Source organism: Candidatus Fukatsuia anoeciicola (genome assembly GCF_964059965.1).
Classification (GTDB): Bacteria; Pseudomonadota; Gammaproteobacteria; order Enterobacterales; family Enterobacteriaceae; genus Fukatsuia; species Fukatsuia anoeciicola.
This window is the reverse complement of the sequence record NZ_OZ060923.1, coordinates 865,071-1,095,756: the sequence shown is the minus strand read 5'-3', so window position 1 is coordinate 1,095,756 and position 230,686 is coordinate 865,071. Positions and strand designations below refer to the sequence as shown.

The 230,686-nt window shown below is 26.4% G+C and carries 129 protein-coding genes, 9 tRNA genes, 1 other RNA gene and 5 pseudogenes (2 of these 144 only partly in view); 76 read left to right on the top strand and 68 right to left on the bottom strand.

All coding sequences use genetic code 11. The features are described from left to right. From AB4W73_RS03465 to thiC, 5 genes and pseudogenes are all read right to left on the bottom strand, one after another. Window positions 1–170 carry the start of a thiazole synthase gene (locus tag AB4W73_RS03465; RefSeq protein WP_367680431.1) on the bottom strand. 622 nt of this gene lie to the left of the window's left edge, so the window shows 170 of its 792 coding nt (coding positions 1–170); the start codon lies at window positions 168–170; its stop codon lies off the left edge, out of view. A 1-nt stretch (window position 171) separates the two neighbouring features. Beyond that, complete coding sequence (gene thiS, locus AB4W73_RS03460) at window positions 172–372, bottom strand: sulfur carrier protein ThiS (RefSeq protein WP_367680430.1); 201 nt, start codon at window positions 370–372, stop codon at window positions 172–174. Between the two features lie 20 nt (window positions 373–392). Beyond that, entirely contained in the window at window positions 393–1,151 is a 759-nt protein-coding gene (locus tag AB4W73_RS03455; RefSeq protein ID WP_367680429.1) for a ThiF family adenylyltransferase, read from the bottom strand. Beyond that, window positions 1,151–1,798 carry a thiamine phosphate synthase gene (thiE, locus tag AB4W73_RS03450; protein ID WP_367680428.1) on the bottom strand — a complete coding sequence of 216 codons (648 nt, stop codon included), beginning with the start codon at window positions 1,796–1,798 and terminating at the stop codon, window positions 1,151–1,153. Before thiE ends, AB4W73_RS03455 begins: the two co-directional genes overlap by 1 nt. Then, window positions 1,794–3,638 (bottom strand): annotated as a pseudogene (thiC, locus tag AB4W73_RS03445) (phosphomethylpyrimidine synthase ThiC); the annotation flags it as partial. The pseudogene thiC and the gene thiE, both read right to left, overlap by 5 nt. Window positions 3,639–5,471: 1,833 nt before the next feature. Between thiC and rpoH the strand changes: the two are divergent. Both rpoH and kdsB read left to right on the top strand, forming a co-directional pair. Then, on the top strand, window positions 5,472–6,329 hold the full coding sequence (rpoH, locus tag AB4W73_RS03440; protein WP_367680427.1) for an RNA polymerase sigma factor RpoH: 858 nt from the start codon (window positions 5,472–5,474) through the stop codon (window positions 6,327–6,329). Window positions 6,330–9,600: 3,271 nt separating this feature from the next. Continuing rightward, on the top strand, window positions 9,601–10,368 hold the full coding sequence (gene kdsB, locus AB4W73_RS03435; RefSeq protein WP_367680426.1) for a 3-deoxy-manno-octulosonate cytidylyltransferase: 768 nt from the start codon (window positions 9,601–9,603) through the stop codon (window positions 10,366–10,368). Between the two features lie 485 nt (window positions 10,369–10,853). Here the strand turns inward: kdsB and AB4W73_RS03430 are convergent, their stop codons facing one another. Beyond that, a complete protein-coding gene (locus AB4W73_RS03430; protein WP_367680425.1) occupies window positions 10,854–11,405 on the bottom strand; it encodes a metal-dependent hydrolase in 552 nt (183 codons plus the stop codon). A 1,215-nt stretch (window positions 11,406–12,620) separates the two neighbouring features. On the opposite strand from AB4W73_RS03430, the gene modA reads away from it, so the two are divergent. The 4 genes and pseudogenes from modA to metG all read left to right on the top strand — a co-directional run. Further along, a complete protein-coding gene (modA, locus tag AB4W73_RS03425; RefSeq protein ID WP_367680424.1) occupies window positions 12,621–13,421 on the top strand; it encodes a molybdate ABC transporter substrate-binding protein in 801 nt (266 codons plus the stop codon). A gap of 9 nt (window positions 13,422–13,430) precedes the next feature. Then, entirely contained in the window at window positions 13,431–14,477 is a 1,047-nt protein-coding gene (gene pgl / locus AB4W73_RS03420) for a 6-phosphogluconolactonase (protein WP_367680423.1), read from the top strand. Window positions 14,478–16,901: 2,424 nt separating this feature from the next. Then, a complete protein-coding gene (locus AB4W73_RS03415; protein ID WP_367680422.1) occupies window positions 16,902–18,545 on the top strand; it encodes an NAD+ synthase in 1,644 nt (547 codons plus the stop codon). A gap of 1,334 nt (window positions 18,546–19,879) precedes the next feature. Next, window positions 19,880–21,529 (top strand): annotated as a pseudogene (gene metG, locus AB4W73_RS03410) (methionine--tRNA ligase); the annotation flags it as partial. A gap of 1,299 nt (window positions 21,530–22,828) precedes the next feature. On the opposite strand, the gene tpiA reads toward metG, so the two are convergent. Beyond that, window positions 22,829–23,596, bottom strand: a complete 768-nt coding sequence (gene tpiA, locus AB4W73_RS03405; protein ID WP_367680421.1) for a triose-phosphate isomerase — start codon at window positions 23,594–23,596, stop codon at window positions 22,829–22,831. A 751-nt stretch (window positions 23,597–24,347) separates the two neighbouring features. Here tpiA and grxD point away from each other — a divergent pair. After that, window positions 24,348–24,692 (top strand): Grx4 family monothiol glutaredoxin, encoded by a 345-nt coding sequence (gene grxD / locus AB4W73_RS03400; protein ID WP_367680420.1) that lies wholly within the window; start codon window positions 24,348–24,350, stop codon window positions 24,690–24,692. A gap of 167 nt (window positions 24,693–24,859) precedes the next feature. Here the strand turns inward: grxD and rnt are convergent, their stop codons facing one another. Continuing rightward, window positions 24,860–25,504, bottom strand: a complete 645-nt coding sequence (gene rnt, locus AB4W73_RS03395) for a ribonuclease T (RefSeq protein WP_367680419.1) — start codon at window positions 25,502–25,504, stop codon at window positions 24,860–24,862. Between the two features lie 1,696 nt (window positions 25,505–27,200). Between rnt and ftsB the strand changes: the two genes are divergently transcribed. From ftsB to mutM, 4 genes are all read left to right on the top strand, one after another. Then, a complete protein-coding gene (gene ftsB / locus AB4W73_RS03390; RefSeq protein WP_367680418.1) occupies window positions 27,201–27,509 on the top strand; it encodes a cell division protein FtsB in 309 nt (102 codons plus the stop codon). Next, on the top strand, window positions 27,506–28,225 hold the full coding sequence (gene ispD, locus AB4W73_RS03385; protein WP_367680417.1) for a 2-C-methyl-D-erythritol 4-phosphate cytidylyltransferase: 720 nt from the start codon (window positions 27,506–27,508) through the stop codon (window positions 28,223–28,225). The genes ftsB and ispD overlap by 4 nt, the downstream gene beginning before the upstream one ends. Window positions 28,226–28,235: 10 nt before the next feature. Next, window positions 28,236–28,709: a 2-C-methyl-D-erythritol 2,4-cyclodiphosphate synthase gene (ispF, locus tag AB4W73_RS03380; protein WP_367680779.1), complete on the top strand. Its 474-nt coding sequence runs from the start codon at window positions 28,236–28,238 to the stop codon at window positions 28,707–28,709. A 721-nt stretch (window positions 28,710–29,430) separates the two neighbouring features. Next, window positions 29,431–30,240, top strand: a complete 810-nt coding sequence (mutM, locus tag AB4W73_RS03375) for a bifunctional DNA-formamidopyrimidine glycosylase/DNA-(apurinic or apyrimidinic site) lyase (protein WP_367680416.1) — start codon at window positions 29,431–29,433, stop codon at window positions 30,238–30,240. A gap of 122 nt (window positions 30,241–30,362) precedes the next feature. Here the strand turns inward: mutM and coaD are convergent, their stop codons facing one another. Together coaD and yjgA are read right to left on the bottom strand one after the other, a co-directional pair. Next, complete coding sequence (coaD, locus tag AB4W73_RS03370; protein ID WP_367680415.1) at window positions 30,363–30,890, bottom strand: pantetheine-phosphate adenylyltransferase; 528 nt, start codon at window positions 30,888–30,890, stop codon at window positions 30,363–30,365. Between the two features lie 2,431 nt (window positions 30,891–33,321). Next, window positions 33,322–33,870 (bottom strand): ribosome biogenesis factor YjgA, encoded by a 549-nt coding sequence (gene yjgA / locus AB4W73_RS03365; RefSeq protein ID WP_367680414.1) that lies wholly within the window; start codon window positions 33,868–33,870, stop codon window positions 33,322–33,324. 145 nt (window positions 33,871–34,015) lie between these two features. Between yjgA and pmbA the strand changes: the two genes are divergently transcribed. Next, the gene (pmbA, locus tag AB4W73_RS03360; protein ID WP_367680413.1) at window positions 34,016–35,356 is read left to right on the top strand and encodes a metalloprotease PmbA; all 1,341 of its coding nucleotides are present in this window, start codon (window positions 34,016–34,018) and stop codon (window positions 35,354–35,356) included. A 1,637-nt stretch (window positions 35,357–36,993) separates the two neighbouring features. On the opposite strand, the gene AB4W73_RS03355 is transcribed toward pmbA, so the two are convergent. The 4 genes from AB4W73_RS03355 to nrdA all read right to left on the bottom strand — a co-directional run bounded on the left by AB4W73_RS03355 (window position 36,994) and on the right by nrdA (window position 42,961). Further along, window positions 36,994–37,800, bottom strand: a complete 807-nt coding sequence (locus AB4W73_RS03355; protein WP_367680412.1) for an inositol monophosphatase family protein — start codon at window positions 37,798–37,800, stop codon at window positions 36,994–36,996. Window positions 37,801–39,249: 1,449 nt separating this feature from the next. Beyond that, window positions 39,250–39,510: a class I ribonucleotide reductase maintenance protein YfaE gene (gene yfaE / locus AB4W73_RS03350; RefSeq protein WP_367680778.1), complete on the bottom strand. Its 261-nt coding sequence runs from the start codon at window positions 39,508–39,510 to the stop codon at window positions 39,250–39,252. Between the two features lie 4 nt (window positions 39,511–39,514). Beyond that, window positions 39,515–40,645: a class Ia ribonucleoside-diphosphate reductase subunit beta gene (gene nrdB / locus AB4W73_RS03345; protein WP_367680411.1), complete on the bottom strand. Its 1,131-nt coding sequence runs from the start codon at window positions 40,643–40,645 to the stop codon at window positions 39,515–39,517. 15 nt (window positions 40,646–40,660) lie between these two features. Then, window positions 40,661–42,961 carry a class 1a ribonucleoside-diphosphate reductase subunit alpha gene (gene nrdA, locus AB4W73_RS03340; RefSeq protein ID WP_367680410.1) on the bottom strand — a complete coding sequence of 767 codons (2,301 nt, stop codon included), beginning with the start codon at window positions 42,959–42,961 and terminating at the stop codon, window positions 40,661–40,663. A 509-nt stretch (window positions 42,962–43,470) separates the two neighbouring features. Between nrdA and ffs the strand changes: the two genes are divergently transcribed. Beyond that, window positions 43,471–43,567: signal recognition particle sRNA small type (ffs, locus tag AB4W73_RS03335), an RNA gene on the top strand. Here the strand turns inward: ffs and AB4W73_RS03330 are convergent. Next, a complete protein-coding gene (locus AB4W73_RS03330; RefSeq protein ID WP_367680777.1) occupies window positions 43,568–44,005 on the bottom strand; it encodes an FxsA family protein in 438 nt (145 codons plus the stop codon). 379 nt (window positions 44,006–44,384) lie between these two features. On the opposite strand from AB4W73_RS03330, the gene aspA reads away from it, so the two are divergent. The 6 genes from aspA (at window position 44,385) to AB4W73_RS03300 (ending at window position 58,105) form a co-directional block, all read left to right on the top strand. Beyond that, the gene (gene aspA / locus AB4W73_RS03325; RefSeq protein ID WP_367680409.1) at window positions 44,385–45,836 is read left to right on the top strand and encodes an aspartate ammonia-lyase; all 1,452 of its coding nucleotides are present in this window, start codon (window positions 44,385–44,387) and stop codon (window positions 45,834–45,836) included. A 1,313-nt stretch (window positions 45,837–47,149) separates the two neighbouring features. Continuing rightward, the gene (locus tag AB4W73_RS03320; protein WP_367680408.1) at window positions 47,150–47,671 is read left to right on the top strand and encodes a DedA family protein; all 522 of its coding nucleotides are present in this window, start codon (window positions 47,150–47,152) and stop codon (window positions 47,669–47,671) included. 1,339 nt (window positions 47,672–49,010) lie between these two features. Continuing rightward, window positions 49,011–50,747: an AAA family ATPase gene (locus AB4W73_RS03315; protein WP_367680407.1), complete on the top strand. Its 1,737-nt coding sequence runs from the start codon at window positions 49,011–49,013 to the stop codon at window positions 50,745–50,747. A 138-nt stretch (window positions 50,748–50,885) separates the two neighbouring features. Continuing rightward, window positions 50,886–51,422, top strand: a complete 537-nt coding sequence (gene fabA, locus AB4W73_RS03310; RefSeq protein WP_367680406.1) for a bifunctional 3-hydroxydecanoyl-ACP dehydratase/trans-2-decenoyl-ACP isomerase — start codon at window positions 50,886–50,888, stop codon at window positions 51,420–51,422. Between the two features lie 5,283 nt (window positions 51,423–56,705). Continuing rightward, window positions 56,706–57,362: a ribose-5-phosphate isomerase RpiA gene (gene rpiA / locus AB4W73_RS03305; RefSeq protein ID WP_367680405.1), complete on the top strand. Its 657-nt coding sequence runs from the start codon at window positions 56,706–56,708 to the stop codon at window positions 57,360–57,362. A gap of 667 nt (window positions 57,363–58,029) precedes the next feature. Beyond that, a tRNA-Phe gene (locus AB4W73_RS03300) sits at window positions 58,030–58,105 on the top strand. 1,597 nt (window positions 58,106–59,702) lie between these two features. Here the strand turns inward: AB4W73_RS03300 and prfA are convergent. Beyond that, the gene (prfA, locus tag AB4W73_RS03295) at window positions 59,703–60,779 is read right to left on the bottom strand and encodes a peptide chain release factor 1 (RefSeq protein ID WP_367680404.1); all 1,077 of its coding nucleotides are present in this window, start codon (window positions 60,777–60,779) and stop codon (window positions 59,703–59,705) included. 1,353 nt (window positions 60,780–62,132) lie between these two features. On the opposite strand from prfA, the gene lolB reads away from it, so the two are divergent. The 8 genes from lolB (at window position 62,133) to AB4W73_RS03255 (ending at window position 68,338) form a co-directional block, all read left to right on the top strand. Continuing rightward, window positions 62,133–62,768 carry a lipoprotein insertase outer membrane protein LolB gene (lolB, locus tag AB4W73_RS03290; RefSeq protein ID WP_367680403.1) on the top strand — a complete coding sequence of 212 codons (636 nt, stop codon included), beginning with the start codon at window positions 62,133–62,135 and terminating at the stop codon, window positions 62,766–62,768. Further along, window positions 62,765–63,673, top strand: coding sequence for a 4-(cytidine 5'-diphospho)-2-C-methyl-D-erythritol kinase (gene ispE, locus AB4W73_RS03285; protein ID WP_367680402.1), 909 nt, complete (start codon window positions 62,765–62,767; stop codon window positions 63,671–63,673). The genes lolB and ispE overlap by 4 nt, the downstream gene beginning before the upstream one ends. Before the next feature lie 10 nt (window positions 63,674–63,683). After that, window positions 63,684–64,634: a ribose-phosphate pyrophosphokinase gene (locus AB4W73_RS03280; protein WP_367680401.1), complete on the top strand. Its 951-nt coding sequence runs from the start codon at window positions 63,684–63,686 to the stop codon at window positions 64,632–64,634. An 18-nt stretch (window positions 64,635–64,652) separates the two neighbouring features. Next, on the top strand, window positions 64,653–65,261 hold the full coding sequence (gene pth, locus AB4W73_RS03275) for an aminoacyl-tRNA hydrolase (protein WP_367680400.1): 609 nt from the start codon (window positions 64,653–64,655) through the stop codon (window positions 65,259–65,261). 96 nt (window positions 65,262–65,357) lie between these two features. Beyond that, the gene (gene ychF, locus AB4W73_RS03270) at window positions 65,358–66,449 is read left to right on the top strand and encodes a redox-regulated ATPase YchF (protein ID WP_367680399.1); all 1,092 of its coding nucleotides are present in this window, start codon (window positions 65,358–65,360) and stop codon (window positions 66,447–66,449) included. A 1,413-nt stretch (window positions 66,450–67,862) separates the two neighbouring features. After that, window positions 67,863–67,939: transfer RNA gene (locus AB4W73_RS03265), tRNA-Arg, on the top strand. 65 nt (window positions 67,940–68,004) lie between these two features. After that, window positions 68,005–68,080: transfer RNA gene (locus AB4W73_RS03260), tRNA-His, on the top strand. Window positions 68,081–68,261: 181 nt separating this feature from the next. Next, window positions 68,262–68,338 (top strand) — tRNA-Pro (locus AB4W73_RS03255). Window positions 68,339–68,960: 622 nt separating this feature from the next. Here the strand turns inward: AB4W73_RS03255 and pgpA are convergent. From pgpA to ribD, 5 genes are all read right to left on the bottom strand, one after another. Further along, window positions 68,961–69,440 carry a phosphatidylglycerophosphatase A gene (gene pgpA / locus AB4W73_RS03250; protein WP_367680398.1) on the bottom strand — a complete coding sequence of 160 codons (480 nt, stop codon included), beginning with the start codon at window positions 69,438–69,440 and terminating at the stop codon, window positions 68,961–68,963. Further along, a complete protein-coding gene (gene thiL / locus AB4W73_RS03245) occupies window positions 69,430–70,437 on the bottom strand; it encodes a thiamine-phosphate kinase (protein WP_367680397.1) in 1,008 nt (335 codons plus the stop codon). The genes pgpA and thiL overlap by 11 nt, the downstream gene beginning before the upstream one ends. Window positions 70,438–70,527: 90 nt before the next feature. Beyond that, window positions 70,528–70,944, bottom strand: a complete 417-nt coding sequence (gene nusB, locus AB4W73_RS03240) for a transcription antitermination factor NusB (RefSeq protein ID WP_367680396.1) — start codon at window positions 70,942–70,944, stop codon at window positions 70,528–70,530. 11 nt (window positions 70,945–70,955) lie between these two features. Then, the gene (gene ribE, locus AB4W73_RS03235; protein ID WP_367680395.1) at window positions 70,956–71,435 is read right to left on the bottom strand and encodes a 6,7-dimethyl-8-ribityllumazine synthase; all 480 of its coding nucleotides are present in this window, start codon (window positions 71,433–71,435) and stop codon (window positions 70,956–70,958) included. Between the two features lie 105 nt (window positions 71,436–71,540). After that, entirely contained in the window at window positions 71,541–72,677 is a 1,137-nt protein-coding gene (gene ribD, locus AB4W73_RS03230) for a bifunctional diaminohydroxyphosphoribosylaminopyrimidine deaminase/5-amino-6-(5-phosphoribosylamino)uracil reductase RibD (RefSeq protein WP_367680776.1), read from the bottom strand. 461 nt (window positions 72,678–73,138) lie between these two features. Here ribD and AB4W73_RS03225 point away from each other — a divergent pair, with 461 nt between their 5' ends. Together AB4W73_RS03225 and AB4W73_RS03220 are read left to right on the top strand one after the other, a co-directional pair. Then, the gene (locus AB4W73_RS03225) at window positions 73,139–74,941 is read left to right on the top strand and encodes an ABC transporter transmembrane domain-containing protein (protein ID WP_367680394.1); all 1,803 of its coding nucleotides are present in this window, start codon (window positions 73,139–73,141) and stop codon (window positions 74,939–74,941) included. A gap of 38 nt (window positions 74,942–74,979) precedes the next feature. Next, window positions 74,980–76,761 (top strand): SmdB family multidrug efflux ABC transporter permease/ATP-binding protein, encoded by a 1,782-nt coding sequence (locus AB4W73_RS03220; protein WP_367680393.1) that lies wholly within the window; start codon window positions 74,980–74,982, stop codon window positions 76,759–76,761. Here the strand turns inward: AB4W73_RS03220 and tilS are convergent. From tilS to gltX, 7 genes are all read right to left on the bottom strand, one after another. Continuing rightward, on the bottom strand, window positions 76,751–78,148 hold the full coding sequence (gene tilS, locus AB4W73_RS03215; protein ID WP_367680392.1) for a tRNA lysidine(34) synthetase TilS: 1,398 nt from the start codon (window positions 78,146–78,148) through the stop codon (window positions 76,751–76,753). The genes AB4W73_RS03220 and tilS overlap by 11 nt on opposite strands. Before the next feature lie 25 nt (window positions 78,149–78,173). Beyond that, the gene (gene accA / locus AB4W73_RS03210) at window positions 78,174–79,133 is read right to left on the bottom strand and encodes an acetyl-CoA carboxylase carboxyl transferase subunit alpha (protein ID WP_367680775.1); all 960 of its coding nucleotides are present in this window, start codon (window positions 79,131–79,133) and stop codon (window positions 78,174–78,176) included. An 11-nt stretch (window positions 79,134–79,144) separates the two neighbouring features. Then, a complete protein-coding gene (dnaE, locus tag AB4W73_RS03205; protein WP_367680391.1) occupies window positions 79,145–82,624 on the bottom strand; it encodes a DNA polymerase III subunit alpha in 3,480 nt (1,159 codons plus the stop codon). A 1,210-nt stretch (window positions 82,625–83,834) separates the two neighbouring features. Then, a complete protein-coding gene (recG, locus tag AB4W73_RS03200) occupies window positions 83,835–85,928 on the bottom strand; it encodes an ATP-dependent DNA helicase RecG (RefSeq protein WP_367680390.1) in 2,094 nt (697 codons plus the stop codon). 1,983 nt (window positions 85,929–87,911) lie between these two features. After that, window positions 87,912–88,568: a guanylate kinase gene (gene gmk, locus AB4W73_RS03195; protein WP_367680389.1), complete on the bottom strand. Its 657-nt coding sequence runs from the start codon at window positions 88,566–88,568 to the stop codon at window positions 87,912–87,914. A 1,622-nt stretch (window positions 88,569–90,190) separates the two neighbouring features. Next, window positions 90,191–90,266: transfer RNA gene (locus AB4W73_RS03190), tRNA-Ala, on the bottom strand. A gap of 614 nt (window positions 90,267–90,880) precedes the next feature. Beyond that, a complete protein-coding gene (gene gltX, locus AB4W73_RS03185; RefSeq protein WP_367680388.1) occupies window positions 90,881–92,284 on the bottom strand; it encodes a glutamate--tRNA ligase in 1,404 nt (467 codons plus the stop codon). Window positions 92,285–92,526: 242 nt separating this feature from the next. Here gltX and AB4W73_RS03180 point away from each other — a divergent pair. Both AB4W73_RS03180 and AB4W73_RS03175 read left to right on the top strand, forming a co-directional pair. Further along, window positions 92,527–92,602, top strand: a tRNA-Val gene (locus tag AB4W73_RS03180). Window positions 92,603–92,614: 12 nt separating this feature from the next. Then, window positions 92,615–92,690: transfer RNA gene (locus AB4W73_RS03175), tRNA-Lys, on the top strand. A 202-nt stretch (window positions 92,691–92,892) separates the two neighbouring features. Here AB4W73_RS03175 and tldD read toward each other — a convergent pair. The 5 genes and pseudogenes from tldD to rsmE all read right to left on the bottom strand — a co-directional run bounded on the left by tldD (window position 92,893) and on the right by rsmE (window position 100,472). Next, window positions 92,893–94,338, bottom strand: a complete 1,446-nt coding sequence (gene tldD, locus AB4W73_RS03170) for a metalloprotease TldD (RefSeq protein WP_367680387.1) — start codon at window positions 94,336–94,338, stop codon at window positions 92,893–92,895. Window positions 94,339–96,785: 2,447 nt separating this feature from the next. Then, complete coding sequence (locus tag AB4W73_RS03165) at window positions 96,786–96,977, bottom strand: rod shape-determining protein (protein WP_367680774.1); 192 nt, start codon at window positions 96,975–96,977, stop codon at window positions 96,786–96,788. Window positions 96,978–98,344: 1,367 nt separating this feature from the next. After that, on the bottom strand, window positions 98,345–98,767 hold the full coding sequence (gene ruvX, locus AB4W73_RS03160) for a Holliday junction resolvase RuvX (RefSeq protein WP_367680386.1): 423 nt from the start codon (window positions 98,765–98,767) through the stop codon (window positions 98,345–98,347). Between the two features lie 13 nt (window positions 98,768–98,780). Continuing rightward, complete coding sequence (gene gshB / locus AB4W73_RS03155; RefSeq protein ID WP_367680385.1) at window positions 98,781–99,731, bottom strand: glutathione synthase; 951 nt, start codon at window positions 99,729–99,731, stop codon at window positions 98,781–98,783. Then, a pseudogene (gene rsmE / locus AB4W73_RS03150) lies at window positions 99,724–100,472 on the bottom strand (16S rRNA (uracil(1498)-N(3))-methyltransferase). The gene gshB and the pseudogene rsmE overlap by 8 nt, the downstream one beginning before the upstream one ends. A gap of 810 nt (window positions 100,473–101,282) precedes the next feature. On the opposite strand from rsmE, the gene leuS reads away from it, so the two are divergent. Genes leuS through nadD form a run of 4 tightly spaced genes read left to right on the top strand, consistent with a single transcriptional unit; the run spans window position 101,283 to window position 106,147 of the window. Further along, entirely contained in the window at window positions 101,283–103,865 is a 2,583-nt protein-coding gene (leuS, locus tag AB4W73_RS03145; RefSeq protein ID WP_367680384.1) for a leucine--tRNA ligase, read from the top strand. A gap of 18 nt (window positions 103,866–103,883) precedes the next feature. After that, window positions 103,884–104,408, top strand: coding sequence for an LPS assembly lipoprotein LptE (lptE, locus tag AB4W73_RS03140; protein WP_367680383.1), 525 nt, complete (start codon window positions 103,884–103,886; stop codon window positions 104,406–104,408). Between the two features lie 40 nt (window positions 104,409–104,448). Beyond that, entirely contained in the window at window positions 104,449–105,483 is a 1,035-nt protein-coding gene (holA, locus tag AB4W73_RS03135) for a DNA polymerase III subunit delta (RefSeq protein WP_367680382.1), read from the top strand. Between the two features lie 4 nt (window positions 105,484–105,487). After that, entirely contained in the window at window positions 105,488–106,147 is a 660-nt protein-coding gene (gene nadD, locus AB4W73_RS03130) for a nicotinate-nucleotide adenylyltransferase (RefSeq protein ID WP_367680773.1), read from the top strand. Between the two features lie 235 nt (window positions 106,148–106,382). Here the strand turns inward: nadD and pssA are convergent, their stop codons facing one another. The 3 genes from pssA to rluD form a co-directional block, all read right to left on the bottom strand. Further along, window positions 106,383–107,738, bottom strand: a complete 1,356-nt coding sequence (pssA, locus tag AB4W73_RS03125) for a CDP-diacylglycerol--serine O-phosphatidyltransferase (RefSeq protein ID WP_367680772.1) — start codon at window positions 107,736–107,738, stop codon at window positions 106,383–106,385. Between the two features lie 161 nt (window positions 107,739–107,899). Beyond that, a complete protein-coding gene (dusA, locus tag AB4W73_RS03120) occupies window positions 107,900–108,895 on the bottom strand; it encodes a tRNA dihydrouridine(20/20a) synthase DusA (RefSeq protein WP_367680381.1) in 996 nt (331 codons plus the stop codon). A gap of 1,639 nt (window positions 108,896–110,534) precedes the next feature. Beyond that, window positions 110,535–111,500, bottom strand: a complete 966-nt coding sequence (rluD, locus tag AB4W73_RS03115; RefSeq protein WP_367680380.1) for a 23S rRNA pseudouridine(1911/1915/1917) synthase RluD — start codon at window positions 111,498–111,500, stop codon at window positions 110,535–110,537. Between the two features lie 165 nt (window positions 111,501–111,665). Here rluD and bamD point away from each other — a divergent pair, with 165 nt between their 5' ends. The 3 genes from bamD to epmA all read left to right on the top strand — a co-directional run bounded on the left by bamD (window position 111,666) and on the right by epmA (window position 114,648). Next, on the top strand, window positions 111,666–112,379 hold the full coding sequence (gene bamD / locus AB4W73_RS03110; protein WP_367680379.1) for an outer membrane protein assembly factor BamD: 714 nt from the start codon (window positions 111,666–111,668) through the stop codon (window positions 112,377–112,379). A 402-nt stretch (window positions 112,380–112,781) separates the two neighbouring features. Then, a complete protein-coding gene (gene hspQ / locus AB4W73_RS03105) occupies window positions 112,782–113,099 on the top strand; it encodes a heat shock protein HspQ (protein WP_367680378.1) in 318 nt (105 codons plus the stop codon). A 562-nt stretch (window positions 113,100–113,661) separates the two neighbouring features. Then, window positions 113,662–114,648: an elongation factor P--(R)-beta-lysine ligase gene (gene epmA / locus AB4W73_RS03100; protein ID WP_367680377.1), complete on the top strand. Its 987-nt coding sequence runs from the start codon at window positions 113,662–113,664 to the stop codon at window positions 114,646–114,648. Here the strand turns inward: epmA and lnt are convergent. The 5 genes and pseudogenes from lnt to folD form a co-directional block, all read right to left on the bottom strand. Then, on the bottom strand, window positions 114,610–116,172 hold the full coding sequence (gene lnt, locus AB4W73_RS03095) for an apolipoprotein N-acyltransferase (RefSeq protein WP_367680376.1): 1,563 nt from the start codon (window positions 116,170–116,172) through the stop codon (window positions 114,610–114,612). The genes epmA and lnt overlap by 39 nt on opposite strands. Window positions 116,173–116,178: 6 nt before the next feature. Beyond that, entirely contained in the window at window positions 116,179–117,057 is an 879-nt protein-coding gene (gene corC / locus AB4W73_RS03090) for a CNNM family magnesium/cobalt transport protein CorC (protein ID WP_367680375.1), read from the bottom strand. Between the two features lie 67 nt (window positions 117,058–117,124). Continuing rightward, on the bottom strand, window positions 117,125–117,601 hold the full coding sequence (gene ybeY, locus AB4W73_RS03085; RefSeq protein ID WP_367680374.1) for an rRNA maturation RNase YbeY: 477 nt from the start codon (window positions 117,599–117,601) through the stop codon (window positions 117,125–117,127). 3,095 nt (window positions 117,602–120,696) lie between these two features. Beyond that, on the bottom strand, window positions 120,697–122,016 hold the full coding sequence (gene pepP / locus AB4W73_RS03080; protein WP_367680771.1) for a Xaa-Pro aminopeptidase: 1,320 nt from the start codon (window positions 122,014–122,016) through the stop codon (window positions 120,697–120,699). Between the two features lie 51 nt (window positions 122,017–122,067). Next, window positions 122,068–122,901, bottom strand: a pseudogene (gene folD / locus AB4W73_RS03075) (bifunctional methylenetetrahydrofolate dehydrogenase/methenyltetrahydrofolate cyclohydrolase FolD); the annotation flags it as partial. Between the two features lie 212 nt (window positions 122,902–123,113). Between folD and AB4W73_RS03070 the strand changes: the two are divergent. Next, a tRNA-Arg gene (locus AB4W73_RS03070) sits at window positions 123,114–123,190 on the top strand. Window positions 123,191–127,590: 4,400 nt separating this feature from the next. Here AB4W73_RS03070 and recD read toward each other — a convergent pair. From recD to AB4W73_RS03055, 3 genes are all read right to left on the bottom strand, one after another. After that, window positions 127,591–129,621 carry an exodeoxyribonuclease V subunit alpha gene (recD, locus tag AB4W73_RS03065; RefSeq protein ID WP_367680373.1) on the bottom strand — a complete coding sequence of 677 codons (2,031 nt, stop codon included), beginning with the start codon at window positions 129,619–129,621 and terminating at the stop codon, window positions 127,591–127,593. 10 nt (window positions 129,622–129,631) lie between these two features. Continuing rightward, the gene (gene recB / locus AB4W73_RS03060; RefSeq protein WP_367680372.1) at window positions 129,632–133,159 is read right to left on the bottom strand and encodes an exodeoxyribonuclease V subunit beta; all 3,528 of its coding nucleotides are present in this window, start codon (window positions 133,157–133,159) and stop codon (window positions 129,632–129,634) included. A 119-nt stretch (window positions 133,160–133,278) separates the two neighbouring features. Continuing rightward, entirely contained in the window at window positions 133,279–133,605 is a 327-nt protein-coding gene (locus tag AB4W73_RS03055) for a BolA/IbaG family iron-sulfur metabolism protein (protein ID WP_367680371.1), read from the bottom strand. A 421-nt stretch (window positions 133,606–134,026) separates the two neighbouring features. Between AB4W73_RS03055 and AB4W73_RS03050 the strand changes: the two genes are divergently transcribed. From AB4W73_RS03050 to dapD, 3 genes are all read left to right on the top strand, one after another. After that, a complete protein-coding gene (locus AB4W73_RS03050) occupies window positions 134,027–134,614 on the top strand; it encodes a YajG family lipoprotein (protein WP_367680370.1) in 588 nt (195 codons plus the stop codon). 18 nt (window positions 134,615–134,632) lie between these two features. Beyond that, window positions 134,633–135,427, top strand: a complete 795-nt coding sequence (map, locus tag AB4W73_RS03045) for a type I methionyl aminopeptidase (protein WP_367680369.1) — start codon at window positions 134,633–134,635, stop codon at window positions 135,425–135,427. Between the two features lie 1,068 nt (window positions 135,428–136,495). After that, window positions 136,496–137,314, top strand: coding sequence for a 2,3,4,5-tetrahydropyridine-2,6-dicarboxylate N-succinyltransferase (gene dapD, locus AB4W73_RS03040; RefSeq protein ID WP_367680368.1), 819 nt, complete (start codon window positions 136,496–136,498; stop codon window positions 137,312–137,314). A 574-nt stretch (window positions 137,315–137,888) separates the two neighbouring features. On the opposite strand, the gene AB4W73_RS03035 is transcribed toward dapD, so the two are convergent. Then, entirely contained in the window at window positions 137,889–139,418 is a 1,530-nt protein-coding gene (locus AB4W73_RS03035) for a leucyl aminopeptidase (protein WP_367680367.1), read from the bottom strand. 274 nt (window positions 139,419–139,692) lie between these two features. Here AB4W73_RS03035 and lptF point away from each other — a divergent pair, with 274 nt between their 5' ends. From lptF to csrA, 20 genes and pseudogenes are all read left to right on the top strand, one after another. Next, window positions 139,693–140,799 (top strand): LPS export ABC transporter permease LptF, encoded by a 1,107-nt coding sequence (gene lptF / locus AB4W73_RS03030; protein WP_367680366.1) that lies wholly within the window; start codon window positions 139,693–139,695, stop codon window positions 140,797–140,799. Then, window positions 140,799–141,872, top strand: coding sequence for an LPS export ABC transporter permease LptG (lptG, locus tag AB4W73_RS03025; RefSeq protein WP_367680365.1), 1,074 nt, complete (start codon window positions 140,799–140,801; stop codon window positions 141,870–141,872). The genes lptF and lptG overlap by 1 nt, the downstream gene beginning before the upstream one ends. Before the next feature lie 75 nt (window positions 141,873–141,947). After that, a tRNA-Leu gene (locus AB4W73_RS03020) sits at window positions 141,948–142,033 on the top strand. 979 nt (window positions 142,034–143,012) lie between these two features. Further along, window positions 143,013–143,993 carry a 6-phosphofructokinase gene (pfkA, locus tag AB4W73_RS03015; RefSeq protein ID WP_367680364.1) on the top strand — a complete coding sequence of 327 codons (981 nt, stop codon included), beginning with the start codon at window positions 143,013–143,015 and terminating at the stop codon, window positions 143,991–143,993. A 1,186-nt stretch (window positions 143,994–145,179) separates the two neighbouring features. Then, a complete protein-coding gene (gene rpsB / locus AB4W73_RS03010; RefSeq protein ID WP_367680363.1) occupies window positions 145,180–145,905 on the top strand; it encodes a 30S ribosomal protein S2 in 726 nt (241 codons plus the stop codon). Window positions 145,906–146,028: 123 nt separating this feature from the next. Then, window positions 146,029–146,832, top strand: a complete 804-nt coding sequence (gene tsf, locus AB4W73_RS03005) for a translation elongation factor Ts (RefSeq protein ID WP_367680362.1) — start codon at window positions 146,029–146,031, stop codon at window positions 146,830–146,832. Window positions 146,833–146,963: 131 nt separating this feature from the next. After that, on the top strand, window positions 146,964–147,692 hold the full coding sequence (gene pyrH, locus AB4W73_RS03000; protein WP_367680361.1) for a UMP kinase: 729 nt from the start codon (window positions 146,964–146,966) through the stop codon (window positions 147,690–147,692). A 57-nt stretch (window positions 147,693–147,749) separates the two neighbouring features. Beyond that, complete coding sequence (frr, locus tag AB4W73_RS02995; RefSeq protein WP_367680360.1) at window positions 147,750–148,307, top strand: ribosome recycling factor; 558 nt, start codon at window positions 147,750–147,752, stop codon at window positions 148,305–148,307. Between the two features lie 35 nt (window positions 148,308–148,342). Beyond that, window positions 148,343–149,521, top strand: a pseudogene (gene ispC, locus AB4W73_RS02990) (1-deoxy-D-xylulose-5-phosphate reductoisomerase); the annotation flags it as partial. 96 nt (window positions 149,522–149,617) lie between these two features. Then, window positions 149,618–150,325, top strand: coding sequence for a polyprenyl diphosphate synthase (uppS, locus tag AB4W73_RS02985; protein WP_367680770.1), 708 nt, complete (start codon window positions 149,618–149,620; stop codon window positions 150,323–150,325). Window positions 150,326–150,422: 97 nt separating this feature from the next. Next, window positions 150,423–151,271 carry a phosphatidate cytidylyltransferase gene (gene cdsA, locus AB4W73_RS02980; RefSeq protein WP_367680359.1) on the top strand — a complete coding sequence of 283 codons (849 nt, stop codon included), beginning with the start codon at window positions 150,423–150,425 and terminating at the stop codon, window positions 151,269–151,271. Between the two features lie 43 nt (window positions 151,272–151,314). Further along, entirely contained in the window at window positions 151,315–152,670 is a 1,356-nt protein-coding gene (rseP, locus tag AB4W73_RS02975; protein WP_367680358.1) for a sigma E protease regulator RseP, read from the top strand. 35 nt (window positions 152,671–152,705) lie between these two features. Beyond that, complete coding sequence (gene bamA / locus AB4W73_RS02970; protein WP_367680357.1) at window positions 152,706–155,093, top strand: outer membrane protein assembly factor BamA; 2,388 nt, start codon at window positions 152,706–152,708, stop codon at window positions 155,091–155,093. 97 nt (window positions 155,094–155,190) lie between these two features. Further along, complete coding sequence (locus AB4W73_RS02965; RefSeq protein ID WP_367680356.1) at window positions 155,191–155,688, top strand: OmpH family outer membrane protein; 498 nt, start codon at window positions 155,191–155,193, stop codon at window positions 155,686–155,688. A gap of 3 nt (window positions 155,689–155,691) precedes the next feature. Continuing rightward, window positions 155,692–156,759, top strand: a complete 1,068-nt coding sequence (gene lpxD / locus AB4W73_RS02960) for a UDP-3-O-(3-hydroxymyristoyl)glucosamine N-acyltransferase (protein ID WP_367680355.1) — start codon at window positions 155,692–155,694, stop codon at window positions 156,757–156,759. Between the two features lie 130 nt (window positions 156,760–156,889). Then, window positions 156,890–157,369 carry a 3-hydroxyacyl-ACP dehydratase FabZ gene (gene fabZ / locus AB4W73_RS02955; RefSeq protein WP_367680354.1) on the top strand — a complete coding sequence of 160 codons (480 nt, stop codon included), beginning with the start codon at window positions 156,890–156,892 and terminating at the stop codon, window positions 157,367–157,369. Next, window positions 157,362–158,150, top strand: coding sequence for an acyl-ACP--UDP-N-acetylglucosamine O-acyltransferase (gene lpxA / locus AB4W73_RS02950; RefSeq protein ID WP_367680353.1), 789 nt, complete (start codon window positions 157,362–157,364; stop codon window positions 158,148–158,150). The genes fabZ and lpxA overlap by 8 nt, the downstream gene beginning before the upstream one ends. A gap of 3 nt (window positions 158,151–158,153) precedes the next feature. Further along, window positions 158,154–159,353, top strand: coding sequence for a lipid-A-disaccharide synthase (lpxB, locus tag AB4W73_RS02945; RefSeq protein ID WP_367680352.1), 1,200 nt, complete (start codon window positions 158,154–158,156; stop codon window positions 159,351–159,353). 1,461 nt (window positions 159,354–160,814) lie between these two features. Then, a complete protein-coding gene (gene alaS / locus AB4W73_RS02940) occupies window positions 160,815–163,445 on the top strand; it encodes an alanine--tRNA ligase (protein ID WP_367680351.1) in 2,631 nt (876 codons plus the stop codon). Between the two features lie 251 nt (window positions 163,446–163,696). After that, window positions 163,697–163,882, top strand: coding sequence for a carbon storage regulator CsrA (csrA, locus tag AB4W73_RS02935; RefSeq protein ID WP_367680350.1), 186 nt, complete (start codon window positions 163,697–163,699; stop codon window positions 163,880–163,882). 501 nt (window positions 163,883–164,383) lie between these two features. Here the strand turns inward: csrA and murA are convergent. From murA to pncC, 8 genes are all read right to left on the bottom strand, one after another. Next, window positions 164,384–165,661 (bottom strand): UDP-N-acetylglucosamine 1-carboxyvinyltransferase, encoded by a 1,278-nt coding sequence (gene murA, locus AB4W73_RS02930; protein WP_367680349.1) that lies wholly within the window; start codon window positions 165,659–165,661, stop codon window positions 164,384–164,386. Window positions 165,662–166,127: 466 nt separating this feature from the next. Next, window positions 166,128–166,418: a lipid asymmetry maintenance protein MlaB gene (mlaB, locus tag AB4W73_RS02925; RefSeq protein ID WP_367680348.1), complete on the bottom strand. Its 291-nt coding sequence runs from the start codon at window positions 166,416–166,418 to the stop codon at window positions 166,128–166,130. After that, window positions 166,418–167,047 (bottom strand): phospholipid-binding protein MlaC, encoded by a 630-nt coding sequence (mlaC, locus tag AB4W73_RS02920; RefSeq protein WP_367680347.1) that lies wholly within the window; start codon window positions 167,045–167,047, stop codon window positions 166,418–166,420. The genes mlaB and mlaC overlap by 1 nt, the downstream gene beginning before the upstream one ends. A 74-nt stretch (window positions 167,048–167,121) precedes the next feature. Further along, on the bottom strand, window positions 167,122–167,598 hold the full coding sequence (gene mlaD / locus AB4W73_RS02915; protein ID WP_367680346.1) for an outer membrane lipid asymmetry maintenance protein MlaD: 477 nt from the start codon (window positions 167,596–167,598) through the stop codon (window positions 167,122–167,124). A gap of 2 nt (window positions 167,599–167,600) precedes the next feature. Then, window positions 167,601–168,383: a lipid asymmetry maintenance ABC transporter permease subunit MlaE gene (mlaE, locus tag AB4W73_RS02910; protein ID WP_367680345.1), complete on the bottom strand. Its 783-nt coding sequence runs from the start codon at window positions 168,381–168,383 to the stop codon at window positions 167,601–167,603. 194 nt (window positions 168,384–168,577) lie between these two features. Continuing rightward, on the bottom strand, window positions 168,578–169,387 hold the full coding sequence (gene mlaF / locus AB4W73_RS02905; protein WP_367680344.1) for a phospholipid ABC transporter ATP-binding protein MlaF: 810 nt from the start codon (window positions 169,385–169,387) through the stop codon (window positions 168,578–168,580). A gap of 140 nt (window positions 169,388–169,527) precedes the next feature. Then, on the bottom strand, window positions 169,528–170,595 hold the full coding sequence (recA, locus tag AB4W73_RS02900) for a recombinase RecA (protein WP_367680343.1): 1,068 nt from the start codon (window positions 170,593–170,595) through the stop codon (window positions 169,528–169,530). 133 nt (window positions 170,596–170,728) lie between these two features. Then, on the bottom strand, window positions 170,729–171,217 hold the full coding sequence (gene pncC, locus AB4W73_RS02895) for a nicotinamide-nucleotide amidase (RefSeq protein WP_367680342.1): 489 nt from the start codon (window positions 171,215–171,217) through the stop codon (window positions 170,729–170,731). A gap of 669 nt (window positions 171,218–171,886) precedes the next feature. Between pncC and dsbA the strand changes: the two genes are divergently transcribed. Both dsbA and polA read left to right on the top strand, forming a co-directional pair. Continuing rightward, window positions 171,887–172,507 (top strand): thiol:disulfide interchange protein DsbA, encoded by a 621-nt coding sequence (dsbA, locus tag AB4W73_RS02890; protein WP_367680769.1) that lies wholly within the window; start codon window positions 171,887–171,889, stop codon window positions 172,505–172,507. A 380-nt stretch (window positions 172,508–172,887) separates the two neighbouring features. Next, entirely contained in the window at window positions 172,888–175,692 is a 2,805-nt protein-coding gene (gene polA / locus AB4W73_RS02885; protein WP_367680341.1) for a DNA polymerase I, read from the top strand. 18 nt (window positions 175,693–175,710) lie between these two features. Here the strand turns inward: polA and yihA are convergent, their stop codons facing one another. From yihA to purH, 3 genes are all read right to left on the bottom strand, one after another. Further along, complete coding sequence (yihA, locus tag AB4W73_RS02880) at window positions 175,711–176,337, bottom strand: ribosome biogenesis GTP-binding protein YihA/YsxC (RefSeq protein ID WP_367680768.1); 627 nt, start codon at window positions 176,335–176,337, stop codon at window positions 175,711–175,713. A gap of 2,421 nt (window positions 176,338–178,758) precedes the next feature. After that, a complete protein-coding gene (gene purD, locus AB4W73_RS02875; RefSeq protein ID WP_367680340.1) occupies window positions 178,759–180,027 on the bottom strand; it encodes a phosphoribosylamine--glycine ligase in 1,269 nt (422 codons plus the stop codon). Window positions 180,028–180,076: 49 nt separating this feature from the next. Then, the gene (gene purH, locus AB4W73_RS02870) at window positions 180,077–181,666 is read right to left on the bottom strand and encodes a bifunctional phosphoribosylaminoimidazolecarboxamide formyltransferase/IMP cyclohydrolase (protein WP_367680339.1); all 1,590 of its coding nucleotides are present in this window, start codon (window positions 181,664–181,666) and stop codon (window positions 180,077–180,079) included. Between the two features lie 1,313 nt (window positions 181,667–182,979). Between purH and minC the strand changes: the two genes are divergently transcribed. The 3 genes from minC to minE are packed head-to-tail and all read left to right on the top strand — an operon-like array spanning window position 182,980 to window position 184,768. Next, entirely contained in the window at window positions 182,980–183,657 is a 678-nt protein-coding gene (minC, locus tag AB4W73_RS02865; protein WP_367680338.1) for a septum site-determining protein MinC, read from the top strand. 24 nt (window positions 183,658–183,681) lie between these two features. Continuing rightward, window positions 183,682–184,494, top strand: a complete 813-nt coding sequence (gene minD, locus AB4W73_RS02860) for a septum site-determining protein MinD (protein ID WP_367680337.1) — start codon at window positions 183,682–183,684, stop codon at window positions 184,492–184,494. Window positions 184,495–184,498: 4 nt separating this feature from the next. Beyond that, window positions 184,499–184,768, top strand: coding sequence for a cell division topological specificity factor MinE (gene minE / locus AB4W73_RS02855; RefSeq protein ID WP_367680336.1), 270 nt, complete (start codon window positions 184,499–184,501; stop codon window positions 184,766–184,768). A gap of 4,468 nt (window positions 184,769–189,236) precedes the next feature. On the opposite strand, the gene typA is transcribed toward minE, so the two are convergent. Further along, window positions 189,237–191,069, bottom strand: coding sequence for a translational GTPase TypA (gene typA / locus AB4W73_RS02850; RefSeq protein ID WP_367680335.1), 1,833 nt, complete (start codon window positions 191,067–191,069; stop codon window positions 189,237–189,239). Between the two features lie 263 nt (window positions 191,070–191,332). On the opposite strand from typA, the gene glnA reads away from it, so the two are divergent. Next, on the top strand, window positions 191,333–192,736 hold the full coding sequence (glnA, locus tag AB4W73_RS02845) for a glutamate--ammonia ligase (RefSeq protein ID WP_367680767.1): 1,404 nt from the start codon (window positions 191,333–191,335) through the stop codon (window positions 192,734–192,736). Between the two features lie 1,007 nt (window positions 192,737–193,743). Here the strand turns inward: glnA and AB4W73_RS02840 are convergent. The 11 genes from AB4W73_RS02840 to gshA form a co-directional block, all read right to left on the bottom strand. Beyond that, the gene (locus tag AB4W73_RS02840) at window positions 193,744–194,043 is read right to left on the bottom strand and encodes an HU family DNA-binding protein (RefSeq protein ID WP_367680334.1); all 300 of its coding nucleotides are present in this window, start codon (window positions 194,041–194,043) and stop codon (window positions 193,744–193,746) included. A gap of 4 nt (window positions 194,044–194,047) precedes the next feature. After that, a complete protein-coding gene (gene pheT / locus AB4W73_RS02835) occupies window positions 194,048–196,435 on the bottom strand; it encodes a phenylalanine--tRNA ligase subunit beta (protein ID WP_367680333.1) in 2,388 nt (795 codons plus the stop codon). Window positions 196,436–196,448: 13 nt separating this feature from the next. Next, complete coding sequence (gene pheS, locus AB4W73_RS02830; RefSeq protein WP_367680332.1) at window positions 196,449–197,432, bottom strand: phenylalanine--tRNA ligase subunit alpha; 984 nt, start codon at window positions 197,430–197,432, stop codon at window positions 196,449–196,451. Between the two features lie 315 nt (window positions 197,433–197,747). Beyond that, window positions 197,748–198,131 carry a 50S ribosomal protein L20 gene (gene rplT / locus AB4W73_RS02825; RefSeq protein ID WP_367680331.1) on the bottom strand — a complete coding sequence of 128 codons (384 nt, stop codon included), beginning with the start codon at window positions 198,129–198,131 and terminating at the stop codon, window positions 197,748–197,750. A gap of 42 nt (window positions 198,132–198,173) precedes the next feature. Further along, window positions 198,174–198,377 (bottom strand): 50S ribosomal protein L35, encoded by a 204-nt coding sequence (gene rpmI, locus AB4W73_RS02820; RefSeq protein WP_367680330.1) that lies wholly within the window; start codon window positions 198,375–198,377, stop codon window positions 198,174–198,176. A 167-nt stretch (window positions 198,378–198,544) separates the two neighbouring features. After that, entirely contained in the window at window positions 198,545–199,093 is a 549-nt protein-coding gene (infC, locus tag AB4W73_RS02815; protein WP_367680766.1) for a translation initiation factor IF-3, read from the bottom strand. Between the two features lie 3 nt (window positions 199,094–199,096). Further along, entirely contained in the window at window positions 199,097–201,052 is a 1,956-nt protein-coding gene (gene thrS, locus AB4W73_RS02810) for a threonine--tRNA ligase (protein ID WP_367680329.1), read from the bottom strand. 88 nt (window positions 201,053–201,140) lie between these two features. Further along, window positions 201,141–202,736 carry an ABC-F family ATPase gene (locus AB4W73_RS02805; RefSeq protein WP_367680328.1) on the bottom strand — a complete coding sequence of 532 codons (1,596 nt, stop codon included), beginning with the start codon at window positions 202,734–202,736 and terminating at the stop codon, window positions 201,141–201,143. 7,103 nt (window positions 202,737–209,839) lie between these two features. Further along, entirely contained in the window at window positions 209,840–211,039 is a 1,200-nt protein-coding gene (locus AB4W73_RS02800) for an amino acid aminotransferase (RefSeq protein WP_367680327.1), read from the bottom strand. Window positions 211,040–212,617: 1,578 nt separating this feature from the next. After that, window positions 212,618–214,018: an asparagine--tRNA ligase gene (asnS, locus tag AB4W73_RS02795; protein ID WP_367680326.1), complete on the bottom strand. Its 1,401-nt coding sequence runs from the start codon at window positions 214,016–214,018 to the stop codon at window positions 212,618–212,620. A 2,198-nt stretch (window positions 214,019–216,216) separates the two neighbouring features. Continuing rightward, window positions 216,217–217,782 carry a glutamate--cysteine ligase gene (gshA, locus tag AB4W73_RS02790; RefSeq protein ID WP_367680325.1) on the bottom strand — a complete coding sequence of 522 codons (1,566 nt, stop codon included), beginning with the start codon at window positions 217,780–217,782 and terminating at the stop codon, window positions 216,217–216,219. Window positions 217,783–219,866: 2,084 nt separating this feature from the next. Here gshA and glyQ point away from each other — a divergent pair. The 8 genes from glyQ to pyrB all read left to right on the top strand — a co-directional run. Further along, entirely contained in the window at window positions 219,867–220,778 is a 912-nt protein-coding gene (gene glyQ, locus AB4W73_RS02785) for a glycine--tRNA ligase subunit alpha (RefSeq protein ID WP_367680324.1), read from the top strand. Window positions 220,779–220,787: 9 nt separating this feature from the next. Continuing rightward, window positions 220,788–222,869: a glycine--tRNA ligase subunit beta gene (gene glyS, locus AB4W73_RS02780; protein ID WP_367680323.1), complete on the top strand. Its 2,082-nt coding sequence runs from the start codon at window positions 220,788–220,790 to the stop codon at window positions 222,867–222,869. A gap of 797 nt (window positions 222,870–223,666) precedes the next feature. Continuing rightward, window positions 223,667–224,653, top strand: coding sequence for an arabinose-5-phosphate isomerase KdsD (gene kdsD / locus AB4W73_RS02775; RefSeq protein WP_367680322.1), 987 nt, complete (start codon window positions 223,667–223,669; stop codon window positions 224,651–224,653). A 99-nt stretch (window positions 224,654–224,752) separates the two neighbouring features. Next, window positions 224,753–225,289, top strand: a complete 537-nt coding sequence (kdsC, locus tag AB4W73_RS02770; RefSeq protein ID WP_367680321.1) for a 3-deoxy-manno-octulosonate-8-phosphatase KdsC — start codon at window positions 224,753–224,755, stop codon at window positions 225,287–225,289. Window positions 225,290–225,305: 16 nt separating this feature from the next. Next, window positions 225,306–225,926 (top strand): LPS export ABC transporter periplasmic protein LptC, encoded by a 621-nt coding sequence (gene lptC / locus AB4W73_RS02765; protein WP_367680320.1) that lies wholly within the window; start codon window positions 225,306–225,308, stop codon window positions 225,924–225,926. Continuing rightward, window positions 225,910–226,470 (top strand): lipopolysaccharide transport periplasmic protein LptA, encoded by a 561-nt coding sequence (gene lptA / locus AB4W73_RS02760; RefSeq protein ID WP_367680319.1) that lies wholly within the window; start codon window positions 225,910–225,912, stop codon window positions 226,468–226,470. The genes lptC and lptA overlap by 17 nt, the downstream gene beginning before the upstream one ends. Before the next feature lie 6 nt (window positions 226,471–226,476). After that, a complete protein-coding gene (gene lptB, locus AB4W73_RS02755) occupies window positions 226,477–227,202 on the top strand; it encodes an LPS export ABC transporter ATP-binding protein (RefSeq protein WP_367680318.1) in 726 nt (241 codons plus the stop codon). A 3,277-nt stretch (window positions 227,203–230,479) separates the two neighbouring features. Continuing rightward, window positions 230,480–230,686, top strand: the 5' end (the start) of a protein-coding gene (pyrB, locus tag AB4W73_RS02750) for an aspartate carbamoyltransferase (RefSeq protein ID WP_367680317.1). 714 nt of this gene lie beyond the right edge of the window; the window shows 207 of its 921 coding nt (coding positions 1–207); the start codon lies at window positions 230,480–230,482; the stop codon falls past the right edge of the window.

Here is a 230,686-nt window from a genome sequence, read left to right as displayed (position 1 = left end):
TAATTAATATTTAGATCAATTCGTTTCATTGCGATAGTAACTAACTGAGAACCTGATTCCTGTAGTGTATCTGTCATTAATGTTGAGTTAGCAAACTTTCCAGTACCAGTAAATAGACGTGAGTGAAAAAAGGTATCAGCAATTTTTAACTTATCATTAAACTTTAACATATTAACCTCCAGCTATTGCCTGAAACAGTAAGATCTCATCATTCTCTTGTAGTAAATGTGTCTTCCATTCATTGCGAGGAATAATGTTTTTATTAATTGCAATAGCATGTCCTTGTTGGTGTCGTTCTAATTGATGTAGTAGAGTATCAATGGTTATAATAGTTTTAAGTTCCATGGATTGGTCATTTAGCGTAATTTTCATAGTATTCCTCCATTAGGCGGCTATTTTTCATATATTATTTTGCTACAAACTGCGCAGTGAATTGAACGATTTAGTTGTAATGTATGCCAACTATGCTGTTTACCATTAAATAAATATAGTTTTCCACTTAAAGTAGATGGCATTCCTATTAGAATTTTAATTGCTTCCAATGCTTGTAAGGCACCAATAACGCCAACTACAGGACCTAATATCCCATAAGTATGACAGTTATGTGGTGTTATTTTTTGATCGGGATACAGACAAGCATAACAACCATAGGTGTATGGCGGTTCAATCACTAATAATTGCCCACTAAAACCCATAGCGCTACCACTAATTAGGGTTTTATGTGCTGTAATACAGGCTATATTAACTTTATGACGAGAACTCATGGTATCACTACAATCTAGTACTAGATCTGTATTTAGTATCGTATCCATCAAGTTTTGGCTATCAAGTTTCTTGTTAATAGCAATAATATTTATATGTGGATTAAGTTGATGTAGATGATTTTTCGCAAGTTTAGCTTTACTATGGCTAATATCATTAGTACGGTATAATATTTGACGTTGTAAATTACTAATATCAAGTAGATCGTAATCAGCTAACAACAAAGTGCCGATACCAGCTGCTGCAAGATAAAGAGCAGCGGGCGAACCAAGCCCCCCAATACCCACGATAAGTACACGAGAAGCTTGTAGTTGATGCTGTTTTTTAGTACCGATCTCTTCTAATATTAATTGACGGCTGTAACGTAAAAAATCGTTATCATTCATCATTAACTACCTACTTTTTCAATTAATTGTAATAAAGTAACTGTTGCTTGTTGCCAATTACTAGCCTGTGTGATAGCACTCACTACCGCAATACCATTAACACCACATGCTAATACTTGCGGTACTAACTCAATGCTAATTCCACCAATAGCAACAGTTAAACAATCAGGTATATTCATAACTTGTTGTTTTAATGCTACTAATCCTTGTGGTAAAGAAAGCATTTTTTTAGTTTTAGTTGGGAAAATATGACCAAGTGCAATATAAGAAGGATATAATTTACGTGCTTTTACTAATTCTTTTTCATTATGTGTTGAAATGCCTAGTCGGAGCCCTGCATTCCTAATAATACTGAGGTCTGCATTAATGAGATCTTCTTGCCCTAAATGTACGCCATAAGCTTGGTACTCAATGGCTGATTGCCAGTAATCATTAATAAATAATCTTGCTTTATAGCGTTCAGCTATCATAATAGCGCAAGTAATAATTTTTTCTCTATGCGAATGTTCTAAATTTTTAATACGTAGCTGTAAAGTAGTTACACCTGTATCTAACATTCGCTTAATCCAAATCAAAGAATCTACTACAGGATAAAGTCCTAAAGGAGGTTTTATCCTGGCAAAGGTTATGTTAGGCAGACTTGTTGGCATAATTATGCACTTCCTGTGAAATCTTCATTGAACAGAACTTAGGGCCACACATTGAACAAAAATGAGCTGCTTTACTAGATACTTGTGGTAGGGTTTCATCATGAAAGGCACGTGCAGTAATAGGATCAAGAGCTAAGTTAAATTGATCTTCCCAACGAAATTCAAAGCGCGCTTTAGATAACGCATTATCACGTATTTGCGCACCAGGATGTCCTTTTGCTAAATCAGCAGCATGAGCAGCAATTTTATAAGTAATTAATCCTTGTTTAACATCTTCTTTATTTGGTAAACCTAAATGCTCTTTTGGTGTAACATAACATAACATGGCACAACCAAACCACCCAATCATTGCTGCCCCAATGCCAGAAGTAAAATGGTCATAACCTGGCGCGATATCTGTTATTAGTGGTCCTAATGTATAAAAGGGAGCTTGATGGCAGTGTTCCAACTCTTCTGTCATATTACGGCGGATCATCTGCATAGGTACATGCCCGGGGCCTTCAATCATTACCTGTACATTATATTCCCAGGCAATTTTTGTTAGTTCGCCTAAGGTATGTAATTCTGCAAATTGAGCCTCATCATTAGCATCTTGAATTGAACCAGGGCGCAAACCATCACCTAATGATAATGAAACATCATAAGCAGCACAAATCTGACAAATATCGCGAAAATATTGGTATAAGAAATTCTCTTGATGATGGGACAAGCACCACTTAGCCATGATAGAACCTCCTCGAGAAACAATACCAGTTAAGCGTTTTGCTGTCATAGGAATATAATTTAGTAGTACTCCAGCGTGAATAGTAAAGTAATCTACTCCTTGTTCTGCTTGCTCTAATAGAGTATCACGAAATATTTTCCAATTTAATTTTTCAGTAATACCATTTACTTTTTCCAATGCTTGATAAATAGGTACTGTACCTATAGGTACAGGACTGTTACGTAAAATCCATTCACGAGTTTCATGAATATAACGTCCTGTTGATAAATCCATTACTGTATCAGCACCCCAACGGGTTGCCCAAACTAGTTTTTCTACTTCTTCTTCAATAGAAGATGTTACTGCTGAATTGCCAATATTAGCATTGACTTTAACTAAAAAATTACGACCAATAATCATTGGTTCAGATTCGGGGTGATTAATATTAGCAGGGATAATTGCACGACCTGCAGCTACTTCTTGTCGTACAAATTCAGCAGTGATGTTTTCTGGTAAATTAGCGCCAAAAGATTGCCCTAAATGTTGTTGGTATAATATTTTACTACAGATTTTTTTACGTCCCATGTTTTCACGAATAGCAATAAATTCCATTTCAGGAGTAATGATACCAGCACGTGCATAATACAACTGAGTAATAGATTGGCCTGTAATTGCTTTTATTGGATGAAGGCGCTGTATAAAATATGAATGATCTAGCACTTCATCAGATAAATGTTGTTGGGTAAAATAAGAACTGACAATAGGTAATGTTTCAGTGTCTTTTCGTTGTGCAATCCAGTTAGCTCGTAATTTAGTTAGACCTGCTCTAACATTTAATTGAACTTCTGGATCCCCATAAGCACCAGATGTGTCATAAACATAAATTGCTTCATTATCTACATAATGTGCTGCGCCCATTGTATCACTAATGAGTGTTGGACTTTGTTTAATTTCACGCATAGGAACTTGGATATCTATCCGTGATCCTTGTTGATAAATGCGCCGTGAATTAGGAAAAGTTATACCTTCTAGCGTAGAAATAAATTGTTGTGCGGCATCTCGTTGCCGTTTACGTGGACGTATTGCAGTAGGCTCTGGTATTATTGTCTTATTAATTGAAATTGTATTATTAGACACAGTAAATTCCTTAGTATAGGGAAATAAATACGACAGAGAAAAATTGTTTGCCTGGAGGCTAGTAGTGCAACAGTATAGAGAAACTAATGGTATTATTTTTTTGTAAATATAAATTATTAAAATTTTAAATCAGTTCTAACAAAATACTCTATTTTCTTTGTTAGCGCAGGCCTAGTTAGGTTTCTCAAATCCTGAATGTATAAGACTTATTTTACACAATGTTTGCGCTAAACTCTTCAGCAAGAGGGCTTAGTATATGAAGAAGAATAAAAACCACAAGCCCTGTTGAATTATATTTTTTAGATTTTATTTTAGTTATTAGCGCATTAATCCTGAACGTATTAATCCTAAATGAAAATTTACTAAACTATATTAGCTACTAAATAAATTAGCTCTTAAATTTAAAACGTGTATTAGATATTTACTTAAAATAAATAATATTTAATTAAACTCTTAATTATTATTGGTAACTATACAGTTGTATAAAATTCTATGATATCTTATATATTATTTCTTAATATAAGATAAATTTTATTTTTGAATATCATATTTAGTTAAAATTATTTTATTTATTCATAAATCTTTTATAAAACTCTTATTTGTAGTAGCACTCTTATAACTTAAGATAAATAAAACTATAAAAGTACTACTATAGATTTTAGGTTTGGATAGGTAAATAATAAGATATATCTTAATATATTATTTTTAGCATCACATCTTAAATATTCTAGTATTCATAGAATACATATACCTATAACAATAACTATTATTTAATATATTCTAAATATTAAGTTTCATGTTATTTTAGTTGTAAAAATATTGTATTAATATTTAAAAATATAACTGTAAAAATAAGGAATTTAATAAAGAAACCACGTTTATTGATATAAATTATAAGATCTATTTTATTAGATTTTACTAAAATATAGTTTAGTATATAAAGTTAAAATATAACATTATATTAAAGAAACTACCTAAAAGTAGTCAATAATTTTATTGTTTATTTTAATTACTATTAGATAGTACTTTTTATTACATTGCTAATTTCTACTAAATTATGAATTATTTTTATTCTTGCCTTAGTTAATGCGATAAATTTATCTTAGAATTTCTTTATTTTAATAACTATATATAGCAATATTTTAATAAATTAGCAATTTTAATATTATACAAAAATAAATTATTTATATTAAATATTAAGTTATAAGGTTATTATAGTATATTTATTTTCAAAAGTCACTATATAATAGTTTGTAATCATTGAAATACAGTTATATTAAATATATCTTATTACTTAATCCAATAAATATTATACAATTAATAGTAAATTAGGATAATAGAATTTTTATTTTTACTTTCAAGGTCTTAATGTATCTAAGTAAATATAATTTACTTAGATACATTAAGACCTATTAATATTAATAAGTATGTTATATGTATTTACTATACGATTAGCAATAATGATTATTAAGTCTTTAAATAAAAAATTTTTATTTAAAGACTTAATAATCAAATTATAAACAAAGTATTTAAAATTATTTATATTAATTACTTATATAAAAATAATAATTACAATTCAATATAATTTTTTTGTATTTTTTAAATATTATTAGTATTTTGAATAATGAAATAATTTATTAATAAAGATTATTTAAAACATTTTGAAAGACAAAAATACATAGTAAATTCTATTTATATTTAGATAAACTTAAATATATATTTAGGATAAATTATAATGGAGAATCAACTCTTGAATTTAGATTTAAACATGTTAGAATAACTATAGTAGTAATATATAAAATCTTGTATATGCTACTTATTAAGAGGACCAGAATGAGCAAAGAAATGCAAACTTTAGCTTTAATGCCACAAGGAAGACTAGAGGCTTATATTAGGGCTGCTAATGTCTATCCGATGTTAACAGCAGAAGAAGAACAAGAATTAGCTGAACGCTTATATTATCAAGGTGATTTAGATGCTGCTAAACAATTAATTTTATCTCACTTGCGTTTTGTTGCTCATGTTGCTCGAAACTATTCAGGATATGGTTTGCCACAAGCAGATTTAATCCAAGAGGGTAATATTGGCTTGATGAAAGCAGTATGTCGTTTTAATCCAGAAATAGGTGTGCGCTTAGTATCATTTGCGGTGCATTGGATTAAAGCAGAAATTCATGAGTACGTTCTACGTAATTGGCGAATTGTTAAAGTTGCGACAACTAAAGCTCAACGTAAATTATTTTTTAATCTACGAAAATCTAAGCAGCGCTTGGGTTGGTTTAATCAAGATGAAGTAGATATGGTTGCTAAAGAATTAGGCGTAACTAAGAAGGATGTCCGAGAAATGGAATCACGTATGTCCGCTCAAGATATGACATTTGATTTTTCACCAGACGATGAAACAAATGATACCCAATTTATTGCTCCAGTTTTGTATTTGCAAGATAAAAAATCTGATTTTGCTGATGGTATTGAAGAAGGTAATTGGGAAAATCACGCAGCAGATAAATTATCGTATGCGTTAGAGAAGTTAGACGAACGTAGTCAGCATATTATTCGCGCTCGTTGGTTAAATAATAACAGCAAATCTACTTTACAAGAACTTGCTAGTCAATATGACATTTCTGCTGAACGTATTCGACAACTAGAAAAAAATGCTATGAAAAGATTACGAGAGGCAATAGAAGACTAATTAATAATTTTATTTTATTAAAATTTTATATAAAAATTGATTAAATTATTAAATATTAATAATTTTAGTTTATGTAAATATTATTTAACTTCGTTGTGTTCATGTATTTTTTCTATATAATGATAGTAATAAATTTTGAATAGATTTTAAAAATCTTAGGATTATATATTAGTAATCATATAAGATTTCTAATATTCTTACGTAAGATAAAATATATATTTTTTATGATATTATTAATTCTGACTTAGCTTAGATTATATCTTGGTATAAGCTATATATTATTTATATTTAATTTATTGAAATATTTTAAAAAACCTCTTCTAAAACTTTTATATTTAATTTTCATATTAGAAATTACTGTAATTATATTATATTTAATTTAAATATCATTACTTATTTTAATATTGATCTAATATAATTTAGGTATTTTAACTATGTTAGATTAATATTAAATATTTTTATTATTTTTAAGCTAAACTATTTAGTGCTAATTAAATATAGTTTTTCTCTTCTCTAGTATTTTTACTATTCAATAATTTATAGAACCTCTTTCTTAGAAAATTATGTTAATACTTGTATAGAGTAAGAGTATTTATTTTTGGAAGAAATTTACTATATGATTTTATAAAAAAATAGTTACCATTAGTATTTAATTAATATCCAAACTAGTTAGTACTATAAAGTAACCTATACTACTAATAAGTGTGCCTACTATAGTGATAGTATTATTAAAAAATATAATTTAATAAATAATAGTGCTAATAATTAATCCTAATAAAAGTACTATATAGATAGTTAAATAGAATCTAATACATTATTTTATGAGTGTTAATTTATATTAGTAACCTAGTTTATATTTTATACTATTATGTTTATAGTTAATATTTCAGTTATAAAAAATTTATTTAATAATTTTTTAAAATTAATTAATAAAATATAGTATTTATATTTTTTGTATGTAGTTACTAATTTAATTAGAAAATTCCTTATTATTAATATATCGTTATATTCTATTTTTTATTACACTTAAGTTTTTAAATATAACCCTTGGGAACTTATTATATTGCTAATTTAGTATTAGAAATATAAATAAAGGTAATTAATAATTCTAACTTGATAAAATAAATATGTATACTCTAACCTGAATCTTTATTCTATAAGTTTATATTAATTTTATAATTATTATTAACTACTATTAAAAGATCTATTAATAATAGTGTTAAAACTAACTAGTAAAACTTTATTTATTATTATTAATAAAGTATTAAATAATTAAATTATATTTATAAAGTTAATAGTACTAATCAATTATATTATTAGCTATAATATCAAATACTTATAACTATAGTTATCTAAATATAGATTATTATATACTTTAAGTTATTAGATTTATTTAATAAGAAACTTCACAAATGCTAACTAAATGGTAATAATTTGTATTATGTCTTTTATATGTTGATAATTTTAATTATCTATAAATGAAATAGGTAATATCTATAATTATAACTTTTACTTAGCTAAATAAAATATAAAAAAATTTTTTATTTTATAAATTAAACCTTATGCTAACTTTATGCTAATATCACTCAAATATATTAGTAATGCGTTAATTATTGGAGTTAGAGTAGTAGGTTTATTACTAATTTTATAACTGACTTCATCAGATTATATTATTACTATCTTAAGTAAAGAATTGCTTTAAAAAAAGATTATATTTTATACAAAAGATAGAACTATTGCTATCTTTAATAAAATAGACAATATAGTACTATATATTAAAAGTATAAAGATATTAGGATTATAGGATATATAATTAAATAGTAATTAAATTTATATATTAATAATATTAGTTACTATATAAATTAACTTATATAACAAGATATAATTTTAATTAAAGGCTCTATATGTATAATAAAAATTATTATTTAGCTTATATAGTAGATTATAGTTGTTATTAAAATTTACATGGTAGTCGATATAATATATAAAATAATATAAAATATTAATAATAAAGTAAGTATTTATTCTTATATATGTATAAAAGAATGCTTTAATATAATTAATTTTATTATTTCTAATAAAAAATTAAAGTATTTTACTTGATCCTAAATACATTATGAATAACTATATTTAGGATTATAATTTGAATAATTAAATGTTTTTTAAGTAAAAGTAATTATATTAATCGTTAATAACACAGCCAAGGTAATTGATATACTATTTATTATGGATATTTTTCTAGTAATAAAATAAGATCACATAATAAGTAGGTTATTAAGTAACTAACTTTTAATTTAATTAATTTTATTTTACCCATTTATTTTTATTGGTTAAGATAAAATCGCTTATTAACCAAGGGTTATGTGATAAATATATTTATCTTGAGAGTTGTAATAATAATTACATATACTAAATTTTGATTTATATATTATAACTAACACTATATATTATAGTTACTAGAAATATTTTCTATAAAACTAACTAATTAAATATAGAATTTATATATTTAAATATTAGTGATAAATGTAGTAATTTTGCTATATAGTATGTTTGATAACTTATAAAAAGTTATTTTTTACAAAAAATATACTATTAGATATTAATTAATTATTAATATTATTATTGTCGTGCCTATAATTATATATTTAGAGGAATAATAATGGATTAGCATGATCATGCTAATTTAAATTATTTTATGTTATTAGTAGGGTAAATTAAAATAATTTTTTTGTAGTATTAGTTATGTAACTTTAATTTTTTTGCCAAAGTACTTAATGTATTATTAAATATTAGTAAAAAATATTTTGATACATTTACTTCATAGATAGCAAATTAATAATTTATTTAGCGAGATAAAAGTTATAAATAATTCTAATAAATAGTAACTATTTAATATAACTAATATAAATTATCTTTATTTATACAAATCATATTAGTGTTAAGTAAACTACTAAAAGAATATAATACATATATAAAGAATTAATATCTTATGGTAAAAGTTAATAAATATTATACTATTTTATTCTCTAAAATAATCTCTAAAATTAGATACCTAACATAAATAGCTAAATTAATTATTTACTACTTCATAAAAATATTAATTACTATCTGTCTAAAATTATTATTTGCCTAATCTGTAATGGCCAGATTATTTTCAATAAAAAGATTTTAAATTAATATATAAGGCTGATAAGCAGGCTTATCTTGTATAAAAGAGCATTCCTGTTCTATTAAACAATGTACTGCTTTTTGCTATTAATGAGAAACTAATATGAGCTTTATTGTTATTATTCCTGCTCGTTATAAATCACGTCGTTTACTTGGTAAACCATTAGCTGACATTAATGGCAAGGCAATGGTGTTACATGTCATGGAAAGAGCGCTACAATCAGGTGCTAAACGAGTAATTATTGCTACTGATAATAATGCAGTAGTAAAGGTTGTTAAAGCTGCTGGAGGAGAAGCCTGTCTTACCAGACTTGATCATCAGAATGGTACTGAGAGGTTAGTTGAGGTTATTAAACGATATAGATTTCCTGCCAATAAAATTATTGTTAATGTACAAGGTGATGAACCACTTATCCCTCCAGTAATTATTCGACAAGTTGTAAGTAATTTAGCAACATGCGGTGCGGGTATAACGACACTAGCAGCACCTATTAAAAATAGTCATGATATTTTTAATCCTAACGTAGTAAAAGTAGTGAGAGACATGAAAAATTATGCGCTCTATTTTTCTAGAGCACCAATTCCTTGGAATCATCAGCATTTTTTTAAATCAAAAATTAATACTCATAAAAATTTTTTACGGCACATTGGTATTTATGCTTATCATGCAGCTTTTATCCAGCGTTATATTAATTGGCCATCTAGTCCAATAGAAAAAGTTGAGTCACTTGAACAGTTACGTATATTATGGCATGGTGAAAAAATTCACGTAGAACTAGCACAGGAAATACCTTCTGGAGGGGGAGTTGATATCCCAGAGGATCTACAAAGAGTAAGGAATATTTTTTTTAATAAATACTATAAAAAATAAGGAATATTTTTTTCAATAAATGTTATTTCTAGGATAAAAATTTATTATTTAAATTCAAGGGTAAGTATAGATAAAATTTTTAAAATAATATCTAAGATAACAGTTTTAGTATGAAAAAATAATTTTTTAATTATGTTCTCTACTAAATATCTTATTTTATTAACTATTGTAATATTTTGTAAATAAAAATTACATTATCTAATAAAAATAAATTAATTAATATATTTGAATACATCATTATTAGGTGTAAATAAACTTACATAAATATTAATAATATTAAATTAATTAATTAATACGTTAAAGCACTAAACCAAAAAAAATTCTTACAGTAAAATAATTAAAAATACTTATATTATAATTATTTACATAAAGTTTACGCTAATAATAAGATTAATATTAGTACATTAACTATAAATAATAAATTTTTCTATAAATCTTTAAAATTAATGTAATGTGATATTCATATTATTAATTCTTTAATATAATTAAAAAATAAAAGCTCTTAATTGTTTAATATAAAATATTATAATAATGATGGTATCAGATTGCCAAAAAAGTGCACAACCTAGTAATAATATACAGAATACATATTCAGACTGATTATTTTTACTAGAATTTAGTAATGGAACACAAAAACGCCAGCGAAAAGGCCAAAGCAAAGGAATACCAGCTGGTGTTAACATATCTGCTAATAAATGGCTAAAATAACCAATAATCATAGCATGTAACACATCATCTGGTAAGAAAAACCAATAAGTAAAAATATCTGAACGAATCAAGATTATACTACTAAAAACTGCTAGTAAGCTATGGGTAAAGCCACGATGACCAAAAAGTTTAGCCATAAACAATGAAATCCATTTTAATTGCTGGCCAATAATAGAACTTGGATGATCTATATCAGGCAATAAAGAAGTTAGTAATGCTGCTGAGATTGTATGCCACCAATCTCCTTGTGTAAGTGCTGGTGTTAATCTAGCTTTTTGAGCAAAAATAACACAAGAGATAGAGAAAATTAAGTGTCCTTTCCCAGTCATACAGAAGTTTATATTAATAGTTATAAATTTTATTATTATAAAGGATTTATTTTAGTGTTAATAGTAATTTTATAGTGAGATGCTACCTTACTATAAATTTATCTTATTTTTAATAAATAAATTACATAAGTTTGTTTAGGAAAATAAAGTAAAGTAAGTTTTTAAATTACCTTCTTATTAAATATAATATATTTAAAATAAATACTGCCAATTTTAATTTTTTTATAAATAATTCTTAATAGATTTTTTACTTATAGAATCGAGTCTATATTATTTATTCATAATATATATAAATAAATTAGATATACAATAATTACTTAATATATAGTAATTTTTTTATAGTTTGATTAAAATTGAATCATAAAAAATAGAAAAATAATATTATCTTATTAATTTCTATAAAGTGCTCTAACTTAATATTATTTATATTTAATAAAATTTAAGCCTAAGAACAAGCAAAAGATACTAAAAGATTACCTTTAAGCACTTTAAACGCTAGGTCTTAGATTATTCTAAGTATGTAAAATATTATTATTAGCACCATAATTATAAGTACTAATGGTAAGTGTGTCTTTTAGAAAACTTAATGAATTATATTTGTTTTAGTTAATAGATATATAGTTTATAATACTTACCTTTAAGGATATTGCTACAAAAGCTAAGAATGAGATATATAGCAGGTAACTTATAATTTAATTATAAAAATTATTAATAGTATTAATAATTTTTATTTTTTATTAAAAAATTTTAATATAGATTAATTGTAACTCTATTGTATTATTTAACATAAAGTAGCACAGTAATACTTTTTATTAGTTTTTTAAAAAACTAAGTATTATATAATTAAGATACATAAAGTATTATAATTACTATACGTATATTGATTATTATTAAATAATACATTATTTATAATTCTAAATAGTTCTCATAAGAGCCTATTTTAAACTTATCGTCTATAAATATAATAAATTTTTTTGTAAATATAAATTATTCTAGTAATAGACTTACTAATAGACAGTAATATAAATTACTATTAATTATATGATTAAGTAAGTAATTATATTATATTTATTAAAAATTTTTATTATTAGCAGTATGATGTGTTAATAATAATAGTGGTGATGATATTTGGCTATTTTATGATTTAAGTAGCATACTTAACTTGATTTCTAAGATAAGTTAGTTTAACTAATAATTTTTTATAAAGAGAAATAGATGAAGTATCTGTGGAATAAATGGATTTTTGGCATAATATTAATTTGTGTGGGGAATTTATCTGCTATAGCAGTAGAAAAAGTTACTTTATTTGCTGCTATTTCATTAACTAATGCATTACAGGATATTGTTAAACAGTATCAGATAGAAAAACAAATAGAGGTAGTTATTTCTTACGCGTCATCTACTACTTTAGCACAGCAAATAGCAAATGGTATAGTAGCAGATATATTTATTTCAGCTGATCAACAATCTATGGATTTTCTTGCTAAAAAACAAGCTATTATTCCTGTTAGTCGCTATACTTTATTAGGTAATGAATTAGTCCTTATCGCACCAATAGATAGTAATATTTATAATGTTACTATTAACAAAGAAACTAATTGGAAAAATTTATTAGATGGAGAGCGCCTAGCACTTAGTGACCCTGACTATGATCCTGCTGGAGTTTATGCTAAGCAAGCATTAAAATATTGTGGTGCTTGGTCAACATTAGCGACAAATATTATTATTACTAATGATGTTCGTCGTGTGTTAGGGCTAGTAGAACGATCAAAAGCACCATTAGGCATTATTTATGGATCAGATGCAGTATCTAGTGATAAAGTTAGAGTTGTTGGTGTTTTTCCTGATCAAAGTCATAATCCTATTGAATATTCTATAGCAATAATTCGTGGTCATGAAAACTCACAAGTTAATGCTTTTTATGAATATTTAAAAAATCCTACTGCTATAACAATATTTAGAAATAATGGATTTTCCTATATCAATCATATTGAACAGTTACAAAAGGTTGATTAAAAAGAAATTATGAAACAAGTAGTGTATGTAGCAAGCCTTAATAGCTCACAGATTGATATTTGGCAATTAAATTTAACAGGTGAATTAATATTATTACAAACTGAAAAGGTATTTAATCAGCAGATTAAATCTATGGCTGTTAGTCCTAATAAACATTATTTATACGTGGGTATATGTCCAGATTTTGCTATACTAACTTATCATATTGCTGATGATGGTAGGCTAAAAAAAGTGGCTAATACTCCATTGCCAGGTAGGCCAACATATATTTCAACTGATTTACAAGGACGTTTTTTATTCACAGCATCCTATAGTGCAAATTGTATTAGCGTTAATAAAATTGATAACCAAGGTGTAGCAAGAAAATTAATACAGCGATTAGATAATATAACAACACCGCATTCAGTAAATGTTGATCCAGGTAATCAAATTATACTGGTACCTTGCCTAGAAGAAGACTGTATACGTCTATTCAAGTTAAATACTAATGGAAAATTAACACCACATAAACAACAAAAAGAAGTAAAAACAGCAAAAGGAGCAGGTCCACGTCATATGGTATTTCATCCTTATTATCAAGTTGTTTATTGTATTAACGAACGAAATAGCACGGTAGATGTTTATCAAATTACAGATAATGGTCAACAATATAGACGAATACAAACTTTAAACGTACTATTAAATGATTTTACTGGTACTTGCTGGGCCGCTGATATTCATATTACTCCTGACGGGTTTTATTTATATGTAAGTGATCGTATGGCTAATATATTAGCAATTTTTAGTGTAAAACAAGACGGTGTTATAGTTTCCTTTATAGGGTATGAACTAACAGAAGCACAACCACGCAGTTTTAATATTGATTATAGCGGTAATTTTTTAATTGTTGCAGGGCAACAATCTAATTATATTGCTGTTTATAACATTAATAAATATACTGGAAAATTAATTTTATTAGCACGTTATCCGGTAGGTAAAGCACCAGTATGGGTAACAATTTTAGCACTTAGAAGCTATTCTAAGTTTCTAAGTAACTGCTTAGATAAGAAAAAATAAATAAAGAGCGTAGTTCTTATATAAAGTAAGTAGTATTTTGAGTTATTTTAATAAATTATCAGTAAATACAAAAAATTTCTAATAGGTTACTAATAATTAATGTATTCATAACATATAAAGTTTACTGATTAATTTTAATATTAGAGTACTATTATGTAACTTGAATATTGTATTACTTAATATCTTTTATTTAGAACTAGATTGTTAATTGTCAACCTTCTCTTATAACTAATTACGACAATCTTTTAACTTTTAGCTAGTAATATACTATTATGTTAGTGTTTTAGACATATTTTCGTTATTAATTTTAATAGCATAATAGCTTAATATTTACGATTACGTACGATTTACTAATCCTTACAATAACAAGATATTCTTTTACTAAAAATAATTCAATAAAAATAAGATTTTATAAACTATAGTCTGCTAGACTACTTGACAATACTAAACTATTTATTATTTTTTACGTATTGTTTTTAAACTACATATACTAGTTTTAAAGTATTGATTAAAGTATATTTAACTAGTTGTTCTGTTATAGATATATTTTTATTAAGTCATAAATTAAAGGCATCTTTTATTGCACTATAAATAAAGTAACATATTGATAAAAAGAGAGGGGTTCTTTAGTCTTTCTAGTGAATTTTAGATCTTTTATTTTAATCAATAAAATATAAATATATCGATCTTAAATATCATTAGTGAGAAATTTTATACTACGAGGTATTATATTACGAAATTCATAAAAATTTGTTTATAGAATCTAGTAAACCTTAACGTAATTTATTAATATAACCCCTTTCTTGTATCATGGGTATTAAATTAATATAACTTTTCGTTAATAATTTATTATTCTCTAGTGGCTACAATAATGACTAATTAATAACCTTAATAATTGTAGTAATAGTATTAATAAAAAGAATTTTAGTATAGTGATTAAGCTATTAACTGTTTCCATTAAATAATCTATTAAATTACTAGTATCACATTAATACTATTAGTTATTTTTAGTTAAATTTTTAAAAAATATTTCTACGTTGTAGTAGAAATATAGTTTTAGCTTTTAGTAAATATAATAAAATAGAAATTGAGAAATAAGAACTATTAAATATTATATTTAGCATAAGTATCTATGACATGTAAATCCTGTACTTTATCATCATGTTTAAAAATAATACTACATATCTATTATCTATTACGTTGTGTTCTTATTTTTAGTTGATATAATAATGCATTAGCAATAAAAATACCAATGTTCTATAATCTATTAGAAAACTGATATTTTTATTTGAACACTTTTCTAGCATGGAGATAACAGATAATTAACTTAATAGTAAGAACACTTTCTTCAGAATAGATATCTATGAGCATACAATAATCAACCTATAGTAATTAATTAGTGTATAAATTACTTTAATATATTGTATATACCTTATTAAAGTTTTATTAATGCTACTACTAATTGCTATTGCTTAGTTTACTACATAAGTTTTAATATTTTAATTTTATACGGCTAAATTATAGATACTAGGTAGTATTTGTCTCTACTTTATTCATGATAACCAATAAGTACTTATTGGTTACATCTATTATTAGTTAATAAATAAGTATTAATTTATAATATTTTATTCTAATCTTAATTTTTTGCTTAGTTTTATATTATATTATTTATTTAATACTTTTACTTAATTCTATTATTTTAGTAATAACTTCTAATAGTTAAGGTATGCTTATTATAGGTAATAGTAGTAATGCGTATTTATTTTATAAAATTTTAAAGTTTTAAAATTTTATAAGTTATTTTATTCTTTATGATTTAGTTAAATAATTTATATTAAAAATTAATATAAAAAATTAGATAAAAATTTTTATAAAATATCTTATATATAATCAATCATACATCATCTTTACTAAAAATAATTGGTAATTTAATATTTTTTAATCTTTTATTACAATAATATTGTAAATACTTAGAAGTTATTGAGACGTGGTCTTTTACTTATATTAATTTACTTTATTTAATATTTTATTATTTTTTAAAATATATTACGTTAATACTAATTAAGTAACAAATTTTTTCTTTAGTATTTTATTATTTTATAATTCATAAGTCTCTTACTTAAGAGATTATTACTAACACTCATATAAGAGTGTTAATTTCTAAAAATTTAGTGTATTACATTAATATAAGTATTAGGTATCGATTGAGTTTTAATCGAATAGATATTAATAATATGTCTTTTCCCGATTTTTTTAAAGGATATAATCTTTTTAAAATTATTAAAGATAGTCTGATTAAGGCAATATATAGTTAGGCGTAAGAGTATTAAGTTTTATAAATTTCTAATATTTTCTTAATTGCACAGTACAATTTTAAAGAATAGTATTTATTAAAAATAATTGAATAAAGTAATAGGAATCAATATGAGTAAATCACTATCTATTGTATTAGCCCAGCTTAATTGGATGGTTGGTGATATTGAAGGCAATACTGAACGCATGTTACAAATTGTAGCTCAACAACAAGGAAAAGCTAATTTAGTTATGTTCTCTGAGCTTGCATTATGTGGTTATCCACCAGAAGATCTTTTATTGCGAAATGATTTTTATCAGCGTTGTATTGATCAGTTACTGCTATTACAGCAGGCTTCTTTACAGATTTCTATTATTGTAGGACATCCATGGCGTGAAGGTAAAGAATTATATAATGCGTTATCAATATTTTCAGCAGGAAAATTACTTGATCGTTATTTTAAGCAATTACTACCAAATTATGGTGTGTTTGATGAAAAACGCTATTTTACACCAGGCAATAATAGTTGTGTTATTAAGTTAAAAGATTATCACTTGGGGATGCTAATCTGTGAAGATGTTTGGTCTTCTGTACTAGTAGATGCAGCAAAAGCAGCAGGTGCAGAAATATTATTGTCAATTAATGCTTCTCCTTATCATCGTGAAAAATCTTATATTCGTAATCAATTACTAGTCCGTCATTGTCAGCGTACTAAATTGCCATTAGTTTATCTCAATCAAGTAGGAGGGCAAGATGATCTTATTTTTGATGGTTGTTCGAAAGTATTTAATGCACAAGGCAAAATTACACACCGCCTTGCTGCTTTTGCTGAACAAATTACTCTATGCCAACTAACAGATCTAAATATTATACCGATGCAGAAATTAGCAGTTAGTTATGTAATCAAACCATTTGCCAAAGAGTATCAAGCATTAGTAATGGCAGCAAGTGATTACGTTAATAAAAATGGTTTTAAAGGTGCATTACTTGGTTTATCTGGTGGTATAGATTCTGCACTAACTTTAGCCATTATTGTTGATGCATTAGGTAAAGAAAAGGTTCATGGCATAATGATGCCATCTCGTTATACATCAATATTAAGTATAAAATATGCACAACAACAGGCTAAAATACAAGGTATTAAATTTAATATACTTTCCATTGAGCCAATATTCAATACTTTTATGGCGCAATTAGCTCCATTATTTATAAATAAACAAGTAGATATCACGGAAGAAAATTTACAGGCTCGTTGTCGTAGTGTATTACTAATGGCGTTATCTAATAAATTTGGTAGCATTGTAATAACAACTAGTAATAAAAGTGAGCTTGCTGTTGGTTATTCTACCTTATATGGTGATATGGCTGGTGGTTTTGATGTGCTAAAGGATGTATCAAAAACTTTAGTATTTAAATTAGCTAAATATCGTAATTCTTTTGGTAAAATAAAAGTAATTCCACAAGAAATCATTGATCGTCAACCTTCGGCAGAGTTAGCACCTAAGCAACTAGACTTAGATAAATTACCCCCTTACGATATTTTAGATAATATTCTTGAAGGTTATATTGAGCGAGATGAATCTATTGTCGATTTAATTGCGCGCGATACCAAAGGATGTTATGATGAAACAATTATACGTAATGTAATTCGATTAGTTGATACTAATGAACATAAACGACGTCAATCAGCTATTGGTCCTCGTATTACTAACCGTGATCTTGGTAAAGATCGTCGTTATCCTATAACCTGTAGTTTTGGTCGTAAAAATTGGTAATTCTAATATAAACTACCAAAAAAATAAGATAATCATTAAATAATTTAAATACTATAATATATGTGAAGGGTCATAACTAGAAAGACATTGCTAGAATAACAGCTATAGAAATAAGGAATTTTAATTGTAAAATAATACACCTAGTTATACTAAAATATTAAATACATAATTAATTTTTATTCGAGTCAAAATTTGAAATTTACATTACTATCGTTATACAAATTGTCAAAATTAGCAAAAATTAGTGATGATAAAAAATTTTATTTATGCTATAAAAATAAATTTTAAATTTATATTATATAGATAATATTTAATTGTTTAATTGTTTAATTGTTTAATTGTTTAATTGTTTAATTGTTTAATTGTTTAATTGTTTAATTGTTTAATTGTTTAATTTTATATTAAAATTTAAATTTATGCATCTTTTTAAAAATTATTTTTAATATTTAGAATAAAAAGCTAGTTATTTTCGTAAAATATAATAAAGATATAATTTCTTCTTCTTAGTGTTAAAGAATATATAGTTAGTAACTAGAGTAAAGACTAATTTATTTAGTACTATTAACTATAGTGTTCTTGAAAAGTACTACTTATTTTATAAATGTTAGGGTATTTAAAATATAATATTAAAAACTGAGATAATCTTTTAATACCTACCTATTTATTTACCAAGCATAAAATCTATTAAATATAAATAAGATTTAGTGAAAGTACTTTGTATAATTGGTAATATTACGTACTATCTTTCTGTTTTCTTATAGTTTTATTTAACTTAAATTAGCAATGGTGCTATCATAATAAAATTTGATGTACTTTAATACATGATAGATACTTTAAATACTTCTGCTAGATATTAAATATTTCGTATTAATAGTGTTAGAATAGTTCTCTATACTAAACAAAAATACCATTATATTTATTTAGTAATAATTTTATTAGATGTTAAGTAATGCTTAATCTATTTAACTCATTATTTTAGATTAGCATTTCCTATATTAAAGTATATTTTTATTTATATATAGATTAAAGTTTATTTTTCCTTAATAATTAATACATGTTAACGAAATATTAATAGACTAAAAAGTCTCTATATTAAAAAACATGCTAATATAAATAGTAATTAATAAAATTAATACTATATCTTATAAAATAACTAAAAATAAAAAATACTACACAAAAATACAATTATTTTTATAGATACTCAAAATATATATATTAATAATAATTATTAATATATATATTAATGGTGATACAATTAACCTTGTATTAGCTACTTATAATATGATTAGTTAATACTAATGTTCCTTGATTACCTTGTAGGTAAATAATTTTTTATGGTTCAAATCACAAAAAAAATACTGGTAACGTGTGCGCTACCTTATGCTAATGGTTCTATTCATCTTGGTCATATGCTTGAACATATCCAGGCAGATATATGGGTTCGTTACCAACGTATGCGCGGTCATCATGTTTATTTTATTTGTGCTGATGATGCTCATGGCACACCTATCATGTTAAAAGCACAGCAGTTAGGGATAACTCGGGAACAAATGATTAATAAAATAAATCAAGAACACCAACAAGATTTTTCCAAATTTGCTATTAGTTATGATAATTATTATTCTACACATAGTGAGGAAAATCAGGAATTATTAAATTTAATTTATCTTCGCCTAAAAAATAATGGTTATATTAAGAATCGTATTATCTCACAGTTATATGATACGCAAGAAGGTATATTCCTACCTGATCGTTTCATAAAGGGAACTTGTCCAAAATGTAAATCACCAAATCAATATGGTGATAATTGTGAGAATTGTGGGGCTACTTATAATCCAACTAAACTTATTAATCCAAAATCTGTTATTTCTAATACAATACCAGTTATGCGTGAATCTGAACATTTTTTCTTCGATTTACCTGCTTTCAGTGATATGCTACAAGCCTGGATTCATTCTGGTACATTACAAGAGCAAGTTATTAATAAAATGGAAGAATGGTTTAAATCTGGTTTACAGCAATGGAATATAACTCGTGATGCACCATATTTTGGTTTTGAAGTACCAGATGCGCCTGGTAAATATTTTTATGTTTGGTTAGATGCACCTATTGGTTATATGAGTACATTTAAAAATCTCTGTAATAAGCGACATGATTTGAATTTTAATGAATTCTGGCATGAAGATACAATTACTAATTTATACCATTTTATTGGTAAAGATATTATTTATTTCCATAGTTTATTTTGGCCAGCAATATTACAAGGTAGTTGTTTCCGTAAACCAACTAACCTGTTTGTGCATGGTTATGTTACGGTTAATGGGAAAAAAATGTCTAAATCTCGAGGTACCTTTATTAAAGCTAGTACTTATCTATCTTATTTGGAAGCTGATTGTTTGCGTTATTACTATGCAGCTAAATTATCTTCCTCTATTGAAGATATTGATCTAAACCTAGAAGATTTTGTGCAACGAGTTAATACAGATATTGTTAATAAAGTAGTTAATTTAGCTGCGCGTAATGCTAGTTTTATCAATAAAATATTTGCTGGTAAGTTAGCTGATCATCTTGCTAACCCTAATCTATATAAAATTTTTATAGATTCATCTTTAGTTATTGCAGAAGCATATAATAATCGAGAAACAAGCAAAGTTATACGTAAGATTATAGAACTATCTGATTTAGCTAATCGCTATATAGATAAACAGGCTCCTTGGATAGTTGTAAAAAAAACCGATTGCGCTAGTGAACTACAAGCAGTTTGTTCAATGGGAATCAATTTATTTCGTGTATTAATAACTTATCTTAAGCCGATCGTACCAACCTTAATAATACGTAGTGAGACCTTTTTAAATATTAAATTAAACTGGAACGATATAGAAAAGCCACTTTTAAATCATAAAATTAATGAATTCCATCCACTATTTAACCGTATCAACTTAGATAAAATTAATCAATTAGTCAATGCTTCGAGAGAAAACCTTAAAAAAACAGTATAATAAGATAATTATAAAATAAATTTTTTATAGGCTATTATTTATTATGAAAAATCTTAGAAATAGCTTTTTGTATTATAAAGAAATATAGTTATTCCTACATTAAGAGTAGTTTTGATGCTAATAGTAATAAAGTATTACTTTATAAGAATAATTAACTAATTTTACTAATATTATATGTAATTAGCATTAAATTCTATCATGTAAATATGCAAGGTATTTAATACTAATAATTTTATTATTGTTACATAATATTTCTGTATATTTCTATTATGAGCGAGCACTATTTATTGTATTTTATATAGGTATTAAGGAATAATGTTATATTACTATTCTTTAAAGATTTATTTGTAGTTAGGGTACGTAAAATATTTACCTATTTAGTTATCGTTACTAATCTCTATATTTTATTAGAAGGTATATTAATGCTATTAATGAATATTTATAGTAATAACTATCTACTTTAATAATTAAATAAACCTAAAAGAGTGTTTAAAAAAATTTTTATTATATTTTTTTATTAAGATATAATCTAATATTTAATTATTGATTAAATATCAATATACGATATTAATATTAATTTAAATTTGTTAATTTAATTTAAATTTATTATTAATTATTTGATAAAATTTAAACTAATTTAGTTAAGTATTTCTGTATAGTCCTAATTAATAATAATTAATATTAATTAGCTAATTTTTTTACACTAATAATTTATAATTACTATTTTATGCATAATATTTTTTTTAAAACTAGTAGGAAGTAGTTAGCATTTAAAAGATATCTTTATATTTTCATTATAACTTAGATTATTTAATTATACCAATAGTGTTTTATTTAATGTATCTAGTTTAATAATTTATAATTATTAGGTCATCTTTTAGCACTAAAGAATTTTTCTTTATTTTTTTAAACAATATTAAGTTTAAATAAATTTAACTAGTACTGAGTAATCTGTATCTATTACTATTTTAATTGTAAGATATATTTATATACAAAGTTCTTAAATAATCTAAGATCATAATGTCTTTTATTAAAAATAGTTATATGTCTTTCTAAATAAAACTATTTACATTTTATTAGCTTAATATTATTTAGTGATGTTAATGAGTACACGCTGACGTTATATATTACTTTTTAATACATAATTATTGTTTATCTTATAGTTTTAGCTAATAGAAAAATAACTATGATATTAAGTATTTTATTATTTTTAATAATTATATTTAGTATTAATTAAAGTTATAATTATTATTGTTTTAGGTTTTTATTAATGCTTAACTATTTTTAATTTTGCTTAGCATCTACTGCTGCTTTAACTATTGCTACAAGTTCATCTACCTTTAATGATGCTGCACCTACTAGTGCACCATCGATATCAGGCTGTTTAAATAATTGAGCAGCATTAGTAGGATTAACAGATCCTCCGTATTGAATAATTACTTTTTTTGCACTGTTAGCATCTTTTTGTGTAATATAGTTACGGATAAATTTATGCACCTTCTGAACTTCTTCTGGTATTGCAGATTTACCATTACCAATTGCCCAGAGAGGTTCGTAAGCAATAACTGTATTTTCAAATGCTTTATTACCTGAAGTTTTTAATATAGCATCTAATTGTTTTGCGCAAATTCTTTGTGTTGCTTCTGCCTGATTTTCGATTTTAGATTCTCCGATACAAAGTACTGGAATTAAATTTTTTGCTTTTAAGAGAGCAAATTTTTTTGCGATAATCTTATTACTTTCACGATGATTATTGCGACGCTCAGAATGACCAATGATAATATATTTTGCACCAATATCTTTCAGTATTTCGGCAGAAATTTCACCAGTGAAAGCACCAAAAGAATTTATATCTACATTTTGTGCGCCTAATTTAGCAATACTATCTGCAAGTAGATTTTGAATCTGATAAAGATAAACGAATGGTGGAGCTATAACTAAGTTATACTTTTTTATTTTACTTAATTTTTTTAACAGTGTTGGGATAAATGTATTAATCATTTTAGTACTACCGTTTAACTTCCAATTACCTATAACTAAGGGATAGCGCATCCTTATTCTCCAATTTTCTTAATAAAGAAGATTTTTGAAAAATATCAATTCTTGTATAAAGCAAAAGCATAGAATAACTTTTTTATATTACATAAGTATATAAAGATATAAATATACCATAATATTAAATTTATAGTCCTTATCAGCTTATAAATAATTTATATATATTTGCAACATAAAAATGATTAATTATAATAGTTTTATTTTTAATATTTACTTATATTTTTTGTAATTATAATTATAAAAAATTAATAACTTTTAAATTAAAAACTAATTTATTTAAAGAAAATATTTCTCTTAACCATCTCTCTAAGAATAGATTAATTAAAATTAATCTATTCTTAGAGAGATGGTTTTAATTTAAGTTATTTTAAATATTTTATTTACTGTATTTATTATTATTTATATAAAAATTACTTTTGCGAGTTTACGTAAGTTTCTCTTTTAGTTTAAAGATATAGTGTATAATTAGTAATCATAAATAGTTTATATTATTTTTTAATTTATTTAGTGTAATTTTAGCACTTTAATTTTATAATAAAGAATTAATCTTTACATTGTAAGAATGTAAAACTTATTTTTTAGATAAATTACATTAAAATTTTATAGTTACTGCATAACTCACATTAATTTAAATAACAGGATGCTATTATAAAGTTGCTACCGTAAAATATGAGAAATTTATAATAGTTAAAGATTAATATATATTTTAACTGTAATACAATTAAATATATTGTTGAGGATATAATAAATGACAACTATTGAAAAAATTAAAAATCAAATTACAGAAAACCTAATTTTATTGTACATGAAAGGTTCTCCTAAATTGCCAAACTGTGGTTTTTCGGCGCAAGCAGTACAAGTATTATCTGCCTGTCGTGTATCTTTTAATTATGTAGATATTTTACAAAACCATGATATTCGAGCTGAACTACCTAAATTTGCTAATTGGCCAACCTTCCCGCAACTTTGGGTTGATGGGGAACTAATAGGTGGTTGTGATATTTTAAATGAGCTGTATCGAACTGGTTCATTACAGCTATTAATAAATAAAGCTATTAATAAACACTGTCTACAACAGACTAAAACTGTATAATATATCTCTTAAAAACTAAAATCTTTGGTGTAAAATAAAACATCTAAATAGGTAATAACTGTATAGTATTACACATTTAAGCATAGCTCTATAAAAGTTTGTGGTACTTATATAACGCTAAATTCATACTATATAGTGCGTCACAAGAAAAATTTATAAAAATCTTATTAATTAGAGCTAGGTAATGGCCAGCCACCCAAGCGTTTCCAGCGGTTTACTAGTTCACAAAATAATATTGCAGTTTGCTTAGTATCATACAAAGCTGAATGTGCCCGCTTATTATCAAATCCGATTTGAGCGGCAATACAAGCTTTAGCCAATATCGTTTGTCCTAATACTAAACCACTTAATGCTGCAGTATCAAAAGTAACAAAAGGGTGAAATGGATTTTTTTCTAATAAAGATCGTTTAGCAGCAGCCATAATAAAACTATGATCAAAATAAGCATTATGGGCAACAATAACTGCTCGTCGACATCCTTCGTGTTTAAGTCCTATTTTTATTTTTTTAAATAAAGCATTTAAAGCTTCTTGTTCACTAATAGCACCACGTAATAGACTTTTAGGCTCTTTTATTCTATTAAATTTCAATGCATCTTCTTCTAAAATAGCACCTTCAAAAGGTTGCACGTGAAAATGTAAGATTTCATTACATATTAACCAGCCTTCTTCGTTCATCTGTAAAGTAATTGCTGCAATTTCTAGTAATGCATTAGTTTGAGCATTAAAACCACTAGTTTCTACATCAATTATCACTGGATAATAACCTTGAAAACGGTTTTTTAGGGTGTTTAATTTTATTTTATCTACCATTAGTTTTTTTATCTTCAAATATAGAAAGGAATGTGTATCTAGAATAATTTATATGTTCTAAAGAAATACTTTAACCTAACATAAAAGTTAACAAGTAATTTTAAGTTTTTTTGATAAAGTATTAGTAAGTAAAATTAGATCTTTAATGAACTTGTGTACTTAACATAAGTCAATAAAATTTTTCTAGAACCTATTAGACCATATAAGTTTATTATAAAAATAATTAATGTTAATTAATAAAAGTAATCATGTTATATAACACCTACTAGGTAGATAGTTATTTTGCTTTTTATTAGTGATTACTTGATTATTTTTAAGACTTTTAATTAGTTTTTCTATGATGTTAATAAGAATATACTCATAAACTGTAGTTTTTAATATAGTTTTATTATTAACTAGTTTAGAAGTAGTATACTTTAGCATATTGTCTATTATTTAATTATTGTAATAATATAGATTATTATTTATCTATAGCTTCAGCTAATAGAAAAATAAATCTATACTCTATTAGATATAAGGACTATTAATAAATAGTATTTTAAATATAATTTAAATTTTTTAGTTTTTTGTTTACGCTTATCTTTTATTTAAAATCTATCATCTTTTTAAATATGTACATTTAATATCAATTTAGTTAAGAAATTTTTTAGTACTTTCCTTGTTTCTTATTTTATAAGATTCTTATTGAAAAATAATAAACTAATTTTTTTCTATTTTTCTTATCTAAGTGTAGCGAAAAAATTCAGAATAAATTATTTAAAGGAATATAAATAAATAATATAGTAGTTATTAGTAGTTTAACTAAGATATAGAACTAATACATATTATTAGTTTGATAAATTATAATTTATTACTAAATTGCTTAATTTTACAGCAATAATTACTGTATATTACAAGAATTTATTTAAAATTTTTTGTATATGCTATATTTAGCTAAGTAATTCTTAAAAAATAAACTCAAATTTTTTATTTCCCTTACTTATTATACATAAAAAATAAAATATTATTTTTATTATTTTTTATATTAAAATCTAAAAATATTTAAAATAAAATATAAAATATAAAAATTTAATAAATATCTAACAAAAAAAATTATTTAATAATATTATTATCTATTTTTTTATTTTATTATTTTTTACTAATTAAAATTTTAATCAGCGAGTTTTTTAGGTAACTAAGTTATCAGCAATGATTATAGTTGTATAAGATATTTTTATAGGCAGATAACCAAACTAGATAGAGTAAGTCATTCATAATGGTAATAGGCATTTTTTAGTACATATCATAGAAATAAAATAAATTATATTTTTTATATTATCTATAAATACATAGATACTATCTTATAGTAAGTAATTTTTATTATCCATAATAATGTAGATAAATAGAATTTATTGAAAATATCTTAACCTAATCAATAGATTTATTAATGTATTAAAATTTCTTAAAATTTCTTTAAAGATTCTTAAAATAAAGATAAATAGATAAAAAATCTAATTTATTACTTACTACACTTTGATTTTTTTTATATATTTTAATGTATCTTATTTGTTTTTTTACCATTAAATTTTATCCGCTATTTAGATTAACTATATGGATTGTTGCTTAAAATTATTCTTAATCTATATTTTCAAAAAATCTACTCTCAGAGCAGAGCTCGAGAAAATTGTAAGATGATTATTCAGTTTTAGGGGATAAAATGGGAAAACTTATAATGATATTATTAATTTTATTTAGTTGGTTACAATATTCACTATGGTTTGGCAAGAATGGTATTCATGATTTTTTCTACATTAAAAATTATATTTTAGCACAAGAAATAAATAATCACAAACTTAAAGTACGTAATGATCAGTTATTTACTGAAATTAATGATTTAAATATTGGTCAAGAGGCAATCGAAGAACGTGCACGCAATGAATTAGGAATGATTAAACCTAATGAAAGTTTTTATCGTCTAGTTCCTGAACAATCAAAAAATAAAATAAAACAAAATAATAAAAAATGAATTCTTTTTATGAAGTAATTGCTATACTACCTGCTGCTGGAATTGGTAGTCGTATGCAAACTACCTGTCCTAAGCAATATCTAATACTTAGAGATAAAACAATACTTGAACATGCAATTGAGACTCTATTATATAATCCAATTATAAATCATATTATTGTTGTGCTTAATCAGCAAGATAATCTATTTTTCTCTTTACCAATTGCAGATAATGATAAAATTAGTGTAGTTTATGGTGGTGATAAACGTGTTGATTCGGTAATGGCAGGGTTACAACATGTAAAAAAAAATACAAATAAATCTATATGGATTCTTGTACATGATGCTGTGCGTCCCTGTTTGTGTCGTTATGATTTAGATATTTTATTAAATATAATCGGGCAGAGTAAGACTGGTGGTATATTAGCAACACCAGTACGTGATACAATAAAACGAGCTGTAGCGCCTATTATTATGGGTAAGGTAATTATTGCTCATACTATAGAGCGACAACAACTTTGGCATGCTCTTACGCCACAATTTTTCCCATTTGAATTATTAAAAACTTGCTTATCATGTGCTATAGATAAAAAAGTGGAAATAACGGATGAAGCTGCTGCACTAGAATATTGTGGTTATTATCCACAATTAATTAATGGTCGATCTGATAATATCAAAGTAACATACCCAGAAGATTTAGCCTTAGCTGAATTTTATTTAACTTATAGAAATTATTAGGAGTAAAATGATACGTGTAGGACAAGGTTTTGATGTACATAAATTTGGAGGCAAGAATCCGTTAATAATTGGCACTATTACTATACCTTATGCACAAAGTGTACTAGCACATTCTGATGGTGACGTATTATTGCATGCTATTATTGATGCATTACTCGGTGCTGCCGCTCTTGGAGATATTGGTCAATTATTTCCTGATAGCAATCCATTACTAAAGGATATCGATAGCTCTATTTTGCTACATAAAACTTATAATTATGTTAGTAATAAAGGTTATCATCTAGCTAATATTGATACTACTATCATTGCACAAGTACCTAAAATAACACCTTATATTCCACAGATGCGAGATAATCTTGCAAATCTTCTACAATGTCATAAAGATAATATTAGTATTAAGGCTACGACTACAGAAAAATTAGGTTTTATCGGGCGTGAAGAAGGTATTGCCTGCAAAGCTATTGCTTTATTAAAAGCATCTTAATAATTAAAAGATAGTAAATGAAATAATAAAAATTATAAACTTTATTTATGTAATTACGTAAATAAAGTATCTATAATAAAAGCTTATTAAATTAATACTATGCAAATATTTTATTAATAAAGTGCTTACCTATAAGTTTTATAAAATATAGTATTATAAATATAGTTTAAGGTAAACAATCTCGTAATTACACATAATAGTGCTCATAGTAAAATTACTATAATTAATTAAATATTATGGTATTAGAAATTATATAAATTTTAGTTACTAAAATAATAATTTTAACATATTCATAGTATATATTTACTAGTCAAATCTACTAAAAATTTTAATAATAACTAAAATATTAACTTAAATTATTAAATTTGTAGAATATTACTACTAATTATAGCAATAACTGACAGAATTAGTATTCTGTGTATCTTTAATATTATCATTATTATAGAGCATCATTAAAAATTCTACCTTTATAGTATATTAATTAGATAAAAATAATAACAATAATAATCAGAAAAAAATTAAATATTATAAAGTATTTAGGTATAAAAATAATTTTTTATCGAGCTAATATAGATGTATTATTTTATTTTATTTACTAAAGTAAATCTGGCATAATTATTGCTATTAGTTACTAACTATATAGTGTTAATAACGATTGATAATTTAGATTATAAAAAAATTTGTTTTTCATTATATCTATAAACAAGAGAATACAATTGATATGCCGGAATTACCTGAAGTTGAAACAACTCGTCGCGGGATAGAGCCATATCTTATTAATCAAACAATTCTTTATACAATAATTAGAAATCCACATCTACGTTGGCCAATTTCCAATGAGATCCTTAGTTTAACTAATCAAATAATCTTAAGTGTACAGCGTCGTGCTAAATATCTATTAATTGAACTACCAACAGGATGGATTATTGTTCATTTTGGTATGTCTGGTTGCTTAAAAGTTTTACCACAGGGAGTAATGGCTAAAAAACACGATCATATTGATCTGATAATTAGTAATAATAAAATATTACGTTACAATGACCCACGTCGTTTTGGTGCCTGGTTATGGGCCGAAAATTTTACTAATTGTCGTATTTTTACACAGTTAGGAGTAGAACCTTTAACCATGGAATTTAACAAACACTATCTATTTGAAAAATCTCGAGGTAAACGTACACCAATTAAGTCTTGGTTAATGAATAATAAAATTGTAGTCGGTATAGGTAATATTTATGCTAGTGAGTCATTATTTTTTGCTAAAATTTTACCAGAGCGTTTAGCAGGTTCGTTAACAAAAAATGAAAGTAACCTATTAGTAAGCGCTATCAAAACAGTGTTATTAGATTCTATCGAGCAAGGAGGAACTACGTTATGTAATTTTTTGCAATTAGATGGTAAACCAGGTTATTTTACCCAACAGTTACAGGTATATGGTCGTGCTGGTAAATATTGTTACAGATGCACACATATTATTGAAATGGTAAAACAAAGGCAACGTAGTACCTTTTTTTGTCGTCATTGCCAACATTGAGTTTCTTAAAATTATAATGAATACTATAATAAGCTAAGAATTTAGTACGTAGCTACTATACTCGTATATACACTAGTAAATAGTAATTATTAGCATAACTAACTAAAATTTATAGCATATATTTATATATATGTAGATATGCAGGTAGATTTTATAAGAAATTTATTAATGCGCGCTACCTTAGCTAACAAAGCTTGCATAACTAAATCAGGAAGTAAAGAAGTGATATTACCTCCTTGAAAAGCAATTTTTTTTACTAATGTTGAAGAAATAAATGAATACTTTTCTGAAGGTAATAGGAATAAAGTTTCTAACCATGGCATTAAATGGCGATTTATTTTTTCTAGCTGGTATTCATAGTCAAAATCTGTAGCAGAACGTAACCCACGAATTAAGATGTTAATTTTTTTTTCTTGCGCAAAATTAACAATTAATCCATTAAAATCAATAACTTCAACATTTTTAATAGTATGAGTAACATTTTTTACTAGTCTAATACGCTCTTCTAGAGCAAACAGTGGCTGTTTAGTAGTGCTAACAGCAATTACTACAATAACTTTTTCGAATATAGTTGCTGCTCGTGTTAATAAGTCTAAGTGCCCATTAGTAATGGGATCAAATGTACCAGGATAGATTGCTTTAGTAGTCATACTTACTCATTTATTATAGAAATTATTTAAAATCTCTTATATAGCTATGTACAATATGGATCATATAAATTACTTGTAAAAATAAGTAATAATATAAGTATATTACTACTAGTTATTTATTATAGTAACTATGTGTTATTAGTATTTACTATGCTATGTAATTCCTGTATATAAAATATCTTAATTTTATGTTATTGATGATGGTTATAAAAAATCTATTATTATTTTTATTAACTATGTAATTAGTGTAAGGTAATTTATTTATTAGTAAATTTTTATTAATGAAAGTGAATAATAAATTTTATTTATCATTAGAAATCTTATTAATAACAGTTATGATTAGAAAAAAGTACTAACAGTATAAACAAAATAGCGAAAAATAACAATTTACCTTATTTACAATATTAAACTACCTAAGTCTCCTATGACTAGGTTACTTTTATTAAAAATCTAAAATTATAACAGATTAAATACAGTAAATTACTATTAAAAGAAATCACTTCAAGTAAAATCATCATTCAGCAATTTACGCATAGTAGTATTACTATATTAATATTTATAGCAAAGATGCAAATGAATAACATGAAGGGATAATAAAGTTAAAAATTTTCTAAAAGTTATGTTTATTATAGTTATAAACTATGTTAGTTGATTGCTAAGAATATTATTTTTAATAGTAATTTTAAATTTAATAGTCATTTTTATTAATATTAATCTTAGAGTATAGTCACTATTAGTATAGCATAACACAACATAGTACTAATTGTCTTAATTTATCAAAATCTTATTAATTAATATTAATATAATTCTTATATTAAGATGCTTGATTAAAATAATATATTATCTAAATTTTATAAATTGAGAAGTTATAAGCTACTAATCTAAGTAATAAAAAGTAGATATTTAATCAATAATAGTACTTTATTTTGAATAACTATCAAGCAAATAAGTATTTTATTACATTCAAATAATCTTTCAAGTTACAAACTATATATTATAAAGCTTAAGAAATATATACCTTATAAATAGTAGTATATAGATTAAGGATAGCAATCCTAATCTTACTGTTAAGATTTTATTTTAATAGCTATAATATTATATTTTTTATTATCAACTACTTTTATAGTAGTTGATAATTTAAATAATAATTAATTACATAAGTAATTAATTATTATTTTAAGTATTGATATAGAGTAAAAATTACTATGTTGGTTAAAAAAATTTTTTTAAACAACTAACTAGTGACTATATAAATAATAATATATAATTAGAAAAAATTATCAAAGTATTTTTCTATAGATTTATTACAGCATATCTATAGTAGCATACGACTACTATAAAATAGCAAAATAATTATAATTAATACTATAAATTAATAGTAATTAAATACTATCTATCTATATAAAAAAATAGCAAAAATTATTATAAAATAATAACTTTATATATTAAATACTAGAATAGCTTAATTATTATTAATAATATTATTATATTTACTATATAGTATTTTACAGTTCACTATAAAAATACTATATAGTAATAATTATTTAAAAAATAATAGCACAAATACCTGTGTATTTATTATTAAAACTAATAATGCTAAAATTTTATAATTTTAATATTACTATCTATTATAGTATCTATATTACTTATTTTTTATAAAATAATTTTATTAAATTGATAAAAAATTAATCTAAAATTTATTATTATATTCAGGATCAATATATTTTTAATCAAAAATAACGAGTAATAAAATTAGATACTATAGTGTTTAGTTATACTAATATTATGGGTGTTGATCTGAATATGATGCTAATACTATTATTAATATTATATAATAAGTTTTAGTAAAAATAAAACATAAACTATAATAATAACTTTACAACTTAATGCTTAATGTATAAATAATTTATTTATGCATAATATTAAGATTGCTTATCTATTTATATTTTATTAACTAGAATACACATTAATTTATTAGGTATTTTTAAGAAATATTATTAATTATTAATATTTTTGATTACAATGTTAATAACAATATTTTATATCTATAATGATCTAAGACTTAATTTCTAAGTATTTAAAAGTATCCTAAAGTAACAATTATTATTGTAATTGATATATGTTCTATAAATACTAGAATATTTAATATGCAATATTAAAAATCTAGATAGTATTTTAATACTTTTTTGTTTATTTTTAAATTTAGAATTTTATCTAATATAAATTAGATTAAGTTAAAATATTTTATATAAACTAATAATACGATATTATTTTTCTGTTTTCTTATAATTTTATTTAAAATAGATTATAAGATATTATTGTAAATTATGTAATATTAATAATATAATATCATTGCTATAAGTTAATGATCTTAATATAATAAATAAAAATTAATTATATACATATATGAAAGATTCAATAAATGAGCGTTTTATTGTAAAGTTTTATTTGAAACTTTAAGTAAATACTGAAATATTTGATGTAAAGCTCGTGTTGGTTTACTTGTTATTTTTTCTTTTTGTGCGTTACGAACTAAACTACGTAATTGCTGACGATTGATATGTGGATAAAGTACTAATACGGCAAGAATAGCATTATCACCTTCTGTAATTAGACGAATACATAGTGTCTCTAATTTTTTAAATAGAGAAATTTGTTGGTTATAACGATTTTTTAGTTTATCTAACGCTATTTGAATAGATTTAACTTCACGGTGACGTAATATTTTGCCAATAAGTTTAATTTGGCGACGATAACCTTTTTTTTTAATTTTTTGTGCTAATTTAATAGCATTAAGTAAATCTTCATCTAGCGGAATGTGTTCTAATGCATTTTTTCCTAGATTAACTAATTCATTACCAAGAATTTTTAATATTTCTGCATCACGTTTTATTTTGCTTTTGCTTACCCGAATGATTTTATTATCATTATTTTGATCTTCTATTGTTGTATCAAGCCACTTTTTAGACTGCTGATTCATAGCTAAACTCCTTAAAAGAGATCGATCCTATCAGTTTTTGCTCTTTATGAGAAATCGTATATGAATCTTGTTAAACTTAAATTCTGTTTATTATGATAATAAACAGTAATTTTTTTATAAATAATTTATTAACTATGGTAAATCAATGAAAGTAGCTACTCAGATTGCAGAACAACATAAAATTTTGAGACAAGCCGTTGCGCAGGCATTAGAATTAGCTAGTTCTTCTTGCGATAACGCTGAAGTTGCGATTACAAAAACAACTGGTATTAGTGTAAGTACTCGCTTTGGGAAAGTAGAGAATGTAGAATTCAATAGTGATGGCGCATTAGGAATTACTGTTTACCATAAACAGCGTAAAGGTAGCGCATTTTCAACAGATTTAAATTCTAATACTATTTCTCGTACAGTAAATGCTGCTTTAGATATTGCTCGTTATACTTCAATCGATCCATATTCTGGAATAGCGGATAAACATTTATTAGCATTTAATACGTTAGAATTAGATCTTTTTTATCCAGGTAATTTAGAGACTACTTATGGCATTGAATTAGCAGCTAGAGCAGAGATGGCTGCATTAAGGACTGATAAACGTATTGCTAATACCAAAGGAGGTAATTTTAATAGCAATTATAGTATTAGAGTCTTTGGTAATACTCATGGTATGTTACAAAGTTATTATTCTAGTTGCCATTCACTTTTTAGTAGTGTAATTGCTACACACGAAGGAAAAATGGAATGTGATTATGCTTATAGTATTAGTCGTCGTATGAAAGATTTACAAACTCCTGAATGGATAGGTAAAGAATGTGCTCGTCGCACACTATCACGTTTAGCTCCCCGTAAATTATTAACTATGCAGGCACCTGTATTATTTGCTTCAGAAGTAGCAACAGGTTTGTTTGGGCATTTAGTGACTGCTATTAGTGGTGATAATGTTTATCGTAAATCAACTTTTTTACTTGATCAACTAGGTAAACAAATATTACCTAAATGGTTAACAATATCAGAACATCCACATTTATTATGTGGTTTAGCATCTGCTCCCTTTGATAATGAAGGCGTACGTACTGTTAAACAAAATATAGTTAAAAATGGAGTGCTAAAAACCTATTTATTAAATAGTTATTCAGCACGTAAACTACAATTACAAAGTACTGGTCATGCTGGCGGGATTCATAATTGGTGTATTTCAGGTCAAGAACAGGATTTTATCAATATGTTAAAACAGCTAGATAAAGGTTTATTAGTAACATCACTAATGGGTGATGGTGTTAATTACGTTACCGGTAACTATTCACGTGGTGCTGCTGGATTTTGGATTGAAAATGGTGAAATTCAGTATCCAGTTAGTGAAATAACTATTGCGGGTAATCTGAAAGATATGTTACTTAATATTGTTAGTATTGGTAATGATATTGAAACCCGTAATAATATACAATGTGGTTCTGTGTTATTACCTGTAATGAAAATTGCTGGTAAATAATGAAAAGATAAACATAAAATAATTAAATACTCAGATTTTACATCTTAAATAAAATAAGTACATAGTATATCTAGGTTAGTATTTTATTGCTGTCTTCTTTTCATGGCTCTTTGATTGATTATCTGAGTATTTTACATTTATCTTTACGTAAAGATATAAATTTTATACTATAATAAGAGATACTGTAATATAAATAAAATAATTATTTTACTAAAATAATTAAAATGTTAAATAACATAATTAATTAATAACTCGTAAAAAATACATCTTTTTACATAAAATCTTTTTATATTAATTAAATTTAATAAAGAGTAGTCAGTTATAAAGATATTTTATAACTTAACTTAAATAGCATAATAAGAAAAAGAGTTAATATTACGCTATTACTTTTTGTTAAAGTTTTTAACTTGATATTATTCATGTTAAATATAATAGAGGTATTATAATTTGTTTGTTTTTTATTAAAAAATATTAATGTATTATATTTATTTTTTATTAACAATTTATATAATTATTATTAGAGAATTTTATTCTTATCTATAATATTTTTTAGATTTTGGATAATAAAATATTTTTATGGTAAAATTCATATACTTTAATGTATGATAAATATCTCAATTATTTACTTAAATATTAAGTGTTCTGTGTTAATAAGTATTAGATTAGTTCTCTATACTAAGTAAGAATATTATTCTATTATTTAAAAATAATTTTATTAGAAGTTAAGTAATATTTAATTTATTTAACTTACTATTTAATAATATTTTTATGATATAGTATATTATATCTATATATAGATTAAAGTTTATTTTTCTTTAATAGCTAATACATATTAACGAAATATTAATAGATAGTAATCTTGATATTATATAGAAATAAATTATTTATATATTATATATTAAATATTAAATAATAATACTATTATTATATAGTTAAGTAAAATCTACTATAGAATAGATAATTCTAAATTAAAAGATACTAAGTACTTTTAGTATATATTTACTCTTAATCTTTTAATATACGCTTAGTATTATATTCTAAAAATAGTATAATACTAGCTAATTTAGTGTAGTAAAAATAATATTTTAAAGGCTATTTTATAGAGAAGTTAATCTATTTTTATATAGATCTTTTACTTATATGATTATATAAAAATTTTATTTAATAAATTATTAGTTTATGTTATATCTAGAAACTAATTTAAAATCTATTATATTTACTAAATTTTACTCAAGTAATTAGTTAAAATACTTAAAATAATTATTTACTTTATATAAAGTGTACTTTTTACATATTTTTTATCTAAATATAATTTAAAAAAATTTTAAATAGATTTAATCTATTGATGATTAATATATTTAACTTCTACTATATTTAATGTAAATAAACTTAAGTAATATAGCCTTTTAAAAGAAAGCAATAGATACTATTTATTTATTTATAGCTTTATTTAAATTAAATTTAAATATATTTACTGTAGTTTATGAATAAACTTAAAGTAATCCTAAATATAGAATAAAGATAAATAGTTTATTTAAGTGATACTTTTATATTAGCTAATAACTTACTATTCTTTTTTTGATAATTTGTAAGTCTGTTAAAAATAATTATCTAATATACTTAGATAAATAAAATCATCATTTAAATGTTTCGTTTAATTCTTTACGTATTGTTTGTAGTATTATTTTAATTGCATTTGAATTACCAGCAATAATATTACCGGAATTATAATAATTATGATTACCAATAAAATCTGTTATTAAAGCACCTGATTCACGTATTAGTAATTCACCACTAATAAAATCCTGATATTCTAAACCTACCCCAAAGAAACCATCTATACGATTTGCGGCAACATAGGCCAGATCCAAGACAGGTGAACCAGAAATATTTATATTATTACATTGCATAAACAGTTTATTAAATATATTAAGATAGCTTTCTGAGTGTTGACAAGAATTAACAGATAAAGCAGCCATTAGAGTAATGATACGTAAATCTTTTTTTTGAGCAGCAACAACACGCAACCGATAACCATTAAGTTGTGCCCCTTGTCCACGAACCGCAGTAAATAATTCATTGCGTACTGGATCATAAATTGCAGCAACTTCAGTATTTTCTTTGTTACACGCAACAATAGATATCGCAAAATGAGGTAGGCACTTAATAAAATTAGAAATGCCACCTAATGAATTAACAATCCATTTTACATCACTATTATCACTAATATATTTACCATAATATTTAGCGAAAATATTATCTTTAGGGTAGTATTTTTTAATAATATCAATAGCTAAATGCTCTGCTTTCTGAGCAAGACAGGTAACAAAGTCATTCCTACTTTTATTGTTTGATTCAGTATAATTCTGTAGATGATAACTTTGAGAAATAAAATCACCAGCCTTACGTATAGCACGTATAGCAATAGTTAGCATTGGATGCATAGGTATCTCTTCTGCTAGGATATTAAAGAACAATAAGTAATATTTATTATAGCAGAAAATTTAAATAATACCTATGTCTATATTAAGATATATTTATCTCTTCTAATTATTTATAGTAAATATATTGTATGTAATTTGTATTTTTTTAATAAAAATATTTTATACTATAAATATAGGTTTAATATTAAGAAAATAAAACTATGAAGTTAATTTATCTATATTTAGATAATTTACTAATAAAATTAAGTTACTAGACTATATTAAATATTAATACTATTAATTTTATTAATAAAGTATTTTTTATCAATATGTAAAATTATTACTAAAAAGATATATTTTAGTAAAAATATTAAGATATTCTATGAATAGGTTAATACTATTAATAATAGTAAATTCTTTATAAAGTTATAGTAAATTATATAAAATTAAAATAGACAAAACTCTTAGCTTTGTGATAATATTTTATCATAAAAATATTTTTGCTTATTTTATACATATTAATAAATAGATAATCTAATATTATATAGTAATAAATTATTTATATATTAAATATTAAGTTATAAGATTATTATAATGTATATTAAAAGAATCTTCTTACTTTTTAATACTAGTATTCCATTTTATTTATATTTATTTATATATTACAAACATTATTATTAATATTATTAATAACTTTTATTTATCTAAAAATAATATATTTAAAGTAGCATTACTATAAAAATTATAAATAAAAATTATTTTATATATAGTATATTATACTTTATTTATAACTATAACTATAGTTATTAAAGTAATATGTAGTGATTAATTTTTTACTTACTGATATAATATATTTATTTATATAAGTTTACATAAAAATTATTATTAATAATTATCCTATACTATAGGTAATACCTATAGTATAGATTTAAGGATTAGTTAATAACTTAATATGAGTTTATTAATTAATATAGATTATTTGTTTTTAGTTTTTAATTGTTATAATAGTTATTATATAATATAGTTTTTATTAGTATATACTAATTAGCATTAATGCTTAGCAACTTATATAATTACTATTATATGATAGTAGGTGTTAATAATATAATAAGTCTATTAATTAGATATTATTACTATTAAAATATACAAAAATATAATTTTTTATATGTTAATTAAGTAGTTATATAGATTTAATCTATTAAATATTAATAATTATTATTTAAATAATACTACATTAGTATTAATAAAAATTACAAAAAAAATTTGTATTAATTTTATTACATATATAATTTTAAATATAATATTCTTATATTAAAAATAGTTATTTAATTTATTATCTAATTTTATTTATGTATTAGCTATAAGTATTTTATACTCAAAGTATATATTTTATCCCAAGATAATTAAATGTTAACTTAACATTAAAAAATATAATAATAACTATATAGAAGTATTTATTTTTAGATTTAATTAAATATTAATTATAATATCTCCTATTGGTTTGCAACAACATGGAAGGATTTCGTTATTCTGAATAAACGCTAATGGTTGTATTAAATAATCAATTTTACCTTTCAGTAGTATTAGGCGACATACACCACAATAACCTGAGCAACATTCATACTCAACTGGTATTTTATGTTTCTTTAATACTTCTAATAAATGATTACTCTCAGTAGGATAATCAAATTGTAATTTACTCTTATATAAGTTAATAATAAAGTTTACCATAAGATTATAATTCAAAATCCCGTAAGTCATCAGCATTGACTTCAGCATCAATTTGCCCTACCAAATAAGAACTTACCTCAACTTCTTGGGGTGCTACCTGTACATTATCAGAAGAAAGCCAAGGCTTAATCCATGGAAGTGGGTCATTACGGTTTGGGAAAGGGGGTTCTAATGTTAAAGACTTCATACGAATATTAGTAATATGTTCGATATACTGACAAAGAATATCTTTATTAAGCCCAATCATAGAGCCATCACGAAAAAGATAATTTGCCCATTCTTTTTCTTGTTCAGCTACTTTAATAAATAAAGCATAGCAATCGTTTTTACATTCTTTAGCAATTTCTGCCATTTCGGGGTCATCTTTACCTCCTTGCATTAAATTAAGAATGTGTTGTGTTCCAGTAAGATGAAGTGCCTCATCGCGAGCAATTAACTTAATAATTTTAGCATTGCCTTCCATTAATTTTCGTTCTGCAAAAGCAAAAGAACAGGCAAAACTGATATAAAAACGGATGCCTTCCAATGCATTAACGCTTATTAGACATAAATAAAGCTTTTTTTTTAAAGTATACCTATCTATATTTATAGTAATATTATTAACTTGATGGGTTCCTTCACCCAATAAATTATAATAACTAGTCATTTCTATTAAATCATCGTAATAAGCAGAAATATCTTTTGCACGTTTTAAAATTTCTTTATTAGTAACAATATCATCGAATATAAATGAAGGCTCGTTAACGATATTACGAATAATATGAGTATAGGATCTAGAATGAATTGTTTCTGAAAATGACCAGGTTTCTACCCAAGTTTCTAATTCAGGAATCGAAATTAACGGTAATAATGCAATATTAGGGCTACGTCCTTGAATAGAATCAAGTAAGGTTTGATACTTTAAATTACTAATAAAAAGATGTTTTTCATGTTCTGGCAAACTTTGATAATCAATACTATCACGAGTAACATCAATTTCTTCTGGACGCCAAAAAAAAGAAAGTTGTTTTTCAATAAGTTGTTCAAAAATAACATATTTTTGTTGATCAAAACGAGCTACATTAACTGATTGCCCCAAAAACATAGGTTCTTTTAATTGATTATTTTTCTTTTGCGAAAAAGTAGTGTAAGCCATAATTTTCTCTAATAATTAAATTTTACAAGCACCGCTTTCGCAGTCATTATTAATAATTTGATTACTTGTTATATCTCCTTGAGCATCATTTGCCCCATCACGTGTATTATGGTAATATAAAGTTTTAATACCTAATTTATAAGCAGTAAGCAAATCTTTTAGTAATTGCTTCATGGGTACTCTATTGTTAGGAAAACGAGTAGGATCGTAATTAGCATTTGCAGAAATAGATTGATCAATAAATTTTTGCATTAAACCTACAAGTTGTAAATATCCTTCATTATTAGGTATATCCCACAATAATTGATAATTATCTTTTAATCGCTCGTATTCTGGTACTACCTGACGTAGGATACCATCTTTTGATGCTTTTATACTAACATAACCACGTGGTGGTTCAATTCCATTGGTCGCATTAGAAATTTGTGATGAGGTTTCTGAAGGCATAAGTGCAGAAAGAGTTGAATTACGTAGCCCAAACTGTTTAATTTTCTGGCGTAACCTTTCCCAATCAAGATGTAGTGGTTCATTACAGATTTTATCTAATTCTTTTTTATAAGTATCAATCGGTAAAAGACCTTGCGCATAAGTAGTTTGTGAAAACCATTGACAAGCACCCTTTTCCTTTGCTAATTCATTAGATGCTTGTAATAGATAATATTGAATGGCTTCAAAAGTACGATGTGTTAGATTTTTAGCGCTATGATTAGGATTGGTACTAGAATAATCCAAATCATTTTTTGCTAAATAATAAGCAAAATTAATTACACCAACACCTAAAGTACGTCGTCCTATTGAGCTATTACGTGCTGCTATAATGGGGTAATCCTGATAATCGAGTAGTGCATCGAGAGCGCGTACTATTAATATTGCTAAATCTTTTAATTCATTAATATGGTTAATTGCGCCCAAATTAAAAGCAGATAGTGTACAAAGAGCAATTTCACCTTTTTCATCACTAATATTATTTATAGGTTTAGTGGGTAATGTAATTTCTAAACATAAGTTAGATTGGCGTATCGGTGCTACCTTAGGATTAAATGGGCTATGTGTATTACAGTGATCAACATTCTGAATATAAATACGACCAGTAGAAGCACGTTCTTGCATCATTAAAGAGAATAAATCAACTGCTCTCACTCTTTGTTGACGAAGATTTTTATCTTGCTCGTAGTATAAATATAGTCGTTCAAACTCATATTGATCTGCAAAGAAAGCATCATATAATCCTGGCACATCAGAGGGACTAAATAACGTGATATCTCTATTTTCTAGCAAACGTTGATATAGCAATTTATTGATTTGTACTGCATAATCTATATGACGTACTCGATTACCTTCAATACCGCGATTATTTTTTAGGACTAATAAGTTTTCTATTTCCCAATGCCATAATGGATAAAATAGTGTAGCAGCACCTCCGCGTACTCCACCTTGTGAACAAGATTTAACAGCAGTCTGAAAATATTTATAGAATGGAATGCAACCAGTATGAAAAGCTTCACCTCCACGAATAGGGCTTCCAAGTGCGCGGATACGGCCTGCATTAATACCAATACCAGCACGCTGCGAAACATATTTTACAATAGCACTAGCCGAGGCGTTAATTGAATCTAAGCTATCATCACATTCAATTAATACGCATGAACTGAATTGACGTGTAGGGGTACGTACACCAGACATAATTGGTGTTGGTAATGAAATCTTAAAAGTCGATATAGCATCATAAAAACGTTTAACATAATAGAGTCGAGTTTCTTGTGGGTAACGAGAAAATAGGCAAGCAGCAACAAGAAGATATAAAAATTGGGCACTTTCATATATTTCGCCACTTACTCGATTTTGTACTAAATATTTTCCTTCTAGCTGTTTTACTGCGGCATAAGAAAAATTAAGATCACGCCAATGATCAAGAAAAGTATCCATTTGGGCAAATTCTTCTGGGGTATAATCTATGAATAAGTGTTGATCGTATTTATTCATTTGAATCATTTTTGATACATGATCAAAAAGTAATGGTGGTTCAAATTGACCATAAGCTTTTTTACGTAGATGGAAAATTGCCAGGCGAGCAGCTAAATATTGATAATCCGGTGCGTGACTAGAAATTAAATCAGCAGCAGCTTTAATAATAGTTTCGTGTATATCGGCAGTTTTTATTCCATCATAAAATTGAATATGGGAGCGTAATGCTACCTGAGAGACTGAAACATTATGCAAGCCTTCTGCAGCCCATTCAATAACTCGATGGATTTTATCTAGATCAATGCGTTCTTTTTTATTATCACGTTTTGTAACAAATAATCCTTGGTTCATGTGCTGTTATATCCTTAACATACTGATATATCACCACTTAATGAATAAAAGTGGGGTTAAGTTGAGTTAGAAGGATTGCTTCATTTTATAAGCACGATATAGCAGGATTGTATAGTATGATCATTTTTATTAATAATTATTGATTAATATTGATATGTTATTACTTTTTTATAAGTAACTTATACGGTTTTTATTATATATACTGATTATAGATCGATACAGTAACAAGATAGTTTGTTCTTATTATTTTGGCAAGTAAACAAAATAAGGAGTTATACAAATAGTTTAGATAGCTTTAATAAATAAATATAAATAATATAATTATAAAAAGTTAGTATTTTTATGTTTAAATCTTTTTATTAATTATTTTTTATTGATTTTTTTAAATATTGCTAATTTAGGTAATAAAATACTTAAATTATAAGTATAGAGTCCTTGCTATTTTTTAAGGCATAGTTAATAATACCTCCTATGCTAAAATTAATAAATATTTAGATCGATGGTAACTTTGTTGGTTCTCTTATGATACTAACTCATGAATTCGGTCAGGTCTGGAAGGAAGCAGCCGTAGTGAGTGATATGTATGCTAGGATGTAGCTAATAGAGTTACCGCTCTTTGTTTTCTTTATATTGATATTCTCCGGTAAAAATATTATTTTTACCTGATATATTTACTATTTTATAATAGTAAAAATTAAAATAAGGCATTAATTTTAATATTAATAATTTTTGTACCCATGGAAATAATAATAATAACCCAAGAAAACTAGTAAAAAATCCAGGAGTTATAAGTAAAAATCCAGCTAATACTAAAGAGATGCTTTTTACCATTTCTTGAGTGGGGTTTTCACCTTTTATTAGTTTTTGCTGTATTTGTATAAATATTTTTGCTCCCTGATTCCATACTAATGAAATACCAATATAAGAAGTAAAAATAACTATCAGAAGAGTAATAGCTACGCCTAAAACCGCTGCAATTTTAATAAAAAAAGAAATTTCTATATAAGATAGTAAAAATACTAACATGAATGGTAACCAATGCACCATACTCTCCTTATAAAACTATAATTAACTCAATACTTATTAGTAATTTATAACTAATACAATGGTTAAATACCCTAAACACTAGAGGTTTACTTCAGATTAATTTTTTATATCATAGAGATATATTTAATATTTTTCAAGATAAGGTCATTCTTTTTATGTTAATAGTTAAATTAACTGTGAATAATATTATAAATATAAGATTATCTTAATTAATTATCATAATAATAGTAATCTAAGTTTAAAATATTTATTACTAAGCAGTATATGATTATAACAATAATAAATTAAATAATTCATATCTGCATATTTATTGTGCATGATGATTAAAATTAATTAGTACACAGAAAAATTAGATAACACATAAGAGAAGGTTCTCATGTTAAATCAAACTTGGCCTATAGAAGAATTTCGTTTCGAAGAAGATCTATTAGGTAAAAGAAAAGTTCCCATAACAGCGTATTATGGTATTCATACTCTACGTGCAATTGAAAATTTTAAAATAAGTAACAGCACGATTAATGATATACCTGAGTTTATTCGTGGTATGGTAATGGTAAAAAAAGCAGCAGCAATGGCTAATAAGGAGTTACATGCTTTACCATCTAATATTGCATTAATTATTATTAATGCTTGTAACAAGGTATTAGATGAAAATAAATGTATGGATCAGTTCCTGGTTGATGTATTTCAAGGGGGGGCTGGCACTTCATTAAATATGAATACTAATGAAGTTTTGGCTAATATTGGACTAGAGTTAATGGGAAAAAAAAGGGGTGAATACGAATATCTTAGTCCAAATAATCATATTAATATGTCTCAATCAACTAATGATGCTTATCCAACAGGGTTTCGTATTGCAGTTTATAATTCCATTATAAAGCTAATCAATGCTACAGATATGCTAAGCTTAGGTTTTGGTGTAAAGTTACAAGAATTTGCACCTATTCTAAAAATGGGACGTACACAATTACAAGATGCTGTACCTATGACATTAGGTCAAGAATTTGGTGCTTTTCAGGTATTACTAAAAGAAGAAAGTAAAAATTTATATCGTACTGCTAAATTTTTATTAGAAGTTAATTTAGGTGCCACTGCTATTGGTACTGGTTTAAATACACCTGAAGGATATCAACAATTAGTGGTAAAAAAACTTTGTGAGGTTAGTAAGTTACCTTGTATTACGGCAGAAAATTTAATTGAAGCTACTTCCGATTGTGGTGCTTATGTTATGGTACATAGTGCGCTGAAACGTTTAGCTATTAAGTTATCAAAAATTTGCAATGATTTACGCCTCCTATCATCAGGTCCTCATACTGGTCTGAACGAGATTAACTTGCCAAAATTACAGGCTGGCTCTTCGATTATGCCTGCTAAAGTAAACCCAGTTATACCTGAAGTAGTTAATCAAGTTTGCTTTAAAGTAATTGGTAATGATATGTGTATAACTATGGCGGCTGAAGCTGGTCAGTTACAACTAAATGTAATGGAGCCAGTCATTGGTCAAGCTATGTTTGAATCAATCCATATTCTTACTAATGCATGCCATAATCTATTAAGCAAATGCATTAATGGTATTACTGTTAATAAAGAAGTATGTGAACATTATGTATTTAATTCAATTGGTATTGTTGCTTATCTTAATCCATTTATTGGTCATCATAATGGTGATAAAGTAGGTAAGATATGCGCCGAAACAGGCAAGAGTGTACGGGAAGTAGTATTAGATCTAGAATTATTAACTGAAGAGCAACTTGATGATATTTTCTCTATTAAAAACCTAATAAATCCAGTCTATAAAGCAAAACTTTATAATGATGAAAATAAATAACACAAGTAACTCTTTATTAATACTTAAAGGGATGTTAGATTGGTTTTTTAAAATATAAATATTAAAAGTTATTTTTTATAAAATATTAGTAAACGCAATAGATTTAGAATAGATTCTAAGTTATGTTCCTTTTGTAAGAATTAAAGAAAATTAACTTTTTTTAAATATATTATTTTAAGGTATAATCATTAGTATAAATATACTAAGGCTTCTCTTTTAAAATTATTAACTAATAACTAAAATTAGTTATGATTATTAATTAGATTTTTTAATTTTATTTAAAACATAAATAATTAATTATACCTGAGTTAGTATATTTATACTAATTATTATTTATGCTGCTAGCAGCTAAATTATATTTTAATAGGTTAAATTAGGGATATTTACTATCTCTAAAGACCTTACTATTAAGATAAAATCTTATAGTATTATAATAACTTTAAAGTAATAACTAGTATTAAAATACTAGTTATGCATAGCAAATATATTTAGTATTAATACAACTAATAAAAACTATGCTGATATAAAATTATATTTTAATAGAAACTTATATTATTCTACTTAATGCTATATATAAAATAAAGCTCTGTATGATACTATATTAGTTAATAGAATTAAAAATATAATAAGGATCCTATAATTTAACATAAATAAAATTATAGAAATAACAATAATGCTATATTGTTATTTCTATAAAACTTTTTGACTTAAATTTATTTATATTTTTATATGATAGGTATCATTTAACATAATAACTTTTATTAAAATATAGTATTGCTATTTATATAAGTAACTTATATAGAAGTCCTATTATATATTACGTTTAATAGGAAAAATAAGATATAATAGTATTAGATTTATATATTAATTAGTATTTTGCTTATAAATAATTTAAAAAATACTTTACTAATTCTAGTATTAGCTAAAAATTAATCAAAATTATATTATCATAAGAAGATGTAGTTAGTAATACTAACATACAAGTTATAATATTAAAAATTGTACTAGTTAGAAATGTTAAAATCCTATTTTAATAAAAAATAATATAAATAACGAGCTCATGGATTAATAGTTTTATAAATATTAATAATGATATAATTCATATATAGGATAGTTTATCCTAATATTTTTGTTACTGTATCAATAGTTCTTTTAAGTAGTATTGATCAAGTCTTTTAACTATAGTAAAGAAATTTTATGAAATTTACTATATATTATAAATTATATATTATGTAGTACTTATAATTTTCATATACTTGATCTAATAATGTAACTAGCATGTTATATTTAATTAAATATCAATAGGAAACACTGTGATCCTAAATAATATTATTACTTATATTATAGATTTTATCCATGCACACAAAATTTGGGTAATTCCTATAATTTTTTTTCTTGCATTCAGTGAATCTCTAAGTTTTTTTTCTTTATTTTTACCAGCAACAGTTATTTTACTAGGATTTGGCGCTTTAATTGGAAAAAGTGGCATTTCTTTTTGGCTAATATGGGTTACAGCTACTACTGGTGCATTTTTTGGTGATTGGCTTTCTTATTGGATTGGTTTTCACTATAAAGACCGTGTTAATACTTTATGGCCATTGTCACGTAATCCATTATTATTAGAATACGGACATACATTTTTTGCGCGTTGGGGTATTTTAGGTGTATTTATAGGACGTTTTTTTGGTCCTTTACGTGCTATTATACCATTGGTTGCTGGTATTTGTGCTATGCCACAGAGTTATTTTCAGTTTGCTAATATTACCTCTGCTATTATTTGGGCTTTTAGCATATTAGCTCCAGGAGCATTAGGAGCTCAATGGTTTGCTTATTAGGTTAGTTAAATAATTAGTGCGCTCTATATACTACTTAAAACAATAGCTTTTTAAAAATTTTTATAAAAGTTATATAACGTGATTACTTTTAATAATAACTATTAATTTATATGAATAGTTATTAATTATTTTTATAATTATAAAACTTTTACTATAATATATAGGTTATCCACTTATAAAAAAATCTACTAATAATTTATTAATTGAATATTAAATATATTTATTAACTAATATTCTTATTTTAACAAGTGTTACTAATAATTCCCTAAATAAGAAGATTTTTATGCAATATAAAGTAATAAATAAAGATATTATAATAAATAAATTTATCGTTTAATTAGTACTAAATATAGTTTAGTTTAAAAAAATAATAAAATATTTAATACAGTAGATGAGCATAAATAAACAGCAGTGGTTAAAAAAATTAGGTTATATTTTAATAATTATTTATTAATAATCCTTAAGTATTTATAAAAGTATTGTAGTTATTTTTTTATTAACTAAAACTATAAGATAAGTGAAAACTATTGCTATATAGTTAATTATAAAAACAAGTAATAATTATTTATTTTAATTAATAGTATTTCCAAAAAAATAATTAAATTATATAGTATCTATTATTTTTTAGATTTTTCTTTTTTACAAGAAAAATATATTGCAAAATACTAACAGATAAGTTATTTATATATTATATAGAAATAATTTATTTTTATATAATATATAAAATTACAATATTATTGTTAGGAAAATCTTTTAAGAATTATTTAAGAAATAATATATGAGCTTATATTTTAGTTAGGTATTTTCAATAAATTTGTCTAGTATATATAAAAGTACTATCTAATAATTACAAATTAATACTTATGTTATCATGCTAAAAAATTTTAAATTAATATATTTTATAAGTATATTATTTTTAGTATTTAAATAGTATTTATACCTAATACCCTAAATAGTTAAATAGGACTACTTTTGTGCATCAGTTAATTAATACCTATATTTTATATGTTAATTATTTAATTTTATAGATTCTAGTATGATTTTTCCTATAATACTTTGCTTAATATAGTAGACAATTTTTTGTTTTTACGATATTTTTGCTAGACATATTTATCTTTAGTTGCTTTTAATACTATCTATTATTAATATTTTATAAAGAATTTTTAGTTAAATATAATAATTTTATAAAAATTTATCGTATAAAAGCGTCTTATTTAGTAAATATTCGTGCAAATATTATTAAATATTTATTTATGGCCTCTAATTACAATTCCTGCTTTACTATGCGGTTTACTTTATTCTTGTATAATCACTCTTTTTAATAATTGTATTTAATATTTTGACTAATAAACGACTTGAGTGGCAATCTTTACTGCCCGATACCACACCATATAAAGCATTATTTTCTAATGCTAACCAATTAGCTGCGATACCTTTTTCTGAGGTACAGCTAAGATTAAAAAGTAGCATAAAGTTATTTTGTCATTCACAATCAAAATCAAGGTTTATGCAGATTCAGGCACCAGAAAATAGTGACTATCTTGCTCTAATCACTCAAATGATTAAAAAATTTCGATCACAAGATCTTGTGCTTTTTAGTAGCAATTATCGAATACAAGATAATAAAATAATTTGGCAATCATCCCGAAATTATGATGAAGCCTTTATGACGACAGCAAATTGTTTGTATCAAGAATGGATTGAGCCAGAACAATTATTTGGTTGTGTTAGATGCTATAAAGATCAAATTAACTTACAGCCTGGTTTAATACATCAAGTAAATGGTGGTGTATTAGTTCTTTCAGTACGTTCATTACTTGCGCAACCTTTAATGTGGTTACGTCTTAAACAAATGGTTATACAACAACGTTTTGAATGGCTTTCTTATCATGAAACACGTCCTTTGCCACTTCAGATTCCTGCGATACCGCTAGATCTACATTTAGTTATTGTTGGAGATCGGCTAAGTTTAGGAGATTTCTATAATATAGAACCAGAATTAGGTAAGTTATCCATATATGGTGAATTTGAGTCTGATTTGCCATTAAATAATATTGATGATATGTCATTATGGTGCAGTTATATTAATGCTTTACGGGAAAAAGATCATTTGCCTCAATTAACTCCTGATGCGTGGATAGTCTTATTTCAACAAGCAATTCGTTATAGCGGTGATCAAAATTACTTACCGCTCTGTCCTAGTTGGCTTACTCATCAATTAGCTGAAGCTTTGCTATATACAGAAAAACAAGAAGCTATTACTGCCAACGCGTTAAATATTTCTTTGAATATACGTAACTGGCGACAAAATTATCTCGCTAAACGGTTACTAGATGAAATTGAATTAGGACAAATTTTAATCCAAACTGAAGGATCAGTTATAGGTCAAATTAACGGGTTATCCGTGCTTGAATACCCAGGTCATCCGCATGTAATTGGAGAACCAATACGTATAAGTTGTGTTGTGCATCTTGGTGATGGTGAATTTGTAGATGTAGAACGTAAAGTAGAACTAGGAGGCAATATTCATGCAAAAGGCATGATGATCATGCAAGCCTTTTTAATTTCTGAGCTTGCGTTAAAACAACAGCAGCCTTTTTCTGCATCAATAGTTTTTGAGCAATCTTATAGTGATATTGATGGCGACAGTGCTTCATTAGCTGAATTGTGTGCTTTAATTAGTGCTCTCTCTCAACAACCAATTAATCAACAGATTGCAGTAACTGGTTCTGTTGATCAGTTTGGGAATATTTTACCTATTGGTAGCGTTAATGAAAAAATTGAAGGTTTTTTTGAAATTTGTCAACGACGTGGTTTAAATGGAAAACAAGGAGTAATACTTCCTTATAATAACATACGCCATCTTTGTTTATACCAACCAATTATTGAAGCAGTTAAAAATAGTCAATTTAATTTATGGACTGTATCTAAGGTATCTGAAGCACTGCCATTATTAACAGGATTATCCTATTCAGATAAACAAAAAACAAATCTGTTAAGCATAATCCAGGAACGAATTGCACAAGTTAATACACATGAACGGCGTAGACATTGGTTATTCCACTGGCTAAACTAGCTGTGCTAATTGGATTAGTTTAGTTTTTACATAGATTAATATATATTATTATCAGGATAATTATATAACTAGATTGTAACTAATACTACTGTAATAGTTTTAATACTCACTAATAAAAAAATAAGGTTTACTAAGAATATGGTAGACGAAAGCGAATCAGCTAAAGGAACTTGTTCTTACACAAAAGAAGATCTTCAAGCATCAAGCCGTCATGAACTTTTTGGCATGCATGGACCAACATTACCAGCCGGTGATATGTTAATGATAGATCGTATTGTTAACATTACAAGTAATGGTGGCAGCTATAAAAAAGGTTATATTGAAGCAGAACTGAATATTAATCCAGATTTATGGTTCTTTAGCTGTCATTTTATTAATGATCCTGTAATGCCTGGTTGCCTAGGTCTTGATGCAATGTGGCAATTAGTAGGTTTTTATCTTGGCTGGTTAGGTGGCGAAGGTAAAGGTCGAGCACTAGGTGTCGGTGAGGTGAAATTTAGTGGTCAAGTGCTACCTACGGCTAAAAAAGTTACTTATCAAATTAATTTCAAACGTATTTGCAAGTCTAAATTATTCTTAGGTATTGCTGATGGTAAGGTATTAGTTGATGATAAACAAATTTATACCGCTACTGATTTAAAAGTAGGTTTATTTAAGGATAATTCTATATTTTAATACAGTTTTATTAAATATACAAAAACCTCTATAAAGCAGAGGTTTTTGTTTTTCTGTTAAGTAACAATACTTTTTAAGTAAATAACTACCATTCTATTTTTATTATCTGTCATTAACCTACTAATTAATAATCTTACATTTTAATAATTAATAAAAGTATTTCTATTTTTAATACCTAATAATACTATCTAATAATCTCGTAATAATTTTATATATGAACTTATTTTAGTTTATTTATACTTTATTTCTATCACTTATAATCTTATTAAAAATAATATTCTTTTTATATAGACTAAATAATAGAAGTAATTATGATTAATAAAAAGAAATACGTAGTATTTATACATTGTTTTAAATAGCATTATTATATTATGGCATATATTATGTAATATAATATTATTAATACATACTATTTAATATTAATACACTATTACTGTTTTATAAGTAATCCATATAATCTATACTGTAAAATTTTAGATTTAGGAAATAAGTAGTAAGTATTAAAAGACTATCTCAATTTTAATGTTGTATTTTAAATATCCTAGTGTTTATAGAGTAAATATTGCCTAAAATAATTATCCCTTTAAGATATTTTGACGTTAAACTTTAGATTATTCTAGATATAAAAAATATCATTATTAATATAATAATTAAAAATACTAATGATTAGCAGTATTTTTTGATATTACTTAATGAATTAGTGCGTATTTTAGTTACTAAAACGTAAATTATAGAGTCTATATTAAATTTTATAGCAAAATTTAATATACTTTAATGTATGATAGATACTTTAAGTGTTTCTATTAGATATTAAGTATCCTGTATTAATAAGTATTAAAATAATTCTCTATACTAAGAAAGAACACTATTATATCTATTTAGTAATAATTTTATTAGATGCTAAATAATGTTTAATTTATTTAATTCACTACTTTAGATTACTATTTTCTATACTAAAGTGTATTACTGTTTATATAGACTATAGCTTATTTTTCTTTAATAGTTAATGCATGTTAATAACATATAAATAGATAAGTCTTGATGTTGTACAAAAATAAATTATTTATACATTAAATATTAAATAATAATACTATTATTATAAACGATAAAATTTATTATCTAATATTTAATTAATTAATTAAATTATATTATTTTCTTAATAAATAAATTAAATTATTTTAATTTATTTATTAAAAATATATTAATAAATATATCCAATTTTATAAATAAATCTTTCCAAAAACTCTTATTATCTAATTTTCATACCATAAATGACTATAATTAGATTATATTTTAATTTAAATTATTATTACCTATTTTAATAATAATATAATATAGTTTAGATTATTTAATTATACTAATGGCATTTTATTTAATACATGCTAGCTTAATAACTTATAATTAGGTTATCTTTTAGTACTAAAGAATTTTTTTTATTTTTTAAGTGATATTAAGTTTAAATAAATTTTATTAGTCACAAGTAATCTATATCTATCATTATTTTAATTATAAGATATATTTATATATAAAACTATTAAGTAACCTAAAATTATAATGTCTTTTATTAATAAAAGTTATATGGGTAACTGCTTTACTTTTATTAACGATTACTTAGTTTTTAAACTATATCTTTTATTTTTAATAAAACTCTTTATGTTTTTTGTCGGTTTAAACAGTATTTAGTGACATTAATAAGTGTACGCTAATGCTGTATATTACTTTTTAATGCATAATTATTACTTATCTTATAATTTTAAATAATAAAAAAATAACTATGATGCTCTCATAGATACTTAAGAATTATTAATAAATAATTACCTACATATGAGTTTTTAACTACTATTATTTATTTATACTTATCTACTGTATTAAATATCTTATTACTTTTTAAGCTAAATTATATTTAATACTAATTAAGCGATAAATTTTTTATTGTAGTATCTTTATTTATTGCTTTATATTACATGAAAATTTTCTTATTTAGGGGATTGTTAGTAACGCTTATGCAAAAGTAAGAGTAAGAGTATTATTTATCGAAGAAGTCTAACATTTATCTTGAATTGCTAAACTTTATCTAAGTATAAAATAACTAAGTTATTTAGTATTTAAAGTAAAATATTAATATTATTACACTATTTTTAAAATATCCCTATGATAATTTCATATAAAATATTTTTACACTAGATTTTATTGTTAAAACTTTTATTAAAGCTATTTAAATAATATCCTAAAAATAAAACAGTTATTATTATTACCTATTATTTAAATACGTTAGATTAAGTTAATTATATTATAATATTTAAATAGTGGTATATTATTAAATATTATAAAAATAATACTTTTATAGATGAATATTATTCCAGTAAATTTATGATATATAATATATTATTGATATATTTTAATAAGAAAATAATATTAAAAATTAATACTTAACTTATAGTTAAATAATTTATTTAATTATATCCTAGTTGTGATTTATGTAATTTGCACTTTATAACAAATTACTTAAAACACTTTATATTATTTATAATAAACTAAAAACTATATTAATTAATTAAGTAAATTTTTTATTACTCATATGATTTTAATATTTGATATTAGGGAAAATAATAAGTTATATTAGTATAACTATATTAACTAAATTAATAAAAAGTATAAGAAATTTATCTATATAAGTAAGATAGTTATTATTTTAGTTTAGATTTTACTAGTATAATATATATTAATTAATAAATAAATTATTTTATTTTATTTTAATATAATATATAATTAAATTAATATAGATAAAATTTTAAATTTTTATGTAGACTATATAATAAAATATTATTGTGAAAGTTAATTTTTTATAGAATATAATTCTATCTTATATTAATAATTATTCAAATATTATATTAAATTTATATAAAAGTTTTTTAATATTATTAAAACTTTTATATTTCTTATACTTTAACTGTTATCATAAACAAATAACTAATTTATCAGATTATATAAGGTATAATTTTTTTTATTTATTAGAGACTTATAAAATTTTATTATGCTAATAATAAATAATTATTAACTTTTACCATGTATAACAAAGATATACGAACTATAACGTAATATATTTTATTAATACAAAATAATCTAAGTATTAATATAAAATAAGTCTTATGCTATAAGACTTATAGTTTTATTTAAATAAAACCTTAATAAAACGTAAGAAAAATAAAGAATTAATATTACATTATTATTTTCTATAAAATATTAGAATTTAAGTCTATTTATGTTAAAAGTAACATATTAAACTAAGTTAACTAATTTCTACATATATTTTAAATTTTTTATTTTTCTCTTCTAGGAAGTTAGTTTTAATTTAATAAATAAAAAATAATATAAACGATCTAATCTAATAATATCTATTATATCATAAATTAACTATATACTCTAAATTTAAATTTTATTTATTTCATATTTTAGTCTAAAAAATTTTTATTAGAGTAAATTTTTAATATTTTAAAAGATCTCTTAATAAAATGTTATGGGTAATATAAAAAAATATATTTTAATTAAAAGTTTATTTAGATTTTATATCTGCTTAAATTATATGTATTCATAATCATAAGAAAGAAAAACTCAAAATAGTTATGAGTAAAATAAGGATTAATTTAAATGCTATATCTATCTAAGTTGAAATTTCTTTTTTCTTAAAAGTATATTACCTATAAAAAATTAAGTATGATAACAGTAAAAAATTTAACTAGATGAGTATATCTGCAGATAATAGCTAAATTGCTTATTTTATGCTCTAAGATATTTTTTATCCAAAATTTTTATTATTTTACTATATACAAATTTTTTAAAAAATACTAGCTATTAAATAGCTAGTTTAATTATTAAATTTAATTAGCATAAGAAGATTTAAACTTCTGACCACCGGCCACACTATAACGGTGCGCTACTATACTGTGCTATATGCTGATGTTATTTTGTGTAATATATTTTACCCTGAATGTAAGAATTTATATGATAAATAATTTATATTTTAAATTCTTAATATTAATTATATACTAATTTAATAAATAATTTTTAATAATAATAATATATCGAGATATAGTATAAGTATTAGTATTTATCTTAAAAACTACTACTGAATAAATTATCAATATAGCATAATTACTTTTATGTGTTATCTATAACAATATAGTTTAAAATTAATTTATCTGATAAAAATTAAGTTATCTAATAGTAATAGCGCTCTTTCTTTTTTATCTATTACCATAAATAAATTATATACTTAAGATAATAATTAATAATTATCACAATAAAAACTGTGTTACTTTAACAATCTGCTATTAATTATATCTATATTTAATATCTTAAAATCTATTTCTCTTTATGTTTTAATTTATATTTTTTGTAGTAAAATTTAGGATTTATTAATAATAAATAAATAGTATTTTAGATTTTTTATTACTTACTAAAAATTTAAATTTAATAAGTAAAAAACTAGCTATGGCATTATTAGCATTTAAAATTACGCGATATATCTAATACTATAGTATAGCATATAATGATGATTTATTATTCTAGAGTTAATATAATTAATTAATGCTAATACTAAAATAACTATAATTTATAACATTAATATATATAATATAAATTTATTAATAATGCAAACTAAATAATTAGTCTTAACTTAGTTCAAATTTTATTAAAAGTTTAAACTTAGTTAAGTACTTATTTAGTCTATTGACTAATCATCTTATTTTATAGAATAAGATGATTTTTTATTGACTAGTTAGAGTAATAAAACTGTATTAGATCTAATTACTGATATTATTAATAGTATACTAAAAATAATTATTAAAACAATAAGATTATTAATCTACTAAGATATTTAGCTTCCTAAACTAACTATACTAATTAGCTGTATTATTTATATATTTATGTTAACTTAATAATCATGCATATAGTAACAATATTACTCATACTATTAGATAAGTTATTTAAGTCTATTAATTTTAAATAGTAGTATTTAATCAAGTATAGCGTACTATATTGTAAGCAGGTAATTATTAGTTTTTGTTTTATCTTAATAAATTTATACTAATACAACTAAGTATTATATTAGTAGAATTATAATATAGAATATTATTAATGCAATTAATTTTAGATGCCCATAACTAGTGTACTTTATATTATATAGTATTCTTAATCTTTATAATTAGCTGTACACTGTAGTAATATTTTTACATTATAATTCAATTAATTATTATTAGATTAATGATAGGCAATAAATTAATTATGACTCAGGATAAGCTTAAAAAAGCAGTTGGTTGGGCAGCATTGAAATATGTTAAATTTAACTCGATTATTGGCGTAGGTACGGGCTCTACGGTTGCACATTTTATAGATGCCTTAGGAACAATTAAATATCATATTAAAGGTGCTGTTTCTAGTTCAGATATATCGACAGCAAAACTTAAAAATCTCGGTATCCCTGTCTTTGATTGTAATACTGTAGATATGTTAGATGTTTATGTAGATAGTGCTGATGAAATTAACAAGCAAAAACAAATGATCAAAGGAGGGGGGGCGGCATTAACTCGTGAAAAAATTATTGCTGCTATTGCTAATAAATTTATTTGTATTATAGATGAATCAAAACAAGTAAGTATTTTAGGTAAATTTCCATTTCCTGTTGAGGTAATCCCGATGGCACGATCTGCTGTAGCTCGTGAGCTAGTTAGACTTGGTGGGTTGCCAGAGTATCGTCAGAATGTAATTACTGATAATGGTAATGAAATCTTAGATGTACATTATTTGCAAATCGTAGATGCTATTGCTTTAGAAAATACTATTAACTGTATTGCTGGGGTAGTAAGTGTAGGATTGTTTGCCAATCGTGGTGCAGATCTTGTATTGGTAGCAACAACTAATGGTGTTATGGTTATAGAATAAAATTAAAAATTTTTTTAAAGATTAATTAAAGTCAATTAAACTTTACTAAAGACTGTTTTAATAATTATTGTTATATCTAGAATAAGTATCTAACTATTATTAACAACATAGATGTATTGATATGATTTTCACACTTAATTTTTTATGTTATCTAAAGTAATTAGATCTTAAAATAGGATAAATTAATATTCAATTTAATAAATGGAAATATATAGACAATCTAATTAAATTTTATAGAACTAAGACTAATTAATAATTAGTTTTAGTTAATATTTTACTATATAAATAGTAGATTTTTTAGTTAAAAAATTTATATAGATAAATAAAGTTATTTTTATTATTTTTAATATAAATTAAATTTAGTATTAATTAAGCAACAAATTTTTTAATATCTTTATTTATTGTTTTATATTGCATAGAAATTTTTTGTTCAGGATATTATTAGCAATATTCATGTCAGAATAAAAATAAGAGTATTGGTTACTAAAGAAATCTAATACATAATTGTTCTTAAGTTTTAATCTATATTTACAATGAGCAACTCATTTATTGAGCAACTTATTATAACCAGTTAATATATTATATAAGCTACTTATAAAAATTAGCTGACTTTTTGATAAAAAACTTATTGACGCTAAAACATCAATAAGGTTTAATGTATTTTGTTGCCCGGATAGCTCAGTCGGTAGAGCAGAGGACTGAAAATCCTCGTGTCCTTGGTTCAATTCCGAGTCCGGGCACCACTATAATAAATAAATATTGACTAATATCTTTTTACTCTAAAAATCTATTTAGTATTTATTTTAAAATTATATTTTTATACTAGCTCTAAATATAAATAAGTTAGTAAATTAGTCTTAGTAGATGTAGTTCCTCATAAATACAAAAGATAATCAAAGTTAAACACAAAAATACAGTAAATATTTTTAATAATAGTTAAATACTTAACGTTATAATATTTAAAATAATTACTTTTATAGTGCTCTAAGATCTAATAAATATTAGAAAAATATTATTCTTTTGCTAAGTTATATTAATATTCTATTTTGAGACCAATAGAATTGGTAGAATATTTATAAAATTAGAAGATACAGTATATCTATAGTAACAAATTACTATTATAGTAAGTTATATTTTCTAGATAACATGGTTAATTATGCTCTAAGTAAAATATAATAGATATAATTATTACTACCAAATACACCCATCATTTCACGTTAGATTTTACATATATTTCTAAATTACTCTAATAAACAAACCCTGTAAAATACATTTATTTACCTAGTTAGCAAGGTAGTAAATACTTATCTTGCTAGATAGTTAAGTGCATACTATTTATTTTATATTTTATCTAGTTAGACTAGTTATCGCTATTTTATAGCAAATAAAAGTAATTAGTAGTAAATATAAACTTATTTTATTAATAATCGATATACACATAAATTGATGAATTAAAATATAATAAATAAAGTTTTTAGCATTATAGATAACAATACAAATCAGATTGTTATAGCTTAATAATTATTAAACTTCCTCTAAAATTCTTATTATCTAATTTTTCATACTATAATCAGATTATATCTTAATTTAAACTATTATTATCTATTTAGTAATAATCTAATATAACTTTAGATTATTTAATTATGCTAATAGCATTTTATTTAATGTATACTAGCTTGATAATTTATAATTATTAAGTTATCTTTTAATTTTGAAAAATTTTTTTCTTTATTTTTTAAGTAATATTATGTTTAAGTAAATTTTACTAGTCCTAAGTAATCTATATCTATTATTATTTTAAATGTAAGATATATTTATACATAAAACTCTTGAATAATCTAAAATCATAATGTCTTTTATTAATAAAAATTATATAGGTAATTGCTTTACTTTTTATTAACGATTACTTAGTTTTTAAGATATGTCTTTTTTCTTAATAAAACTTTTATATTTTGTTAGTTTAAACAGTATTTAGTAGTGTTAATAAGCATACACTAATACTATATATTACTTTTTAATATGTAATTATTACTTATCCTATAGTTTTAGCTTACAAAAAAATAATTAGATAATATCTAGTTATTTGAGAAATATTAATAAATAATTATCTAAATATAATACAATTTTTAATTATTATTGTTTATTTATATTTATCTAATATTGATATTTTTATTATTTTTAAGTTAAACTGTATCCAGTGCTAATTAAACAACGAATTTTTTTCTTTTAGCATCTTTATTTATTGCTTTATATTGTACAGAGATCTTCTTGTTTAAGATGTTATTAGTAATACTCATGTAAAAATAAGAGTAAGTGCATTAGTTACCAAAAAGTTTATTATTATCCAGATAAAGCTGAAAGTTGATCAGCTTGATATTCTTGTATAATTGGCTCAATTAATATCTCTAATTTACCTTCCATTATTTCATCTAAACGATATAGTGTTAAGTTAATACGATGATCAGTTATTCGTCCTTGTGGAAAATTATAAGTGCGATTACGGTCTGAACGATCTCCTGAACCTAGTAAATTACGTCGTTTAAAAGTTTTAGCCTGTTGTCTTTTTTGTATTTCTGCTGCTCGGATACGCGCAGCTAAAACTGACATGGCTTTAGCTTTATTTTTATGTTGTGAACGTTCATCTTGACACTCTACAATAATACCACTTGGCAAATGTATAATACGAATAGCAGAGTCAGTAGTATTAACGTGTTGCCCACCAGCACCAGAAGAACGAAAAGTATCAATACGTAAATCATTAGCATTAATTTTAGGCAACTCAGCTTCGGGGATAACTGGCATTACCGCTACGGTGCAAGTTGACGTATGAATACGTCCTTGTGATTCTGTTTTTGGTACACGCTGTACTCGATGCCCACCAGATTCAAACTTTAATTTACCATAAATACCCTCTCCAGAGATCTTAGCAATTACTTCTTTATAACCACCATGTTCTCCTTCACTTAGGTTTATAATTTCAATTTTCCAACGGCGTATTTCTGCATATCGGCTATACATACGAAATATATCTCCGGTAAAAATAGCTGCTTCGTTGCCGCCAGTTCCGGCGCGTATTTCTAGAAAACAGTCACGTTCATCATCGGGATCTTGTGGTAATAACAGTAATTTTAATCGTTGTGTTAATTCTTCATTTTGTATATTAGCAACTTTTAGCTCATCTTGCGCCATTTCATGCATTTCAGGGTCTTCTAATATCGTTTTAGTTGTTTTAATATTATTTTGCATGTAGCACCATTTTTTAAAACAGCAAATTATATCACCTAATTGTGCATATTCACGAGATAAAGTACGAAAACGATCCTGATTAGTAACCAGCTGTGCATCACTAAGATATACTTCTAACTCCTCATAACGTTCTTGTAACGCTTGTAATTTGGTAATAATAGAAGATTTCATTGATGAATTTTTTGACCTTAATTAAAAAATTAAAAGAGTTAATTTTGAATAAATATTAAAAATTTTTTATTTAAACTATTAATCTAATTAATAATTTGCATAATAATTGAAAATATATTGTACTTATTAGTAGCTCACTAAACTAATTAATCAGTATATAGATAGATGATTATTAGCTTATGTGTTAATTATATAATAGCTAATTTCATATTTTACTGTATTCAATGATTAACAAAGATTCTAGATATCATATTAATTATGGTTAATATGATTGAGCGTAATATTTATAATTTTTCTATAACGACTTACGATTATAGTTGTATTATAAAAATAATATTTTTCTATTAACTATTAATTTAATTTAAATATCTACTATTTTATGCTGAGGTAAATCATGTTAAATAATAACTTATAAGTTATACAATATATAGATAGGATTAACTAATTTAGTAATTTTAGATTTAATATTATGCAGCATAGAAAGTTTAAAAAATAATATTAGTTAATTATCATAATAGATTTTTAATACATATTAAAATAAAATTTAATTAAAAACAGGAAATTAATTAACGATAAAATCAATAATATTTATATTAACTAATAATATATTTAATTTAAGAAATGATTTTTTACATTTACTTTATTAATTAAAGATATTAACTTTTTCTGCGCATAATTAGAGATTACTATTTATTTAATTTTATATTTACCTAAATAATAGTAATTAGTTTAAGTATTTTGCCTACTATAATTAGAGGAATATTTAGTCCAGGCATAACTTAAAAATTTGTTTAATCTCTTGCATAGGTAGTAAAGACTATAGAATTATGCTAGCGCTAATATTAATTTATACGTACTTATTTATTTATTAAAGTATTCTAAAACAAAAGCTTTAATTTATTATATAAAATTGAATATACCAAAAGGTAGTAAACTTTTTTAATCCTATCTAATATTTGTAGTTTTTAGTATTATTAAATTTAACTATTAGCACATGCATTAAATAATTAACTATTAATATAGGCTATTTAGCACTTTACTTTAAGATATAATTTAACACGGTTATAAGTAGGAGACAATACTATGCACTAAGGATATTTAAGTAAATTATTTAGTATAATAATTAAGAAATTTAAGTAAAAATTTACCTATTCATATGATAATATCAGACTAATCTTATAATTAGTAACCAATATAAATAGTATTATAATAATTTAATACTAATTCTTATAAGATTTATTAACATTATGCCTAATAAAACATACTAATAGAAGCTATACTTGAAGATATAGTATATATCTTATTAATTTTATTTTTCTAGTTATATTAATTTTATATATAAACATGGATTTTATGAAAAATTTCATGCATAAGTATTACGTACTACTCTTGATTAGTTTTATATTAACGGCTTGTAACATATTACAACCAGTTTCTATAGCAATAGATCCAAATTTATTTCAATGGTATCAACATAAACAGCAATTACAGCAACTTAAACAATTCCAAATAAGTGGTGCTTTGGCTTATTTTTTTGATCAACAAAAGATTTATGCCCGTTTTTTCTGGCAACAATATTCAAAAGAATGCTACCGTTTAGTATTTACTAGTTCTTTAGGTATAACTAAATTTGAAGTATTTGTAAAGCCTACAGTTACTTTATTAATCGATAACCAAGGGAAACATTATTCCAGTAAAAATCCGCAAGAGATGATACAAAAATTTACTGGAATATCGCTTCCAATGGATAATCTGCGTCAATGGATTATAGGTTTGCCTGGTGATAGCCATGATTTTACTTTAGATAATAAATATTATTTAAAACAAGTTAATTACCAGCAAAATACTTTTACATGGTTTGTGAGTTACCAGAACTATAATACAGATCCTACTATACATTTACCTAGTCGTATTGAATTAAAACAAGTTGAATTAGGAAAAAAAGAAAAATATATTAAATTAAAAATAGATAATTGGACGCTAAAATGATACAGATATGGCCTGCTCCAGCAAAGATTAATTTATTTCTTTATGTTACTGGTCAATATGCTAATGGTTATCATCAGTTACAAACCTTGTTTCAATTTCTTGATTACGGTGACGAATTAATTATCACACCTCGTTGTGATCAGCAAATTCGTCTATTAACTCCCTTAGCAGGGATTGATCAAGAGCATAATCTAATCACACGAGCAGCACGCTTATTACAAAAACAGATATTAAAACAAGATCAGTTAAAAAGAACTCAATTACAAAAAAAGTCATCTAATAATAAAAATTATGGTGCTGATATTAGTGTTATAAAATATCTACCAATAGGAGGAGGATTAGGGGGTGGTTCGTCAAATGCTGCTACTGTTTTAGTTGCTTTAAATCATCTATGGCAATGTAATTTTACTGATAAGGAATTGGCCATCTTAGGATTAACTTTAGGTGCCGATATTCCAGTATTTATTTACGGACAGTCTGCGTTTGCTGAAGGGATTGGTGAAAAATTACAATCAGTGATACCTATTGAAAAATGGTATTTAATTGCTCATCCAGGTATTAATATTATAACATCTCTAATTTTTTCCGATAGTAAGCTGGTAAAAAATACGCTAACTCGCTCTTTAGCAACACTTTTAGCAACTCCTTTTACAAATGACTTTGAACCAATTATAAGAGAACGATTTTATGAAGTTAAACGGATTATTTCATGGCTGTCAAAATATGCACCATCACGTCTTACAGGAACTGGTTCTTGTGTTTTTGCTGAGTTCGATACCGAGTCATTGGCTCGTGAGGTATTAAATATTGCTCCAGAGTGGTTACATGGTTTTATTGCAAAAGGATCTAATATCTCATCAATGCGACGCACTCTCTCTAAATATCTTGTTTCTATGTATACTTGAGGTTTTATTAATGTCTGATAATGTAAAGCTTTTTGCTGGTAATTCTGTTCCTCAGTTAGCTAAACAAATTGCTAATCGTTTATATATCAATCTTGGTAATTCAACTGTAGATCGTTTTAGTGATGGTGAAATTAGTGTAGAAATAAAGGAGAATGTACGTGGGGGTGATATTTTTATTATTCAATCTACCTGTGCACCTACTAACGATAATTTGATGGAGTTGCTAGTTATGATTGATGCATTACGTCGTGCTTCTGCAGGACGTATTACTGCGGTGATTCCTTATTTTGGTTATTCTCGTCAAGATCGTCGTGTTAGATCTGCACGAGTACCGATTACTGCTAAAGTAGTTGCTGATTTTTTATTAAATGTGGGTGTTGACCGTATATTAACAGTAGATCTACACGCAGAACAAATCCAAGGATTTTTTGATGTTCCTGTTGACAATGTCTTTGGGAGCCCGGTTTTATTAGAAGATATGCGACAACAAAATCTGGATAACCCTATTATTGTTTCTCCAGACATAGGTGGTGTAGTTCGTGCCCGTGCTATTGCTAAATTATTAAGAGATACGGACATGGCTATTATTGATAAACGTCGTTCTCGTGCTAACGAGTTAGAGGTTATGCATATTATTGGTGATGTTGCTGGTCGTGATTGTGTGTTAATTGATGATATAATTGATACTGCAAGTACATTATGTAAAGCAGCAGAAGCATTAAAAAAAAGTGGAGCAAAACGTGTATTAGCCTATGCAAGTCATCCAGTTTTCTCTGGTAATGCTGTTAATAACATTAAACACTCTGTTATCGATCAAATTATCGTTTGTGATAGCATTCCATTATCACGTGATATTAGCGCACTAGAAAAAGTATATACACTAACATTATCAAACATGCTCGCAGAAGCCATTCGTCGTATTAGTAATGAAGAATCTATTTCTGCAATGTTTGAACATTAAATATTAGTATAATAATCCATGATAAATATTAAGACAACACAAATAAAATTAATTGTTGGATTAGCAAATCCTGGCATTAAATACTCACAAACACGGCATAATGTTGGTGCCTGGTTTTTACAACGCTTAGCAGACCAATATCATATTTCTTTGCAGAAAGAACATAAATTTCATGGATACACTGCTCGAATGAATCTTGCTAACTGTGAGATACGATTACTTATACCTACTACTTTTATGAACTTAAGTGGCAAAGCAGTAGCTGCAATGGCTAATTTCTATAGTATTACACCTGAAGAAATTTTAGTTGCTCATGATGAATTAGATTTCTTGCCTGGGATAGCAAGATTTAAATTTGGTGGTAGCAATATTAGGCATAATGGTTTGAAAGATATTCAAAGTAAACTAACGAGTAACATTGCTGATTTTTATCGTTTACGTATCGGTATTGGTCATCCTGGTGATCGTAATAAAGTGCTTCGATTTGTTTTAGAGAAACCACTAATTAATGAAAAAGAGAGAATTAATAAAGTTATTAGTGTAGCTATTTATTGTATTAAGTTATATTTTGAAGAAAACATAAATCGAGCAATTCAATGTTTGCATTCATTTAAAGTTAACGAATGAAATATCATGTAAAATTCTATTTTAAATTAAAAGAACTATTTAATTCAAGATATTAAGAGAATAATCTATCTTGATAAATTTTAAGGTATATAAAATATGGGATTTAAATGTAGTATTATTGGATTACCTAACGTGGGTAAATCTACATTATTTAATATTTTAACACAAGCAGGTATTGAAGCAGCTAATTTTTTATTTTGTACTATTGAACCAAATACTGGCATAGTACCAGTACCTGATCCACGTTTAGAACAACTTGCTAAAATTGTGAAACCTAAACGCATCATACCAACTACGATGGAATTTGTTGATATAGCTGGTTTAGTAAAAGGAGCTTCCTGCGGTGAAGGTCTAGGTAATAAATTTTTAACTAATATTCGCAAAACTGATGCTATTGGTCATGTAGTAAGGTGTTTTACTAATGAAAATATTATTCATGTAGCAGGTAGAATTAATCCAGCTGAAGATATTGATATTATTAACACTGAGTTAGTGTTATCTGATCTAGAAATCTGTGAACGCGCTATTTTGCATATAGAAAAAAAAAATAAGAAAAACAATAAAAATGCGCAAATTGAATTAACAGTATTAAAAAAATGTCAATTACATTTAGCAAAATCAAAGATGTTACGCACCATGATGTTAACTAAAGAAGATAAAAATACTATTTATCATCTAAATTTTTTAACATTAAAACCAATTATGTATATTGCTAATGTAGATGAAGATGGTTTTGAAAAAAATCCTTATTTAGAGCAAGTACGTTATATAGCAAAACAAGAAAATGCAAACGTAGTTGTTATCTGTGCAGCAATAGAATCTGATATTGCCGAGTTAGCAGATAAAGATCAAGTAGAATTTATAGCAGGTTTTGGTTTAAAAGAAACAGGTTTGAACCGTATGATTAATGCAGGTTATAACTTATTAAAATTGCAAACCTATTTTACTGTTGGAGTTAAAGAAATAAGAGCTTGGACGATTCCGTTAGGTGCAACAGCTTCACAAGCTGCTGCTAAAATTCATACAGATTTTGAGAAAGGTTTTATCCGTGCTCAAATAATCACTTTTGATGATTTTATTAATTATCAAGGTGAGCAAGGTGCAAAAGAAGCTGGTAAAATACGTGCTGAAGGGAAAGATTACGTAGTTAAAGATGGTGATGTAATAAATTTTTTATTTAATGTATAAATCTATAAATTTAAAATACTTTATATTTTGATTTTATACTAACTAGTTCTTAAACGAAAACCTACTACATCATATGTTATATTTTTTGAAAAATTTATAAGTATAGTTATTCCTTCTTTTTATAATATATATTATGTAATAAATAGACTATCTCATTATTTTTATAATTTTTTCTTAAATTAATAATTTTATTATATATTAAACTAGATTTTTAATCTATATAGAAAAAATATAGTTTTGTTAATTAACATGGTCAAAACATGTTAATTTAATGATAAATAGTTAGTATTTTAATTAAAATTTTTAAAAAATTAAAGATAAACTTATAAGATAAAATAAACGATTAATAGAAAATTAAACTGTATCTTAATTTAAATTATTATTACCTATTTTAATAATAACTTAATATAATTTAGATTATTTAATTATATAAATTATATTTTTATTTAATATATGCTAGATTAATAATTTATGATTATTGTATTTGTTTTTTTTGGTGCTAAAAAATTTTTTCTTTATTTTTTAAGTATATTAAGTTTAAATTAATTTTACTAAATTATGAGTAATCTATATTTGTTATTATTTTAATTATAGAGTGTATTTGTATATATAAAAATCCCTAAATAATCTAAGATAAAGATCTTATAATTTAACATTTAATATATAAATAATTTATTTTTACATAATATCAAGATTACTTATCCATTAACATTTCGTCAACATGTATTAGTTATTAAAGAAAATAAGTTCTAATCTACATAAACAACAATACACTTTGGTATAGGAAATAATAGTCTGAATAATAAATTAAATAAATTAACATCACTTAACATTTAATAAAATTATTACTAAATAGATAGAATGGTATTCTTGCTTAGTATAGAGAGCTATTTTAATAATTATTAATACAGAATACTTAGTATCTAGAGTGGAAGTATTGGAAGTATCTATCACGCATTAAGGTATATTAAATTTTGCTATAAAATTTAGTATAGATTCTATAATCTACGTTTTAGTAACTAGAATACACTAATTCATAAAATAATGATTATTATTATAGGTAATATGTATTCTATAAATAATAAAATATTTAAAATACAATATTAAAAATCGAGCTAGTATTTAATGCTTTTCTGCTTGTTTTTAGGTCTAAAATTTTATCTAGTATAAATTAGATTAAGTTAAAACGCTTTATATAAATTAATAATGCGTATTATTTTTCTGTTTTTTGTAATTTTATTTAAAATAGATTATAAGGGTATTATGTATAGTTAATAAATTAGTAATAGAAAATATTTTTTATATTAAGTTATAATAAAATGAATAAAAGATAAACAAACAAATTATTCTAATTTAAAAATCACTAGACAGACTAATATTAAAATCGTAGTATTATTATTAATAATTTTTTGGGCGCTCGTAGCTCAGTTGGATAGAGTGCTGCCCTCCGAAGGCAGAGGTCTCAGGTTCGAATCCTGTCGGGCGTACCATTAGTTTTATATATAAAAGCTACGAAAATAGAATTATATCTTAAAAGATATTAACTTTTATAATGGTGGCTATAGCTCAGTTGGTAGAGCCCTGGATTGTGATTCCAGTTGTCGTGGGTTCGAATCCCATTAGCCACCCCAATTTTTAAGATATGTGATGGTGGCAAAATTGGTAAACGCGCTAATTTCAGGTGTTAGTGCTCTTATAAACATGAGGGTTCAATTCCCTCTCTTTATACCGTGTTATTTATACATTTATATATTGATATATTGATATTAAAATAATAAAAATATAGAGTAAAGGTAATTTTTATTAATAAATCGGCGAGTAGCGCAGCTTGGTAGCGCAACTGGTTTGGGACCAGTGGGTCGGAGGTTCAAATCCTCTCTCGCCGACCAAATATATTTTGGTTAGTATTAATGTTTAATAGTAATCTATTTAATTTAAGTTTTAATTAAATTAATATAGTTAATAACCTACTCTATTTAATTGTAATCCTAATTTAATTTTAATCCTATTATATTATATTTAAGCTTTAAATAAATAATGTCATTATATTTTTAGTAAATATATGCTATATTTTATACTAAATAAAATAGTAATGTTATTATTTTTATATTATTAACAAGTAACTAGATAATTAAACTTAGTCATCTAGCAACATGTATCTTTTATTGGTGCTAATAGCAATATGAATAATATTTTCTAATTATATAGTACTAATAGATAGATAGATTATTATAACTATATTTTTAGATTATACTGATAAGATAATAATGTATAAGTTAATAACATTAATTAGGTATCAATCTTAGTTATTATAATAAAATAAATAAATATAAATAAAAGAAAGAAGTTATAAACCTAGGATATAGTTAGAAACTTATTTATTAATAATTTTTGATATTTATAGAAATACTGTAATAATTTTTTATTAGCAAAAATATAGGGATAATCTATAATCTATAATTTATATATTAATTATAAATCTATAATTTACATGTTAATTATATACTATATTTAATACTGACTAAACAAGTATATTATAGCAGCGGCAAATAATCCTGCAATGATATCATCAATCATAATACCTAATCCTCCCTGTAAATTACGATCACACCAACAGATTGGCCATGGTTTCCAAATATCAAATAAACGGAAAATAACAAATCCAATAGTGACCCATTGCCAATTATTAATCGGTAATGCTATAAATGTAATCCATATCCCAACAAATTCATCCCATACAATTCTACTATCATCATGTATCTGTGTATCTTTAGCTGTGCGCTGACAAAGATAAATACCAATACTAATACTAAATATTACAAATAAAAAATAAAATTGCCACGGTAATAAAATTAATAATAACCAAAATAAAATAGCAACTAGAGATCCTACTGTACCTAGTCCTACAGGAAATAGTCCACTACCAAACCCAGTTGCTATTAAATGCCAAGGATTAGTAAGCTGTAAATGACTTTTAACTTTATTTTTCATTAACTTTAGTCATAGTAAAGTGTTTAAAGGGTTGCAGTAATGGTTGAATACATCTTCCTGCTGTAAAAAATTTAATATTTTCATTAGATGAAATAATCTGACCAATACAGGTATAAGTCACGGCAACCTGGTCAAGTAATGTTTCTAAAGAACTACAATTTATTTCTGGAACAGTAAAACAAAGTTCATAATCTTCTCCTCCGTTTAATGCCCAATAACTTGCCTGTTTGGTGCTGATATATTTTTTTAATGTTTCTGAATATGGTAGTTTATCTAATTCAATATATGCACTACAATTACTTGTTTTTAGTATATGTTGCAGATCAGTAACTAATCCATCAGAGATATCAATAACTGCACTCGCAAAATTACGTAATAATAATCCTAAATAAATCCTAGGTTGCGGTCGTAAATGACGCTGAATTAATAATTTACGATCTTTATTATCATTAATTGATCGTTGATCAACCGGCCATCTATTTTGTAATAGCGCTAAACCTGCCGCACTATCACCTAGAGTACCGCTAACATAAATCCTATTTCCTACACTCGCTCCCGCTCGAGTAAGTGCTTTACCTGCTGGTAATTGTCCATAAATAGTTAATGTTAGACTTAATTTGCCATACGTTGTGTCACCACCAATTAATTGCATATGATAATAGTCAAGTTGTCTAAATAAACTGTCGCTGAATGTTTTTAACCAGGTTTCATTTATTTCAGGTAGCGTTAAGGCTAAAGATAACCAAATTGGCTCTGCCCCCATTGCTGCTAGATCACTTAAATTTACAGCTAGTGCTTTATAAGCTAAATCTGCCGCATTGATATTAGGTAAAAAGTGAGTACCTGATACTAGCGTATCAGTACTAATAGCTAACCATTGTTTTTCTTGTAACATTAATAATGCACAGTCATCACCAATGCCTAATTTCACTCCTTGGTGATTTTTTTTATAGTGATTAAAATAACGCATAATAAGGTCAGATTCGTCATAGGACATAATATAATTCCATGAAAATACAACTTTTGTAAAATCTAAAACATAGTATGAGTTTTATGTTATAGCAACACAGAAGATTTAAATAATAGATTATTTTAGTTTGCGGATAACTAGAGCGGCTTTATCTAATACCCCATTGATAAATTTATGACTATCTTTGGTACCAAAGATTTTAGCTAATTCAATAGCTTCATTAATTACTACTTTATAAGGAATATCACTACGTTTACTAAGTTCAAATATCGCAAGGCGTAAAATGGCTTTTTCAATTTGATCTATATTTTCAATCCTACGGGAAATATAAGGTATTATCTGTTTATCTAATGTAGTTATATCCATAGCAATACCAGAAAGTAATTCCCGAAAATACGTTATGTCAATGTCTTTACTATCCTGTTCTAATAAAAATTGTAACTCAATATCAGTAATATCATTTTTAGATAACTGCCAAGAATAAATTGCTTGGACAATACGCTCACGAGCACGACGACGAACCATAGGTTTCACATATTTCCCTTTTAGTAACTATCAGCTCTAATAGTCTTAATGATATCAATCATTTCAAGTGCAACTAAAGCAGCTTCTGCCCCCTTGTTTCCTGCTTTAGTACCAGCACGTTCAATAGCTTGTTCAATACTTTCTGTTGTTAATATACCAAAAGCTACTGGAATACTATAATTCATAGCAACTCTTGCCAAACCAGAGCTACATTCACCAGTAATATATTCAAAATGTGGCGTATCTCCTCTAATAATAGTGCCTAACACAATAATTGCATCGTAACGCTTAGTTTTAGCTAATTCTTGTATCGTTAATGGTAACTCATAAGCTCCGGGTACCCAAATTACTGTAATATTGTTTTTCTGTACTTGGCCAAAACGTTTTAAAGCATTAATAGCACCTTCTAGTAAACTATTATTAATAAAAGCATTAAAACGTGCAATTGCAATTGCTATACAAGCATTCTGATTAATTACAATACCTTCGATAATATTCATAATAACCCCTTAATGATATATTGACTAATATCTCTAGATTAAACTAAAATAAATTCTATCATATTCTTTTATTAATTACGATTATGCATTTATAAATTATTAATATTAAGATTCTTGAATAGGCTTTAAACGTAAACGTAGATCTGAACCAATCTGACGTACTTCAATTAAGGTAAATTGAGGGGCATCTACTAGGTTATTTAATCCTGGCAAGATACATAATCTACGCGCATAATCACCTAATAATTTAGGTGCAAGATAAAGGATTAACTCATCTACTAAACTTGCTTGCAATAAAGCGCCAGCAAGCTGTGCACCTGCTTCTACCCAAACAGAGTTAATTTTACGTTTTGCTAAGATCATCATTAATGAGAGAAGATCGATACCATTTTTAGAAGCAGGTAAACTAAGTTGTTCTACGTTTTTAGGCCAAATTTGTTTATCAATATTAATTCTAGCTAACCAGCAAGATCCACTTTGCTGAATTACTTTGTGTTGAGGTAGTAGCCGATTACGGCTATCTAATATAATCCTGATGGGTTGACGTATATGCCCTTGTAATGGACGTGATCTATCATGTGGGTAGCTAGTCTGTATATCAATATCAAATTCTAACCAACGTACTGTAAGTGCTGGGTTATCTGTTAATACAGTCTCACTACTACTTAGAATAGCAGCACTTTGTGCGCGAAAATGTTGTACATCTTGTCTTGCTTGTTTTGAGGTAATCCATTTACTTTCACCTGATGCTGTCGCAGTACAACCATCTAATGATGCCGCTATTTTTAATTGTAGATAAGGTAAGCCAGTACGCATTCGCTTTAAAAAACCTAGGTTAATTTCTTCAGCTTTTGCCATCATAATACCATATTCAACTAATATTCCTGCTTTTACTAACATTACCCTACCCCGACCTGAAACCTTAGGGTTAGGATCATTCATAGCAACTACTACACGTTTAACACCTGCTGCAATTAAAGCATCAGTACATGGAGGTGTTTGTCCGTGGTAACAACAAGGTTCTAAAGTAACATAAACAGTGGCCCCTTGCGCTAATTTACCAGCCATACGTAGCGCATAAATTTCAGCATGTGGTTCTCCTGGGTATAAATGATACCCCTCACCAATAATTTTTCCTTTATTCACAATAACACAACCTACATTTGGGTTTGGTGCTGTAGTAAATCTTCCTAATAATGCTAACTTTATAGCCCTTGTCATATATTTTTCATCAGTCATAATACTCTTTCCTTTATCATGCATTCAAAAATAACCTATACTTCTCAATAAAATTCATAGGGATACTCTATAATTTATATAATATTTTATAACATACTATATTTATATTAAGTACTAGTATTAATAGTTATCTAATATATGACAGTTATTACTAATTAGGTTTTATAACAGTAAAATATATACCATATTCTAAATATACTTTAGAGCATTATGAGTATTTTTTAATAGATTATATCTAGATAGCAATATAATTATAAAGTTCTTCGTTGCTTTTTATCTTATATCTATTTTATATTTATTTTATATCTATTATTTTTTATTTAAGACTAAATAGATTTGATATTTTTATAATATTATATGTTATGTTTCAATTATCCAGCAATAATGTTAATTTATCTTTATGAATAAAAGACTAATAAAAATGGGTAGAGCTATGTTTTTATTCATTAAGGACTAAAATAGAAGTGAGATTGTTTATTCAGCTCGGTTGGTATTTTCGTCGAGAGTGGCGTCGTTATTTAGGTGCAGTAGCACTCTTAATTATGGTCGCTATTTTGCAATTATTACCCCCTAAACTAGTTTCAATTATTGTTGATGGTATTATTAGTCAACAGATGTCTAAGAATATGTTCTTAGTTTGGATCAGTGTTATATTAATTATTGCACTTATCCTTTATTTTTTATGCTATCTCTGGCGTATTTTGCTTTTTAGTGCCTCATATAAGCTAGCTGTTGAGCTACGTACGCAATTATATCATCAACTAAGTTGTCAAAGTCAGGGTTTTTATTTACATCATCGTACTGGAGATTTAATAGCACGTGCTACTAATGATGTTGATCGCGTAGTTTTTGCTGCAGGAGAAGGGGTGCAGATACTAATTGATTCAATAGTTATGGGATGTGCTGTTTTAATTGCAATGAGCAAACAAATTAGCTGGCAACTCACATTATTTTCACTATTTCCAATGCCTATAATGGTAATTTTACTTCAATATTATGGCAGCCAACTTCATCAACATTTTAAATTAGCTCAAGGGGCTTTTTCAGCTTTAAATAATAAAACACAAGAAATTTTAAGTAGTATTCGAATGATTAAAGCTTTTGGTCTAGAAAAACACCAATTAAATCAATTTTCTCAGGTTGTCGCTAAAACTAGTGTCATAAATATGTCAGTAGCTAAAATTGATGCTCGTTATGAGCCTACTATTTACATCACTATTAGTCTAGCTAATTTATTAGCAATAGGAGGTGGTAGTTGGATGATAATACATGGAAGTATTACCTTAGGTCAATTAACTGGTTTTATGATGTATTTAGGTTTGATGATTTGGCCAATGCTATCATTAGCGTGGATGTTTAATATTGTTGAAAGAGGTAGTGCTGCTTATTCTCGTATTTATAACTTGTTAGCAGAGGTTCCTGTGGTAACAGATGGTTATTATTCATTAAAAACTGAGTCTGCTACTTTAAACATTAATATTCGCTGCTTTTATTATCCGCGTAATCAACATTATTATCAGGATAATCCTGATAATAATGTTTGTTTTAAAAATGATAATCCTATTAATCACCACCAACCAGCATTACAAGATATTGTATTAAAACTTGAACCAGGCCAAATGTTAGGATTATGCGGACCAATAGGTTCTGGTAAGAGCACTTTATTAGCGTTAATACAACGGCATTTTAATATTAACGAAGGACAAATTTGCTACCAAGGAATATCTTTAACAAAGATTCTATTAGATGATTGGCGTGCTCGTCTTGCAGTTGTAGGTCAAGTACCATTTTTATTTTCTGATACTATTTCTGCTAATATTGCTTTTAGTCAACCAGGAGCAACACAACAACAAATTGAACAAGTTGCTCGTTTAGTAAGTATGCATGAGGATATTTTACATTTACCTCGCGGCTATTTAACAGAAGTAGGTGAGCGTGGTGTAATGTTATCTGGGGGGCAAAAACAACGTATCGCGATTGCACGCGCACTTTTATTAAATACAGAAATTCTAATCTTAGATGATGCGCTTTCCGCTGTAGATGGACAAACTGAACATCAAATTTTAAAAAATCTACGATGTTGGGAACAGGATCGCACAGTTATTATTAGTGCTCATCGATTATCCGTATTAACTAAAGCTAATGAAATTTTAGTATTGCAACAAGGTCGAGTAATACAACGCGGTTGTCACCATGTTTTACTTAACCAACTAGGTTGGTATCGAAAAATGTATTATTATCAGCAAATCAAAACACAATTAGATTAAGATAAGTGATCAAAAATTAAACTATATAGCAAATAAAAATGAATAAAATAGAATACTTTTGGCCAACATTAAAACGATTATTATCTTATGGAGCTAGTTATCGTAAATCACTACTATTAGCAGTATTTATACTATGGATCGCCGCAGCAGCAGAAGTTATAGCGCCAATGTTAATTAGCTACTTTATTGATCATATTATTACTAATGGTTATTTATCTCTTAAATTAGTTATTGGATTAGTACTTATTTATATAATATTACAGTTATTAGCAACAATTTTACATTATTTTCAGACATTATTATTTAATAAGACGGCATTAGGAGTAGTTCAACGTTTACGTATTGAAGTAATGGATGTAACATTACATCAGCCATTGAATATTTTTGATAACCAACCAGTAGGACAAATTATCTCACGTGTCACTAATGACACAGAGATTATTAAAGATTTATATGTTATTGTGATTTCTAATATAATAAAAAGTACTGCTCTGATTGGATCAATGCTACTAGCGATGTTTAGTCTTGATTGGCGAATGGCATTGATATCAATAGCGATTTTTCCTGCTGTTTTAGCAGTTATGATAATTTATCAGTATTATAGCACTCCTGTAGTACGTCTTATCCGTGCCCACCTAGCTACTATTAATGATAGTTTTAATGAAGTGATAGGTGGCATGACAATTATTCAGCAGTTTCGCCAACAAACTCGTTTTGCTAAACGTATAGCAGTAATTAGTAATGAGCATTATTTAGCGCGCATACGGATGTTGCATTTAGAAAGTTTTTTATTACGTCCTTTACTGAATTTATTCTCTGCATTAGTACTTTGTAGTCTATTACTATTATTTAGCTTTAGTCTACCAGGTTCAGTGGGTGTAGGTGTTTTTTATGCTTTTATTAGTTATCTTAGCCGCTTACATGAACCATTAATTGGATTAACTGCTCAACAATCAATTATGCAGCAAGCAGTAGTAGCAGGAGAGCGCATTTTTAATCTAATGGATCAAGTACAGCAAAGTTATGGTACTGATGATAGCTTGATGACTGGGGGAAGCATTCAAATGAATAATGTTACGTTTGCTTATCATTCAGATAAAAAAGTACTAAGTAACATTTCGTTTTTTGTTCCGTCACATGGGTTTATTGCGTTAGCGGGTCATACTGGCAGTGGTAAAAGCACCCTTGCTAACTTACTTATGGGGTATTATCCATTACTACAAGGAGAAATTTTATTAGATAATCGACCCTTAGTTAAATTATCTCATCGTGTTTTACGTACTGGTATTGCTTTAGTAGCGCAAGATCCTGTTATCCTTGCTGATTCTTTTTTTGCTAATATTGCTTTAGGGCGTAATATTAGTGAACAGCAAGTATGGGAAGTTTTAGAAGTCGTGCAATTAGCTCATAAAGTACGTAAGTTACCACAAAAATTATATGCACAATTAGGTGAAAAAGGTAACTCACTTTCTGTTGGTGAAAAACAATTATTAGCTTTAGCACGCACTTTAGTACAAGTGCCACAAATACTAATTTTAGATGAAGCTACTGCAAATATTGATTCTGACACTGAGCAAGCTATTCAATATGCATTGCAATTAATTCGCCAAAAAACTACACTAGTAGTTATTGCCCACCGTCTATCAACTATTATTGATGCTGATAATATTTTAGTTTTACATCATGGAATTACAGTAGAACAAGGAAAACATCAACAATTGCTTGCTCAACAAGGACGTTATTATAAAATGTATCAATTACAATTAGTTGGTAAAGATTTAGTTACTTTAGATCATAAAAAATCTATTGTTAATTTTTAATCCAATGCAAATGCCATCCCTGTTCTCCAGTTTTTATTTGTCCTTCTTGCGTAATAAACATATCAATAGCAGCTATTAATCGCTCATTAAAATACAATAGTGGTATTCTGTTGCGTTCCCATGGTGGTACATTTAGTTCTTGCCATAATTTTTTACTTTGTAGCGAATAATGGCGACCGAGAATCTTTACTTTTCCCTGTAAACCAAAACGAATGCTAACAATTTCATCTGATGTTGGCATGCGTATTTGTTGCCCACCAGCAGCTAATAGTTTTAGTATACCTAAGTTAGCAGGTAACACTAAATCTTCAATACTTGTCTTTTGTATAGTTATATTTTTAATGACTAAATAGCTTGGGTGCTCAATAGTTAATTTTTTTTTTATAGGCCATAATAATATTTGTTTTAGAATTTCTATTTTTGATGTTAATAGATAGAGACGTTGGCGAAAACGTCGTAGTTGATATTGACCATATTGTAAATGTGGGTTAGCATCTACTCGTGCTAATATTACTTCTTTCCATAGTTGTTGTAACTGCTTATAAGTAGGCATAGTAACACCCTGCCTAAATAACCAATGACGCAATAAAGCATTACGTTTTACTTCTGAGAAGTAGAATAACTCCTTAGTAGATAAAGAGCCATCAGAATATTGTAATTTATCTAATATAGGAGTAAGTAATTCATAAAGTAATTGTTCTTGTTCTGCACAAAGCCTAGCACTACGCGCTGTAGCTTGAGCAAAATATGGCCAGCGTTGTTGCAATAAAGGTAAAATTTGCAATCGTAGAAAGTTACGATCAAAACGAGTATTCTGATTACTTTTATCCTCTACGTAGTATAATTGATGTTTTTGCGCATAACTTACTAAATCTGCTCGAGAATAAGTTAATAAAGGTCGTAATAGCTGGTTTTTTATTAGAGTCGTCAATCGAGCCATTGATGATAAACCAGCTGGGCCACTACCACGTTTTAATGCTAATAGAAATGTTTCACATTGATCATCCTGATGTTGAGCTGTAAGTAATATTTCTTTAGTAGCTAGATGCTTAGTAAACACCTGATAACGCGCAACTCGAGCAGCGCCTTCAATACCATGGTTACGAACATCTATTTGCACTGGTACTATTATTAGCGAAATTCTCCATTGTTTACATTGATATTCGCAATGTTTTACCCAGGAATCTGCATCTTGACTAAGTCTATGATTAATATGAATTGCTCTGAGATAAAATGCTGAGTGTTTGCTATCACGTATTTGCGTAAGTATATGGAGTAATACAGTAGAATCTAAACCACCACTAAAACCAACTAATAAATTAGTGTATCCAGCTAATTGTTTTTCAACATGCTGTAATAGAATTGCTTCTTTATTTATTTGTTGCATATATTTTTTAGTTACTTATATTAATTTAACAATAACCATAGTTCATTAAACGTTTATAGCGCTCTTCAAGTAATTTATCTTCAGTAAATGTATCTAGATCAGTTAAATCAGCTAATAGGCGTTTTTTCAATGATTTGGAAATTGCTACAATATCACGATGTGCCCCACCTAATGGTTCGGCTACTACAGCATCAATCATCTTTAATTCTTTTAATCGCTGAGCTGTAATTCCCATAGCTTCAGCGGCTGATGGTGCTTTATCTGCACTTTTCCATAGAATAGAAGCGCAACCTTCAGGAGAAATAACAGAATAAATACTATATTCTAACATATTTATTCGATCGCCAACAGAAATAGCAAGCGCTCCGCCTGATCCTCCTTCGCCAATAATAGTGCAAATAATAGGTACTTTGAAACGTGACATTTCACGTAAATTACGAGCAATAGCTTCTGATTGACCACGCTCCTCCGCTCCTACGCCAGGATAGGCACCTGGTGTGTCAATAAAAGTAATAATAGGTAGTTTAAAACGTTGTGCTATTTCCATTAAACGTAGTGCTTTACGATAACCTTCTGGTGCTGGCATACCGAAATTACGGTGAATTTTTTCTTTAGTTTCACGACCTTTTTGGTGACCAATAATCATCACTGGACGTCCATCTAAACGAGCTATACCTCCGACGATAGCTTTATCATCAGCATAAACACGATCACCTTTTAGTTCATCGAAATTAGTAAATATTTTAATAATATAATCTAGTGTATAAGGACGACAAGGATGGCGTGCTAATTGCACTATTTGCCAAGCACTAAGACCTTCAAAAATCTCTTTTGTTAATTTTGCGCTTTTATTTCGTAAACGTTGTACTTCTTCATCTAGATTAATTTGTAATTTTTTATCTTGGTGGTTAAATGTTGTTAAAGCATCAATTTTTGCTTCTAATTCAGCAATTTGCTGTTCAAAATCAAGAAAATACATATTTATAATATTCCTATTTAGTCAAATTCTAATTCTACCTGTGCGTTACCTAATAAATTACGTAGTTTAATTAATAAACTTTCTGTTGGTGTTATCCGCCACATTTCTCCAAAGCGGAGCCTAGCGCATGCATTAACTTGTTGGTAATAGAGATATACTGGAATTATTCCTGATCGATATGACTCAAGAATCTCTCGAAGCTGGTTTAAGAGTTGATCATTAATTTGTTGAGAAGTTAATGCTATAGCAAGACTACTAACATATTTTTTACGTGCATCATTTATATTCATTAATTTGCGTGCAATTATTTTAAGGCCGCCATTAAAATCATCAAAACTGACTTGTCCAGTAACAATAAGAATATGGTTTTTTTCTAATAAATGTTGATATTTTTCTAAAACATTAGTAAAGAGCATTACTTCTAAACGTCCTGAGCGATCATCAAGTGTAAAAGAACCAATACGGTTGCCGCGTTTAGTAGTTATAATACGTGTTGTAATCACTAAACCTGCTACTGTAGTTATTTTTCCAGAATCCATTGCTTGCACATCTTTCAAACATGAATTTACATAATGTTTTAACTCCACTAAATATTGCGTAATGGGATGCCCGGTTAAATATAACCCTAATGTTTCTTGCTCACCATTTAGAATTTCTTGTTCTGACCAAGGTGTTATTTTGGCATAAGATTCTTTAGCTTTTTGTGATATCTCAGTTAAAACACCAAACATATCTACCTGTCTAGTTTCTTCTGCTTTAACATGTTGATTAGCTGTTTTAAGTGCGGTATCTAAGTAATGCATTAATGCTGCACGATGTGGCCCTAAAGGATCAAAAGCACCAGAAATGATTAACTTTTCTAAAATTCGTCGATTTAATTTTTTAGTATCTATATGTACACAAAAATCAAAGAGATCTGCAAAATGACCTTGTAACTTACGGGCTTTAAGGATCATAGTAATCGGCACTGCACCTACACCTTTAATCGCACCAAGACCATAAAGAATTTCAGCTTTATTATTAACATGAAAATGATAAAATCCATTATTGATATTTGGAGGTAAAATCTTAAGTCCTATACGCTGGCATTCATCAACTAATCCAACTAATTTATCTGTATTATCCATGTCAGCAGTCATTGCTGCAGCCATAAATTCAGCAGGATAATGTGTTTTTAACCATAAAGTTTGATAAGAAACTAATGCATAAGCTGCTGAATGCGATTTATTAAAACCATAACCAGAAAATTTCTCTACTAAATCAAAAATCTTAATTGCTAATTTACTATTAATTCCATTGTTTTTTGCACCATCTACAAAAGTAGAACGCTGCTTAGCCATATCAAATAGATCTTTCTTACCCATAGCGCGTCGTAATACATCTGCACCGCCAAGTGAGTAACCAGATAAAACTTGAGCAATCTTCATTACTTGTTCCTGATAAAGAATAATGCCATAGGTTGATTTTAACACTGGCTTGAGTAATTTATGTTGCCATTGAATATCAGGATAAGATAATGCTTCACGTCCATGTTTACGATTAATAAAGTTATCTACCATGCCAGATTGTAACGGACCAGGACGGAATAGCGCTACTAAAGCAATAATATCTTCAAAACAGTCAGGCTTTAAACGTTTGATTAAATCTTTCATTCCTTTGGATTCAAGCTGAAATACTGCTGTAGTTTCCGCGCGTTGCAATAGAGTAAAACTTTTTTTATCATTAAGTGGAATAGCAGCAATATCAATAGGATCTAATCCTGTACTATTACGTTGTGCATTAATCATTTCTAATGCAAAGTTAATAACTGTTAGAGTGCGTAAACCTAGGAAGTCAAACTTTACTAATCCAGCATATTCAACATCATTTTTATCAAACTGAGTAACAGGATTTTTACCTTCTGTATCACAATAAATCGGCGCAAAATCAGTAATTTTAGTAGGTGCTATTACGACACCACCTGCATGCTTGCCTACATTACGGATTACACCTTCTAACTTTCGTGCCATATCAATTAATGTTTTTACTTCTTCATCTGCCTGATATGTTTCTATTAACTGTGGTTCTGTTTTAAAGGCTTTTTCTAATGTCATATTAGGATCAAGTGGGATTAATTTTGCAATACGATCAATAAAACTATAAGGATGCCCAAGCACCCGACCAACATCACGGATAACTGCTTTGGCAGTCATAGTGCCAAAAGTAATAACCTGCGAAACTGCATCACGACCATACATCTCTGTTACGTGGTCAATAACTAGATCACGTTTTTCCATACAGAAATCAATATCAAAATCAGGCATTGAAATACGTTCAGGATTTAAAAAACGTTCAAATAATAAATCAAAAGCTAATGGATTGATGTCAGTTATATTAAGCGCATAAGCAACTAAAGAACCTGCACCAGAACCTCGTCCTGGTCCTACAGGGATATGGTTATCTTTTGACCATTTTATAAATTCCATAACAATCAAAAAATAACCAGGAAAACCCATTTGGTTAATTACTTTAAGTTCTGTATCAAGACGCTCATCATATTTTGGTCGTTGTTGTAATCGAACACTAGAATTTGGAAAAAGAAAGATTAAACGCTCTTCTAATCCTTGCTTAGAATTTTTTATTAAAAAATCTTCAGTATTCATTGCACCAGTTGGAAACTGAGGCAAAAAATATTCCCCAAGACGTAAGGTTACATTACAGCGTTTAGCAATTTCAACAGTATTGGTGAGTGCTTCAGGGATATCAGCAAATAATTGACACATTTGCGCTTCGTCGCGCATAAACTGTTGCTTACTATAATTTTGTGGTCGTTTAGTATCCCCTAATACAAAACCATTATGGATTGCTACGCGGATTTCATGTGTATCAAAATCAGCCTGATTAATAAAACGGACATCATTCGTTGCTACTACCGGTAATCCATATTTATTAGATAATATTAATGCACCAGACAGATACTGCTCTTCATCGGCTCGACCAGTACGAACTAGCTCTAGATAATAATTATTATCAAAATACTTTTTGTAAAATTCAATACATTGCTGCATCTGTACGTGATTATCGCGTAGCATAAATTTACCAACATCGCCACTACGACCACCTGATAGTAGGATTAGTCCTTTATGATGTGTAATTAACCACTCACGATCAATGATAGGACCATTTATGCCATAACCACGTTGATAAGCATTAGAGATTAGTAAGGTTAGATTTTTATACCCTTGATTATTACGCGCTAGTAAAGTTAATTGAGCAAGTTCATTACCTAAGAGTTTGTTTCGTAGGTAAAAATCAGCACCAATAATAGGTTTTATACCAGCAGCATGAGCATTCCTATAAAACTTTACTAAACCGCATAAGTTAGTAAAGTCAGTAATAGCTAAAGCTGGCATTTCTAAAATTGCTGCTTGTTTTACTAGTAAACTAACTTTAGATAATCCATCAATCATAGAATAATCACTATGCACATGCAAATGAATAAAATGTGGATCAACCATATAAAATACCAAAAATTAGAAGTTTATTGTGAGCATCCGTTTAGCTAGAGCAAAACTATAATGTGATATGTTCTTACATTAAGAGTAGATATTTTTAAACCTAATATGATTAAATAATCTTAATGTTTATAAAATTATAATTAAGAAATAGGTAATTAAGTTTGTTTGTTTCCTGAGTATGACATAAATTTTTATATAATATTAATTGATAGAGTATTATAAAGTATTAAAAAATTTTATCCTGATATCTATAATACATTAGCTATAACTACAATAGTTTTATTACTTAACCAAACACTAATAAAAATCTGTTTTTTCTAAAAAGATACTATTCTTGTCTATAATAGATAATTATTTATAGCAGTATTACTATTACTGTATAATTAATTGATAGTTAGATAATTTTTTAAATTAATAAATTCTTTCATGTTAATATTTTTTATTACTATCGATTTAGATGCTAATTTTATCAGTTTATACTATGATAATAGATTACTAATAATTTTATTTTTATTATTGCAAGCTATTATTTATGTAAAGCTTTATTAAGTGTGTTAGCAAAATAATAGAGTTCGATTTACTAATGTTCTTACTAGTAAAATTAATTATACTATTTAGTAGATATATAACACTAATGATTATTTAGAGTAAACTATTAACTAAATGCTATAGATATTACGATTATTATAAATTATTTATTTTTAAATAATTTTATTACTATTAAGTTATAAAATTTAGTGTTTAAATTGCTTACTTTTATTTATAAATAATTTATTAATGTTACCTTATATTACTTTAAGTAATAAACTATTAACTATTAGTTTTTTTACTAGGTATTTAATTGCGATGTGTTAGTCTAGCAGGGACTAGTATTATTTATTATGTCCATGTTGATTATTATTTTAATATTAATCTTAGTGATAATATTTTATTTTTTATTTATTGTTCATCATGCGATAAATAAAAAATAAAATATTATAAATTTAGTAGCAAGATACTATAATCTAATATAGGAATAATGCTAAAAGTTATTATTAATATATAAGTTATTACTAATTATTTGGTCCATCCATCATTTTATTTTTCTAGTTATTTCTATAGATTATTCTTCTTATTTCTATAGTCGGTATTTTTTTGTTTGTATTACTATAGATTAGTTATTAAAATTTATTTATTACTGTTCATATTTATATTTTTAAAATAGGATTATTTAAACATTAGTATAGCATTCACGCTCAGGTAACCATCTCTGAATTAATGCTTTTGATTGCTTAGGATATCGTAGGTGCATGTTAGAGGCAAGATTTTGTACAATTGGCAATAATGCTTGATCTCTTAGTAAATCAGCAACTTTAAATTTTGTACTACCAGTTTGCCGGGTACCAAATAACTCACCAGGACCGCGTATTTCTAAATCTTTTTGAGCAACAACAAAACCATTATTACTGTTACGTAATACTTGCAAGCGTTTTTGTGCTATTTTATTAAGTGGTATTTTATATAACAATACACAATGTGATGCGATGTTTCCACGTCCTACTCTTCCACGTAATTGATGTAATTGTGCTAAACCAAGACGTTCTGAATTATCAATTATTATTAGACTAGCATTAGGTACATCAACACCTACTTCAATTACTGTTGTTGCAACTAATAATTGTAAAAACCCTTGTTTAAAAGCTTTCATAATAACCTGTTTTTTCTGTGCTTTCATGCGACCATGTATTAAACCAATACTGACATCTACAAGTGTAGCTTGTAGCTCTATATAAGTCTCTTGTGCGGCCTGTGCCCCTAATGCCTCTGATTTTTCAATTAAAGTACAGATCCAGTATGCTTGTCGTCCTTCTTTTAAACACATATATTTAATTCGTTGAATAATATCACCACGACGAGTATTAGGAATTACAACAGTAGTAACGGGACTTCTACCTGGTGGCAATTCATCAATTATTGATGCATCTAAATTAGCATAGGCGGTCATCGCGAGTGTACGTGGAATAGGTGTTGCTGTCATAATTAATTGATGAGGATAAAAACTTTGTGTTTTTCCTTTTTTCCATAATGCTAAACGCTGATGAACCCCAAACCTATGTTGTTCATCAATAATAACTAATGCTAATCCAAAAAAATGTATTTGTTCTTGAAAAATAGCATGAGTACCAATCACCATAGAGATTTGTCCTTTTGCTATTGCTTCCTGCTGAGTTAAACGTGCTTTATCTTTTTTCTTTCCCGTTAAACAACTAATAGATAACCCAAGTGGCTCAAACCATTGCCGGAAAGTTTCTGTATGTTGCTCTGCTAACAATTCAGTAGGAGCCATTAGAGCAACTTGTTTACCATAAGTAATAGCATATAATGCTGCTAACGCAGCTACTAATGTTTTGCCGGATCCTACATCACCTTGTATTAGTCTCATCATCGGAAAATCTTGTGCTAAATCTTGCTCAATTTCAACAACGACACGTTGTTGTGCACAAGTAAGTTTAAATGGTAGAGCTGTTAGAAAACGTTTTTTTAAGGTGTAATTAGATTGCCGAGATAAAAGTAAGGAGTGAGCCCGATAATTCCTAGTTATTGATCTTATAGCTAACATGTTAAGATTATACGCTAAAAGTTCTTCTAAAATTAGACGATACTGTGCTGGATGTTGCCATTTATCTAAAGTAGTTTGCTCAATATTAGCAGGAGGATTATGCAGTATATATATAGCTTCTGGCAAACTAAAATCTGTATTGTTATATTCATCCGGTAATAATTCAGGGATATTAGCATTAATTAATAAATTAAGTGCCTGATTAATAATCTTACGTAAGGTAGCCTGATGCATTCCCTCAATACTAGAATAAATAGGTATTAATCTATTATTTAATATGATACCTATATTTTTATTATAAGCACGGTACTCTGGGTGAATAATTTCTATTCCATACTTTCCCTGTTTAACTTCACCATAAACAATAATTTGCTTACCATCTGATAGACTAATTTTCATTGAAGTATTAAAGTTAAAAAAGCGCAGAGTAATGATGCCGCTATTATCACTAAGCTGAATTGTTAATATAGAACGGCGACCATAACTGATTTTAGAACCTATTATTTTGCCAGTAATAGTTACAAACATACCTGGAAGGAGATCAGAAATTTGATAAAGATGGCTACGATCTTCATAGCGAATCGGTAAATGTAATAATAGATCCTGAATAGTTTTTAAACCCATTCTAGCTAATTTGGCCAGTTGATTTACGCTAACTCTAGAAAGTAAATGAAGTGGTGTAGTATCTAGCAAATGGCCTTTCATTTAAAAACTCCATAGTTTGCCAGGTTTATTATGATTACCACTAACTTTAATTACGTTAGGGATAATGCAAATTTTATGCATGATATTATTAAATAAACATAGTTATAGATCTTAAAATAAATAAAATATAAATAAAATTACATTTTTTAATATTTATCCTTTAAATATTAGATTAAGTAGCATTAATAATGCTATTAAATTAATTCACATACTGTATTAATTAAATATTTTAACTTTAATTTTAATAATAAATTATTATTTGCTATCTTTATGTTACTTAATTCCTATAAATTTTTAAATTTATTTTAATAATTATAAATATTATAATAAGATTTACGATAAATAACTAAAACTTTTATCTGGCTAATATAGCTTATAATATAATTACCTAGAATAATTTAATAATATTTTATGAAATTAATGAATATATTATTTACGTTTTTAATTAGTGATTTTTTAATTGCCTAGTACACTAATATTGATAAGACTATCCTTTATATTTTTAATAATTGCTATTTTTAAATCTGTCTTTTAGATATAAAAATATAAATTTTATTAGGAATCAGATTATATTTAACATTTTTAATAAATTTTAATGAATTACTGATATTTTATTAACTATAAGAAACTTTATACTTAACTTTGAGTGTAGATTTAGATAATACTACTAAATCTATTTTTTACTTCATAGCTCTTAATCTTTGATGTGGCAATAGGATTTTATATATCTATAATGCATAGATCCTATCTTAGCTATCTGATTTATATTTTCTATACAAATTTACACTTTAACAGGTAAATATGAAAGTTAATTAAAGAGAATATAATATTTTTCCAAGTTCTAATTTATATAGATTATTAATCTAGCCTTATCTATGGTAATAATATTAATTCTTTTATTATAATATAAAAATTATAAGTATCCATAATAAAATGAAAGCATTACTTTTTAAATTTATCTTATAGTAAATAGGATAAAGGTATTTTTATTTCTATAGGTTCGATAAATGATACTATCCTTAGCTAAATACCTTTTATTTTTATAAGATTTTTTTGATTATACCTTAGGATTACCATGAATAGTTTTAACAACTTATTTATAATTTAATACAGTTAAAACATAATATCTCAAAACTTAATTATTATGGCTTAGTTTTTAACTAATTAATTCTTAGTCTATATAAGAGTAAGTTATAAACTTTAAGAATTTATAGCTAATATACTAGCTATTATTAGAGTTTAATAAAACTAAAGACTACATATTATATATACAATCGGCTAATTTAATTAAATTAATACGGATATTATATTATTACTATAATTATTTTAAGGATGTATAATTAAGATATATTTCACTATAATATAGACTATCATAATAAAGTGATAATATAAGGTTTACTATTAGAATGTATTTATCTTTATAAATGTCATATGTAACAAATATATTTGCTTAAGATATTAGTTTTATTTTTCTAATAAATAATGCTAAATTAATAAATTTAGGCTTTTAAATAGATATAAAATAGGATCGTATCCTAACTTTTGCTTTGATTTTACGTAGTGAAATCATTATAATTTCATTATTTTCCTTAATAACTTATTCTTTTTATTACTAGTTTGTAATTAATATACTCTAAGTAATAACTAATACTAAATTAAAACGGTTTCTAATTTTTTCTATAGTATCTTAAATAATCACGTGTGCTATAATTTTAGTCTATAAACCAAAAGTGTAATATTAAAAAAATAAAAAAATTCTAACATAAATTAACTAGAGTTAGTTTAAAATTTATTACGTTGACAATAGAGTTCTATTCTAGTCTAACAAAACTTTTCATATAACCTACTGCATGATATAAATTTAATATTGCATAATATTAATAATCTTCGTATATTTATATACAGACTAAATAGTCTGTATTACAGTCTTCTTAACTTCATATAACAAATTATGATTTTATAAGTAATTCACTAAAATAGTGATTAATTTTCTAGTAATTGATTAATTAAGTCATTATATTGTTGTTTTTGACGACCTAAACATAATCTTTCAGCGTAAATAATCATTTTAAGATCTAATAATGCTTGCTCAAATTGATCATTAATAATTAAATAATCATATTCCACAAAGTGGCTCATCTCAGTAATAGCTTGCGCCATACGTTTTTTAATAACTTCTTCACTATCCTGAGCGCGATTTTGTAACCGGCAATTTAATGCTTTTTTTGAAGGTGGTAGTATAAAAATACTACGAGTTGCTGGTTTATTAGAGCGAACTTTTTTTCCGCCCTGCCAATCAATATCTAAAAAAACATCAATTCCTAACGACAACTTATTTTCAACAATTTTGCGTGAAGTACCGTAATAATAACCAAAAACATTAGCCCATTCAAGAAATTCACCTTCATTAATCATTTTATAAAATTCTTTTTTAGATATAAAAAAGTAATCTTCACCATCTTTTTCTGCAGGACGCTTGGTTCTTGTGGTATATGAAACAGATAACTGTAAACTAGGCACCTTAATAGGGTTATTGTCATTATTATCTTGAGATGGTACTGTTTTTAATAAAGTTTGAAGTAGGCTTGACTTACCCGTACCACTAGGAGCAGAAATAATATATAATATACCTTGAAGCATGATAATTTTTTAATTTATTATAATAAATACATATTAATACAGTATACACTAGCAAAATATTATCTACAGTATTTATTAGACTTATTATAAATCTTTATTAGCAATACTTACTATTCTATATTCCTTAAAAGAAAGCAATAAGACATATTAAAAATAGTAAAAAACGAAATTCTACTATTAATATAAAATTATTTTTAAGTTAAATTAAATTAAATTATAATTTATAGTTAAATTATTTTAGTTTTTAGTATTATTAGGTATAGATTTACTATAAAAATAAAAAGTTTTAATTAATTTATTATTAAATATACAAAATAAAAGGAATATGCAAAAATATTAATTTAATTTTTATCTTTAATAAATAAATACTAACGTGATTATGCACTTAATCAGTATATATTACTCTTTATTGTAATTTAAATCTAAATTTAAATTGTAATAAAATGCTTATTTTATAAAATAGCAATTAAATTAATTTAATTAAGTATTATACTATTTTATGTTTAGTAGAGATAATGTAATTATCTATTACTATTACTATTGTCAAAAACATATACTTAGTACTCTTGTATATCTTAGGTAAGAATATTGTTTTTGATGCCTCTATATTTAAAATATAGAAATACTATTCTAAGAGAACCTATCTTATTATTTTATTCTTAGTACAAATATTTAAATAATAAAATATTAGTCATACAGTATTTAATATTTTATTATTATTAATAATATACTTAGCATAAAATGCTATTAGTACATTACTATTTAATAAGCTACTATATAATTGAACATTTAATCATAGATGTTTTTCGTATAGTACCTTCTATATTAAATATAAATAATTTTATAATAATGTAATGTTAATTTTTTATTTTTTTATAATTTCATGTAAATTAGGTTACAAAGTTTCTATTATAACTTATTAATATATAAGCTACGATAGATACTTTTTAGTATTTTGATGTAGTTTATGTATAATATAAATTTTAAGTTAATAATATAATTATATGTATCTTAGTTAGAAAATTAGAAATATACAAGCTTCTATTAATTATATAAATATAAAATTATATAAAACACTTAATTAAAAATATTTATCTATTTATTAAAGTAAATATAATTACAAGTTTATAGAATTTATATTATCTAATATTCTTATGTTAGTATTGTTTAATAATAATTAATGCTATATAGCCTTACTTAATTATGATAATAATTTATAATTTATAATTTATAGAATAGAATTAAGATATTACATAGCATTTATCTATTAAATAAATAATAGTACTAATTTATTTTTAATTACTTTAGAGTAAATTAATTAAATTATAAAGAAAATTAAAGCAGTATAGAATATAAACTATTAACATGAGTACTATTAAAATTACATAATTGTGGATCCATCTAGTTAAATAAGTAAAATAAGAAAAATTTTTATTTGAAGTATAATTTAAAAACTTATAATAAATACGAGTATATTAATTAGTGTAGCAATTACTACTAAAAATGATATAATATCATATTTTTAATGTAATATTTAACTAAATATTAGTAAATTTTAATTAATTTCTTTATTAATCTGTAATTTTATATGGACTTTATTTATTTTAGGTTATTAAAGCTTTTGGTGGAGCTAGACGGGGTTGAACCGTCGACCTCTTACATGCCATGCAAGTGCTCTTCCTGCTGAGCTATAGCCCCACAAATATAAATATATTAAATATTTTAAACCACTCATAATATATAATAATACTAAGATAGTATCAATAGTTAGATTAACTTTTAATCTTGAGTATCAAAAAGAAATTAGATTTATATTATTTAAAAAATTTCTGAATGAATCTAAAACCTATTTAAAACCATTATAAATAGCTAGAAAAAAATCATAGAAAGTACTATAACTGCATATTAGAAATTTTATAATTTAAAATATAATATTAAAGTAATTTTAATCTTGCACAATATTAAAATTACTTATTTATTAGTATTTTATAAGCATGTGTAGATATAAAAATAAACTTTAGTATTATAAATACTAATGTTTTTTAACATAAAAATACTATTTATATGATAGTTAAAATAAATTAAATTATATTTAATATGTAATAGACTTTTAATCATAACAGGTATCGTTTAATATAATTATTTTAAGTGATAACTATTAGGTAGTATTAATAGTTATTATTCATTTTTATAATAAATTTATATAGTATTTATTATGTATAAAATAATAATAAGTATTTTATCTATTTTTATAAAGTATCTTAAAAAGCTTATTAATTATAATAGGTGTTATAATATACAAGTATTAATCATTAAATATTATGTGTAGTAATAAATTTTAGGGCTCTATCTATACGAGTAAGTGTCCGTTGCTGACCAATAGTATAAACAGTTATGTCTATTGAAGGAGACTGACCACCTCCTGTAACTGCCACACGCAGTGGCATCATAATTTGTCTCATACCAATACCAGATGTTATTGTAATATTTTTTAGTACCTGGTGAATATTTTCTACATTCCATTCAGAAATTAAAGATAATTTAGTACGTAGTATTTCTAATGGTTTGCGATCTAATGGACGTAAATATTTTTTTGCCATATCTGCATCAAATTCCTTAAATTCTTCATAAAAATAGCGGCAAAAGCTAGCCATTTCTTTCAATGTTTTACAGCGTTTACCAAGCAACTTAATAATTTCAACTAATGATGGTCCATTACTAGTGTTAATACCTTGTTTTTTTATATGCCAAGAGAGATAAGTTGCGATATTTTCTGGTGGAAGATGATTAATATAATAATGATTTAACCATAGTAATTTTTCATTATTAAATGCGCTTGCAGATTTACTAATAGCATTAAATGTAAATAATGTTTTCATTTGTTCTAGAGAAAAAATTTCTTGGTCATTATGAGACCATCCTAAACGTACTAAGTAGTTTAGTAAAGCTTCTGGTAAATATCCATCATCACGGTATTGCATAACGCTAATAGCACCGTGACGTTTTGATAATTTTTTACCATCACTTCCTAGAATCATTGATAAATGAGCGTATTTAGGTATTGGAGCCTTTAAAGCGTTTAGAATATTAATTTGACGTGGAGTATTGTTAATATGATCTTCGCCACGAACTACGTGGGTAATTTCCATATCTAAGTCATCAATAACGACACAAAAGTTATAAGTAGGAGAGCCGTCACTACGACGAATAATTAAATCATCTAATTCCGAATTACTAACTTTAATTAATCCGCGAATTTCATCTTTAAAAATAACAGATCCTTCTTGTGGGTTACGGAAACGTACTACTGAACATTGTTCTAAATTATGCTGATTATTACGACAATAGTTATCGTAACGTGGTTTTTCTCCTTTAGCTATTTGCGCTATACGTAATGCTTCAAGGCGCTTCTTAGAGCAATAGCACCGATAGGCTTTACCGTTTTCTAACATCTGATTAATCATGCTATTATAACGATCAAAGCGTTTAGTTTGCAAATATGGGCCTTCATTCCAATCTAAACCCAACCAATTCATGCTATCAGTAATTATATCAATAGCTTCTTGAGTTGAGCGTTTTTTATCAGTATCCTCAATCCTTAATACAAATTTACCATCTAAATGACGAGATAATAACCAAGAATATAGTGCTGTGCGGACACTACCTACATGTAAGTAGCCAGTAGGACTAGGAGCAAAACGAGTTTTAATTTTCATTTAGATGCCTTATTACGCTACGTTCTATCAGTGCATACTGACTTATCTTAAATAGAATTAGTTAATATTCTACTATTTTATTTTAATTACTTAATATTACTATTATTTGTCACATATTTGTAGATACTAATTAATAATAACGTTGCAATATGATAACTAATTTGTTATTAAGAATAGTTTTTGTTTTAAAAATGTTGACTCACTTATAACTATCCTTATAATATAATCCTGACAGTATAATAGGGCGATTAGCTCAGTTGGTAGAGCATCTCCCTTACAAGGAGAGGGTCATCAGTTCAAATCTGGTATCGCCCACCAAAATATCTTTTTGGGTCGTTAGCTCAGTTGGTAGAGCAGTTGACTTTTAATCAATTGGTCGCAGGTTCAAATCCTGCACGACCCACCAAATTTTTAATTAGCTATTCTTATCTGACGATAGGAATAACTTATGATTAAATTATCTTAAAAAATTAAAATTATTTTAAATAAGTTATCCTAGTCTATAAGTATAATATTTAATAAATACATGTTACCTATTAAATTATTTATATCTATATTTTTATTCGATCTCTTCGTATAAATACTTTATTATTGACTAATTAATTAATTTAGACTGTACCTCCGACTGTTAAATTATCTAATTTTAATGTAGGTTGCCCAACACTTACTGGCACACTTTGCCCTTCTTTACCACAGATACCAACGCCTTTATCTAAAGCTAGATCATTACCAACCATTGAAATCTGTTTCATTACCTCAATGCCAGAACCAATCAAAGTTGCACCTTTTACGGCATCAGTAATACGCCCATCCTTAATTAGATACGCTTCTGAGGTTGAAAATACAAATTTTCCCGAAGTAATATCTACCTGACCACCACTGAAATTTGGTGCATACAAACCATAATTTACGCTGGTAATAATTTCTTCTGGTGTTGATTTACCAGCTAACATATAAGTATTTGTCATTCGTGGCATTGGTAAGTGAGCATAGGATTCACGACGACCATTACCTGTTGGTGCTACACCCATTAAACGTGCATTCAGCTTATCCTGCATATAACCCTTTAAAATACCATTTTCAATAAGAATATTATATTGACCAGGAACACCTTCATCATCTATAGATAGTGAGCCACGACGATTTGTTAAGGTGCCATCATCAACTATTGTACAACAAGGAGAGGCAACAAGTTTTCCTATTTGGCCACTAAATACTGAATTACCACGACGATTAAAGTCACCTTCTAAACCATGTCCTACTGCTTCATGTAATAGTATACCTGGCCAACTTGAACCTAAGATTACTGGCATTGTTCCTGCTGGAGCTGCAATAGCCGAAAGATTAACTAGAGCTATCCTAACAGCCTCTTTAGCAAAAAAATCAGCACGTATTTCGCCATCAATTGATTCAAAAAAATAATCATAACTACAACGACCACCACCACCACTAGTACCACGTTCTCGTTTACCATTTTCTTCAATCAATACACTTACTGATAAACGTACTAATGGTCGTACATCTGCAGCCAGTGTGCCATCAGTAGCAGCAACTAAAATTAATTCATAAACTCCAACTAGACTAGCACTAACTTCCTGCACTCGATGATCTTCCTTGCGAGCAATTTTATCCACATGGTGTAGCAAAGCAATTTTATCTTTAGGTGATAAGCTTTCTAGTGGATTTAATAATGGGTAACGCTGACAATAAATAATTTCTTTTAACTGATGAACTTTACTATTACTATTATCACTAACAATACTACGTGCTGCTTGTGCGCTTTGCTTCAATGCATTAAGGGTTATTTGATCTGTATAGGCAAATCCAGTTTTTTCACCACTAATTGCTCGCACTCCAATACCTTGGTTAATATGATAAGAACTATCTTTAATAATATTATCTTCAATTACCCAAGCCTCGTAATAGCACGATTGAAAATAAAGATCAGCATAGTTAATATTTCGTTGATTTAATTGTTCAAGTACTAAAAATAAATCTTGATGATTTAATTTATGAGCAGCAAGCAGCTGCTCACTAACAAAAGTGAGGCTCATATTTTAATTACTCTTAATTGTATTTTTGTAAAATTATACTAATATGATACATGATAAATATATATATAAATATATGAGAACCATGAATATTAAGTAACATAGAATTCAACAGGTTATACAAAAGTTATGTTAGATTAATAACTATTAAGTATGCTATTAAATATTAGGACTTTTCTAATATAGTACTAAATTAAAATAGAACATTTATCATTTATATATAAATAAATTACTCTTGATAATAAAGCAATTTTATCCTGTATTTATTAATTTATTAGTTATAGTTTCTATTATTAGTGGTATATTAAACTATCTGTTTTTTAATATATCACTTATAGTATAGAGGTATAAACTAGAAGATCATTTGCAGGATAATTATAATAGAAACATGTAATTTCATATAAAATTTTATAAGATACTATTTCTAGAAATTTAATTCTGCCGCAACCATAATAGTTTAGATAATAGTAATATAAAACATATTCAATACTTTCATGTATATGTTTATAAATAATTGTACTAGTCTTAGCTGTGAAATACTATTAAAGATAGTTTTTGTATAATATTTACTTAAAATTATTTTAAAACTTATAATATCTTGGCAATTATTTTGGCTTTTCATATTGATAAAATCAATATTAGTACTAAAAATAGTTTTATTAAGATTACGTTGCCACATAAAGATACTGCTATTATATTAATAGTAGTTATATTAATGAATATTTAGTTTCATTTTTAATATTATGATAAGCAAAATAAGTTAATTGCTGTATAATACTCTAATTTTAATCATATCATAATAATATATTTAGTAGTAAATTTTATTAAAAGATTGTATATTAATTTAAAATTAACTTAAATACGATTAATTTTCATAGTAACAAAATCGCATAGAATACGTTATTTAAGTAATAATTTTTGAAAAAATGCATTAGATTTACTGTGCTATTTTCTCTAAATTAATATTATTAAAAACTAACTATATTTCTGATAATACTCAACTAACAAAATCTTTATAAATGTTATCTACTATACTTTTAACCCTATGCTTAATATAAATTTCTTATATAATACCATTATTGATATAAGCTACTTATGTTTCATATACAGTAATATTAATTAATAATTTAGTAGTTATATAATTTTCTTATAAATCTGATATAATAATATTATTACTAAATAAATCAATGCTAGAGCTAACTAAGAAAGTAAAACATATATATTGTTTAAGCTAAGCATAAATCTATAAGATTATTGCTAATAATAAATATGATTAAATATTTAAAACCATATTTATTGCAAGGAATTCATGGCATTATATTATTTTAAATTAATAGTATATTTATTATTAAAATAATTATTTTACAATATTTTGTTTGTAATTATGAAATATTATATTTTTTCTAGCTATAAATGCTTTAATTTCATTTTTTTATTAGCTATTTAAAAGTAATTTACTATCTGCTAGATAATATCTAGCACCAATGATATATTACTATAATAATTTTTTTATATTATTAATATAGATATTAGTATTACTTAATACATACTACGATACTAAATTATAATTATAACTATTTTTCTATGGTGATCACTATAATATTATTACATAAGACTTGAATTAATAATGAGTAAGTAGTTTTTAAAAAAATATTATGTAAATTATTAATTTACTAATAATTATTATTATCTGACTAATATTTCTTAATTGCTAATAACGAGTTAAATAATATAAGTACTATTATTCTACTTATATTAATAATAATTTGATTACTATAGAAATTAGTACTATTATATATTATTTATGCTACTATTTTATATTCATTCTAATGTAGAATATAAGTCAGTGATTCATGCAAGTAAGTATTATTATATTTAAATTATTTTAGTGGTTATAAGTCAATATTATTAAGCAATAAATCTTAACTTAATATACTATTTTAGGTTTGATTTACTATTTTATTATTGTTATTTTAAAAAGGTTATCTAATATAGATGTAATTTATTGGTAAAAAATAGAAAGGGTTTTAGTTAAGGTGCTATATAAGTTCGCGTCTAATAATATTTTATATTTACTTCTTATGATAATATCTATTATTTATTAATAAAAAAATTGCTACCATAGATATCTATCATTTCTAGTATCTTATTACCATTATAAGTAACAGAAGTTATTAGATCTATAGCAACTTATAACAGTAATCCTTGGTTCTTTTTTAAATAAAAAATATAAATATATAATAGATATTATTACTGGTAAATACTCATATTATGCTTAAAAACTTCATACTAATTATAATAAAATAATATTTATCTTAATTAGTATTAAATTTTTAATATTAATTAATATTTCCTGTAAATTTTTAAGAATTTTATTGGAATTTAAAGTAAAAATACTAAGTATCCCTTTAGGTAAAATTATGACCATTTACTTTAATTTTTAACGCTTATTAATTAGAGTAATATAAATTCATATCATACTTAATACATTTGATTTTTTCTTTATTAATCAAGAAACTATAATTACTACGTGCATAATTAATAATAACTTTATTAAAACGATTACCATTAATACGTACTAAAGAAAAATAAATTACATTATTAAATAAAATAATAATTACTTTAGTTGTACTGCTACTGATATCAATATCATTAAGATAAGAGTTTTAGAAGTAAACTAATCTGGCATTAATCGTACAGTTATTAATTCTTTAATTAAAAATATTTTAAAGGTATAAGTTCTTATATAGATTTCTAGATATTATAGCATCTAATTTAAGTAGTATTTATAAGTATATATATTAGATATAGGTACTTAGATATATAAAGCAATTATTATAACTTATTTAATAAACATTATGATATTTTAGTCATAAAAAATAGCAATTGTATTATTTTTTATTGGATAGATCATGGTAATATTACTAGGGTTTATCCTGACATCTGTTTTGTTTATATCATGCATCTATTATAATTTTAAATAGTTAGCATGATTCTATTAAATTATAACTATAGAAAGTTTATTAAGTAAAATTTTTTTTATTTAACATAAACTATAATATTAGTAGTACTTAAATAAATTAATTAGTTGCTAGAAACATATTATGAAATTTATTAAATATAATAAAAGATATTTTTGTAAGCTTAAGTCTAAATAATCCATCTAATTTATTGATCGTGCATAACGAGTAATAAAGTTTTAATGTAATTAAAATGTATATTATTAAAGTCCTATTTATTTTACATATAACTTAGTATAATATAATATATTTAATATTTTTATTTAAAGGATAGAACTTGTGATATATTATCATCTAATAATTAAATTAGTTTACTAGTAATAGTTTAGTTTTAAGCTCTTATAATATAAATAGTTACAAAATATTTTACTTTAATTTTTTATGTTATACTTAGGTTACATGTTAAACCTATATAATTTTTTTATTAAAATCTTAAATATTCCTTTATTTAGTCTAAAAATATCATATTAGTATATGATTATAAGATCATCTCCATAAAATGCGCTGATATACTAATATTTTTTCTCTAATGAATATAAAACGTATTAGGTATAAGTAAAATAATTACTAATTATTCCTAGATAATCACTGATACTAATATCAGTTATATATTTTATTTTTATAAGACTACATTAAAAGCAACTATCTATCTAATTTCTATACTATAAATTAACATAATTATATTAAATTTTAATCTAAATTATTTTATTTATTCTAATAATTATTAAAAAGTAAACAATAGAAACTATTTTAATAATTAAAAAAATAATTTTAATACAATAACAAATAAGATATTTTGCCAAAAATTAAAAGTTTTTTATTACATAAATTAAAGATCTAATTATTTTAAACATTAGTATGGAAATAAATAAATTTCTTATTATATTTATAATTAAGAATAAAAATATAGTATCAAAAATAAGATATAGTTATCATTATAATTTTTATTATATTAATATTCTTAACCACAAGAATATTAGGATTAAGTGTTACGATATTTGCTGTTTAAACCAACTCTCTAAAATACAAGCTGCCGAAACAGCATTTATACGTTTTTTATTTAGTGCACGATAACCATTATTTGTAAATAAATAAGATCGTGCTTCTATCGTACTTAACCTTTCATCATGTAAAATAACTTTTATACTAAATCTCTCATGTAGACAGTTAGTAAATCTGCGTGCTTTTCTAGTTAATGGTTGTTCTGTTCCATCCATATTTAATGGTAATCCTACTACTACTAAATCCGGTTGCCATTCTTGTAATAATTTTTTAATTTGCTGCCAATTAGGAATACCTTCTTGTGCCTTAAATGTAGTTAAACCTGTCGCTGTACCAATAATTTCTTGACCAATAGCAACACCAATATTTTTAGTACCAAAATCAAAACCTATAATAGTACGATTAACCATTAGTTTTATCCTACTAGTTACTTGCAATATATCTTTCTATAGCATCCATCAACATACCTGTAATAGATATTAAAGATTTTGCTTCAATTTCTCTAATGCAAGTAGGGCTAGTAACGTTAATTTCAGTAAGACGATCACCAATAATATCTAAACCAACAAAAATTAATCCTTTTTCTTTTAATAACGGTGCGACAGTATGTGCAATTTTCCAATCACTATCACTAAGAGGGCGCACTTCACCACGCCCACCAACTGCTAAATTACCTCGCGTTTCGCCTTGAGCAGGGATTCGCGCTAAGCAATAAGGCACAGGTTTACCATCAACGATTAGTACACGTTTATCGCCCTCTTCAATTGCTGGTAGAAAATTTTGTACCATACAGAAACGGTGTCCCTGTCTAGTTAAGGTTTCAATAATTACTGATAAGTTAGGATCTTTAAGTTTCACGCGAAAAATAGAGGTCCCACCCATACCTTCTAATGGTTTTAATATGATATCCCCATATTTCTCATGAAATTTACGGATTTGTTTTGTGCTTCTAGTTACCAAAGTATCTGGTGTTAAATCAGGAAACCATGTAGTAAATAACTTTTCATTACAGTCACGTAAACTTTGTGGTTTATTAACTACTAAAGTACCTTTCATTTCTGCTCGCTGTAAAATATAGGTAGCATACATAAATTCATTATTAAATGGTGGATCTTTGCGCATTAGAATAACATTAAAATTATGTAGTGATTGATCCTGCTCATCCCCAAAACTATACCATTTGTTATAATCATCTTTAACATTAATTATGCGAGTATGAGCACGCCCCTCATCGTTACGTAAATAGAGATCATTAATTTCCATATAATATAATTGCCAGCCCCGTTTTTCAGCTGTAAGCAACATCGCAAAGCTACTATCTTTTTTTATGTTGATTAATGATATAGGATCCATCACAATACCAAGCTTAATCATTTTTTTCCTTATAATTTAGATCACCAAAACGTAATTGTAATGCAGTAATTGCAACGAGCGCTGCAGTTTCTGTACGTAAAATGCGTGGTCCTAATAGAATATTAGTAAATCCATTACGTACAGTCATAGCAATTTCATCAACGGATAAACCACTTTCTGAGCCAACTAACAGGCGAATATTATTTATTGATGGCATTAGACTATTAATGCTTTGATTAGTGTATGGATTTAGATTTAACTTTGTACTGTTACTTTTTTGTTGGCACCAATCAGAAAGTAACATGGCAGCACGAATTTCAGTAATGGTATTACGACCACATTGTTCGCAAGTAGTAATAGCAATATTTTGCCACTGCTGTTTTTTTTTTCTAAGCGTTTTTTATTAAGTTTGACTCCACAACGTTGTGAAAATAATGGAGTAATTATGTTAACACCTAATTCAATAGATTTTTGAATAGTAAATTCCATCTTTTCACCACGAGATATAACCTGTCCTAAGTGTAATTTTAAAGGTGATTCACGATCCTCTACTTTAGCAGCTTCAAGCTGAACAGAGACATTTTTTTGATCTATATAGATAATATTAGCAGTAAAAACTTGATTACTGCCATCAAATAAATGCAGAGTTTGTCCAACAGACATGCGTAATACACGACTAACATGCCGGGCAGCATTACTATTAAGTAATACCTTACTATAAGGGGATAATAATAAGGGATGATAAATACGAGGTATATGCATATATTTTGCCCTAGTCAATACGGGGTAAGCTAGCTATATATAAAATTTTAATTACCTAAACTTAAGCAATATATATTTTACATTAATATTTATATAAGTTAACTATATATTATTAATCCTAAACTTTAGGAATTTACTCTATTGTTTAGAAGTGCATAATTAATAATAATTGCTCATATAAAATAGTTATTAATACTAGCACTATAAGTATAATTTAGTAGCTAAGTCTTTTATTTTTAAAATTTATTTTTATCATATATTAACCTGTATTTATCCATCTTAATATTAATTAATTAATATTTTGTACTTCATTATAGTTAATTAGTTAACTAATTATAATTAGTTTTCTGTAAATATATTTTAATTAAATAATAATTAATATAAATATTCTATATTATACCGTATTATATTTTAACTACTAAATAAACCTAAATAACATTACTTGATTTAAACTAAAATCTATACATGATATTTTATTATTTTAATTAAATTAGATCATAAATTAAAAATTAAATCAAAAAACTTAAGCTATTATTAATAGTTATATTAATTAAACATAATATTATAAAATAATAATAAATATAAAATTATAAAATATAATGATATTAAGTTACTTAATTAGGCCTAGTATATAATAAAAAATCTAACATTAGTATATAATACTATATAACAGTATATGATAGAAAATCATTAAAATTATTTATAAATTAATATGGTTATCATTTCTTTGTTGCTGTTTCTACTATTTATCAGTTATGCTATGTGAAATTATAATACCTAATTATTTTTAATATAGGATTAGTTGCTATCATGCAAGAGCAGTATTGTCCAAAAGATATTGAATCATATGTACAACATTATTGGCAACAACAACAGACTTTTAAAGTAACTGAAGATAGTAGCAAAAAAAAATATTATTGCCTTTCAATGTTTTCCTATCCTTCAGGATATCTTCATATGGGGCATGTGCGTAATTATACTATTGGAGATGTTATTTCTCGTTACCAACGTATGCTTGGTAAAAATGTATTACAGCCTATAGGTTGGGATGCATTTGGCTTGCCAGCAGAAGATGCAGCAATAAAAAATGAAACCACTCCAGCACTATGGACTTATAAAAATATCAAACATATGAAGGATCAATTGAAGTTATTAGGTTTTAGTTATGATTGGGATCGTGAAATCATTACTTGCAAACCAGATTACTATCGTTGGGAACAATGGTTTTTTACTCAATTATATCAAAAAGGGATGGTCTATAAAAAAAATGCTGCTGTTAATTGGTGTCCATATGATTTAACCGTATTAGCTAACGAGCAAGTAATTAATAATTGTTGTTGGCGTTGTGATAGTAAAGTAGAGCGCAAAGAAATTCCACAATGGTTTATTAAAATTACTAATTATGCCGATCAATTACTTGATGATCTAGATAAACTAGAAAGTTGGCCAAAACAAGTAAAAACTATGCAACGGAACTGGATTGGTCGTTCTACTGGAGTGGAAATTATCTTTAATGTTATTGGTAGTAAAGAAAAATTAACTCTCTACACTACAAGACCAGATACTTTTATGGGCGTAACCTACGTGGCAGTTGCAATAAATCATCCTCTATCTTTACAAGTTGCAGCAATAAACCCTTCCTTAGCTAAATTTATCGATCAGCATTATAATACTAAAGTTTCTGAAGCTGAAACTGTAACGATGGAAAAGAAAGGTGTAGCGACTGGTTTGTATGCTATTCATCCTTTAAACGGTGAAAAATTGGCTATTTGGGTTACAAATTTTGTACTAATGGATTATGGTACTGGTGCAGTTATGGCTGTACCAGGTCATAATCAGCAAGATTGGGAGTTTGCCGTTAAATATAATTTACCTATAAAAACTGTAATTTTAGTAGCTAATAACCATCAAATAGATACAAGCAGACAGGCAATAACTCAGAAAGGTATTCTATTTAATTCTAATGAATTTGACGGTCTAAATCATAAGGATGGTTGTAACGCTATTACGGATAAATTAGTATCCATTGGTGTTGGACGGCGAAAAATTAACTACCGCTTACGTGATTGGGGTATTTCCCGTCAGCGTTATTGGGGTGCTCCTATTCCTATGATTATGTTACAAGATGGTAGTATAATACCTATACCTGCCAATAAATTACCAGTAATTTTATCAGAAAATGTAATAATAGATGAAACTAGTAGGTTAATTAAAGTAGATCAACAATGGGCTAAAACTAAGATAAATGGTTTTTTAGGTTTTCGTGAAATAGATACCTTTGATACTTTTATGGAATCATCTTGGTATTACGCACGCTACACTTGTCCACAATATAATGAAGGAATGATAGATCCTGCTGCTGCTAACTACTGGTTACCAGTTGATCAATATGTTGGAGGTATTGAGCATGCTATTATGCATTTAATGTATTTTCGTTTTTTCCATAAATTAATGCGTGATGCTGGTTTTGTTAACTCTGATGAACCAGCAAAACGTTTATTATGTCAAGGAATGGTATTAGCTGATGCATTTTATTATCTAGTTGATAATAGTAAGCGAGTCTGGGTTTCTCCTACCGATGCAATTATTGAACGTGATAATAAAGGTCATATCGTTAAAGCTGTTGATAGTAATGGTCATCAACTTATCTATGCCGGCATGAGTAAAATGTCGAAATCAAAGAATAATGGTATTAACCCAGAAATAATGGTTAAAAAATATGGTGCGGACACTATTCGTTTATTTATGATGTTCGCAGCACCTGCTAAGATGACTCTAGAATGGCAAGAATCAGGCGTTGAAGGTATTAGTCGCTTTTTAAAACGTATTTGGCGACTAGTTTTTTATCATCTTAAAAAGGGTGCTCCTCAATCATTAGTTATCTCTGACTTAAATAATTCACAAAAATCTTTACGTTATGATCTTTATAAAACTATTAGTAAAGTTACTGATGATATTGGTCGTCGTCAAGCATTTAATACTGCTATTGCGTCAATAATGGAATTAGTGAATCAATTAGAGCGTACATCACAAAATACTGAACAAGATCGAGCATTAATGCAAGAAGCATTACTAGCAGTAGTACGTATGCTTTATCCATTCACACCACATATTTGTTTTATCTTATGGAAAGAACTAAAGGGTACAGAAGATATCGATAGAGTACCTTGGCCGATTGTTAAGCAAGAAGCAATGGTTAAAGTTTCAAGATTAATAGTTATACAGGTAAATGGCAAAGTACGTGGTAAAATTACGGTAGTTACTGATGCAACCAAACAACAAATTTGTCAAATTGCCACTCAAGAATATTTAGTAGCTAAATACTTAGAGGGAGCTACAGTACGTAATATAGTCTATGTCCCAGGTAAATTACTAAATTTTGTTATAGATTAAAGGAGTAAGGGTGGGGTTGTGCGCCATCGTATTTTAACATCATTTTTAGGATTAATAGTGCTAGTTAATACTAGTTGTAGTTTTCATCTGTATAGTATAGCTCATATACCACTGGAACTGCAAACTATTTTGCTAGAAAGTAGTGATCCTTATGATCCATTAACATATTTTGTACGTCAGCAATTATCATTGTATAACATTAATATTATTGATAATCCTGTACATAAGGATATACCAATATTACGGATTATAAAATTTTCCAATAACCAAAATGCAGTATCAATTTTTCAAGACGGAACTACTGCTGAAAATCAATTAGTATTAAGGATACAAGCTCAGATGATTATACCAAGACAGGGTATTTATCCATTACATGTAACTATATTTCGTTCTTTCTTTGATAACCCATTAACGGCATTAGCCAAAGATGCAGAGAATAATATTCTCTACCAAGAAATGTTTAAACAAGCTGCTAAACAATTAGTACAACAACTACTAATAATAGATATAAAAAAAAATAAAAAGAATGAAAAAATAATGTAATACCTACTAATAATACTATTCCAGTTACTATCTTTAACAAATGATATACGTCTCTACAGAACAACTTTCTATGCAATTACAACAAGGATTACGTAATTGTTATCTGCTCTATGGTAATGACCCTCTATTATTACAGGAAAGTCAAGATGCCATTTATCATGCTGCTAAACATCAGGGTTTTAATGAATATTTCAGTATTATTCTGGATAGTTATACTGAATGGATGAATATTTTTACTCTTTGTCAGGCGCGTAATCTATTTACCTGTCGCCAAATTTTGTTACTTATTTTTCCTGATAGCGGGTTAACAGCGTTGATGAGCCAACAACTTATTAAACTGACAGTATTATTACATCCTGATATTTTACTACTACTACGCATAAATAAGCTGACTAAAATTCAGCAAAATAGTATTTGGTATAAATTATTAAGTAAAAATGCAGTTTTTATAAACTGTCAAACACCAGATCAAACTCAGTTACCGCATTGGGTTAATAATCGTATTCAAAATATGAAATTAGATATAGATACAACGGCAATCCAGTTACTTTGTTACTGTTATGAGGGTAATTTATTCGCACTTTCACAAATATTACAAAAGCTATCATTACTTTATCCTAATAAAAGACTTACGTTATTACATGTTAAACAAATAGCTAATGATGTTGCTCGCTTTACACCTTATCATTGGTTAGACGCTCTCTTAATAGGAGAAAAAGAACGAACTTGGCACATATTACAGAGATTACAGCAGGAAGAAGAGCATCCTGTTATTCTTCTACGAGTTTTACAACCTAACCTCTTATTACTATTAACATTAAAATGCAATATGGAACAAATTCAATTATATAGTTTATTTAAACAACACAAAGTTTGGCAAAATCGTCGTAACATAATAATGAAAGCGCTACAACGTCTTTCGTTATTTCAGATTCAACAAGCCATACATTTATTAGCACAAATAGAAATAGAATTGAAAAATAACTATTGTCAATCGATATGGTTAAGACTCGAAACTCTATCTATGCTACTTTGTGGCATAGAATTACCTGAGAGTTTACTTAATGTCTACTAGGGTAATGTATAAAAAACAAACGGTTTCTAGTTTTTATGCTCTATTTGGTGGAACTTTTGACCCCATTCATTATGGTCATTTACGACCAGTAGAAGTTTTAGCACAACAGCTAGGGTTACAACAAGTTATATTATTACCTAATCATGTTCCGCCTCATCGTCCACAACCAGAAGCAAGTCCATGGCAACGTTTAAAAATGATTGAATTAGCAGTCGCGAATAACCCATTATTTCGTATAGACACGCGTGAATTACAATCTAGTAACCCCTCTTATATTATCAATACTCTTAAAATTATACGTCAACAACAAGGTCTAAAATTTCCTTTAGCATTTATTATTGGTCAAGATTCATTATTATGGTTACATAAATGGCATAAATGGCAGTCGCTATTAGATATTTGTCATTTATTAGTTTGTGCTCGACCAAGTTATAATAATAAATTAATAAATACTGAATTACAGCAGTGGCTAAATACTTATCAAACAGATAATATTAAAAAACTTAATCAACAACCAAAAGGTTATATTTATTTAGCTAACACACCTTTATTAGATATTTCAGCAACTGATATTCGTCGTCGTTACCATCAAAATCAATGCTGTGATTACTTATTACCGCATTCAGTTCAACAATATATTAAACTCCAAAATCTATATTGTTAATAACAATAAAATTTTCACTTTATCAATTAATTATTTTTATAATAATAGTTAATTTAAATATTTTGCTTAATATAAATTTGTAGATATATGATTTAAAAAACTATTATATTAAATTTTAAGTTTTAATCGTGTTACTATATATAGTAAAAAATATTTTTTATTTTTATTATTTTATAATATTTTGCATAATATTGATTAATTTTATTTGATTTATAGCTAAGACAATTTTCTATCTTTAGAGGATACGGTTAATAAGGCGATCAATATGTATACTACGCATACGACGAATAAGTTTTTGTACCTTATTTGGATATTGTTGTAAATTATCTAAATCAAGGTAATGAGTTAATACTCGAGTATGTCTGCGAATAAATAATAACTCTTTAGTACGCTGTTCTTGCATCTGGTATTGAGGATCATGAATAAGAATAGCATTTTCTAAATCTAGATGCCAGGCACGTAGATTTAGATTATTACCAGTAATCAATTGCCATTTATCGTCTATCCAGATTCCTTTTAAGTGATAACTATTATTACCGTCTTTCCATAGGCGAATAATAAGTTGACCAATATCTACATATTGTTGTAAGCTCCTAAAAAAACGTCGTAGATTAATTTCATATAGATAAGGTAAAGTACCAATCATCTTAAAAGGTTGGTTTTCTGGGATATAAAAATCATTTGCTGTTTTATCACCAACAATAATTTCAATTTGTTTACCATTTTGTAATAAATAAGTAATATTGCGTATTAATAATGTAGGTAAGTTAAAATATGGAATACAAATAATAAGGTATTGTTGAGTAGAACACATTAGAGCATCAATCGTATTATTTAGTGGGTTTTTTTTACCTAATCCTACTAATGGAGTAACTGCTAATTCTTCATTATCTGCATCATTAGTAAATTGATAACCAATATCACGTAACTTAAGACGAAAATGTCTAGTTTTACTTTTGATATCAGAATTATTTAGACAATTACGGCGATCTAAACGTTGTGCTACTCCAGTATTTAAAACTTGTTGTTTAATATAAGATAGCATAACAGTAGCTAATGCTGGATTTTTAATTAATTGATATCGATCATAACGATATTTATCATGTTGATAAAGATAAGCATCATTAATACTAGCTCCACTATAAATAACATTATCATCAATGATAGATCCTTTTAAGTGTAAGACTCCTAGAGCTTCACGTGTATTAACTGCAACACCATAAATAGGAACTATAGTTCCCTCATTTTTTTCAGCCATTTGGCAATACCAATCTACATTAGTATTTCCTGTCATATCCCCGATGCGACATCGTTGTGCTCGGTGCCAATCTACTAATAAGCAGATTTCTAATTTAGGTCGTTGTTTTTTTGCTCGATATAATGCGGTAAGTATATTTTGACCTGCTTCATCTTTTTCAAAATAAAGTGCTATCAGATAAATTCGTCTAGTTGCCTGTGCAATTAATGTTAGTAGTGTGGAGCGAAAAATTTTAGGACAGTACAATGTTTGAATATCATCAATAGCCTGAGGAAGTTTTGGTAAATAACAGAGTGGTTGTTGGTATTTACTACGTTTAAATTTTGATAGTATCATAGTATTTTCTTCTATATTATTATTTAATAGTAAAAGTATTACAGTTAGGAATATCCTCTTCCAACAAACGGATAGTAATATCATTACCTTAAAAATTATATGTAAGTTTTACTTATTTATGTTGTTATTTATAATAATCTTAAATAGGTTTTTAGAATTTAATTAGACTCAAACCTATCACGTACCAAGGAGAGTGCTTGTTCAATAACCATAATATTTGCACTAGACTTATAAGCATTTTCACTTAAATAACGTCGCCACTTATGCGCACCAGGAATACCTTGAAACATACCAAGAATATGACGAGTAATACTACTAAGACGGGTTCCTTGAGATAATTCCTGTTCAATATAGGGATATAATGCTTCTATTGCACTTACGCCATTTACTATCGGAGATTTAGAATGAAAAAGATTAAAATCTACCTGGGTTAAAATAGCAGGATTTTGATAAGCTTCACGTCCTATCATTACACCATCAACATATTTGAGATGATTGACAGCTTCCGCTAATGTTTTTATACCCCCATTAATAGAAATATGTAATGCTGGAAAATCACGTTTAAGTTTATAAACACGAGCATAATTAAGAAGTGGTACTTCTCGGTTTTTTTTGGGGCTTAGTCCAGAAAGCCATGCATTACGAGCATGAATTATTAAAGTGTTACACTTACCTTTATCGGTAATTTTTTGCACAAATTCATATAAAAATGCATAACTATCTTGTTGATCAATTCCAATACGTGTTTTAACAGTAATAGGAATTGATACTACATCATGTATAGCACTAATACAATTAACAACTAAATCTGCTTCTGCCATTAAGCAAGCACCAAAACGACCATTTTGTACTCGATTAGAAGGGCAGCCAATGTTAAGATTAATTTTATCATAACCTTTTTGCTCTGCTAATTTAGCACAATACGCTAATGCTAATGGTTCATGGCCACCTAATTGTAATACAATAGGGTGCTCTTGTTTATTATATTTTAAACAATTACTTTTACCATGAATAATAGCATTAGTAGTAATCATTTCAGTATATAATAATGTTTGTTTAGTTAGTAAACGATGAAAATAGCGGCAATGACGATCAGTCCAATTAAGCATTGGTGCTACAGAAAAACGCCCTAAAGGGTAAGTTTGCTTTAGCATATCCCTGTTAGTAGACAATATTGAATTTATTCTTTTTTTATTCTTATGCATATAAAGTTTTGTATACTTTTTATAAGTATCCTATAAAGCATTGCTAATACATAGGATATTGAACAAGAAAAAAATTAAAACATGATACATTCTAGCATAGAAAGTATCCATAAATAGTGTGACATGCTATATCTTTATGTTTTAAAATTTACTTAACTTAAATTAGAGATGAATAGATTATTTATAATGTGAAAACATTTTAATATTTTAGCATCAATTTTAAAATAGATGAATATTTAGTGATATAATAAAAGAACTATATTAATAATATACTTAAACCTGTCTATTGAGAATTTTATATTAAGCGGTACTCAATTTTTTTATAAAGATCATCTATTAATAAACAATATAACTTGTGTATATTTGCTATTCTATATTAAAAATAATTTAGTAATATATAAATAATTACACATATCTTATGATTAATAATCAAATCAACATACACTAATAACAATTAATATAAAAATTTAATAAATTACTGAAAATTGTTATTAATAAACGTAAATTAATTTTTTAAATTTAAATTAATAAGAATGCATAACAAATAATCCTGTTATATTTTATTTATATTAGAGAATATATAATTTATGAATCTAAGCAATTAAATTATAATTATAATTACAATTTATAAATATTATTTCATGAAGCATATACCTTAAAATATATAATAATTTTATTAGTAATTTTTATATATTTAAAATACACTTATATATCATATATATAGATAGTATTAGATATGAATCCATGAAAGAATAAATTGGAGAATAAATTAATGAAAAATTTAATGCTCTTAGATATACTAAAGAAAATTTTTTATATCTATCTAACACTAAAAGTAATATTATATTTTTATATTTTTATATATTTTAAAAGTGCACACTTAATTCATCAAATTTAGTTAATTAAACTAATATTACAAGTTATTTAAAATAGAGAATATAATTTCTTTATTAATTTAAATAGTTTTAAACTAATAAGTTATTTTTAGGCATAATTATTAGAGATCTAACTTAGATTTCTTATTAATGAGAATATTTTTTGATAAATTTGATTTTTTATAGTATTTTATAGTTATATTTAGATTTTTATGCCGTTATTTCATAAACAATAAGTAAATTAAATTTATTAATTTAAATCTAGGTTATATAAAAATACATAGTAATGGTCTCTCTTAAAACTAATCTATAACCGGTCTGGATTTATAATATTAAATTTTTAACAGTGTTCTATAAAATAATATTTAACTTGGAGGTTATATTTTATTTTATGCTATATAATATTTGTTATTATTCATAATAGCTAGTAAATACCATATAACATGATTACTTTTAGCAATAACTATTAATATCAATTAATAGTTATTGCTAATTTTACAATAAATTTATGTGCTTTTTATTACAGTATCTAAGTCTTTACTTACAAAAAATCTATTAATACTATATTTTATAGAACCTCTAATTAACTTAGATACTAAATTTAATAAATTATAGATAAACTATTTAGCACAAACATAAAATCTATACTATAAATTTTAATTTTAATAGTATTGGTTAATTCTAAGCTATAAGAAAACTTATTATAGGTCCTTTTATTTTGAAATATTTTTCTTATCAGCCTGAAGTAAAGTGATCAAAGTAGCCATATCTTCTGGTAAGGCTGCATGCCATTCCATTGGAATTCTACTAATAGGATGAAGCAGACGTAACATTGTTGCATGTAGCGCCTGACGGTTGAAATTACGTAGTTTATTAATTAGAATATCAGATGTATCCTTAGGATAACTTAGTTGACCACTATACATTGGATCACCTACTAATGAATGTTGAATATGAGACATATGAACACGTATTTGATGAGTTCGTCCAGTTTTCAAACACAGTTGCAAGTGAGTATACGCACGAAAATGCTCTATAACACGATAATGCGTAATTGCAGGTTTACCTGTTAGGTGCACTATCATGTGAGTGCGTTTAACTGGATGACGTGTAATTGGTTTTTCAACTATACCTCCTGATATTATATTACCAATAACAATAGCTTCATATTCTCGTATAATTTTATGTTTTTGTAATGCTTGCACTAAATAAGTATGTGCAGGTATAGTTTTAGCAACAACCATTAAACCTGTAGTATTTTTATCTAAACGATGGACAATGCCAGCACGTGGGACATTAATAATTGCTGGATAAAAATGTATCAAAGCATTTAAAATAGTACCATCAATATTGCCTGCGCCAGGATGAACGATTAGACTACGAGGCTTATTAATCACTAAAATATCATTATCCTCATATACAATATCTAAAAAAATTGCTTGAGGTATCCAAGGATTATCTTCTTTCATTTGGGCATTAATACTAATAAATTCATTACCTAAAACCTTATTTCTAGGTTTATTTATTTTTTTACCATTAACTATAACCTGATCTGCTAAAATCCATTTTTTTATACATGATCTTGAATAATCTGGAAATAATTTAGCTAAAGCCTGATCTAAACGTTGTCCGAGCTGTGATTCAGCTACTATTGTATTAAGTTTTAATGTTTTTATCATGCATAGCTTCTTTTATTGATATTGAGTTTTAGTAATAGACTTATTTTATATAATAAATTTCTTATTAAATGGTAGAAAGAAATCTAATGTACTTCTATTCTTGCATATATATCAAATACTTAATTCGTTAATCTCTGATAATAATATTTTAAGGATAATTAAAATATGATAATACGTATAACACATTTAGCAGTAGTTGTTATATTGCACTTACTTCTTATAGGGTGTTCTAGTAATAAATATAAAATTATTGAAAAATCACCTACTGAACTTTATGCTGATGCTCAAAAAAAATTACAAAATAATAACTTTGGAGAAGCTATTACGCAACTAGAAGTATTAAATAACCACTATCCTTTTAATCCTTATTCCCAACAGGTATACTTTGATTTAATTTATGCTTATTACAAATCTGCTAATTTATCAATGACACAAACACTTATTAATCGTTTTATGCGTCTTAATCCTAAACATCGTAATAGTGATTATATTTTATATATGCGTGGTTTAACTAACATAGCACTAGATAATAATATGTTACAAGGTTTTTTCCAGATTGATCGTTCAGATCGTGATCCAACATATGCACTAGCAGCATTTTATGATTTTAATGAGTTATTAAAAAACTATCCGCATAGTCAATATATATTAGATAGCCAAAAACAACTACTGTACATAGCAAATCGTTTAGCGAAGCATGAATTAGCAATTGTACAATACTATGCTAAAAATAAAGCTTATGTTGCTGTTATTAATCGTATAAAACAAATGTTACAGAATTATCCTAATACACAAGCAACTCGTTATGCTTTGCCTATAATGGAAAATGCTTATAGACAGCTACAATTAATTAAACAGGCTAATAAAGTTACTGTTTAATTATGCTAATCCTATATGAAGAATACTAATATAAATTACTAATTTCTTAGTAATTAGATAAACTTAAACCTATTGAGTAGTAAGGTAAAGCTTTGGTTATTTAATACTGAAAATATACAACATAATATGTTAGAATATTTTAAAATAACTGCATTTAATATAGTAGTAAAAATAAGAGTAAGAATAAAAGATTTAAATAGTATAAGTTAGGTTTTTATGTATTAGTATAAATCAAGTAACAGGTAAATCTAAGATAGATATATGAGTTTAGATAATATTTTAAAATAGTTATTATGGTAAAATAGATGTTTACTAAAAGTATTTTTCTTTTAGATAACATCACTTGAAATATCTTGGGCTATCCTTGTATAGTTAGCAACTCAATATTTTCCAGAGGTTATAATGATTGCTAGCAAATTTGGTATTGGTCAACAGGTTCGTCATAAACTGCTTGACTATTTAGGTGTAGTAATTGATATTGATCCTGAGTATTCACTCGAACAACCACAACCTGATGATTTAGCCAGTAATGATAATTTACGCTTATCTCCTTGGTATCATGTAGTAATGGAAGATGATGATGGGCATCCTATTCATACCTATTTAGCAGAAATTCAGCTGGCTTATGAAGTATTAGAGACGCATCCTGAACAGCCATCATTAGATGAATTAGCAGCATCTATCCGAGGTCAGTTACAAGCCCATCGTTTGCGTAACTAATTATTTTTTATTAAAATTCATCTAATTTAAGCAAGCTTTTTAGTATTTTATGTTGCCTATTTTTTTAAAATAAAGGTTACATCCTTTTAATAAAAAATAATAAATAAACTGAAGCTAATTTTACTATGCAGTAATAGAAACTATTTTTCTATAATATAGATAAAATTATTAAACTGTTAAGTTATGGTTATTTAACTGTTGCATAGAATTATTATAATAAATTACTAATGCTAGTACTTTAACATATAAATTAGTATGTAACATTGAAAGTAACTATAGTATTTACTACTAACTAAAATTGAATTTTTATATAGTAGTATAATAAAAGTATAATAATATTTAATAAATTAACGAGAATATTATTTTAGAATGCTATCATAAATTAAAGCAGGTAGTTTAAACTAGATTTCTAATAATTTTAATTAAAATAAATAACTTATTGATTTTAAATCATATCAATTTTAATAAGATAATTATTTTTATATATTAAAAAGTATTTAGTACTGGTTCCACCGAAATAATCAATTAGTAGGGCTTAGTTTGCTATTAATTAGGAATTACTATGAATATAAACAAAAATAAAACAGTAAACTGGCAACCAAATGCACCTATTAAAAATTTAAGAAAACGTGCGGCAATATTAACAGAAATACGGCAATTTTTTGCTGATCGAAATGTATTAGAAGTTGAAACACCTGCTATGAGCCAAGCTAATATTACAGATGTTCATATTGTTTCTTTTAAAACTAAATTAATTAGCTCGGATAGGACTATTAGACCAACATTATACATGATAACTAGTCCAGAATACCACATGAAACGTCTACTAGCAGCAGGTAGTGGCTCAATCTATCAACTAGGACGTAGCTTCCGTAATGAAGAATCAGGGCGTCTTCATAATCCAGAATTTACCATGTTAGAATGGTATCGTGTAGGTTATGATATGATAGAATTAATTAATGAAGTTGATGAGTTATTACAGCAAATATTAAGCTGCGATATTGCTAAAAGAGTATCTTATCAGCAAATTTTTCTAGATTATTTAGCCATTGATCCACTTGCTACTGATATACAACAACTTAGTAAAGTAGCGTCTAAATTAAATTTAAGCAATGCAGATAAAGAAAAAAATCTTGATACTTTACTCCAGTTTTTATTTGTTGAAGGAATTGAACCCCTTATTGGGCATGATAAACCAATTGTTATATATAATTATCCAGCATCGCAAGCTTCATTAGCAAAGATTAACAATAAGGATTATCGAATTGCAGAACGTTTTGAGTTTTATTTTAAAGGAATAGAATTAGCTAATGGTTTTCACGAATTAACGAATTTTACTGAACAAAGACAACGTTTTGAGCAAGATAACCGTTATCGAGTTGCTCAAGGATTAAAAGAATCTTTAATTGATGAAAATTTTATTAATGCTTTACAATATGGTTTACCTACCTGTTCTGGTGTATCTCTAGGCGTTGACCGCCTAGTAATGTTAGCACTAAAAGCAACAAAATTAAGTGAAGTCATGGCTTTTACGATTGAAAGAGCATAATCTTTTTATATTATCCCATGTTATACTTACTCCAAGGATTAAGGTGATAATCCATAATGGCAAAGAACCGAAACGAACATAAGGAGTGGTACCAAAGGTAGGTGCTATTTTAATTTCTAATACTTGACGAGTGAATTGAGGAATCTTTTTTAATACTTTACCATTTGCTCCAACTACTGCTGTAATGCCATTATTAGTGCTACTTAGCAATGGTCGACCTGTTTCTAAAGCTCGCATACGTGCCATTTGAAAGTGTTGTTGTGGCTCAATGGAGTGTCCAAACCAGGCATTATTAGAAATTGTTAATAGAAAATCAGTATTTGGGCGAATATTATTTCTAATTTGTTGACCTAAGATTACTTCATAGCAAATAGCCATAGTTAAATTAAAACCAGATACATTGAGTGGTAGCTGTTGGTAATTGCCACGACTAAAAGAAGACATAGGTAAGTTAAAAAATGGCGCAAGCGGGCGTAATAAATTTTCTAGTGGTATGAATTCACCGAAAGGTACTAAGTGATATTTACTATAGTGTTGAGTTGTTAGGTGCTGATAATGTTCTTTTTCTCCTAATACAATGATATTATTAAATAAATAATTATTATTTTGTGTATATTGAACACTAACAATACCACTAATAAGATTGCTACAATTAGAATGCATTAGTTGATTTATCATTGATAGAAAGAAAAATTGATTAGCTTCAATATCAGGAATAGCAGTTTCTGGCCAGACAATAATAGACGCCTTACCTATATAAGGACGAGTTTGATCTAGATAAATTTGCAGAATATTAGCTAAAATCTTTGGATCCCATTTTATTAATTGGGTAATATTGCCTTGTATCATAACAATATTGACTGTTCGTTCTGGTTGTAGCGTAAACCAAGATAAATAACGCAAAGGTAATGGTAATAATAAGAGTATTAAAGCAATAATGCCTGCAATGATACATTTTTTTTGACATGCATATACTAATAAACCGCTGATAGCAACTAGTATAAAAGTAATACCATCAACACCTAAAATTGGCGCAATTCCTTGTAGTGGACCGTTTATCTGGCTATAACCAAATTGTAACCATGGAAATCCAGTTAATACCCATCCCCGTAAAAATTCTGTAATTTGCCATAATACTGGTGCTCCTACTCCTAATTGCCACCAGGTTACTGTAGAACATAGGCGTACTAATAAACTAGCAAATAATAAAGGATAAAGAGAAAGATAAGCTGCTAACATTACTACTAGAAAAATACTTATCACCATTGGTATTCCACTAAATTTAGCAAAACTAATATAAATCCAATGAATACCACTGCTAAAAAGCCCTATTCCCCAAAAAAAACCTATTGTAGCAGCACGTGCACTACGACAATTAAGTACTAAACTTAATAAACCAAATAAAGAAATAATAGCAGCAGGCCAAAAATCAAATGGAGAGAATGCAATTGTGCCACAAATGCCAAATAATAATGCTAATGGTATACGTATCCACTGACGTTTAAATAACAAAGTAATGATCATTAGAATCTATTCTTTTAATTTTAGTGGTGTTATATTATTTAGAATTTTAAGGTTAATTTGGATAATGCGTCTGCTATTAACTATTAATGTTTTAAATAAATGACCATCAATTTCAATAGATTCTCCTAAAGTTGGTAAATGACCAAAGGCTTGTAGCACAAAACCACCAATAGTATCAACCTCATCCTTGCTAAAATGGGTACCAAAAACCTGATTAAAGTCTTCAATATTAGTTAATGCTGAAATATTATAATTACCATGGCCAATTTGACGAATATTTTGATCAACTTCATAATCATATTCATCTTCAATCTCACCAACAATTAACTCTAAAATATCTTCAATAGTTACAAGGCCGGAAACGCCTCCAAATTCATCAATTACGATAGCCATATGGTAACGTTGTAAACGAAACTCTTTTAACATACGATCAACATGTTTACTTTCTGGTACAATTACAATATTACGTAATACTTTGCTAATACTAAAAGGCTCAGCATTAGTACGTATAAAAGGCAGTAAATCCTTTGCTAATAATAAGCCTTCAACGTGATCTTTATCTTCACTTATTACTGGAAAACGAGAATGTGATGATTCAATAATAACCTGTAAGCATGTATCTAATGTTTGATTAAGTTTTAACGTAATCATTTGAGAACGAGGAATCATAATATCTCGTAAACGCTGGTTTGCTATATTCATAACTCCCTCAAGCATATCACGAGTATCTAGATCTATGAGGTCTTTTTGTTCAGAGTCGCGAATAAGTTCTAATAGATCATTGCGATTTTTAGGTTCATTATTGAATAAATAACTCAGAATAAGAGTCAAAAATCCTTTCTTAGGAATAGGGTTATTATTACTTAATGGATAGTCGTCGTTCATGACGTTTTAATTAATATTACCTATGTTAAATAATTTATTATTAGCTAAATTTATATAGTCAACTCGGTTATTTGGGGTTTTTCTCTATAAGATAAGGATCAAGATAACCCAAAGTTTGCATAATTTTAGTTTCAAGAATTTCCATTTTTTTTGCCTTATCATCAGTAATATGATCATACCCTAACAGATGCAGAGTACCATGCACAACTATATGCGCCCAATGAGCCAATAGTATTTTATTCTGTTGTCTTGCTTCTTGTTCAATTAGTTGTCGACAAATAACTAAATCACCTAGTAATGGTGATACAATTTTCGCTGGTGCTTCAAAGGGAAAAGATAGTATATTAGTTGCTTTATCTTTACTGCGGTAAGTTAAATTTAAGTAATGACTTTCTGTATTATCTACTAATCTAATAGTTACTTCAAATACTGTTTGAAATTGTAAAAGTACAGCATCTAACCAAGATTGGAATGTAGTTTTAGAAGGTAAATTTTGTTTATTAACACAGGCAATTTGTAAATCTAGAATAACTTGTTGGTTCATTAAACTTCCTGTTACTAAAATAATTTTTATGATTTTATATATTATAAAACAACATTATTATTATCTAAACGCTATTAGTATAATACTAATAGCGTTTAGATAAATCAATTAGAAAAGGGCAGGTAATAAATTCATTTTAATTATAAACGCTTATAAACTAATAGTTTATGTATGCATTTATATAAAAGATAAACTAATAAAGTTTATTATACAGGAAATTTGAAGCTAAAATCCTCCCATCATTTTACTTTATTTAATAAATATTAAACGTTAATTTAAAATAATATACAACTAGTAGATACTAATTTTCTTAGTATATGTTAACTAAATCCTATTATTATAGGTAATATTTTCTTATCATATAATTTATATAAAAAGATAAAATTAAACTTTTTATATAATAAAATCTTATAATATTTTTTTTAAAAATAGAAAAAATTTTATAAAAAGTATATTCTTAATTCTTTAAGTTAGTTTGAATTATTATACTAGGATTTTTATCCTATTCTAAATTTTTTTATCTTTCTTTTATAATTTTAGAATAAAAAGTTCTTTAGTAACATGCTACTATTTCCGAATTATCTTTTAACATAAAAACAATAGATAATTTACTAAGCTTAATAGTACTCTAGTTGTATGCAAGGATATCTGTCTTAATATTATTAAGAATTTTTAAGAGATGTTGTTTATAACTAGTATTTTTAATTGCAATATTAATAATACTTCTATATCTAAAATAATCTAATACCTAATATCTAAACCATCTCAAAGAGATGGTTATTGTTATTGGTAATACATATTTTATAAATGTTAATATATTTAAGATACAATACTAAAATTTAGGTAACCTTTTAGTATCTTTCTATTTATTTTTTAAATCTAAAATTTTATTAAATATAAATAAAATTAAGTCAAAGTACTTTGTAAAGATTAATAATGTAATATTCTTTCTATTTTTATAACTTTATTTGAATTAAATTATAAGGCTCTAATAATAATATTTCAGTGATATACTCAGTAAAATTTAAATATAAACTTTGGTTATTATAAGTATAAAATTTTACTCTGTAGTTCAAAATTTTATACTAACAATTATCTAAGATAATAACTAATTAGAAGCATTATACTATTTTATAGTAAATTATTAATTATAAATAATTTATAGTACTATGTTTATAGTAGTATTTATAAAGGTTGTAGATAAAGATATTAACCAGTATCTTTACTTAAATAATACAAATAATTAAGCTAAAAAAGATTGGTCCTACTAAATCTATAAAACCTAAATAATCCCGTACAGCTAGTAAATACATGACATAAATAGCATCGTCTACTAATACTAAATGGTAAGTAGAGAAATCATATACATAATATCTATAAACAGAAAAGTTTATCTCTTACTTTTTAGCTAGAACTTACCTAAATATATATTAATTACAAAATAATAAAAATATTATAATTCCATTATTATGAAATATCTAAAGTATTATAATTTAATTAGATTCTTTATTATAGATAAGTAATATTAGTATATTGCAACAATGATATTAAATATTTTTAGTGTATCTACTATTAACGTAGTTATTGACCTGACTCTATTAGCACCTACTATTTAAAAGAGCTAAGTAAATAACTATAACTTAGAGCAATAAAATTTTACTTTTTTCTAAGATATTCACTTGAATTTGCTAGATATATTATAGTTATGGTATTATAAAGTTAATTTATTGGTATATTGTACCACGATGTTTATAAAATCACCCAATTTTTGGGATGTATCTTGTATAACTAAATTATGCTTATTAGTATGAAAAAATTTCTTTGAAATTATATTTTTGAGTTTTTATTTTACTATAATAATTAATACGTAATAATAAGATATTATCTTAAATACTAGTATGTTATACTAAATATTTATATTAACTGAATTTGTAAATTACTACTGTATAATTTATAGGTTAGAGTAAAAAATTAACTATACTCATATTGCTGATAATTATATAAAATAATTGTACAAATTAATCTTAACTTAAATTTTGAGCATGATAACAAGTATATCCTATGTTATTAGTTTTTATTTCATAACTATTAAGCTAAGATTATGTTTAGTAAATAAATGATGATATAATTAATAAATAATTAAATTAACTTATCAATAACACCTAAAAATTACTTTTTAATTTTTTAGCGTTATGGTTTTTATTGGATTAGAATCTAAATTAGTTTTATACTATGCTACTGTTATTAAGATTTTCATTAATAATGTTATATTCTATATAATATAACTAAATCTTTCTTTAAGATAGTATATAGAATTTATATTGCATTACTATTAATGTTAGATAATAAATAATATAACGTGCGATAAATAAGTAAATATAACTAGTACCATGTTACTTACTTATTTGTAGAATTTTACCTAATTACTAACTAAAAGCCTGCTATAACTATAATAAAACTTATATTATATCATCTATAAAATTATAATTAATTTTGTAAATGATATTAAACTAGTGATTGGTACAACTGTACCATTAATAATAATACTAATAAATTATAATAGTAAAATACTTAAAGGTATATCTAACTAGATTTTTCACTATTATACTATTAGTAATAATTATTATTTATTAATAATCTTATTAATTAGCTAATAAGGTTATTATTTGCTAGCCGTAAGTAAGTATTAATAACAGTAATAATAATATTTATAACTCTTATTGTATAATGCAATTAATATAATAACTTATACTTGTTTCTAGTAAAATAAATAGATATTTTATTATATAATTTAATTAAATAATCCTAGTATTAAAAAATAATTTTAGACTATATATTAATAGATTTAATATAACCACTGTTACTGATCTAAATTTAAGAGATTACTACTACATAGTTGGTTAGTATTAATTAAGTATTTAAACTAATTTATATTAGATATATCTTTTATTAATACAATAGCCTGTATATTAAAGCTTAGATATTGTACAATATTTAATAGTAAAGTTTTCACTAATAATATTAAAAAAAATTTACTAATAATTAACAATAAAACTACTAATATAATATCATCATATTTACGCTAATAGCAATACTTATCGATTAATTTGTACTGCCATTAATGCTTCAATAGCATCTATTTCTTTTACTACGCTAGCTGTTAAGTTTTCATTACCATTTTCAGTAATTAAAATATTATCTTCAATACGAATACCGATACCGCGGTATTTTACTGGAACTTGAGCATTAGGAGCAATATATAAACCAGGTTCTACCGCCAATACCATACCAACCTCTAGGATCTGATTTTTTTCTGGATGAAAACAATTACCCATATCATGAACATCTATACCTAACCAATGACTTAAATTATGCATGAAAAATGATTGGTAAGCTTGTTTTACTAATAATTCTTCAACATTTCCTTGCAAAATACCTAAATTTAACAATTGGTTAATCATGAATTTTATTACTTCTTGATGCACATCATAGATGCTAATACCTGGTTTTAATAATTGCAATGCTTTGTTAATTAATGCTAATACTATGTTATAAATTGTTCGTTGTGGTGGGCTAAATTTACCATTAACCGGAAAGGTACGAGTAATATCAGCAGCATACCCTTGATATTTACAACCAGCATCAATCAACACTAAATCACCATCACGTAATTTAGATTTATTTTCAGTATAATGTAAAATACAACTATTATTACCACTACCAACGATAGTAGGATAAGCAGAGTGGCGAGCACCATGCTGGATAAATTCATGATGAATTTCACCCTCAAGTTGATATTCAAACAGTCCTGGACGGCACATTTTTATCGCCCGAGTATGGGCATGTGCACTTATTTCGCAAGCACGACGTATTAGTGTAATTTCTTCTGAAGACTTAAATAATCGCATTTCATATAACCACGGACGCCAATCAATTAATGTTATAGGCACATGTAAATCTTTACTTAAATCAAGATGCAATCGCTTTAATACAGTAGATAATATATGATCAGCATAAACATATTGATCTTGTGCGTGATAAATTATGTTTATTTCATTAAGTAATAAGTATAATTGCTCATTAATTTTATCAAATGGTAATGCCCGATCAATACCTAATTTCTTGGGTGCTGCTATTTGTCCTAAACGTTGTCCAGACCAAATTTTAGCAATAGAATTATGTTTTCGGTTAAATAATATACATTTAGTATTAATTTTACTCTTTTTTACTAAAACTAATACAGCTTCTGGTTCAACAAAACCAGTTAAATAGTAGAAATTACTATCTTGATGATAAGGGGAATTATAATTTATATTATATGCTACCTCTGGTGCAGAAAAAATAATAGCCATACTATTTATTGCCATTTTTGCTAATAATATTTTACGGCGTTGCTGGTATTTTTGTTTAATTATTACCTCTTTTTGAATTTTATCCTCTTGGTATAGTAATTCACTATTTTCACAAGCTTGTAGAGTATTTTGCATTAAAGTGGCAACTGTCATTGGTCCAACCCCACCTGGCACAGGTGTGATCCAACCTGCTCGCTGTTCTGCACTATTAAATTCAATATCACCAACTATCTTGTTATTTTTAAGACGATTAATGCCAACATCAACTACGATGGCTCCAGGTTTAATCCACTCGCCAGGAATAAAATGAGGTTTACCAACAGCAACAATTAATAAATCAGCATTTTCAATATATTGACGTAGATTAATCGTGAATTTATGAGTAACGGTAGTAGTACAACCGGCAAGTAAAAGCTCTAAACTCATAGGTCGGCCAACAATATTTGAAGCACCAACTATCACAGCGTTTAAACCTTGAATCTTAATTCCACTTTTTGCTAATAAAGTAATAATACCACGAGGTGTACAAGGGCGTAGTATAGGTATGCGTTGACATAGTCGACCAATATTATACGGATGGAAACCATCAATATCTTTATTAGGATGAATATATTCTAGAACTTTAATATTGTTAATATTAACAGGCAAAGGTAGCTGAACTAAGATGCCATCAACTTGATTATTTTGATTTAATTTATTAATTAAGTGTAATAATTCAATTTCAGTAGTCATTTCAGGTAAATAATAAGGAAAAGAAATAAAACCAACTTCTTTACAAGCTATATTTTTATTATCTACATAAATTTGTGACGCTGGATTTGTACCAACTAATACTACCGCAAGGCCAGGAATACGTTTACCTTGGGCTACACGTTTTTTTACTGCTACAGCAACTTCATTTTTTATTTCTTGGGCGATAAATTTACCATTAATAATTTTTGCTGACATCATTTAAAGAATCCATCAATTAAAAAATATAAATAGACTATTTTGTTAAAAGCTAGCTAGACTGTTAGGTTTAAAACGATAATTAATTTATGATAAAATATACAGAAAATAAATTATGAAACAAAAAGCTATTGACTTGATAGCAGTTGTCTGGATAATTTTAATCTATAGTTAATTATTAGAATTTATTTTAATTATAATCAATATTATAAGCGCTCTTAGCTCAGTTGGATAGAGCAACGGCCTTCTAAGCCGTAGGTTACAGGTTCAAATCCTGTAGGGCGCACCAATTTTTTAATATATTTATTAAATTTTTTATTGATTTTTTATAAGTACTATAATAGGTATTATTATTTTTAAACCCTCCTATTTTTAATTATTTAATAAAAAATTTATATTTAATAAATATGCTTTTATGCTAGTCTTAAAGTACAAATAGATTATAGTAAAATTTTAAATAGGTAGTTATTAATTTTCGTTTAGATAGAGTTAAATAGTATTTAAATAATTTAACAATAAAATTATAAGTAATCAATAATGAATATATATAATTCAATGTATATTGATGATACTAATTACTTATCTTATTTTTTGTTATTAATTACTTTAGAATAATTAAATATTACTACAGTAATTCTTGATAAAATAATAGTAATATATATTTAAATTAAGCTTTATAGGTATTATCTAAATAAGCTATCTGCGTAATGGAATAATATTCCATTAAATAAACTCTTTATTTTATTATTATTAATATCTTCTTTGATTAATTTGAATAGTAAGAGTTAGGATATTTATAAAAAAGAGGGATAAATAGATATTAGTATATGTATTAAAAGCAGTATGATATAGGTAATAATTTTAACTTCAGCAAACATCTAATACTACTAATAAGATAGATTAATTATGTATTAATATTTATTACTTACTTAATTTTTAAAATTATAAATATACGATACGTGTTTTAAATTATTTTATAATATATTTGATATAGATTAATTATTAATAATAGAAGGATGATATTTATTTTCAATATATAAATATTTTATCTAGTTATATTACTAATATGATATGAAGCTAGCGTATTAATTATAATCTAATTTTTATTAAAGTGAGTCGCAATATATAGTAAGTACTATTTCCTATACTATAGAACAGTACTTATTTTTATTATTATTAAAAGTAATAGTGTATGACTATATTATATTATAATAATATTATCTCTTTATAAAAGAATAATTTAAAATAATATTATTATATTTTTCTATTATTTTTAATATAATATAGTAATTATTAGTAATTTATCTACATAATTAATATTATTATAATAATTATTGTTATTAATATTTATATTTAACATCATATATTTATTTAAACATTTATTATCTATTATCTATTATTTTCTAATTATGATAAGTTTTTTGTCCTTATAAAATACTATAATGTAAAGATAGATAGTTACTAGTAAAACAAGTAAATTATTCACAATTATCAAAATTAAAACATTAATGTAAAAATAAAATTTTATTATCTATATAATAAAAAAGGATAAATAAATGATTACTTAGTAAAATATTAGATATATTTATTTTTAGCTATAAGGATATTGCCTATAGAAAATAAATTATGCTAGATAAATAGTTAGTAATATGTATTATCAGCAAATAATCAATCTCTATATCGTCTGTAGTATTATTATTTTAACTATTTATATTATTACTATTATTAACTATTACTAAATATTTTTAATCAGCAATTGAGCTTCTTGTTTAATTATAAATTAGCAACTATTTATAAAATTATTATATTAGATAAACAGAACATATCTACTATTTGCTATTTTATGGATTAGTAATAACTAAAAAATATGGTCTTAATCAGTTTTATCTGTTTTTACACAAAAATAAATGTTTGATGGCACTTGTAATTTATCGATATAAGTTATTAAAAATAATAACTAGTAATATTTACCACCATAATATATTTACTGATACTTTTCAAACAGAATTGCTAGTTAACCAGAGGTATAATAACCTCATCTCTATTTTTTCTTTGATTAGGTGCCTATAATGATCTATCATATTAATTATATTATATAATATAGTTCTTTATTTTAATTTATTCTAGTTAAGTAATTTTAGATATATATTTAGAAATTTTCTGTTACTTAATATTTTTATATTAGTAGTATTTAAATATTATTTAAGTTAAATTATATATTATATAATAAAAAATAGATTTTTATATAGAAAATAATGATAACTATTTAGTTAATTTAAAATAGATTTAATTTAGTAACATCATAATATATCTAGTAATAATATACTTATTAGAGTTTCTATATAAAAAGAGCGTCTAAAGTAGTATTATATAAAATAATTAACAATTTATTAATATAATTTTTTCTAGGCAATGAAAACTAATACTTCTAATATAATTAATTCTTAATTAAGTAGATAAAATACTTATTGTTAATTTTATGACTAGTGTAATAAAGAACATTAGAATATCTTATTCTATAAGCTACTATAAAAAATTAACTTTGAACACTTATAATTTTATATTACTTATAGTAAAGATTTTATACTTAAGTAACAAAAATCTAATAAGGTAATAAAGTATAAGATATATAAATTAGATTTAATAACGAGATATACTTAGGTCTATATACATAAAATATATCGGTTAAAGTATTTATTATATTAGTTTTTATAGTAAACTATGTAAAATTTAATTACCTAATAGAGAAATAATAGTAGAATCTAGTAATCTATAAGTTTTTATTATATAAAATAAACTTATTAGATAAATTAGAAAAATAAATATAGTGATGATCTTACTAAAATATAAGCTTTATTCCATAATTAATAATGGTAAAAAGATAGTAAAATACTAATAAGATAGGAATAATTTATATATAAAAAATCTTTTTGCAAAATGTTTCTACAAACTAGTAATATAAGATATTTTAGTTTAGTGTTGCTAAAATAGGTCTATTGTAGATATCTTATAATATTATAATTTACTAATTAAATAGTCAATATTTTTTGCTTTAAAAATTATGGAAGCTATCCTTATTATAAATTTATCATAGATTACTTTATTTATTAATTGTGAAATACTACTATATTAAAACAATAGAGTAAGAAGATAGAACTCTTTTATTATAAATACTTTATTAATAACTACAGTATTATAATTGACATTAATTTATTTAATCTATTATAGTAAAATTTAAAGATAATTAATGCCTATTGACTGCTTAATTTATAAGTAAAAAACTAATAAGAAAATAAAAACTTACATTTTTATAATATGTAAAATTAATAATAATAAAGGAAGTATAATTTCTAGATCATTAATTATAAATATATTATATTCAAGTTTAAATAATTTTAAAACTATTTATTTTATAATAGATTAGAATTGCTATATTATAAAAGAATTAGATAGCTAAATATAACATAAAATCAGTTTTAATAAAAATTATATAAGAATAATTTTTAGTCTATTTATGTGACTATTTTGAGATAATAATTTTTAAGTTTATAGTTATGCATGGTAGCATTAATTCTATTATTATAATCTAAAAATTTTTACTTATAAAGAAATTAGCACTACTATTAAAATCTAATAAACTATTGAAATTACTATTGAAAAGTTTAATAAATTTATAGTATAAAATACTATTAGAAGTTTATATAGACTAGATATAATAAATCATATTTTTAGTTATAATTATATAATTATCTTAAAATAATATCCTTTATTAGAAAATACTACTCTTTGTTAATAAAATTTGGACGTTATTAGGATGCTATTGTTAAATATATTAGATAACTTTTACTCTTCTGGGTTAGGTTTATGTTTAATCTAATTAAAATATAAACATTGCCATTTACTTGTTGTAAGTTAATTAGTTATATATTGTTTAAATTTAATTGACAGTAGTAATTAAATAACTTTACCAGTTACTTTTTAATAATTATTAATATATTTTGATAAAATACTAGTAATATTAGTATACTTTATTTATTATATTTTTATATATTAAATATATACCTAATGATATTAATTTTCTAATATTTAATAGAAAGATATTAAATAGTTATCTAATGATGAGAAATTAGTTTTTTAAAAAGTTAAAAACTTATAAGAATAGAAATATTATAAAATGATAATAAATATAATAAAATAAAATACTTATGCTATTTCTATAGTTTTCCTTTAGATCGCTTAGTAATTTAAACAGAAAATACTTTGTATTAGTTAAATTATTATTATTGTTAAGAGTTCTATGTTAAGGTAATTAATAAAGTTATAGAAAAATTATAAATATCAGCATTAGGATAATATAAATATGGTAAAATAGTGACTAAATTCGTAGATAGTATAGTGAAACTAATATAAATCTATTATTTTAGTAATATATATAAAAATATGAATATATACTAAGTATATGTAATAAATTAGTAGAAAAGAAACTATCTATCCTATTAAAAAACAATAATAAATTTTAGTAGTCAAACAATAAAATAATGCAAACTTATCCTAGGTAGGATCACTAAGGACGTAGATACTAGATACCTATTACTATAAAAAACAAAAACAGAATAGTTTATAAAAGTTACGCTTGCTATAAATATTGTTATTAATAGATAATTATTACGTTCTAAGAATTTTCTAAACTTACAGTAATTTAATATCAAGTGGTATATCACTATTTAGCTTAGTTAATGTAGCAAGGCAGAGTCGATCAACTAAACCACTGCGCCTGAGAGTTGGTGTGTTAATAGCATAATTCAATACTTTATCAGAGACATATAATGTTAGCTGTTGACGAGCACGAGTGATGCCAGTATAAAGTAATTCACGAGTTATTATAGGTGAAAAATAATCAGGTAATACTAATACGGTATGTTTAAACTCTGAACCTTGAGATTTATGTATAGTCATTGCATATGCAGTTACGTGGCTTGGTAAGCGATTTGGTTGTATCGATTTAATCGTACCATTTGGTAATTGAAAGTAAACTCGTAAATAACCATAAGTATTATATAAAGCAATACCAACATCACCATTAGATAACGATAATGTATTATCATTACGCTCAATCATTACTGGGCGACCTGCATACCATTGGCCAAATAAACTTTGTGTGCATTGTATTAAACTATTACGCTGTAACGCCTGTTCAATTAGTGAATTTAAACCTTTAACACCAAATGGTCCAGTACGTAATGCACAAAGTACTTGGTAATAATTAAAAGTAGTTAATATTTCAGCTGCATTAGCATTTTGTGCGACTAATTTAAGATATGGTTGATAATTAGCAATACTTATCTGCAATAATTGTTGATAATCTACTGTATTAGTTAATACAAAGCGTTTTACATCAGTATAATTTCCGTTTAGTACTGATAAAGCTTCAAAATATGCACCAATATTAACTGCTTTAGCAAGTCGTCCAATACCTGATTTCTTATTAAAACGGTAACTTTTACTTAACAAACATAAGCTATCACTTATTTCAGTTAATCCTGTAGTTAGTGTTTTACTTTTATTTATATAATAAGGATGCTTTAACTGTTCTAATGAATAGCCAGTTACTCTAGCTAACTGTTTAGATCGAAAAATACTATAACCTGATTCAATAAAATGACAAATATCACCAAAGACTGCTCCTGCATCTACTGAAGCAAGTTGATTTCTATCACCAAGAAAAATTACTCGTGCATGAACAGGTAGTGCAGCAATGAGTTTCGCCATTATAGGTAAATCAATCATTGAAGCTTCATCTACTACAAGAACATCAAGATCTAATAAATTATTACTATGGTAAAGTAACTGCTGACGATTAGGCTGAATTCCTAATAAACTATGTAATGTAAAGGCCTGATCGGGTAATAATTTTTGTTCATTTTCATTAAGTTCTAATTGTTGCCACGCTTTACTAAGAGATTCGGTTAAATGCGCAGCAGCCTTACCAGTTGGGGCTGCCAATTTAATACGTACTCGCTGTCGCCCCTTATATAAACGTACTAAAGCAGTTAGTAATTTTGCTATAGTAGTAGTTTTACCTGTTCCTGGTCCACCAGAAATAATTGATATTTTCCGTGTTAACGTCGCGGCCGCTGCTACTTTTTGCCAATCAATTTTATTACTATTAGTACCAAAAAGTTGCTTTAAAATATTTTTTAATAGGATTTCATTAATTTTTTCATAATTAGTGTTATTATTCATAATAAAATGTATAATATCGCCTTCATTCTGCCACATTCTTTGTAAATAAAGACGATTATGTTGTAAAACTAAGGGTGTTGGTTGCGAGCCATTACTTACAGAAAATGAATTTTGTAATATTTCTTGCCACTGTTGTGTGCTTGGTTTCCCAACAGTTTTCCATAATAATTTAACTAAATCTGATTGACAACCATTAAATAAATATTGAGGTTGTAAATCTGTTATTAGTAAACAAATATGCCCATCCCCTATTTTAGCACTTAAATAAGCAGCTGTTAGTTGTAGTAAAGCTCGTGCAAAGTTAATACTATAGTGCTGCTCCTGTATTGTATTTTGCGCTTTAATTTCTACTAACTGCTGAATATTACGAAATAAATTACATAAAGGATAATTATCAGGAGCAATCATACGAGCAAATTGTAAATCTATTGGGCGTAAAAACCGTTCACGAACAGCCTCTGTTAATAGTTTCATCATAATATATTTTTTATCTGCTAAATAGGCAATCTAAGCCTTCAATTAACTCTAGTTGGGGACGACAGGTAAAAATACCATTACCTGAATAGTGCTGATTAATACCACGTAAAAAAAGATAGATAACTCCACCAAAATGACATTGATAATTATAATTTATTAGACGATGGCGTAAATAACGGTGTAATGCTAAGGTATAAAGCTGATATTGTATATCATAACGATGCTTAATCATTGCTTGTACCATTACATCATAATTATAAGCTTGATTATCATTTCCTAACCAGTTAGATTTATAATCTAGCAAATAGAATTTGTCTTGCCAACAAAATACTAGGTCAATAAAACCTTTTAGCATTCCCTGTACTTGTTCAAAATTTAAGACAGGACACATAGCTGATAAAGAATCATAATATTTTATTAAACCATCTAACTCTCCAGCTTGAAGTATTTTTTCTATTGGTAAATAAAATTGTAGTTCTGTCTGTTTACTTGTTGATGCTAATCCTGCTAATGTCACCTTAGTTTTATTAAGTGGTACATGCGCAATATCATTTAACCATTGATATAATACTGGCAACCAAACGTTATCAAATCCCTGTTGCAATGATCGTTCAGTCAACCATTTCATTTCAATTGATTGACTAAAATTAAGTTCTTCAAGTAAAGAATGTAAAAATATTCCCGGTATTATACCGCGCGGAAAATTATGAGGAGTTAGATTTATTATTGTTAATGAGACTTGTTTACTATCAGTATTACTATCAAACTTTGGTATTTCTATCTTTGAAGTTGGTTTAAGTTTTAATGTGTCTTGTTGTTGTAATCCTGAATAACTTGTTACTCGCCAATAATCTTGTAACTTACGCGTAAAGCATTTTGCTGCTAAGGGAGGTATTGTGATTTTTTGTGGTTGCCATATATGTTTATCTAATATACTAATTTGTGATACATTAATATTTTCTCCTTGTAATGTAGCAAGTTTTTTTGCGAGAAAACGAGCATTACCAGCCTCTCCACCTTGAACTAAATAACCTAATGCCGTTTTATGTAAATCACTATTTCCATGTTTTTTTTGATTACCTTTTATTAACGGTGCAATCCCAATGCTACAATGATAAATTGCACGAGTTAACGCAACATAAAGTAAACGCAAATCTTCTGATAATCGTTCTTTTTGCGCTAGTTTTTGGCTCTTATTACTAGCATGTAAATCTAGAATAGCATTAAAATTTTGCTGATCGTGATAAAGATTTGTTGATTGTTGGTGAAAACTGCTAATGAAAGGCAACCAAACTAAAGAATATTCTAATCCTTTTGATTTATGGATAGTAATAATTTGGACTTGAGGACGCGTATTTTCCAACCGTAATTGTTGATTTTCAGATTGGTATTTAGGTTGCGTAATTTGTTGTGCCAACCAACGTATCACAGCATGATTACTATCAAGTTTTACTGCTGTTTCCTGTAATAATTCACTTAAATGAAGCAAATTAGTTAAGCGACGCTCTCCACCCTTACTAACTAATAAATTTTCTGCTAAATGACGTTTAATAATAATTTTACGTAACATAGGTAGAATACCATGTTGCTGCCAGTATTGGCGATAACTATCAAATTCATTAACTAATGCATCCCAAGCATTTTCATCGTGGTTTAAATTATCCAATTGTTGTGCATTTAATCCTAATAAGCTAGTTGCCATTGCACAACGTAAAATAGATTCTTGTTCAGGCAGTAGTACTGCCTGTAATAACCAAAAAAGATCTTTAGCTTCTTGTGTATTAAATATACTCTCTTGGTTAGATAAATAAATTGAAGAGATTGCTAATGTTGCTAGTGTATTTCTAATTAAAGTAGCTTCAGAATGACTGCGTACTAAAATAGTGATATCTGATGCTTTTAATGGGCGCATTCCTTGTCTAGTAACTAAATTTGCTCTCCCAAATTGACTAGCAGTTAACCAATCACGTATTTGTGTTGCGCACTTCTGTGCCATTAGTTGTTGATATTGATATAAGTTTACACTTTCTCCTGGTTGTAGCCAGAATTGCAATGCAGGTTGTACTTTACCATCAATCTGGAAAGTTAATTTATTATTAATTGTTGTTGCAGTTACATTTGTAAATGGAATTTGTTTAAATAAAAATGGTGTTTTAATCTGATTAAATAATTTATTAATAGATTGTACTATACGATTCGAAGAACGCCAATTAGTTAATAAAGTATAATGCGCGTCTATTTTAGAACGAGCATGAATATAAGTAAAAATATCCGCACCACGAAAACCATAAATAGCTTGCTTAGGGTCACCAATTAGTAGCAACCCACAGTTTGCTTGGGCAGCATAAATACGCTGAAAAATTCGATATTGTTGTGGGTTAGTATCTTGAAACTCATCAATGATTGCAATTGGATAACGATCACGAATTGTTTTAGCTAGTAACTCACCTCCTTTTTGTTGCAATGCAATATCTAAACGGTTTAATAAATCATCGAAACCTAATAAACTATGCTGTTGTTTTTCCTGTTGTATAGAAGTACGGATCTCATTTATAGCTTTTGCCATAATAAGGTCCCGTAACGTTAGTGGTTGTTTAAGCAAGCAATCAATGGCTAAAAATAATGTATCCTGGGGTACAGGATCTTTTTGACATTTTTTATATAAAATTGATTGACGAAATTTATTTAATTCTTTTGGTAGGCTATAATCATCAGTTTTTTGTTTTGCCCATTGCGTTACTATAGCTAACCAGTGAGGTAGATATTTACTATTATAACTCCGCTTATTAATAGCTGAATTATAGATTAATGCTTCTAGTTTATTAGCTTTTTGTAGCCAATGAGTTTTTAATTTATTTATTTGTGTTATTATTTTTTGATGACGAGAACTAATAGTTTCATTATCGCAGGGTACTTTAAGAAACTGTGGTACTTCACCCTCTAAATAAGCAGACAAATCTTTAAATAATTTTTCTGGATTACTCCATTCTTTACTAACTGCTTTTGCTTCAGATAAGGATAATGGATAACAATGACGTCGCCAAAAATCAGTACAAGCTTGCTGACGTAGTGGTAACTCATCATAAATTAAAGTATATTCAAATAATACGCCAGACTCAAATGCATTAGTTGCTAGCATACGTTGACAAAAACTATGAATAGTATAAATAGCTGCTTCATCCATTTGACGTTCTGCAGCTAATAATTGTGCTGCTGCGTTAGTTAGATCAATAATTTCACTCAATAACGTCTGTTCTATAACATCATCACTAAAACCACGTATACAAGCTATCCATAAACGATGAATATTACCACGAATTCTATCTTTTAATTCTTTAGTTGCAGCTTTAGTAAAGGTAACAACAAGGATTTCTTCTACGGTTAAGCAACGAGAATAAGCTGCGTCTTTACCTAATCCAAGTAATAAGCGTAAATATAATATTCCAATAGTAAAAGTTTTACCTGTTCCTGCAGAAGCCTCAATCAAACGTTCACCAAAAAGCGGAAGAATTAAAGGTTTAAGTTGTTGTGGTGTCATGGTTAAAAATATTATTTTTAATTTTAATATAAAAAGTAAATTGTAGCACTAATATTATTATTCTCTGTAATTATATAAAATTCATATTAATTTTTTATTTTAAACATTATTTACTATTTCTATAAGTTAAGATAGTTTTTATCATTGTGACAAGAAGAAGAATTTATGATATTATATTGTAAATTTTTCCATTCTTTCTGAGTATGAGCATGTAAAACTAATGCATGTAACCCTTCTTTAAATTCTTGTGCCAATAAATTATAAATTTCACGATGACGGGAAATAAGAATTTGATTAGAAAATTTATCACTGATAATTATAACTTTAAAATGAGTTTCAGTTTCTGCTGGTACATTATGACGGAAACTTTCGTTAATAACTTTTAGGTAAATAGGTTTAAAATTTTCCTTTAACTTTTTTTCAATACGGCTAGTAATAGAATGCATTACTAATCTCCTTTAAACATTTAAAATACATACTACATAGTATAATCTTATCTAAGGTTATTTATCTAATATAAAAAATCTATAAAAAAATTTTTTATATTCATATTTTGGTTAAATTATTTATTAAAATACGTTTAAAACTCTTATAATTCCTTTGTTGTTATATTAAAAACATACTATATTTCATTTATTTTACTTCTGCTAGGCATAACAAAAAAATTTAAAATAGGTTTTAGAAATTTTAGAACTTAATAAATAGAAAATAGTCTATTCAGTAAAGTTAAAATTAGTCAGTATAATTTAGATCCTAGGTTATAAAGTATTTAGAATCTTATTTTTAGTATATTATACTGGCATACTTATTATACTATTCAAGGTAGCTAGGATATTAAAAATTTTTTATAACTAGTGAGAAAATAGCATGCTAAAAAAACTGATTTTTTCTTTATTGGCCGTTTGTATACTTACAGGTTGTGCTAATAGTGACAATATCTTAAATATTGCACCGAAAGTAATATTACCACAGAAAGATCCAGCATTAATGGCAATTACAATTAGCATTAATGGCGCTGATCAGCGCCAATATGTAGAATTAGCAAAAGTAAGCCGTAATGGAAAATTAGTAGCACTAACTGCTTCACGTGATTTACGTTTTCTATTACAAGAGGTATTAGAAAAACAAATGATTAGCCGTGGCTATATGGTTTCTAGTGATGGTTTAGTGGGTTTACAAATAATTATTAATTATCTACATGCTAAGATACAAGAAGGTAATCTACGTCATAATATTACTGCTAAAGCAGACATTTCAATTATCGCTCAAGGAAGAAACGGAAGTCAGCAGACTAAAAATTACAGATTTACTTATAATGTTCAAGGTCTTTTTAGTGCTACTAATACAAAAATTAGTGATGCCATTAATGTTGTATTAAGTGATTTAATAACTGATATGTCACAAGACACTAGTATTAGTAGCTTTGTTAAACAAAGTGCCCATTTATCGCTATAATTCCCTATGGATTTTTTAATGGAAATTAAAATTAAAACACCTAAAGATATCAATAATATGCGTGCTGCTGGTCGTTTAGCTGCTGAGGTTTTAGAAATAATAGAATCTTATATTAAGCCAGGCATTAGTACCGGTAAATTAGATCGTTTATGTCATCATCATATTACCTACTATCAACAAGCTATACCTGCTTGTTTAGGTTATCAGGGTTTCCCTAAATCTGTTTGTATTTCAGTTAATGAAGTAGTTTGCCATGGTATTCCAAATGACGATAAGATACTAAAAGACGGTGATATTGTTAATATTGATGTGACTGTTATTAAAAATGGTTTCCATGGTGATACTTCTAAGGTATTTTTTGTTGGCAAACCTAGTATTCTTGGGCAGTATTTGTGTCATATCACTCAAGAAAGTTTATATTTAGCAATTAGGTTAGTTAAGCCCGGGATACGTTTAGGTACTTTGGGTAAAGCAATACAGAAATTTGTAGAAGCAAAAAAATTTTCTGTAGTACGTGAATATTGTGGACATGGTATTGGTAGGGGCTTTCACGAACCTCCACAAGTTTTACATTACGATACTGATGATAATGGTGTTATATTAGAGCCAGGTATGGCTTTTACTATTGAGCCAATGGTAAATGCAGGTGGATCTCATATCTATAATATGAGTGATGGATGGACAGTAAAAACTAAAGATCACAGTTTATCCGCACAATACGAGCATACTTTAGTCGTTACAGATAATGGATGTGAAATAATGACATGGCGTAAAGACGAAAGTATCTCAAGTAATATTAAGCATACTAAATAGTAGTATTTTACTATTAATTAATACATATCTATTTATTAGATTTTTTAATATAGGTATTATCTAAAATTTATTTTATTTAAAAGTTAATTTGTGTGGTGTTAAAGCAGTTGTATAATTTTTAATTTTTAGTTAATAAAGGCTTTGATGCAGGTCTTAATATAGAAATATTAGTAGTGATGCATATTTATTTTAATTACTTATTATAAAGTTTATAATTTTTATTTAAAATAATATATCTATAAGAATTTAAACTTATGATATTAACCTATAATTCTATTTTACTAATAGTACTTAGAGTATCTTTTTAACTTCTGTAATATACATAAGAGAAAGAAAATAATTCTTTATTAAATAATCTAATAAAGCGCGTATCTTATATGTAATCTAATTTAACCGAGTAAAAATACTTTTGGCAATATTAAACCTATACAGTTTTTTAGTTAGTCTATAAGGTTATAATTTTATTAGTTTTAATATTTTATATCATTAAAGTTATAAATTTCTATTTATAGAAACTAAATAAGTATAATTACCTACCAAAATTTTTTTATTAAAAAAATAGTAGATTTATGAAAAAAATACAAATAAATTATTAAATACTAATATTTATAAGAAACAAAATTGTAATTATTAATATTTCTATAATTGTATGCTAGTGCTAAAACTGGTCGCTAAATTTCCTAAAAATATACTATATTAATTAATTTATTATCTAATATAGTAAGTAATAATTTTTTTGTTTTTATAATTGAAAATTTTTGTAGTTTATAATTAATTAAATAAATAAATAAAATAGTTAATTTTAAGTGGGGACAATAAAAAATTAAAAAGATAATCGTATCAAGTTTTTTAATTATAAGTTAGGTAAAATTATATAATTCATCTAAAATATTATATAAATTATTTTTTAATTAAATTTAATAATTTATTTTAAATTTTTATTTTTCAAAATAAATAAGAGTAAGATTAGTAAAATATCTAATATTAAAAATACATAAAATAAGTAAAAGATTTAGAATATTTTAATACATAATTTACTATTATTTTAATATTTAAAGGAAAAATAATATGCAGCAACTACAGACTGTTATTGAGCATGCTTACGAACGTTTCGGTGAGATAACGGCTAAAAATATAGATTTATTAACCTATGATGCTATTAATTATACAATTAATCAACTAGATAATGGAAAACTGCGAGTAGCAGAAAAAATTGATGGCCAATGGATTACTCATCAATGGTTAAAAAAAGCAATACTGCTTTTTTTTCGTATTAATAATAACCAGTTAATTATAGGTACTGAAACACACTATTATGATAAAGTACCTATGAAATTTGCTAATTATAATGAGGCACTATTTCAGAGTAATAATACGCGTATTGTTCCACCAGCAACTGTACGTAAAGGAGCTTTTATTGCACGAGATACTGTTTTAATGCCATCTTATGTTAATATTGGTGCATTTATTGACCAAGGTACGATGATTGACACTTGGGCAACTGTTGGATCTTGTGCGCAAATAGGTAAAAACGTCCACCTTTCTGGTGGAGTTGGTATTGGTGGAGTACTAGAACCTTTGCAAGCTAACCCAACTATTATTGAAGATAATTGTTTTATAGGTGCTCGTTCAGAAATAGTTGAAGGTGTTATTATAGAAGAAAATTCAGTAATTTCTATGGGTGTATATCTCGGTCAGAGTACTATTATCTATGATCGACAAACTGATAAAACTTATCATGGTTATATTCCTACAGGTTCAGTTGTAGTATCAGGTAATCTACCATCTAAAAATGGTAAATATAGTTTATATTGTGCGGTAATTGTAAAAAAAGTAGATGCAGAAACGCGTGCTAAGGTTAGTATTAACCAATTGTTACGTAGTTAATATAAAATATGTAACTAATTTAAAGAATTAAACTTATTTTTAGCATAAAAGGGTACTATATTAATTAATGTTCTTTAATTTATTTTATAATAATTTTACTAAAAGATGCTCCTATTATTTTGATAAAATATACTTATTCCTATTTTATACTTTCTTAGTACTAATTCTTAGCTTTTATAAAAATTATAAGATAACTAATATATCCTTATTAATCTATATAATATTTTTAGTATAGTAGTTATAATTAAGTAACAATCTATTTTAATAAGAATTAAAAATAATAATATTTATAGCATAAAAATCAAGATTCTATTTATCTAATAATTGAAGCATGCTTCAATTTGTTAATAAAAATTATAAATTAAAAACTTTTATATACATTTTTTATAAAAATAATTATTAATATCATAATAATTTATATAATTTTAATAATAAATATATTACACTTATATTTATTTGTAGAAATAAATTCTATTTAAAGAATTACTTAAAGTAGTAGTTAATAACAGACTATTGTTATACTAAACTATAGTAAATACTATTATAGTAAGTTATTGAAATAAGTTTTTAATTCTTAGCTGCAAATTAATCCTGTATTTAAATTTACCTGATTTAGTAAAAACTGTATCAATAACGCTACAGGACGACCAGTAGCACCTTTATTTTCACCAGAATACCAAGCTGTACCAGCAATATCTAAATGTGCCCAATGATATTTAGTAGCAAAATACGATAAAAAACAACCAGCAGTAATGGCGCCTGCTGGACGACCACCAATGTTTGCCATATCAGCAAATTTAGAGTTAAGTTGCTTGCAATAATCATTATTTAGTGGCAAACGCCACACACGATCACATGATTGTTCAGAAGCAATGATTAATTTATCTGCTAATGGTGTATTATTAGACATTAATCCTGTAATATGATGACCTAAAGCAATTACGCAGGCTCCGGTTAAAGTAGCAATATCTATCACTAACTCTGGATTAAAGCGTTCTACATATGTTAGAACATCGCAAAGTACCATACGACCTTCAGCATCAGTGTTTAGTATTTCTACTGTCTGACCAGACATAGTAGTTAATATATCACCTGGACGATAGGCATTTCCATCAAGCATATTTTCGCAACCTGCTAGAATACCAATTACATTAAGTCGTAATTGTAATTTTAATAGTGCACATATAACACCATACACAGTTGCAGCCCCGCACATATCATACTTCATCTCATCCATGCTTTCTCCTGGCTTAAGAGAAATACCACCTGAATCAAAAGTTAATCCTTTACCTATTAAAACAATAGGTTTTACATTTTGGTCTGGATTCCCATTATATTTAATAACTGACATAAGCGATTCATTTTGTGAACTTTGTCCAACTGCCAGATAAGCATTCATCCCTAACTCTTTCATTTTTTTTTCATCAACTACCTCAGTAGTGATAGTATTATGTATTTCATTTAACTCATAAGCACATTTAGCTAAATAGGTTGCATTGCAGATGTTTGGTGGCATATTCGCTAAATCTTTTGCTTTTTTGATACCTAAAGAAACAGCTAGAGCATGAACAAGAGCGCGATTACTATCATTTAATTCAAAGCTTTCAGTAATATTAAATGTTATTTTTTTTAATGAATGATATAATTCTACTTTTTTACTTTTAAACTGAGTAAAAGTATAAAGCATTTCCTGAATTGTTTCTACTGCTTGACGTACCTTCTGATAAATATCACAATCTTTAACTGGTAATTCAGTTAAGCAATAGAGTGCTTCTGTTATGTTCATTCCATTAAGAATTTGAATTGTTTTTTGTATTACTTTCTTGTACTGATTTTTATTAAATTCAGATTTTTTGCCGCAATTAATTAATAAAATACGTTTAAAAGAAACTCTAGGGATATCTTGTTGCAATAAATTATATAGTAATAATGTTTGTCCCACTTTACCTTTAAGTTCTTTGTAATTTAAAAAATTACTGATGTAACCATTGCTTGCTTTATTAAGTTTTTTAGCACTTAAAGATAAATGATACGTTTCAAAAACACCAATGACACAGACATCATATTTTTCTTCCATATTACATTTTTTTATACTGAAATCCATATACTCTCCTAAATCTTTTAAAGGTTATGGTAGATTTTTATCATATTAATAATTTATATAAATTTTGTAGATAATAAAAACTACTTTGATTACTAATAGTGTATTTCTATATCATAGCAAAGTACTATATGCTGTTTTGCTACGTAGTGCAGTATTATCTACTTTAGTTTTTATGTTTATTAGCGATTAAAAACACCCTATTATTAATAGTATCAGATTAATGAACAAATTATATCTTTCTGCAAAAAGATAAGTTTTTATAGGTATAATCAGTATGATAATTATTAAGTATTTAGCAAAAGAAACAGCTAAAAACCAAATTATAATTCTATTTATTCTACTACTAATTTTTTTTAGCCAAAAATTAGTAGTAATATTAAGGGCGGTAGTTAATGGTGACATACCAATAAATCTAGTTTTTTATTTTTTAGGATTAGGACTACCAGAAATGGCACAATTAATTCTGCCATTAAGTCTATTTCTTAGTTTACTAATGACATATAATAAAATATATACAAAGAGTGAAATTACTGCAATATATGCCTGTGGTTTAGGTAAAAAATCTCTCATTATAACAGCATTAAGTTTAGCATTAATAACTGCTGCACTAGCGGCAGTTAATGTACTTTGGCTAGGCCCTTGGTCTATGAAATACCAAGAAAAAGTTCTTAATAACGCACAAGTTAACTTAAATTTAACTGCTTTACTTGAAGGAAGATTCCAATCATCAAAAAATGGTAATACAGTGGTCTTTGTTAAAAATATAAATGGTAAAAAATTTAATCGAGTATTTTTAGCACAATTAAAACCAAATGGTAATCAACAACCATCAATTATGGTAGCTAAGAGTGGTTATATGTCAGAATGTATAGATGGTTCTCAACTAATAACTTTAGATAAAGGAACACGCTACGAAGGAACTGCTTTACTACGTAATTTTCGAATTACAGATTTTGAAGATTATCAAGTAACCATTGGCTATCAGTCAATTATACCAAGTAGTAGTTCATCTGAGCAAATGTCAACAAGCAGTTTATGGTACTCTAATTATCCAGCTGCACGCGCTGAGTTTCATTGGCGCTTAACTTTAATTATCGCCGTAATAATTATGGCACTACTGGTTGTGCCATTAAGTGTAGTTAATTCACGTCAAGGTAGGGTATTGAGTGTATTACCGGCTATATTGTTATATTTGGTTTTCTTTTTATTTCAGAGCTCACTGCACTCTAATGCGAGTAGAGGTAAATTAGATCCATTACTTTGGTTGTGGATGATTAATGGTATTTATTTAGCATTGGCAATAATACTTAACATGTGGGATAGCTTAGTAATATGTAAATTACGTGCTTATTTTCGTAGTAATTTAAGAGGTATTGCCTGATGTTTGGTGTTTTAGATCGTTATATTGGTCGCACTATTTTGTATACTATTTTGACGACACTATTTGTACTTACTTCTTTGTCTAGTATTATTAAATTTATTGAGCAACTACGTAAAGTAGGACAAGGTGAATATTCAGTGATAAATGCTGGTATTTACACTTTGCTTGGTATATCTAAAGATATTGAAATATTTTTTCCTATGGCAGTACTACTTGGTGCTTTATTAGGGTTAGGTAATTTAGTGTTATGTAATGAGTTAGTAGCGATACAAGCTTTAGGTTTTACTCGCATACAAATAGCAGTAGCAGTAATGAAGACTACAATTCCATTAATATTATTAATGATGGCAATAGGTGAATGGATCGCCCCACAAGGTGATCAAATTGCTCGTAGTTATCGTACAGAAAAAATATTTGGGAATACTTTACTTACTACCCAATCAAGCTTATGGATAAAAGATGGTACAGATTTTATCCATATTAATCAAGTATTAAATAATAACACATTAAGTGGAGTAAATATTTACCACTTTGATCAGCAAGATCATTTATTATCTGTACGTTATGCTGCTATGGCAATATTTCAAGACAATCTTTGGCAACTTTTTCAAGTTAATGAATCTGATTTAAGGGACACAAAACAAATTAGTGAATCACAAACTTTAACTGGACAATGGGAAACAAATATCGTACCAGATAAATTAGATATTATAAAGATGGATCTAAATTCTCTTTCTATTAGTAAATTATATTATTATATAAAATATTTAAAACAAAATCAACAAGAATCAAATCGTTACCAATTAAACATGTGGAGCAAAATATTTTCTCCTATTTTAGTTACAGTTATGATGTTACTAGCACTTTCATTTATTTTTGGCCCCTTACGGGATACACCTATGGGAGGTAAAATAATAATAGGAATTTTTGTTGGTTTTATTTTTTATATAATAAATCAAATTATTGGATCACTTAGTCTAGTATATAAGATTTCACCGATTATAAGTGCGTTATTCCCAAGTATCTTTTTTCTATTTGTTAGCTTGTATTTTTTATTAAGACATTCTAGATAAAAGTAAACGAAATAACAGTTGTATACATAGTAATAGAGAGTATAATATTTTCCATATTCTACGGGTAACTTTAATGCCGAAGTGGCGAAATTGGTAGACGCAGTTGACTCAAAATCAACCACTATTTAGGTGTGCCGGTTCAATTCCGGCCTTCGGCACCACTATAATAAATAAATATTGACTAATATCTTTTTACTCTAAAAATCTATTTAGTATTTATTTTAAAATTATATTTTTATACTAGCTCTAAATATAAATAAGTTAGTAAATTAGTCTTAGTAGATGTAGTTCCTCATAAATACAAAAGATAATCAAAGTTAAACACAAAAATACAGTAAATATTTTTAATAATAGTTAAATACTTAACGTTATAATATTTAAAATAATTACTTTTATAGTGCTCTAAGATCTAATAAATATTAGAAAAATATTATTCTTTTGCTAAGTTATATTAATATTCTATTTTGAGACCAATAGAATTGGTAGAATATTTATAAAATTAGAAGATACAGTATATCTATAGTAACAAATTACTATTATAGTAAGTTATATTTTCTAGATAACATGGTTAATTATGCTCTAAGTAAAATATAATAGATATAATTATTACTACCAAATACACCCATCATTTCACGTTAGATTTTACATATATTTCTAAATTACTCTAATAAACAAACCCTGTAAAATACATTTATTTACCTAGTTAGCAAGGTAGTAAATACTTATCTTGCTAGATAGTTAAGTGCATACTATTTATTTTATATTTTATCTAGTTAGACTAGTTATCGCTATTTTATAGCAAATAAAAGTAATTAGTAGTAAATATAAACTTATTTTATTAATAATCGATATACACATAAATTGATGAATTAAAATATAATAAATAAAGTTTTTAGCATTATAGATAACAATACAAATCAGATTGTTATAGCTTAATAATTATTAAGCCTCTTATAAAGTTATAATTAATTATAAAAATTTATATTTATTATAGATAATAAAGGCTCTTATATGTAGTAACTGCAAATTATATTCAAATATAAGAATTATAAGTGGAAAATAACACAGAATTACAGTTACCTGATAAGTTTTTTAAGGAGCCTAATCAATAATAAGATATTTATAGCTTCAGAGGTTATTATGGTTGAAAAAATTGCTGTATTAACAAGTGGCGGTGACGCACCAGGGATGAATGCTGCTATACGTGGTGTGGTACGCTCTGCTTTATCTGAAGGTCTGGAGGTTTGGGGAATTTATGATGGCTATCTTGGTTTGTATAAAAATCATATGTTACAATTAGATCACTGTAGTGTTTCTGATATCATTAATCGTGGTGGTACGTTTCTTGGTTCGGCACGTTTTCCTGAATTTGCTAAACTAGAAAAACGATTATGCGCTATTAATAATCTAAAAAAACGCAATATTGATGGTTTAGTAGTGATTGGGGGCGATGGTTCTTATGTTGGTGCTGATTATTTAACAAAAGAAGGACAAATTCCTTGCATTGGCTTACCAGGTACTATTGATAATGATGTAGCAGGTACTGATTACACAATAGGTTTTTTCACTGCATTAGAAACAGTAATTAAAGCTATTGATCATTTACGCGATACTTCTTCTTCTCATCAACGTATTTCACTAGTTGAAGTAATGGGGCGGCAATGTGGTGATTTAACGCTAGCAGCGGCTATTGCTGGAGGTTGTGAATTTATTATTATACCAGAAGAAACATTTCAACAAGAAGAACTATTAAATGCTATTAAAGCTGGGATTAAGAAAGGTAAAAAGCATGCTATTGTTGCTATTACTGAACACATTTATGATATTAATGAATTAGCTAAATATATTGAAGAAAAAACTCAAAGGGAAACTAGAGCAACAGTGCTAGGTCATATTCAACGTGGTGGTTCACCAGTGGCTTATGATAGGATTTTAGCTTCACGTATGGGGGCCTACGCGGTTGAGTGCTTAATTAAAGGCTGGAAGCTATCAGGCGCACACTGCGTAGGAGTGCAAAACGATAAAATAGTAAATAAATTAATTTCTACCTGTATTGCACTTGAAAATAAAAAAAGTAAGTTTAAAAAAGACTGGTTAGAAATAGCAAAAAAACTATTTTAGATAAATTTATAATAATCTATATACTATTTACCTCTAATATATAAATAATTTATTTTTGCACAATAGCAAAATTGCTATCTATTTATATTTTATTAACATGCATTAGCTATTAAAGAAAAATAAACTCTAATCTACATATAAACAACAATACACTTTAGTATAAGAAATAGCAATCTAAAGAGTAAGTTAAATAAAATAACATCACTTAGTATCTAATAAAATTATTACAAAATAGATATAATAATGTTCTTGCTTAGTATAAAGAACTATTCTAATACTTATTAATACAGAATACTTAACATCTGGCAGAATTATTGAAAGTATCTATTATATATTAAGGTATACTAAATTTTGCTATAAAATTTAGTATAAACTCTATGATTCACGTTTTAGTAACTAGAATACACACTAATTTGTTAGGCATTGCTAAGAAATGCTATTAATTATGATGCTTTTAATTACGATGTAACAATATTTTCTATACCTAAATAGCCTAAGACTTAATAACTAAAGTATCCTAAAAGATGTATTTTACAATACTATCACTATTATATAATAGATAAAATAAATTAAACATTATTGTATATATTGCAAAAAAATTGCATCTAATTGTTATAATTTTGTATAAAGTAATTAATTTAATACCTATATTTGATTAGAGATATATCAAGCATATGAGTAATAAAAAGTTTATTCATGATTATGTAATATTATTTAATAATCAAAAATAAAAGTAGTGCATGGATAAGCGTAACAAAGATTGATGTATAGTGCACTTTATAGTATAAAATATATTAATAATCTACTCTGCTATAATTTAATAAATTGCCATTTTTATTGAATTTCTTGTAAAGCTATGATTTATTATTTTAAGCTAAAAGTCTAACGTATTAATGTTTATCCATATATAAAGATTTTAGATATTATGTAATTCAAAATTTGAAGTATTTATTTATAAACAAACAACACATATTTATAAATAAATAGACAGTAAGTTTTTAAAAAATCTATTGTGTTTGATTTAAATCATATATAGAAAGTTTATATTGATAAACCATACTTATATGCATAAATAACACACATAAATCGATACGTACTCCGGGGTGCTCCTGGTTTTTATTTAGGGGGTCGGTGTTATGAGATTTATGGAGGAATAACCCCAATTTAAATTATAGAGGCTCTAATTATGACAACTGTTTCCATGCGTGATCTACTTAAAGCAGGTGTTCATTTCGGACACCAAACTCGTTACTGGAATCCTAAAATGAAGCCTTTTATTTTTGGTGCCCGTAATAAAATTCATATTATTAACTTGGAAAAAACAGTTCCCCTATTCAATAATGCTTTAGCTGAATTAAAAAAAATTGCTTCTCGTAAAGGTAAGATTTTATTTATTGGTACTAAGCGCGCCGCAAGTGAAGCAATAAAAAAAACAGCTATTGACTGTGAACAATTTTTTGTTAATCATCGTTGGCTAGGTGGAATGTTAACTAACTGGAGAACAGTTCGTCAATCTATTAATCGTTTAAAAGATTTAGAAATTCAATCTCAAGATGGTACTTTTGATAAGTTAACTAAGAAAGAAGTACTAATGCGCAAGCGTGAACTGGATAAATTAGAGAATAGCTTAGGTGGCATTAAAAATATGAGTGGTTTACCTGATGCCCTATTTGTTATTGATGCTAACCATGAACATATTGCAATTAAAGAAGCAAATAATCTAGGTATTCCAGTACTTGCAGTCGTTGACACTAACTCTAATCCAGATGGTATTGATTTTATTGTTCCAGGTAATGATGATGCCATTCGTGCCATAAAATTATATTTAGAAGCTGCTGTAAAAGCTGTAGAGAAAGGTTACTCTAAAGATCCAGTAGTACAAATAGAAGAAAATTTTACAGTAGAATACTAAGAATATAAGTACCTTTATTTCATATAATAAACTATTATTTTACAAGAAGTCTATTAAAAAATTATTTATAAGAATTATTCTATAATTAATTTTTTCCTAATAGGGTAAATAAGGAAAAATTAAATGATTAATATTACTGCAGCCCAGGTAAAAGAACTACGTAATCTTACTGGTGTAGGCATGATGGATTGTAAAAGAGCATTAACTATAGCTAATGGTGATATTAATTTAGCTATTAATAATATGCACAAATCTGGTCAAGTAAAAGCAGCAAAAAAAATAAATCGCGTTGCTGCTGAGGGTATTATTTTAACTAAAGTTGATGGTAATACTGCAGCTATAGTTGAGCTAAATTGTGAAACAGATTTTGTTGCAAAGGATATGAGTTTTAAAGCATTTGGTGAAAAAGTGATTAACCAAGTAATAACTAAAAAAATAACCGATATTACTCTTTTGCAAACTAAATTTGAAAAACAACGCGTAGATTTAGTTATCAAAACAGGTGAGAATATCTATATTCGTCGTATTGCTATACTTACAGATGCAGTCTTAGGTCAATATTTACATCATAACGCACGTATTGGCGCAATAGTAGCAGTAAAAGGCGCTGATTTAGAGTTAGCTAAACAGGTTGCAATACATATTGTAGCAAGTCACCCCAGATACTTAACACCTGAGAATGTTTCTAAAGAAGATGTTGAGCTTGAGTATCAGTTACAATTAAGTCAGGTGCTAGAATTTAAAAAACCTCCTGAGATTACTAAAAAAATACTTGAAGGGCGTATGAAAAAATTTATTTATAGAATTTCTTTAACTAGTCAGGCTTTCTACGCAGATGCTAATAAAACAATGGGTCAGATATTAGGCAATGCTAATGTTATTAATTTTAAGCGTTATGAAGTTGGTGAAGGAATTGAAAAACCTTGATCTGATTTTATTTTCAAAGCGATCGTGATAAATTCATTATTTTGATACCTAAATAAAACTGTCAGGCGGTTTTATTTTTATCTGCTAGACAAATTTTTAATATTTTTATACAGAGGTTCAAGATAAACACCATGACAATAAGTAAAAAACCCATATATAAGCGTATTTTGCTTAAATTGAGTGGTGAGGCGTTACAGGGAAAAGAATGTTTTGGTATTGACCCTGATATCTTGTATCGTATTGCTAAAGAAATTAAAGAACTAAATGATCTAAAAATTCAAGTTGGTGTTGTCATTGGTGGAGGTAATTTATTTCGCGGTGCTGGTTTAGCAAAAGCAGGAATGAACCGTATTGTTGGTGATCATATGGGTATGTTAGCTACAGTAATGAATGGTTTAGCGATGCGTGATGCGCTACATCGTGTTGAAGTTAAAGCACATATGATGTCTGCTATTCCATTAAGTGGTGTATGTGATAATTATAGCTGGGCTGAAGCTATTAGTTTACTTTGTAATAATAGGGTAGTAATTTTTTCTGCTGGTATTGGTAATCCATTTTTTACTACAGATTCAGCTGCTTGCTTGCGTGGTATAGAAATTAAAGCAGATGTAGTATTAAAAGCTACGAAAGTTAATGGAGTTTATTCAGATGATCCTGTGAAAGTTTCAGGAGCTACTTTATATTCAAGATTAACTTATCAGAATGTGTTAGAGCGTGAACTGAAAGTGATGGATCTTGCTGCTTTTACCTTAGCTCGTGATCATAATTTACCTATTCGTATATTTAATATGAATATATTTGGAGCATTACGAAGAGTAGTTATGGGGGAGGATGAAGGAACATTAATTGGTAATAAATAATCTATTTTTACAATTCATTTATTATTTTTTATTATTAGTTTTTCGTAGGTTTATATTGTGATTAATAAAATTAAAACAGATACTTCTGAGAACATGAAAAAATGCATAGAAGTTTTCAGGGGTCGTATTAATAAAATTCGCACAGGACGTGCTACACCAAGTATACTTGATAGTATTTTAATTAAATACTATGATAATATGACACCATTGCGTCAATTAGCTAGCATAGTTACAGAAGATTCTAGAACTCTAGCCATTACTATGTTTGACGATAATATGAGATCAACAGTAGAAAAAGCTATTAGAATATCAGATTTAGGCCTTAATCCTATTTCTGTTGGTTCTATTATTCGAGTACCATTACCCCCCCTTACCGAAGAGCGTCGTAAAGAATTGATAAAAACTGTACGGGTAGAGGCTGAAAAAAGTCGTACTATTGTGCGAAATATTCGTCATGATGCTAATAAAAAAATAAAAGCATTACTAAAAAATAGTGTAATTGGTGAAGATAAAGAACATAATACTAAAGATAATATACAAAAACTAACAGATGTTCATATCAAAAAAATTGACGCATTATTAGCGATCAAAGAAGCTGATCTAATGACATTTTAATCTAAAACCATGTCGTTTATATTCAGAGTATATTCATGAAGAGATTAGCTATTCTTGGTTCTACCGGTTATATAGGTTGTAGTACTTTAGACGTAGTACGAGTTAATCGTTCTCGGTTTACCGTGATAGCACTAGTTGGTGGTTATAATGTCAAACGGATGGTCGCACAATGTCAAGAATTCAAGCCACTTTATGCTGCAATGGCTAATAAGTATTCAGCGTTCTCTCTGCGTACTTTATTAGTAGAATACGGAATAAAAACTGAAGTATTTTTTGGTGAGCAGCGTATTAGTGAACTAGCATCATTAAATGATGTTGATCAGGTAATAGCTGCTATTGTTGGTGTAGCTGGGTTGTTGCCTACCTTGTCGGCGATTCGTGCTGGTAAGCAAGTACTATTAGCTAACAAAGAGTCAGTAGTTAGTTGTGGTCGTTTATTTATGGAAGAAGTACAAAAAAATGGCGCTCAATTATTACCTATAGATAGTGAGCATAATGCAATTTTTCAATGTTTACCGGAACAAGTTCAACAACAATTAGGTTATGCTGATTTAGTTACGTATGGAGTTTCAGGTATTATTTTAACAGCTTCTGGTGGAGCATTACGTGAAATGCCTTTAGCGCAACTTGCTAATGCTACTCCTTACCAAGTTTGTGCTCATCCAAATTGGAGTATGGGACTTAAGATTTCTGTAGATTCAGCTACCATGATGAATAAAGGTTTGGAATATATTGAGGCACGCTGGTTATTTAACGCTTCAAATAAACAGGTAGAAGTTGTTTTACATCCACAATCAGTAATTCATTCTATGGTACGTTATAAAGATGGTAATCTATTAGCTCAATTAGGCACTCCTAATATGCATATCCCAATTGCTTATGCTATGACTTATCCTGAACGGATAAAATTAACTATTAAGCCACTTGATCTATGTAGTATTGGAGCGTTAACCTTTACTAAACCAGATAATAACCGTTATCCTTGTTTACAACTAGCAATTGATGCTTGTAATAAAGGTCAGGCTGCGACCACAACTCTTAATGCAGCTAACGAAGTTGCAGTACAAGCTTTTCTTAATGGTTCTATTCGTTTTACTGATATTGTAACAGTAAACTACCAAGTTGTTGAAAGGTTAAGCTTGCTTGATCCAACTAGCGTAGAGGAAATTTTAGATATTGATACTGAAGCTCGTAATGAAGCTAAAAAAAGTATTACAGCATTAAAAAAAATTATTTCATTAAGAGAATTAGCTCAAACCATATCTTTTAAAAATTCAAATAAAACAGGTTTACCCTTCGTAACACAACGATTGCCGCGTCATGTTGCTATTATTATGGATGGCAACGGTCGATGGGCAAAATCTCAAGGTAAAATAAGGCCCTTTGGTCATAAAGCAGGATTGAAATCAGTACGCCGAGCAGTTAATTTTGCCGCAAAACAGGGATTAAAGGCGTTGACACTTTATGCATTTAGCAGCGAGAATTGGCATCGTCCTACTGATGAAGTTAGTGCGTTAATGAAACTTTTTATGCGTGCTTTAGATAAAGAGGTAAAAAGTCTGCATAAAAATAAAGTCTGCTTACATATTATTGGTGATATTAGCCGTTTTGATTCATGTTTACGGGATCGTATTAAGAATGTTGAAGTATTAACAAAAAATAACAACGGATTACAACTAAATATTGCTGCTAATTATGGTGGACGTTGGGACATTATGCAGAGTATGCGTTATCTAGCTCAACAGGTTCAACAAGGAATATTACAACCTAATGATCTTGATGAAAAATTAATTAATCGTTATATGAGTACGCAATCTTCAGTTGATTTAGTGATTAGAACGGGTGGTGAATATCGTATGAGTAATTTTTTATTATGGCAAATAGCTTATGCTGAGCTTTATTTTACTGATGTACTATGGCCTGATTTTGATGAAAATATTTTTAAAAAAGCATTGGATGAATTTGCACAGCGTGAACGTCGTTTTGGTAGAGTATCATTTCTAGACAAAATAATATAAATTAAATTATACCTAAAAATTATATTTTTACACTAATTTTTTCGTCATCTAACTAGTACTAATAAAAATTTTAACTAGCTCCTTAGGGGAGGAACTTTTGCTGAAGCATCGTTTTATTACTGCATTAATTTTAATCCCTATAATTATTAGTATGCTATTTCTTTTATCACCCACTGCTTTTGCTGGAGTTATTTTAATAATCTGCATGCAAGCTGCTTGGGAATGGGGTCAGTTAGCAGGGTTTGTTAATAGTAGACAACGACTTTGTTTGGCTATGCTGTGCGGTTTACTCCTCGTTATAATGTTATTAAGTATCTCTAAACATCAATACTCAATAAATCTACTTCAAATTAATATACCACTTTGGATCTCTCTGGGGTGGTGGTTAATAGCGCTAATATTAGTACTTACTTATCCACGTTCAGCAGTTTTATGGCGTAATTCACGTATTTTAACTATTATTTTTGGTGCTTTTATTATTATTCCATTCTTTTGTGGGATGTTTGCTATACGTCAATATAATTACCAACAGAGTCATACTATTGGAGCTTGGTGGCTACTTTACCTAATACTATTAGTATGTAGTACAGATTCTGGTGCTTATTTTTTTGGTAAAAAGTTTGGTAAACATAAATTAATGGTAAAAGTTTCTCCTGCTAAAACTTGGGAAGGATTATTAGGTGGTTTACTAACTTCTGCTTTAATATGCTGGTTATTTAGTAACTATTCTCAACTAGAGTTTAGCCACAAAAAACTTCTAATTTGTTCTATTGTAGCAGTATTTGCATCTGTGTTAGGGGATCTGAGTGAAAGTATGTTTAAACGCGAAGCGGGAATTAAAGATAGTGGTCATTTAATTCCAGGACATGGTGGTATATTCGATCGTATTGATAGTTTAACTGCTGCTGTACCAGTATTCACTTGCTTAATGTTATTAGTATTTTAAAATAAATTTTTGAATAAATTATTAAGTAAGGGATATAGTAATTATGATACATATATTGTGGAATTTGGGCGCCTTTATCTTTGCATTAGGTATTTTAATTACCTTTCATGAATTTGGTCATTTCTGGGTAGCACGCCGTTGTGGTGTTAAGGTAGAATGTTTTTCTATTGGTTTTGGTAGACCCATATGGCAATATATTGATAGTCAAGGTACTAAGTATATTATTGCCCTAATACCCTTAGGTGGTTATGTTAAAATGCTTGATAAATCTATCATATCGCCTAAGCTAGAGTTTTGTTGCCAAACTTTTAATAATAAAACAATTCTACAACGTACAGCTATTATTAGTGCTGGACCTATTGCTAATTTTATTTTTGCTATTTTTGCTTATTGGTTAGTATTTATTATAAGTATACCTAGTATACGACCAATTATTGGCAGTGTTCTTAATAATTCTATTGCAGCACAGGCACATATTTTGCCAGGGATGGAGCTAAAAACAATTGATAATAAAGAAATACAGGATTGGAATGCTATTCGATTAGCACTGTTAGGTAAAATTGGTGATGATCAGGTTCAAATAGGAGTTGTTTACCCTGGTTCTAATGGTGTAGTGCAAAAAATTTTAGATTTAAAGCAATGGAAATTTGAAGCAGATAAACAGGATCCAATAATCACGCTAGGTATTTTCCCTTTAGATCCACAAACTCAGCCAATATTAGCAGGAGTTCAATCAGGCTCAGCTGCACAAAAAGCAGGATTACAAATAGGAGATAGAATAGTTAAAGTAAATCATCAATTAATTAATAATTGGTCATTATTTATTAACTTAATACGTAATAATCCTAATAAACCTTTGGTATTAGAAATTAAAAGGAAAAAAATACCCTTATTTTTAATTCTAACACCTGATATCATTCCAGGAGATATAATACCTACTCAGGGTTTTGCCGGTGTCGTACCTCAAATAATACCACTAGCACAAGAATATAAAATAATTCACCAATATAATCTACTTTCTGCATTATACCATGCTTTTAAACAAACTTGGCAACTTACGAAATTAACAGTCAATATTTTAGGAAAACTTATTACTGGTGATGTTAAACTTAATAACCTAAGTGGTCCTATATCAATCGCAAAAGGGGCGGGAGCTTCAGCTCAGCATGGATTTATTTATTATCTTATGTTTTTAGCACTAATTAGTGTTAATTTAGGGATTATTAACTTATCTCCATTGCCAGGGTTAGATGGCGGTCATTTATTTTTCTTAATGATAGAAAAAATAAAAGGCAAGCCACTTTCTGAACGAGTACAAGACGTCAGCTTTCGCATTGGCTCAATTTTGTTAATGTTGTTGATGGGGCTTGCACTTTTTAATGACCTCTCCCGCTTTTAAAGGTTGGAAATAACAAGAAGAGCACATAAACAATAATGGTGATGAAAAAATTGCTTATAGCGTTGCTACTATTAAGTAGCACTACTATATATGGAGCAAGTTCTTTTGTAATAAAAGATATTTATTTTAAGGGTTTACAACACGTAACTATCAGTGTTGCTTTGCTTAATATGCCGGTGCATATCGGTGATACTATTAATGATAAAGATATAAGTAAAATTATTCGTACACTATTTGCTACTGGTAGTTTTGAAGATATTCAAGTTTTACGTGATGAAAATAGATTAGTTATTCAAGTTAAAGAACGACCAATTATTGCTAACATTACTTTTTCAGGCAATAAATCAATAAAAACAGATATGCTAAAACAAAACTTACAAGCTGCAGGTATTCGATTAGGTCAAACATTAAATTATATGATCTTATTAAATATTAAAAAAGGATTAGAAGATTTTTATTATAATTCTGGTAGATATAATGCTTCGGTAGAATCCATTATTACTCTTTTGCCTTATAACCGTATTGATCTAAAATTAATATTTGCTGAAGGTATCACAGCAAAGATTAAGCAGATCAATATTATTGGCAACCGTGCCTTTACTAAGAATGAATTAATTTCACTTTTTCAACTTCATGATACAGTTCCTTGGTGGAATCTGCTAGATAATTGTAAATATCAAAAACAAAAATTAGCATATGATCTAAAAAACTTACGCAAATTCTATCTGGATCGTGGTTATATCCGTTTTAATATTGACTCTACTTATATAAGTTTAACACCAGATAAAAAAAATATTTATATTACAATTAATATTACTGAAGGTAAACCTTATAAGTTTGATAAAATCATAATAAGTAGTAATTTAGCTCATTATCAATCAAAAATTGAAAAATTAATTCAAATTAAACCAGGAGAGTGGTACAACGGTAGTAAAATTACTCACATAGAAGACGATATTAAAAATCTGTTGGCCCATTATGGATATGCTTATCCAACAGTAATTAGTCGACTAAAAATTAATGATATAGATAAAAGAGTAACACTACATATCAACTTAAAGGCAGGTCGTCGTTTTTACGTACGTTATATCCATTTCAAAGGTAATAATATTAGTAAAGATTCTGTTTTACGTCGTGAAATATGCCAAATGGAAGGCGACTGGTTAGATAATAATCAAATTAAAAAAAGTAAAGAACGCCTAAAACAGTTAGGTTATTTCAAAAATGTTGATATGAAAATACAACGAGTACTAGGTACAGTTGATCAAGTAGATATTATTTATGAAGTAAATGAATATAATACTGGTAACCTTAATTTAGGTTTAGGTTATGGCACAGAAAATAGCATTAGCTACCAGGCTGGTATCTTACAGAATAATTGGTTAGGTACAGGTAATAGCGTAAGTATTAATGCTAGTAAAAATAATTACCGGAGTTATGCAGAATTTACTTTAACTGAACCTTATTTTACCATGGATGGTATTAGTTTAAGTTGGCGTATTTTTTATGATAATTTCAAAGCAGATAAAACTGATTTATCTAGCTATACTAATTACAATTATGGTTTAAATGGAATATTTGGTTTTCCAGTTAATGAGAGTAATTTATTACGAATGGGTATAGGATATATTCATAATAACTTATCTGATATACACCCTCAGATTTCTATATGGCGTTATCTTAAATCAGCAAAGCAAAATATTAACTATATTGATAGTGCTAATTTTACTACTAATGATTTTACCTTAAGTAGTGGGTGGGATTATAATAATCTTGATAGAGGCTTATTTCCAACATCAGGGATAAAATCATCACTAAACGGTAAATTTACCTTACCAAAATCAGGTAATGAATTCTATAAAGTAACTCTTAATGTATCGAATTATCTACCATTAAATAATAAACATTCATGGGTAATATTATGTCGCGGACTTTTCGGTTATGGTAGTGGTATCGGCATAAAAGAAATGCCATTTTACGAGAATTTCTATGCAGGGGGATTTAATACTGTACGTGGTTTTCGTTTAAATAACATTGGCCCTAAGGCAGTATATTATACTGATAATGGCACTAAAATAAATAAATCTACTGATGCAATTGGTGGTAATGCAATGGTAGTGGCTAGTATAGAATTAATTATACCTACCCCTTTTATTAATAAACAATACACTAACTCAATACGTACTTCTTTATTTATTGATTCTGGTACAGTATGGGATACCAAATGGAAGAATACGGTGCAAATACGTGCAGCAGATATTACAGACTACAGTAATCAAAATAATGTTTGTGCTTCTGCGGGAATTGCATTGCAATGGATGTCTCCATTAGCTCCTTTAGCCTTTTCTTACGCAAAACCAATTAAAGATTATTCTAATAATAAATTAGAGCAATTCCAGTTTAATATTGGCAAAACCTGGTAATTTAAGTAAATGTAATCAGAAAACGCATAAACAACTATATTTTGTTAGTATTAATTTATATAAAATACAACTATATAAGGAATACAAGGAGATAGTAATGAAAAAATGGTTATATACTATAAGTTTTAGTTTAGTATTAACGATATCTACTAATATTCAAGCTGTTGATAAAATTGCTATTATTAATATCGCACAGATTTTCCAAAAATTACCTGCGCGTGAAGTTGCAGCTAAACAATTAGAGAATGAATTCAAAGGATATGCAACAAATCTAAAAAGTATGGAAAAAAAATTACGAAATGATATAGAAAAATTACAACGTGATCGAAGTATCATGAAAACTAGTGATATTAATAATATGGAAAAAAATATTATGGAGCAACGTGAAACATTCAGCAATAAAGCCCAAATATTTGAGATGGATAATCATCGTCGTCAAACAGAAGAACGTAATAAAATTTTACGCCGCATTCAAGATGCAGTAAAAATAGTGGCAATGAAAAAAAATTATGATATAGTTATTGATACAAGTACTGTAGTCTATGCGTTACCATCTAAAAATATTACAGCTGATGTATTGAAAGAGGTTAAATAACCTATGTTTTCAATACAAGTAGCTAATCTTATACAAAAATTAACAGAAAAAGGCTTGTATGTACAGGTACATGGTGATAGTAATCTCATCATTACTGGTATTGCATCAATACATTCTGCTAAAACAGGACAAATCACATTTTTGTCAAATAGTCGTAACCGTAAGCAACTAGTTAATTGTCAAGCTAGTGTAATAGTTCTCACTGAGATAGATTTACCATTTTGCCAAAAGACAGCTTTAGTAGTCAATAATCCTTATATTGTCTATGCGCATATAGCGCAAATAATGGATACTACGCCTCAACCTGCTCAAGGAATTGCGTATAGCGCTATAGTTTCACCACAAGCGACGATAGGAAGACAAGTTTCTATTGGCGCAAATACTGTTATCGAATCTGGGGTAATACTAAATGATGAAGTGATCATTGGTGCAGGTTGTTTTATTGGTAAAAATGTATGTATTGGCACTGGCAGCCGTTTGTGGGCTAATATTACACTTTATCATGAAGTTAAGATTGGGCAATATTGTCTTATACATGCAGGTACTATAATTGGCGCTGATGGATTTGGTTATGCTAATGAAAATGGCAAGTGGCTTAAGATTCCACAATTAGGTACAGTACAAATTGGCAATCATGTTGAAATTGGTGCTTGTACTACTATTGATCGTGGCGCATTGGATGATACCATTATTGGTAATGGTGTCATCATCGATAATCAATGTCAAATTGCACACAATGTAGTAATTGGAGAAAATACAGCTATTGCAGGTGGAGTTACTATGGCAGGTAGCTTGAAAATTGGGTGCTATTGTCAGATAGGTGGTGCTAGTGTCATTAATGGTCATATGGAAATTACAGATAAGGTAACAATTACAGGAATGGGAATGGTAATGCGCCCTATTACCAAGCCTGGAATATACTCTTCTGGTATTCCCTTACAATCCAATAAAACCTGGCGTAAAACGGCAGCATTAGTGATGAGTATTAATAAAATAAACCAACGTTTAAAAAAGGTTGAACATCACATTGATAAAGAGCAAGCATTGTCTAATGATACTCTAAGCAAATAATAGATATGCTGCTAAAAATTATTACACAGTTGTTAATTTCAGCTTATCTACTTGATCTATATTTAGAAAAAATTGTGATCGACGCAACCATGCTATTAATGCTATCAGTTTTTTAGACAGGAAGAGTATTTTGATTATAAACAACGATTCTCTGCATATTGAGGAGATTTTGGCACTACTCCCACATCGTTATCCATTTTTATTAGTCGATCGTGTTTTAGAATTTGAAAAATGTAAATTGCTACGAGCAACAAAAAATGTTTCTTTTAATGAGCCTTTTTTCCAAGGACACTTTCCTAGTAAACCTATTTTCCCCGGTGTACTAATTCTAGAGGCGCTAGCACAAGCAACTGGAATTCTCGCTTTTAAAAGTTATGGAGAGCTTAAATCTGGTGAGCTTTTCTATTTTACTGGTATTGACAAGGCGCGTTTTAAACGCCCAGTTACACCTGGAGACCAGATGGTTTTAAAAGTAACATTTGGTAGAACACGCTGCGGTATTACCTGTTTTGATGGTGTTGCTACAGTTGATGGTAATATTGTCTGTGAAGCAACAATGACCTGTGCACGTAGTCAGCAAAAACGCCTGGAGAATAAGGTTAGTGATTAATAAAAATGCTGTTATCCATCCAACAGCTATAGTCGAAAATGGTGCAGTTATTGCTGCTAACGTTACTGTCGGCCCTTTCTGTTTTATTGGTTCTAAAGTAGAAATTGGCATGGGTACAGAACTAAAATTTCATATTATTATTAATGGCATTACAAAAATTGGTTGTCATAATAAAATTTATCAGTTTGCTACCATTGGTGAAGTTAACCAAGACTTAAAATATGCAGGAGAACCTACCAGTGTTGAGATTGGTGATTACAATCATATTCGCGAGAGTGTTTCCATCCATCGCGGCACGGTACAAGGTGGAGGAGTAACTAAAATTGGTAATAGTAACTTGTTAATGGTTAATACTCATATTGCTCATGATTGTCTAGTTGGTAACAATTGTATTTTAGCTAATAATGCAACTTTAGGGGGGCATGTTAGTATAGGTGACTATACAGTTATCGGTGGAATGACAGCAATACATCAATTTTGTGTGATTGGTGCTCATGTAATGATTGGTGGTTGTTCTGGTGTTGCTCAAGATGTACCACCCTGTATAGTTGCCCAAGGTAATCATGCAACACCTTTTGGGATTAATATAGAGGGGTTAAAACGCTGTGGTTTTGATAGAGAATTCCGTAATGCTATTAGTGAAGCTCATAAATTATTATATCGTAGTAAAAAAACATTTGAGGAAGCAAAAAATGAAATAATAATATTAGCAGAAAAAAAACCTGTACTAAAATTATTTACGGATTTTTTTGTTAGCTCGACTAGAGGCATTATCCGCTAACTTATGCAAAATCATCTGCAAAATCGTCCGTTGACTATTGGATTAGTTGCTGGAGAGACATCAGGTGATATTTTAGCAGCTGGATTAATGCGTGCTTTGAAAATGCAGGTTCCTAATACACATTTTGTTGGTATCGCTGGCCCTTTAATGCAGGCCGAAGGCTGTGAGACATGGTATCAAATGGAAGAATTAGCAGTAATGGGTATGGTCGAAGTGTTAGGTCGTTTGCCACGTTTGCTCAAAATTCGCCGTGATCTTGGACATCGTTTTACTAAGCTTAATCCTGATGTTTTTATTGGAATTGATACACCTGATTTTAATATCAATCTTGAATGGTATTTGAAACAACAGGGTATTCGTACTCTTCATTATGTCAGCCCATCAGTTTGGGCTTGGCGGCAAAAACGTATTTTAAAAATAGCTAAGACTACAGATATGGTTTTAACGTTGTTGCCTTTTGAAAAAGTATTTTACGATCGTTTTAATATTCCCTGTCGTTTTATTGGTCATACTATGGCAGATGCTATGCCACTAATAACTGATCAGAAAGCAGCAAGAGCAGCGCTTGGTATTGCTTCAGCTAGTCGTTGTCTAGCATTATTGCCTGGTAGTCGCCATGCAGAAGTCGCTATGTTAAGTGCTAATTTTCTTCTTACCGTGACTTTGCTACGTCAGCAATTCCCTGATCTTCAGGTATTAGTTCCGCTAGTAAATCCTCAACGAAGACAACAGTTTATTGCTATTAAAACTAAAATAGCACCAAATTTACCACTACGCCTGCTTGATGGTCAAGCAGGTCGTGCTATGGTCGCGAGTGATGCTACATTACTTGCTTCAGGAACAGCAGCATTAGAATGCATGTTAGCTAAATGCCCTATGGTTGTAGCTTATCGTATGCGGCCTTTTACTTTCTGGTTAGCGAAACGATGGGTAAAAACACCTTATGTTTCACTACCCAATCTATTAGCAGGAGAAAAGTTAGTCACTGAATTATTACAACAGGATTGTCAACCACAAAAACTAGCTAATGCACTATTACCATTACTAACCGAAGAAAAAACTATTTTAGCGTTAAAAAAACGCTTTTTAACTTTACATCAAGATATTCGTTGCGGCGCTGATCAAAAAGCAGCCCAAGCAATTCTTGAGTTAGTAAAACAAAAGTCAAATGAGCTTATTTTTTCAATAGGTATTAGTAGTTGAGCAAGTTAATTTTTCTATAAATAACTAATTACTAGCTAAATTAATATTTTAAACATTAAACAAAAAATTTATATACTAGCACCTTAACTATCTTCGTAGTACTTATTTTTATAGAAATAAAAATAATATAAGTAGAAAAAATTATTGGTTAATCTAATTTTTAGTCAGGATATTTTCCTATGATAAAAATACGTATTAAATTTGTTACTAATATATTACTAATAGAATATTTTATGTAGTTATTAGATTAAAATTACCCTAAATTAACTAAACAAAAATATTACTCTTTAATTAAATTTTTACTTTATTACTCCTAATTTAAAGTATTTAAATAAATATTAGTTATAGTAAATTTAAACTTTTTATAACCTCAATAACTTTTATATTATTTTAATAAATTAGATTAAATTATTAGTGTTAAATTTTACTTAATATGTTTCTAATATTATAATACTTGTATTTAATCTTATAGTTATGTTTTACTATTATAATTTTATGCATAATCTTTATATACTATTTTCTAGTAAATTTCTTTAATTATATCTTATTTTAAATAAAAAATAATTTTTATTATTAATAACATATAAAAATTTTATTACTATAAATGCTTTTTAAATAAATTAATTTAGAAGAAATTTTTACTAATAATATTTTATTAGCTTTTTCTATAAGTTAATTAGTTGATTAAAAATACAACATAATCACATATTAATATTAAATATCAATATGTGATTATGTTGTATAATACCTATTATACTATTTACCTTTAAGGTATAATGTTAATAATAAAGTTATTATAAGTAAAACTATTTTATTTGCATAAAAATAAGAGCCTATTTTATTTCATATAGTAAAATCAGCATATTTTAATACATGAAGGATAATTCAGTGCTACCATGTAATATCAAGTACCTTCATATTAGTAAGCATAGAAATAATTTTTTATATTAAATAATGATACTAGTATATAAATTAACAGTAAATTACTTACCCATTAACAATAGTCGATTGTTTGCCACTACATAGATTTTATCTGATGATTATTATGATTACTATTTATTTATATTAAATTTCTTTGCTAGTATTTCGATACCATTATTTACTGTATCTTTAATCCTAAATTACACCACATTAGTAATAACTTAGAATATAGTTACTAAGTAATAGGTAGAAATTAATAGTAACTTTATAATTTTTAATTCATAGTAATAAACTTAATATATTACCTTATTTTATTCTCTATAACCATATTCTAAATGTAAGAAAATGGTGAATAATAATACTAAGAATTTTAGGCTCTATTTTCAAATTTATAGATCCTGTATAAAATGTTATGTAATATTTTAGATTTTCAATAAAATATTTAAATAGTTAAACTATAGTTTAATATATTAAAGATCTTCATATTTTTAGGACTAAAAATATAAAAAATCATTCTGTTAGTTTTGCTTTAGGAAAATTATGAGCAAGAACACCGCTGAGATACGTCAAGTATTTCTTGATTTTTTCCGTAACAAAAAACATAGGATTATATCAAGTAGTTTTTTAATTCCTGATAATGATTCTACTTTGTTATTTACTAATGCTGGTATGAATCAATTTAAAAACGTTTTTTTAGGCCTAGATAAACGAGATTATTCTCGTGCTGCCACTTCTCAGCGTTGTATACGCGCCGGTGGCAAACATAATGATCTAAAAAATGTAGGTTATACGGCGCATCATCATACTTTTTTTGAAATGTTAGGTAATTTTAGTTTTGGTGATTATTTTAAACATGAAGCGATTCATTTTGCTTGGGAGTTATTAACTAGTAAGCAATGGTTTAATTTGCTTCAAAACAAACTCTGGATAACCGTATATCATACTGATGATGAGGCTTATAATATCTGGTTAAATGAAATTGGTGTACCACATGAGCGAATCATTCGTATTGGTGATAATAAAGGCAGTACATTTGCATCAGATAATTTTTGGCAAATGGGAGAAACTGGTCCTTGTGGTCCTTGTAGCGAAATTTTTTATGATCATGGTGATCATATTTTTGGAGGACCTCCTGGGTCATATAAAGAAAACGGAGATCGTTATATCGAAATTTGGAATATAGTCTTTATGCAATTTAATCGTCAACATGACGGAACTATGCTGCCATTATTACAACCATCAGTTGATACTGGTATGGGATTAGAGCGTATTGCAGCTATATTACAACACGTACACTCCAATTATGAAATTGATTTATTTCGTAATTTAATTACAGCAATTGCTAATATTATTGGTATTAATAATCTATCAAGTCAATCTCTACGGGTTATATCTGACCATATTCGTGCCTGTGCGTTTCTAATTTCTGATGGTATTTTACCATCAAATGAAGGTCGTGGCTATGTATTACGTCGAATTATTCGACGAGCTATTCGTCATGGTAATATGCTAGGTATAAAAGATATTTTTTTATATAAACTGGTGGCTCCATTAATTACTATTATGGGATCAGCAGCAGATGAATTAAAACATCAACAATCAACTATTGAACAGTTATTGTGGTCTGAGGAAAAACAGTTTATTTATACGTTAGAGCATGGTTTAACTTTATTAGATAAGGAACTTAATAAATTAAAAGGAGATACATTAGATGGAATAACAGCTTTTCGGTTATATGATACCTATGGTTTCCCTATCGATTTAACAGATGATATATGTCGGGAAAAAGCCATTAAAGTTGATAAAACTGGATTTGAGCAAGCAATGCAAGCCCAACGCCAACGTGCTCGTGAATCTAATAGCTTTACTGCTGATTATAGCCATATAATCCATATTGAAAAATCAAGTAAGTTTTCTGGTTATGAACATACACAACAACAAGCAACAATAACTGCTTTATTTAATAATGGTAAAATGGTAAATGAACTTTATCCTACTAAAGAAGTTATGGTAGTTTTAGATAAAACACCTTTTTATGCTGAATCAGGTGGACAAGTTGGTGATACTGGCGAACTAAAAAATACTACTAATGCCTATTTTATTGTAACGAATACTCGGAAATATGGTTCGGTTATTGTTCATATAGGACAGCTAGTTCAGGGATGTTTACGTGTACAGGATAAAATTAATGCGAATGTTAATGCTACTCGCCGAAATCGTATTTGTTTAAATCATTCTGCAACGCATTTGTTACATGCTGCTCTACGTAAAATACTAGGTGAATACGTTTTTCAGAAAGGCTCTTTAGTTAATGATAAATATCTACGTTTTGATTTTTCTTATACTCAAGCAATGGAACAAGAGCAAATCTATAAAATTGAGACCCTTGTTAATGCTCAAATTCGCTATAACCAGCCTATACAAACTGAAATTATGACACTAGAAGTAGCTAAAAAAAGAAAAGTATTAGCATTATTTGGTAAAAAATATAATGATCAAGTACGTGTTCTAGTTATGGGTGATTTTTCCACCGAACTTTGTGGTGGCACACATGCTAATCGTACTGGTGATATTGGTTTATTTCGTATTATTGCTGAATCAGCTATAGCAAAAGGTATCCGTCGTATTGAAGCCGTAACTGGTGAAGAAGCTATAACACAACTACACCAGGAAAATAATTTATTACAAAAAATTTCTTATCAGGTTAAAGGTAATAATCATAATGTACTTAGTAAAATTTGTTTGATGCAGGATCGTAGCAAAAAATTAGAGAAAGAATTATATCAACTTAAAAATAAACAAATAGCACAAGATAGTGCTTCTCTAATCGCTAACGCAAAAAAAATAAATGGTATAAAACTTCTTATAAAGAAATTAGATAACATTACACCAGAGATACTACGAAATATAGTTTACTCACTAAAAAATCAATTAGATTCGGCAATTATTGTGTTAGCAACGGTTACAGGTAATAAAGTTAATTTAATTGTTGGTATCACGAAAGACTTAACTAATAAAGTAAAAGCAAATGATTTGATAGTAAATATTGCAAGAGAAGTAGGTGGTAAAGGTGGTGGGCGTTCAGATATAGCAGAGGCAGGAGGAACGAATGTGAAAGCGTTACCTTCAGCGCTAATTAGTATAGAAGCATGGATAAATACCCAAATATAAATTAGCAGTGACGACTAGAATAACCTATACACTATATTGCTATAGCACATATAACGTTTTAACTTTAAATTATATATCTGTTACAAAATTAAGCGTAAAATTGCTCGATTTAACTAATTTTATATCAATTAGAGGCAAACTAAACTGCTTATATTTATGTAGATATAGTCGCTTATATTTTCATGGTATAGGATAGATAATAGCGGGAAAAATGAAATACCCGACTCTTTTAATTTTTTAAGGAGCAATGAATGCTTATTCTGACTCGTCGAATTGGGGAAACACTCATGATTGGTGATAATGTAACGGTTACTGTATTAGGAGTTAAAGGCAACCAAGTGCGACTTGGTATAAATGCACCGAAAGAAGTTTCTGTCCACCGTGAAGAAATCTATCAACGTATCCAAGCAGAGAAGCGTGCTATACCAGATTGCTGATTCTAAATTAGGGCTTTGCAAGGAAAGCAAAGCCCGTCACTTGTAGTATCTCTATACTATTTATTTTATTAGATATAAGTATTATATATAAAAAAATCATTAATAGGTACATACTTTTATTTAATAACTTATTTTTAAATAAAACTCTATTCTATGAGTATTAGAATCAATCAAAAATTTTTTTAATAATTTTTTAAAAGAGAAAAAAATAAATTAAAAGTATAATATAGTCTTTATATAAGACAAATACAATAAAATTATATAAAGACTATATTCCAAATTTCGATATAACGATCTCCGTTTTCTTTATGTGACCCAGGAGGTCCTCCAAAAATATGATCACCATGATCATAAAAAAATTCGCTAAAAGAAGAGCAAATAAGTACTGTAAGCTATTTTTTATAAACAATTTAACTAAAATACAATAAATATAAGAGATTTTAAATAGATTATTATAGATTAACTAATATTAGGGGTTAACATTAATTATATCAATATTCATCAACTATTTTTTATCCTCTTGATTTGTGCACCTAAAGCGTTTAATTTATCTTCGATTCGCTCATAACCACGATCGATATGATAAATACGGTCAATAATAGTTATACCATGAGCAATACAACCAGCTAAAACTAAACTAGCAGAAGCTCGCAGGTCAGTTGCCATGACTGGTGCGCCAAAAAGTTGCACAACACCATGACAAGTAACTTTATTACCATCAATTTCTGCTTTTGCACCCATTCGAATTAATTCAGGTATATGCATAAAACGATTTTCAAAAATAGTTTCTATAATAATGCTACTTCCTTCTGCAATAAGATTCAATAAACTAAATTGCGCCTGCATATCTGTTGGGAATTCAGGATATGGCGCAGTACATAAAGTAACAGCTTTAGGGCGTCTACCATGCATATCTAGACTAATCTGTTTGTTATCTACATCTATTTCAATTTCGGCACCTGCTTCAAGCAATTTATTTATTACTGTATTAATGGTATCTGAGCGAGTATTATGACAAATAATTTTACCTCCTGAAACAGCTGCAGCAATTAAAAAAGTACCAGTTTCAATTCGATCTGGTAAAATTGAATACTGACCACCAGCTAGTCGTTCAACGCTTTCAATAGTAATATTGTTTGTTCCTGCACCACTAATTCTTGCTCCTAACATATTGAGAAAATGCGCTGTATCAACAATTTCAGGTTCACAGGCTGCATTTTTAATTACGGTAGTACCATCTGCTAGTGTAGCTGCACTCATTATTGTTACTGTTGCACCAACACTAACTTTATCCATAATGATGCGTGTACCTTGTAGGCGACGATGTGGCCAACCTGGTATTACTGCTTTAATATAGCCTTGTTCTAATATTATTTCAGCACCTAGTTGTTTTAAACTACTAATATGAAGATCAACTGGACGAACACCAATAGCGCAACCCCCAGGTAAAGAAACTACTCCTTTACCAAATCTCGCTACTAGTGGTCCTAGCGCCCAAATTGAAGCGCGCATGGTTTTTACTAATTCATAAGGCGCACAAAATTTATTTATTTTACTAGCATCAACTAATAACGAGCTTTTACGTGTAATTTTAACTCCTAGGTAATGAAGTAACTTTATAGTAGTGTCAATATCCTTAAGATATGGAACATTTTTTAGTTCTACCACTTCTTCAGCTAATAACGAAACAAATAATATTGGCAAAGCAGCATTTTTTGCACCAGAAATAGTAACTTCACCATTTAAGCGAGTTGGTCCTTTTATACGGAATTTATCCACGATACGTCCTTTATTGTTATAACTTATTAGACATCTTTTATTCTCCCCGTATTTTAATTAAATAATTTTAAAAATGTATAAATATAATTTTATGTTTTATATAATATAAAATAAATATTTTAAGCATATTTTTTGTTTAGTATTACTTAAAAAGCATTAAATAATCTATTAGATTAAAAAAATTAAAAACTGTTTATTTTATAAAGTTATTTATACTATTATTTTATTTTGAATGCTAACATAAGTTTCTGGTAATGATAATCCTAGTATTAATATGCTTTAATTTTATTAGTACTAATAACGTATATATCAATCTACTAATCTAATATTTAGTAGGTTTTATAAGAAACTTATTATATACTATAAATTTTGCATTATTTAATATTCATAATTCTTATTACTTACTAGTATTTAGTATAATTTAAATATTTAGCTTTATAATATTAATTATGGTTTTATAAGGAATTTAATAAAAAATTATTTGTTGTAAATTATAGAGTTTAATTAGTGTTTTTAATTGTTCACTAATGCCAGAAATTGTTAATGTTGTACCGTGTTGATATGATCTTTGTTGTAAATGAACTAATAGTGCTAAACCTGAAGAGTCAACTCGTTGCAATTGCGTAACATCAATAAAATTAATACCGACTAGTAACGTATGACTCTGTTGCCATAATGGCAAGAGTGTTTTATGATTTAAATTTCCTCGTAATAATAGGATATTTTGCTGTAATTCCCAGTCAAGTTTAATAGTCATTATTGCTTTTTATCCAATATAATAGGTTGTTTTGCGTTAATTAGTAATTGTTCTGTTAGACCTTTTACCCCTTGTTGACGTAAAATAGAAGCCCATTCATTCTGTTTAGTCATGATTATACTTACCCCCTCTACAGCCATATCAAAAGCTTGCCAATATCCTGTTTGACTATTTTTACGCCATTGAAAATCTAGACGTATAGGTAAGCGTCCATTTGAATTAATAATACTAACACGAATAGTAATAATAGTTGCATTACTTAAAGATTTTTCTGGTATAATTTGATAATTTTGACTATGGTACATAGCTAATACTTGTCCATATATTTGTTCTAGATATGAACTAAAAGCAGCAAAATAAGCTATACGCTGTAATGGTATAGTTTCTTTATAGAAAGGACCTAATACTAAAGCACCTGCGTATTTTATTTGTACAAAAGGTAATAATTCTTCGCGTACAATAGTTCGAAGATAATTAGGATCTTGTTTAATTTTTATTTGTTCATTTTTTAAACGGCCAAAGGTTTTTTTGGCTACTTCTTCCATTAAATGATAAGGATTAGTTTGATCTACGGCATTAGCTAGTGGTACAGTTATAAATATAATTACCACTAATAAATATTTAAACATACCTATTACCTCTTAGAGCCTGTTCAAAATCTACCTAGTGCTCATAATCTTTGCATATTTTTTGATAATATAATTTAATTTTTTTTGTTTGTGCTATAGAGTATTTGACCTATTAAATCTTCTAAAATAAATGCAGATTTTGTATTTTGGATAATGCTACCTTCTTTTAATGGATTGGTATCCATTTCTTTATCTTCAAATCCTACATTTAGTGATAGAAACTGTTCTCCTAATAATCCAGATGTTCTTATAGATAAAGAGCTACTATCCGGAATAGTATTATAATTTGTTTTGATATCTATAGCGACACGGGGAGTATAATTTTTACTATCTAAAGAAATAATAGCTACCCGTCCTACTACAACACCACCTATTTTAACCGGGGAATTAATACTTAAGTTACCTATATTATCAAAAGTAGCATATATTCGGTAAGTAGTTTGATTACTAATTAATTTAATGCCTGCTACTTTTAAACAGATAAATATAATAGCAACTAAGGCAAAAAAAATAAATAGACCGACTCCTATTTCACTTTTCTTTGTTTGCATTATTAATTCCAAAACATTAATATTGTTAATATAAAATCTAATCCTAACACTGCTAATGATGAATATACCACTGTATTAGTTGTAGCCTGGCTAATCCCTTCAGAAGTAGGAATTGCATCATAACCATTAAATAATGCAATCCAGGTTATAATAATAGTAAACACAAAGCTTTTAATTAGACTATTTAATAAATCAGTATGCCACTCAACTATCTTTTGTATCTCAGACCAAAAAAAACCAACATCGATACCTTTCCAATTAATAGCGACTATGGCACTTCCTGTTATTCCTATAGCAATAAAAATTACTGTTAATAGTGGCATACTAATCATGCCTGCCCAAAAGCGAGGAGCAATCACGCGTCTAAGTGGATCAATAGCCATCATCTCTAAACTAGAAATCTGTTCAGTGGTTTTCATTAGGCCAATTTCTGCAGTAAGTGCTGATCCAGCCCGTCCAGCAAATAGTAGAGCGGTAACTACTGGTCCTAACTCTCTTAATAATGATAAGGCTACCATTATGCCTAAACTAGTTTCTGCGCTATAAGTTACTAAAATTAAATAACCCTGTAAACTTAGCACCATACCAATAAATAATCCAGAAACTACAATAATAAGTAGTGATTGCATTCCTAAATTATAGATTTGTTTTAGCAGCAATGGCCACTGTTTATATGGTTCAGGTTTACCTATTAATGCATTAAATAACATTAATCCAGCACGACCGAATGATGCACATAGATTTATAGTATAGCGACCTAAATATGCTAACGCTGTTATTAACATAGAGACCCCATTAGTCTAAAAATTTTTTATAATCTTATATTAGCTGTATTTTTAGTTAAGTTACTTATTAAATAGGCCTAAAATACTTATTATTTTTTTATAGCATGCAAAAAGAAAACTATATTTTATCTATTTAGCTCGTCTAAATAAATAAAGAAAATTTAAAATAAGTGCTAAAATTTTATTACTAGATATTAAGTAAATTTTAATAATTCGGTTTTATAATCATTAGAGGTAAAACTAAAAGACGCTACTTCATTATTAGCGCCATCAAGGAATTGACGTACCTGTTGGTTATTATTATTTTTTAACTGCTGTGGTGTTCCTTTAGCAATTACATGTTGATTAGCAATAATATAAGCATAATTAGCTATACTAAGCACCTCAGAAATATCGTGTGATACAATAATACAGGTAATCCCTAATGCATAATTTAGTTTATTGATAAGTTTAACTAACGCTCCCATAGTAATGGGATCTTGACCAATAAAAGGTTCATCAAACATAATTAATTCAGGATCAAGTGCAATTGCCCGTGCTAAAGCAATTCGCCTAGCCATACCACCAGAAAGTTCTAATGGCATCCAATGAGCAATACCACGCAATCCAACAGCTTCTAATTTCATCATTACCGTGCTATATAATAGTTCAAATGGTAGATTACTATGCTCACGTAAGGGAAATGCTACGTTTTCAAAAACATTTAAATCAGTAAATAACGCGTTAGACTGAAATAACATACTCATTTTTTTGCGTATACGATATAATTGTTGTCGTGGTAAAGTAGGAATATTATTACCATCAAATAAAATCATGCCATAGTCAGGATTTAATTGTCCTCCTATTAAATGTAATAGAGTAGTTTTACCTATTCCTGATGGACCCATAATTGCTGTTATCTTACCACGAGGTATTGTTATATTGATATCAGCAAATATTTTACGCCCACCACGAATAAAACTCATACCCTGAATTTCAATTAAATTTAATGCTAATGGTATCATTTTAGGTGTACCTTTTATGCCTTATTATATGTTAGTATGTTATATAATTTCAGCTTAATAAAAAAGATTAAAACTTTTCACTTGTGTTATTGTTTTTTTCCTTCTTTCTAGCTTCTGTTGCTAATTCTGTTTGTATTTTTTTAGGATACTAGAAGAGTTTTAATGCTAGCATCTTGAGCATTAGAATTTTTTGTATTAATATTATTAATATTAGATTTAGGGAGTAATAACTCGCGTAATTTTTTATCTAATTCGATAACAATAGAAGAGTTTTCTTTTAGATATTTGCAAGCATTAGTCTTGCCTTGGCCAATTTTATTATTATTATAACTATACCAGGATCCTGCTTTTTCTATAAGTTTATGTTTAACACCAAGATCAATTATCTCACTGTAGATATTGATCCCCTCTCCGTATTGTATCTGAAATTCAGCTTGCTTAAATGGTGCTGCAACTTTATTTTTAACTACCTTAACTCGAGTCTCGTTACCAATTACTTCATCACCATCCTTTATTGAGCCTATCCGTCGAATATCTAAACGTACAGATGCGTAAAATTTAAGCGCATTGCCTCCTGTTGTAGTTTCAGGACTACCAAACATTACCCCAATTTTCATACGAATCTGATTAATAAAAATTAATAGTGTGTTAGCATTTTTTAAATTTCCCGCTAATTTACGCATTGCTTGACTCATCATACGTGCCGCAAGACCCATATGAGAATCACCAATTTCTCCTTCAATTTCTGCTTTTGGTGTCAAAGCAGCAACAGAATCGATAATAATCACATCAATAGCATTAGAACGTGTCAAGGCATCACAAATTTCTAGTGCCTGCTCACCAGTATCAGGTTGAGAACAAAGTAAATTATCAATATCTACACCTAATTTTTTAGCATAAATAGGATCAAGAGCATGTTCAGCATCAATAAATGCACAAGTTTTCCCTTCACGTTGAGCTGATGCAATAACCTGTAAGGTTAATGTTGTTTTGCCTGATGATTCTGGACCATAAATTTCAACAATTCGTCCTCTTGGTAAGCCACCTACACCTAATGCAATATCAAGAGAGAGAGACCCTGTTGAAATAGTTTCAACATCCATAGAACGATCTTCACCTAGGAGCATAATAGAACCTTTACCAAATTGTTTTTCAATTTGTGCTAATGCCATAGCTAATGCTTTTTGTTTATTTTCATTAGTTACCATTTTGCTTCTTCCTTTATATAACATTTATATAGCAAACAGTAGCTTTATAAAAGTTTATTACTACAATTATATATTACATTACATAAAAATTACCCCTAATTATGTTGTGTAATAATGTAACATGAAGATTATTTTATAAAAAATACTCTAATATTTTTTTTAATGAAAAAACAGTAGCTTGCATACGTATTGATTCACGATTACCATGGAATATTCGCATTTGTGTGATAACTTCACCAGTTTTCGCAGCAAAACCAAACCATACTTTACCTTGTGAGTTAAAAATATCTTTTTTGTTAGACCCAGCAAATCCGCTGACAGATAAAGAAAAATCTGCGCTTGCTTTATTTAACGCTCCTAATGCCATTTCTTTTACAACTTCAGCACTAACGGCACCATAAGTTAATAATATCTCTTTAGAAACATCAAGTAGATCATGTTTAGCAATATTGCTGTAGGTTACATAGCCGCGATCGAAATACATAGAACTATTAGGAATATCAGTAATTGCTTTCGCTATCCATCCACCAGTACAAGATTCTGCGCAGGTAATAAAAGCTTTTCTCTGTCTAAGTTTTTCGCCGACAGCAAAACTAAATTCATGTAGCCGGTTATGATTCATTTTATCTTTGTCCTAATAAATTAAAAAATTAAGGCATAATTCATGAAATATCTATTATTTAGGTATCAAGTAATCCTAAATAATAAAAATATTACTAAATAAAATACTAATAATGACATTAGTAAAAAATTAGGTAAAAATAATACGTATTAACACTATTTTATATAATAACTGTTATATTATTTAGGTTTTTATAGCAAAATAATTACTCGTGCTTCCCCTTTAATTAAAGGGAAATTATTATTTACGGTTTAAGCTTTAATTTTTTGCTATTCGTAAAAACTAATTATTATTTTTATGTTTAATCAGTATTTTACTATTGAGATTATAATTATTAAGTAATATTAGTAATAAATAGGGGGTGTGTAACTATTACAATATTATAAAAGCAAGGATCTTATAATATTGTGATAATGGAGACATATTTTATTTCTATATAATATATAGAACTTTTTATAAGCTCTTATTATTTAATTTTCATATTATAGTATGAACCATATAAATTACTTAATAAAAATAAGTATTAATATACTAATACTAATTAATGTTTATTAATATAAATGATTATGCTACATAACAACTATTATATTATGAAAAAATAAATTTTTAGTATTTTAATATCAACTTAAATACTAACATTAAAATAATGGAGATAACTATTGCATGTACATAAAAAAAATAAGTTACATATTACTAAGTATGATAATAGTATTTACTGTTTCCTCGGCACCATTTCAAGAAAACAAGCAATATGAAACACTTAGCAAACAAGTAATTACTGATTTTCAAGTATTAGAATTTTTCTCTTTTTATTGTCCTCATTGTTATCAATTTGATACAGAGTATCAGATAATTAAAACGATAAAAGCGGCATTACCTAAAGATATTAAAATAGCGCGTTACCATGTTTCATTTGATGATGTGATAGGTTATGAGTTAACTAGAGCTTGGATAGTTGCTGTTGCGCTGGGTGTAGAAGATAAAATTGCACCTTTAATGTTTACGGCAGTACAAAAAACACAAACAATTAAAACAGTAGCAGATATTCGTAAAGTTTTTATCCAAGCAGGTATTAAAGGGGAGGATTATGATAGTGCGCTTAATAGTTTTGTGGTAAAAACATTAATTACACAGCAAAAAAAAGTAGCTATAAACTTTAATCTAAAAGGTGTACCTGCAATATTTATCAATGGCAGATATATGATTAAAAATGAAGGTATCGATATTAGCTCAAAAGAGGCTTATGTCAAACAATATACTGATGTAATAAAATTTTTATTAAATCGATAACGGAATTTTTAGTTATATTTTATTCTTATTTAAAGTATAAGTTCTTATATTAATCTGATATTAAATATATATTCTCCATATCATCCTATAAATATAATTTTTATTATTGTCGTAAAAATCAAATTAAATTTTCTTATTAAAGAATAATAATATAGTTACAATAACATATTATAAATAATTATTAATTACTTATTATGTTATTAAAAAAATATTTTTTGCTTACAAACTTGTGCATAGTTAATAAAAACCAATATCTTACTATAAAAAATTTTTTCTCTTTTTATACAGAGAATAATAAAAGTTTGCCTCTTACTACAAGTTATGGCAGGTTTATATATCTTTTTAAGAATAATATTGCAAAATAAAGATAAAATAATTCTATGGTGACAATTAAAAAAAGTCCTTTAATATTAGTTGATGGTTCTTTATACCTTTATCGAGCCTATCATACGTTCCCCTTTCTAAGTAATACAAACAAAGAACCAACAGGAGCAATTTATGGGGTAGTAAATATGTTACGTAGCTTATTATTACAATATAATCCAAGTCATATGGTTGTAGTATTTGATGATAAAGGAAAAAATTTTCGTGATACACTTTTTGCTCCGTATAAATCTCATCGTCTTCCAATGCCAGATACTTTACGTTTGCAAATTAAACCTTTATATAACCTTTTACGGGCACTAGGATTACCTTTGCTTGTAAAGGCTGGTGTTGAAGCTGATGATGTTATCGGAACTTTAGCACAACAGGCAGAAAAAGCAGGTCATGCTGTTTTAATTAGTACTAGTGACAAAGATATGGCACAGCTTGTAACATCAAATATTACTTTAATTAATACTATGAATAATACACTCTTAGGGCCACAGGAAGTCTGTAATAAATATGGTGTACCACCAGAGTTAATTATTGATTTTCTTGCGTTAATAGGAGATTCTTCTGATAATATACCAGGTGTACCTGGTATTGGAAAAAAAACTGCACAAGCTTTATTACAAGAAATAGGTGGTTTAGATATATTATTTAAAAATTTAAATAACATTGCTACTTTGACTTTTCGTGGCGCTAAAACTTTAGCAGCAAAATTGCAGCAAAATAAAGAACTAGCTTATTTATCCTATCAATTAGCGACAATCAAAACTGATGTTAAACTCAATATTACTTATGATAAGTTACAGATTATGTTTCCAGATATTAATAAACTACACCAACTTTTATCTCGCTATGAATTTAAACATTTGTTGGTTAAGTTAGAATCTGGTAATTTATTAAGCAATAAAAAAAGTAAATTAAAAGTAAAAATTAATCGTTTTTCATTAGTAGAGAAACATGCCATAGTAAATATACCACGGATAACGTATCAACTATTACCAAAAAATTATAAAATAATTTTAGATATAAAAACATTATCTACTTGGATAAATCAGCTTAATCAGATAGATCTCTTTGTTTTTGATACAAAAACTGATAGTCTAAACATACTTAATGCTAATTTAATAGGTCTTTCTTTTGCCATTGCAAAAGGTGAAGCAGCATATTTACCATTAGCACATGACTATTTAGGCGTACCTAATCAGCTAGATCGTGATCAAGTTTTAAGTATGTTAAAACCATTATTAGAAAATAAACAAATACATAAAGCAGGACAAAATCTTAAATTTAATAAAAATATTTTAGCTAATTATAATATTAATCTAAAAGGAATAATGTTTGATGTCATGCTTGAATCTTATGTTTTAAACAGTACTAATCATCATGATATAGCTAGTTTAGCCCAACACTATTTACATTATAAAACTATTAATTTTAAAGATATTATTGGTAAAGGTAAAAAACAACTAACCTTTAACCAGATTTCCTTAGAGCAAGCTTCATTTTATGCTGCGGAAGATGCAGATATAACACTTCAGCTTCATAAAATCCTATGGCTAAAATTACAACAAAATAATGCTTTAATGCGAATATTTCAGGATATTGAAATGCCATTATTAGAAATATTATCATGTATTGAACGTACAGGAGTATTAATTGAATCATCTATTTTAATAAAACTCTCTAAGGAGTTAACGATTCGTCTGGTTGATTTAGAAACACAAGCTCATTTTTTAGCAGGAGAATCTTTTAATTTAGCATCACCTAAACAATTACAGTTTATTCTTTATGAAAAACAAAAATTTCCCATACAAAAAAAAACACCACGTAGTGCACCTTCAACAGATGAGGAGGTCCTTACAAAATTAGCACTAAATCATCCGTTACCCAAGGTGCTATTAAAATATCGTAGTCTAGCAAAATTAAAAACAACTTATACCGACAAATTCCCGTTAATGATTAACCCACTTTCAGGTCGAATCCATACTTCATATCATCAAACCATAACAACGACTGGACGTCTATCTTCTCGTGATCCAAATTTACAAAATATTCCAATACGAAATAAAGAAGGACGACGTATTCGTCAAGCATTTATTGCAGCACCTCATTATTATATTTTAGCAGCGGATTATTCTCAGATTGAACTACGTATTATGGCTCATCTTTCTCAGGATCCAGGATTAATAAATGCTTTTGCTACCAATCAAGATATTCACTGTGCTACTGCTGCTGAAGTATTTACTATACCATTAGATAATGTTACTATTAATCAACGTCGTAGTGCAAAAATAATTAATTTTGGCCTGATTTATGGTATGAGTGCGTTTGGATTAGCGCGTCAGTTAGGTATAACACATATTAAAGCACAAAAATATATAAATTTATATTTTGAACGCTATCCTAAAGTAATAGATTATATAGAGCGCACCCGTAAGCAAGCTGCTGAACAAGGTTATGTTACTACTTTAGAGGGTCGACGTCTCTATTTACTAGATATTCAATCACGTCATGTTATGCAACGTAAAGCTGCTGAACGTGAAGCTATTAATGCCCCGATACAGGGTAGTGCTGCTGATATTATTAAACGTGCTATGATTAAGATTAATATCTGGTTACAACAGGAAACTAAACTACGTATACGGATAATTATGCAAGTACATGATGAACTAGTATTTGAAATTAATAAACATGATCTAGATAAGGCTAAATTAAAAATTCGTACTTTAATGGAAGAGCAAAGCATACAGTTAATGGTGCCTTTACGAGTTAATATTGGGGTTGGTGATAATTGGGACGAAGCATATCCATAAAATTATTGTAGATAATATTTATAGAGCTTGTTCTCTTAAAGAAAACTTACTAAACCAATTATCTAATTTTTCTTGTAATTTATTAATACCTATTTTTTTGGTTGATGAGAATTTTTCTACCTGGATATCTCCCATAAAAGAGATCATAGCTTTACGTACTATATTAAGTTGAGTATTAGCCATACTTAAAGCTAATTTATCTGTTTTAGTAAGTAGCAATAAAATTGGAATATTAGCAGTAATTGCCCAAGTAATTATTTGTTGATCTAATAATTTTAATGGATGACGAATATCCATGAGCATAACTAATCCTTTTAAGCAATTACGGTTCTCTAAATATTCATATAATACATATTGCCATTTATTTTTAATCTTTTCTGGTACTTTAGCATAACCATAACCAGGTAAATCAACTAGGCGTATGCCATTAATAACACCGAATAAATTAATTAGTTGTGTTCGTCCTGGTATTTTACTAATTCTAGCTAAATTTTTTTTATTAATTAATGTATTAAGCGCACTAGATTTACCTGCATTAGAGTAACCTACAAATGCAATTTCAATACCTTCACTAGCAGGAAGACAATGAATATTTGGCGCACTAGTTATAAAGTAAGCTTTATGATAATTATTTTTTGTGATAATCAAATTTTTCTTATTTCCTTAAATAGATGCTATTTTAGAAATTATAATAGTATTAAAAAGAATAAGTTTGTCTTTTTTATTTTATGCGTATAAAGAGTAACTATATCTTTTACTTATTTTTTATTTATATATAGAAAAAAAATTTAAAATAAGTTTTTATACTCTAGTTATTACTGGTTAAAAAAATACGAATTTAATTCGTAATATATAGTATAAATAGGTATTATTAGATATATTTTATTTATTTTAAAAATGTACTTATCGACACTATAATTTATTATAAATAGAATTATAAAAGAATGAAAAATGTTTATTATTTATGGCAATAAGTTTTTATAAGTATTTTTAAAAACTATCTAACTAAGTAATATTTATAGGTTTATAATTTTGCTAATACTAAATAAAAAAATTACTTACTAACTTAGGAAATATTTTGTCTACTTGTTTTAATTTAACTCTTCCCAGAGAAGACTACTAATTTATCTATCATTATTTATATAGTTAAAGTAGTATTAGAAATAAATAATTGTATTTAAACTTTTTGATTTATATGAGTTATTTACTGATATCCATATCATATTATATTATGAAGAGAATAATTTATTAGTATACTTTTAAAAATTATAATTATATTTTAATAATTATTAATTGATATATTATTAGTTATTTTATAAATAACCTATAAGATTTTTTCTATACTCAACATTTGATAATAAATAAATTACTTATATTATAAATTACTATAATCCTATAGCCTATATTATTTAAATAATTCACTTAAAATATGCTATTACTTAAAAATTAATAATTAGTTATTAAATTTTCTTATTAAGTGATTGGATATAAATCTTATCTAAATAAATAAATTTTTTTAAGTAAATTAGAATGCTTAGAATTTTTATAGTTTACATAAAAGTTAGTTCCTAATAAGTCACATCTAAGTCTATGAAAATTTATATTTTAGACTAAATAGTTAGGTTTATATTAAATTATAGTTCTAGCATATTTTTTATTAGTAGTAATATATAATGAATATTAATTAAAAAAGTATGATAACTAAGAAATTATAAAATTCACGCAATGATATATAGAGTTTTAATTTTAAACCGCTTGTAATTTAAGTAACTCATATAAAATTCTTAATTTTAATTAAAATATACTAATTTAACAATTAAATACTATTATTCTTATTAACTATAATTTAAAAATAAATAAATTTTTATAATATATAGATTTAAATAGTACATATTTTAAATATCGTAATTTACTTAAATATAACTTAAATAATATTTAATATCTAGAGCTATTAAGCTATTAAGCTATTAAGCTATTAAGCTATTAAGCTATTAAGCTATTAAGCTATTAAGCTATTAAGCTATTAAGCTATTAAGCTATTAAGCTATTAAGCTATTAAGCTATTAAGCTATTAAGCTTATTATAAAATAATAATTATCTTATAGAGTATTATTGGGAAAATTAAAACTATAGTCAAGAAAAATTTTAAATATACATAGCGGAATATTAAATGTTCCTATTTTAATTTTAAAATCTAAATATTTTAAAAAATATGGTGAACAACTATTATTATTGGTAATATATAATAATTTATATTTGTTTATTATCAATAATAGACATAAGTAGATTTTAGTTTTTATACTAAACTACTAAATATTAATAATAGTGATTAAAAATATTATTTTATTATGCAGTAAGTATATTTAACTAAAATAACTACCATTAATTTAATCTATAATATTTTTATTATAATTATTACCCGTATTATTAATGGAATACTTTAAATACTAGTATTTAAAAAACGTTTTATTTAACTAAAAAATTAGATAATAAAACCTTTTTAACTAAGAAACATTAAGCTATAGGTATCCACCTAGCATTTACAAAATTTTTTTATTGAATAATATCCATATTATAGCGATGTATATGTTAAGATAAATAACTAATATTAATAAATAAGATATAATTAATTAATGTTTTATATATAAAGGAACCATAGTAATGGTAATTACATTAATTTTAAAAACTTTTTAGGTACCATTATAAATCATTTAAAAGGAAGGAGTGGCTTTAATATAATTAATTAGTTTTGATATTTTTAAAATTAATTAATATAAAGCAAGAATTAGACATAATCTATAAATAATAAAACTACTTAAGATAACAGATCTAATCTTCTAGTATTTATTTCTAGTAAGATTTTTAAAAAGATAGCTAATAAAGTAATGGTATTAAACTCTAAAGATAGTTGGTACGTCTAAAAAATAGACAATATATTAAAAAATAGTTAAGTAATTAACTATACTAGTAATTATTACTAAAATAGAAAGGGGTATTTAAGTTTATTTTTATATATAAAATAAAAGATCTAGTAGTTCTTTATTATTATTTATTTAATATAATAGTTTAACAACCAATATCGTTTCGATAAAAAACTCCTTGCCATTGTATATTTTTAACTAATGCATATGCATGTTTTTGTGCATCAGCGATAGTTACGCCTAGAGTCGTTACGCAAAGTACACGTCCACCATGGGTAACTACTTGATTATTATTATTTAAATAAGTACCTGCATGAAATACTTTTCCTGTATTTATAATTTCTTGTTGTGGTAAACCTTGAATAATATCACCTTTACGATAATTACCAGGATACCCTTCAGCAGCTAGTACTACACTTAATGCATAATATTCGTTCCACTCAGTTTTTTTTTCGTTTAATTTACCTTGTGTACCTGCTAAACAAAGTTCAACTAAATCAGAACGCATACGCATTATAATAGGTTGTGTTTCTGGGTCACCTAATCGGCAGTTAAATTCGATAACTTTTAGTTGTCCATTACTAGTAATCATTAAACCGGCATATAAGAAACCACTGTAAGCGTTACCTTCATCTGCCATTCCTTGTACTGTTGGCCGGATAATCTTTTCCATAATCTGTTGATAAATACTATCTGTTACTACAGGAACTGGTGAATAAGCACCCATGCCACCAGTATTTAGTCCAAGATTACCATCATTAATACGTTTATAATCTTGGCTAGTTGCCATAGGTAATATGTTTTTTCCATCTACCATAACGATAAAACTAATTTCTTCACCCTCAAGAAATTCTTCAATTATAATACAATGACCAGCATTACCAAAAGTATTACTAACTAACATATTATTAATTGCTGTTTCGGCTTCTTTCTGTGTATTAGCAATAATTACACCTTTGCCAGCAGCTAAACCATTAGCTTTAATTACAATTGGGGTATTTTTTTTATGGATATAAATTAATGCAGCATTAATATCAGTAAATTTTCGATACGCCGCAGTTGGAATATGATGACGAGTTAGAAAATCTTTGCTAAAAGCTTTTGAGCCTTCTAATTGTGCTGCAGCTTTGGTTGGGCCAAATATTACTAGATTAGCAGCTTGGAAAGCGTCAACAATACCAATCACTAAAGGTGCTTCGGGGCCTACGATTGTCAAATCAATAGAATAACTTTTAGCAAATGTTAGCAATGCAGGAATATCTGTAGTGCTAATATTAACATTTTTTAATTTAGGTTCTAATGCAGTACCTGCATTACCTGGCGCAATATAAATTTTTTTTGCTAAAGGAGATTGTGTTGCTTTCCAAGCTAGCGCGTGTTCACGTCCGCCGTTACCAATAATTAAAATATTCATCGTAATATTTCTGCTAAATTGTATTATTTAAAAATAAAGAAATGTAAACTTAGTGACGAAAATGACGTATGCCAGTAAAAATCATAGCAATATCATATTTATCAGCTACGGTAATAACCTCTTGATCACGAATTGAGCCACCAGGCTGTATAATACAAGTAACACCAACAGCAGCAGCGGTATCTATGCTATCATGAAATGGAAAAAAAGCGTCAGAAGCCATTACAGCACCTGAAATATTTAATCCCTCATCAGTAGCTTTAATTCCAGCAATTTTAGTTGAATAAATACGACTCATCTGACCAGCACCTATTCCTATAGTCTTATTATTGCGTGCATAAACAATAGCATTAGATTTAACAAATTTAGCTACCGTCCAACTAAATAAAGCATCATCTAACTCTTGTTTTCTAGGTTGACGTTTAGAAACAATTTTTAAATTATCTAATATTACTACCTCTGTATCTCTTTCTTGAACTAATAATCCTCCATTAACAGACTTAAAGTCTAATGTTTCTTTCTGTTTATCACATTGTTGATAAATAAGAATACGTATATTTTCTTTTTTAGCTAAGAATATTTTAGCATTTTCACTTATATTAGGAGCAATAATCACTTCAACAAATTGGCGTGCAACAATAGTTTGAGCTGTCCTAATATTCAACTTACAGTTAAAAGCAATAACACCACCAAAAGCTGAAGTTGGATCAGCTTTATAAGCAGCCTCATAGGCTTTAAGGATAGATTTTCCGATAGCTACACCACAAGGATTAGCATGTTTGACAATTACACAAGCAGGATTACTAAATTCTTTAACGCATTCTAGAGCTACGTCAGTATCTGTGATATTATTATAAGAAAGTATTTTACCTTGTAATTGTTGCGAGCAGACAACAGAAGACTCTCTCGGTTTTTTTTCTGTATATAAAGCAGCTTTTTGATGATTATTTTCACCATAACGCATATCTTGTTTTTTGATATAATTAAGATTTAGAGTTCTAGGAAAACAACCAGAAGGCTGAGTTATATTACCATTATAAGCTGGAACTAAAGTGCCAAAATAGTTAGCAATCATACTATCATAAGCGGCGGTATACTCAAAAGCTTTAACTGCTAGGTTAAAACGGGTTGTATCAGTTAAAAAACCACTATTTTTTTTTAATTCATTGATAATATCTTTATAATCATTATTCCTAACTACAACAGTAACATCTTTATAATTTTTAGCTGCTGAACGTATCATTGTAAGGCCACCAATATCAATATTATCAACAGCATCTTCTAACGAGCAATTAGATTTAGCAATAGTTTGAGCAAATGGGTATAAGTTAACAACTACCATATCAATTGATTGGATATTATATTTATCCATAATAGCTTTATCCTTACTACGACGCCCTAAAATGCCACCATGTATTTTAGGATGTAAGGTCTTAATACGTCCTGCCATTATTTCTGGAAAACCAGTATAATCAGAAATTTTACAAACAGCTAAGCCAGCTTTTTGTAATAAATTAAAAGTGCCACCTGTAGAAAATAATTCAATACCCTGTGTATAAAGTTCAGTAGCAAATTCAATAATATTAGTCTTGTCATAAACACTAATTAAAGCACGGTATATTATAGTAGTTTGTTGCATAATTTTTATTCCTTAGTATTTTACTATAAAGTTATAGTAAAAATTACCAATATATATTATAATAAAAATATCTATTTGACACTTATCAAATTAGACAAATAAAAGTCTTAAAAGAGGTTAATTATAAGATATGGAATGCAATAAATAACATAAGGAGTAACAATTCTCTGTATTAAATAATAATTATATAAGTAACACAGTATTTATACCTTTTTGTATGAGTTATTTAATAAGTAGAAATAAATTAATTAATATTTATCTAAAAAAACTAAGAAACGACTTTTCTATTTAATACTAAAGAAAATTACTAATTTATTTATAGTATTTTTATTTATATTACTAATGATTACTTTGTATAGATAATAAATTAACTAAAAAAATAAAACTGACTTTTTATTATAATTATAATAAGTTTAAATTTTTATTGTCTAATTTTTAAGGTATTATCTAATAGTTTATATAAACCTTATTTTAAGATATAGTAGTTAGTTTAATATAAATTAAAATTATTTAATATGCTAATAATGAAGTTTTAGTTAATAAATAATTTATATGTATATTAATTATTTTTAATATATTAGGTCTCTGCGTATATGTTATGCCATAGTATATTTTATTCATGGAATTTCTTTATTATATTAATTATTTAACTATAATTAAAATTTAGATCCTTACGTAGACAGTTAAGATTATGCATATCTATTGTTAAAAATTTAGCAATTACTTTACTATTTAATATATTAAATTGCTAACTTAACTCTACGTAACATAAGTTATCTATAAAGAATAGAGGTTAACTAAATTAGTTAATATAATAAAAAAAATTAATGCTGCATTTTACAAGACTTACTCTAAATCTTTTAAGTTTTATTTACAAGAAATAAAATTAGTAATAAAGTATTGTCTCTTATTATATATAATAAAAAAGAATTAATGAATATTTTAGTATATTATTAATAAGTGCTTAATTAAAACATAGGTAACATAAAAATTTTAAATAAATTTAAAGTTATTTTTTAATAAATTTATTATACTAGTATTAATAGTTTTATTTTTAATTAAGTTTTTTATAAAGTCTTAGTATAATATATAAAGAATTTACTATATTAAGTTAAAATATTTAGGACATGTAATGGTTACAATTATATCTCAGTATATAAGAATTATAAATATCATATAAAATAAAATTTTTAGCATAATATACTGTATATTACATAGTTAATTTTATAAAAAATCTATTATAATTGTCTTGTTTATATAGGTTATAATATGGTATCACAATAGGTTAACCTGGTAAAAATCGAGTTAAATAGATGTCATCGTTGCCAATAAAACTACAAGGTAGTAATTTCACCATGGTAGTTGTACACTTATATAGTTCACAACTAAGAGAGATTCGCCTAGCATTACAACAAGAAATAGATAAAACACCTACTTTTTTACAAAATGCGCCAGTGGTAATTAATGTTGCTATGTTACCAATAGAAACAAATTGGATGGAGTTACAACAAGTAGTAGAAAGTGTTGGTTTGCATGTTGTTGGTTTTAGTGGTTTTCGTGATAAAAAACATAAAACTGCGCTGATAAAAGCAAATTTACCATTACTTATTGAAGGGAAAAGAGAAAATTCAATACCAAATTTATCTAAGGATAGTGTTTCTAACAAAACACAAATTGTCCGTACTCCTGTTCGTTCTGGTCAACAAATTTATGCTCGTCATCGTGATTTAATTATTATGAATACTGTTAGTCCTGGTGCTGAATTAATTGCTGATGGTAATATTCATGTTTATGGAAAAATGTGTGGACGAGCACTTGCGGGAGTCTCTGGTAATGTAAAATGTCAAATTTTTTGCACGCAGTCGGAAGCTGAATTAATTTCTATTGCTGGGCATTATTGGTTAAGTGATAAAATTCCTTCTATCTACAAAGATAAGATTATTAGTTTCTATTTATCAGCTAATGCTTTAGCTATAGAATTATTAAGCTAAGCCTTTTAAAAAGGAATATACTTTATGGCACGTATTATTGTTGTTACATCGGGTAAAGGAGGCGTTGGTAAGACAACATCAAGCGCGGCTATTGCAACAGGTTTAGCACAGCAGGGCAAAAAAACAGTAGTTATAGATTTTGATATTGGCCTACGTAACCTTGATTTAATTATGGGTTGTGAACGAAGAGTAGTTTATGACTTTGTTAATGTGATTCAAGAAGAAGCCTCATTAAATCAAGCATTAATTAAAGATAAACACACAGAAAATCTATATATTTTTCCTGCTTCACAAACTCGTGATAAAGATGTTCTAAATAAAAAAAGTATTGAAAAAGTATTAATAGGTCTTGATGAGAAAAATTTTGAGTATGTTATTTGTGATTCTCCTGCAGGAATTGAAACTGGGGCATTTATGGCATTATATTTTGCTGATGAAGCGATTGTTACAACTAACCCTGAAGTTTCATCAGTACGTGATTCTGACCGTATTCTTGGTATTTTATCATCAAAATCGCGTCGTGCTGAGAGAGGTGAAGAACCAATTAAAGAACACTTATTACTTACTCGTTATAACCCAATTAGAGTTAGTCGTGGTGATATGCTAAGCGTGGATGATGTTATTGATATATTAAGGATCCCGCTATTAGGTGTTATCCCAGAAGATCAGTGTGTTTTAAGTGCTTCTAATCAAGGAGAACCTATAATCTTAAATAAAGGGTCTAATGCTGGTAAAGCATACGCTGATGCTGTTGCTCGTTTATTAGGAGAAAAGCGTAACTTTCGTTTTATTAAAGAAGAGAAAAAAGGGTTTATAAAACGTTTTTTTGGAGGATAACACGATGGCTTTATTAGATTTTTTTCTGTCAGGAAAAAAACTGACAGCCAATATCGCCAAAGAGAGGCTACAGATTATAGTTGCTGAACGTCGGCGTGGCGAACAAGAACCTCATTATTTACCTAATTTAAAACGGGATATTCTAGCAGTAATTTGTAAGTATGTGCAGATTAATCCTGATATGTTACAAGTGCAATTTGAACAAAAAGGTGATGATATTTCAGTATTAGAACTTAATGTAACCTTACCAGATACAGAAGAAATATTAAAATAATTATTATTAAATAATTTAATTTTTATATTATAAGAGAAATTAGTATTAATAAAAAGCTAGATATTTATTCTTTAATAAGATTACTAAACACTATTACTAGTGTATTTATAGCTAATTATTATAATTCAAAATTATAATAATTAGTACTACTACTTATTTATCTCTTATAAAAATTTAAATATGATAATTTATCAATATATTTTTATTAAATAATTAAGATAGACTAAACATGATAACTATTCTCTATAGTATTTAAATCTAATATTTTTAAGTATTTCCTGTAATGACAAAGCTAATAATTCAGCATGCTATACAGTGATAGGTTCAGGTAGCTGTTCTATTAATTTTGATTACTAATAATATTTTAATAATTAGTTAATTTATCTACATAAAACTAATAACTCGCTATTTAATCTACAAGCTAAGCTAATTAATTGTATTTAATCCTAATCTCTTAAATGTTTCTTTATAGTTATGTTATTTAAATAATAGTTTTAATAGCAGTAGTAGTTTTTCTAGTACTAGATTATTTTACATAACTGATTCTAATAAGGTATTTCTATAATAGATCTCTAACTTATAACCCCGATAAGTTAAATTTTCTAAGAGAAATTAATTAATAATATATAATTTTCTACAACTATTCCTTTGGTGTTATAAAATTAATTATTAAATTAAGTTTGCGTGCTTTGTTCAAAAGACATTCGGCTAGTTTTTGCAATAAGGTTAGTTTAGAAATTAATAACTATTAGGCACGAGCAATTTTTTTTATAAACTAGCGTTAGATTTAGAATTTAATGGTGCCGGTAAAATAAGTAATAAACATTTATATTTAATGACTTTCATCTAACCGTAGCAATTCATTTAGAATACTAATTATTTTGCGAATGGTAAAAGATGAAATATATCAGTAGTAGCACAATAATATTGTTTTTTACTATTAGCGCATTAACTAATCGGATACGCACTATGTATTTCTATTTAGTTCAACACTATAATATTTCTTTATTAAAGTAGTAAGACTGCGAGACAAGCTGCATCTTCAATAAAGCTGCTAAGATTTAGCTATTAATTATAGGAGTTACTAATTAATTAAAGAAATATAAAAAACTTTAATATCTTCTCTTTTAGCATGTATGAATTTTATTACATTCTTATTTTATAATAGCTAATAAAATAGTTATTATTCTCTAATAACAAGTAGATTGGTAATAGATAAATTTTCCTATCATACAATTAGATAAAATCTAACTGTAGGTAATAGTATATGTTATAATGAATTATATATCTAATACTACTTCTTTATAGGTACGAAATTTCTCGTAAATTCTTTTCAATTCACTATTACTTATAATTAACTAATAATTCAAAATATTATTTTCTTTTATTATAAAGTTTTCTGTAAGAGATTTTATCTAAGTTAGATTTAGGTAATTAGTTATAAAATATTGCTATTCACGATACTTATAATCTATAAAATAATAATAGTAAATAATTAATATATATTTACTTAAATTATTATTTTCCGTGTTATAAAAATAGCGCTCTTTATCTAAAGAGCAATAGAAACTTACAAATTAATTTAAATAAAGTTATAAGAAAAAAAGAATTAATGTAATATTAACTATTTTTATGAATAACTGTGATTTAAGTCAATTTATGTTTGATATAGTAAATATTATGTAATCTATTTATTTTTATTGATAAATATCAATTAACATCAATATGTTATTATTTATTATTATAAATAAATTGTATAGTTTTTGTATGTTACAGTGATAAATTACTAATAATTAATTCCTATCATAATTACCATAATCATGGTAGAGCATTTATTTGATTAAAATTGGATAGCTATTAAAATGAGCTAACGTAACATTTTAGCAAATCTATTTATGCCACTAATATATTATAAAGATAATATATTAGTGTTGATGATATTTGGTTTCATATATTTAATTTTTTATTTATATAATATAGTGCTGAAAAATATTACTAGGTAATTATATTAAGGTATCTATTATTTAATATATTACGTATAAAATTTAATATAATTTACTATTAGTAATAGAGATTAATTTCTTACATGCGATAAAATAACATGCTTTATCTAATCATAACTAATAATTTTTTAAAGTAAAAGTAAAATTAATTATGATAATAATCATTATTACATTATTATTTAGTTAATACTGTAATATATTTATTGTATATAGGAAATTAATATTTATAGCTATGAGGTTAGTCTATAAAATATTAAACAATATAATTATATGTTAAAAATAGATTTTATATTTTTTAACTAAACTAGTTATCTTTTTAAACTTAATTCTTATTTTAAGTAATGATAAAAGCATATCTAATGCTATTAGAATTAGTGATAAATATTATTTATTTTTATTGTTAAAGATAATTTTTTGCACAATACAATATTATATTTTTAAAATACCTCTAATAAATAGATATAATAATTTTAGTTAATTCTACTGTTATATTAATATAATAAAGTTTTAACTGTATATTGCCCTACTTTCTTAGTAAGAATATCTATGTTATATAGATAAATTATTATAGTTTTAATAGCTATAAAAATTCTAGAAATTTATTAACATCCATAATATGATAATTTTTATCATTAGATATTAATATTTGTTATTGTTAACTTTAATAGCAATAAAGTAATGGTACCTTTATTAATTTTTACTCTTTTAAATACTGATAATGAATTTAGCAATTATAACTAAATATTCTTAAAATTTATATACTAAAAATATATTAGTATAAGTAATAAGTTTTTTAAAAATTTAGTCTAAATTAGTTTAATACTATTATATAAAGAAATATTAGTAATTTCTCAACACGCCTATTTAGAAACATTAACAGTAATTATAATAATTTTTTAAAGTATATTTCTTAATACAATAAATACCTAAAAATATTTATTTATATTTATATTTATATTTGTATTTTATTATTTTATTCTAGTTATGTTTTCTAGTACTTAAGACTTACACAATATATCAATAATAACGTAATAAAAAATTTATTTATATTTAATAAATAATTAAGGTTTAGGAGCAAGTAAGAAGATATTAAAAATTAATTTATCTTTTAGTATGTTATCTTAAATATTCTAGTATTTATAAAATATATATTACTTGCAATAATAATAATTTTTTTTAAGATACTTTTGGAATCAAGTTTTATGCTATTATAGGTATAGAGAATATTATTATTTATATAATAATTAAAAATATAATGATAAGTAATATTTTATTAAATAATATACTTATGATAGCAAAAAATTTTATATATAAATAATCTTGATATTATACAATAGTTAATTATTTATACATTAAATATCAAGTTATAAGATTTCTACTATAACATTATCTTAGTTTATTTTCTATATAAACTATTACAAATATTAATAAATAAAAAATAAATATTACAAAAAAATGGAAATAATCATAACCCTATTAATAAAAATAACTAAATTTATATAATTAAAAAATACAGGCTATGTAGTAATTTTTATAAAAAGCTTAATTAATTAATATATATTAAATTTAAAGAAGATAATAGCACTACATAAGTCTCTAAAATAAAGTATTATTGAATAATTTAATCTTTAATTTAACTATAATTTTATATACTTACATAAAACAGATATGTTTTTTGCTAGTATACTTTAGATTAGTTATTATTTTAATTTACTTATAATTAACTTATAGTAGTACATATAAGATTTACTAAAATAGCTCTTAGATAATATCTATGTAACTAAAATTAAATTAACTCCTAGGTAATTAAAGTTAGTATATAAATAAAGTATTAGTAAATAAAATAAAATATAGATTTAAAATTACTTATTTTAAGTTTTTTCCTAGTAGAATATTGTTATCATAATTACTGTAATTAACTACAATAATTAGGATAAAACAAAATAGTATCTAATTATTACCATTAATTTAACATTTATTAAGAGTAATAACTAGTATTTTTATGGCGTAGTAGTTTTTTTATCTATAAAATTTAATTTAGAAAAATTATACATAATTAATATGAATACTACTAACCACGCATTAGTCTCTCTTAGTAAACAATTCACTTTAATATTATTACTACTAAGATACTAAGATTTTTAGTTAATATTAAAAAGATTTATAACTATAAATAGTAGATACTTTATATTTATATTGATATAGTTTTTTATAATATTAGTTTATCTCATTTATTTATCACTATTTTATAATAAACCACCTTATTATAGATAACTTTTTAAGTTTATTATCTTATAATGAGATTTCTATAATATCTTTCAACAAATTAGTAATAATTTTCAATTTTTATTTTATTATAGTAAATATAAATTATACATTAAACTTATTTTATTTAAGCTATCAATAAAACTGAAAAAAATTAGTACCTAAATATAAGCTTTCGGTAATTAATAAATAGAAAAAGATTAAATACCTTTACTACTACGGTTAGCACGCTTACGATCATTTTCTTTAAGATGGCGTTTACGAATACGAATAGATACTGGTGTCGTTTCTATAAGTTCATCGTCATTAATAAATTCTAATGCCTGCTCTAAAGATTTTTTAATAGGAGGAACTAGGATTACAGCCTCATCAGTACCAGATGCGCGCATATTAGTTAATTTTTTGCCTGTTAAGCAATTAACTGTAAGATCATTAGAGCGTGAATGAATACCAATAATCTGACCTTCATAAACTTCAGCACCATGTCCTAAAAATAATTTACCACGATCTTGTAGATTATGTAGTGCAAAAGCAACTGCTTTGCCTTGTCCATTAGAAATAAGGACACCATTTTGACGCTGACCAATTTCGCCTGGAAGCACATCATCATAATGACTAAAGGTCGCATAAAGCAATCCTGTGCCTGAAGTTATAGCCATAAATTCAGCACGAAAACCAATTAAACCACGACTTGGAATTAAATAATCTAAACGAATACGATCTTTATCGCTAACATCCATATTTTTTATTTCACCTTTACGCTTTCCTAAAGCTTGCATAACAGTTCCTTGATACTTTTCAGTAATATCTAAGGTTAAATTTTCAAAAGGCTCTTGATTACGACCATTTATTTTACGATTAATTACTTTTGGACGAGATACCGATAGTTCAAAACCTTCACGACGCATATTTTCAATTAATATTGATAGATGAAGTTCACCACGGCCAGAAACATGAAATGTATCAGCATCTTCTGTTTCTTCTACTTGTAAGGCAATATTATGTGTTAACTCTTTTTTTAGACGTTCTAAAATTTGACGCGAGGTAATATATTTACCTTCTTTACCACAAAATGGTGAGGTATTAACGCTAAAATACATACTAATAGTAGGTCTATCAATAGAAAGCATAGGTAGTGCTTCAACTGCATTAATATCACAAAGAGTATCAGAAATATGAAGTTCACCAAGGCCAGTAATAGCAATAATATTACCTGCTTCTGCTATCATAGTTTCAATGCGTTCAAGTCCCATATAACTAAATATCTTACCTACTTTACCATTACGTATTTTATCTATACTACTAATAATAGTAACTTGTTGGTTAGGTTTAATAATGCCACGTTTAACACGACCTATACCAATAACACCCATATAGTTATTATAATCTAGCTGAGAGATCTGCATCTGTAATGTGCCATTAGGATCAACTTTAGGAGCAGGAACATGATTAATAATAGCTTCATATAAAGGTGTCATATCTTTTGCCATCTTATTATAAGCATTACCTGCAATACCCATTAATGCTGATGCGTAAATAACATAGTCTATAAAACCACATTGCTCTTCAGTAGCACCTAAGTTAATAAATAGATCAAGCAATTGGTCAACTACCCAATTGGGACGAGCACCAGAGCGATCAATTTTATTAATAACTACAATAGGTTTTAAATTATACTCAAAGGCTTTTTTAGTTACAAAACGTGTTTGTGGCATTGGGCCATCTATTGCATCGACAACTAATAATACTGAGTCAACCATTGACATAACCCTTTCTACTTCTCCACCAAAATCAGCATGTCCTGGTGTATCAATAATATTAATATAGTATCCATTCCATTTAATAGCAGTATTTTTCGCTAAGATAGTAATACCACGCTCTTTTTCTAAATCGTTATAATCCATTACTCGTTCTGTCGCTTTAGCACGTTTACTAAAGGTACCAGATTGTTGTAATAATCTATCAACCAGGGTAGTTTTTCCATGATCAACGTGTGCAATAATAGCAATATTACGTAAATTTTTATTAGTCAAAGTTTTTTACCTTAGATATTTATAAATAATGTATTGTACATGTATAGTAAGTTTTTATGATATGACATAAGTAGGTTATTTAAATAGCTTAGGTGCTAAAATTACTTTTTTAACACAAAATATTTTTCCAGTAGTCTTTTTCAAGCAATATTTTTACTATTAAACCTTTTTAGATAAAATATCTGCTAATCGTTGTTATATGATAACAATGACTCATCTAGGAGATACAAAGAATGTACGTTGCTGATAAACTAGCCGAAGAAATATCTGCTGTTAAAAACATAATACAAAAGAATGAAGTAAAATTTGTAGATTTACGTTTTACCGATACTAAAGGGAAAGAGCAACATATTACTTTGCCTGCTCATCAAATCAATAATGATTTTTATAAAAATGGCAAAATGTTTGATGGCTCTTCCATTGCTGGTTGGAAAGGTATTAACGAATCTGATATGGTACTCATGCCAGATATTGAAACAGCAGTAATGGATCCATTTTTCAAAAATGCTACTCTAATTATCTATTGTGATATTTGTGAACCAGGTACTCTAAAGGGATATGATCGTGATCCACGTTCTATTTCTAAACGTGCAGAAAATTATTTAAAAAAAACAGGAATTGCTGATAACATATTATTTGGACCAGAGCTCGAGTTTTTTTTATTTGATGATATTCGTTTTGGTAGTAGCATCTCAGGTTCTCATGTTGCTATAGATGATATTGAAGGTGCGTGGAACTCTTCTACTAAATATAGGACTGGTAATAAAGGTCATCGGCCTGCAGTAAAAAGTGGCTATTTTCCTGTTCCACCAATAGATTCTTCACAAGACTTGCGCTCTGCTCTATGTTTAACGATGGAATCTATGGGTCTAACTATTGAAGCGCATCATCATGAAGTAGCAACTGCAGGTCAAAATGAAGTGGCAACTGGTTTTAATACCATGACTAAAAAAGCAGATGAGGTTCAGATTTATAAATATATTGTACATAATATCGCTAATGCTTTTGGCAAAACTGCAACCTTTATGCCAAAGCCTATGTTTGGCGATAATGGTTCTGGTATGCATTGTCATATGTCACTATTACAAGGAGAAATTAACTTATTTGATGGCAATCAATATGGTGGTTTATCTCAAATGGCTCTATTCTATATTGGTGGCATTATTAAACATGCGAAAGCTATTAATGCTTTTACTAATCCCACTACTAATTCTTATAAGCGTTTAGTACCAGGCTATGAAGCGCCTGTTATGTTAACTTACTCTGCTCGTAATCGTTCTGCTTCTATTAGAATTCCTATTGTTGGTAACTCTAAAGCGCGACGTATTGAAGTTCGTTTTCCTGATCCTGCTGCTAACCCCTATTTAGCTTTTTCTGCTCAATTAATGGCAGGTCTTGATGGTATTGCTAATAAAGTTAATCCTGGTGTAGCAATGGATAAAAATTTATATGATCTTTCACAGGAAGAGACTAAGGAGATCCCAACAGTGGCAAACTCTTTAGAAGAAGCACTAATAGCTTTAAATGCTGATTGTGAATTTTTAACCCATGGTGGTGTTTTTACTCAGGATACTATTAATGCTTACATTGCTTTACGTAACGTAGAAGTAGATCGTATACGGATGACGCCTCATCCACTTGAATTTGAAATGTATTATAGCGTATAATTTTAAGCTAGACTTACCGGCTAGATTTAAAGTCGGTAAGTTATTTTTAATAATCTTTGTTTTTTATTTCTAATATTATCTTGTATCAGGATTTATTTTAGTTATTATTAAATAATAAACTGCTAATGATAATTTAGTATTTTGTTTAAGATTATTAAAAATAATAAAGAATAAAAACCAATATCTTATAGTTTTAGTTTAGTTATATTTTAATAGTAAATTAAGCTGCTCTTACCTAACTCATAATACACTAGCAACAGAGATATTGCTTCTATATTTAAAAATAACTTATTTAAATTTTTTAGTAATGATTATCTAAACTTTAATTCTAAAACATTAAATAATTTAGTAAAGATACATAACTTAAAGGATTTAGATATATTTAGTATTAGCTAGTATATAAAGTAAAATTTAAATAATTTATTATTATTTAATAATTTTAAAAAAATTAGGTATCTCTAAAAATAAAATATTTATTATAAATAAGGTGTTCATCTTAATTTAAGAGTTTTATATAGCCATATAAATCTTATATAATTCTATGAAAGGATAGCAATAACTTTATTACCTAATGTATAATATAAAATGATTTATTTTATGTAATATTATTATTAATGATTTATTAAAATTTAGTTAATTTTTATAGTATAAAGAAAAGAAAAATCTAACCTATACATGAATAAAATAGATTCCTTATATAAAATATAAATTTAATATCATGAATTAAATAATTATCTTTATTTAATACATAATAGACTAACTACTAAGATGTATATCTTAGAATTAATACTTGATGTAAATAACTATTCTAATATTCTCTCAATATAAGAGTATTAATTACCTAGGAATTAACATTTCTGGCATCTAATATGCTTTAAAGCATATTAGATGCTGTTATAAAATATTTAAGTATTCTAAAGTTTTTTCTTAAACCTAAAAATACTTTAAATAAGTACATAAATTATATATAACATAAATTTATATTATTTAGGCTATTAAATAATTAATTATTTTTTAGGTGCAGCATTTATTACTTGTTTTCTAAATTCATCAGAAGGACGAAAAGTTACAACACGACGTGCCGTAATAAGTTTTGGTTCAGAAGTTTTTGGATTGCGTCCCGGACGTGTAGGTTTATCTCGTAACTTAAAGCTACCAAAATTACATAGCTTAACTTCTTCGCCATTCTGTAAAGCATAGCGTATCTCACTAAAGAATAAGTCTACCAGAATTTTAGTTATTTCCTGATTAAGTATCTTAAACTTATTAAGTAGATTTTCTGATATTTTATCTTTGGTAAGCCCCATAAATTCAATCCCTCAAGGATGCTTGAAATCGTTGTTTTAAGGCTATTACACACTTTTTAATAATAGCAGTAATTTCCTTTTCTTCTAATGTCTTAGTAGTATCCTGCAACGTTAAACTAATAGTTAAGCCCTTATGGCTTTTACTAATACCCTTGCCATAGTATACGTCAGATAAGTTTACTCCAACTATTTGATTTACGCTAATTTTCTTACATTCTGCTAAAATATCTGCTACTGGGATATCTTTAGCTACAACAATAGCAATATCACGATGATTTACTGGAAAACGAGATATCTCGCAAACATTAGGTAAGGTAAGATTTACTAGCTTGTTACACTGTAATTCAAACACCACTGTACGACCATGCAAACCTAGCTTTTCTTCTAATCTTGGGTGAATTACACCTATAAAACCAATTAATTCATTAGATAAATAAATTCCTGCACTTTGTCCTGGGTGTAATGCTGGATAGTTTTTGCTACAAAATTGTACCTTAGATAGCTTACCACTAAACTCTAGAACAGCCTCAAGATCCCCTTTTAAATCATAAAAATCTACTTGTCGATTAGGAAAATCCCAATGCTTTTCTAAATAATTACCAGTAATAACACCAGCAAGCATTAGATCTTGTCTTACTTTAAACTCAGCTAATTTATTAGGAGTAAAGCATAGACCAGTTTCAAATATACGTAAACGTGTTTGTTGACGATGCTGGTTATAAATTACTGTAGAGAGCAAGCCAGTTAATAATGATAAACGCATAACTGACATATCAGCAGAGATTGGGTTTGGTAGAACTAGAGATTCTTGTTGTGGATGTAGCAGAGCCTGTATTTTAGGATCAACAAAACTATAGGTTATAGCTTCTTGATAACCACGATCAACTAATAGTATTTTTATTCGCTTAAATGACGAATACGTTTCAAAACGTGAAGTCATTGGTAAATCTGTTTTTATTGGTATATTTGGGATATGGTTATATCCATAAATACGTGCAATTTCTTCAATTAAATCTTCTTGAATCTGCATATCAAAACGCCAACTTGGAGCTATAATTTGCCAACCATTTTCTTCTTTTATTACTTTACACCCTAAGCGACATAAAATATCGCTTACTTGCTGCTCTGGAATAGAGTATCCTAATAAATGGTGTAATTTTTTATACTGTAGGTTCATGGTTATCTTTTTTGGCAGAGCTTGTTTTGTAGTTATATCAATAATTGAACTTACTTTTCCACCGCAGATATCAATTAGCAAACGGGTTACTCTTTCCATTGCTTTGTATTGTAATGCTGGATCTACTCCACGTTCGTAACGATGAGAAGCATGAGTATATAAACCATAGCGACGGGGACGACCAGTAATTACTAATGGATTAAAGAAAGCACATTCTAATAATATATTGCGGGTCTGTTTATTAATACTAGAATGCTGACTACCTAAAATACCAGCTATTGCTAACACCTTTTGTCGATCGGCAATAACTAATGTATCAATATCTAAGTATACTTTATTACCATTTAGTAATATTAACTCTTCATCTTTTACTGCAAAACGAACAATAATTTCACTATCAACTAGATCTAGATCAAAAGCATGCATTGGCTGTCCTAATTCCATCAATACATAATTAATGATATCATTTACTAGATCAATTGAATGAATACCACAACGATGTAACTTTTCGCTTATCCATTTTGGAGTAGTAATAGATAAATTAACTCCCTTGACTATTCTACTAAGATAACGGGGGCATGCTGATGTTTCTAATACATGAATTGGTAAAGTATTTTGGAAGGTAACACTTAGTGGAGTAATTTCTGGCTCTGTTAATAATAATTTATTAATAACAGCTAAATCACGAGCTATACCAATAATGCTTAAACAATCAGCACGATTCGGAGTTACATTAACCTCAATAATATTATCATTTAATTTTAAAAATTCATAAATATCTATACCTATAGATGCTGAAATAGGTAGTTCAATAATATTAACCTTATCTTCATCAAAACTAAGTTCAAATGCCGAACATAGCATTCCTTCAGAAAAAATACCTCGTATCTTAGTTGTTTTAACCTTAAGCCCAATAGGCAGTACTGCACCTACAGTAGCCACTGCCACTTTTAATCCTTGCCGACAATTTGGTGCGCTGCAAACAATATTTAAGGGATTATTTGTACCAATATCAACTTTTATTACTCGTAGTTTATCTGCATTTGGGTGTTTACTGCATTTAATAATGTGACCAACAACTATACCATAAAAATCACTTGTAATAGCATTAATTGCACTAACCTCTATACCTGCCATAGTAAGTTGATCAGCTAATAAATCAATACTAATAGCAGGATTAACCCATTCACGTAACCAAAGTTCACTGAACTTCATAAAAAATCCTATCTTAATTAAACTGCTTGAGAAAACGCCAATCATTTTTAAAAAATGCGCGTAAATCATTAACACCATAACGCAACATAGCAAGGCGCTCTATTCCTATACCAAAGGCAAAAGCAGAATAACTCCTCTCATTGATACCCACATTACGTAGCACATTTGGGTGAACCATACCACAACCAAGCACTTCAAGCCATTGACCATTCTTACCCATAATATCAGCTTCGGCAGAAGGCTCGGTAAATGGGAAATAAGAAGGACGAAAACGAATCTGCAGATCCTCTTCAAAAAAATTTTTCAGAAAATTATGGATAATTCCTTTTAGATTAGCAAAACTAATATTATGATCAACCATTAAGCCTTCCATTTGATGAAACATTGGCGTGTGAGTACTATTATAATCATTACGATAGACACGTCCTGGCACAATAATACGAATTGGTGGTGGCTGTCTTTGCATAACGCGAATCTGAACCCCTGAGGTTTGAGTACGTAATAAACGAGTACTATCAAACCAGAAAGTATCATGATCAGCATAGGCTGGATGGTGAGCCGAAATATTTAGTGCATCAAAATTATAATAATTATTTTCAATTTCTGGTCCTGTTACAACAGAAAATCCTAGTTTATTAAAAAAAGTTTCAATGTAATCAATAGTTTGACTTATACAATGTAGTCCACCGTTTTCCATGCGACGTCCAGGTAGTGAAACATCAATAGTTTCTACTACTAAACGCGTATCAAGCATCTTTGATCTTAGTATTTCTTTACGGATGTTAAGCATTTCTTGTATTTTTTGTTTAGCCTGATTAATTATCGTACCAGCTATAGGACGCTCTTTAATTGGTAAATTACGTAATGATATCATTTGAAGACTTAAATAGCCTTTTTTACCTAAAAATTCGACACGTATTGCATCAAGAACAGTAATATTTTTAGCATTTTTTATGGCTACTTTAGCTTTAGCAACTAATTCTACAAGACACAACATTGTTTTTTTATCCTCTAGTAAGTGTTATCTATATATGTAAGTTTCATAAAATTGTAGTGAGTACTGTAAATTTTTGCGTTACTTTGATGCTTATAATTTTCGTATATATAAAGATTACTACGTACTATACCTCTGTCTTTGTAGTGCTATCTATATTTTTATAATAAATTTTTGGTTATTTTAATATAAAAAAACCTCCACAATGGGAGGTATTAGTTCTATCTTTTATTTTTTTATATATAACTACGAGTAATTGGTATTCAAAAAAGAAAAGAAGAATAATAGCATTTATGTCACCTTCTTTTTATTTATAACTTACGCTAGCGCTAGTTCTTTTCTTTTAAATTTTAGCACTAACTTTAATTTTTTAACTAAAACGGCAAAAGCTACTTTATCAAAAACCGCAATATCAGCTAGGATTTTACGATCTATTTCAATAGAGGATTTTTTTAGACCATTAATAAGATTACTATAAGATAGATTATTTTCACGTGCAGCTGCATTGATGCGTGTAATCCATAATTGGCGAAACTGACGCTTACGTTGCCGACGATCGCGATAAGCATACTGCCCAGCTTTAATTACTGCCTGAAAAGCAACACGATATACACGTGAACGCGCACCATAATATCCTTTTGCTTTTTTTAATACTTTCTTATGCCGCGCATGTGAACTAACACTATGTTTTACTCGAGCCATTTACCTCTCCTCCATATCGTCTTTAATTTAAAATAAAATTATTTATGCATACGGTAGACACGTTATAATTAGACTTAGATCATTTTTAGATACTAAACCTTTTGGACGTAAATGACGTTTACATTTGGTCGATTTTTTAGTTAGGATATGACGTAAGCCAGAATGCTTACATTTAAAAGTACCACTCCCAATTTTTTTAAATCGCTTAGCAGCACCACGTATAGTTTTTATTTTTTTCTTTAACATTAAATATATCCACTATGTATTATTAATTAAATTAAATAAATTAAATAATCTAACTAACAGAAAAAATTAATCCTTACTACTTAAAGCTTATTGTAACAATTAATAATAACTAATACCTTAACTTTAATTATTATAAAATTATGTTTTCATAATAGATTAAATACCCGCTATTTTTTCTTAGGCCCAAGAACCATGATCATTTGACGACCTTCAATTCGTGCAGGAAAAGACTCAAGTATAGCTAAATCATACGTCTCGCATAAATCTTTGCGGATACGTTCAAGCATTTCTCTGCCAATTTCCTGGTGCGCCATTTCACGTCCACGAAACCGTAAGGTAACCTTAGTTTTGTTGCCGTCTTCTAAAAAGCGTATCAGGTTACGTAGCTTTATCTGATAGTCACTATCATCAGTGCCTGGACGAAATTTTATTTCTTTAACTTGAATAACTTTTTGTTTCTTTTTTTGCTCTTTTATTAACTTACTCTTTTCATAAAGAAATTTGCCATAATCCATAATACGACAGACTGGTGGTTCTGCAGTAGGACTAATCTCTACTAAATCTACACCTGCTTCTTGAGCTTTCTCAAGAGCCTCATTTAGACTAAAAATGCCAATCTGTTCACTATCAATACCTGTTAAGCGAACCTCTTTTGTACAGATTTCTCTGTTAATTCGATTAGGTCGCACCGGTTGAATTCTTTTTCCGACTTTAATATTTCATTCCTCCAGTTGATAAAGACTACGGTTGTGAATTTCTTTAAGTAGTTGGTTTGTAATAATACTAAAATCACAACAACCTAAATCTTTATTATGCACAGTACTACTACGAGTACGGATACCAAGTGTACGAACTGAAACTTTACCTAATTTAACTTCTTTATCCCCACATATAAATAGGTAAGGAACTCTACGTAATACATGTTCACGGATTTTAAAGCCAATCTTTTCGTTTCTCAAGTCTACTTTTACTCGAATGCCTATATTTTGTAATTTCTGGCTAATTTTTTGGGCATAATCTGCCTGATTTTCAGTAATATTTATAACTACCACTTGTAGTGGAGCAAGCCATGTAGGGAAGCATCCAGCATACTCTTCGGTTAATATGCCAATAAAACGTTCCATTGATCCTAAGATAGCCCGATGAATCATTACAGGTATCTTCCGCTGATTATCCTTATCAATATAAAAAGAATCTAAACGACTTGGTAATGAAAAATCAAGTTGCACAGTACCACATTGCCATGCGCGCTCCAAACAATCATGCAAGGTAAATTCAATTTTTGGCCCATAAAATGCTCCTTCACCTGGTTGTAGGTCAAAATCAATACCATTTTCAACTAATGAAGCTGCTAAATCTTTCTCAGCAGTTAGCCAAATTTCATCGTTACCAATGTGTTTTTTTGGTCGAGTAGAGAGCTTAACTTTAATTGTTTTAAAACCAAAAACGCTATATATATCATAAATCATCTTGATACAATTATTTACTTCGGCACGTACTTGTTTTGCTGTACAAAAAATATGAGCATCATCCTGCGTAAAGCTACGTACACGCATTAAGCCATGCAATGCACCAGAAGATTCATTACGATGACAGCTACCAAATTCTGCCATACGAAGTGGTAAATCACGGTAGGATTTTATTCCTTGATTAAAAATTTGTATATGTCCAGGACAATTCATTGGTTTAATACAGTATTCACGATTTTCTGATGAGACGATAAACATGTGTTCACCATAGTTATTCCAGTGACCAGTTTTCTTCCATAATTCATAATCCATCATAAAGGGTCCTCTTACTTCCTGGTACTGATACTCTTCAAGCTTAATACGTATAAAATTTTCCAGTTCACGGAAAATAGTCCAACCATCAGCATGCCAAAAGACCATTCCAGGAGCGTTTGCCTGCATATGATATAGATCAAGTTGTATGCCTATTTTACGGTGGTCACGTTTTACTGCTTCTTCTAACTTTTTTAGGTAGGTTACAAGCTGTTTTTTATTGCCCCATGCAGTACCATAAATGCGTTGTAGCATTTTATTTTTACTATCACCACGCCAGTAGGCACCAGAAATTTTTTGTAATTTAAAATTATGACAAAAACGTATATTTGGTACGTGAGGGCCACGACACATATCAATATACTCTTGATGATAGTATAAGGTAGGGTAACTATCAGGAGAAATATTTTCTTTAAGAATTAAAACTTTATAGTCTTCATTACGCGAATAAAAAATATCATGAGCTTGTTGCCAACTAACTTTTTTTTTAATTATATTATAATTTTTAGCAGCCAAATCATGCATTCTTTTTTCTAATAAAAATAAATCTTCTTGTGTCAATCGGTGCTCTAACTCAATATCATAATAGAAACCATGCTCTATTACTGGACCAATAACCATTTTAGTATCAGGCCAAAGTTGCTTAATGGCATGTCCTAATAAATGTGCACAAGAATGACGAATAACCTCTAACCCTTCATTATTTTTAGCTGTAATAATTGTAAGTTGCACGTCTTCTTTTATTAAATCTCTAGCATCAACGAGTTGACCATTTACTTGAGCTGCAATGCATGCTTCCGCTAAACTAATGCTAATATCACTAGCAATATCAAAAACAGAAACCGCGTTATCATAATAACGTTGGTTACTGTCAGGAAAAGTAATAATAGGCATTCTAATTCCTTAATACTACAGTTTAAAACTTATCTAGTTAATAACTATAGTTGATACTTATAAAAAGAATAAAAAATAAGTGTTTTAATTAGGATTTAATTACTTGACTATACAAATAGTCTTCATAGTTACCTTTAAAATCAATAATTTTATCTTGAGTTATCTCAATAATTTGTGTTGCTAATGAACTAACAAATTTACGATCATGAGAAACAAAAATTAGTGTGCCTTTATATAATGCTAATCCTATATTTAAAGCTTCTATAGATTCCAAGTCTAAATGATTCGTTGGCTCATCCATTACTAAAATATTTGGCTTTATTATCATGAATTTACCAAAGAGCATACGCCTCTTTTCGCCACCAGAAAGAACACTCACTTTTTTATTAATACTGTCCTGATTAAATAGCAAACGCCCAAGTATACTACGTACTACTTGCTCATCATCTTTTTCTTGTTTCCACTGATTCATCCAATCAAATACCGTTAAATTAACTTCAAAATCGCTAGCGTGATCTTGTGCGCAATAGCCAATTTTACTGTTTTCTGACCATTTTATTATACCTGTACTAGCAGTAAGCTCGCCAATTAATATTTTTAGTAAAGTAGATTTACCAATACCATTAGTACCTAAAATAGCAATTTTTTCGCCAACTTCAACCCTTAAATCTAGGTTATTAAACAAACTATGTTGGCCAAATTTTTTACTAAGTGCTTGTACTTCTAATGCATTACGAAATAATTTTTTGTCTTGCTCAAAGCGAATAAAAGGATTCTGACGACTAGAAATCTTTACTTCATCTAATTGAATTTTATTAATCTGACGAACGCGTGAAGTAGCCTGTTTAGATTTAGACGCGTTAGCACTAAAACGACTAACAAAAGATTGCAATTCAGAAATTTGCGCTTTCTTTTTAGCAACATTTAATAATAAGCGTTCACGAACCTGAGTAGCTGTAGCCATGTATTCATCATAGTTACCTCGATAGAGCCGTAATTCATTATAATCTAAATCTATCATGTGAGTACAAACCATATTTAAAAAATGACGATCATGAGAAACAATAATCATAGTGCTATTACGTTCATTTAATATTTGCTCAAGCCAGCGAATAGTATTTATATCAAGGTTATTAGTGGGCTCATCAAGTAATAAAATATCAGGATCAGCAAATAAAGCCTGTGCTAATAATACTCGAAGCTTCCAGCCAGGAGCAATGCTACTCATTAAATTATAATGCTGTTTAAGAGGAATACCTATACCAAGTAATAACTCACTAGCTCGCGCTTCAGCACTATAACCATCCATTTCGCCATAGGAAGCTTCTAGATTAGCTACTTTGTAGCCATCTGCTTCGCTCATTTTAGTTAAAGAATAAATTAAGTCACGTTCTGTTTTAACTAACCATAATTTTTTATGTCCCATAATTACAGTATTAATCACACTACATTCTTCAAAAGCGAATTGATCTTGATGTAATTTACCTAAACGTTGATTAGGATCAAAGGAAACATTGCCATTACTTGGTAATAAATCACCACCAAGGATTTTTATTAAAGTAGATTTGCCACATCCATTGGCACCAATTAGTCCATAACGATAGCCAGCAGAGAATTGAATAGAGATGTTCTCAAATAGTGGCTTGCTGCCAAACTGCATGGTAATATTATTAGCACTTAACACAAAGTTATTCTCAATTAACTAATTGATAGATTAAAAATATTATTTCTTATAAAAATTATTTTAATTACTATTAAAAATATACCCTATACCAGTAAAAAAATACTGACATTAAGACTTAAGATACAGCTTTTTTATAAGAAAAATTTAGAGCAATATTTTACATTAGATTAAATTGGAAACTAATACTATAAATAAAACTGTAAACTCTATTATTATTCTTATTATTACCATTATTTAAAGAATTTTTAGAGAAAACCTGTAACTAGTACTAAGAATACTATAGACATCGACTCAATTATTAATATTATAAACGGAACTTATAATAATTAAATTATATCACATATTATTATAATTTAATGCATTACTAAAAATTATTTTTTAGTATAAGTAAAAGAAATAATAGTTTTCAATAGAAAATCATCTATTCTTGATAGAATTTTAAGTTTAAATCTTTAGTTTTATTTGTTATTTTTTAATAATCACTATAAGCATAATCGCTAGAAAACATGATTTAATTAGTAAATGTATTGCCTATAATTACAGTGAAAACTAATTTTATTACAGTTAAAAATATGTTACTTTTTTATAATTATATCAACATATATATTTAAATAATACAAGAAAATATTATTAATCTAATGATTCTTAAGAGATTATATAATTTATTTTATTGCTTAATAATATATTTTCTATATTAAGTACTATTAAATTAATTTACTTTGCTAAGATAAATAGGTTTTTATTACATAAAAATAAGAAAACTATATTGTAATTTATAAAATTTTATAAACTTATTTTACTATACTTAAAAAGTAAAAAAAAGTAAAAGTATAACCTAATTTTTAATTATATAATAAAAGAAAATAAATAAATATTTAAATATACTACTTAAGCAAAATAAGATGAGTAAAATAAATCTCAAATAGATCAAAAAGTTATAAAAATCTTTATAGTATAATTTATAAGACTTAAAATTTAATAGTAATATAATATAAGTAGTTAATAAATTAATTTTGTTATATAAATTAAGTTTATTTTATGTTAATAATATTAATCAACTTTAGTAATATAATTATTAGTATTACTACTTTTACTAAAATTAATATATCAAGCTTACTAAAATTTAGATTATTTTAATAGTTAAGAAACAAATACTAATTATATATGTTAACAGATACTAAGTATGATAAAGTATTACTAGTATTACCTAAAAATAAAGTTGATTATTATCAATGCTACGTATTAGATAATGATAATTTTATACCTATCTATTAGGATTAATATAAATAGTATACTTACACGTTAAATAACCCATAACTATTTATTTTATATTTATTATTAAACTTTATGTAAATTATTTAACTAATAAACTAAAATTAGTTATCAATAAAAATTGACTTACACTTCAAGTATCAACATAATTAAAAATTTTTTTATGCTAATATTAGCATAGATAAGATACTATTTTTTAATTTTTATAAATAGCTAGAAATTATAATAAGATGCAATGTATACATAAAGTTTTAGCTAGTATTTACTTTTACTATTTTTAGTAAATATAATATTAGCAATTTTATTACTTATGTAATAAAAGTTATTTGATAATAATTTATCAAATAACTTTTAGATTGTAATATAAATTAATAGATAACCTAGGAAAACATAAAAATATTTAGCTAATAGCTATAATGGGTAGGGTAATAATTACCCATATTATTTTGTATTTATAAAAGTAATACGCATCTAAGTAACTTTATAAATTAATAGTTGTTGGATCAAACTAATACTATTAATATTTGTGTTTTAGGATCTTTATTCTAATGCAGCGTGCAATAAAAAATTTAGTTATGTTTGACTATATGGTAGTACTTATGTATAAATTATACTACTAATAGTGGAATATCTGTCTCTAATAAAAGACACAACGTTTAAATCTTTTTGATAGAAGTCACTTATTAAGTAAAAAATAGTTGTTAGAAGTTAATTAGATTAAGTATTTTTTAATAAAATATGAAACATACATAGAATAATCTATAATTAATCATAGCATATTAAATAATACTTTGGTTTGTTATTGAGTTACTATTACATTCTAAAAATTTAGCTAAAAATATAAATTAAAAACAATCTTAATAGAAATCTATAACTTAATTCAAATAAAATTTGAAAAAATAGAGAGATGATATAATATCATTATTTTTTATAAAATACTTTATTTGAAGTTATTTGTATTTGTTATGATAAACAATGATACTATATGATTGTCTTTTAACAAAACTAATTAGTATTAATATTTAATTTTAAGTTAATTTATATGATTTTACTATATATTTATTAAATAAGGTAAATAGTAACATGCTAGATATCAATATTTTAATTAATAGTTTAAGTAGTATTGGTAAAGAATTATTCATATAAATTATTTAAATTAAAAATATATGTTAAAAAAATTTTTTTTTAATATTATTAATTATGACTTATTTACTAGAATAATTAATATAATCATAATAATTTAATAATATAAAATAAATTTTTTATAAATAGTATAAGCTATCGTAAAAGTTTATTTTAAACTATACAAAACATAATTTTTTATTTTTAATAGGATTAAAACATATACTATTTTATAAAATAAATTATGAATCATAACATAAATGTATGATTTATCCATTAGGTAATAGTAAAATACTAACATTAATATGTATATTATACATATAACCTATTATTTTATGACTAAAACTATATTCATAAATATATTTTAAAAAATCTCTACTATCACTTAAATATTATTAATTTAAATCTACCTATATTAAATAAAAAATCTAGAGACATTACGTTTTAATTAATAAACTTTTGTATTATAAAGCTAATTAGTAACTTTATTATTAATTTTTTTTAAAAACTCTTATTATCTAATTTTATGTTATAAATTACTATAGTTATATTACATTTTAATTTAAATTATTATTACCTATTTTAGTGTAATCTAATATAACTTTAGATTATTTAATTACACTAATAACATTTTATTTAATGCATACTAATTTAATAATTTATAATTATTATGTTATCTTTTAGTACTAAAGATTTTTTCTTTATTTTTTAAGTGATATTAATTTTAAATAAATTTAACTAATCCTGAATAATCTATATCTATCACTATTTTAATTATAAGATATATTTATATATAAAACTCTTGAGTGATCTAAAATTATAATGTTTTTATTAAAAATAGTTATATAGGTAACTGCTTTATTTTTTATTAATGATTACTTAGTTCTTAAGATGTGTCTTTTTTGAATAAATTCTTTATATTTTTATTGTTTTAAGTAGTATTTAGTCGAATTGATAAGTATACGCTAATACTGTATACTATTTTTTAATATATAATTATTATTATCCTATAATTTTAGTTAACAAAAAAATAACTATAATGCCATTATAGACGCTTGAAAATTATTAATAAATAATTATTTAATTATAATCTAAATTATAAACTATTATTATTTATTTATATTTATCTACTGTATTAAATATTTTATTATTTTTTAAGTTAAACTGTATCTGCTACTAACTCAGTGATGATTTTTTATTTTTGGTATTTTTATTTATTACTTTATATTGTATAGAGATTTTCTTGTTTAGGAAATTATTAGCAATACTTATGTAAGAAGTGCTAGTTCTAAATAAGCTTAATAAAGCATTAAACTATTGCTATAACAGTTAATAATGAAAAATATAGACTAGGTGTAACATATTATAAATCAATTACTTTATTAACAGACCACTATAAAACTAAACAGGTACTATTTAGTAATATCTGTAATATAAGTATAAGCCTTAAAAAATGTGTGATATAATAAACTAAGTTGCCATTGCCCTAATTAGAATAAAATAGTAATTAAAGTATTTAGTAACTAAACTTCAATAAAAATAGGAAAATATATTAAATTTACTCTCTATCTAGAGTAAATTTAATAATTATTTAAAAATAAAAACTCAATTTAATAATATTTTTAATTCTTAAACTAAATAGTTAATAAATTATTTAATAGCCAACTCTAATAAGAAAGTATTAATTGCCTATAGCTTAGATTATTATAATTTTATAATTAAAATAAATATTATAAAAAATAAATAATATATGCTGATATATTTTATCTATAATAAAAAGAGTAAGATTCTGTATACTTTAAAATTAACTCTTAAGAATATAATTTCTGGTTTTCTATTATTTAATAGTATTTAATTTATTATTTGATCTTAATCTATTAAAATAACGAATATAGTATTCAGTTATATTAGTTAGTAGCATGATTTTAAATTTTAATATTCTATTTAAAAATAACTAAATATACTATATTAATATGTTTATATAATAATATATAGATATTTTTAAGCATATTTTATTTAATAAGTTATGTATGCTATTTATAATAATTAAAACTAAGAGTTAGTTTATTATTTTTTTATTTAACTTTTCTGAAAACAATACTAAATAAATTTATTAATTATTATTACCTAGAATATAGTTTTCATGAAATTAAATATTAATTTTGACTATAATCACTTATTAAAATATATTTTAATAGTAAAAAATAAAATCAGTAACTTATATTAATTCTTACTATTGCTTAGTAAAGTAATACTATAAAATTAGTAAACTTAGTAATTAGAATATTTAATATTATAAGTATTGATAAAGAAGATAGTAGTAATAATCTAACTATGCTAATTTCTTTAGATCATATATTGATATTTAATTTTTATTATTTATTATAATAAGATTATGCGATAATGTTAAGATATCATTTATATGATATAGTATATATGCTTAGATTATGTTTATTAACATTTAATTATCCATAATAATCTAGATTTAATTTTTTATTAAGAAATATTAGTAGTAATGCTATTACTTTATTAAATAATATAAATATTACCCATTAGTGTTTTGCTGTTAAATTAATCAGTATGATTAAAATATAAATATATAAATACTTATAACTTATCTATTTTCATTACTAGTACTAATATATATGCTTTTAAATTTTAAAAAATAATTTATTTAATTGATGTAATTAGAGTATTTTATTGCCAGTTAATTATAACCTTTATGTAATGCATAAATTAATATTATATAGTAAATTATATAATATATTTAAATAGACTAAAATTTTAATAAAATACAATAAAGAGCATTAATTAAAAATGTGTAATATAATTATAATAAGTAATTAATAATTAAGTTAATATATATAAGAGTACTAAAATAATTTATCTAATTATTTCTTATAATAAAAATTCTAGTTTTTTAGATAGCCACTAATAAGTTTTAGTTAAGATAACTAAAACTTATTAGTGGCTTAATATTATTATTAAAATAAAGTATAAATATACTATAAAATCTGGAAAGTTATATTTTTACTTTTACTATAAGATACCATAATCATGGATTATAAAATATATAAAAATAACTTTTATAGCTTTACTAGAGTAAATGATTAAATTATATAAATAAATTTTAAATAATTATGTATAAAATTTAATATACAGAATAATATTAATGTTATAAATTATTCATAATATATTGATTTAATATATGTTAAATAATATTTTTATTAAAAACTTAAAATATCATCTTATAATTTAGTTTAATTATTTAATATAACTAAAAGATTAAGCTTAGTAACTTTTTTGCAATATGTATTTTATATACTCTTATTTAAAGATAATGATAATTTATTATATAGTTAAAATTTATAACTTACATGATAATATCAATATATTAAAAGCTAGTATTAAAATACTAAGTATTAACGTAATATAATAAGAAATTAGTATATTTTACTAATAAAGAATATTAAATTTTAATTTAATATAGCATATATACTGTAAATTTACAGTAAATTTTATGTTTAGAGTAGTAAAAAATTTTATGAGAAAAGCCTATTTTATATCTACTAAAATAATTTTTTAATTTATATTAATACAAATATAAAAAGTATTTTATACATTGTTTTATATTTTTTATAAAAAAGATTTAAATATATAGATAGATAAATATAACTTATATGATCTAATATCATAGTTTAGAGAATTAAAGAGAAAGAAACATAAATAAATCAGTTTAGGCCAAAAGTAATTTATAAAATAATATAAGTTAGTTTTATAAATATAAAAAATTATATTTTAACACTATAATTTATTTTTTTATTTTTACGATAAAGAGTTTTGTCTCTAAGAAATTATTTTTAATTTTTTATTATATTTAAAAAAGAAATAAATAAAAAGCATAATTTTTCTTTGTACATAAAAATAAAAAAATAAATATATCATCTAATAGATATCGTAGTCTAATTATTTTAATTTAATATTATTTATGATAATTTTATAAAAGTTTAATTAATTAATAAATAGATACTAAGTTAGTAGAACTTAAATTAATCAAAAATAAAAAGCTAACCAATAATAACTAACCTATATAAAATATAAATGAACCATTAGATTAAATAGCTTTTCTTATGTACATAGTTTGTGTAATATATCCTTGAATTATATTCACGTTATAAGAACTTTATAACTTGATTTAAATCAAGTTATAATATTATGTTTTATAAAATATTTTAATTTAATCTGCTTGTATTCATATAATAAGTACTATATAAAATAATATTTATTACTATAGTTATTAATAATGCTTATTATTTTTATAATTAACTTATATAATTCCTGTTATATAATTAAAAAATTTAAAATTATATTAAACAATTATAAAAATAGATAAAATCATCTAAATTAAGATTTAATTTAAATATAGTAATTTCTAATCTAAAACTAGATAAATTAGAATTTTTGAAATTTAAATCTATCAATATACTTATAATAATTAGTATTTAATTTTATCGAATATTAGAAAATACTATATAAATTAATACGTATTTTATATTTTTTGTTACTATATTATTTATATAATTATTATATAAATAATATAGTAACAATAGCAAACGTAATACTTTTATTGGTAGATAATCATCTTTAAGAAATTTTTGTCACTTGAATTATGCCTTAGTAATTAAATAATTAAGTAATTAAGTTTTAGACTAAAGAACAGTAACAATAGCTTCACAGAGTGCTGCCATATTTCTGGTTGTCATTCCTGCAATATTAACTCGACCAGAGTTAACAGCATAAACTGCAAATTGATTATGTAATTTTGGGTTACGTAATTGTAATACTTGTTTTTCAGTTAAACCACTAAAAGAAAACATGCCATTCTGTTTTTCAATAAAACTAAAATCTCCGGCACCTTTTATTTTTAGAGTTTTCACAAATAGTTTACGCATAAGCTGAATACGTTCCCTCATTTGAGATAGTTCATATTTCCATAACTTATATAATTTTTCATCATTAAGTATTGTTGCTACTACTGCTGCCCCATGTGCAGGAGGATTAGAGTAATTAGCACGAATTATCGCTTTCATTTGACTTAATGCGTCTTCTGCATTCTTAGAAGTAATAGCTACTAGGGTACAAGCTCCAACACGTTCATTATATAGGCCAAAATTTTTTGAATAGGAGCTGCAAACAATTAATTCTTCATGTTTCTCTGCAAAAACACGTAGACCATAAGCATCCTCTTTCAATCCTTTAGCAAAACCTTGGTAAGCAAAATCAAATAGCGGTAACCATTTTTTGCTTGCAGATAATTCTGCTAGTTTATCCCATTGCTCTTTTGTTGGATCGATACCAGTTGGGTTATGACAACAACCATGAAGTAGTATAACATCATTAGCTTTAGCATTATTTTTTAAGCAATTTAGCAAATTATTAAAATCTAAGATATGTTTTTTAGCATCGTAGTAAGTATATTCAAGTACTTCTAAACCAGCAGCAGAAAATACATTTTTATGATTAGGCCAGCTTGGATTGCTTACCCAAACCCGTTTAGTACCCGTTTGTTTAACAATAAAATCAGCAGCTACACGTAAGGCACCAGTTCCGCCAGGAGTTTGTACACTACGCGCCCGTTTAATTACTGAGTTTAAGTTACTAAAAAGTAAGTACTGGGTAGAACGCGCAAAGGTTTCAAGCCCATCAATACTTAAATAATTCTTTGTAGTTTCATTATTTAATAAAAGTTGTTCAGCTTTTTTTACACTGCTCAGTATCGGTGTTTTACCATTTTCATCTTTATAAACGCCAATACCTAAATTAATTTTTTTATCTCGACAGTCCTTTTCAAAAAGGACTGCTAAACCTAAAATAGGATCAGCAGGTGCAGCAGTGATTTTTTCAAACATTCAAGAGATTTCCATAACTTAAAGTTAAGCAATTAAATCATTAGAGTAACGTTAGTTTACTACTTTGCCAATCATTTATGATAAAAATAAATATTGTATTCTAATTAAATTTAGCATAAAAAATAATAAAAAAATTAATAATAATAAAAAATAGAACCTAAATCTTATTTTTTGTATATAATTAGTAGTTAAATAAAGCTTGTGCTATTTATTGAATTAATTTAAAAATTATAAACTATAACTATATTAATAACATCTTTAGTATTTATAATGCTGTTTTTAACAAATTTATTTTATAATTAACATAAGTAGCAATATTTTTATTAAAAATTATAAAAAGAACTAACAAAAACATATTTTAATAGATATTACCTATTAGGTTATTTAGATCTTGAAATTAAACATGAATTAATGAAGAACATAAACTAAAATACAATTAACACTACACTATAACTTTAACTTTAATATTTTATTTATCTCATAATGATTTACTTGTATATACTATATAGTATTAAATTTTTAGTTTCTATATATATTAGCACTAAATATAGATTATTATAATTATATTTAACATTTATATTTTACTCTTAAACTTTATTATTATGAGTATTAAATAGCTATTTTATTTAAAAATATTATTAATAGTAGAATAAGTAACACTCAGATTTATGCCACGATTAATGTCATAGATAATATAAAAACTAATACTTTCAATATTTTGAATTTTTTATATTTTTAAGACCTTCTTTGCCATCTTGATTCATGTATTAGTATTATAAAACAAAAATTTAAGCCATTAATTATGTTAAAAAAATTAGTATTATAGTATATAGTTAACCTAGAAGAATAAGCACTTATGTAATTATTAGAAAAAAAGAATAAATTACCCCTATTAATTAATATGATATTAGTTTATATATTGATATATAAAGTAAATTATAGTTACGATTATAATTGATTAAGCCTAATTTAACAAATTTTATATCAACGAAAGCAAGACGAAATTTTTTTATAATTCTAAATTTAAGTTTATTAGCTCTTAGTTCTTATCTACTTAATCGTATCCAGTGTATTAATTAAAAATTTTTAGCTTGATCTTTTAAACCAAAAAGAATGTAAGATCATTCATTACTTTCGCTCTTATTATCAAAATAAATGATATGGCATTAATTATACTATAAAGGTTAAGTTCACTATTATCTTTATTATAAATCTCTACCATGTAAAGATTACTAGTAACTAAAAAGTAAAATAAGTACTAAGAGAATATTATGTTTAATTATACTATAATTTTTATTAATATCATTTGAATACTATTACTATTATTAATAATTTTTAGGGAACTTATCTAATAGTTTTGTATTGTATATACTAAAAGACATACCATTTAATTAATAAAAAATATTAATCCATCCAAAAATATTATAAATTTAATAATAATATTTTTATTTAAAATAAATTAAATCTAAATACTAATTAAATGTATTATATAACAAAAATAAATTATAGAAAAATAATAAAAAACTAATGTAATTTAACTTTTTATTTATTTAATACTAATAATTTTAATTGATTAAATTAAAAAGCAATATTCTTTGGTGTTCGTGGAAATGGGATCAGTTCACGGATATTAGGTATGCCAGTAATATAAGCAATTAAACGCTCAAAACCAAGACCAAAACCAGCATGTGGTACTGTACCATAGCGACGTAAATCACGATACCAATTATAATCCTCTCTATTAAGATTCATTTCTACCAAACGTTTATCTAATATATTAAGACGTTCTTCACGTTGTGATCCCCCAATAATTTCACCAATGCCAGGTACTAATACATCCATAGCGGCAACAGTTTTATTATCATCATTAATGCGCATATAAAATGCTTTGATATTCTTAGGATAATTTTTTACTACTACTGGTATTTTAAAATATTGCTCAGTTAAATAACGTTCATGCTCAGAAGAAAGATCAGTTCCCCAAGAAACTTGATTCTCGAAGGATTGATTAGATTGTTGTAATATTTCAATAGCAGTACTGTAATTAATTTGTTTAAAATCTAACCTAATAAGATCAGTTAAACGAATAATTATATTTTTATCTATGTATTTAGCGAAAAACTTAAGATCATCAGAACAATTTTCTAGTACTACCTTAAAAATATATTTTAACATTTCTTCTGCTAAGATAATGATATCATCAAGAGTAGCAAAAGCAGTTTCCAGTTCAACCATCCAAAATTCAGCTAAATGACGACTAGTATTAGAATTTTCTGCTCGAAAAATAGGACCAAAAGTATATACTTTTGATAAGGCACAAGCATAAGTTTCTATGTTTAATTGCCCCGATACTGTTAGAAAAGCTTCTTTACCAAAAAAATCTTTTGTAAAATCTATCTTACCATTTTGTCTACGCGGAAGGTTTTCTAAATCTAGCGTCGAAACACGAAACATTTTACCTACACCTTCAGTATCAGCAGCAGTAATTAGAGGTGTCGATACCCATAAATAACCTTTTGCATAAAAAAAACGGTGAATAGCCTGTGCTAATGTGTTACGTATCCGCGCTACGGCACCAATTAGATTAGTACGTGGACGTAAGTGAGCGTATTTACGTAGATATTCCATACTATGACGTTTAGGTGTAATTGGGTAACTTTCTGGATTATCAATCCAACCAATAACTTTAATATTAGTAGCTTGAATTTCAAACTTTTGTCCTTCAACAGGTGAAGAGACAAGTTGTCCTGTAATTTCAATTGCACAACCAGTCGTTAGACGCAATATCTCTTGCTCATAATTATTAAGATAATCATGAGCTATAATTTGTAAAACATTAAAACAAGAACCATCATAAAGATCAATAAAAGAGATTCCTTTTTTAGAATCTCTTTTAGTACGCACCCAACCACGTACGATAACTTTACTATTTAAGATAACAAGGCCTTGTAAGACCTCGACAATAGATCTAATTTTCATAAATTACTCTTTACATAAGGTTTATTTTGCAAAAATAATAAGCTAATAAATAAGTAACAACTAATAGAATAGAGATAAAACTTCTATATAGCTATAGTTTATGTTTTAACATATAAGATAAAAAATATTTTATATAATTGTAGTTTATGTTCTAACATAAGGTACCTAAACTATATACTTATTAAGTATATATGCGAATATATAGTATTTGTGAATATTAGGTACATAAAATTCGTAGCATATATCTTTAAATATAAGTAATCCTTACAAGAAATCTATTACTATATTAATTCTAATAATGTAATGTATAAGTAGTGATTATTAAATTAATACAATTAGGATTTTTATGACATAGTTTTTAGTAATGCTAATATTTCAAGATATCTATTATAATAAATAAGCTGTTAATTGAATACTGTTATAACTATTAGAGACATTGCTATAATGGTATTATAAAAATAGATTTAGATTTTATTATGGATGTACAAAAAATTATTATTTCTATAATTAGTAAAATTATATGTATAAAAATAGTATATTCTTTTAGTTCTTAATTAAGTGATCTAATATCACTAGAAATCTATATGAATAGATAGTTATGGTTATATTAACAGAATAACTGGTAAATCCTAAAAAATTTACTAATAAGCTTTATTTTAATTATTATAAATAAAATAAATTTGCTAATGAGTATAGTATTTAAAAATTTATCTTTTTTTAATTAGGCACCATGCATATGGTATATAATACACAGTTATTTTATATTACTTTTACCTAAATAGTTGCAATAGAGTGTGTAATTTACTATTACATTGTAGTAGATAAAATGTATCATTCTTAATTAAAAATTTAGTTTAGACCAGAGATTATGGTTAATTAATAGTATTTAGGTATATCCGTGTAATTTATATACATAATCTATCTAAAATGCTATCTAATAAATTATTTTATCTATCTAGATAAAATCATAAAAATAACCAACTTCTATATTTAATAATATATGAAAAGGTGCGTAATTTATACGTATAATATATTTATTAGATACTAAAATTTACTACCTATCTACTTAAAAGTATTATTAATTACAAATTAATAATACCTATATAGTTGCGATTATTAGTTGTTAATACATTAGTTATATTTTATTGAATAAAATATTAATCTATCCTATCTACCTAAATTTTTAAATTATCTTCTAAAGTTAAAATAGTAGAATTATTTCTACCAATTAACATATAAACTATCTACGCTACTGTTATATTTATTTTAATAGACCTAACTTTACATACTATTTATTAATAGACTATGTTATCTAAACTATTAATATTTTATATCGCTGATAGTAGTAACTATTAATTTTAGTTAATATTCAAAAAAAATTTAAATATAAAAACCTATAGTTAACATTACTTTTATCAAATTATTACCTTTCTAAAGTATTTAATATTAACTTTATAAAAATATTATAATAATACCCTTGTGATCTATTTTAAATAAAATTATAAAAAACAGAAAGATAAGACGTATTATTAATTTATATAAAGCGTTTTAACTTAATCTAATTTATATTCAATAAAATTTTAGACCTAAAAAATAAGCAGGAAAGCATTAAATACTACCTCGATTTTTAATATTGTATTTTAAATATTATAGTATTTATAGAACACATATTACCTATAATAATAACTATTATTTTATAAATTAGTGTATTCTAGTTACCAAAACACAAATCATAGAATCTATATTAAATTTTATAGCAAAGTTTAATATATCTTAATATATGATAGATACTTCTACTCTAGATATTAAGTATCCTGTATTAATAAATATTAAAATAGTTCTCTATACTAAGTAAGAATACTATTCTATCCATTTAGTAATAATTTTATTAAATACTAAGTGATGTTTAATTTATTTAATTTATTACTTTAGATTATTATTTCCTATATTAAAGTGTATTGTTATTTATGTAGACTAGAACTTATTTTTCTTTAATAGCTAATTATATTGTGTAGAAATAAATTATTTATATATTAAGTATTAAGTTATAAGGTCTTTATTATATCTAATTTATTTAATATTTTTGATTAAAGAAATTTATTTTTTTTACACGCTATAGTATATATAAGATACATATTCATTATTGTTATTTTTATTTTTAATATATTATTTAATTGTAAGTATACGGTACTTTTTTATTAACTATTCGTATACCGCAAAAGATATTTTTTAAAATCGAGTTTATCTTCTTGTTCTAGTATATATTGTCTTTTTAACGAAGCATGATACTCGTCAGATAATTGCTTTTCAGTAAGGAGTTGAAATGGTTCATTCTGTAGCATTTGATGATAGTATTTTGCTAAATCTAGACCTAGATTACTTGTTATATTTTCTTGTTTTTTTTGCTGTAGTTTACATAAAATACGAGTAGAATAGGTTAGATTTGGATTATCAAAAAATGTAACTAGTTCATCACAAACCTGCTGATACGTCTGTTTATCTTTACCATCAAAGACTTTTGCAATGCGACGTAAATCAGCAAATAAAATTTTACCTACCTTACTTAGTGGTTGTTCTACTGCGTAACCAATATCAATAGTTTGCTCTGGTTTACGCCCTTCTAAGATAATTTTATTCCAATTTTTACGTGTACCAAGTAATTCATCAGCACTCATTTCAGGTATATTTACCAACGCACACCAGACTAGAAATAAATCAAGAAAACGAATTTGTATAGCTTCAATTCCAATGGGCGAAAAAGGATTAATATCTAATGAACGTACTTCAATATATTCAATACCACTATGTAACAAAGCATCTGATGGTGATTCGCCTGTTCTAGTGACTCTTTTAGGTCTAATAGATGTATATAATTCATTTTCTGTCTGTAATATATTAGTATTAAGTTGTAGGTAATCTGTATTTTTTTGTAATTCTAAAGCTGTAAACGTTGCTGAAGGTGTATTAATAGCATGCTTTAATCCTTTAACATAACTCACTAGATCATTACAAAGAACTATTAGATTATTTTGCAGTTTATTTGTATACCCTAAATTACTTAAACGTAATGAGGTAGCATATGGTAGATAGTAAAGGCCATTTTTATATTTAAAAGTTAATGAAGTTTCTATTTTTTCAAGAAATGAAGAGCAAATTGCAGGTGAAGCACCAAATAAGTAGGGAATAACCCAACCAAAACGATGGTAGTTACGAATTAGACGAAAATAACCAGTTGAAATTTCTTCTTTGCCGCTATTTTCATCGATAATACCAACTCTTTTCTGCCAGAAAATTAGTGGTAAGGAAAAATTATAATGAACGCCGGAGATAGTTTGCATCAAAGCACCATAACGATTTTTTAAACCTTTACGATATAAAGCTTTAAAACGACCGATATTTGAAGAGCCATAGGTAGCGGGTTTAATATTTTGTTGTGCTTTGATAAAGCATGGCATACTTAATGGCCACATATTTTCATTACTTAGTTTACGTGCTGTATAACGATGTAGATCACGTAAAAAAATAAGTAGATAGTCAATATCAGTATTAACTGGAGTAATAAATTCTAGCATGGCTTCAGCAAAATCAGTAGTAATCCATTGATGTGTTAATGCAGCACCAAAAGATACTGTATGTGTAGTTTCTGCTAAGTTGCCATCAGCAGTAATTCTTAATGTTTCCCGTTCAATGCCACGACGGATCCCTTGTAGTACTTCAGGGTTTGCTTCCAACCAGGAAAGCGCTTGCGATGTATCTGGTATCAAATTAGTCTCCTGCTACAAAAATAGGATACATTATCATACTTAGTTTTAAGAACATCAAAACTAAACAATGCGTTGTAACTTCATTATTGTCAATACGATTTAGTTTAATAAATTATTTTTAAACTTATTTAATAAAAGGAATTTATTAATGTTTTAACATTTTTTGCTAATTAGCATATAACTTTATGATAATTTTATTAAATAGTTTTGCTATCTAAAACATAAAATAATTTTTTATTTAAATATATTATTTTAATATAAATAATATGATAAAAAATTTTTTTATTTAGTACATAATATCAATATAGTAATTGATATATATTAATTATATTTTATAAAGAGAAGAATTATTTTATAATATTTACTAAGTAGATATTATAAATTCTAATAAAAATATAAAATACTAAAACATACCTAATAAATAGCTAATATAATAGCAGTAAGGTAAAAAATTATTTTTATATAGATTTATCTGCTATTATATAATTTATAGTTTAAATAATATTGTTATTATTTTAAATTAAAAATTAATTAGTTTATTGCAGTTATTTAAAAATTTAGTATAGATATTTTTATATAAATAAATTTATATAAGTATATTTTAGTTAAAAATAAAATTATTAATTTAATTTCTATTAAAACCAATATAAATAAAAATTAAAAATAAGTAAAAATTATTAGTATAGATTAATTATGCAAAAAGAGTATATTAAAAGTAAATCTATATTTTGATTTTTTTAATAAATTTATTAATTTTTTTATATCTAAATCTTTAATATATATCAAACTTAGTTCTAATACTAAATAGTAGTTTTTAGAAATTGTAATAAATTTTATTAATCTTATTACTAATAACATTATATAAATAAATAATTGATCATTTTGGATTATTTTAGCTATGTGACTTCTTGCTAGAATAAATTTTCTTATTTACTGTTATAAAAATAAGATATAAATAATTTTTATAAAAGAATAAAAAATCTTAGGTTATTTATTTCTTAGTTTTAGTTATTTATCTATTTTTGTTAATACAAATTTTAGGATAAAAAATATTTTTAATAAATATTTTTATCTATTTTATTTATTAGTTTAGCTGAAAAGAATATATAGTAACACTCTTATAACTTAAGATAAATAAAACTATAAAAGTACTATCATGGATTTTAGGTTTGGATAGGTAAGCAAATATTAAAATACTACCTTATTTTTAGTATTACATCTTAAATATTATAATATTTATAGAACACATATACCTATAATAATAACTATTATTTAATACATTTTGAGTATTAAATTTTATGCTATTTTAGTTACAAAAATATTATATTAATATATAAAAATATAACTGTAAGAATAAGGTATCTAATATAAGAAATTACGTTTGTTAATATAAATTATAAGATCTATTTTTATTAGATTTTACTAAAATATAGTTTAGTATATAAAGTTAAAATATTTATAATATAATATTATAATAAAGAAACTACCTAAAAGTAGTTAACAATTTTATTGTTTGTTTTTAATTACTATTAGACAATACTTTTTATTACATCACCAATTTCTACCAAATTATGAATTATTTTTATTTTTGCCTTAGTTAATGCAATAAATTTATCTTAGAATTTCTTCTTTAATAACTATATATATTAGCAATATTTTAATAAATTAGTAATTTTAATATTATATAAAAATAAATTATTTACATATTAAATATTAAGTTATAAAGTACTTACTTTATAATGAAATAATTCTAAATAATATTAGATTATTACTAAAATAGATAAAAATAATTTTAAATTAAAATTAGATCTAATTACTAATACCATGCCATAATTTTATATAAGATTATATTTATAATCTATTACTAATTATTTTAGCTTAAAATAATTAGTAATAGATTATTTTAAATATTTATCTAGTAATGCACTTACAAAAAATGTTACATAACTGCTCTATATCTAAAAAATAGATTAAATTATAAAGGAAATAAATTAATAAATACCATGACTATCTATATACCTTATCATTAAACAGTATACTATTATATTTTACTTTTATTTAAATTTATTCCGTGCGGATTTAATATGCAACAGTTTAATAAACAAAGCTTTCAGTATTTAATTTTAAAATTACAAGACTATTGGGCTCGTCAAGGTTGTACTCTTATACAATCGTTAGATATGGAAGTTGGCGCGGGAACTTCTCATCCTATAACCTGTCTACGTACACTTGGGCCTGAACCTATTGCTGTTGCTTATGTGCAGCCATCGCGGCGCCCTACTGATGGACGTTATGGTGCAAACCCAAATCGATTACAGCATTATTATCAATTTCAAGTTATAATCAAACCTTCGCCAGACAATATTCAAAAGCTTTATTTAGATTCACTACATGAATTAAATATTAATTTTAAACTTCATGATATTCGTTTTGTTGAAGATAATTGGGAAAACCCAACATTAGGTGCTTGGGGTTTAGGTTGGGAAGTATGGCTTAATGGTATGGAAATTACTCAATTTACTTATTTTCAACAAGTTGGTGGTTTAGAGTGTAAACCAGTTACAAGTGAAATTACTTATGGCCTAGAACGTTTAGCAATGTGTATTCAGGGTGTAAACAGCGTTTATGATTTATTATGGTCTGATGGCCCTTTAGGTAAAACTACTTATGGGGATATTTACCATCAGAATGAAGTAGAGCAATCTACCTATAATTTCGAATACGCTGATGTAAATTTTTTATTTTATTGTTTTAATCAATATGAAAAAGAAGCAAAATTACTTTTAGATTTAGAACAGGTCTTGCCGCTACCAGCTTATGAGCGTATTTTAAAAGCAGGACATACCTTTAATTTACTAGATGCACGTAAAGCTATTTCAGCAACTGAGCGTCAATGCTATATCCTACGTATTCAAACATTGACTAAAATTGTTGCTAAAGCTTATTATAAATCACGTAAGGCATTAGGCTTTCCTATGTGTAAAAATAAGAACTAAGAGACCATAATGACTCAACAGACTTTTCTTGTAGAAATTGGTACCGAAGAATTACCACTAAAGACATTACGTACACTAGCGCAATCTTTTGCTGATAATTTTACTATTGAAATGGATAATGCCTTTTTACCTCATGGAAAAGTACACTGGTTTGCTACCCCCCGTCGTTTAGCGTTACAAGTAGAAAATTTAAGTCAGATTCAGCCTGATCAGGAAGTAGAAAAACGTGGTCCTGCAATTATTAAAGCCTATGATACTGAAGGTAGACCTACTAAAGCAGCTAAAGGATGGGCACAGAGTTGTGGTATTACCCTAGACCAAGCAAAAAGTTTATCAACAGAGAAAGGTGAATGGTTATCGTATCGTATTTGCATTAAAGGAAAACCTACTAAGTTATTGTTAATAGAAATGGTTAAAAGTGCCCTTAGTCAATTATCAATAACTAAGTTAATGCGATGGGGTAATAAAATAACTCAATTTGTACGTCCTGTACATACGGTAACCTTATTATTAGGTAGTGAATTAATTACTGGTACTATATTAGGAATCAATTCAAATCGTATCCTCTATGGCCATCGTTTTATGGCTGAATCAAAATTTAGTATTCATCACGCTCAAGAATATCTGCAAATTCTACGTATACGTGGTGCGGTAATTGCTGATTATGAGGAACGTAAAGCACAAATTAAACATGATGTACAACAAGCAGCGCAAAAAATTGGTGGAATAGCTGATATTAGTGAGAATTTATTAGAAGAAGTAACTTCATTAGTTGAGTGGCCAGTAGTGCTAACAGCAAGATTTGAAGAAAAATTTTTATCCATACCTGTAGAAGCTTTAGTTTCTACCATGAAAAACGATCAAAAATATTTTCCTGTATATGATACTAAAGGTCATTTATTGTCACATTTTATTTTTGTAGCTAATGTTGCATCAACTGATCCACAACAGATTATCTTAGGCAATGAAAAAGTAATTAGGCCTCGTTTAGCAGATGCTGAGTTCTTTTTTAACACTGATCGAAAAAATCGTCTGATAGATAATTTATTACGTTTAGAAACGGTACTTTTTCAGCAACAATTGGGAACATTACGCGACAAAACTAATCGAATTGTAGCGTTAGCAGGTTGGGTTGCCTCTCAGATTGGTGCGGATGTAAGTCAGGCAACTAGGGCTGGATTATTATCTAAATGTGATTTAATGACGAATATGGTTTTTGAATTTACTGATACACAAGGTTTTATGGGAATGCATTATGCTCGCTATGATGGTGAAGTAGAAAATGTAGCATTAGCTTTAAAAGAACAATATCAACCACGTTTTGCTGGTGATACATTACCAACACAGCCTGTTTCTTGTGCATTAGCTATCGCTGATAAGATGGATACCCTAGTAGGAATCTTTGGGATTAATCAATCACCAAAAGGTAACAAAGATCCTTTTGCACTACGACGTGCAGCTTTAGGTGTGTTACGTATTATTATTCATCATAATTTACCATTAGACATACAAACCCTCAGCGAAAATGCAATGAATCTTTATGTTAATAATAATACTAATAAATTAAGTAATAAAAATGTGGTAGCTGATGTAGTTAGATTTATGTTAAATCGCTTTAAAACCTGGTATCAAGAAGAGGGCCATAGTATTGATACTATTCAAGCAGTTTTAGCATCTTATACAACAAAACCTGCTGACTTTAATGCGCGCATGCAAGCTATAAGTTATTTCCGCACATTGGATATAGCAGTAACTTTATCAGCAGTCAATAAACGTGTATCTAATATCTTAGCAAAATCTACGGTTATTTTAAGTGATCAAGTTGATACATCAGTGCTTAAGGAGGTAGCTGAGATTAAACTAGCAAGAAAAGTTATGATATTACGTGAACAATTAAAACCTTTACTAGCTCGTAATTGTTATCAAGAGGCCTTAGTTAAATTAGCTACATTGCAGGAAACCGTTGATGCATTTTTTGATAATGTAATAGTGATGACTGAAGATAAAGTTATATGTACAAATCGTTTAACCTTACTTAGTAAACTTCGTGATTTATTTTTACAAATCGCAGATATTTCATTATTGCAATAAGTTAATTTTTTAATCTACTAAAAGTAATAATATTTTCTTTAGCTATTTCTATTTATCCTACTCCTTTATTATTTTTATTAAAAACTTATTAATAGAAATATATTCTTAGTATAGTTTTATAAAACTATACTAAGAATATAAAGTTAAGGTACCACCTATAACATAATAATCATCACAAATACAAAAGCATATAAAGATCAAGTATATAAAGATTGTAAATACTATATGATAATAAGATCATGATATTCAATGTAGTATATAAAAAAATCTTGTTATTAATAATTTATAAAAAATATAAATATCGCTAATTTTAATTTTTTATCTTTAGTCTTAGATGAATTATTTAACTTCTTCGCATAAATAGAGTTAACCTACAAGTTAGTGACTATTTTAATATTATTCGCATACTTAATAATAATTAAAAATAGTTATAGGTAAAATACAATAAAAAAATAAGAATCTTTTATTTTTTAAATTTTTTACTTTGTAGTTTTTTAAGAAGAATTATAAGATACCTTAGTAACAAGCTAGCATATATTAGTGAAATACTATGGATAGTAATTTTAATATTATACAGGAATAAATCATTTTTATACTATACATCAAATTACAAGATTTCTACTACACTATTTGTCCCTAGTTTAATTTGTAAAAATATGAAAAAATAAAATATGTTATATGACAAAAATTATTTTATTACTTAAAAATTGTTGTTTACCTTGTAATGTTATTTTTGCTCTTTAGGATTGAGTAATATAAAGTTAAAACTTTATGCTAAAAATGAGTAGGAATTAATTATGTCCAATATTGAATTGCTACGGACTATTCATTTCCAGCAATCAGGGAAAAGAGTATTAGAAGTTGAGCTTAATGCATTAGCACAGCTTAATCAATATATTAATGAAGATTTTTCCCGTGCTTGTGAAAAAATTTTACATTGTCGTGGTAAAATTATTGTAATGGGAGTAGGTAAATCAGGCCATATTGGTAGAAAAATAGCAGCAACTCTTGCTAGCACTGGTACCCCTGCTTTTTTTGTTCATCCTACAGAAGCTGGTCACGGTGATCTTGGTATAATAAGTTCAGAAGATATTGTTCTAGCTATTTCAAATTCTGGTGAATCCGATGAAATGCTACCTTTAATTCCAATGATAAAATACCAGAATATTCTTCTTATTTGCATGAGTAGTAATCCTGATAGTCGTATTGGTAAAGTAGCAGATATCCATCTATGCATTAAGGTAGCGGAAGAAGCTTGCCCAATGGGGTTAGCGCCAACTACTAGTACTACTGCTACGCTAATTATTGGGGATGCATTATCCATAGCATTATTAGAGGCACGTGATTTTACCAGGGAAGATTTTGCACGCTCTCATCCTAAAGGAACTATCGGTCGTAAGCTTTCATTGCGTGTAAGTGATATTATGCATACTGGTAATCAAATACCATATATTCGCTCTGATGCATTATTACGTGATGCATTATTAGAAATTATACATAAAAAACTTAGTTTAATCGTTATTTGCGATAATTCAATGACAATTGAAGGGGTCTTTACTGATGAAGATTTGCGACGAGTATTTGATATGAAAATCAATCTTAATAATGCCAAAATTGCTGACGTTATGACTCAAGGTGGTATACGTGTCGGCGCAAATATACTAGTAGTAGATGCTTTTAATCTTATGCAGGCACGTAGTGTTACTAGTTTATTAGTGGCTAAGGATAATACTTTATTAGGTATTATTCATATACATGACATATTAAAAGCTGGAGTTATATAGAAATTTATTTAACATCTATTGGAAATTAATATAAATAAATTTTTTATAAAATTATCAACTAATCTAGTTATTTAGAATATATTTTAAGGGCGTAGATTAATGAATAAATCTATATATGCTAACTACGAAAACTTACAACAAAAAATTATTAAACTTGCTGCTAATATACGTTTACTAATTTGTGATGTCGATGGTGTACTGTCAAACGGTTTATTATACATTGGCAATAAAGGCGAAGAACTGAAAGCTTTTCATGCTCATGATGGTTATGGTATCCATTCTTTAAAAAATTGTGGTATTGAAGTTGCTATTATAACCGCTGGATCTACCCAGTTAGTGGCAGATCGAGCAAAAATGTTAAAAATTACTCATATCTACCAAGGACAAAAAGATAAGCGTATTGCCTATAAAAAGTTATTAACTATACTTAATTGTAAATCTACAGAAGTTGCTTATATTGGTGATGATTTACTTGATTGGCCCGTAATGAAAGAAGTTGGTTTATCTGTTGCTGTAGCAAATGCACATCCTACATTATTAGCTAATGCGCACTATACTACACGTCTTGCTGGAGGATATGGAGCAGTGCGCGAGCTATGTGATCTTATTTTATTTGCTAATAATAAGCTAAAATAGAATAAAAATTATTGATATGAATAAAATAAAGATTAGCATAATACTATTATTAGCTATTACTATTTTAGTATTAATTGGCTATCATTATAGCATTAATAAGCGACAAAAACTAAGTAATATTAATAATAATCAACCTATTTATCAAAGTCAGAAGACAGTTACTACCGTGTACCATCTAGATGGTAAAATACATTACAAATTAATAGCAAAAAATGTACAAAACTATGCTTATGATTATATAGATAATAATTCTAATAGTTACGTTCATAACGCAACAATAAACGTAACAAGTCAACCTGTTACTTGGTTTAGCCAACCTATAATGACACTATTTAATGAAAATGCAGTGGGTAGTTGGATAATAAAGTCTGATAAAGCTAAACTTACTAATAATAAAATGCTCTATCTATACGGTCATGTTGAGGTTAGTAGTTCAATATTAAATTCACAAATAAAAAAAATTAAAACTAATAATGCTCAAATTAACTTAATTAATCAGGATATTTCTTCTAATAATCAAGTAACCTTATATGGTATTAATTTTTTTACTAATAGTATGAAAATACATGGAAATTTATATAGTCAGGTTGCTGAATTAGTTGGAAAGGTTAAGACATATTATGAAATACAAAAATAAAAGTTATAATATTTTGTTTATTAACCTATTTTTAATTTTATTTTTAACTAGCTATTTACCATCTACCATAGCATCAATTGATAATAATAAACAATTAATTAATATTATATCTGATAAACAGTTATTAGATATCCCTAACAATATTTCATTATTTACTAAAAATGTGATCATTACACAAAATTCTATTAAGATTAAAGCTGATAAGGTTATGGCATACTGCCCTAATGGAGACATAAATAAAATGGTAATTGAAGGTTTTGCTAATCCAGTTACTTTTTATCAAATACAGAATAATACTAAAATAATAAGTGGTCATAGCCAAAAAATACGTTATGAATTTGCCAACCAATTACTAGTATTAATAGATAATGCTTATATAAAACAGTTAGATAGTAACATTAAAGCTGATCGTATTACTTATTTAATAGATAAACAAAAAATAGAAGCGTTTAGCAATAAAGACAAGCATGTAACTACTATATTACTACCTGCTCAGTTACAAGATAAAGAATTTAAAATACTAAATAATAAAAAGGATAAATAAAATGTTATGGCAAGCTTAATCGCACAGAGTATAGCTAAATTCTATAAAGGCCGTAGCATTGTTAAAAACATTAGTTTAACAGTAAACTCGGGTGAAATTGTAGGTTTATTAGGTCCTAATGGGGCTGGTAAAACAACAACTTTTTATATGGTTGTTGGTATTATACCTCTCGATGCTGGACGTATTTTTATAAATAAAGAAGATATTAGTTTACTGCCTTTGCACGAACGTGCTCGGCGTGGTATTGGTTATTTACCGCAGGAGGCCTCTATTTTTCGTGGTCTAAATGTTTACTATAACTTAATGGCAGTATTAGAAATCCACAAACATCTATCACGACAGCAACGTAAGGAGCAAGTCGAAATATTAATGGAAGAGTTCCGTATCTCTCATTTACGTGATAGTTTAGGCCAATCATTATCTGGTGGAGAACGTCGTCGAGTTGAAATTGCTAGGGCATTAGCAGCTAATCCTAAGTTTATTTTACTTGACGAGCCATTTGCAGGTGTTGATCCTATTTCAGTTATTGATATCAAAAAAATTATAAAACAATTGCGTAATAGTGGTTTAGGTATTTTAATTACTGATCATAATGTACGTGAAACACTAGACATCTGTAAAAAAGCCTATATTGTTAGTCAGGGGCATCTTATTTCGTATGGTACGCCACAAAAAATTTTAGCAGATGAACAGGTTAAACAGGTTTATTTAGGTGCTGAATTTCGCCTCTAATTTAAATAGTTTTTTAATTTATATCAGCTTTAAAATAAGTAATAAGCTATTTTAATTAGATATTTATTTGAGAAATATTAATCTAACGTTATAAAATAATATTTATACCTCTATCTAGATTAGAGATTAATGATAATCTTAAAGCTATAAAAAGTATAATAAACATTTGTAGTAATCTTTTATTAAAGTAAATAAGTATTATCATAAAACTGACATAAAAATTATTGATTTTATCAATCATAATATATATAAAATACTCTTTAAAAATATTTAAATAATCACTGCTAAATTTAATCTATAATAAATTTATAGTACTATTATTTTATAAAGCATGCGTAATAATTATAGTATATTAATCTAGTTATTTGTTAAAAACAAATTACCTAAAATCTTTAAGATTATCTCATATATAAGTGACCATACTTGTTTTCTCAGGCATCTACATTATTATCCTAATATCTATTATTGATACAGCATGTAAAACTAGATATCTTATTATAATACCGATAAATACCCGTAACAGCAAAGTACTTCTAAACTAATCATCAATACAATAGAAATCATATTAGTATTTAATCGCATAATTATTATAGTTCACTAAAATATATCTATCTAATCGAAATATATTTAATTATTAGTAATTATTTTAATTTATTAGATAATTTATGTAATTGTAATTTTCGTAATATAATTTGTTTGAATCTACTAAAGAAATAGTATTTAAAAAATAAATTATCCTAATTTAATCTTTGAATTTATATTTAAGTTATTTGATTAATAATGGTATATTTAAGTGTATAATTTTAAATTTCTATCATACATAAATAACTAGTATCTAGTTAGCAGCATTAAATATTTATAATTAGTCATGCTAAAATTAATTAATACCATGCTAATATAAATAGTAGTATACTTAACGATAATAATAAGTATTAATAAAAAAATTAATAATAGCAGTTAATTCTGCTAATTATTTAATAATAAAAAATTAACTCTGTAGTATATGAATAAATATTATAGTTAGGTATATTATTTAAATATATAGATATTATTATTTTATATTTTATTAAATTGATATAAATAGTTAATTTAATTAAGCTAAGAAGAAAATAGTATATAGTTTAATGTAATCTAGTTTAATATAAAGATTAATAATTTAGTGTATAATTTTACACTATAAAACTTATAAATTAGATAAATTTGAATATATTCAGATTATATTTAGTAAATATACGTAACCATAAGCATATAAAAATACAACATATATTAAAGGAAAGAGTATATGTAAAGGAAAATTTATGCGCTACTAATAATAGAAAGACATTTATGTAATAATTAACGCGCTAATAGACAAACTAATATTTTAGCTTAAAAGCATAAAAATAAATTAAAAATATTAAGAACCTATTTAAGATTACTATAAACGATGTTTATAGTAATTAATTTTATATCTCTTAATAGACTTAATAATTTAACTAATTTTACATGTAAAATACAATATTAAGATGAGATAGTACTTAAGTAAAAGATAAAATAATTAATAACCACACAAATATAGCTATATTCAGTACTTAATATTAAATATATTAAGATCTAAAATACTGAAAAGTATTCAAGTAAAAGTAAGTTTTAGAAACTATTGATGAGCTAGTACTAAATAATTAGGCCTAAAATATAGGTTATCTTTAATATATTATTAACACATGAAAAATTAGGTAAGATAGAAACTAGTAATGATATTACCATTTATACAAAAAAATAAAAAGAAAGCATATTAAGTGCTATTAGTGTATTTATTTATCTAATTAATCTATTATTTTAGAAGTTATTAATAATTAATCTATCAATCTATTATTTATTTTTCTAGTACAGGTAAACCAATATAAAAAAATTTACTTACATGTATTATCATTAGTAATTAATAAATTAGCAAACATAGTTATATGTTACAATTTATGTATAATTAAAAGTAATAAAAAGTTTTGCTAAATTATTATCGAACTATCTCAGTAAAAGTTTTACAATGGGGACATTATCGCATGGTACTTGTTATTATTAGTAGTCATTTTAGTTTATAGGAAGATCTTTAGTTTTACGTGTGTTAGAAGATATAAGATTTTATTATATTGATAACTTATCTGTAATATTACTGCTATAATTCATATAAATATATTGAAAGAAAAACTTACTGTGTAAATATTGATGTACGCAATATATCTAAATCACCTAAAATATTTAAATCTATAATAAAATAACTACCTGCAAATTTTTTCCCATAACTACTATTTTTAAATGCATATAATAAGAAACTTACCTAACATTATAGTAATATATAATGCTAGTATTAAATATTAGGTAGAAATTCATCCTTAGAAGTAGAATATATCTACCTGCTAATAAATAAATATCTATTCTTAGAAAAATGTAATTACTAAAGAAGTACGTCACTAAATCTTTGTATTTACGAGTTAATGTAGTAATTAATACCCTTAAATGTTAGTATATAAGATAATTAATATACTATATATTCGCTTAATTAATAAACGTGACGTAAATTTACTATTGTTTTTAAATTATTTAGTTTTAAATATAGTTGACTAATTAATATAGATTATATTTTCAACGTGGATTTTTTATTTAATCTATACTAAGATCTAAAACTACACTTAATAAATAGGCTAGATAAATCTGTGGTTACTTTTTAGCACGTCATGTTGAGTTATGTAATTTTATTTATCAAACCACGGTATCCAAAGATATATCTGCTAATGTTTAAAACAAATAATCGTATTATTTAACTATAGTTATTAATTATACCGGCAGGGATATTATTCAGTCTATATTAATAATTAGTTAATAGATTATTTTTATTTCTAGAAAAGTACATGTGGTTACGTTATCGTGTTTTAAAAAACATAAATAATAATGATAAAAAAATAAAAATAAAAAATAAACTAGAGATAAATACTAGATCTACAATAAAATTATTTAACTATATATAAAGTTTAAGTCATAAATTATATTATGAAGCACGTTTAACGACAAAGTCATTACTAACATTAAGACTAATATTGTCCTATTAGTCTTAATGTTAGATTTAACTAATAATAGTAAGATTAAGATTAATATTAAGGTTAAGAACCTAGATAAAAATTAAAATATTAGAAATAGTTATCGAATTATTTAATTCTAGTTTTAATAAGATTAAAAACTATATGTATTTTACTTGTTTTAGATTAATAATTAACATTTAAATCAAAATAGAGGAAAATAGAGAGTGATTAATCCGCTATATCACAAAAATATTATTTCAATACAAGATTTAAGCCGTGCAGAGCTAGAATTAATAATTTATGTTGCAGAAGAACTAAAAAATAAACCGCAGCCTAATTTATTAAAACATAATATTATTGCTAATTGTTTTTTTGAAGCTTCTACTCGTACGCGTTTATCATTTGAAACCGCTATTTATCGTTTAGGGGGT

What these genes read in the sequence shown, in the direction of transcription:
- ruvX (WP_367680386.1), bottom strand. Translation starts at nt 98,767, where the DNA reads ATGGTTAATCGTACTATTATAGGTTTTGATTTTGGTACTAAAAATATT.
- pmbA (WP_367680413.1), top strand. Translation starts at nt 34,016, where the DNA reads ATGAAAGTAGCTACTCAGATTGCAGAACAACATAAAATTTTGAGACAA.
- recB (WP_367680372.1), bottom strand. Translation starts at nt 133,159, where the DNA reads ATGACACCACAACAACTTAAACCTTTAATTCTTCCGCTTTTTGGTGAA.
- AB4W73_RS02840 (WP_367680334.1), bottom strand. Translation starts at nt 194,043, where the DNA reads ATGGGGCTTACCAAAGATAAAATATCAGAAAATCTACTTAATAAGTTT.
- AB4W73_RS03220 (WP_367680393.1), top strand. Translation starts at nt 74,980, where the DNA reads ATGAATAAAATAGAATACTTTTGGCCAACATTAAAACGATTATTATCT.
- purD (WP_367680340.1), bottom strand. Translation starts at nt 180,027, where the DNA reads ATGAATATTTTAATTATTGGTAACGGCGGACGTGAACACGCGCTAGCT.
- gltX (WP_367680388.1), bottom strand. Translation starts at nt 92,284, where the DNA reads ATGAAAATTAAAACTCGTTTTGCTCCTAGTCCTACTGGCTACTTACAT.
- dapD (WP_367680368.1), top strand. Translation starts at nt 136,496, where the DNA reads ATGCAGCAACTACAGACTGTTATTGAGCATGCTTACGAACGTTTCGGT.
- rplT (WP_367680331.1), bottom strand. Translation starts at nt 198,131, where the DNA reads ATGGCTCGAGTAAAACATAGTGTTAGTTCACATGCGCGGCATAAGAAA.
- thiL (WP_367680397.1), bottom strand. Translation starts at nt 70,437, where the DNA reads ATGTCCTATGACGAATCTGACCTTATTATGCGTTATTTTAATCACTAT.
- lnt (WP_367680376.1), bottom strand. Translation starts at nt 116,172, where the DNA reads ATGATCATTACTTTGTTATTTAAACGTCAGTGGATACGTATACCATTA.
- csrA (WP_367680350.1), top strand. Translation starts at nt 163,697, where the DNA reads ATGCTTATTCTGACTCGTCGAATTGGGGAAACACTCATGATTGGTGAT.
- lpxD (WP_367680355.1), top strand. Translation starts at nt 155,692, where the DNA reads ATGTTTTCAATACAAGTAGCTAATCTTATACAAAAATTAACAGAAAAA.
- lptF (WP_367680366.1), top strand. Translation starts at nt 139,693, where the DNA reads ATGATAATTATTAAGTATTTAGCAAAAGAAACAGCTAAAAACCAAATT.
- hspQ (WP_367680378.1), top strand. Translation starts at nt 112,782, where the DNA reads ATGATTGCTAGCAAATTTGGTATTGGTCAACAGGTTCGTCATAAACTG.
- AB4W73_RS03415 (WP_367680422.1), top strand. Translation starts at nt 16,902, where the DNA reads ATGAGTAAATCACTATCTATTGTATTAGCCCAGCTTAATTGGATGGTT.
- modA (WP_367680424.1), top strand. Translation starts at nt 12,621, where the DNA reads ATGAAGTATCTGTGGAATAAATGGATTTTTGGCATAATATTAATTTGT.
- mlaD (WP_367680346.1), bottom strand. Translation starts at nt 167,598, where the DNA reads ATGCAAACAAAGAAAAGTGAAATAGGAGTCGGTCTATTTATTTTTTTT.
- thrS (WP_367680329.1), bottom strand. Translation starts at nt 201,052, where the DNA reads ATGCCTATTATTACTTTTCCTGACAGTAACCAACGTTATTATGATAAC.
- recD (WP_367680373.1), bottom strand. Translation starts at nt 129,621, where the DNA reads ATGATGAAACTATTAACAGAGGCTGTTCGTGAACGGTTTTTACGCCCA.
- rpmI (WP_367680330.1), bottom strand. Translation starts at nt 198,377, where the DNA reads ATGTTAAAGAAAAAAATAAAAACTATACGTGGTGCTGCTAAGCGATTT.
- thiE (WP_367680428.1), bottom strand. Translation starts at nt 1,798, where the DNA reads ATGCCAACAAGTCTGCCTAACATAACCTTTGCCAGGATAAAACCTCCT.
- rseP (WP_367680358.1), top strand. Translation starts at nt 151,315, where the DNA reads ATGATACATATATTGTGGAATTTGGGCGCCTTTATCTTTGCATTAGGT.
- mlaF (WP_367680344.1), bottom strand. Translation starts at nt 169,387, where the DNA reads ATGATACCATTAGCATTAAATTTAATTGAAATTCAGGGTATGAGTTTT.
- ftsB (WP_367680418.1), top strand. Translation starts at nt 27,201, where the DNA reads ATGGGAAAACTTATAATGATATTATTAATTTTATTTAGTTGGTTACAA.
- rpsB (WP_367680363.1), top strand. Translation starts at nt 145,180, where the DNA reads ATGACAACTGTTTCCATGCGTGATCTACTTAAAGCAGGTGTTCATTTC.
- pth (WP_367680400.1), top strand. Translation starts at nt 64,653, where the DNA reads ATGATAAATATTAAGACAACACAAATAAAATTAATTGTTGGATTAGCA.
- rnt (WP_367680419.1), bottom strand. Translation starts at nt 25,504, where the DNA reads ATGGTAGATAAAATAAAATTAAACACCCTAAAAAACCGTTTTCAAGGT.
- minC (WP_367680338.1), top strand. Translation starts at nt 182,980, where the DNA reads ATGTCATCGTTGCCAATAAAACTACAAGGTAGTAATTTCACCATGGTA.
- AB4W73_RS03455 (WP_367680429.1), bottom strand. Translation starts at nt 1,151, where the DNA reads ATGATGAATGATAACGATTTTTTACGTTACAGCCGTCAATTAATATTA.
- ybeY (WP_367680374.1), bottom strand. Translation starts at nt 117,601, where the DNA reads ATGAACCAACAAGTTATTCTAGATTTACAAATTGCCTGTGTTAATAAA.
- ispD (WP_367680417.1), top strand. Translation starts at nt 27,506, where the DNA reads ATGAATTCTTTTTATGAAGTAATTGCTATACTACCTGCTGCTGGAATT.
- ispE (WP_367680402.1), top strand. Translation starts at nt 62,765, where the DNA reads ATGATACAGATATGGCCTGCTCCAGCAAAGATTAATTTATTTCTTTAT.
- purH (WP_367680339.1), bottom strand. Translation starts at nt 181,666, where the DNA reads ATGCAACAAACTACTATAATATACCGTGCTTTAATTAGTGTTTATGAC.
- mlaE (WP_367680345.1), bottom strand. Translation starts at nt 168,383, where the DNA reads ATGTTAATAACAGCGTTAGCATATTTAGGTCGCTATACTATAAATCTA.
- polA (WP_367680341.1), top strand. Translation starts at nt 172,888, where the DNA reads ATGGTGACAATTAAAAAAAGTCCTTTAATATTAGTTGATGGTTCTTTA.
- dusA (WP_367680381.1), bottom strand. Translation starts at nt 108,895, where the DNA reads ATGCTAAAGCAAACTTACCCTTTAGGGCGTTTTTCTGTAGCACCAATG.
- glyQ (WP_367680324.1), top strand. Translation starts at nt 219,867, where the DNA reads ATGCAACAGTTTAATAAACAAAGCTTTCAGTATTTAATTTTAAAATTA.
- bamD (WP_367680379.1), top strand. Translation starts at nt 111,666, where the DNA reads ATGATAATACGTATAACACATTTAGCAGTAGTTGTTATATTGCACTTA.
- yfaE (WP_367680778.1), bottom strand. Translation starts at nt 39,510, where the DNA reads ATGGTAAACTTTATTATTAACTTATATAAGAGTAAATTACAATTTGAT.
- bamA (WP_367680357.1), top strand. Translation starts at nt 152,706, where the DNA reads ATGGTGATGAAAAAATTGCTTATAGCGTTGCTACTATTAAGTAGCACT.
- map (WP_367680369.1), top strand. Translation starts at nt 134,633, where the DNA reads ATGGAAATTAAAATTAAAACACCTAAAGATATCAATAATATGCGTGCT.
- AB4W73_RS03280 (WP_367680401.1), top strand. Translation starts at nt 63,684, where the DNA reads ATGTCTGATAATGTAAAGCTTTTTGCTGGTAATTCTGTTCCTCAGTTA.
- pgpA (WP_367680398.1), bottom strand. Translation starts at nt 69,440, where the DNA reads ATGAAAAATAAAGTTAAAAGTCATTTACAGCTTACTAATCCTTGGCAT.
- pfkA (WP_367680364.1), top strand. Translation starts at nt 143,013, where the DNA reads ATGGTTGAAAAAATTGCTGTATTAACAAGTGGCGGTGACGCACCAGGG.
- pheT (WP_367680333.1), bottom strand. Translation starts at nt 196,435, where the DNA reads ATGAAGTTCAGTGAACTTTGGTTACGTGAATGGGTTAATCCTGCTATT.
- kdsB (WP_367680426.1), top strand. Translation starts at nt 9,601, where the DNA reads ATGAGCTTTATTGTTATTATTCCTGCTCGTTATAAATCACGTCGTTTA.
- prfA (WP_367680404.1), bottom strand. Translation starts at nt 60,779, where the DNA reads ATGAAATCTTCTATTATTACCAAATTACAAGCGTTACAAGAACGTTAT.
- AB4W73_RS02965 (WP_367680356.1), top strand. Translation starts at nt 155,191, where the DNA reads ATGAAAAAATGGTTATATACTATAAGTTTTAGTTTAGTATTAACGATA.
- minE (WP_367680336.1), top strand. Translation starts at nt 184,499, where the DNA reads ATGGCTTTATTAGATTTTTTTCTGTCAGGAAAAAAACTGACAGCCAAT.
- rpiA (WP_367680405.1), top strand. Translation starts at nt 56,706, where the DNA reads ATGACTCAGGATAAGCTTAAAAAAGCAGTTGGTTGGGCAGCATTGAAA.
- gshB (WP_367680385.1), bottom strand. Translation starts at nt 99,731, where the DNA reads ATGATTAAGCTTGGTATTGTGATGGATCCTATATCATTAATCAACATA.
- pgl (WP_367680423.1), top strand. Translation starts at nt 13,431, where the DNA reads ATGAAACAAGTAGTGTATGTAGCAAGCCTTAATAGCTCACAGATTGAT.
- kdsC (WP_367680321.1), top strand. Translation starts at nt 224,753, where the DNA reads ATGAATAAATCTATATATGCTAACTACGAAAACTTACAACAAAAAATT.
- AB4W73_RS03355 (WP_367680412.1), bottom strand. Translation starts at nt 37,800, where the DNA reads ATGCATCCAATGCTAACTATTGCTATACGTGCTATACGTAAGGCTGGT.
- lptA (WP_367680319.1), top strand. Translation starts at nt 225,910, where the DNA reads ATGAAATACAAAAATAAAAGTTATAATATTTTGTTTATTAACCTATTT.
- rpoH (WP_367680427.1), top strand. Translation starts at nt 5,472, where the DNA reads ATGAGCAAAGAAATGCAAACTTTAGCTTTAATGCCACAAGGAAGACTA.
- kdsD (WP_367680322.1), top strand. Translation starts at nt 223,667, where the DNA reads ATGTCCAATATTGAATTGCTACGGACTATTCATTTCCAGCAATCAGGG.
- holA (WP_367680382.1), top strand. Translation starts at nt 104,449, where the DNA reads ATGATATACGTCTCTACAGAACAACTTTCTATGCAATTACAACAAGGA.
- lptC (WP_367680320.1), top strand. Translation starts at nt 225,306, where the DNA reads ATGAATAAAATAAAGATTAGCATAATACTATTATTAGCTATTACTATT.
- lptG (WP_367680365.1), top strand. Translation starts at nt 140,799, where the DNA reads ATGTTTGGTGTTTTAGATCGTTATATTGGTCGCACTATTTTGTATACT.
- lpxB (WP_367680352.1), top strand. Translation starts at nt 158,154, where the DNA reads ATGCAAAATCATCTGCAAAATCGTCCGTTGACTATTGGATTAGTTGCT.
- yjgA (WP_367680414.1), bottom strand. Translation starts at nt 33,870, where the DNA reads ATGAATCAGCAGTCTAAAAAGTGGCTTGATACAACAATAGAAGATCAA.
- asnS (WP_367680326.1), bottom strand. Translation starts at nt 214,018, where the DNA reads ATGAAAATTAGATCTATTGTCGAGGTCTTACAAGGCCTTGTTATCTTA.
- ribE (WP_367680395.1), bottom strand. Translation starts at nt 71,435, where the DNA reads ATGAATATTATCGAAGGTATTGTAATTAATCAGAATGCTTGTATAGCA.
- nrdA (WP_367680410.1), bottom strand. Translation starts at nt 42,961, where the DNA reads ATGAACCAAGGATTATTTGTTACAAAACGTGATAATAAAAAAGAACGC.
- leuS (WP_367680384.1), top strand. Translation starts at nt 101,283, where the DNA reads ATGCAAGAGCAGTATTGTCCAAAAGATATTGAATCATATGTACAACAT.
- corC (WP_367680375.1), bottom strand. Translation starts at nt 117,057, where the DNA reads ATGAACGACGACTATCCATTAAGTAATAATAACCCTATTCCTAAGAAA.
- mlaB (WP_367680348.1), bottom strand. Translation starts at nt 166,418, where the DNA reads ATGACTATTAAACTTGACTGGGAATTACAGCAAAATATCCTATTATTA.
- lptB (WP_367680318.1), top strand. Translation starts at nt 226,477, where the DNA reads ATGGCAAGCTTAATCGCACAGAGTATAGCTAAATTCTATAAAGGCCGT.
- aspA (WP_367680409.1), top strand. Translation starts at nt 44,385, where the DNA reads ATGTTAAATCAAACTTGGCCTATAGAAGAATTTCGTTTCGAAGAAGAT.
- AB4W73_RS03035 (WP_367680367.1), bottom strand. Translation starts at nt 139,418, where the DNA reads ATGGATTTCAGTATAAAAAAATGTAATATGGAAGAAAAATATGATGTC.
- mlaC (WP_367680347.1), bottom strand. Translation starts at nt 167,047, where the DNA reads ATGTTTAAATATTTATTAGTGGTAATTATATTTATAACTGTACCACTA.
- coaD (WP_367680415.1), bottom strand. Translation starts at nt 30,890, where the DNA reads ATGACTACTAAAGCAATCTATCCTGGTACATTTGATCCCATTACTAAT.
- dnaE (WP_367680391.1), bottom strand. Translation starts at nt 82,624, where the DNA reads ATGGTTGATCCACATTTTATTCATTTGCATGTGCATAGTGATTATTCT.
- tldD (WP_367680387.1), bottom strand. Translation starts at nt 94,338, where the DNA reads ATGAGCCTCACTTTTGTTAGTGAGCAGCTGCTTGCTGCTCATAAATTA.
- alaS (WP_367680351.1), top strand. Translation starts at nt 160,815, where the DNA reads ATGAGCAAGAACACCGCTGAGATACGTCAAGTATTTCTTGATTTTTTC.
- grxD (WP_367680420.1), top strand. Translation starts at nt 24,348, where the DNA reads ATGACAACTATTGAAAAAATTAAAAATCAAATTACAGAAAACCTAATT.
- nrdB (WP_367680411.1), bottom strand. Translation starts at nt 40,645, where the DNA reads ATGGCTTACACTACTTTTTCGCAAAAGAAAAATAATCAATTAAAAGAA.
- fabA (WP_367680406.1), top strand. Translation starts at nt 50,886, where the DNA reads ATGGTAGACGAAAGCGAATCAGCTAAAGGAACTTGTTCTTACACAAAA.
- recG (WP_367680390.1), bottom strand. Translation starts at nt 85,928, where the DNA reads ATGAAAGGCCATTTGCTAGATACTACACCACTTCATTTACTTTCTAGA.
- pheS (WP_367680332.1), bottom strand. Translation starts at nt 197,432, where the DNA reads ATGTTGTGTCTTGTAGAATTAGTTGCTAAAGCTAAAGTAGCCATAAAA.
- minD (WP_367680337.1), top strand. Translation starts at nt 183,682, where the DNA reads ATGGCACGTATTATTGTTGTTACATCGGGTAAAGGAGGCGTTGGTAAG.
- thiS (WP_367680430.1), bottom strand. Translation starts at nt 372, where the DNA reads ATGAAAATTACGCTAAATGACCAATCCATGGAACTTAAAACTATTATA.
- nadD (WP_367680773.1), top strand. Translation starts at nt 105,488, where the DNA reads ATGTATAAAAAACAAACGGTTTCTAGTTTTTATGCTCTATTTGGTGGA.
- lolB (WP_367680403.1), top strand. Translation starts at nt 62,133, where the DNA reads ATGAAAAATTTCATGCATAAGTATTACGTACTACTCTTGATTAGTTTT.
- AB4W73_RS03430 (WP_367680425.1), bottom strand. Translation starts at nt 11,405, where the DNA reads ATGACTGGGAAAGGACACTTAATTTTCTCTATCTCTTGTGTTATTTTT.
- recA (WP_367680343.1), bottom strand. Translation starts at nt 170,595, where the DNA reads ATGGTAACTAATGAAAATAAACAAAAAGCATTAGCTATGGCATTAGCA.
- tpiA (WP_367680421.1), bottom strand. Translation starts at nt 23,596, where the DNA reads ATGCGCTATCCCTTAGTTATAGGTAATTGGAAGTTAAACGGTAGTACT.
- AB4W73_RS02800 (WP_367680327.1), bottom strand. Translation starts at nt 211,039, where the DNA reads ATGTTTGAAAAAATCACTGCTGCACCTGCTGATCCTATTTTAGGTTTA.
- pyrH (WP_367680361.1), top strand. Translation starts at nt 146,964, where the DNA reads ATGACAATAAGTAAAAAACCCATATATAAGCGTATTTTGCTTAAATTG.
- gmk (WP_367680389.1), bottom strand. Translation starts at nt 88,568, where the DNA reads ATGCTTCAAGGTATATTATATATTATTTCTGCTCCTAGTGGTACGGGT.
- AB4W73_RS03050 (WP_367680370.1), top strand. Translation starts at nt 134,027, where the DNA reads ATGCTAAAAAAACTGATTTTTTCTTTATTGGCCGTTTGTATACTTACA.
- AB4W73_RS03055 (WP_367680371.1), bottom strand. Translation starts at nt 133,605, where the DNA reads ATGCATTCTATTACTAGCCGTATTGAAAAAAAGTTAAAGGAAAATTTT.
- glyS (WP_367680323.1), top strand. Translation starts at nt 220,788, where the DNA reads ATGACTCAACAGACTTTTCTTGTAGAAATTGGTACCGAAGAATTACCA.
- tsf (WP_367680362.1), top strand. Translation starts at nt 146,029, where the DNA reads ATGATTAATATTACTGCAGCCCAGGTAAAAGAACTACGTAATCTTACT.
- pncC (WP_367680342.1), bottom strand. Translation starts at nt 171,217, where the DNA reads ATGAATCATAACCGGCTACATGAATTTAGTTTTGCTGTCGGCGAAAAA.
- ychF (WP_367680399.1), top strand. Translation starts at nt 65,358, where the DNA reads ATGGGATTTAAATGTAGTATTATTGGATTACCTAACGTGGGTAAATCT.
- mutM (WP_367680416.1), top strand. Translation starts at nt 29,431, where the DNA reads ATGCCGGAATTACCTGAAGTTGAAACAACTCGTCGCGGGATAGAGCCA.
- rluD (WP_367680380.1), bottom strand. Translation starts at nt 111,500, where the DNA reads ATGATAAAAACATTAAAACTTAATACAATAGTAGCTGAATCACAGCTC.
- tilS (WP_367680392.1), bottom strand. Translation starts at nt 78,148, where the DNA reads ATGCAACAAATAAATAAAGAAGCAATTCTATTACAGCATGTTGAAAAA.
- epmA (WP_367680377.1), top strand. Translation starts at nt 113,662, where the DNA reads ATGAATATAAACAAAAATAAAACAGTAAACTGGCAACCAAATGCACCT.